Below are 183573 nucleotides of genomic sequence, written 5' to 3'. Positions count from 1 at the left end.
TTTCCAAACGGACACATTTGGTGACGCGGGGTGGAGCAGCCCGGTAGCTCGTCAGGCTCATAACCTGAAGGTCACAGGTTCAAATCCTGTCCCCGCAACCAACACCAACGCCATCCCCCCCCCACACACGGCGTCGGCGGCACCGCAAACAACCGCGAATATGAGTCAGCGCGACACCGCTGACCACACGCACACCGTCCCGGCTAAGGTCTGACCGGGCGCCTCCAACCCCCGCCGCACCTGCTGTTCACGGGAGGAGCGCCGACTGCAGTCCCCGACGCGCTCTCCCCAATGCGCGCGTTCGTACCGCCGACGTCACCAGCAAAATCAAGCCGGGCATTTGTCCATGAGCCGCCTGCGGCAACTACCCAACACCGCAAAGAGCACCTGGCGCGGTAGGGCGATGAGCATCGGTGCGCCCAATGATGGCACCCGATACCTGCCTCTAACCAGCCCGCGGAACCACGGTTAGCTCTGAAGGCCGACCAACCTCTCACGCCCAATTCTCCGCTCGCACCTGATCTTGGTGGCGACTTCACAGCCCAGAAATCGCAGTCCGCACCGTTGTTCTACGAACAGGCGGCTGGCTTCCCAGCAGCCTGGAAGCGATAGCTGGGGCTTTAAAGATGCCGAGCGCTTGGCGGAAGGCAGCTGTTCGTACGCCACTGCGCCGTTCTCAGGGACGTTTCCGGGAGAGCGCGCGGTTGGTAGGCCTACCCGTTCGAAGGTGCTTTGCGGGCCCACGGTTCCGCAACTCTTCGCATCGTCGCCAACGTGTGCCGCAGAGAACGTGGCTCAGCGCAATGCCCCGGATCGCCTTATCACGGCCTAGCGCCGGGGTGTGCTGTCCCACCGTTTCGGAAAGCTGCCACAGATAGGAAAGGCTGTTGGTGAAGTATCGAGGCACGCCGTTGATGGCAGTGCCCCGATAATTGAACGAAACAGGATCCCCTCGAGCTTAGCCCCGGGCGCCGGCAAGGCTGCCGCGGCGGCCAAAAGCGAAATAGATACCGAGCCCTACGATCTGCGCGACCGCGAAGTAGATCTGCGTGGTGCGTGGCAAGCTATAGAACAGATAGGCGCAGCCAAAAATGGCGATGGAGCCGACCAACGCAGCGGCAGGCACGCGGAACTTGCGTTCGGCGTCTGGTGCCCGCCGGCGCATGACGAGCATGCAGAAAGCCACTGCGCCGAACGCCACCAGGGTGCCTGCGTTGGCGAGGGCGGCGAGCTCATTCAGCGGGATGAGGCCTGCCAGGACGGCGACGATGGCTGCCGTGAACAGCGTCACGCGCGTGGGAGAGCCGCGGTCCGACACCTGGGCAAGGCTGCGCGGCAGGAGACCGTCCCGGGCCATCACGAAGAAGATCCGGCTCTGCCCGTAGAAGAAGGCCAGGATCACGGTGGGAAGGGCGATCACTGCCGAGATGGCGAGGTAGCGCGCAGCAAAGGGATGCTGCAGGTCACGAAGGATCAAGGCCAGCGGCTCAGGGCTGTTGGCGAAGGACGTATAGGCGAGAGCACCGATGGCGGCGGCCGCAACCGCCATGTAGATCAGCACGCAGATCACCATGGAGCCGACGATGCCGATGGACAGGTCCCGGCTCGGATTCTTGGTTTCTTCGGCCGCGGTGGCGATGGCGTCGAAGCCATAGAAGGCAAAGAAGATGATGGCGGCAGCGGCCATCACCCCGCGCTCCACGCCATCGGCAGAGACGGTCTTGCCGAAGCCAAACGGCATGAACGGATCGAAGTTCGTGCTGTTGAAGGCAGGAAGCGTCACAGCGACGAACACCACCAGAGCGGCGAGCTTCACGAGAACCAGCACGGCGTTCAGCGTCGCGCTTTCGCGTGTGCCGAGGATCAACAGGCCCGCGACGACAAAGATGATCACGATCGCGGGGATGTTCACGATCCCGCCAATTTCAGGCCCCTGCATCAACGCCATCGGTACGCCGAAGGCATCGTGAAGCAGCGGGGCGGCATAACCGGACCAGCCGACGGCAACGGCGCTCACGACCAGGGAATATTCGAGAATGAGGCTCCACCCGACCACCCAGGCGAAGAGTTCGCCGATGACCACATAGGAATAGGTGTAGGCACTGCCCGAAGCGGGGATCATCGTTGCCATTTCGGCATAAGCGAGGGCGGCGCAGGCGCAGATCAGCCCCGCAATCACGAATGACAGGATGACGCTGGGGCCAGCCTTATCAGCGCCAACGCCGATGAGGGTAAGGATGCCGGTGCCAACAATCGCACCGACGCCCAGCGCGATCAGATGCGGCCATGAGAGGCTTTGCGTCAGGCGATGTTCCGGCTTCACATCCTCATGTGAGACAGCCGATTTGCGGGAATTCCAGCTCACTTCATTCTCCCCGTTCGGTCGCGCTGAGCCGTTCGGCGCAACCTCCTTCCATATCAAAGACGTTTAAGCGGGCGTGGTCCGCTGTAACCCGCTGCGATGTATCGATCGACGACGAAGCAACACACAGCCCCTCTTGCGCGGTCCAGGTGGTGGGACCGGATCCGCCACGTCGGTAAGTCGGGGAATGGCGCGGCTGTCAAATCCTTTGACGTGCGCATGCGGGCGCCGCGTGCGCTCAGATCTCGCTATGCTGGCGCATGGGCCCATGGGCGCATGCTGTGGCCCTCAAGGAGTGCACGACCAATCGAGATTATGCTTGGGAGCCGTCCAACAACGGCTAAAGTCGGGCGTGAGTGGAGTCTTTGAGGCGTACCGTACAATGTCCCTGTTCAAGGCTATCGGCCGACTGTTGAGGTTCGGGCTTGCAAAGAGGCCGGACGAGGACATGATCTTCCGGTCGATCGTCGAGCAGAGCGGCGATGTGATCTGCCACGTTTCGGACGGACGGTTCACCTATGTCTCGCCGTCGGCAAAGGCGGTTTTCGGATGGTCTCCGGACGCCATGATCGGGTCCACCGGTTTCGAATTGATCTATGAGCCCGATCTTCCGATCCTGGAGGAGGTGCTTGCCCGCCGGGTGTCTGGTGAGGAGGTCGGTCCCGTCAGGCATCAGCTTCGCGTCGTGTGTGGCGACGGCTCGCTCAAATGGTCGGAGACAAGTGCGCGATCCGAACGCGCGGCGAACGGCAAAATCCTGCACACAATATTAGTGATCCGGGACGTTTCAGACCGGAAACGGCTGGAAGAGGAGCTTGAGGCACTCGCTCACAAGGATGGCCTCACCGGACTCGCCAATCGGCGCTCGTTTGACCGGATGCTCGAACGGTCGTGGCAACAAACGCTACGCGTTGGCAGCGAGATGGCGCTGATCCTGATCGATATCGATCATTTCAAACGCTTCAATGACTCCTATGGCCATCAGGCCGGCGACGATTGCTTGCGGGCCGTTGCGGCGGCCGTTGGCAGGTTTGCGCGTCGTCCCGGCGATCTGGCGTGCCGCTATGGCGGTGAGGAGTTCGCCCTCGTCTTGAGTGAGACTGGCCCATTTGCAGCTCTTGAGCTGGCAGAGGAGGTTCGCTCTGCTGTCGCAACGCTTAATGTGCCGCATGAGGGGAACTCCACCCGCGGACGCGTGACGGTGAGCGTCGGTGTGGCAACGGCGATCGCGCGGGCGGGAGGGTCCTTCCGCATGCCTGAAAGCCTGGTGCAGGCGGCTGACCACGCGCTTTACAAGGCGAAGGCAGGGGGGCGAAACAGGGTTGAGCAATCCGTCCTCATCGCGCCCTTCAACCAGAAGTAACCGCGCCTGTTTGTGGCTGCCGTCCGGCCGCACTGAAACGCGTGAAAAGCGGCATCGCCCCGCCGTTATCCGGTCTGCTGAACCGGTGTGGAAGGAGCGTCAGGGCATCACGACCGCCCGGCCCTGGATGCGCCCTTCCCGCAAGCGCTGGTACACTTCGTTCACTTCTTCCAGCGGGAATGTCTGCACGGCAGCGGCGATATGCCCAGCCTGAGCAAGCGCGATCACCTCCATCAGTTCGGTTCTTGACCCCCAATAAGGGATGGTAACCTGCGTCCCATAGGGCGGGTTATTGGCGGCATAGTGCAGGGTTCCGCCGCCAAGTCCGACAATGGAAATATGGCTGTTCCGTCCGACGACCTGTGCGGCAATATCAATCGTGCTTTGCGCGCCCACGAAATCGAGCGCAACGGTGATGCCCCTTTGTCCGACAAGTTCCCTGATCTCCTCGGCAGCCCGCCCGTCGCGCGTGTTGATGGTGACGTTCGCCCCAAGCTGTCGGGCATGCGCCAACTTCGTGTCGTCGATGTCTGCCGCGATCAGTCGGGCGGGAGTGAGCGCGCGCAGGATCTGAACTGCCATATGGCCCAGCCCGCCAACGCCCACCACCAACACGGTCGCGTCGGGGGAAAGCAGCGGCAGAGCAGCCTTGATCGCGTGATAGGGGGTGAGCGCAGCATCGCTCAATGGTGCCGCCTTGATCGGATCAAGGCCGCCCAGCGGCACGAGAAGGCGCGGCGATGGCACAATCATATATTCGGCCATGCCTCCGTCCGAGCCCAGGCCGCCGCCATAGGTGGGAATGCTTGCATGTCGCTCGCAGTAATTTTCCGCGGAGGTCTGGCAGGTGCGGCAAGAACCGCAGCCCCAAGGCCCGTAGACGGCAACCGCATCGCCCTCCTGCCATCCGGTCACGCCCTCGCCAAGCGCGGCGATCCAGCCCGTATTTTCATGGCCGAGGGTGAAAGGCCCCGGGATGCCGAGGCCATGATCCAGCACGTGAAGATCGGAATGGCACGCCCCCGCGCCGGCCACGCGGATCAGCACTTCGCCGGCGCGCGGGGAAGGGGTCGGAACGTCGACGATTTCGGCACCGCGCCCGGCCTCGATGAAACGTGCAGCCCTCATACCGACATCCTCCATTCTGCTGTTCTTGCGCTATGTTAACAGAAGCGATCGTCGTCGTTGACTGTGTTAATCGGGGCTGCGTTGACACCCCAATGTGCCTCGCTATCGCCGTAGGATGGCCAGCCTTCGTCAACTGCGTTCGCCGATCATCGTGATGATCATCGGCCTGCTCGCCACGTTGATTGCGGGGTTGCTTGTGTGGCGCGCGGAGGAAGAGCGGCAGCAAGCGCGGTTTGCGTCCCTGGCCGATGCAGCCGTGAATGCGATCGAGACTCGGCTGAGCGAGCAGCGGTTGCTGCTTCGTGGGGCGGCAGCGCTGTTTCAGGGATCGGGCGAGGTAAGCCGCGCTGAATTTTCCGCTTATGTGTCTCGACTGAAGCTGCCCCAGAACCACCCGGGCGTGCTGGGCGTCGGATATGCGATGCGCGTGCGCAGCAAGGCTGACCTTGATCGCGCAACACGCGCAGCTCGCGCGGATGGTCTGGCGGAGTTCGCCCCTTGGCCAACGAGCAAGGGTTTGCCTCGCTCGGTCATCCTTTATCTGGATCCGGCAACGCCGGTGAACCAGCACGCGCTTGGCTATGACATGCAGAGCACACCCGGCCGGCGCGCTGCAATGGAACGAGCGGCAGAGACTGGCGAGGCGACGCTGTCCGGCAAGGTGACGCTGGTTCAGGACAGCAGCCGGAGCGACGCCGCCGGCCTCTTGCTCTATGTGCCGGTCGGGCGAGTGACCGGGGCACCAGTTGGTTCCGCGGGGTATAAGTGGGAAGGCTGGTCGTACAGCCCGCTGCGCGCGCGAGAGCTGTTTGCAGCAGCATTGGCGAAGCCAAACTTAGCGGGCGCTGCCGTCGAGATCTTCGACGGCAAGCCAGTGCCCGGCAATCTGCTTTACCGCGCCGCGAATTTTCCGGCCGACCCGCGGATCGCCGTGACTCGCACCCTGGAGTTTGCCGGCCGCACTTGGACCGTGGGCATAGCGGCGGCACCGAAATTCTACGAAAGCGCGCCGGTCACTTCCATATGGCTGGTTCTGGCAGGCGGGGCCCTGACCAGTTTGCTGCTGGCGGTTCTGGCCATGCAGCAGGCGCGCTCGGTTGCGCGAACGGAGGCAGAAGTACGCCGGGCCACGCACGAGCTTCGGCAGGCCAATGAGGCATTGATCGAAGCGTCGCGTGCGAATGCCGAGGCCGAGGCGCAGATCCGGCAAATGCAGAAGATCGAGGCGCTCGGCCAGCTGACTGGCGGCATCGCGCACGATTTCAACAACATGCTAGCGGTCATCCTTGGCAACCTCGACCTTGCCGCTCGCCGCTTCGACCAGCCCGACAAGGTCGAGCGCGCCATCGGCGCGGCCAAGGATGCGGCGAACCGCGCCGCCGAGCTCACCCGCCGTCTGCTTGCGTTCGGCCGGCAGCAGCCGCTCCAGCCGCGGGTACTCGATCCTAACCGGCTGGTCAGCGACATGTCCGAGCTGCTCCGTCGCACCCTGGGCGAAATGGTCAGCCTGGAGACGGTGCTTGCTCCTGGAGTCTGGCGGGTCGAAGCCGACCCGGGCCAGCTCGAAAACGCGGTGCTGAACCTCGCCATCAACGGCCGGGATGCCATGCCGGACGGCGGCCGGCTTATCATCGAAACGCACAATTGCGATCTCGATGAGTCATACGTCTCCCACCATGAAGGGGTTCAGGCCGGTCAATTCGTGCTGATCGCGGTCACGGACACCGGCCTGGGAATGGCGCCCGAGGTGCTCGACCGTGCACTGGATCCTTTCTTCACCACCAAGGAGATGGGAAAGGGAACGGGGCTCGGCCTCAGTCAGGTCTTCGGCTTCGTCAAGCAATCGGCCGGGCACCTGAAGATCACGTCAGATGTGGGGAAGGGCACCACGGTGAAGATCTACCTTCAGCGTGCGCATGGCGCCCTCGACGATCCGACTTCCCGCCCGCTGCAAGCGGAGTTGCCGCAAGGGCGCGGCGACGAACTGGTCCTTGTCGTGGAGGACGAGGAGGGAGTGCGCTTGACCACCGTCGCGGCGCTACGGGATCTGGGCTACACCGTGATCCACGCATCCAGTGGCCTTGAAGCCCTTGAGATGCTGGAGCGACATAGCGGGGTGACCCTGCTGTTCACCGACGTGGTGATGCCCGGCATGAATGGCCGCGAACTGGCAGAGCGCGCGCGACGTCAGTTTCCGCACCTTCGGGTGCTGTTCACCACCGGCTACACGCCAAACGCGATCGTTCACGACGGGCGACTGAACCGCGGCGTGCACCTGGTAGCCAAGCCGTTCACGATGGCTCAACTGGCGGTGAAGGTGCGCGAGGTGCTGGACCAACCTGCCGAGGGTCAAGGATGAAGGCACGGCTGCCGCCGACGTCGGTCGGCGGTGCTCGGTGCCTCATCGTTCTTTTGTGGATGTGATCAGGCGGCGCACTCTGCCTGCTGATTGACCTTCACAATCGTCAGCCGACGCTCATGGCCATCCCGATCGGGCCATATGATTGATTGCCCCTCTCGAAGCCCGATCAGGCCGGCCCCGACCGGGGTCAGGATCGATATGCGACCGGCGGAAATGTCGGCTTCCGGTGGATACACCAGTTGCACGCTGCGCCGCGATCCGGTGCCTTCGTCGATGAACTCGACGTGCGAGCCCATGGTAACGACGTCCTTCGGAATGCGGGACGCAGCATGAAGCTTCGCCCGGGTGGTTTCGCGCAGCAGCAGTTCGCTCACCTGCGGCGATCGATCCTGTATGCTCAACGCCAGGTCCGAAAGCTTGTCCGCTTCCGCTTCAATCATGTGGATCTGCGGCCGGGTTGCGGCCGAATGAGTAATGCTCACGCTGTTATCTCCATGGCGGCCGCACTCGTGCGCAGCGCCTGCTATGATGCGATGATGGAAGTCGCCCCCGAACTCTTCGGGGCGCACCCGTTCAGAGCCCGGGGCTAGTTGCCCGCGAGAAGCTGTCCCGCATGGACGCGGCGTCGGAGATGGCGCACGCAAAGTTGCATGGGATGATGATGTGCGGACGGCGAGCGCCTGTCAAACACTAGTCGGTGCAACGCTGAGGCGGGCGCCGAAGCGGCACACCAATGCGTACCGACAGTTCAGCCAGCTAGACATGAGCTGCCTAAACTGTGAACGCAGCGTCATGACCCAGCCGTTCCTTGATGTTCAGCCAACGCCAGATCCCGCCGTCTTCCGTCTCGAGGTGACGGATCAAGTGTGCGTCGGCCCTCCGGGAAACGTCTTCATGTTTGGCGGCGTGGGTCTGGGTGCCGCAACGATAGCGGCAGAGCGGGCGACCGGGCGCAGCGTCATCTGGTCGAGTGCGCAGTTCGTCTCTTATGCCCGCGTTGGAGACACGCTTGATCTTAGCGTCGAGGTGCTTTCCGGCGGGCGGAACATCAGCCAGGTTCGAGTTCTCGGAACTGACGCGGGCAAGTTGGTGCTGACCGTAAATGCCGCGCTTGGCGATCGGGAAGGCCTTCCGTCTGGCCAGTGGGTGACGCCGCCCGAGATGCCGCCAGCGGCGGAATGCAAGCCGCGGCAACTTTGGCCGGTGCAGGACGCAGCGTTGATGGACCGCCTCGACGTTCGCCTGGCGCCGGGGCGCTATGGCGCGGTGCCGCTGGATGGCACGCCTTCACCCGATGGCCGCATGGTGGTCTGGATCCGTGCCAAGGACGGCGCCCCGATCGACGCCAGCCTGCTCGCGATTTTTGCGGATTTTGTGCCGTCGGGGCTCGCATCGGCGTTCGGCCGGCGCGGGGGCGGGAACAGTCTCGACAATACCCTGCGTATCGCTCGGATCGTCCCGACCGACTGGGTCCTGTGCGACGTCAAGATCAGCGCTGCCGACCGGGGCTTCGGCCACGGCGCGATCCACATGTTTGCCGAAGACGGGACGATGATGGCGAGCGGAAGCCAATCCGCCATCCTCCGATTCATGGACCCGGCCTGATCGCAGTCACCGGCGAGGTCGCCGACTATGCCCCATGACGCGCGGAACTGATGAAGCGATCTGCGCGGTCACCCCAACCGCGACAAGCTGTCGCGCAAGGACCGGAAGGCTGCGCCACCTGGGCGCAGCCTGATATCTGATCGCTAGCTTGGGTGCGCTTCGCTCTCGCCTTCGCTTCCTTCGGACTGATCAGTCTGGCCTTTCGCCGCGTTCTGATAAGCGGCGCTTTCGTCGGCGATCCCGGCCTCCTGACTGCGCTGTGCAGCTTCCTTGAAGTCGCTGGGCTTGGGCTCTTCGGGCTTGTGATCTGCCATGATGGTCTCCGTTGCGTGTATCACGTCAACGCACAGGTCGACGGCAGGCTTCATGACAGGAGCGGTGAAGCGATCGGCAGATCGAACAGGTGAGCCGTGCCGAGAGAAGGCGATCTTCAGTTCGTTGCCCAGCTGAAACAGCCGTTCGGAAGTCCGGCGCCACTGACGAGGAGAGCCCCGCGCCGGTAGAAGCTCCAACGGCTCTCGGGCGGTACCTCGACGACCATCACTGCTGCACGACGATCAGTCCACAACAATCGCCCGCCACTTGCCAGCACGGCATCAAGGCCGGCGGCCGGCGTGGTCCAGGGTGCGAAGACGATGGTCGTGAACCGCTGATCGGCTGGCGGCTTGAGCGACCAGGCGGCGGCGCTGCCGGTAAGTAGGCTGACCATCAGTAGGGCCACGGATGGGCCGCGTGGGCTGTCGATACGTGGACGCCGGCGGGCGATGACCAGGCCGAGCAAAAGCGGCAACACGCCGAACCCTCCCAGCCACGCCAAGTCCCACAGCAACGGATTGGGGCTGTCGAGCCGGATACGGTGAATGCCGAGCAGCCAGTGGGAGAGTAGTGCGTCGGCGACGTGCCAGAGGCCAAAGCCAATGAGCAGGGCGCCAGCGAGCAGCCTGCCCGAGCGCTGTTCAGCAGCGCGATTGGCCCGCCAGAGGCCCCAAAGGCTCGCCCCGGCGATCACGTACATCAACGCGTGGAAATAGCCGTCCCAGAGCACCTGAGCCCGGATGCTGCTGACGCCCGGAACAAGGCTTAGGAGATGGTGCCATTGCAATATCTGGTGGAGGAGGATGCCGTCGAAGAACCCGCCGATCGCGAAGCCTAGTACGATGCCCCAGCGGAACCAAGACCGGCCTGCCATGCGAACCTCCGCTCCGGGAAACTCGCCAGGACGCTCTGGGCTCCGCCAGCCGCATCAGGACTTCACGCCCACTCTACGAAGTGTGCTCCGTAAGGCCGGCGTAGATCAGGGGTTGTTTGACTTTCGCTGCTGGGCGCGGCGCGCAAGGATGTTGAGCGCTTCCACCAGCACGGAGAACCCCATGGCCGCGTAGATATAGCCCTTGGGTACGTGCACGCCGAAGCCGTCTGCAATCAGAACGGCACCGATCATGAGCAGGAACCCGAGCGCCAGCATCACCACCGTCGGATTGCGCGAGATGAAGTTGGCGAGCGGATCCGCGGCGAGGACCATGGCGCCGACCGCAGTCAGCACGGCAATCACCATCACCGCGAGGTTGTCGGTCATGCCAACCGCAGTCAGGATCGAATCGATCGAGAAGACCATGTCGAGCAGAACGATCTGGACGAGCGCGGAGCCGAACGTGATGGCCGCCACCTGCTTCTTGTCGAGAAGGTCGTCGCTGGGCGTCGAATCCACGTTGTGGTGGATTTCCTTGGTTGCCTTCCAGATCAGGAACAGACCGCCAGCGATCAGGATCAGGTCACGCCACGAGAAGGCGGTTTCGAACGATGGCTGACCATAGTCGTTCAGCGGGCCGCGCAGCCCCAGGTCGAAAACCACCGCGGTCAGGCCAACCAGCCACGCGATCATCGACAAGAGAATGAGACGCATGCCCAATGCCAGGCCGATGCCCAGGCGCCTTGCTCGCGCACGCTGCTCCTCGGGCAGTTTGTTCGACAGGATCGAGATGAAAATGAGATTGTCGATGCCGAGCACGACCTCCATCACCACGAGCGCGACGAGCGCGGCCCAGGCGGTGGGGTCGGAAAAAAGCGCAAGCAGACTTTCCATCGCGTAATCCTATTCGTTCCTGCGGCCGGCGCGTCGGGTGCGCGCCTTCGAATGAAGTGGCTGCGTAACAACACTCGTATCAGCGCTTTTGGTTTCCTGCGGCCAAATTCGTATCCGTGGAGGCCAAAGGCGGCGCATCGGCGGCCGTTCAGCTCCGGCGGAAGGCCGGAGTGTGCTGGCGGCTATCCTCCCGGCGGCCGCTCGCCGGACATGCCGGGCCCGCATGCCGCGGTGGCGGTGTGCCTTTCTTGGGAGTCCTGCACTTTGGTCCTAGGAGCGGGCACTCTGGTGTAACGTTCAGAGTTTCCTGATGCTTCGTGCCCTCATCGCCGTCTTCGAACCGTTCGTTCTCGCGCTGGTCGGAACGATGTTGCTCGCGTCATTTCTGCCCGCCCGCGGCATGGCTGCTCCCGTTTTCGAATCGCTGACAACGGCCGGTATCGTGCTGCTGTTCTTCCTGCACGGTGCGAAGCTTTCGCGAGAGGCGATACTCGGCGGCGCCCGAAACTGGCGCCTTCACCTCGCGGTGCTGGCGACGACATTCGTTCTGTTCCCCTTGCTGGGCCTTGCATTCGTGTCGCTACCGATCCTCGAGGGGCCGATAGCGGCGGGTCTGCTGTTCCTGACCTTGCTGCCCTCAACGGTCCAATCGTCAATCGCATTCACCGCGATTGCGCGGGGCAACGTCGCAGCTGCGGTTTGCAGCGCGTCCTTTTCCAATCTGCTCGGCATCATCGTGACTCCCGCGCTGGTAGCGATCGTCATGTCGAGGCCCGGGGCATCTGCCAGCATTTCGATTGATTCGGTGCAGGCGATCGCGCTGGAATTGCTGCTTCCGTTCCTGCTTGGTCACGCCCTTCGGCCATGGCTGGGCAGCTTTGTCTCGCGCCACAAGAAACTGGTTTCGATAGTGGACCGTGGCTCGATCCTGCTGGTGGTCTATACCGCCTTCAGTGCAGCCGTCGTGGGCGGGCTCTGGCAGCGACTCTCCGGTGAGAGCCTGATCCTGTTGCTCGCCGTGTGCTGCGCGCTTCTCGCGGCGATCCTGCTGCTGACCCGCGCAGCGGGACGCCTTTTGGGCTTCAATCGTGAGGATTCGATCGTGCTGCTATTCTGCGGCTCGAAGAAGAGCCTCGCGACTGGCGTGCCCATCGCCGGCCTGTTGTTTCCGCCAGCGCAAGTCGGCGCGGTCATTCTGCCGCTGATGATCTTTCACCAAATCCAGCTGATCGCCTGCGCGGTGATCGCCCGACGGTATGCTGAGAAAGCGGAGAACGGAGAATCCCTGGTTTCGCGGCCGGATGGAACGATGGTGCGGCCGGTCAGGCGATAGCTCCGCCGCATCGTCGCCGGAGTTTACCGCATCGTGACCGACCAACGGTCAATCGACAAGCTACCGAGGCCGCGCACCGGCTCGACCCCGATGGCAATGCCGGACATCCACTCGTTGCCGGTGATTTTTCCCTTCTGCCGGAGCCATTCGAGCGCCGGCAGCATGTCGAGCGTTCCGTCGCGCAGATCACCTGGCTTCTCCGGTGCGAACATGCAGAACTTGTCCGCCATTCGCACCATCCACCGCCGCTTCTGATCGTCGACAAACACACCGACGGGCGCAGAGCCATCGAAGAATGCGCGCGTACTGTCCGGCATGTGAAAGAACCAGCCGATCTCGATCACTTTGGCGTGGACGTCCGTTGTGCTCGATCGGAGGTAGAATTCCGTCAGGACATTGCCGTCGCCGAAGCGATTGTCGATCGTCCAGCCAAAGCTTTGGTGGAGTTCGCGCAGGTCACGCATCCGGATGGGTGCGATCGGACGTTCCGGCTCACCCCCGTCGTAATTGCCATACATGACAGCGTTATAGCCCCAGACGCCGGGGCCGAAGCCGGCGCTCACCGGCGGCCAACGCCAGTGCACCTTTGTTTTCGCAGGAAAGCGATCGAGGTCGATGACGATCGAATCCGCATGCGGGGACCAAGGCTTCAATACCCTTACCATTTCGCCGCCCCAAGGCATGGCGAAGGCGAAATATGATCCTTTGGTGAACGGAGTTTTCGCCGGCAGCACAATTTGACCGGCACCCGGCGTTGGACGGGTTCCCCACACGAACAGACCGAGGCCCACGAGCGCCAATGCCAGGATTGCGAGCAGGAGACGAAACCACTTCACCTAGACATCCTGCTTGTTGCGGTTTGGAACTAACCTGGCGCTACAGTCATGGATCGTGAGGATCAATCAACCGTCGGCGTCATTCCCTTTGCGCCTCGGACCGCTGGACGCGCCCGTGCCCCGCCCAGCAGCAGACGCGCCGCGCGAGTGGCGGGAACTTCTACCCAGTAATAGGCCGCAAAGCCGATGGCGATTGAGCCCGCCACGATCAAGAAAGCCAACGGTAGTGCAAGATGGGGCGCGATGCTGATCGGCGTTAGGCACGCGAGCAGAAGCGGGTGAGTGAGATAGAGGCTGTAGCTGGAGTCCCCTAGGTAGCCCAGCACACCGAGCTGCGGCCGGCTGACATGCCGCTCCAGAACCACGCCGCCGAACACGATCAGGACGGCTGGCGGCGCGAAGAAGGCGACGCGAGGGAGCGGTGGATCGAGAAGGGCAAGTGCGGCAAAGCCAAGGCCGATTGCTGCGAGACCGGCGATTGCTGGTGCGCGCATGATCCGCGCGCGATAGTATCCGATCACCATGCCCGCGACGAACTCAAGCGGGATCGGACTCGTCATTCGCGTGAGGAAGGCGTTATCGGCCGGCGCCAGCGGGCGGAGGGCAGCGACGACGACGAACAGCACCGCCATCACGGCGATCCGTCTGGGCACCGGCAAACGGATTAGCGCCGCAAACACGAGATAGAAGTAGATTTCGTAGTTCAGGGTCCAACCCGGACCAAGGATCGGACTGGTGTCCTGCGCTCGCTCATTGAAGTAGAAAATGAAGAGGAAGGACAGGACCACCTCCTGAATGGAGGGGAGTGCCTGGCCGCGGAGCGCGATGATGCCGATCATCACGATCGTCGCCAGCCAGTAGATCGGCACGACGCGCGCGATCCGTGAGGCCAAGAAGGCTTGCGCGGTGACCGGGCGCGTGGCTGTGGACGCCACCATCACGAACCCACTGATAACGAAAAAGATGTCTACCCCGGACGCGAGCCAATGTGGCCGGCTACCCTCCGTGATGAGGTTCAGATCGTAGCCCGCATGGTAGAGCAGCACCATCAGCGAAGCGATGCCGCGCAGATACTGGACAGATAGAAACACACCGTCGTGGTGACCGATGACGAACGGAGCGCGATCCGTGCCGCCACGTTCGGTGGGAGATGTCATCAGGGGCCTCCGGGTGCTTGGTGCCGGCTTGTAGCCGATCAGCGCCCGCTGCCAAGGATTGCGGTTCATCCCCGGCCATGGCTTGGCTGATCCCGATCGAACCACATATTGTCCGCCATACAATAGCGACCAACGAACTCGAGGAGACGAATGTGGCTGTGAATGAGTTGTTTGAACCACTCACGCTGAAGCGCGGTCCGGCGATGAAGAACCGTTTCATGCTGGCGCCGTTGACGAACCAGCAGAGCCACGATGATGGTCGGCTTTCGCAGGAAGAGCACCATTGGCTCACCATGCGGGCAAAGGGTGGATTCGGCATCACCATGACCGCAGCAGCGCATGTTCAGGCGGCAGGGCAAGGGTTTGCCGGCCAGCTTGGGGTTTTTGACGATCGGCATCTCGAGGGATTGACCCGTCTTGCGTCTGCGATCCGTGCTGAAGGCTCGATCTCTTCAGTGCAGCTGCATCACGCGGGAAATCGTTCGCCCAAGGAACTGGTTGGAACGCCGGTCTGCCCATCGGACGACCAAGCTACGGGAGCCCGCGGTTTGACCTTGGCTGAGGTCGAACGCCTGCGGGAAGATTTCATTTCCGCGGCACAGCGTTCCGAGAAGGCCGGATTCGACGGCGTGGAGATCCACGGCGCTCATGGGTATATTCTCGCGCAATTCCTGTCGGCGGAGATCAACCAACGCGACGATCGTTATGGCGGTAGTCTCGAGAACCGGTCCCGGCTCCTTTTCGAGATTATCGATGGGATCAGATCGGCCTGCGGAAGTGACTTCCAGGTTGGCCTGCGGCTTTCTCCGGAGCGTTTCGGCCTGAAGCTGGCCGAAATTCGCGACCTCGCGGCCGAGCTGCTGCGCAAGGAGGACATCGATTACCTCGACATGTCGCTTTGGGACGTCGCCAAGGAGCCGGTTGAAGAAGAGTTCCAAGGCCGTTCCCTGATGAGCTACTTCACCGAACTGCCACGGGGCGAGGTTCGGCTCGGGGCGGCCGGCAAGGTGATGACCGGGCGTGAGGCGGCAGGTGTGCTCGAGAGCGGCTGCGACTTTGTGGTGATCGGACGGGGTGCCATCCTGCGGCACGATTTCCCCGAACGCGTCCGCCGCGACGCCGGCTATGTGTCGCCAGCGCTGCCCGTCACGGCCCAGCATCTGCTGGACGAGGGGCTTAGCCCGCAATTCGTGACCTACATGCGCAACTGGAAAGGCTTCGTGGAAGAAGAAGTCGCAGCCTGACCCGGACTGCCGACGCCGTCCAGGCGGCGTCGGCCTATTTCTGCTGGAACCGCTCGTTGATGCTTTGCGCCGCGGCGCGAAGCTCCGGCACGAGCTTTTCGCGCATGTCCTCGACCGGGAAGCGCATGGAAGGGCAACAGGCGTTCAGCGCCGCGATCACGTGGCCTGTGGCGTCGTAGATCGGCACGGAGAGCGACCGCACGCCGACCTCCAGTTCCTCGTCCACCAGCGAATAGCCGAGCTCTCGCGTCTCGGCGATGATGTCGCGTAATTGCTTCACCGAGCCGACGGTGTTGGACGTGTGCTTCTCCAGCTTGATGCGGTCGAAGTACCGCTCCAGCGCCTCGTCGCTTTCACCCGCCAGCAGCACGCGGCCCGTGGACACCGCATAAGCGGGCAAACGGTTGCCGATGTTGATGCTCACGGAAATCACGCGATCAGGCGTTGAGCGCGCGAGATACGTCACGTCATCACCGGTCAGGACGGCGGTGTAAATCGATTCCTGCGTCCGCTGCGACAATGCGTTCATCACCGGCTGAACGATGTCGAGAATGCCGACCGACGACAGCGCGGAATAGCCAAGCTGCAGTACCTTGGGCCGCAATGAGAAGTGGCGGTCACGTTTCTCCGCATAACCCTCCCGCACCAGGGTGAGCAGAAGGCGACGCGTGGTCGCGCGCGACATGCCTGTCACCTTGGCCACGTCGCTCAGGGTCATCGAGGGGGTATCGCGAGTGAAGGCGCAGATTACCTCCAGCCCACGCGCCAGCGAGGCGACATAGTCGCGATCGCCGTCATCTGACTCGCCGGAAAGCGAGGCGACATCGTCCTCCGCGATCTGGTCGGCGGCACTGGCTGACATGATGTACATCCTCCGGAATTTCTGCCGCGTGGCTAACAAGCCATCGCGGAAACGGGAAACACATTGAAGTATCAAGCAATAAACTGAGGGTCGGGCTTCGAAGCCCAGGGCCGAAACGGCACTATTTGTGTTCGCTATGGCAACGCACGTTCGCTATGCGATCAAAAATGCGTTGACAATGGATCTTTGTGCGGCAAATCCGAGGTGCGGCGGAGCGGGGAGCTTGCCGGCTTAAGGGGATGGGACATGCGAAAGACGTTCGCGGTCGGCGCTGCACTGGCGGCGCTGACGCTGGGGACGCATGCGTTGCATGCAGAGGATTTTCGGGTCGAGCTGTCGGCGCCCGCCGCGAAGGATCCCGCCTATGAAGGGCGCGTGATCCTGGTTCTGGCCGCGGACGACAAGAGCGAGCCGCGGTTCCAGGTCGATGCAAGCCATGACGCCGCGCAGGTGTTCGGCCTTCAGGTCGAGAATTTCCGCAATGGCCAGGCGCGCGTGATCGGCAAGGACGTGCTGGGCTATCCGGGGCGCAGCCTCGCCGACATTCCGGCCGGCACGTACACGGTGCAGGCCGTTCTACATAAGTACGACACGTTCAAGCTGGGCAACGGCAAAGTGGTGAAGCTGCCTGCCGCACGCGGTGCGGGGCAGAACTGGCGCAAGGAGCCGGGCAACATCATCAGCAAGCCGATGAAGGTGAACTTCGATCCGAAGCGGCCCGGCGAGATCAAGGTCGCGCTGACCGACGTGATCGGGCCGGTTGAGGAGCCGAAGGACACTGAGTTCGTCCGGCATTTCAAGTTTAAGTCCGAGCGGCTGTCAAAGTTCTGGGGCCGTGACGTCTACATGCGCGGTCACGTGCTGGTGCCCAAGGATTTCGACAAGCATCCCGAGGCGCGCTACCCGATCGCAATCTTCCACGGGCATTTTCCCGAGGACTTCGGCGGTTTCCGGACCACGCCGCCCGATGCAGACATCAAGTGCGAGCCGAACAAGCGCTTCAAGAACGAGACCTGCTACGCCCGGACCGAGCAGCAGGAAGCGTATGACTTCTACCAGAAGTGGATCTCGCCCGATTTCCCGCGGATGCTGATCGTCGAGATCGACCATTCGAACCCGTATTACGACGACAGCTATGCGGTGAATTCCGCCAACATCGGCCCGTATGGCGACGCGATCACCTACGACTTCATCCCCGCGCTGGAGAAGAAGTTCCGCGGGATCGGCCAGGGCTGGGCGCGGTTCCTGTACGGCGGATCGACCGGCGGCTGGGAAGCGCTGGCGGCGCAGGTTTTCTATCCGGACGAATATAACGGCGCCTTCGCGGCCTGCCCGGATCCAATCGATTTCCGTCAGACGATGGTGACGGACATCTACAAGGACAAGAACGCCTATTTCTGGACCGGCCCGTTCGGAAAGGTCGCGAAGCCGGGCAAGCGCGATTACCTCGGCCATCTGTCGCACACGATCGAGGACGAGAACCGGCTCGAGCTGGTGCTGGGCGACAAGACCCGTTCGGGCGGCCAGTGGGACGTGTGGGAAGCGGTGTATTCGCCGATGGGCGAGGACGGATATCCCAAGCGCATCTGGAACAAGGCGACCGGCGAGATCGATCCCAGCGTCGCGGCCTATTGGCGCGAAAACTATGACATGCGCTACATTCTGGAGCGGGACTGGCAGAAGCTGGCGCCCAAGTTGCAGGGCAAGATCCACATCTATGTCGGCGACATGGATAACTTCTATCTGAACAACGCCGTTTATCTGATGGAAGATTTCCTGAAGAAAGCGCAGCCGGCCTATGGCGGCGAGATCCTTTATGGTGATCGCGACGAACATTGCTGGAACGGCGACAAGACGCAGCCCAATTCGGTCGGCCGCCTGCGCTACAACTGGATGTACGTGCCCAAGATCCTGAAGCGGATCGAGGCGGCGGCACCCAAGGGCGCTGACCTTACCAGCTGGCGTTACAAATAAGGTCGAAAACCAATGTCGCCCCGCCGGCTGGGGACGCCGGCGACGGGCGCCATCCACAAGAAAGTTCAGGGAGTTTGATGATGGCTCACAGGTCACACTTGCGTCGATTACTGCTCTGCTCCGCCGTCCTGCTGAGCGGCGCCGCCATGCCTGCGTTGGCTCAGGAAAGCCCGGCCGAAGCAACCGCGACCGAAAGCGATGGCGACATCGTCGTCACCGGTTCGCGCATCCGCTCGCCCAACCTCGAAAGCGTCAGCCCGGTGACGACGGTTGCGGCCGAGGAATTCGCCGTGCGCGGTACCGTGCGGACCGAAGACCTCGTCAACCAGTTGCCGCAGGTGTTCGCGGCACAGGGCGCAGCGAATTCCAACGAAGCGACAGGAACGGCGCAGGTCGACCTTCGCGGCCTCAGCCCGTCGCGCACGCTGGTGCTGATCAACGGGCGCCGCCTGCCTTATGGCTCGCCCAAGAACATTCCGTCCGACATCAACCAAGTGCCGACGCCGCTGATCCAGTCGGTCGAAGTACTGACCGGCGGTGCGTCGGCGGTGTACGGTTCGGACGCGATCGCGGGCGTTGTGAACTTCAAGCTGATGGACAATTTCAGCGGGGTTCGCTTCACCGGTAGCATCGGCGGCTATCAGCATACCAATGATCGCGATGAGCTCCGCGACCTGCTCGACCGTAACAACGCGGCGGTGCCGGGCGCCTATCTGAAGCCCGACAAGAACGTGTGGAACGGCTTCACTACCGAAGTGTCGGCAGTGTTCGGCGGCAACATCGACGAGGGGCGCGGCAACGTCACCGGCTACGCCACCTATCGCAAGGTCAACGCGATCCTGCAGAAGGACTATGACTATAGCGCCTGCGCGCTCGGTGCGACGGGTCCGGGCGGCAGCCAGTTCTCGTGCAGCGGCTCCGCCACCAATGATCCGGCCAACTTCACCAACGCTGGACGTATTCCCGGGCTGCCTACCTCGTTCCGCGCGACCCGTGATGGCCAGTTCGTGCCGGGTTCGCTCACCTACAATTTCGCGCCGTATAACTATTATCAGCGGCCGGACGAGCGCTACACGCTAGGCGCCAACGCGCATTACGAGGTGAACGAGAATTTCACTCCGTATCTCGAAGTCGGCTTCATGGAGGACCGCTCGATCGCTCAGATCGCGCCGGGCACTAACAGCGCGGGTATCACCGTGGGTGCCGGCAGCATCAGCGGGATCAACTGCGACAATCCCTTCCTTAGCGCGCAGCAGGCCAGCTTCCTGTGCACCAGCCGTGGCCTTTCCACCGGCAGCATCTATGACGCGCAGGGTAATTATGTTGGGCCGCAGTCGGTCGCGACCGGCGTGCTGGTGGCGCGCCGCAACGTCGAGGGCGGAAACCGTCAGGACGACATCCAGCATCAGAGCTATCGCATCGTGCTGGGCGCGCGGGGCGATATCGGTGGCCCGTTCAAGTACGATGTGTACGGCATCTATTCGAAGGTGAACTATCGCAGCCGCTTCTCCGGCGACGCGAACCGCCAGCGGACGGCCAATGCGTTCAACGCGGTGCGCAATTCGGCCGGGCAGATCGTCTGCGCGATCAATGCCGATGCCAACCCGAACAACAATGATCCGCGCTGCTCGCCGCTTAACTATTTCAGCGGTGCCGCCAGCCAGGACGCGGTGGATTATGTCGCCGAGGTGAAGTCGATCACCGGCGACACCAACCTCGTCAACATCGTTGCCGCGGTGGATGGCAACCTGGGCGATTGGGGCATCACCTCACCGTTCGCCAACAACGGTGTCGCGGTCGCCTTTGGTTATGAATATCGCAAGAATTCGGTCGATTATCAGCCGGACGAAATCTATCAGGCGGCGGCCAGCCCCGAGCTGCCGATCAGCGGGTCGGTCGCGGTGAAGGAATTGTTCGGCGAGTTGATCGTGCCGATCGTCGAGGACAAGCCGTTCTTCCAGAGCCTGTCGTTCGAGGGCGCTTACCGCTATTCGGATTATGACAGCGGGTTCAAGACCGACACCTACAAGCTGGGTCTGAACTGGTCGCCGGTGCGCGATTTCCGCTTCCGCGGATCGTACCAGCGCGCGGTGCGTGCGCCCAACGTCATTGAGCTGTTCTCCAGCCAGCAGCTGTTCGAAGTCGAGCTGACCGAGAATGCCAATGGCTCGTACGACCCGTGCTCCGGCGCGAACCCGATCGCGACGTTTGCGCAATGCGCGCGTACCGGCGTGACGGCGGGGCAATATGGCAACATCGTCGACAATCCGGCGGGACAGTTCAACTCGCTGATCGGTGGCAATCCGGATCTGGATCCGGAAACCGCCAAGACGCTGTCGCTCGGCGCCGTGTTCGAGCCGCGCTTCGTGCCGGGTCTCTCGATCTCGGTCGATTATTTCGACATCAAGGTCGAGAACCTCGTCGGCAGCGTGAACCCGAACCTGTCGATCGCCAACTGCCTGGCGAACGGCGACCCGTATTTCTGCAGCCTGATCCAGCGCAGCCCGGAGAGCGGTTCGCTGTGGCAGGGCGAGAACGGCTATTTCCGCCGCTTCAACGTCAACACCGGCTCGCTCCAGACCAAGGGCGTCGACCTGGTCGTCGATTACCGGATGAACCTCAACGATCTCGGCATCAACGCCGGGCGGCTGAACTTCAACCTGGTCGGCACCTATCTGGACTCCTACAAGACGGTTCCGCTGCCCAATTCGCCCCAGGCGGACGTTTACGAGTGCAAGGGGCTATATGCCGGCCTCTGCGGTCGTCCGCGGCCCGAATGGCGCCACAAGTTCATGACCACTTGGTCGCCGGCTGATCGCTTCAGCCTGACCGGTACGTGGCGCTATGTGTCCTCGGTGAAGATTGCGCAGACCAGCAGCCAGCCAGCGCTGACCGGCAGCTTCTCCGAAGTGAACCGCGAACTTGGGTCGCGCAGCTACTTCGACCTCGCTGCCGCGTTCGAAGTGCGCAAGGACCTGACCTTCCGTGCGGGCGTCAACAACCTGTTCGACAAGGATCCGCCGCTCACCACCACCGCGGCGATCGAGGATGGCGGCAACGGCAACACCTATCCGCAGTTCTACGATGCGGCTGGCCGTTACTTCTTCCTGAGCGCCTCGGTCGGTTTCTAATAGATCGTGATGCTTGAACCGGGGGCGTGCGATGGTACGCCTCCGGTTATCGTTTTTGGGTGGGGATAAGGTGATGAAGGTGCGTTGGTATGCCGGTGCTGCGCTGGCGGCTGTTCTTTCCACGGCGGCAATAAGCGCCGCTGCCGCGCCCGTGACGGACGCCGATCGGGCGATGGCGCGCCAGATGCTGGAGGAGGCGATCGCGACGCCGACGGCCAAGGGCCGCGGGCAGGTGCCGACGCTGATCGAGAATTATTCCAAGCGGTTGCGCGAGGCCGGCTTCACGGCCGACGAGATCATGACCGTGCCGGTCGAGATCGATGGCGAAAAGACCGCGGGGCTCGTCGTCCGCTACGCCGGGCGCAACGCCAAGGCGAAGCCGATCGCGTTCCTCGGTCACATGGACGTGGTCGACGCGCTGAAGGAAAATTGGTCGACCGACCCGTATGTGCCGACAGAGAAGGACGGCTACATCTATGGTCGCGGATCGACCGACAACAAGGCCGGCGTGACGGCGCTGGTCGCCAGCTTCATTCGCCTCAAGAAATCTGGCTTCGTGCCGGAGCGTGACCTGCTGCTCGCCTTCTCGGGCGACGAGGAAAGCGGGATGATGACGACGCGTGCGCTGACCAAGCACCCGCTCGTCTCGCGCGCCGAGTTCGCGCTCAATTCCGATGCCGGTTCGGGATCGATGGGCGAGGACGGCAAGTATCGCTTCAACATTCAGGCGGCGGAGAAGACCTACGCCAATTTCGCGATCGCCGCGAAGAACCCGGGCGGGCACAGCTCCGCGCCGCGCGCCGACAATGCGATCTATGATCTCGCCCGCGCGCTGACCAAGCTGGAGGCGCTTCGCTTCCCGGTCGAGTTCAACGAGATCACCCGCATCATGGTCGCCGACATGGCGAAGGAGAAGGGCGGCGAGCTCGGCACCGCGCTGACCACGCTGCTGGCGAACCCGAACGATGCCGCGGCGCGCGCCGTGGCGGAGAAATATCCGCACCAGGCGAACATCCTGTGGACGACCTGTGTCGCGACGATGCTGCAGGCGGGCAATGCGCCGAACGCGCTGCCGCAGAATGCGACCGCCAACGTCAATTGCCGCATCTTCCCGGGCACGTCGGTGGCGGATGTGCAGAAGACGATCGCGCAGGCGATCGGCAACGACAAGCTGACCGTCTCTCTGGTCGGCGAAGGTGTGGCGAGCCCGGTGTCGCCGGTGAACCCGGCGCTGTTCGCGCGGCTGCAGAAGGCGATGGATGCGACCTATCCGGGCGTGACGCTGAAGCCGAGCATGTCGTCGGGCGGCACCGACGGCCGCGAGTTCCGCAGCGCCGGCATCCCGACCTACGGCGCGGGTGCGCTGGCGCTGGGCGCGGACGACAGCCGCGCGCATGGCACCGATGAGCGCGTGCCGATCGCAGGCTATCTGAAGCAGCTCGATTATTGGGACTTCCTGCTGCGCGACCTCGGGGGGCGCAAGTGATCGGCGCTCTCGCGCGGCGCGATGTGCTGCGCGGGGCGGCCGTGGGCGGGGCGCTCGCCGCGCTGCCCGCGGCAGTGTTCGGGGGGCAGGCGGCGTCAGCGCTTTCCTTCCCGCCGATCGCGCCGATTTCCCGCGCCGAGCGCGAGGCGCGGCTGGCCCGGATGCAGGCGGAGCTTCGCCGCCAGAACATCGGGGCCCTGCTGGTCGAGGCAGGATCGAGCCTCGTCTATTTCACCGGTGTCGACTGGTGGCGCAGCGAGCGTACCACGGCGGCGGTGATCCCCGCTGACGGCCCGGTGCTGATCGTCACGCCCTTCTTCGAGGAGCCGTCGATCCGCGAGATGCTCGACGTGCCCGGCGAAGTGCGCGTGTGGCAGGAGGACGAAAGCCCCTTCGCGCTGATTGCCGGCTGGCTGAAGGAGAAGAAGCTGGGCGCCGGCACGCTGGCGGTGGAGGAGACGGTGCGCTTCTTCATCGTCGATGGTGTTCGCCGGCTGCTGCCGGGCCTGAAGACCGTCTCGGGCGCCAGCGCCGTCAATGCACTGCGCATGATCAAGAGCCCGGCCGAGATCGCGCTGTTGCAGCGCGCCAACGACATCATGATCGCGGCTTATCGCGCCACCCACGGCCAGGTGCAGGCCGGGATGACCGGCAACGACATCAACGCGATCATGGAAGGCGAGCTGAAGCGCTTCGGCGGGCAGCGCGCGTCGAGCAGCGCGCAGGTGGGACCGGGCAGCGCACTGCCGCACGGCTCCAAGGAACGGCTGAAGCTGACCGAAGGCACCGTGGTGCTGATGGACTGCACCTGCAGCATGCACGGCTATGTCTCTGACGTCTCGCGCACCTTCGTGTTCGGGGAGCCGACCGCGGAGCAGCGCCGCGTGTTCGGCCATATGCGCCAGGGCATGAATGTGGCGATGGACGCGGCCAAGGTCGGCGCCCCGGCGGGCAGCGTCGATGACGCGGTGCGCAGCTATTACGAGAAGCTTGGCTACGGGCCGCGCTACGCGCTGCCGGGGCTGTCGCATCGCACCGGCCACGGCATCGGCCTCGACGTGCACGAGCCGGTGAACCTGGTGCATGGCGAAACCACGCCGCTCGCGCCGGGCATGTGCTTCTCGAACGAGCCGGGCATCTACCTGCCGGGCAAGTTCGGCATCCGCATCGAGGATTGCTTCACCATGACCGAGCAGGGGCCGCGCTTCTTCACGCAGCCGCCCTCATCGCTCGACAAGCCGTTCGGATAAAAGAGGAGGGGGCTGAAATGCCACGATTGAAGAGCTTGTTGGGCGGCGCTGCGGCGTTCGCCATGGTGGCGCTCGCGCCCGCGGCAATGGCGCAGGAAGAAAAGTCCATGTCGCCGGCGCTGCCGAAGATCATGAGCCTGCGCGATCAGGCGCAGCTTCGCGATGCGTGGCTGGAGCGCCGTTTCGAGACCGTGCTGCCGCAGCTGATGCGCGAGAACGGCATCGACATGTGGGTGCTGATCGCGCGCGAATATCTGGAAGACCCGGTCGTCTCGACGATGCTGAACGCGACGAATTTGCGCGCGCGGCGGCGGACGATCCTCATTTATTTCGATCCGGGCGAGGGCAAGCCGATCGAGCGGCTGGTCGTCAGCAAGCACGGTATGGGCAATCTCTACCAGCCGGTATGGGACATGGAGAAGCAGCCCGATCAGTTCGCGCGCGTGCGCGAGCTGATCGCCGAGCGGAACCCGAAGAAGATCGCGCTCAACATTTCGTCGCTGACGGCGTTCGGCGATGGCCTGACGCACAGCCAGTACACCGATCTGATGAAGGCGCTGACGCCGGAGCAGCAGAGCCGCATCGTCTCCGGCTATCCGCTGGCGATCGGCTGGCTGGAGACCCGCACGCCGGAGGAAATGAAGGTCTATCCAGAGATCGTGCGCGTCGCGCATGCGATCATCGGCGAAGGCTTTTCGCCCGCGGTGGTGAAGCCCGGCGTGACGACCAACGAGGATCTCGTCTGGTGGTATCGCCAGCGTGTCGCCGACCTCGGCCTCGCCTCCTGGTTCCACCCCTCGGTGGATGTCACGCGCAAGGGCGTACCGGGCGTGCTGCGCGAAAAGGCGAGCGTGATCCAGAAGGGCGACATGCTGCGTGTCGACTTCGGCATCCATTACCTGAACTTCAGCACCGATACGCAGCACGTCGCTTATGTGCTGCGTGACGGTGAGACCGATGCGCCCGCCGGGCTCAAGGCGGGCCTGCGCGACAACAACCTCGTGCAGGACGCGGTGACCAGCGAGTTCCGCGTCGGCGCGACGGGCAACGAAGTGCTGAACCGTGCGCGCGCCAAGGCGATAGCGGCGGGGCTGAAGCCGACGATCTATTCGCACCCGATCGGCTATCACGGCCACGGTGCGGGCAGCTCGATCGGCCTGTCGGAAGAGCAGAAGTTCGTGCCGACCGGCGAATACAAGCTGCGGCCGAACATCGCCTGGTCAATCGAGCTGATGGCGACCAAGGCGGTGCCCGAATGGGGCGGCCAGATGGTCGATTTCAAGAGCGAGGAAGACGCCTTCTTCGACGGCAAGACCGTTCGCTACATCGACGGGCGCCAGACCAAGTTTCACCTGATCGGGGCACGCTGAGGCGCCGCTGATCCTTAATCCCGTGCCCAAAACTGGGCCTCACCCGACGTAGGGTGGGGCCCTTCTTTTTTGGTGGGAGCAGGCGCCGCTCCTCTCGCCCCATGGAGTTTGCGAAAGCCTGGACCCCGGCACAGGGCCGGGGTGACGACGCGTTGTGGCTATGGCCGCGGCAGCAGGATGAATTCGTCCTGCGCACCGTCCAGGAAGCGGAAGGTGCCGTCCGCCGCGAGGAACCCGTCCTCCTCGTGCATGAAGCGGACCTTCTGGTTGCCCCATTCGGGCACGTTATGCTGGGCATTCAGCTCGATCGACCAGGCCGTGTTCGGATCGATGCGATAATCGCCGCGACCCGGCGCCGGCTTCTGGCTTTCCCAGGCGCCGATCCAGGTGCCCGCGCCATGGCCGTGATAGCCGATCGGATGCGAATAGATCGTGCCGTCGATTTTCTCCGCCTCGACCTGCCGGCGGGCCGCTGCCAGCACCTCGTTGCCGGTGCGGCCCGGCTTCAGCGCGGCGACGGTGGCGGCACGCACGCGGTTCATAGCGGCGAGCCCGTCCTTCAGGCCCTTGGGCGCATCGGTCTCGCCCGGCTTCAGCACATAGGCGAGGCGCTGGATGTCGGTGTTGAGCCCGAGATAGGTGATGCCGAAATCGACGTGCAGCATGTCACCCGGCATGATGATCGTATCGCCGCGATGGCCCATCTCCTGCACGCTGAACTTGCCGCCGTCGGCACGCTGGATCGCGACGCTGGGCTGGAACCAGGTGTCGAGCCCGAGCGAATTGATGCGGTTGCGGAACCACCAGACGACATCGTCCGAGGTGGTGACGCCGGGGGTGATGACGCGTTCGGAGAATCCTTCCTCGATGATCGAGTGCGAGATGCGCGAGACGATCGGATAGGTCGCCATTTCCTCCGGGATGCGCGTTTCTAGCCAGCCGAGCGCCAGCCGTTCGTGCGCGACGAGGCGCTTCGACATGTCCGGCCCGAGCGCGCGCACGATCGCCTCATAATGGGTGGAGCTGAGGCCATCGGCGAGCGGGAAGCCTTCCGAGCGGTTCAGCGCGATCGTCGCGGGATTGCGCTGGGCGATGATCTTGGCGAGCTCCGCCCATTGATCGGGCTGCTCGTCCGGGTTCCAGGCGGGCTGGAAATCGCCGACCGGATAACGGGCGAGGGCGAGCTTCTCGATCGGCTTGCCTTCGCCCGGATCGAAGAAGACGAGGATGGTGCGGCGGCGCGCGTGGAGCCAGGTGGCCGGCAGCATCGTCGCCATGACGGGATCTTCGTTATACTCGCCTGCGACGAGCACCCACATCTGCACCTTGTCACGGCGCATCAGCGTGGGGAGAACCTGTTCGAAGCGCAGCTTGAGCCAGCGGTCTTCGGTTTCGGCGCGCCGCTCGAGCGGCAGGATAGCCGGCATCTGAAGTTCTGCTGCCCGGGTGGTGGGCGCAGTTGGCGCGGCTGCCAGCGCCAGAGCCAGGAAAAATGCCGACATCGAACTCCCTCTTCAAGAATGTTCACATTACGAACTTGTGTTCGCTAATGTTACATTGCAGCTAAGCTGAAAAGGGGAATTCGCCGCCGGAGCACAGTCCGATCGGGCGGGCCATGCAGCAACTGCATCGCCGAAGAAGAGCATCGCGCTGGCGCAATGCCGGCGCGTCAGCGAAGCTATGACAAAGGGACGCATTTTTAGTAGCGGCTCGCTTGGGGGAAGCAGGGGGAGACGATGCGCTTGAGGCTTTTGATGGCGGCATTGGCGGTTGCCGTGCCGACAACGGTTCAGGCCGCGCCGGCAACCGAAGCGGCAGCGGCGGCGATCCTTTACCGGCACGCGACCCTTATCGACGGTACTGGCGGCCCGGCGCTGCCCGGCATGACGGTGGTAACGCGCGGGGAGCGCGTGGAGGCGGTGCTGGCCGACGCCAAGGTCACGGCGGATATGCTGAAGGGCGCCGAAATCGTCGATCTCACCGGGCGCTTTCTGCTGCCGGGCCTGATCGACAGCCACCAGCATATCGCCACGCCGCCCAACCGGCGCCGCGCCGAAGCGCTGATGCGCCGCGACCTGTACAGCGGCATCACCGCGACCCGCATCATGGCGGACGATCTTCGATCAGTGGCGGAGATCGCGCGGGCTGCGGTGGTGGGGGAAATCGCCTCGCCGGATCTACACTATGCCGCGCTGTTCGCTGGCCCCAGCTTCTTCGATGACCCGCGTACACTTGCCGTGAGCGCCGGGGTGAAGCCGGGCACCGGCGCCTGGATGCAGGCCGTGGATGACCGGTCGGACCTGCCGCTCGCCGTGGCGCGCGCGAAGGGCACGGGAGCGACGGCGATCAAGATCTACGCCAACCTGCCGGCCGATCTCATCGCCCGGATCACCAAGGAGGCGCATCGGCAGGACATGCAGGTCTGGGCGCATGGCATGGTGTTCCCGACCCCGCCTGCCGATGTGATCGCAGCCGGTCCGGACGTCGTGTCACACACCTGTTATCTCGCCTACCAAGCGGTCGACAAGCGGCCAGCCACTTACCAGCAGCGCGTCGCGATCGATCCTGCGCCCTTTATCGCGCGGAACAATCCCGTGATGGCCGGACTGTTCGCGACGATGAGGGAGCGCGGCATGCTGCTGGATGTGACCTTGCGCGTCTATCAGGAGGGCGAGAAGCGGGCGCGTACCGGAGGGGGACCGGCCTATTGCTCGCTCGACCTGGCCGCTGCGCTCACGGCCCAGGCGCATCAGGCGGGAGTTGAGATCTCCGCAGGCACCGATGGCGATACCGAAGCGGGAGCCCCTTATCCCGGCTTGTTCGACGAACTGGAACTGCTGGTCGGCAAGGCTGGCTTCAAGGCCGCAGAGGCAATCCGGGCCGCCACTCTCATTGGGGCGAAAGCGATGGGTCAGGAGGCGGATATCGGCACCGTCGCGCCCGGCAAGCTCGCCAACATGGTGGTGCTTACCCGTAACCCCCTGACCGAAATCGCCAACATGCGCAGTGTCTTGATGACGGTGAAGCGTGGCCGCGCGTATCACAGGGACGACTTCAAGCCGGTAACCGCGGAGGAACTGGGCCGTGACTGATCGTCGTTCGTTCCTGCAACTTGCCGGTGCGGCCATCGGGGCCAGTGCCATGCCGGCCATCGCGCAGCCGCAGACGAAGACAGACCCGCTGATCGTGAATGCGCTGGGCGGGTTCACCGATCCCAACGCCAGACGGGGTGAAGGCGCGGTGCCAGTGGAGCCACGAAGCCTCCTCAGCGACCGGGTGATAGCGGATGCGCGCGGATCGGGGATGGACGCAGTCAACATCACCCTTGGCCATGTGTCTGGACCCGAGGATCCGTTTGCGCTGACCGTTCGCGAGATCGGCGTGTGGGAGCGGCGGATTCGGGCGCGGCCTGATTCGCTCAGCAAGGTGGCGTCGGCCGCCGATATCCTACGCGCGCGGGAGACCGGCAGGATTGGCGTGATTTACGGTTTCCAGAACACAACCATGCTTGGTGACGACGCAAGCCGCGCCGACGTTTTTGCTGACCTTGGCGTGCGGGTTATCCAGTTGACCTATAATCCGGCGAACGCCGTCGGCAGCGGGTCCATGGCGCCGGAGAATGGCGGGGTCACGGCGTTCGGCCGAACCGTCATCGAGCGGTTGAATCATAATCGGGTGATGGTGGATCTGTCACATAGCGGTGAGCGCACCTGTCTTGAGGCGGCTCGGCACTCCGCGCAGCCGATCTCGATCAATCATACCGGCTGCCGTGCACTGACGGATCTGCCCCGCAACAAGACGGATGCGGAACTGCGATTGGTGGCTGAGCGGGGCGGATTTGTGGGCATCTACTTCATGCCGTTCCTCAATCCGAAGAGCGTCGCCAGCGCCGCCGATGTGGTTGCCCACATCGAACACGCCATCAACATCTGTGGCGAAGACCATGTCGGGATCGGCACCGATGGCGGCACCACCGCCGTAGACGACATGATCGCTTATCGTGCCGCGATCCGGCAGGAGATTGCGGAGCGCCGCGCGGCCGGCATCGGCGCGAAAGGTGAAAACCCCGACACGCTTCCCTTTGTCGAGGATCTGAGCGGGCCCGGGCAGTTCCGCAAGCTGATCGGGCTGCTCGAACAGCGCGGCCATAAAGCGGCGCGGATCGAGAAAGTCATGGGCATGAACTTCATCCGCTACGCACGCGACGTGTGGGGCGCATGAGCCCGGAAGCGATTGCCTTCGTCAATCAGACGATAGTGCCGTGCGGCCTCGCACTGATCATGTTCAGCATGGGGCTGACGCTGGCATTGCGGGATTTCGCGGCTATCCTATCCGGCGTCCGTGCGGCGGCAGCAGGATTTGCCACGCACCTTCTAGTGCTGCCGCTGCTTGGCCTCGCCGTGGGGGCATTGTTCGGCCTGTCGCCCGAACTGGCGCTCGGGCTGTTCATCATCTCCATCTGTCCTGCCGGTACGACCTCGAACGCGCTGACCTTTGTCGGACGCGGCAATCTGGCGCTGGCGGTGGTGCTGACGCTGATGACGAGCGTGGTAACGGTGTTCACCATTCCGATCCTGCTGCGCTGGGCGGTTCCCTGGTTTCTTGACGGTTCCAATGCGGCGGTGCCGCAACTCGACATCGTCAGCACCATGGGACAGCTTGCCAGGATCACGCTGGCACCGATCGCGTTTGGCATGGTTGTTCGACGGTTCGCGCCGGATGCGGCGGCGCGCATTGCCCAGCGGCTGCGGCCGACAGCTTTCGTCGTGTTGGTGGCGGTGATCGGCTTTTCCGTCATGGTCAGCTTCGACATGGTGGTGCAGAATCTGATCGCTGCCACGCCCGCGATCTATGCGCTCAACATTGCTGCCATGGCGTTCGGCCTGATCGTGGGGCGGCTCCTTGGACTCAACGCGCGTGATCGCATGACGCTCGCCATCGAGACGGGCGTTCAGAATGCGACGCTGGCACTGTTCCTGACGCTAACGGTATTGGGGAGCCTGCCGCTGGCCGTGACGCAGAATATCTACGGCGTCGTGATGCTGCTGAACGCAACACTGCTGATCCGCTGGTTCCGTCGGCGGATCGCGAGCGAGGCCGACGCCGCATGAACATCAGGTTCATCGACGCAGGCGAGGTCGCCCGGCGGCTGACCTATGAGGCGGCCGTCCCGCTGGTCCGGCAGGCGATGATTGCGCTGGCACAGGGGCGAACACGACAATTGCTGCGCGGGATCATCGATCTGGATGGTGGAAACGCATTCGGGGTGATGCCGGGCGCGATGGACCAGGGATCGTTCGGTGCGAAGCTCGTCAGCGTCTTCCCCGGAAATGTCACGCGCGGAGGCATGTCGCACCAGGGATTGATCGTCATGTTCGATCCTGAGACCGGCGCCCCGGTGGCGGTTGTTGACGCTGGGGAAGTGACGGCAATCCGTACGGCGGCGGCATCGGCTGCCGCAACGCAGGCGCTGGCGCTTGGCGACGCAAACCATCTGGCGGTGCTGGGCACGGGGGAGCAGGCGCGGCGCCATATTCTGGCGATCCGGGCGATTCGTCCACTGCAACGCGTCACCATATGGGGAAGGGATGCCGCTCGCGCGGCTGCGCTGGCGGAGGAGCTCGGGTGCGAGACTGCGCCCTCACCGTGCGAGGCGGTGGCCGATGCGGCCATCATCTGCACCGTGACGGCAGCTGCTGAACCGATCTTGTTCGCGCCCGATGTTCGCGCTGGAAGCCACATCAATGCTGTGGGTTCGAGCCGTGCCGGCCCTGCCGAAATCGCCACCGACCTTGTGGTGCGCAGCCGCTTTTTCGCCGACCACCGTGCCGGCGTGCTGAACCAGGGAGCCGAGTTCCTCCGTGCCAAGGCGGAAGGAGCGATCGATGACGATCACGTGCTGGGGGAGATTGGCGAGGTGTTCGCCGGCTCGCTGGCGGGTCGCATCGCGGCGCAGGACGTCACGCTCTACAAGTCGCTCGGCAGCATCGTTCAGGATCTTGCCTGCGCCGCCTGGCTGTGCCGCGAGGATGGCGGCTAAACACTGGTCAGCGCTTCGAGAGGACGATTCCAGCTAGGTTCTGCGTCCGCCTGATATGGCGCAGGCGAAACCGCGGCGGCCGGGGCAATGCTAGAAAGGCCTGGAAATGCTGCAAATGCACGCGCGGTACTTTAACCCGGCGGTTGGCCTGATCGATCACTGCGGCTGCATCGCCCAGCAGAACGGCGTCTGGAAGCTCCAGTTGCCCGGCCAGCCGCATGGCGGCGATCAGCGCCAGCCATTCCGCTTCCATGCTCGTGCCCGGCCCAAGCTCGCGCTCGACATGGCTGCGCCCGCCGGCAACCACCGCCAGCTCCATGCCGGCGGGTGCCGGCCGCAGTCCGCCGTCGAAGAAGATCTTCACGCCAGCGCGAACTCGCCGGGGCCCAGATCGGCGAGCGTCCAGTCACCAATACGCCAGCGTACCAGGCGAAGTGTGGGATGGCCGACGGCAGCAGTCATCCGGCGGACCTGGCGATTGCGCCCTTCCCGAATCGTCAGGGATAGCCAGCAATCGGGGACGCTGGCGCGATACCGGATCGGCGGATCGCGTGGCCAGAGCGCGGGATCGGCGATGCGCTCCACTTCGGCGGGACGTGTAGGGCCGTCCTTCAGGGTCACACCCTGACGCAAGCGGGCGAGTGCGCCTTCGTTAGGCTCGCCCTCTACCTGGACGAGATAGGTCTTGGGCAGTTTGAACTTCGGGTCAGCGATGCGCGCCTGCAGTCGCCCGTCATCAGTCAGCAGCAGCAGGCCCTCACTGTCGCGGTCCAGCCGACCGGCGGGATAAACGCCAGGCTGGTCGATATAGTCGGAGAGCGTGGCCCGCGCCTCGGGCACGCTGCGGTCAGTGAACTGACTGAGCACGCCATAAGGCTTGTTGAACAACAGCAGCGTCATCCAGCGACGATGCTCCTCGCGACGGCCTCTGCGGTCTTGATGCCGTCCACCGCCGCCGAAAGGATACCGCCGGCGTAACCCGCTCCTTCGCCGGCCGGGAAGAGACCAGCCGTGTTGATGCTTTGGCCATCCTCTCCGCGGGTAAAGCGAACCGGCGAGGAGGTGCGTGTTTCGACGCCGGTCATCACCACGTCGGGATGATCATAATCCTTGATCTGGCGACCGAACACCGGCAGCGCTTCGCGCATCGCGGCAACCACGAAGTCCGGCAAGCACTCCGACAAATCGGTCGGCTGAACGCCAGGGCGGTAGGACGGGGTTACTGACCCCAGCGACGTGGACGGACGTCCGGCGAGGAAATCACCCACACGCTGGGCTGGGGCCTTATAGTTGCTGCCGCCAGCAGCGAAGGCGCGCTCCTCCCAGTGACGTTGGAGCTTGATGCCGGCGAGGGGATCACCGGGATAGTCGCGTGCGGGATCGATGGCGACGACGAAGCCGGAATTCGCATTTCGTTCGTTGCGGGAATATTGGCTCATGCCGTTGGTCGCGACGCGGCCTTCTTCCGAGGTTGCCGCCACCACCGTGCCGCCCGGGCACATGCAGAAGCTGTACACGGTGCGACCGTTCGAGCAATGGTGCGAGATGTGGTACTCGGCGGCGCCCAGGATCGGGTTGCCGGCTTCATGGCCAAAGCGCGAGCGGTCGATCCATGACTGCGGATGTTCGATGCGAACACCGATGGAAAACGGCTTCGCCTCGACAAAGACTCCGGCGTCCTGCAGCAGGGCGAATGTGTCGCGCGCGCTGTGGCCGATCGCCAGCACGACGTGGCTGGCGGCCAGATACTCGCCGTTGTGGAGATGAAGCCCACGGAGCCGGCGGTTGCCGGCGCCGTCCGCCTCGATGTCGAAGCCGTCGACCCGCGTCGAAAAGCGATATTCGCCCCCGAGCTCCTCGATCGTGGCACGCATGCTTTCCACCATCGTCACCAAGCGGAAGGTGCCGATATGGGGATGCGCCTCCGTCAGAATTTCCGAGGGAGCGCCCGCCTTCACGAACTCGGTCAACACCTTGCGGTTGAGGTGCCGTGGGTCCTTGATGCGGCTGTAGAGCTTGCCATCTGAAAACGTGCCGGCACCGCCCTCGCCGAATTGCACGTTCGATTCCGGGTTCAGCTCGCTGCGCCGCCAAAGACCCCAAGTGTCCTTTGTCCGCTCGCGAACCACCTTGCCGCGCTCCAGCACGATCGGTCGGAAACCGGCCTGTGCCAGGATCAGCGCCGCGAACAGGCCGCAAGGGCCAGCACCGATAACGACTGGGCGGGGGGCATCGGCGGGCGCGGTGATCGGCGAATGGTAACGCGTGTCCGGGGTTGTCTGAACATCCCGGTCCTTTCGGAAACGCGCGAGAACCGCACCTTCGTTCTTGACTGAAACGTCGACGGAATAGACCAGCGTGATGTTGCTCTTGTCGCGCGCGTCGTGACCACGCCGAACGATTGTGAAGCGAATCAACTCGCGGGGCGTGATCCGCAAGCGGCGGCAAATGGCAGCCGGAAGCGCTTCGTCGGCATGATGCAGTGGCAGTTTCAAGTCACTAAGACGGATCATCGCCGCGCTCTACAACGATGAGCGGCGTCGCGCTAATCCGTCGTGCAAGACCGGCGAACTGCCAAATTGTTCGGATCGCGCCCCAAAGCCTCGAAACATGGTGGCGCCACGGGTGTTTGGCACGGGTGGCAAAGCTACTTCCCCAGCCCGAAGTGACCGAAGCCGAACGCGAGCGGGGGCTTCGCTTGCTGGTGATAGAGGCCGCATTCTCCGGCGGCACTGCGGCATTGACGACAGGCGTGATCCTGACCGCCTTCGCGCTTCACCTAGGCGCGTCGAACGCGATGGTCGGGGTGCTGGCGAGCGCACCCTTCCTGGCGCAGCTGCTTCAGCTTCCGGCGATCGGGATGGTAGAGCGCCGACGGCGGCGCAAGCAGATCGCGGTGGTCACGAGCCTGATAGGGCGCGCCATGCTGGCGGTGATGGCGGTGCTCGCCTTCTTTCACGGCACGGGCCCGCTGATGGTGTTCCTGGCGGCGCAACTGTTGCTCTGCGGGCTGGGTGCAATCGGCGCGTGCGCCTGGAACGCCTGGATGCGCGATCTCGCGCCCGAGGAGCAGCTGGGCAAGGTCTTCGCACAACGAACCGTGTGGCTGACGGCGATTAGCCTGGTGCTGGGCCTTGTCGCGGCGTTGGCGCTGGACTGGACGGCGCCCGGGTCCATGGCACGCAATGTCGTATTTGCCAGCATGTTCCTGGCCGGCTGCATCACCGGGCTGATCAGCGCGCGTGTCGTCGCGGCCATGCCCGAGCCGCTGATGCCGCCTGCACCGGGCGAGCTTCGCCTGCTGGAACTGCTCAGCCAGCCGCTCCGCGACCATAATTTCAAACGCTTGCTGGTTTTCGTGGCGAGCTGGCAGTTCGCCATCAACTTTGCGACGCCGTTCTTCACCGTGTTCATCGTGCGTCAACTGCACTTCAATGTCAGCTTCGTCATGGTGCTGAGCGTCGTCAGCCAAATCGCCAACATTGCGGCGCTGCGGATGTGGGGCACGTTGAGTGATCGGTTTGCGAACAAGTCGGTGCTGGCCGTCTGTGCGCCGACCTATATCCTGGCCATCGTGGGCATGATCGGCGCGTCACAACTGGGCGATCGCGATCTCGTGAAGATCTGGCTGATGCTGCTCCATGCTATCATGGGCGCGTCGATTGCCGGCGTTACGCTGACCAGCACCAACATCGCGCTTAAGCTGTCTCCGAAGGGATCGGCGACCGCCTATGTCGCGACCAATGCCATGGTGACCGCAGTCGCCGCGGGGACGGCGCCGATCCTTGGCGGGCTGCTTGCCGACTTCTTCGCGGCACGCGAGTTCGAACTCGTCGCGCGGTGGAGCAGTCCGAACGGGGTGTTCTCGCTGCCGCTGCTGGTCACTCAGTGGGATTTTTACTTTCTGATTGCCGGCATCATCGGCCTTTATGCGATCCACCGGCTTACTCTGGTGGAGGAGCATGGGGAGATCGAGCGCCGCGAGATGGTGGGACATGTGCTGGATGAGACCCGGCGCACGATCCGCAACATATCCAGCGTTGCCGGTCTCAGGGCAGCGACTGATCTGCCGGGTGCATTGCTGCGTGATGCGCGTCTGCGCTTGCGGCTGAAGCGGGCGCAGCAAGCGAAAACGAGACGTCACATGCAGGCGTGATCGCGGCGCACGGAGGTCTCATGAGTGACCGAGCGGCGCCGGGGATGTCAGGCCGTTTCGATCAGGCGATCCGCTTGTGCCCGCGCCTCTTCGGTAATGGTGGCGCCCGACAGCATGCGGGCGATTTCCTCCCGGCGCTCGGCCGCAGTTAGCTGGCGAACGCCGGTACGAGTGACAACCCCGTCATTGCGCTTGGCGATTAGGAGATGCTCCGCACCGCGGGCGGCCACCTGTGGCGAGTGGGTGACGACCAGAAGCTGGGTCTGGCGAGCCAGCCGGTGGAGTCGTTCGCCGATCGCGGATGCCACGGCGCCGCCGACACCGCGGTCGATTTCGTCGAAGATCATCGTCGCAGCCCCGCCTTCTTCCGCCAGCGCCACCTTCAGCGCCAGGATGAAGCGTGACAGTTCGCCCCCCGACGCGATCTTGATGAGCGGCCCGAAAGGCGCCCCAGGGTTGGTCGCGATCTCGAACTCGACCCGGTCCTGACCTGCCGGTCCCCATTGTTCCTCCGGCAGCGGCGTCACGGCCGTTCGGAAACGGGCTGCATCCAGCTTGAGCGGGGGCAATTCGGCAGCGACGGCGGCATCCAGGCGCTGAGCGGCGGCAGCGCGACCCTTCGACAGCTTCTGCGCTGCGACTGCATAAGCCTGGCGAGCAACGCTGGCCTTCGCCTCAAGCGCGGCGATGCCTTCCTCGCCCGCCTCCAACCGTTCGCGTCGGGCGCGAAGCTCGTCGGCAAGAGCGGCGAGATCATCGGGCTGGACGCGATGTTTACGCGCCATGCCGCGCAACTCGAAAAGTCGCGCCTCATCCTCCTCCAGGGCGCGTGGGTCGAACGCCAGCGCCCGGGTCGCCTCGCCGACCTGATCGCCGGCGCTGGAGGCCTCAACCATGGCGCGGTCGAGCGCGGCCAGTGCTTCCGCAAGCGAGGGGTGGTCCGAGGAAATCCGATCCAGGATCCGCGCTGCCTGCCGCAGGCGAGACAGCGCACCCTCCGAGCCGTCCAGCGCATCAATCAGGGCGTTGAGATCCTCCGAGATCTTTTCCGATCGCTGCATGGTGCGACGGCGCTCGGCCAGCGTTTCCTCTTCGCCGGGTTCGGGGGCGAGCGCATCCAGCTCGGCAACGGCATGGTCCAGCCATTCGCGGTCGCGCGCGGCGGTTTCGATTTCCTCTCGCGCTGCTTCGAGCGCCGTTTCGGCGCTGCGCCAACTTTGCCACGCGGCGTTTACCGCCACGGTATCGAGCCGGGCGAACATATCGAGCAGCGCCCTATGGCCGCGCGGGTTAAGCAGCCCGCGATCGTCGTGCTGCCCGTGAATCTCCACGAGCCGAGCGCCGAGCTCTCGCAACAGCGCGGCCGAGGCGGGCTGGTTGTTGACGAACCCACGGCTTCCGCCATCGGCCTTCACGACGCGCCTGATGATCAGCGGTTCACCCGGTTCCGCTTCGATGCCGTTCTCATCCAACAGGGCGGCTAGGTCGGCCGGCGCCTCGAACGTGGCGGTGACGCTGGCCTGGCTTGCTCCGTGACGAACGAGCCCGCTGCCGCCCCTCGCGCCCAGCGCAAGGCCAAGTGCGTCAAGCAGAATGGACTTGCCGGCACCGGTTTCGCCGGTGAGCACACCAAGGCCGGAGCCGAATTCGAGGTCGAGCGCCTCGATCAGCACCACGTCGCGGATCGAGAGCGCGGTCAGCATGGTTGCGCCAACGCCCGGCAAGCCGGGCGGTGCCTCACTGGTCCCGCGGCGCGTCGCTCGACGGCGCTGGCGGCGCGCCGGGCTGAACGCCGGTGGGCGTGGCGGTTGAAGGATTGTTGCCCGCCGGAGTCGAGCCCACGCCGCCCGACGGCGTCGCCGGGGTGGGGGCGCCCGGTGCCTCCGCGCGCGGCGTCGGCGAGTTGTCGACCGGCAGCACTTCGACTTCCTTGCGGATCGGCGTTTCCGGCCGTGCGACGGTCGCCTGCGGGATCACCTGTTCCCCCGGGGCGAGCGGGCGAACCGGCTGCGCGGGGTTTTCGCCAAGCAGATCGAAGGCGCGCTGATACCACCAGGTCTCCGGATAATTGGCGCCCAGCACTGCCGCCGCGCGCTTGGCTTCCTCCCGGACGCCGAGCGCCAGATACGTTTCGGTCAGGCGCATCAAGGCTTCGGGCGTGTGGGTCGTGGTCTGATATTCATCCACCACACGGCGGAACCGCAGGGTTGCAGCAAGCCATTGGCCCCGACGCTCATAGAAGCGCCCGATCTCCATCTCCTTGCCGGCGAGGTGATCACGGACCAGATCGATCTTCAGCCGCGCATCGGCGGCATAGCGCGAGTTGGGATAGCGGCGGGTGAGCTCACCCAGCGCGTCCTGCGCCTGCGCCGTGATCTTCTGGTCGCGGGTGACGTCGTTGATCTGCTCGTAATAGCTCATCGCGATGAGGTAATAGGCATAAGGCGCATCGCGGTTGCCGGGGTGGACCGACAGGAAGCGCTGTGCGCCCTGAATCGCCTCGGTGTAGTTCTTCGCCAGATAATTGCTGAACGCACCCATCAGCTGCGCGCGGCGTGCCCAGATGGAATAGGGGTGCTGACGCTCCACCTCGTCGAACAGAGCGGCAGCCAGCTTGTACTGGCGCTGATCGAGCTTTTGGCGGGCGGCGCTGTACAGAGTGCCCACGTCACGCGCGACATAGGGCAGGTCGCCCGAGGCGCGATTGCGGGCGCAACCGGCGATCGGCAAGGCCATGGCCGCGAGCAGCAGGGCGACGAGCGGGCGAGACGGAATATTACGCATCGGGGAGGCCTTTAGCGCAGGGCCGCGCATGCGAACAATGCTGAAACGCGCGAAGCAGGATCTGGCGGGAAACGCATTGGTTCGGACGGCGTTCACGAGTTAGAGACAAAGCTCATCTTTGCGGGGGTTCACATGACTGCAACCTTGCTGGCCACCAAGCGCGTGGAGAAACCATGGGGTCGCCACAAGCTGTATCCAGGATTTCCGGACCCATCGCCCGATGGCGAGCCGATCGGCGAAGTGTGGTTCCAATCGCCGCATCCCGAAGAGCCGGAGATGCTGATCAAGTATCTGTTTACCAGCGAAAAACTGTCCGTTCAGAATCATCCTTCCGATGAAGAGGCCCACAAGCGCGGGTTGCCGCGTGGCAAGGATGAGTGCTGGCTGATCCTGGATGCGGAGCCGGATTCGACCATCGCCATCGGCCCCAAGCAGAAGATGACGGCAGAGGAACTGCGCGCAAGCGCGCTGGACGGCTCGATCGAAGACAAGCTCGACTGGAAGCCGGTGAAGGCGGGCGATTTCTATTACTCACACTCAGGCGTTATTCACGCGATCGGCGCGGGGCTGACGCTGATCGAAGTGCAGCAGAATTCCGATACTACCTATCGCCTCTATGACTATGGGCGGCCGCGCGAGCTGCACCTCGAGGATGGTGTCGCCGTGGCGGACCTGGAGCCTTATGTCGCACCACTGCGCCCGGGGCTGGTTGAGCCCGGGCGTACCATTCTCGTGGAAGGGCCCAAGTTCGTGCTCGAGCGCTGGACCGGTGGCAAGCGGCAGATCGATCTGCCGGAGGGCGCAACGGGCTGGCTGGTGCCGATCCGGGGCAAGGGCGTTGTCGGCGGCGTGGCCTGGCGCGCGGGCGAGTGCGTGATGGTGACCGGCGCCGAGCTTCTCCACGCCTCTGAGGACGCAGACCTGCTGTTTGCCTATCCTGGCACCCGGCGGCTCTGAGCCGAAGCATCCCGCGGGCCTGCGCCGCGGTGCGGAGGGACGGCACTCGACAAGCGGCGCATGCGGCGCAAAGAGCCGCGGGTGCTTGATCTTGCTGCTATCGCGCTGGTTACCGGCGCCGGATTTCTCGGCGGCGCGATGAACGCGCTGGCCGGCGGAGGATCGTTCGCGACCATGCCGGCCCTGCTCGCCATCGGGCTGCCGGCGAATATCGCCAATTCGACCTCCAACTTCGCGGTGCTACCGGGCGCGGCCATGAGCAGCTGGTCGTTCCGGAAGGAGCGCGCGCCACTTGGCGGCGTCAACCTCAGCGTGCTGGGGTGGGTGACGTTCGTTGCAGGGCTGATCGGCAGCATGCTGCTGGTGCTGACTCCGGCGCAGACGTTCGACGTGATCGTGCCGTGGCTGGTGCTCTACGCCTTTGTCGTTCTGGCGGTGGGCAAGCGAGCGTCGGTGTGGCTGGCGCAGCGGGTGACGATCGGGGCGCGTACGCTGATCGCGGCACAAGCGCTGCTGGGCATCTATGGCGGCTATTTCGGCGGCGGAGTCGGATTGATGATGACCGCGACCTACGGTCTGCTCGCCGGTCTGCATCCCCGGGCGATGTTCGCGCCGCGGACGTTGATGCTGGCGATCGCCAATGCCGCGGCGGCGATCGTTTTCGTCGCCACGGGCATGATCCATTGGGCGTCGGCCGTGCCGATGCTGGTCGGTGCGCTGGTTGGTGGCTGGGCCGGGGCGGTGGTGGGCAAGCTGCTGCCGCATGCGGTGGTACGCTGGTGGACGTTGTTGTTGTCGGGAGCCACGACCCTTGTCTTTTTCTGGCGCGCCTACGGATAAGGACGGCCGCCTTTCGGAGCGTTTCGGCCGCTATCCGGAGCGGTTTGGCCGCGTGGGGAAGAGCGCCGGCCAGTAGGCCGCACATGTCCCCGGGGGCAGGTGTGGACCGGCCAAATTCATGGTAGCGTTCAGCCGATGCGCGTCGTTTTTCGCCACCGCCTTGCGACCCGATTGTGGCATTGGATCAACGCCGCCGCGATCTTCATCCTGATCGGATCGGGGCTGGGCATATCCAACGCGCATCCGCGATTATACTGGGGACGCTACGGCGCGAACTTCGATGCGGCGTGGCTGGAGCTGCCGCGCTTCCCCGCGTGGCTGACGATCCCCGCCAATTACAATCTGGCGCTGTCGCGGCGCTGGCATCTGTTCTTTGCAATGGTGCTCGGTTTTGGGCTGCTTGCCTATATGATGGTGAGCCTGCTGAACCGGCATTTCGCACGGCGCCTGCGGGTGCGGCGTGAGGACCTGTCGCGGCGGACCCTGGCGGCAGATGTGCGCGAGCATCTCGCGCTGCGCTTTCATGATCCCGCCAATCCGTCCGCCTACAACATCTTCCAGAAGCTGTCCTATATCGCGGTCATCTTCGTCCTGCTGCCGCTGGTGATCTTTAGCGGGATCGCGCTGTCGCCGATGATGAACGCCGGTTTCCCCTGGTTGCTGGACCTGTTCGGCGGGCGGCAATCGGCGCGGTCGATTCATTTCCTGTGTATGGTCGGACTGACGCTGTTCACCATCGTGCACCTGACCCTGGTGATCCTGGCAGGAGCGATCAACGAGATCCGGTCGATGATCACGGGATGGTGGCGTGTACCCGAGGAGCCGCGGCCATGATCCTTGCACGACGCAGCCTGATCGCCGGCACCGCCGCGCTGCTGGCGGGCTGCGACAAGGTGATCGAGCATCCCGCCGCACGCCGCATCCTGTTCATGGGCGAGGACATGCAGCGCGGGCTGCAACGTGCCTTGGTCGATCGCAACGCGCTGGCGCCGGAATTTTCCCCGGAGCAGCGATCGCCCTTTTTCCGCCCCAACGGCACCCGCGACCCAGGTACGCCGGAATATGCAGCGATGCGGGCGGGGAGCTTCGCGGAGTGGCGGCTGCAGATCGGAGGGCTCGTAGCGCGTCCCTTGTCGCTGGCGCTCACGGACCTGGCGGCGTTTCCGCAGCGCGCCCAGATCACGCGGCACGATTGCGTGGAAGGGTGGAGTGCTATCGCCAAGTGGCAGGGGCCGCAGCTCGGCGAAGTGTTGAAGGCGGCCGGTCTGCGCGATGCGGCGCGCTACATCGTGTTCACCTGCGCCGACCTGTACGGCGGCGCGCCTTATTATGAATCGATTGACCTCATCGATGCCTTCCACCCGCAGACGATCCTGGCCTGGGCGCTTAACGACCAATTCCTGCCGGTGATGAACGGCGCGCCGTGCCGCCTGCGCGTGGAGCGGCAGCTGGGATACAAGCACGCCAAATATCTGATGCGGATCGACGCCGTGGCGAGCCTTGCAGGCGTAGGCAAGGGCAAGGGCGGCTATTGGGAGGATAATGTCGATTACGATTGGTATGCCGGGATCTGATCGTTACGATTTCGATCCATGGCTTTGATCGATATCTTCCTTTCCCGCGCGGTGAAGCGTGGCACGCTCACGCTTCACCGCCCCAAGGCGGCGACCCGCACCTATGGTACGCCCGAGCCCGGTTTCCCCGACGTAACGATCCGCTTCGCCGACAGCGGCGTCGCGCTGACGATCGCGCGCAATCCGGCGCTTGGCGCTGGCGAATGCTTCATGAACGGGCGGCTGATTGTCGAGAAGGGCGACATTCGCGACCTCGTCGAGCTGCTGAAGCGCAATGATGCCTGGGAGAAGGGGACGAAGAACCTGAAGCCGGGGCTGGCCGCGCGCACCTTCAACGCGGTGAAATATCGCGCCGACCGGATCAACATGGAGCGCCGATCGAAGCGCAACGTGGCGCATCATTATGACCTGTCGGGGCGTTTGTACGACCTCTTCCTCGATCGCGACAAGCAGTACAGCTGTGCGTATTTCACCGATCCCGGCAACAGCCTGGAACAGGCGCAGGACGACAAGAAGGCGCATATCGCGGCCAAGCTGGCGCTGAAGCCGGGGATGCGCGTGCTGGACATCGGCTGCGGCTGGGGCGGCATGGCGCTGTACCTCAACAAGCATTTCGACGTCGACGTGCTGGGCGTGACGCTGTCCGAAGAACAGCTGAAGGTGGCGCGCGATCGCGCCGCCGCGGCGGGCGTGGCAGACCGGGTGAAGTTCGAGCTGATCGATTACCGCCGCGTCACCGGCAGCTTCGACCGGATCGTGTCGGTCGGCATGTTCGAGCATGTCGGGCCACCGCAATATCGCACCTTCTTCCGCAAGTGCCGCGAGCTGCTGACCGATGATGGCGTAATGCTGCTGCACACGATCGGGCGCATGGGCGGGCCGGGGATCACCGACGACTGGACCGCGAAATACATCTTCCCGGGCGGCTATAACCCGGCGCTGAGCGAGATCGTGACGGCCTATGAGGGGCTGAAGCTGTTCCCGACCGACATCGAGGTGCTGCGCGTCCATTACGCCTATACGCTCGACCATTGGTACGACCGGACGGTGGCGGCGAAGGATCAGATCGTTGCGCTGTATGATGAGCGCTTCTTCCGCATGTGGACCTTCTACCTCGCCGGGGCGGCGGCGGCGTTCCGCAACGGGGGGCTGTGCAATTACCAGGTGCAGCTGACCAAGGGGCGCTATTCGGTGCCGCTGACGCGCGATTACATGTTCGAGGGCGAGCGCAAGCTGCGCGCGGGGTGAGGGGGCTCCCCTCCCGCGAGCGGGAGGGGAGATGCGGCATCAGCCGCCGCCGTGAAGGTTGATCTTCTGCCCGTTGGCATATTCGCCGTCGGCCGAGACGAAATAGGCGACCGCGGCGGCGACGTCCGCCGGGGTGGAGACGCGGCCGAAGGGTGATTGCGCGGCGAGATCGTGGATGTCCGCGACGCCGCGCGTGGCCTTGGCCAGCCGCTCGCCCATGTCGGTGACGGTGAGGCCCGGCGCGACGATGTTGGTGCGGATATTGTTGCTGCGTTCCTCCTTCGACAGCACCAGCGCGAGCGCCTCGGCGGCGGCCTTGCCCATCGAATAGGGCGCGCCGTTCGGGGCGTGGTAGAGCGTCGCGACGCTGGAGATCATGATGATGTCGCCGCGGCCTTTTTCCTTTGCCCGCTCGCGCATCGAGGGGAGGACGAGCTTCGACATGTAGTGCGGCGCGAAGCAGTGCGTGCGCATGACGCGCTCGAACTCGGCCGGGTCGGTATCGGCGACGCTCTGGCCGCGGCTGGCGATGCCGGCGTTGTTGACGAGGATGTCGATCCCGCCGAAGTCGGCGACGACCGCGTCGACCAGCTTCTCGCAATCCTCGAACCGGTCGACCGAGGCGGCATAGGCCTTGGCACGGCGGCCGAGGCCCTCGATCTCGCGCACCACGTCATCGGCGGCCTCGACGTCGCGGCGGTAGTTCACCGCCACGTCGGCACCGTCACGCGCCAGGCGGAGTGCGATCTCACGCCCGATGCCGCGGCCCCCGCCGGTTACCAGTGCGACGCGCCCTTCCAATCCCCCACTCATGCAGCCTGCTCCTTCTTCTTGGTGTAATCGGGCCGGCGCTTCTCGAAGAACGCCTTGATGCCCTCGCCGAAATCGGGAGAGGTTGCGCACAGGATCTGGTTGCGGTCCTCCATCGCCACCGCCGCCTCGAGGCTGGGCGCGTCGATCGACATGCGCAGGCACTCCTTGGTGAGGCGCAAGCCCATCGGGGAGGTGGTGAGCATCTGTTCGATCAGCGGCGCGGCGGCTTCCTCCATCTGATCATCGGGCACGACGCGGCTGACGAGGCCGGTGGCAAGCGCCCGATCGGCGGTAATGAAATTGCCGGTGAGCATGAATTCCGCGGCCACGCTCGCGCCGACGAGGCGCGGCAGGAAATAGCTGACGCCGATATCGCAGGCGCTGAGGCCGATGCGAATGAAGGCGGCGTTCATGCGGGCCGATTCGCCGGCGATACGGATGTCCGACGCGAGCGCCATCGCGAAGCCGCCGCCGCAGGCCGGGCCGTGGACGAGGCTGATGATGGGCTGCGGGCAATAGCGCATCTTCATCACGATCTCGGCGATCGAGCGCTGGTGCGCGAGGCGATCGATCGTGTCGAATTCGGAGCGGCCGCCCTCCTGCAGATCGAGCCCCGCGCAGTACGCGCGGCCAGCGCCCTTCAGCACGACGACCCGGCAGTCGCGATCCTTGTGCAGCGCGCCGAAATAGTGGCTCAATTCCTCGACGTGGCGATCGTTGAGCGCGTTCAGGACGTGCGGGCGGTTCATCGTCACCCAATCGACTTCGCCCCGGCGCTCGACCGAGATCATCTCATATTCCACGCTGCCTCTCCCACTCATGCTTGTTGCGATGTTTGTTGACGGCGCACTCTACATAACTAAAGTTATCCTGCAATCGCGGACGGCCGACGGGGCCGCCGCTCATGAATTAGGGGAGAGGGGCGTGAAGCTCGGACCGGATATTGCTGCCGTTATCACAGGGGGTGCCTCGGGGCTGGGGCTGGCCACCGCCAAGGCGCTGCGCGCGCATGGCGTGAAGGTCGCGCTGTTCGACAAGAATGCCGAAATCGGCCCGGGCGTCGCCGAAGAGATCGGTGCAGTGTTCTGCGAAGTCGACGTGATGGACCAGGCGTCGGTCGACGCCGGCTTCGCCAAGGCGCGTGCGGCGAACGGGCAGGAGCGCGCGCTGGTGAATTGCGCCGGCGGCGGCTTCGGCGGGCCGAATAAGACGGTGGCGCGGTCGAAGGAGGACGGATCGATCGTCCCTTATCCGATCGAGAATTTCCAGAAGACGCTGGAGCTGAACCTCGTCGGCTCATTCCGCTGCATCGTCGGGTCAGTTGCCGGGATGATGACGCTGGACCCGACCGAGGATGGGGATCGTGGCGCGATCGTCAACACCGCCAGCGTGGCGGGCGAGGAAGGGCAGATGGGGCAGGTCGCCTATGCCTCGGCCAAGGCGGGCGTGATCGGCATGACGCTGAACGTCGCGCGCGATCTCGCGAGCGAGGGCGTGCGCTGCAATACGATCCTGCCGGGGATTTTCGACACGCCGCTGCTGGCGCGGGCGAAGCCGCAGGTGAAGGCAGCGCTGTCGGCGATGGTGCCGTTCCCCAAGCGGCTGGGCATGGCGGAAGAATATGCCGCGCTGGCGGTCGAGATGCTGCGCAACGGCTATTTCAATGGCGAGGACGTGCGGCTCGACGGCGCGATCCGGATGCAGCCGCGGTAAGCAAATCAACAGCTTCCCGTTCGTGCTGCGGCTTGCCGAAGCACGAACGGCGCGGGCGGGGAGAATGACATGAACTTCGATTATTCCGACGACCAGAAGATGCTGAAGGACGAGGCGCGCAAGTTCCTCGCCGCGAAGTGCGACGCCAAGGTGGTGCGTGGCGTCCTCGACAATGACGACCGTGCCTATGACGAGGCGCTTTGGAAGAGCGTGGCCGAGCAGGGCTGGCTGGGCGCCGCGATCCCCGAGGAGTTCGGCGGGCTGGGGCTTGGCCATGTCGAGCTGTGCGCGCTGGCAGAGGAACTGGGCCGTGCGTGCGCGCCGATCCCGTTCGCCTCGACCGTCTATTTCGTCGCCGAGGCGCTGATGAAGTTCGGCTCGCAGGAGCAGAAGGCGAAGTGGCTGCCCAGAATCGCGGCGGGCGAGGTGATCGGTGCTTTCGCGACGAGTGAGGGCAAGGGGCCGGTGACGGCGCGGTCGATCAAGACCAGCGTCACGGGCGGCAAGCTGAGCGGCGAGAAGATCCCGGTCACTGACGGCGATGTCGCCGACCTGATCGTCGTGCTGGCCAAGGACGGGCTGTACCTCGTCGAGAAGGGCGAAGGCGTGTCGGCCGAGGTGCTGACGACGCTGGACCCGACGCGGTCGGCGGCCAAGCTCACCTTCTCGGGTGCACCGGCGGAGCGACTGGGTGACGAGGATGGCATCGCGGCGATGCAGGCGGTGTTCGACCGGGCGGCGATCCTGCTCGCGTTCGAGCAGGTCGGTGGGGCGGACAAGTGCCTGGAGATGGCCAAGGCCTATGCGCTCGACCGGCAGGCGTTCGGCCGCGTGATCGGCGGCTATCAGGCGATCAAGCACAAGCTCGCGGACATCTACGTGAAGAACGAGATCGCGCGATCGAACGCTTATTACGGCGCTTGGGCACTCAACACCGATGCGGGCGAGCTGCCGCTGGCGGCGGCGACGGCGCGCGTCGCGGCGAGCGAGGCGTTCTGGTTCGCGTCCAAGGAGAATATCCAGACGCACGGCGGCATCGGCTTCACCTGGGAAGCGGACCCGCAGCTTTATTATCGCCGGTCGCGGCAGCTTTCGCTGGTGGCGGGTGCCCCGGCGACGTGGCGCGAGCGTCTGGTCAGCCAGCTTGAAATGAAGAACGCCGCCTGAGCGCGTGAGAGGATAGCGACATGGACTTCAACGATACCCCGGAAGAAGCCGACTATCGCGCCAAGGCGCGCGCCTGGCTGGAACAGAACGTCGCCGAGCACAAGGCGATGAACCATGCCGACGACATGGCGGCGGGCAAGGCATGGCAGCGGCGCAAGGCCGAGGCCGGCTATGCCCAGATCACCTGGCCCAAGGAATGGGGCGGGGCCGGCGGCACGCCGATCCAGTCGGTGATCTTCGGCCAGGAAGAGGCCAAGTTCCCCGTCCAATACGGCTATTTCACCATCGGCCTTGGCATGTGCGTGCCGACCGTGATGGCGTTCGCCGATGCGGAGACCAAGAAGCGTTTCGTCGGCCCGGCGCTGCGCGGTGAGGAAATCTGGTCGCAGCTGTTCTCCGAGCCCGCTGGCGGTTCCGACGTGGCGGCGATCCGTACCCGCGCGGTGCGTGATGGCGACGATTGGGTGGTGAACGGCCAGAAGGTTTGGACCTCCGGCGCGCATTATTCGGACTATGGCATCGTGTTGGTGCGCACCAACCCGGACGTGCCCAAGCACAAGGGCCTGACGATGTTCTGGCTCGACCTGAAATCGCCCGGTGTCGAGATCCGGCCGATTCACCAGATGTCGGGCGGGTCGAACTTCAACGAGGTGTATTTCACCGACGTTCGCATCCCCGATTCGCAGCGGCTGGGCGCGGTGGACGACGGCTGGAAGGTCGCGCTGGTCACGCTGATGAACGAGCGGCTTGCGGTCGGCGGGGCGAGCGGAGCGAGCCCGAAGGAGATCCTGGCCCTGGCCAAGGATCTGGACGCAGCGGACGGCCCGCTGATCAAGGACTCGGCGTTTCGCCAGCGGCTGGCCGACTGGTACGTCCAGTCCGAAGGCCTGCGGAACACCCGCATGCGCACGATGACTGCGCTGAGCCGCGGGCAGACGCCGGGGCCGGAAAGCTCGATCGGCAAGATCATCGCCGCCAACGTGCTGCAGGATCTGGGCAATGCCGCGGTCGAGGCGGAGGATCAGTATGGGATCATCAACGATCCGGCGCTGCTGCCGTTGAAGGGGCTGTTCCAGGGCGCGGTGATGAACGCGCCGGGCCTACGCATCGCCGGCGGCACCGACGAGATCCTGAAGAACATCATCGCCGAGCGCGTGCTTGGCCTGCCGGGCGAGATCCGGACGGACAAGGATGCGGCGTTCAAGGATCTGGCGGGCTGAGCCCGGTTCATCGATCGCTTGACGATTGACGCCGGGGTTGGGCGGCGGCGGTCAGACCTGCATAAGCGGGGATGATCGCCGCTTCACCTTGCGCTTTCGCATCGATCCCTGGCGCCTCGTTTCCAGCGGGGTGTCGCCCGGGCGCGGCGCGATGGACTAGTGGTTGCGGATCGGCTTTTTGCGAATGTCGGCGACTGACGGAGGGGAGCGACCGCGCAGCCTCCGCAGGGGGAAACTGCTCTGCTTCGCCTGAACCACGCATGCCCCAAGCAGCAGCCGGGACGCAGTTCAGGCACTCCGCGCTGAGGCGTGCGCGTCGGCGAGCGCCGGCTGCTGAGGAGGTGCCATTCACGGCAAGCGCATGCTGGTGATCGAGGGGGTCGGGGCGGACGGCGGCTCGTCAGTGGCCGCTTGGATACCGGAAGCGCCTCAGCATGGAGGCGCAGGAAACTGCCTGCTCGCGATGCTGGCGAGAGGGCGGCTCTTGCCCGCCCGCGATCTGCAGGAGGTGGCCGCTGGCTGGGCCAGCGGCGGGTGCGCGTCAGTCCTTCTTGCGGGTGAAGAGTACTGCCGCGGCGATTGCGGCGGAACCGATGCCGACGCCCAGACCGATCTTGCCCAGATCCCAGCCGCGCTTCTGACGCGCGGCGGTGGCGTCCTTGGCGGCGGTTTCATGCTGCTTGGCGGCAGCGGCGGCGGCGAGGATCTCATTGGGTTCGTCGGACACGCTTACTCTCCTTTGCCGCGCTGGTACCGCGACCGGAACGCATCGGCAAAGGCTTTGAGCCGCTGTTCGGCGATCGCCGAGTGCAGGTCAGCCATCAGCGTTTCGTAGAAGAAGATGTTGTGTTCGGTCATCAGCATGGCGCCCAGGATCTCACCCGCACGCACGAGATGATGGAGGTAGGCCCGGCTCCAGGTGGCGCAGGTCGGACAGCCGCATTCGGGATCGAGCGGGCCCTGATCCTCGTTGAAGCGGGCGTTGCGGATGTTGATCGGGCCGGTGCGGGTGAACGCCTGACCGGTGCGGCCCGAGCGGGTCGGCAGCACGCAATCGAACATGTCGACCCCGCGCTCCACCGCGCCGACGATGTCGTCGGGCTTGCCGACGCCCATCAGGTAGCGCGGGCGATCGGCGGGCAGCTGGCCGGGGGCAAAATCGAGGCAGGCGAACATCGCCTCCTGTCCCTCGCCGACCGCCAGGCCGCCGATCGCATAGCCATCAAAGCCGATGTCGATCAGCGCGTCGGCCGAGGTGCGGCGTAACCCCTCGTCAAGCGCGCCCTGCTGGATCCCGAAGATGGCGTTGTTCGCGGCATGCTCTCCGCCGCTGTCGAAGGCATCCCGCGATCGCTTTGCCCAGCGCATCGAGCGCTCCATGGCCGCCGCCTGCACCTCTCGCGTGGAGGTGGTCGGCACCAGTTCGTCAAACGCCATGATGATGTTGGAGCCGAGCAGCCGCTGGATCTCGATCGAGCGTTCCGGGCTGAGCAGGTGCCGCGTGCCGTCGAGGTGGGATTTGAAGGTGATGCCTTCCTCCGACCGCTTGGTCAGATCGGACAGGCTCATCACCTGATAGCCGCCCGAATCGGTCAGGATCGGCTTGTCCCAGCCCATGAAGCGGTGGAGCCCGCCGAGCCGCGCCACACGCTCCGCGCCGGGGCGAAGCATGAGGTGATAGGTGTTACCAAGGATGATGTCCGCGCCAGCGGCCTCGACGTCGGCCGGCTTCATCGCCTTGACCGTGGCGGCCGTGCCAACCGGCATGAAGGCAGGCGTGCGGATCGTGCCGCGGTGCATGGCGATGCTGCCGGTACGAGCGGCGCCGTCCGTGGCGGCGATGGTGAAGGTGAAACGGTCGGTCATTTACGGGGTGGCTTCCGCTTCTTTCCATCGTTGGGCCGGCTGTCGTCGCCGAACACGCGGGCGCGGATCGTCAGGAGCTCGGCGCGCGTCAGAACACCGTCCTTGTCCCGATCGTAACGGGTGAAATATTCGGAGAAGCGCGCCTGAAGTTCACGCAAGGCGACCCGATCATCGCCGTCGCGATCGACTTCAAACGGACTGGGCAGCGCATTGCGATCGCCCAGGAAGCGCTCGGCCCAGTCGGCGAACTCGATATAGCGGAGCGATCCCGCCTTTGCCGCGTCGATGAGGGCGAAGGAGGCGGCGAGGCCGTCTTCCATTTCTTCACGAGTCACGCGCGCGTCGCCATCCGCGTCGAACGTCGCGATCAGCATTGCGGCCGGTTCATAGGCCATGGTCGCGGGCGGCTGCGGCGCGCCGGGCTGCGGGCCGGTCACCACAATCGGGCTGGCCTGGAGGAGAAGGGAGAGGATCAGCATGTCACGCAGGTATCACGAAAGGCCCGCCATCGCGGCTAGAGGCCCAGTGCGTCAATGGTGTGGCGGCCTTTTGCGGGTCTGACGACAGGAATGGTTACGCGGCAATCGCCGATGAAAGCTGTGTCATCCGGCGTTCGCAACAGGACGGAACCCCGCGAACTGGCAGCCGAAGGAGGGCGGATGCGTCGACATCGGTCGGCTGTCGGATAGCCAAAGGTCCGCAGATGTTCGGGGGAGGTTGTGCTGGATGCCCGACAAGGATTCGAACCTTGATTGACGGAGTCAGAGTCCGCTCTCTTACCATTAGAGGATCGGGCAACAGCCGCGCCGCTGCGATGAAGCAGCAACAGGTGGGCGCCTCTAATCCGGCGGATCGGCAAGGTCAAGCACCTGATTGCGGGGGCGGGTTGCAGTGGGCCACGGCGCACGCTAGCTTCCCTGCCAAGCACCGAGCGGGGTTACCCGCGACGGAAGAACAAAAGAAAGAACGACGGCACGTGGCGCATCATCACGCCGACCTGCCGTACCGGCGCGATCGCCGCGCCCGTCCGGCAAGCGAGGGCTCGCAAAAGGCCCCCTTTCGCCAGCATTTCGCGCGTCATTATGCCGCGCTGGATCTCGGCACCAACAATTGCAGATTGCTGATCGCCCGCCCCCAAGGCGAGGGATTCGCGGTCGTCGACGCCTTTTCCCGCATCGTACGGCTGGGCGAGGGGCTGGCGACCAGCGGCCGATTATCGGATGCGGCGGTGGAGCGAACCATCGCTGCCCTGCGCATTTGCGCCGACAAGCTGAAGCGCCGCAACGTGACTTTGGCGCGATCCGTCGCTACCGAAGCCTGCCGCCGCGCCAGCAACGGCACGGCTTTCATCGAACGCGCCTATCGGGAGACGGGCATCCACCTCGACGTGATCTCGGCCGAAGAGGAGGCGCGGCTTGCCGTGCTGGGTTGCCATGTGCTGCTGGAGCCGGGCAACGCGCCGGCACTCGTCTTCGATATCGGCGGCGGTTCGACCGAACTGGTGCTGATCGACACTTCCACCACTGTGCCAACCGTGATCGACTGGCACTCGGCCCCCTGGGGGGTCGTGTCGCTGACGGAAAGCGCGGGCGGCGGCGAGGGGCCGGCCGGATTGGCCGCAGCCTATGATCGGATGCGGAACCTGGTGCGGGAAAGCTTTGCCCCCTTTGCGGATCGCTTGCCGAAGGTCGACGGCCCGCGGCGTCTGCTCGGCACGTCCGGCACGGTCACCACGCTGGCGAGCGTCCACCTGGGGCTCGACCGCTATGACCGCGCGCAGGTGGACGGCCTGATCGCACCGGCCGATTCGATGCGGGCGATCAGCCAGCGGCTGGCGCACCTGTCCATTACAGAGCGCGCGAAGCTGCCGTGCATCGGCCGCGAACGTGCGGACTTGGTGGTGGCGGGCTGCGCGATCCTCGAAACCATCCTGGATCTATGGCCCGCGGAGCGGCTTGGCATTGCCGATCGCGGCATCCGCGAGGGTATCCTGCGCCGCCTGATGACGAGCGCGGCATGAGGGGTGGGGGCGGACTTCGCACGCGCGTCAAAACCGCGCGGGGCCGGACGGCGCAATCGACGCGCTGGCTGGAGCGGCAGCTGAACGATCCCTATGTGAAGCGGGCCAAGGCCGAAGGGTATCGCAGCCGGGCGGCGTACAAGCTGCTGGAGCTGGACGAGCGGTTCAATTTCCTGCGCGGGGCCAAGCGCATCGTCGACCTGGGCATGGCGCCGGGCGGGTGGAGCCAGGTGGTCCGCCGCAAACTGCCGGGCAGTGCGGTGGTGGGTATCGACCTGTTGCCGGTAGACCCGCTGGACGGCGTGACGATCCTGCAAATGGATTTCATGGCGGACGATGCGCCCGAGCGGCTGATCGAGGAACTGGGCGGCGCACCCGATGTCGTGCTTTCCGACATGGCCGCGAATACCGTGGGTCATCCGCAAACCGATGCGCTGCGCACCATGGGACTGGTGGAAGCGGCGAGCGACTTCGCGATTTCGGTGCTGCGGCCCGGGGGCACGTTCGTCGCCAAGGTGTTCGCCGGCGGCGCGGATTCGGCGCTGGTGACCTTGCTGAAGCGCAACTTTACCACCGTGAAACATGCCAAGCCGCCGTCGAGCCGCAAGGGATCGGTGGAATGGTTCGTGGTGGCGCAGGGCTTCAAGGGGCGGCGCCAGGAATAGCCGCCGGGTGCAGGCGTGGGCTGTCGGCCCACGCCGATGCGCCAGTCCCGGTTTTTGCCTGCGATGGCGGGGTCTGGCTGAACGAGCGCAAACGAAAAGGCCGCAGCGTCGCCGCTGCGGCCTTTTCGTTGTTGCGGCTTCGACAGCCGCCATGCCCGGCATAAGCCGGGCGCGGCCGATCAGCCGTCGTAATCGGCGCCGAGGTTCTGATTGCGCGGCGGGGCAGCGGCAGTGAGGCGCAGCGCCTCTGCCGAAGCAGCCAGCGAGCCGACGGCATCGGCCTCTTCCTCGTCGTCGATCTGAACGCGCTGCAGGCTCTGCACCACGCCTTCGCGGAGATCCTCCGGCTTGACCGTCTGCTCGGCGATCTCGCGCAGCGCGACCACCGGATTCTTATCCCGATCGCGGTCGATCGTCAGTTCGGCGCCACCTGACACCTGCCGCGCGCGCTGAGCCGCGAGCAGAACCAGATCGAACCGGTTGGGGATCTTGTCGACGCAATCCTCGACCGTGACGCGCGCCATAGACGCTTCCTTCGCTAAACTACTGCTGGATGAAGGCAGGCGATCTAGGCCCAAGGGCCCGCCAAGTCAAGGAATCCGCATCCTTGCCGCGGTGGCCCGCGCAGTCCAAGTCAGCCCGCAATGAACGATGCGCGTCCCTTCACCGTCGCCGGCAACCGGCTGACCCTGCTGATCGAAGGGCCGGAGCGACTGAATGCCCTGATCGACCTGATCGAGGGCGCCCGCCGCTCGCTGCGGATGCTCTACTATATATATGCGGACGATCACGCGGGGGAGCGGGTCAACGAGGCTTTGATCGACGCCGCCAACCGGGGTGTCGAGGTGTCGCTGATCGTCGACGGCTTCGGCAGCGACGAGGCGGCAGACCGGCGCTTTTTCGATCCGCTGGAGGCGGCCGGGGTTTCGGTCTGCCGGTTCGTGCCCCGGCTGGGCCGGCGTTATCTCCTGCGCAATCACCAGAAGCTGGCGTTGGCCGATGCGGAGGAAGCGGCGCCGCGGATCATCGTTGGCGGCTTCAATATCGAGGATGATTATTTCGGCACCGCCGGCGACCAGGCGTGGCGTGATCTGGGGCTGCTGATGGAAGGGCCGGCCGCCGCGCGCATCGCCGGCTATTTCGATGCGCTGAACGCCTGGGTGCGGGAGCCGAAAGGCAAGCTTCGCCACCTCAATCGGGCGCTGTCGCAATGGAGCGAGCAGGAGGGCGAGGTGCGGTGGCTGATCGGCGGGCCGACTCGGCGCCTGTCGCCCTGGGCACGAGCGGTGCGCGGAGACATGCGCCGTGCCGAGCGGATCGACATCATCGCGGCCTATTTCACCCCCAGCCCGACCATGCTGCGGCAGATCGACCGCGCCGGGCGAAAGGGCAGGGTGGTGCGCGTGGTGACGGCGCGCAAGTCGGACAACAATGCCACCATCGCAGCAGCGCGCTTCACCTATCGCGGCCTGTTGAAGCGCGGGATCAGGGTGTTCGAGTATCTGCCCACCAAGCTGCACACCAAATTGTACGCGGTGGACCGGGCAGTGCACATCGGCAGCGCCAATTTCGACATGCGCAGCCTGTTCATCAACCTGGAGCTGATGCTGCGGATCGAGGACGTGGCCTTCGCCGACCATGTCCGCGCCTATATCGATGGCGAGATCGCCCAGTCGGAAGAAATCACCATGGATCGCTATCTGGCGGTCACCGGCCTGTGGCAGCGGGTGAAGCAATTTGCCGCCTATCTGCTGGTCGGGGTGGCGGACCCGATGGTTTCCCGCACGCTGAACTTCGGCATCGACGAGTGATCTGATCCGACGCTCGATCGGGCTGCGCCGCGATTGTCACGGCTTCGCAACATCACCGTCACTCCCGAGTCTCTGAACCTCCACTTGGCTGTCACGTCACGCGCCTAGCGGCACTCCTCAAGGGGGGACGGGCATGTGGCCCGGCTCGCCCGCGGTCCAGGGGAGGACCGATCAGCTCAACGGGAGTGAGACATGCTCAGCTTCAGCCGCCACCACTTTCTTGCCGGCACCGCCTGCCTTCTGCTCGCCGGGTGCGGCGCGGACGATGTCGCATCGCCGGGGGCGGGCAACATCGACGTGATCGTCACCCCGGCGCCCACGCCCACGCCGCCGACGACGGGTACGCCGACGCCCTCGCCGATCACGGCAGCGCAATTCGCCGTCGCGACGACGCAGAGCGGCGTCACCATCACCGCCGACGAGCAGTTCGCGCTGGTCAATGCGGGCACCAACAACAATGTGAACGGCGCCGCCGGGCTGAACGGCATCTACCCCGTCAACAACACGCCGCTGACCACGCCGAGCAACCCAACGACGCTGGGCAATTTCTTCGTGCCGGCGAGCTTCGTTGGGGCAGTAAGCGGGCCTGACGATACGTCGTTCCAGGGCTGGACCTGCAATTCCTCCTCCGCAAACTTCGGCGGCACCACGACCGCCTGCACCGCGGTGCCGAATATCGGCACGCTGGCGGCGGGCGCGGCATGCCCGACGGGAACGACCGACGACGGCCTGGTCGCCGGTTTCCGCGCCTGCCGCCTTCCGGAAAAGATCACGAGCAGCCTGACGCTGCCGAAGATCGCAGGCGTCTTCTACCGTTTCCGCGGCCAGACCGAAGTGGGCGTCGATGTCGGCTCGCAGGGGGCGGACTCGGGCGTCACGCTGACGATCGCGCCGGGCGTTGTTCTCGCCGCCGATTCGAGCGAGGCCTCGAACGACCTGATCCTGGTGAACCGGGGCAGCCGCATCAATGCGGTGGGCACCGCCGCGGCGCCGATCATCTTCACCTCGCAGCAGAACCTGACCGCCAATGGCGTGTCCGATTCGACGCAGGGCCAGTGGGGCGGCCTCATCCTGCTCGGCCGCGCACCGACCGCGGTCTGCGCGGCAGGCACCGGTGGCAACAATCAAGGTGGCACCACCGGCAACGACGCCGGCGGCACCAGCACGACCTGCCAGGCGCCGATCGAGGGCGTTCCGGGCCGCTTCTACGGCGGTACCAACCAGGCCGATAACTCGGGCACGCTGCAATATGTGCAGATCCGCTACACCGGCATCGCCATCAGCGAGGGCAACGAGCTTCAGGGCCTGACCCTGGGTGGCACCGGCAGCGGCACGACCATCGACCATGTTCAGAGCCACAATTCGGCGGACGATGGCATCGAGATCTTCGGCGGCACCACCAACCTGAAGTATTTCGTGGTGACCGGTGCTGACGACGATGGCTTCGACGTCGACAACGGCTGGCGCGGTTTCATGCAGTTCATCATTGCGGCGCAGAAGGCCGGCGGTGCGACCGCCGACTCGTTCGCGACCGAGATCGACTCGAACGGCGCCGAGGACCTGCTGCCGCGCACCTTTGGCCGCTACGCCAACTTCACCTTCATCCAGACGGCGCCTTCGGCCCCGGCCGCGATCCGCTTGCGCGGCGGCGCGGACTTCGCCTTCGTCAACGGCGTGGTGAAGACCGGCTCCGGCCAGGGCTGCATCAACCTGGTGGCAGGCGCCGGCTCGGGCGACACCCGCACGACCATCCGGCCGGCCGATGCCGCGCTGCAGGACGTGGGTCCGCCGACCTTCAACTCGGTCTACTTCCAGTGCCAGGGCCGCTGAGCCCCGGCCGCCACTGCTGACCGTAGCGGGCCCGTGCGTGTGACAAGCGCCGCGGCGGGCCCGCTCCTTGCCAATTCACCGGAAGACCTGATCATGCGCCAGCGCGCCCTCTACGCCTCCCTGCTCCTCGTGACGACGACGCTCGTGGCCCCAGCCGCGCTGGCGCAGGTCGCGCCTTCCGATGGCGCTCCGGCGGCAGGGCCGAGCACCGGCACCATCGCCCCGCCGGCCGATCCGGCAGGCACGGACACGAGCGCCGCCAGTCCGCAATCTGCCCCAACGGCCGCCGATGAGCAGAGCGCGGAAGTGTCCGCTCCCGGCGTGGATGCGGCGGCCGGCGGGGACATCGTGGTGGTCGGGCGGAACATCCCGAACACCGTGCGATCCACCGCCCAGGTGATCAGCGTCCTTTCCACGGCCGATATCGCACGAACAGGTGAAGGCGATATCGCGGGCGCCCTGACGCGCGTCACCGGCCTGTCGGTGGTCGGCAATGGCTATGTCTTCGTGCGGGGGCTTGGCGACCGCTATTCCTCCGCGCTGCTGAACGGATCGCCACTGCCGAGCCCGGAGCCGCTGCGCCGGACGGTGCCGCTCGACATTTTTCCCACCACCATCGTCGGTTCGGCGCTGGTCCAGAAGACCTATTCCGCCAATTATCCCGGTGAGTTCGGCGGCGGCGTCATCAACCTGACCACCAAGGCCATTCCGGACGAGAATTACGTCACCGTGGGCGGGTCGCTGGGCATCGACACCGAAACCACGGGCAAGCTCGGCAACACCTATTACGGATCGAAGACGGACTGGCTCGGCTATGATTCGGGCGAGCGCAAACTGCCCGACTTCCTGCGCAATGCGCCAAACGGATCGGGCGTGATCCCGACTGCGCAGGTCGCGCAGCTGTCCAATGCGCGGACCACCTTGCTTCAGCGCAATTTCGACATTCCGCCAAACTGGTCAGCCGATCTCAACCTGGGTCTTGTCGGCGAACTCGGACCGGGGCGCATCGGCATGATCGCGACCGGCAGCGTGTCCAACACCTGGCGCACCCGCGCCACCACGCAGCAGGATACGATCAGCAATGACGGCACCCTGCGGAACGACTTCGACACGCTGATCACCGACAATCGCGCGGTCGTGAACGGCCTACTCGGCTTCGGCTATGAATTTGACGAGAACCGCATCCGCTGGACCAACGTCTATATCCACGACACGTTGAAGCAGGGGCGCGCCTCCGCCGCGACGGTTTACAACAATTCGTCGGGCAACCCGATTTTCCAGCAGAACACCAACTGGTTCGAACGGCAGCTGATCGAGACGCAGCTGGTCGGTGAGTTCAAGCCGGTCGATGATCTGTCGGTGGATGTGCGCGGCGCCTATGCGAATTCGAAGCGCAACTCGCCCTATGAGCGCCAATTCATCTACACCTGCAACACCGGCCTCAACATTCAGGTGACCAACCCTGTTGGTGGCAGCGCGCTGAGTTGCCCGGGAGTGTGGCAGGCCACCAATGCGTTCGATCGCTTTGCCACCGTCGTCTTCAGCGAGCTGAACGAGGACCTGTATTCCGGGCAGGCCGACGTTGCCTACAAGCTGCCCGGCGACCGTCCCTTCACCCTGTCGGCCGGCTATTATTATTCGCAGAACGAACGATCGTCGCTTCGCCTGCCATTCACTTTCCAGACGGCCACCGGCGGAGCGATCCCGTTCCCCTGCAATCTCTTCCGCCCCGATTACCTCCTGTCCCCGGACGTGCTGAACGGCTGCCCGGTGGCGACGTCCGGCACGCCGGCGGAGAACGCCGTCCAGCTGCGGTTCGACTCGGGTCTGAACGGCTCCTACGCCTATGACGCGAGCCTCAGAATCCATGCCGGTTACGTTCAGGCAGAGGCCGAAGCGATCGATGGCATCCGTGCGATCATTGGCGTTCGGTACGAGACGGCGAAGCAGGAAGTGACGCCGATCGGTGCCGCACCGACGCGGCTGAGCAATGATTACTTCCTGCCAGCGGCGACGCTGACCTGGAACTTCGCACCGGACATGCAGCTGCGACTGGCCGCGGCGAAGACCATCGCGCGTCCGCAGTTCCGCGAACTCGCCCCCCAGGCGTTCCGCGATTTCGAGTCGGACCGCCTGTTCTTCGGCAACCCCAACCTGCGCGACTCCAAGCTCTACAATCTGGAAGCGCGCTACGAATGGTTCTTTGATCGTGACCAGCGGATCACGGCAGCAGGCTTCTACAAGCGGATCGACAATCCGATCGAGCAGGTTGGCTTCTATCCGACGCCAGACGCGCGGCTTCAGACCGGCTTTACCTACCTGCCCAAGGCGACTCTGTGGGGCGGCGAGATCGAGGTGCAGAAGTACCTGCCGCTCGACTTCATCTCCGAGGGCATGGCCGGCAAGCGGGCGGTGATCATCGCCAATTACACCTATACGCAGTCGCAGATCACCGCGGACGAGCAGTGCGTGCCCAGCGTGCTCGGCGTTTCGCTGGGCGGGTGCGGGGCCGGGTTTGCCCCGGCTAACCTCCAGTTCCGCGACGGAGCGCCGCTGACCGGCCAGTCCGACCATCTCGTGAACCTTCAGCTCGGCTATGAGGATCGCGACAACGACATGCAGGCGACGCTGCTGTTCAATTACGCCAGTGATCGCGTGACCAATCGTGGCCCGTCGCTATTGTCCGGCGTCGGCTTTCAGCCCGACATCATCGAGCGCCCCGGCATCCGGCTGGACTTCGTGGTTCGGCAGACCGTCGATTTCCTTGGTACGCGGCTGGAGCTGAAGGGGGAGGCCCGCAATCTGACGGGCACCCGTTACCAGGAGCGGCAAACCTTCGAGGACGGGCGGCGCGTGTTTATCAATCGCTACGAGCAGGGGCGGATGTTCACGCTGGGCGCCAGCGTCACCTTCTGATCCCACCTTTGCTGGCGAGGCCAGCGTTACGCCAGCACACCGCCCCCGGCCGGGTCGATCCGGCCGGGGCGAACGCTGAGCCTTCGTCACCAGCCGCAGGGCGCCGCCGATAGGAATGGCCGGCGAACGCCCTAGATATTACACTGGCTTGCAATGCCGCTGTAACATCGCGGACATAGCGGCGGCTGCGCGGGGATTGGCAAATACATGCGATTGAACTTCGACGCCCGCGCGAAGGCGATCCTGCGGCGGATGCCCGTCGTGAACGTCTATTCGCTGGCGGAACTGCTGTTGCTCGGGGCGCTGGCGATCCAGTGCGCGCGGCTGGTCTGGACGGTGGTGACGCCGGTCTCGCCCCTGGGCGAATGGCGACCGGCGGGCGTTGTTCTGCCCAACGCGCCGGGCGACGTGCTGCGCAGTTTCGACCCTTTTTTCCGCATCAGTGGCGGCGCAGCCCAGAACGGTGCCGGAGTCGTGACCTCGCTTCAACTGACCCTTTTCGGTACCCGGATCGACGAGGCGACGGGTCGCGGCTCCGCGATCCTGGCGGGACCGGACAATGTGCAAAAAAGCGTTGCGGTGGGCGAGGAAATCATGCCGGGCGTGGTGCTGAGAGCGGTTGCGTTCGATCATGTGACGATCGAGCGCGGCGGCGCGCGCGAAGACCTGTTTCTCGATCAATCCGCGGGTGCCGCCACGCCGACGCCCGTGCCGGGCGACGCCGAGCAGGCCACCGCCACGCCTTCTACCTCAGGGATCACAGTGCAGCAGTTTCAGCGTGAAATCGGTTTTGTGCCGCGTGTCGAAGGTGGGCGGATCAACGGCCTGGTCGTGCGGCCGGCAGGCTCCGGCGCGGCGTTCCGTGCTGCTGGCCTTCGCGAGGGTGACATCGTGACGGAGATCGGCGGCCGCGCGGTGCAGGGGCCTGGCGATATCGAGCGACTGGCCACTCAATATGCCGGTGGCGGCGCCATCGCGATCACGGTGGATCGCGGCGGGCAGACGCTGCCCCTCAGCATCCAGGTGGCGGGACAATGAAGCGCTGGCTGCTCGCGCCCGCGCTGGCGCTCGTCCTGGGCGTTCAGGCGCAAGCGCAAACGACGCTGAACGTGCGCGATGCCGACATCCGCGCGTTTATCGCCGATGCGGCGAAGGTGACCGGGCGCACCTTCATCATCGACAGCCGCGTTCAGGGCAAGGTGACGGTGGTTACGGATCGACCGCTCAGCCGGTCCGAATATTTCGAGGTGTTCCTCTCCACGCTGCGCGCCAACGGCCTCGTCACGGTGCCCACCGCCAATGGCGCGCTGCGTGTTCAGCCGATCGAGAATGCCGCAAGCCAGCCGGGGCGGATCGGCACCAGTGGCGCGGCACGAAACCAGTTCGTGACGGAGATCGTGCGGCTGAGTGCCATTGACGCGCAATCGGCCGTTGATACGGTCCGCCCGCTTGTTTCCGCGCAAGGATCGGTCAGCGCCAATCGGGCCGGCAGCTCGATCGTTATCGCCGACTTCGCCGATAATGTCCGCCGGGTGCGCGAAGTGCTGCGGCGGATCGATACCGATAACAATTCGACCCGCGTCATCGCGCTGAAGAACGCCGGTGCCCGTGATATCGCGACGGCGCTTCAGGGGCTGCTGGGGACGCCGGCGCAGGGGCAGACGGTGAGTGCCAGCGTCGTGCCCGTGGAGGGCGCGAACTCCGTGGCGCTGCGCGGCGATCCTTCAACGGTCGCGCGGCTGGCGCAAGTGGCGCTCGATCTGGACCAGAAGGCGAAGAGCGGCACGGAAATCCGCGTCGTCTTCCTGGAGCATGCCGATGCGGCGCAGCTGCTGCCGGTGCTTCAGCAACTCGTCGGGCAGACCCCCGACGCCGTGCCGCAAAACCAGCTCAGCCAATCGAACTTCGGGGCCTCCACCGGGGACAACGGGAGTGGCGGGCAGCCGAGCGCCAACGCCGCCAGCCAGGCGCAGAGCCAAAGCGCGCCGGGCGGCGGATCGAGCGGGCAGGCCGCCGTGCAGGCGCAAGGTGGCCGGGCGCCGGCCGTCGTGACACGGTTCGTGGGCGCTAACGCCATTGTGATCGCGGCGCCTGCCGACATCCAGCGGCAGCTGGCGGAGGTGGTGCGACAGCTCGATACCCGGCGCGAGCAGGTGCTGGTGGAAGCGATCGTCGCCGAAGTATCGGACGTGACGGCAAGCCGCCTTGGCTTCCAGTTCCTGCTGGGCAGCCTGTCCGGTGGGGCGTTCGGCGCGACCAGCTTTTCCAATTCCGCCCCCAATCTGCTGACCATCGCAGGCGCGATCGGCGCGCGTGAGGTGGGTGGGACGACGACCACGGTGGTGGCGCCCGACGGGACGCGGACGACCACCAGCACCGGGAATACCGCCAGTGACGCCCTGGCCCAGCAGGCGATCAACTCCATTCTGGGCGCCGGCGGCGGGTTCGCCGGGTTTGGCGGGAACATCGGTGGGGATACGATCTTCGGCACGATCATCAATGCCGTGAAGAGCGACACCACGTCGAACCTGCTGCAGGCACCCAGCCTGATCACGCTCGACAATCAGGAAGCGCGTATCCTGGTCGGGCAGGAGATCCCGATCACCACGGGCCAGGCGCTGAGCCAGAATTTCGACAATGCCTTTCGCACCGTTCAGCGCGAGAATGTCGGCATCCAGCTGGAGGTTCGGCCGCAGGTCAATTCCTCGGGCTCGATCAAGCTGTTCCTCCACCAGCAGGTGAGCTCCATCGCAGGGCCGGTCAGCGACGATAATTCAGACCTGATCCTGAACAAGCGCGAGGTGGAGACCACGCTTACCGTCGACGATGGGCAGATCGCCATCATCGGCGGCCTGCTGAGCGATGACGAGCGGCGCACCCTGGAGAAGCTGCCGCTGCTCGGGGACATTCCCGTGATCGGCAACCTGTTCCGGTCGAAGGCGCGGCAGCGGTCGAAGACCAACCTCATGGTCTTTATCCGTCCGACGATCCTTCGATCATCCGAGGATAATCGCCGGGTGACGGAGCAGCGCTACGGTTATCTGCGGCTCCAGCAGGGGCAGCACAACCCGGCGCGTGAGCCGTCGATCGACGAACTGGTGCGCGATTACATGGGGGCGGCAGCGCCAATCCCCTCCGCGCCGGTGCCGGGCAACATCGAGGATCCGCGCGTGAACGTGCCCGTGCAGCGCAACTCCACCGTCACCATCAAACGGCGGGACAAGTGATCAGGACCGGCCGCGATCTGTCTTCGCCCGCATTTCCGGCGGCGGCGGGTGGCGCGGGTGGAGCCATCGCGCCGATGGACGCGGGACAGGGATCGGGGGCATCGCTAGCCGGCCACGATCATGCGCCCGCGCTGGTGTCGCTTCCCTATGCTTTCGCACGCAAGTTCGGGGTCACGCTGTCCGGAGACGCCGTTGCCCTGAGAGAGGGGGCGGATCCACGGGCGCTGATCGAGGTGCGCCGCGTTCTTGGTCGCCCGTTTGACGTGACGGTGCTGGAGCCGGCGGCGTTCGACCGCCTGCTCGGCGACAATTACGCCATGGACGGCCAGGCGACGGCGCTTGCCGCGGTCGGCATGGGCGATGAGCTCGACCTGCTGGCCGACGGCATCCCCACTGCCGAGGATCTGCTGGACACGGCCGACGACGCGCCGGCAATTCGACTGATCAACGGCGTGATCGCGGATGCGGCCCGCAACGGCGTGTCCGACATTCACATCGAGCCTTATGAAACCGGGCTCGTCGTCCGCATGCGCGTGGATGGCGTGCTGCGCGAAACGCTGCGCATGCCGCCCCATGTCGCGCCGGTGGTGGTTAGCCGGATCAAGGTGATGGCGCGGCTCGACATTGCGGAGCGGCGCGTGCCCCAGGATGGGCGCATGGGCCTGACACTGGGCGGCAAGCTGCTGGACGTGCGTGTGTCGACGCTGCCGAGCCGGGCAGGCGAGCGGGTCGTGCTGCGTATCCTCGACAAGGATAATGCCGGCATCGACCTCGACGCGCTCGGCATGTCCAAGCCGATGCACGCCATGCTGGAAGCGGCAGTCAACGAGCCGAACGGCATCGTGCTGGTCACCGGGCCAACCGGCAGCGGCAAGACCACCACGCTGTATGCAGCGCTGCGCCTGCTCAACGACGGCAGCCGCAACATCCTGACCGTCGAGGATCCCGTCGAATATGCGGTCGAGGGGGTGGGGCAGACTCAGGTGAATGCGAAGGTCGGCCTGACCTTTGCCGCCGGGCTGCGTGCGATCCTGCGCCAGGACCCTGACGTGGTGATGGTGGGCGAGATCCGCGATCGCGAAACCGCGGAAATCGCGGTTCAGGCCTCGCTTACCGGGCATCTCGTGCTGTCGACGGTGCACACCAACGACGCCGTCGGCGCGATCACGCGTATGCGTGACATGAAGGTAGAGCCGTTCCTGCTTGCCTCCACGCTGCGCGCGGTCATTGCGCAGCGGCTGGTGCGCCGGCTGTGCCCGACCTGTCGCCGTGCCTTGTCGGCCGGCGACACCGTGGCACCGCTGCTGGGGATCGGGCGTGAGGCGGTGGTGTACGAACCGGCGGGCTGTGCGGAGTGCAACCACAGCGGCTTCAAGGGCCGGGTCGGCGTGTTCGAAGCCGTGAGGATCGACGAAACCATTCGCCGCATGATCAACGATGGCGCCGATGAAGCGTCCATTGCTGCCCATGCCTTTGCGCGCAGCGAAACGCTGAGCGCGGCTGCACGCCGGATGGTGGAAGAAGGCGTGACGACCCCAGAAGAGGCGGTGCGCGTGTCGCGGCGTGAAGACAATGACTGAAGAATATCAGTCTCTTGTCCGTGCCTGCTGGCATGCCATGAAAGCAACGAACGTGGCGAGCCCCGCTCGCACCATTGCCCGCGCTTGGCGCGCCGGTCGGGGGTAAGGCCGCGTGCCCGACTTCGATTATCTGGCCATTGATACGCGCGGGCAGGAAACGCGCGGCCATGTTTCCGCGGTGGACGTGGAAACGGCGCGGGCGGTGCTTGACCGTCGGCGGCTGTATGTGGTGCGTCTCGAGCCGGGCAGCGCCCCCGCCGCGCGTGGGCGACCATTGTTCGGTTTGCAGATCGGCAGGCCGAAAATGTCGGCCAAGCAACTGACCCTGTTCACGCGCCAGCTGGCGACGCTTTCTCGCGTGTCGCCGCTGGAGGAGTCGCTGCGCACCATTACGCGGCAGACGGAGCAGGAGAAGGTGCGCAACGTCGTTCAGACCGTGCATGCAGGGGTGGTGGAAGGGCGCCGCCTGGCTGATGCGATGGGACGCGAGCCGAGAAGTTTCCCGGCGTTATACCGGGCCATGGTCGCCGCCGGCGAGAGCTCCGGTACGCTGCCCGCCATTCTCGAGCGTCTGTCGGGGCTCCTCGAGCGGCAGGCAGAAATCCGCGGCAAGCTGCTGACGGCATTGGCTTATCCCACGATCCTCGCGTGTGTCGCCATGGGCGTCGTTGCCGCGCTGATGATCTTCGTGGTGCCGCAGGTGGTGGAACAATTCGACACGGTTGGACAGCAGCTGCCACTGCTGACCCGGATCGTGATCGGCATCTCCGACGTGCTGGTCGGCTGGTGGTGGCTGATGCTGCTGGTCGCTGCCGTGCTGGTGGCCGGCTTCGCGGTCGCGCTCCGGCAGCCGCCGGTTCGCCTGGCCTTTGACACCTGGCTGCTGCGTATTCCGCTGCTTGGGCGGCTGCTGAGGGATCTTCATGCTGCCCGAATGGCGCGGACACTGGCCACCATGGTGGCAAGCCGCCTGCCGCTTCTCGAAGGTCTCGCGCTGACTGCCGGCACGATCCACAATCGTCGGCTGAAGCTGGCCTCCGACCAGATCACCGAGTCGATCCGGGGTGGCGGCAGTTTATCCTCGGCCATGCGGCGGGCCGGAGTGTTCCCGCCGCTGCTCACCTATCTGGCGGCGTCAGGCGAAGCGGCGGGTCGGCTGGACGAAATGCTGGAGCGTGCTGCGGATTACTTGGAGCGGGAATTCGATCGCTTCACCGCCACCGCCATGTCCTTGCTGGAGCCGGCGATCATCGTGGTGATGGGCGGCATCGTGGCGACAATCGTGCTATCCATCCTGCTTCCCATCCTGCAGCTCAACACGCTTGCGGGGCAATGAGAGATATCATGCGCAAAGAACTGAGAAAGCGTCGGAAGCGGAACGGCTTCACGCTGGTCGAGCTGATGGTGGTGATTGTCATCATCGGCTTGCTGGCCACCATCGTGGCGCTCAACGTCATTCCTTCCGGGGATACCGCGAAGGTGCAGAAGGCGAAGGCCGACATCGCCACTATCGAGCAGGCGCTCGAACTCTATCGGCTTCAGCAGAACAGCTATCCGACGACGGCCCAGGGCCTCGATGCACTGGTGACGGCGCCTGCGGGGCTTTCCAATCCTGCCGCTTACCAGGCCGGTGGCTACATCAAGAAGCTGCCCGAGGATCCGTGGGGCCGGGCGTATCTCTATGCCTCGCCGGGCAAACATGGCGCGGCCGATGTCTGGAGCAACGGCGCCGATGGCCAGGAAGGTGGCGACGGGATCAACGCCGACATCGGTTCCTGGCAATAGGCGCACCTTGGCTGCTCGTGCCGCCTTGCGCCTTTGGGGTCGATCGCGGGCGGTAAGGCCCGGGGCGGCGCGTGGCTTCACTCTTGTCGAATTGATGATCGTGATCGCGGTGATTGGCCTTGCCTCCGCGGCGGCTGTTCTCGCCATGCCGGATCCGCGCGGGCGCCTCGCGGATGAAGGCGCGCGCTTTGCCACGCGCGTGCGGGCGGCCCGCGACGCTGCAGTGATTGGCGGGCGTCCGGTCAGCGTGTGGGTTACGCCGGGCGGCTATGGCTTCGACGAGCGGCGCGGCGGCCAGTGGATCGCGATCGCCGAAAAGCCGCTGCGCGTGTCGCAATGGAGCGAGGGTACGCAGGCGGTGCTTCCGGAGCGGGCGCGAGTCACGTTCGACACCACCGGCATGGCCGATCGGGTGCTGGTGGTGCCGCTGCGCCGCGAGCGCACCCGGCTGACGGTAACGGTTGGCGATGACAAGGGCGCGTGGGTTGATGGCTGAGCCGCGTTCCTGCCGGCGATCCGCCCTCGCGCGCCGCTCGCGTCGCGGCGGGGCAGCCGGCTTCACCCTGATCGAGGTGATGGTGGCCCTCGCCGTGTTCAGCCTTGCTGCCCTGGCGCTGATCCGGCTGGAAGGCGCGACGATCCGCTCCACAGCTGTGCTGGGCGACACGATCATGGCGCAGATGGTGGCCCGCAACGTCGCCGTGGATGCGATCACCGCGCCGGCATCGCCCGCCCTCGGACGGACCAGCGGCGTCGAGCAGAATGGCGGCCGTGCCTGGCGCTGGGCGCGCGAGGTGCGGCGCACTGGCGATGCCCAGATCTTGCGCATCGACGTGGCGGTGATGGACGCTGGCGGGCGAGCAGTCGGGCGGTTGACGATGATCCGGCCGCCGCAAACGACCGTGACCACGTCATGATACTGCCCGGGCCAACCACGCGCGGGCGATCGTCCGCAAGTGGCTCCCCCCGGCGGAGCGGTGGCACCCGTCGGCAGCGCGGGTCGCGACCACGAGCGCCGCGCGCTGAGGCAGGCTTCACGCTGGTCGAAGTGATGGTCGCGCTGATGATCTTCGGCCTGATCGCGTCGGCAGGGGTGGCGCTTCTGGCGTTCAGCATTCGCGCCCAGGCTGCCACGACGGCGCGGCTCGATGACGTGGGCGGGCTTGCCCGGCAATCGTCCCTGCTTGCCGCCGATCTCGCGCAGGCGATGAACCGACCGGCACGCGATGAGCGGGGCACGAGGTTCCCGGCCTTTGTCGGCGATGCAACCAGCGTCACATTCGTGCGGGCGGGGTGGAGCAACATCGATGCGGAGCCACGATCGACGTTGCAAAAGGTGAGCTACCGTTTGGCCGACGGCGTATTCCAGCGCGTTGCCTGGCCCATGGTCGATGGAGCCGCGCCCTTGCCAGCCTCCGCCGCCTTGACCGACGTCGCCGGTGCGAAGCTGAGGTACCGGATCGCGGGCGCGTGGAGCGAGAGTTGGAACGGCACGCAGGCTGCCGCTTTGCCGCAAGCGCTGGAACTGACGTTGCAGCGCCGCGACGGCGTGACTTTCCGCCAGCTGTTCCTGGTCGGCAGTGGTGCCGCGCCGGCCGTGGCGATGGCGCCTCCAGTGGGAGCGCCTGATGGCGAGCAATAAGCGGCCCGGGGAGCGCGGAGCGGCGTTGCTGACGGTATTGCTACTGGTCGCGATCGTTGCCGTCATGGCAGCCACGGCGATGGAACGGTTGCGCTTGTCCACCCGGCTGACCGCCAATGCCGTGGCGCTGGACCAGGCACGCAGCCTTGCTTTTGCTGCGGAGACGCTGGCAACCGGCAGGATTACCCAATTGCTGCGGCAGAGCCCGGACCGGGTCACGCTGGCGGGCGGCTGGAGCAATCAGCCTTTCTCCCTTCCGCTACCCGGCGGGGCAGCGACCGTTCGGGTAAGTGACGGCGGGAATTGCTTCAACCTCAATGGCCTGGTCACCGAACTTGATGGCAGATATGTCGCCGATCCCACCGCGGTGGCGCAGTTTGCGCGGCTGGCGAGGCTGCTCAACATACCCGGCGGGGAGGGGATCGCCGCGGCGGCCGCGGACTGGATCGACAGCGACGATGAGCCGCTCGGCGGGGGCGCTGAAGACGGCGCCTATACCGGACTTCCGACGCCCTACCGCACCTCGGGCACGCTGATGGTTGATCCCAGCGAGTTGCGCGCGGTGGCCGGTGTGACCGGCGAGGCCTATGCCCGGCTGCGGCCCTGGCTTTGTACCCTGCCGCAGGCGAAGCGATCGACGATCAACGTCAACACGCTGACCCCCGAACAGGCGCCGCTTGTCGCGATGCTGTTGCCGGACACCTTGAGCGTCCAGGCCGCGGCGGCAGGTCTGTTGCGGCGGCCCGCTGGCGGGTTTGGGGATACGCAGGATTTCTGGAAGATCTTCGCGGCCTCCGGCATCACGGATCCGCTTGCGGAACAACAGACCGGCGTGATCACCACCTGGTTCGACGTGCGGATAGATGTCTCCGTGGGGGACAGCGAGCTGCAGGAGCGGGGGGTGATCGATGCGACGACGCTTCCGGCACGGCTCGTCTCGCGGCAATGGGGCGAGATCCTATGAGTGCGACGATCATCTTCCTGCCGGCCCATGCCGATCAGCCCTGGCGATGGCTGCGGCTGGAGAACAATGCGGTGGCCGCGCGCGGCGAGGGTGCGCCGGAGCAGACGGGGGGCGAAACCATTGCCGTTGCGCCCGCCGACGCAGTGACGCTCCACTGGTCGAGCCTTCCCGCGCGGTCGCAAGCGCAGGCCGTGGCTGCGGCGCGGATCGTGGTTTCTGACGCGAGTGCCGCGCCAATCGACGGCCTCCACGTGGCGGTGGGTGAGGCGTCGGAAGACGAGCGGCCGATCGGCGTGGTCGCGATTGAACGTATGCGTGAGTGGCTGGCGTCGCTTTCCGGCCTCGGCATCGATCCAGGGGCGATCGTTCCAGCCCCGCTGCTGATCGCGCCGCCTGTGGAGGGATATGTTCGAGCCGAACTGGGCGGCCAACCAGTTATTCGCGGCGCGACGAGCGGCTTTGCCGATGAAGCCCGCCTGACCGAGCTCGTCACAGGCGGGCGACCGCCGGAGACCTTGGGCCGCGATGAGGTGGAGTTGAACATCATCTCCAGCGCGACGAGCCCGCAGCTGAACCTGCGTCAGGGGCCGTTTGCGCGGCGCAAGCGTCGCGCGGTCGATTGGCCGCTGATACGTCGGCTGGCAGTGCTGGCCGGTCTGGTCCTGCTGCTGACGCTGATGATCGATCTGGTGCGAATCACACGGTATGCGATCGCTGCCGATGCGGCGGAAGCGCAGGCCGAGGCGCTGGCGCGTGAGGGTCTGCCGCGCGGCGCGGATCAGGGAGATGCGGGGCGGCTGCTCAGTGAACGACTGTCGCGCCTGCGAGGCCCAGGCGCTGGGTTCAGCGCAACGGTTGCCGTGCTGGCGAACGCCACGCGCGAGGTTGAAGGGACCGAGGTGATCGCGATCGCTTTCGAACCCAGTGGAGAGCTGCGCGCCACCGTGGCCGCGAATGGCGAGGCTCAGGCCAACCAATTGCTGGACCGGCTAAGGGGGGCAGGCTTCGCTGTCACTGCGAGCACCTTCCAATCGGACGGGCAGCGTGTGCGCGGAGACGTGACGGCGGCCCTGCCATGAACGCTTTGCTGATCTGGTTCCGGGGCCGCACCCTTCGCGAACAGCGGCTGCTGATGGTGATGGTGGCGCTGTTCGTGATCACCCTGGTGTTCGCTGGCATCATCCGGCCGGTGCGCGACGGGCTGGAATCGACTCGCCAGCGCCATGCCAGCGCCGAGATCCGTCTGGGCGAAGTGAAGGCGCAGGTCGCGCAGGTGAAGGCGATCCAGCGCGCGCGGCCGCGAACGCCCGAAGGGTCGCTGACCGATGTGGTGCGGGCGCGAGCCGATGAGGCAGGGTTCGTCCTTGCGAACCTGGAGCCGGAGGGCGACCGGATCCGGATCGCCATTGCCACGGCCCGGCCCGGCCCTCTGCTGGGCTGGATCGCCGGGCTGGAGGCGGACGGCCTGCTCGTGGATGCCTCCACCATCAATGGGAATGGTGACGGCACCGTGTCCGCAACGCTGACGTTGAGGGGGAGGGCGCCATGAGGCGGATACGAATGGCGACCGGGCCCGGCGCGTTGTTTCTGGCTTTTTTCGTCGTGGCCTTGATCGCCTTCCTGCCGCTTCGCCTTGCCCTGGCGTGGTTCGGGCTGGCCGAGCAGGGAATGACGGCTCGGGAAGTCACGGGCAGTGTCTGGGCCGGCGAGTTGCGCGAAGCGGCATTCGGCCGGATCGCGCTGGGCGACCTTTCGGCAGGCGTCTCGCCGGTGCAGCTTGTCGTGGGGCGCGCGCGCGTCGATCTGGACGGTGTGGAGGGCGCGGCGGGCTCTGCCCCGCGCTTGTCGGGCGCGGTCGGGATCAGCAGGCACAGCTTCGGCCTGGACGATGTTACCGCGTCGTTGCCGGTCGGCGGGACCTTCCGCCCGGTTCCGGTGACGCTGCTGGATCTTCAGGACGTCAGCGTCCGCTTCCGCGGCGACTCGTGCGAACAGGCCGAGGGGCGGGTGCGAGCAACCATGAGCGGAGAAATCGGGGGAATGACGGTGCCGGCGTCGCTTAACGGCAACGCTCGCTGCGATTCAGGTGCCTTGCTGCTGCCGCTGGTCAGCGCCGCTGGGAATGAAGGAAGCACGATCCGGCTGTGGCCTGATGGACGATACCGTGCCGAGTTGACGTTGCAGCCGTCCGATCCGGCAGCCAGCGCCAGGCTGCAGGCCAGCGGTTTCATCCAGACGGACCGCGGGATGGAACTGGCGATCGAAGGACGTTTCTGAGCGCAGCGTGGGTAAAATTGGCCGGCGACGGGCGGAGCGTGGCCACCGGGCCAATCAATTCCGTTCAAAGCTCGAAGGAAATTGCGTGTCGAACCTTGACGCCTCAACCCCCGAGCCGTAGGGGCGCGCTTTCTCACGGCGATCGTAGCTCAGTTGGTTAGAGCATCGGTTTGTGGTACCGAGGGTCGCGGGTTCAAGTCCCGTCGATCGCCCCATTTTTTCCCCGGGAACGACATGACCGCGTGGGGCTTCCCCGACTTTGACGACCATGAGGGCGTCCACCTTTTCACCGATCCGGCATCCGGCCTGCGCGCCGTAATTGCGGTTCATTCCACGGCTCTCGGCCCGGCGGCCGGTGGTGTGCGGTTCTGGCACTATGCCGATCATACCGCAGCGATCACCGACGCGCTTCGGCTGTCGCGTGGCATGAGCTTCAAGAATGCCATGGCGGGCCTCGAGCTGGGCGGCGGCAAGGGCGTCGTGCTCGCCGATGCGCCTGGCGCCACCATCAGCGAAGCGCAACTGCGGGCGTTCGGCCGGGCGGTTGAGTCGCTGGGCGGCCGCTACGTCACGGCAGAGGACGTCGGCATGTCCGAAGCCCGGATGAAGGTGATCTCGGAAGAGACCCGCTACGTGTCCGGCTTGCCGGTGGCGAGCGGCGCCGCTGGCGGCGACCCGGGTCCCTATACGGCCATGGGCGTCTATTTGGGCGTGAAGGCGGCGGCTCAGCGTGGTCTGGGCGCGACCGACATGAAGGGCGTTCGCGTCGCCATTCAGGGTGTCGGCTCGGTCGGCGGCGGTCTGGCGCGCCTGCTGGCGGCGGACGGCGCGGTGCTGACGCTCGCCGACGTCAACCAGCAGCGGGCCGAGGCACTGGCTGCCGAGATCGGCGCCACGACGGCCCCGACGGAAGAGATCCTTTCGGCCGATGTCGATCTGGTGAGCCCGAACGCGCTTGGCGCGGTGCTGACCGAACAGTCGATCGGCGCCGTCAAGGCGAAGGTGATCGCCGGTGGCGCCAACAACCAGCTTGCGACCCGCGATGATGGCCGCCGCGTTCATGAGCGCGGTATCCTGTTTGCGCCGGATTACGTGATCAATGCCGGCGGCATCATCAACGTGGGCCTGGAATATCTGGGTCATGGGGATGAGGCGGAAGTGAAGGGGCGGATCGCACGCATCCCCGACCGCCTGATCGAGGTGTGGGACGAAAGCGACGCCAGCGGCGACCCGGCAGCGGATGTCGCGGATCGGATCGCGAAGCGGCTCATCGGCCGGGGCTGAAGCCGCCACAGGGGGCGAGCGGGGGGCATCGACCCTCCGCCGTGCCGTCAATCGTGAGAGGAGCGGGGTACGCGTCAGTCAAGCGATGACGACACGCGAATTTGCCCATATGGGATGACACCATCGTGCCCGCGCTCCATGCCCTCGCCAATCCTGCGCGCTTCCTGAAGATCGCGCGACCGCTCACCTCCCTGTTCGGGTGGATGGGCGTTGCGCTGATCGCGATCGGTTGCTGGGCCGGGCTGACGCAAACGCCGCCCGATTACCTTCAGGGCGAATCGGTGCGCATCATGTACGTCCACGTTCCCGCCGCCTGGCTTGGCATGGGTGGGTGGAGCGGCATTGCGATCTCCAGCATTGCCTATCTCGTCTGGCGCCATCCGCTGGCGGATGTCGCGGCGCGTGCCATTGCGGTGCCGGGGGCGACCTTCGCCGCCGTGTGCCTTGTCACGGGCGCCATCTGGGGACGCCCTACCTGGGGCACTTATTGGCAGTGGGATGGACGGCTGACCTCCATGCTGCTGCTGTTCTTCGTTTACCTCGCCTACATCGCTCTGGCGCGTGCCGATCGCGAGCGCGGCGGGGACGGGCGGATCGCCGCCTTGTTCGGCATCGCCGGTACGGTGCTGCTGCCGATCATCCGCTATTCCGTTGTGTGGTGGAATACGCTGCATCAGGGGCCGAGCATCGGGCTGACACGATCGTCGATCGACGCGTCCATCCTGTGGCCGTTGCCGATCATGCTGGCGGGCTTCAGCTTCCTGTTCGGCGCAATCGTGCTGATGCGCATGCGGACCCTGCTGGCGATTGCCAAGGCGGAGGCGCGGCTGCGCCGGAGGGCAACGACGTGAACGCCTGGCCGTTCGTCTTCTCCGCTTACGCAGTGGCATTGGGCACGTGCGCGATCATTGCGCTGGCCAGCCTTCGGGCAATGCGCCGCGCCGAAAAGGACCGGCGATGAAGGCGAAGCATCAACGATTGTGGCTGGCAGGTGCCGCGTTGGTCGCGGTTGCCGTGGCGGCGCTGCTTGCCCTGTCCGGCCTGAAGGATCAGGCAGCGTTCTTCTACGCGCCGTCCGATGTTACGCCAGAGGTGCTGCTTGCCGACCGGGCGGTGCGACTGGGCGGCATGGTGGCGGGCGGCTCCGTGGCGCGCGCGGCCGATGGCGTAACCGTGCATTTCCGCGTCACGGACGGGCGCGCGACGACGCCGGTGAGCTTTGCGGGGATCGTGCCCGACCTGTTCCGCGAAGGTTCGGGCGTGGTGGCCGAGGGCCGCTTCCAGCGCGACGGATCGTTTGTCGCCTCCAACCTGCTGGCGAAGCACGACGAGAAGTACATGCCGCCGGAGCTTGCCGGCAAGATGCACGAAACCAAGAGCCTGGATCAGTGACGGGCTACATCGCCCTTGCCGTGATCGGTGCGCTTGCCTTTGGTGCCATGGTGTTGCTTCGGCTGCCGCGCCTGGTGTGGTCCTTTGCCGGCGCCGCGCTGTTCCTGGGTGCGGCTGGCTACGCATGGCAGGGGCGACCGGCGCTTGCCGCGGCGCCAGCGAAGCCCACTGCAAACCCGGTCGCCGTGGAGCCCGAAAGCATCGCCCTGCGCGAGCGGCTGATGGGCCGGTTCACCGCCGACACCGCCTATCTGGTGGCATCCGACGCCATGTTGCGGGCCGGCGATCGGCGCGCCGCAGCGCAGGTGGTGCTGGGCGGGGTTCGCGCCATTCCGCAAAGCTTCATTCTGTGGACCCAGCTGGGGACCAATCTGGCCATTCACGACGGCGACCAGATGTCGCCGGCGGCCAAGCTGGCGTTCGGACGGGCCATGCACCTCGCACCCGAACATCCGGGCCCGCCTTATTATGCCGCACTGGCCTATATTCGCGCGGGTGACCTGCCGGCCGCGCGGCGGCTGCTCGCCCGGGCCGTATCCTTGTCGCGGGAGGGTACGGAATATCGTCGGCAGCTTGCGGGCCAGCTGATCGTGCTCGATCGCTACATGGCGGCCGTAGAGCAGGCGGGGCGGTAGCGCCGCGATCGCGGCGGATCCGGCAGCTTGCCTGCTCGTTGGCCAACCAAATGGCGCTATTTCCCTCGCCCGGTCTTGTCCTGGAGTGCGTCGATGCGTTTCGACGCCTCGGCCTTGGTCAGCGCCTCGTCGAACTCCTCACCTGCCTCTTCGCTCAAGGTCTTGAGATAACTGGCCTGAGCGCCGGTCATCGGCTCGTCACCCGTGGTCCAGTCATCCGGGTCCTTCTCGGCGTTCGAAAACGGTTCGCTCTTGGGATTGCTCTCAACCATGATGGTCTCCTTCGAGGAGTGGAACTCCCGCGTTCCTGCAATGTTCCCCTTGCGGCGCGGTTGCGAAGTGCTAGGCGCGCCCAGGCTTTTACAGGATGACGGTGGTTTTGTTGCCCTTGAACCTGGCGCTGGTTGATCGTCGGTGAGCAGTACCGCTCCCACCGCCGCGCCGGCCACCATCCCGCACGATCACCATAGCGACGGGCTCAGCAAGCTGGCGCTGGGGGCGATCGGCGTCGTCTATGGCGACATCGGCACCAGCCCGCTTTACGCGATGAAGGAGGTGTTCGTCGGGCACCACCCACTCGCCGTTGATCGCTTGCATATCTTCGGCGTGCTGAGCCTGGTGTTCTGGTCGCTCGTACTGATCGTGACGTTCAAGTACGTGATGGTCATCCTTCGCGCCGACAACAACGGAGAAGGCGGGAGCCTGGCCCTGCTGGCGCTGATCCAGCGCCGGAGCGGACCGGGCAAGCGATGGGGACCGAGCCTCGTTATGCTCGGTGTCCTGGCGACGGCGCTGTTCTTCGGTGACTGCATGATCACTCCGGCCATTTCGGTGCTGTCCGCGGTGGAGGGGCTCGCGACCGTGGAGCAGCGGTTCGACAGCTTCGTCATCCCCATCGCGGCGGCGATCATGATCGGGCTGTTCTACCTTCAGAAGGTCGGCACGGCGAAGGTGGGCAAGCTCTTCGGCCCGATCATGGCGGTCTACTTCGTGACCCTGTCGGTGCTCGGCCTGATTCACGTCGCCGCCCAGCCGGAGGTCCTGCTGGCGCTTGATCCGCGATGGGCGATCCGGTTTGCCGCTGCCGATGGCACGCTGGCCTTCCTGGCGCTAGGTTCGGTGGTGCTGGCGGTAACGGGCGCCGAGGCGCTGTACGCCGACATGGGGCATTTCGGCCGCCGGCCAATCGCGCTCGCCTGGCTGTGGTTCGTCTTTCCAGCGTTGATGCTGAATTACCTTGGCCAGGGCGCGCTGCTGCTGGGCGACCCCTCGGCCGCCCAGAACCCGTTCTTCCTGATGGCGCCGGAGCAATGGCGCCTGCCGCTGGTGATCCTCGCCACGCTGGCGACGGTGATCGCCAGCCAGGCGGTGATCACCGGCGCCTATTCGGTGGTTCAGCAAGCCGTGCAGCTCGGCCTGATGCCGCGCCTGCGCATCGATCATACCAGCGCTTCGGCCGCGGGGCAGATCTACATCCCGTCCGTCAACTGGGCGCTGATGGTGATGGTGCTATTGCTGATCTTCGGCTTTCGCGAGTCTTCGAACCTGGCGGCGGCCTATGGCATCGCCGTGACCGGCACGATGTTCATTTCGACCTGCATGGTCGCCGTGCTCATCCAGCGCGTCTGGCATTGGCCGATCGCGGCGGTCGTGCCGTTCGTGGCCAGCTTCCTGCTGATCGACGGCCTGTATTTCTCGTCGAACCTGACGAAAGTGCCGGACGGTGGCTGGTTCCCGTTGCTGGTCGCGATCATCGTCTTTGTTCTGCTCACGACCTGGGCGACGGGGCGCAAGCTGATGCTGGAGCGAATGCGTGAGGGCGCCATGCCGATCAAGGTGTTCATCGGCTCGGCGGCGAACAGCGCGACTCGCGTGACCGGAACGGCGGTGTTCATGACCTCAACCCCCGAAGGGGTGCCGCCCGCCCTGCTGCACAACCTGAAGCATAATCGCGTGCTTCACGAGCGCGTCATCCTGCTGACCGTGAAGGTCACGGACATGCCATTCTATCCGGAGCAAGACCGTTTCAACCACGAGGTGCTGGGCGAAGGCTTCCACCGCGTGATCCTCCGGTATGGGTTCATGGAATCGCCGGACATCCCAGCGGCGTTGAAGTCGTTCGACCAATGCGGCGGGGAGTTCCGGATGATGGAGACCAGCTTCTTCCTCTCCCGCCAGACGCTGCTCGCGTCGGCGCACCCGGGCATGGCGATCTGGCGTGAGAAGCTGTTCTCCTGGATGCTGCGGAATGCGGAAAGCGCGATGGAGTTCTTCCGGCTGCCCACGAACCGTGTCGTCGAACTCGGCAGCCAGATAGAGATTTGAGCGAGTCGCCGCCGGCACCGATCATCGTGACCGCCTTGCTTGGGCGGTCCGATCAGATCTGGTTGGACGGGCTGCGGCAGCGCCACTTCCCGCCAGAGCGCAACTTCCTAGCCGCGCACCTGACCATGTTCCATCATCTGCCGCCGAGCGCGGCTGAGGAACTGAAGTGGCGGCTGGCGGAGGAAACGCGCGCGGTGCCCCGTCCCAAAGCCGCGCTGGCGGCGCCATTCTCCCTCGGCCGGGGCGTCGCTTACCGCGTCGACAGCGCCGAGCTTGCCGCGATCCGCGCCAGCTTGGCGGAGGCGTTCGCAGGATTGCTGACGCCGCAGGACCAAGCGGGCTGGCGCCCACATGTGACGATACAGAACAAGGTGGAGCCAGCGACGGCAAAGGCGTTGCTTGCCGATCTGGGTAGGGAGTTTCGGCCCAGGCCGCTCATCATCGATGGGCTTGCGACATGGTGGTATCGCGGCGGCCCCTGGGAGCCGCTGTCGCAGCATCGCTTCCACGCTGGCTAGTCGCCGGTGCCTCCGGGCGTCAGCGCAGGCGGGCTGTCCGCCGCCGCAATGCTACGATCTTGAAGAAATGGTAGCGGAGGAGGGACTTGAACCCCCGACACGCGGATTATGATTCCGCTGCTCTAACCAGCTGAGCTACTCCGCCCCAAGGGCATTCACCGCGGCTTTTCCGCCGGGCGAGGCGCGCCTGATAGCAGCGCTTTCGCCGGGGTCAAGCGGGAACGCCAAAGAGATCGTGTTCGTCGGCATCCTCGATGGTCACGCGCACGATATCGCCCTCGGAAAGATGGCCGGCATCGCGCAGGTGAACTTCGCCGTCGATCTCCGGCGCATCGGCATAGGAACGGCCCGAAGCGCCGTCTTCGCCGACTGAATCGATGATGACCTCCATCGTGCGGCCGATCTTCGCCTGCAGCTTGGCAGCGCTGATGGCGGCCGTTCGCTCCATGATGCGGGCGTAGCGCTCCTCCTTGACCTCTTCGGGTACCTGATCGGGAAGGGCATTCGCGCTGGCGCCCTCAACCGGTTCGAACCGGAACGCACCGACCCGATCAAGCTGTGCCTCGTCCAGCCATTCGAGCAGATAATTGAAGTCCGCTTCGGTTTCGCCGGGAAAGCCGACCACAAAGGTGGAGCGTATGGCGATGTCCGGACACACTTCGCGCCAGGCACGCAGACGAGCCAGAACCTTTGCGTCGTTCGCCGGCCGCTTCATGGCGCGCAGCACATTGGGTGCCGCGTGCTGGAACGGGATATCGAGATACGGGAGCACCAGCCCTTCCGCCATTAGTGGGATCACCTGATCCACGTGTGGATATGGGTAGACGTAGTGGAGGCGGACCCACGGCGCGATCTTCCCCAGCTCACGCGCGAGATCGGTCATGTGCGCGCGCACCTCGCCGCCGCCCTTCAGCGGATAAGCGGCGTGGCGCAGGTCCAGCCCGTAGGCCGACGTGTCCTGGCTGATGACCAGCAGCTCCCTGGTGCCAGCGGCGACAAGCTTTTCCGCCTCGCGCAGGATCGCATCGGGACGTCGGCTGGCGAGATCGCCGCGCAGCGACGGGATGATGCAGAAGGAGCAGCGATGATTGCAGCCCTCCGAAATCTTCAGATAGCTGTAGTGCCGCGGCGTCAGCTTCAGTCCGGCGTCAGGCACGAGGTCGATATAGGGCGACAGGTTGGCCGGGGCGGCATCGTGCACCGCTTCAACCACCTGCTCATATTGATGAGCCCCAGTGATCGCGAGAACGCCCGGAAAGCGCGCCCGGATCGTCTCGGCCTCATTGCCCATGCAGCCGGTGACGATAACGCGACCGTTTTCCGCGATCGCTTCGCCGATCGCCTCGAGGCTTTCCTCCTTGGCGGAGTCCAGGAAGCCGCACGTGTTGACGAGCACGACATCTGCGCCCGCGTAATCGGGCGACATCTGATAGCCGTCAGCACGCAGCTGAGTGAGGATGCGTTCGCTGTCGACCAAGTTCTTGGGACAGCCGAGCGACACCATGCCCACGCGGGGCGGTGTAGGAAGACGTGTTGCCATGAGTGCGCGCGCACATAGTGCGGGACGGGCCGATTTGCCATATGCTCGCCGAATCAATCATCTTGCGCTAATCGTTGGCGCCTCGCAGGGGCGCGGGGAGTAGCGTGGGGGTTGTGCGATGCTGGCGATCGGGCTGATGTCCGGGACGTCACTCGATGGAGTGGACGCGGCGCTGATCGAAACGGACGGGGAGCGATTCGCCCGCCCGATCGCTTTTCGCGGCGAGGCCTATTCAGACGCCGCCCGAGCGCAGCTTGCCGCTGCAACGGCGCTGGCGCTAACCTTTGAACGACCACGCGCCAATCCCGAGGTGATGGCCGCGGCTGATCTTATCGCCCGCACGCATGTGCTTGCCGTGCAGAAACTGCTGCGGGACGCGGGACTGCGCGCAGGAGAGGTCGACGTGATCGGCTTTCACGGGCAGACCGTCGCTCATCGCCCGGATCGTCGCTGGACCTGGCAGATCGGCAATGGCCAGGCGCTTGCCGACGCGACGGGCATTACCACTGTGGCGGATTTTCGCAGCGCAGACGTGGCAGCCGGCGGGCAGGGGGCACCATTGCTGCCGGTGTACCATGCGGCGCTCACGGCGGGTCTGGAGCGGCCGCTCGCGGTGCTGAACCTGGGCGGCGTCGCGAACATCACGTGGATTGGAGGCGACGGCACTCTGGTCGCCTTCGATACCGGACCGGCCAACGGTTTGATCGACAGCTGGGTGGAAGCAGAAACGGGCGCACGGTTCGATGCGGATGGGGCGCTTGCGGCCGCCGGGCGGGTGGACGAGGCGGTGCTGACGGCGATGCTGGATCACCCGTTTTTCGCTCAGCCAGCCCCCAAGTCGCTGGACCGCAACGACTTCACGATCCAGCCGGCCCGCGGCCTCAGCCCAGCCGACGGTGCGGCAACGCTGACCGCCTTCACTGCCGCCACGGTGGCGGAGGCGTTCCTGTTGCTGCCGGCACGGCCCGAGCGACTGCTGGTCGCGGGCGGCGGGCGGCACAATCCCGTCATGCTCCGGATGATTGCGGAGAAAGTTGGCCTGGCCCCTGAGCCGGTCGACAGCCTGGGATGGAACGGCGACGCGATCGAGGCCGAAGGCTTCGCCTATATGGCCGTGCGAACGCTGAAGGAGCTGCCGATTTCATTCCCCGGCACGACGGGCGCGCCGCAGCCGATGACGGGCGGGGTGGTGCACCAGCCGCAAGCGCGCGCCGAGGCCTGAGCGCCGCCTGCGCGGCAGCGAGGAAAGCGTCAGCGATCGACGGTGACGGTGGCCGGATGGTGCCGGTCGAGATGACGCTTGATCGTCTTCAGGTTGCGGCTGTTCGAGCGGAAGAAGAAATCCGCGGCGTCGCCGACGATTGGCACGAGGCCCAGCATCGCGTCGAAGCCCACGCGCGCGCCCATTCGGGTGAGCTGGAGCTTGCTCATGCCCAGGTTCCGCGCCTCCCACACGATATAAGCGCCCATGGCGGCGGCAACGGCATCACCGATCACCGGGACAAAGCCGAGCAGCACGTCGAGCCCGACCTTGCGGTTCAACCCTGGCACAGTGACCATGCCCTCCAGCAACTGCTCCATCGCTTCCACGCGGCGACGGATGGAGGCCGGATCACGACCGAGCGGCAGGTTTGCCATATGGTCGGGAGCTGGACGGAAATGGGCGTTGGGCATGACGAATCAATTGGGGTCTCGGCGAACCCCGTTCAACGGGTGCCAAGCCCGCTCATTTGCCTGCCAAGTGCGGAGACGCGGCGCGACCAGGGACCAGCGCAGCGGCCGGGCGAGCGGCACAAAGGCGATATCTTCAGCAAGGAGCCGGTCCGCCGCGGCAATGGCCCGCGCACGTTCGGCGAGCGACGGCGCCATGCGTGCAGCCTCGATCGCCTGCGAGGCGCCCTCGCTGCAGGGCTGGCAGGCGTGGCCAAGGTACCACCGGCCGCTGTCGAAAGGCGCCACCGCATCGATCAGGCGCAGATCCGCTTCAGCGTCCCATGCCACTCGAATAGGCCGGATTCCGACTGCGTAGAGATCCGCGGCGATGCGCGCCCAGAGCAAGGTGCCGCCCGCGCTGGCCGGCAGCGCGATCCGGACCGTGGGGCTCTCATTCCCCGCACCAACCCATGCATCGACACGCGCACGTGCCGTCGCGCGCCGATCCGCGGCCGGCACGGCTTGCCACGGGGCTTTGGCGGGCGGGCTGGCGGAATCAAGCGCCGCGGGCAGCAAGTCCTCGGCGGACAGCCAATCAGCGGTGAAACCTTGAACCAGCGCCGCGCGATCGATCGCCAGCGCGAGCGCGCCTCGGTTCTCCGGCGTGGCGAGAAAGCCTTCTGGGCGCACGATGGCGAGGCCGAACAGGCCAGCGGCGGGATCAAGCCGGACCTCTGCCGCGTCGATGCCCGCGGCGGTGAGCAGTGGCCATTCTCCCACCGTGCCGCCGGTGAACAGATCGGACCGGCGCGCAGCGAAGCGCGCAACCCCGGCGGCGGGCCGCTCCGCGATCAACAGCACGTCGTCCTCGGGCTGTGGATCTTCCTGTTCATCCGCCGCACGGTTGGGATCCGGGATGGGGCGCAGCCGCGTGACCTGTCCGATCTTGCCGACCACCTGCATCGGGCCACTGCCAATGCCACGAACTGGATGGATGATGGCCATGTCGGGCTGCGCAAAGAGTTTCAACAGGTCAGGCCGCGGCCGGGCCAGTTCGACCTGGATCACCTCGGGTGTCATTTCGACGATTGAATCTAGCGCCGTCAGATAGGGAGCGAGGGGATTGCGCGCCCGCTGTTGCAGCCGGCGGCGCAGGATTGCGACAACCTCCGCAGCGCGCATCGGCCGACCATCCGCCCAGGATGTATCGCGCAGGCGGAAAATATAGGTGCGCCCCTCGTCCGTGACGATCCAGCGTTCGGCCACACCGGGGACGATCTGGCCGGCAGCGTCGAAGCGAACAAGTCCCTGTGCGGCGCTGTCGGTGAGCAACCGGCGCGCCATGTCGTCGTCGGCGATCGGGGCTAGGGACAGGCGCGGCTGGGAGCCGTTCGCGCTGACGATCACCGGCCCCACATCGGGCCGCCGCTCACATCCGGAAGCCGCAAGGGCCAAGGCGAGAGTGATGGTGCGGACGGCGGGACTCGAACCCGCACGCCTATACAGGCAGAAGATTTTAAGTCTCCGGCGTCTACCGATTCCGCCACGTCCGCGCATCACAAGCGCCGAAAAGCGGCACGGAGGCGCCGCCGTCAAGCGCTCAGACGTTCAAACGCTGGCGCATTTCCTTGCCGGGCTTGAAATAGGGCACGCGCTTTGCCGTCACTTCAACGACTTCGCCAGTGCGAGGATTGCGGCCCGTGCGGGCATCGCGAGCGCGCGTGGAAAAGGCGCCGAAGCCGCGCAGCTCAACGCGGCCGTTTTCGGCCAGGCGGCGCACGATCTCATCGAAGAAGGTGGAAACGATTGCCTCGACCTCGCGCACCGACAGACCTGGATTGGTCTCTGCCAGATGCTGCACCAGTTCCGATCGGATCATTTGCCCCGCCCTTGATGTGCCACGGAACCGTCGTGGCGCGTGATCGCCTTAATACAGGTAAAGTTCGCGCGGAATAGGACCGAAACGCGATTATCGACCGAAAGAATGGTTTATACCGCAAAAAAGAAGGGCCGGGCGGCTGATGCCACCCGGCCCCTTTGGCCCGGTACCGGGCCGTCGCATTACTGCTTGTTCTGACGGGCCTTCAGCGCCTCGCCAAGAATGTCGCCCAGCGACGCGCCCGAGTCGGACGAGCCATACTGCGCCACAGCCTGCTTCTCTTCGGCGATCTGCATCGCCTTGACCGAGAAGGTCGGCTTCTTGGAACGGTCGAAGCCAGTAACCATCGCATCGAACTTCTGGCCGACCTGGAAACGCTCCGGACGCTGCTCGTCACGGTCACGGCCAAGATCGGTGCGCTTGATGAAGCCAGTGGCACCATCGTCGCCAGCCTGCACTTCGAGCCCAGCGTCGCGGACTTCGAGAACGGTGACGGTGATGACCTGGTTCTTGCCCAGACGGTCGCCGGCCGCAGCCGAACCGCCAGCCACCGGTGCGCCGCGCTCCAGCTGCTTCATGCCGAGGCTGATGCGCTCCTTCTCGGGGTCGACATCGAGCACGATGGCCTGAACCATCTCACCCTTGCGGTGCAGGTTGAGCGCGTCCTCACCCGACACGCCCCAGGCGATGTCGGACATGTGGACCATGCCGTCGACATCGTTGTCGAGACCGATGAACAGGCCGAACTCGGTGGCGTTCTTGACTTCGCCCTCGACAGTCGTGCCGACGGGATGCTCGGCAGCGAAACGCTCCCACGGGTTCTGCTGCGCCTGCTTCAGGCCGAGCGAGATGCGACGCTTGTCGGCATCGACCTCGAGCACCACCACGTCGACTTCCTGCGAGGTCGACACGATCTTGCCGGGATGGACGTTCTTCTTGGTCCACGACATTTCGCTGACGTGCACCAGGCCTTCGATGCCCGGCTCCAGCTCAACGAACGCACCATATTCGGTGATGTTCGTGACGCGGCCCGACAGCTTCGCACCGACCGGATACTTGACCGATGCGCCATCCCACGGATCGCTCTCGAGCTGCTTCATGCCCAGCGAGATGCGCTGCGTGTCCTTGTTGATGCGGATGATCTGCACCTTCACGGTGTCGCCGATGTTGATCATCTCCGACGGGTGCTGGACGCGCTTGTAGGAGAGGTCGGTGACGTGCAGCAGGCCGTCGATGCCGCCCAGGTCCACGAACGCGCCGTAGTCGGTGATGTTCTTCACCACGCCTTCGATGATCTGGCCCTCGGCCAGGCTCTGGATCAGGCCCGAACGCTGCTCGGCGCGAGTCTCTTCCAGGACGGCGCGACGCGACACGACGATGTTGCCGCGCTTGCGGTCCATCTTCAGGATCTGGAACGGCTGCGGGATGTCCATCAGCGGCGTGACGTCACGCACCGGACGGATATCGACCTGCGAACCCGGCAGGAAGGCCACGGCGCCGTTCAGGTCGACGGTGAAGCCGCCCTTCACGCGGCCGAAGATCACGCCTTCAACGCGCGCGGTCTTGGCGAACTCGGTCTCCAGCTTGTCCCATGCAGCTTCGCGGCGTGCGCGGTCGCGCGACAGCATCGCTTCGCCATGCATGTTCTCGACGCGGTCGACATAGACTTCGACTTCGTCACCGATCTTCAGCTCGGCCTTCTGACCCGGCGCCGGCGCGAATTCGCGCAGCGGCACGCGGCCTTCGCTCTTCAGGCCGACGTCGATGACGGCGAGGTCATTCTCGATGCCGGTGACGGTGCCGAGCACCACGCGGCCCTCGAAGCTGTCGGCGCCGCCGAACATGTCATCGAGCATTGCCGCGAAATCGTCACGCGTGGGATTTGGCTGAGTTGCCATAAAAGTGGTTTGTCCTAGTCAGTTCGTTTCCGGCCAAGCGGTTGGTTCCGCTGGTCTTGGCCATCACCGCCACACCGGCCGCACGCCGGGGCAGCATCAGGCGAATTGGGGAGCGAGGGCCTCGACGCGCTTACGCGAAAAGGGCGCGAGAGGGCTGTCCCCCTGCGCCATGCCTCCGCGAGCCCCAGCCCGCCGGACGGCGCGCCATACTGCAAAGTGCCCTCTGGAGCAAGGCAGGCCGGGGCCCCGCAGGGGGCAAACTCCCTGAGAGACCCGGAAAAACGGACGTCGACGTTGTTTTTAATCGCGGCGGCGGCGCGACTCGACCAGGCCAATTGCCTTTTCGATCGACGCTTCGATCGACAGGAAGCTGGTATCCAGCAGTGCGGCATCCGGCGCGAGGACAAGCGGCGCGGTGGAGCGTGAGCTGTCGCGCTGATCCCGGGCGCGAATGTCGGCCAGCACCTGATCGAACGTGACCGTGGACCCACGGCTTTGCAGTTCGGCATGGCGGCGTCGTGCCCGGATCGTCGGGGTGGCCCGGACGAACAGCTTGGCGTCCGCGTCGGGCGCGATCACGGTGCCGATGTCGCGGCCGTCGAGAATGGCGCCGCCCTCCTGATGGGCAAACCGCTTCTGCCGTTGCAGCAGGGCGGCACGAACAAGGGGGTGGGCCGAGACGACGGACGCGAGCTTCCCGATCTCGTCCTCGCGAAGCACCGGATCGGCCAACGTGAGCTCGTCAAAGTCGCAAGCGGCGACGGCATCCGCTTCCCGGGTGGGATCGAAGTCGAGCCGCTTCACCGTGGCCGCGACTGCCCGGTACAGGAGGCCGGTGTCCAGGTGCGGCAGGTTATAGTGTTTCGCCAGCGCCCGGGCGATCGTGCCCTTGCCGGAGGCGGCGGGTCCATCAACGGCGATGATCATGCGATGGCATCCTGGCGCGCCAGCCAGCCGCGAAGCAGGGCAATGATTTCCGCCGGGCGATCATTGAACAGCCCGTGCGCAGCGCCGGGAACGACAGCGAATTCCGCGTCGGGTACCCGGGCGGCAAAGGCGCCCGTGGTAATGGGGCGGGCCTCGTCGTACTGGCCACAAAGGAACAAGGTACGCTTTCCTTCCAACTGGGCGAGCAACGGCTCGCCGTCATAATCCTTTAGCGTGCCGGTGGAGACGAATTCGCTCGCACCCCACATCGCCCGATACATGCGCCGGTTGCCGCGCACGTCCCGACCATAGGCTGCGACATCCGCTGCTGCCGGCATTCGCCGATTGAAGGCGGCGTAGAAGGCCCGCGTGGGCGCATCGCAAGCTGCCGGCGGCTCGGCAAGGGTGAGTGCGCCGCAGCGCTGCAGTTCATCACGAATAGTCGGCGGCAGGTTTGCGATCAGCGCCTTGGCATCCGCCAGCCAGCTGCGCGTCGAGATCAGCGGGCTTGCGAGGGCAAGGCCGAGGAGCGCGGCGGGGCGGCGGGCGCCATATTCCAGCGCGACCGTTCCACCCCAACTGGCGCCCAATACGTGCCAGCGTGCGACGCCCAGAGCTGAGCGGATCGCCTCCAGTTCATCGACGAAGCGGGACACGCGCCAGTTCGCGGGATCATCGGGACGGTCGGAACGGCCGGTATCCAGTTGGTCATAGAGGATCACGGCCCGCTCATCCGCAAGCGGCAGCGCCTCCAGGAAGCTGGCGTGGGTGCCGCCGGGCCCGCCATGGATCATCACGATCGGCGCCCGGCGCGCGGACAGACCGCCGTTGACGCGAACATAGACGCGGCCGCCGGGCACCGGCACCATCAATTCGCGGGTGGGGCGTTCGAGCGCACGGGCAAGCGCCGGTGCGGCGATCAGGCTCGCCCCGGCGCCGGCAATCAACGATCGGCGGTCGATCAGCCCCAAGTAGCCTGTCCCCCCAGCGCATCCAACAGGTCGAAAAAGCTGGGAAAGCTTGTCGCGACCGGGCTCGCATCATCGATGGTGATCGCGGTGCGCGCGTGAAGTCCAGCGATCGCCATGCTCATTGCGATACGATGATCAAGTTTCGAGGCGACCTGCGCGCCGCCGGCAATCGGCTCCCCACCGCTGCCGTCGATCGTCAGCCCGTCCTCATGCTCCTCACACGGCACGCCGTTCGCCACGAGCGCTGCCTTCATGACGGCAATTCGGTCCGACTCCTTGACGCGCAGTTCATCCGCGCCGCGTGCGATCGTTCGCCCTTGCGCAAAGGCGGCAGCCACGAACAGCGCCGGATATTCGTCGATCATCGAAGGGGCGAGGTCGTGCGGCACGTCGATGCCGGTCAAGGGTGCGTGACGCACCCGCAAGTCGGCGACCGGCTCTCCGCCAACGACGCGCGGATCGAGCTCCACGATGTCCGCTCCCATGAGGCGCAGCGCTGTTACCAGACCGGCGCGGGTGGCGTTCAGCCCGACATTCTCGATTACGACGTCGCTACCGCGCACGATGGTGGCCGCGACCATCCAGAAGGCCGCCGAGGAGGGGTCGCCCGGCACGACGATGGACTGCGGTTTCAGATCGGCCTCGCCGACGATGGAGATCGTCCGGCCGCCTTTATTCACCTCTACCGAGATGTTCGCGCCAAACCCCTCCAGCATCCGTTCGCTGTGATCGCGCGTGGCGATTGGCTCGATCACGCGAGTGATGCCGGGGGTGTTGAGCCCGGCGAGCAGCACCGCGGATTTCACCTGCGCCGAAGCGACCGGCAAGGTGTAAGTGATCGGCACGGCCGGGCAGAGGCCCCGCACCATGAGCGGCAGGCGGCCGCCGGGCGAGGCCGTGATCTCGGCACCCATGGTAGAAAGCGGATCGATGACGCGCTTCATCGGACGCGACGACAAGGAGGCGTCACCGACGAAGGTAGCAGTGATCGGATGGCTGGCAACCAACCCCATCAGCAGCCGTGTCGAGGTGCCTGAATTGCCCATGTCGAGCGCGGTTTCGGGCTGCAGCAGTCCGCCTACGCCGACGCCATGCACGCGCCAGATACCGTCGTCGCTGCGTATGATTGTCGCGCCCATTGCGCGCATGGCAGCCGCCGTGGCCAGCACGTCCTCCCCCTCGAGGAGGCCTTCGATGCGGCTTTCCCCCACGGCTAGTGCCGACAGCATTAGGGCGCGATGGCTGATCGACTTATCACCGGGGACGCGGATCCGCCCCTGCAAGCGGGATGCGGGATGGACCGTGACGGAGCGGGGGAGGGGATGCGCCATTGCGCGCCGCGCCTTGCCAGCGGGGTTGCGCTATGGCAAGGCGCCCACCACTTCGCAGGCTCAGGCTTTCTGAACCTGTTGATCCATCCATCCGAAAGGCACGAGACGGCATGATCAAGCCGGAATGGGGCACGAAGCGGACGTGCCCGAAATGCGCGACGCGTTTCTACGACCTGCAGAAGGACGAGCCCGTCACCTGCATCGAATGCGGCTTCGCCTGGGAGCCCGAACCGATCCTGAAGTCGAAGCAGCCGCTTCCCTTCGAGGCGAGCAAGTCCGAGAAGCAGGCCGCGGACAGCGACCTTGCTGGTGACGACGATACCGATCTGGTCGCGGACGAGGACGAGGAGCCCAGCGCTGACGACGAGGTTGATCTCGGCGGCGACGACGATCTGGGTGTGGAAACGTCCAACGACGACGACGAGAATAACTGATCGTCGAAAAAATTTCGGGTTTCGGCAGGCGGCCGTGAAAACGCCGCTTGCCAAGCCTGAAGCGCCCCGTTAGTGGGCGCCTTCCCAACGGAATGGGGCCGTAGCTCAGCTGGGAGAGCGTCGCAATGGCATTGCGAAGGTCAGGGGTTCGATCCCCCTCGGCTCCACCATTTCCAACTTGTCACAGATAGTGCACGAAGCTTCCCCGGCAGCTTCGAGCCTCCGCTGACCACCGCCACGGCGGTAGCCACGCGTTGATTGCCGCAGATGGCGGTTAACTCCCCCAGTGATGACCCGCGGTACTCAGGCCGTACTCGCGCGCGAGCTGGTGCGCCGTCGCGCACTGCCGTTATTGTAAAGGTCCACGTCAGGGCCCGTTCCTCGAACAGCCTCTGAACTGACACGCTAAGCCCGAGCGCGATTGTGGCCTCGGCTCCAAATAGCTTCGCCCAGAACAACGAAGTCGCTCCCATGAGTTGAGAGCGGCATGGCCAAGACATCTGCGCCCGCCTTGCCTCGGCTTTCGCTTCTGGAAACGGCAGCCGTTCTGGTGATTGCCGGCGGACCGCTGCTGGCAAAGGGAATCATGGTCCGGCGGCCTTGGGTCGTCAGGCTGCTCCAGGCGACCGGTCTCGAAGGCCGTGCCGTGAGATTGCTGCAGGAGATCCGCAGACGCCATGGTGCGGGCCTCGTGATGCTGCGCCTGCCCGGGCGTGAGCAGGCGGTGCTCCTGTCCGCCGACGAGGTACGGCGCGTGCTGGCGCAAACGCCGGTACCATTCGAAAGCGACAGCAGCGAGAAACACGCGACGCTCGCCCATTTCGAACCGGAAGGTTCGTTGATTTCGCGAGGATCCGACCGCGCAGAGCGGCGGACGCTCAACGATCTCGCGCTGGAAAGCGGATGCCCGAAGGCACTGGTGTGCTGATCCACGTGCCTTTCCTCCATCGGGACAACGAGCGTTTGCCATTCGCAGACCGATTTGCACCGGACGTGTGGTTGGAGGGGAAAGCGGCAGACTGGCCACTCATCCCGTTCAGCGGCGGACCAGGCGAATGCCCCGCGAAGAATCTGGTCCTGCTACTCGCCAGCGATACGCTGATGGCGCTGCTGTCGCGCAGGCGTTTTGCCTTGCCGCCGGGAACGAAGATCGACCCGATGTCTTTGCCGATGACTTTTGATCAATTCTCGCTGGCTTTGCGCCTGAGCTAGTTTGGGGGCCACTGGCCCTGGCTCGGCGCTCCCGGTTTCAACCTCGCCTCGTCATCAGCGTGCCGGATACGGGTGCTTGCATGGGTGTTGAGAACGGTATGCCACGACATTGGGTGACAGGCTGGATACTTGGCGCGGATGAGCGGGAGCGATTGCTGGAGCGGTTTACGCCACGCTTTCCCGACGTCATCGCTCATCATGTGACCCTTCGCTTCGGCGTCGAGGATGGGACGCCGCTGCCCACGGAAACTCGAGGGGAGATCGTCGGTGAGATCGACGATGGCGCCGGTGTGCAGGCGCTGATCGTCGCGATCGCTGGCACCACGGAGCGTGGGGACGGGGGCACGTATCATGTGACATGGTCGCTGGACCGGAAACGAGGGCGCCGGCCGGTGGAAAGCAATGATGTGATCGCCCGGTTCGGCTGGCAGCCCCTGGCTGAACTCGTCCCGATCCGCCTTCAACCCGCGAGGTTTTGACCGATGCAGCTTTATCTCGATTGCGACGGCGTGCTGGCCGATTTCGACCGGGCTGCCACCGAATTGCTCGGCTTGCCGCCTCGCCAGTTCGAAAAGCGGTTCGGCCTGGGGGAGTTTTGGAAGCGACTGGCGCGTCATTCCGATTTCTATGGATCGCTGCCGCTGATGCCGGATGCTGTCGCGCTATTCGACGCGGTACGCCACCTTGATCCGATCATCCTGACCGGCTTGCCGCGTGGCAACTGGGCGGCGCCGCAAAAGGTGCGCTGGGCAGCCGAGCACTTCCCCGGCACCCGGATCATCACCTGCCTGGCGGCGGACAAGCGACGCCATGCGCGCGAGGGCGACATCCTTGTCGACGACACGCTGAAATATCGCGACTTGTGGACGGGAGCGGGCGGTATCTTCGTGCATCATCGCAGCGCCGCGGAGTCTATCTCGGAACTACAGCGCCTGATCCCGGAGGCGATGGCTTCCGCCGAGGCCTGAACACGCCTGAGCAAGGCGTTGGGCTCGTTTCAGCCGGCGGGCTCCTCTGGTCATCCGCGCTAGCGAACGTGCGCGCGTGGCGCACCATCACCCCTGGGCGTGTAGACGATCATCCGCCCGCCGCCGACCTGCCGACCAACTGTTTTCTATAATGCCTTCAAAGCGCTGCGCGTGCGGCGTCAAACAGAATGGTGCTGAACATGACCGGCGGAATCGGCAAACTGCCCCTCGCAACCAAAACCACCTTTATCACGATCCTTTCGCTGATCGTCCTGGCGATCGCGACTTTCCTTGTAAGTGACAGGACGTTGACGTCCGATGCTCAGCGGGTTGCTGCCGAGCGACAGGAAACAAACATGCGCGTCGCCTGGAGCGTGTTGCGCCAACAGGGGAGCAGCTTTCGACGGGAGGGCGACAAGCTTTACGTTGGCAATCGCCTGCTCAATGGCTGGTCTGCGCCGGTGGACGAGGTGAAGCGGCTGGTTGGCGGAACGGCGACCATCTTCAGCGGCGATCAGCGGGTTTCGACGAACGTGATCAAGGCCGATGGCACGCGTGCTGTCGGCACGCCGCTTGCGGCGGGGCAGGCGCGGGACATGGTCCTGGGCGAAGGCAAGCCGTTCCGCGGTGAGGCCGACATTCTCGGACAGCCTTATTTTACCGCCTATGATCCGATCCGCGACGATTCCGGCAACGTCATTGGCATCCTGTACGTCGGCATCCCGAAGGAAGAGGTGCTGAGCGCCATCAAGAGCGTGCGGACGTCCATGGCAGTGGCGGCCTTCATCATCGCTCTGATCGCCACCATCGTCTCGCTGTTCTTGACCCGTGCGATGTTCCGACCATTGACCCAGATGAACCGGGCCATGCAGACGCTGGCCGCTGGCGGAACCGACACCGCCATCCCGGGCATTGGCCGCGGTGACGAGATCGGCCGCATGGCGCAGGCGCTGGAAAACTTCCGCGACGCGTTGCTGGCGCGCAAAGCGGCAGAAGCGAGCAATGCCGCGGCCGAGGCAGGTCGCGAGCGGATGATGTCGCTGCTGTCGCATTCACTATCGGGCCTGTCGACCGGAGACCTCACGGTCGATGTTCCCGCGGATGTTCCTGCAGAATACCGGTCGCTGGCCCAGAACTTCAATGCCGCGCTCGCCAAGCTGCGCGAACTGGTCGCCGCGGTGCGTATGAGCACCGATGCCATCCGCACCGGCTCCAACGAGATCGCCAGCGCTTCGGAAGATCTTGCCCGGCGCACGGAGAGCAATGCGGCCAGCCTGGAAGAGACGTCGGCGGCCATCACGCAAATGACCGAACGTGCCGCCAGCACTGCCTCCGCGGCATCGGCGACCGTCGTGCGGGCGGGCGGAGCGACGGAAGCCGTGGCGACCGGGCGCGAAACCGTGGACGAAGCCGTTCAGGCGATGACGCGGGTGGCCGAGAGCGCCAAGGGCATCGACACGGTGATCGAGGGCCTCGACAAGATCGCGTTCCAGACCCGCGTGCTCGCCATGAATGCGGCCGTGGAAGCGGGGAGGGCCGGTGAGGCTGGCCGCGGATTTGCGGTGGTTGCCGATCTCGTCTCTGCGCTCGCGATGCGGGCCGAGGAGGAGGCGCGACGCGCCCGCGAGCAACTAACCGTGACTCAGGACGAAGTTGTGGTTGCAGTTGGCGCCGTTCAGAGGGTCGATGGGTCGCTTGACCAGATTTCGCGATCGGTGGCCGTTCAGTGGCCGATCAGGCGGTTCAGGCGATGGGCCGGGTGTCGGAAAGCGCCAAAGGCATCGACAGCGTGATCGAAGGATTGGACAAGATCGCGTTCCAGACGCGCGTTCTGGCGATGAACGCCGCGGTGGAGGCCGGGCGTGCCGGCGACGCAGGCCGCGGCTTTGCGGTGGTGGCCGATCTCGTCTCGGCGCTGGCCATGCGTGCCGAGGAAGAGGCCAAACGCGCCCGCGATCAGCTCACCGTGACCCAGAGCGACATCGTGTGCGCGGTGGAGATGGTGCAAAAGGTGGATGGCGCGCTGGCCGACATCTCCGGCGACGTCGGCCAGGTCCACGAGCTGCTCGCGACCATGGCAGCTGACAATCAGGCGCAATCCTCTGCCATCACCCAGATCTCGGCCGCGGTCGGCACCATGGATCAGTCCACCCAGCAGAACGCCGCCATGGTTGAGGAAACCTCCGCTGCCGCCCGCAACCTCACCAGCGAGGTTCAGGCGCTCAGCGAACAGGCCGCCCGCTTCAAGGTCGACGATCGCGCCCGCCGCTCGATCCACGCCCAGGTCGAGGCGATGAAGCCAAAGCCGCGCAGCAGCGCCTATGTCTCGCCCGTCAAACCCCTCGCACCCGCCGCCATCTCCGCCCTCACCAGGCCACAGGATGACGACTGGAACGAGTTTTAGGACAAGCCGGGCGGGGAGGGCGCGGCCACCCGCGCGCTCGCCGCTCCCGTAGTAATCGCCCGCGCCCTGACCGGTGCGGGCGGTGTGCGTTGAGCGGCCGCTCTGCCGCCTGCGAAGGCGGCGCAGCAGCTCAGCTTCGACGACCTTCCGCTTGCGTCGCGGCGCTCAGAACGCAATAACCATCCGGGGTGCTCGCTTCAGCGTCGGGGTGAGCAGGTCGTGCGTTGGTCGGGCCGCCAGCGCCGGAGAGCCGTGCCCCGATGATCCGCATTCGCTTTTTACCGACAGTCGCTGGCCGCCTCCTGCGCGTCGGCCCACCAGCGGCGGCGCTGCTTGTCGGGGGCCCGGTTTGCACCTGATCCTGCTTGCCTTGCTCCCGTTCCTGGGGTGCGCCTGGCTGGCCTCACTGCCGCGGGCGAGCCGAAACTTTCAGGCCGGCATCGCCGTCGTCCATGTCGTGGCCGCTCTCGGTTTGTTATTGTTCATGGCCCCCGGCGTGGTCGCGGGCGTTCCCGAGCAGATCCGCCATTCGTGGGTGCCCGCGCTCGACCTGAGCTTCACCTTGCGTCTCGATGCTCTCGGGTTGCTGTTTGCGGGCCTGATCCTGGGCATCGGCTTGCTCATCGTCTGCTATGCCCGTTTCTACTTGCCGGCAGACGAGCCGATGGGTCGGTTCCTATCTCTGCTTCTGTTCTTCCAGGGCGCGATGCTGGGGATTGCGCTTTCCGGCAACGTCCTGCTGCTTCTCGTTTTTTGGGAACTGACCAGCCTTTCCTCGTTCCTGCTGATCGGCTTTCGCCGCGATGCCGTAGAGGGACGGCAGGGCGCCCGAATGGCGCTGGCGGTAACCGGCGGGGGGGGGCTCGCGCTGATCGGCGGGCTCCTGCTGCTCGGTCATATCGCCGGATCTCAAGAACTGACCGACATCCTTGCCCGGGGCGAAATCGTCCGCGCTTCTCCGCTTTACCCGGTGGCACTGATACTGATCCTGCTGGGTTGCTTTACCAAATCGGCGCAATTTCCGTTCCATTTCTGGCTGCCGCACGCGATGGCTGCGCCAACGCCGGTAAGCGCCTATCTTCATTCGGCCACGATGGTGAAAGCGGGGGTGTTCCTGCTGGCGCGTTTGTGGCCTGTGCTCTCTGGCACGGAATGGTGGTTCTATCTTGTCGCCACGACCGGCCTTGTCACCATGGTGGCGGGGGCCGCGATCGCGCTGTTCAAGCAGGATCTGAAGGCAATCCTTGCTTACTCCACGGTTAGCCAGCTTGGCCTGATGACGATGCTGTTTGGCTTCGGCACGCCGGCCGCCGCGCTCGCCGGCATTTTTCATCTGTTGAACCATTCGCTCTTCAAGGCCGCGCTCTTCATGAACGCCGGCATTGTCGATCATGAAGCGGGAACGCGGGACATTCGCCGTCTCGGCGGGCTGGCGCGGTTGATGCCGGTCACGTCCGCGCTCGGCATCGTTGCCGCCGCCGGCATGGCTGGCCTTCCGCCACTGGGCGGCTTCCTTTCGAAGGAAATGATGCTCGAGGAGGCGGCGCATACCAGCTGGGGCGGGCTGCACTGGCTGATACCGGCGCTGGCCCTTTTGGGGGCGACATTCTCGGTTGCTTACTCGCTGCGGTTCATCGTGCGGCTTTATCTCGGGCCGCCTCGCGACGATTATCCTGCACAACCTCATGATCCGCCGTTCGGACTATGGAGCCCTTCCGCGTTGCTCGTTGCGTTGAGCGTGCTCGTCGGTCTGTTTCCGGCGATGCTGACGGGTTGGCTGATCATTCCGGCTGCGGCCGATATCACGGGCGGAACCGCGCCAGAATTCCATCCTGCCTTATGGCATGGGCCGACTCCGGCCCTGGCGATGAGCGTGGTGGCGATCGTTGTGGGCGGGTTCATGCTGTGGCGGCACGCACCGCTCGAAGCGGTGTGGAACCGGCTCGCCCTGCCAGACGCGAAGCGTCTGTTCGAAGCGGCCATCGAACAAACCGTCCGTATTGCGCGCCGGATCAGTGACACCGTCCACAATGGCTCCCTGCAGCGACAACTCGCGCTCATGTTCATGCTGGCGGTCGCTATCGCGGTCGAGGCGATGTGGTATGGTGGATATGCGCCTGGCACGCGCCCGCTGCTTCCCGCCCCGCCAGTGGCGATCGTCGCCTGGGTGCTTTTGCTCGCCGCCACGGCGGCGGTCGCGTTGATGCCCCGGCAGCGCTTCCTCACGCTCATCTACATCAGCGTCGTTGGCCTCGTGGTCTCGCTCGCCTTCATCTACCTGTCGGCACCGGACCTCGCCCTTACGCAGATTTCGGTCGAGGTGGTCACCATCCTGCTGCTGTTGCTCGCGCTCAATCTGCTTCCGAAGCAGCCTGTACAGATTTCGAGCAGGGCCGAACGCGGGCGCAACCTCTTGCTTGCGCTTGCCGGTGGATCTGCGACTGGTCTCGCCGCCTGGGCGGTGATGACGCGCCAGCCCAACGATCCGATCTCCTCTTATCATTGGGCGCATAGCTATTCCGGTGGCGGCGGCACCAATGTCGTCAATGTCACGCTGGTGGACTTTCGCGCCTTTGACACCTTTGGTGAGATCACCGTTCTTGGTATCGCGGCGCTCACCATTTTTGCGCTGCTTCAGCCAGCCGCCCGCGGCGTGGCGGGCCAGCGGCTGCGAATGTGGGTGGCGGATCTGCCACGCTCGCCAGAGCGTCACCCGATGATGTTCGCTGTAGCCGCCCGGCTCCTGTTGCCGCTGGCGATGATGGTCGGCCTCTACATCTTCCTGCGGGGCCACAATGCGCCCGGTGGCGGCTTCATTGCGGGATTGATCGTGTCAATCGCGCTGCTGATGCAATATATGGCGTCCGGCTTCGAGTGGGCCGACCAGCGCCGGCAAATCGACGAGCATGCGCTGATTGGCTTTGGCGTGATCATCGCGGCGCTTACCGGATTGGGGTCACTGCTGTTCGGTGCGCCCCTGTTCACCAGTGCGTTCGGCTATGTGACGCTGCCGGTCATCGGCACCTTTGAACTGGCGACCGCGATGCTGTTCGACATCGGGGTCGCCTTGGCCGTGATTGGCGCCGTGATGCTTGCGCTGGCCGAGCTCAGCCACATTGCGCAGCGCGCGCAGAAGGAGCCGTCCGAGGACGATGGCCCGATGGACATCGATCCTGCAAAGCTACGGGGTGCGAAGGGGTGAGCATCGAATTTCTCGTCGCCACCGCCATCGCGGCGCTGACGGCGGCCGGCATCTACCTTTGCCTGCGGGGACGGACCTTCCCGGTGGTGATCGGCCTCGCCATGATGTCCTATGCGATCAACCTTTTCCTGTTCGCCATGGGGCGTCTGGTGGTCGGCCGCCCGCCGATCTTCGACAAAAACGCCGCCGCTTATACCGATCCACTGCCGCAGGCGCTCGTGCTGACGGCGATCGTGATCTCGTTCGGCATGACCGCCCTTGCCCTTGTGCTGGCACTGCGGACCTTTCTGGAAACCGGAACCGATCAGGTCGATGGCGAGCCTGATCCCGAACTGCTCGACCGGGAACATCGCGCATGAGCGCGCTGATTGCCGCGCCGGTGCTGCTCCCTGCCTTCGCCGGCGTCGCCACCTTGCTGTTCCGGCGGCGGCGGCGCTGGATCGGGGCTGGCATGTCGATTGGCGCGACGGCTGTGCTGCTGGTCATTGGCGTGGCGCTGCTGGTTCGCGCCACGACGGGGGAGGTGTCGGTCTACGCCCTCGGCGACTGGCCGGCCCCGTTCGGTATCGTTCTGGTACTCGACCGGCTCGCGGCGATGATGCTGGTTCTCACCGCGGCACTGGCTCTGGCCGTGGGCGTGCATGCCACGCTTACTGGCCTCGACCGCCGCGGGTGGCACTTCCATCCGCTGTTCCAGTTTCAGCTGCTTGGGATCAACGGCGCGTTTCTGACAGGTGACCTCTTCAACCTGTTCGTGTTTTTCGAGGTGCTGCTGATCGCTTCCTATGGACTGCTTCTGCATGGACAGGGCGCGCGGCGGCTGACCGCGGGCGTTCAATATGTGATCGTGAACCTGGTCGGCTCGACGCTGTTTCTGATCGCGCTTGGGCTGCTGTACGGCATCACCGGTACGCTCAACATGGCCGATATGGCGGTTCGCGGGGCAGCTTTGGGGGCGGGGGACCAAGGCCTGTTCCGCGCCGGCGGGATGCTGCTGATGGCGGTATTCGCGCTGAAGGCCGCGCTGCTGCCGCTCCACCTCTGGCTTCCCCGCGCCTATGCGGGCGCGGCGCCGGCCGTTGCGGCGCTGTTCGCGATCATGACCAAGGTGGGCGCCTACGCCATCATTCGCACCGGCCCGCTGATCTTCGCGGGCGCTGCGGGCAGGTACATGGTTCCCGCGGCACTAGCCACGATGATCCTCGGTTTCGCAGGGTTTGTGGCGGCGCGACATCTGCGCTCGATGGCGGCGTTCGGGCTGATCGGCTCAACCGCGATCCTGCTGACCGCCGTGGCCCTGTTCGAAGAGGGTGCGATGGCAGCGGCACTCTACTATTTGCCACACACGACAATAGCGGCGGCCTTGCTGTTCCTGGTCGCCGATCTGGTCATGCGCTGGCGGGGCGCAGAGGGTGATTCGATCGTCAGCACCGGCGCTTATCAAGGGCGGCAGCTGGTGGCATTCCTGTTCCTCGCCGCCGGCGTGGCGCTGGCCGGGCTTCCGCCGCTTTCCGGCTTCATCGGCAAGCTTTTCATCCTCGATGCGGCGCTCCGCTCGGCATGGTGGCCGGCAATCTGGGCGGTTATCCTTGGCACCAGCCTGGTGGCGGTGATCGCGCTTGCGCGTGGCGGCAGCACCTTGTTCTGGAAGCGCGGCACGGGCCAGCAACCCGCGGTCGAGCGTACACCTCCCGCTCTGTTGGAAGCTGCCCCGGCTGGCTTTCTGCTCGCCTTGCTGGGGATGCTGACAATCGGCGCTGGCCCGGTCACCGCCTATATGGAGGCCACCAGCAGGCAGATCTTCAGCACGGCCGCCTATATCGGCGCTGTCCTTCCTGCGCGCCCGGGAACCGGCGCATGAGGCGCATCCTTCCGCACCCAGGGCTCAGCGCGCTGCTCCTCCTCATCTGGCTGCTGATGCTGAACGCGATCAGCGTCGGCGGATTGATGCTCGGCAGCCTCTTCGCCATCATCGTGCCGCTTTACACCGCGGCCTTCTGGCCCGATCGGCCAATGATGCGGTGGAGGCTGCCGCTTCTCGCCTTTCTGCTTCTGGTTATCCGCGACATCATCGTTGCCAATTTTCATGTTGCACACCTGATCATCTTTCGCCGCAGCCGGGATTTGCGAACCTGCTGGCTAGCAGTCCCGCTGGATCTCGATTCGGCGGAGGCGATCACGCTGCTCGCCGGCACGATCAGCCTGACGCCCGGCACTGTCTCCGCCGATATCTCGACCGATGGCCGTTACTTGCTGGTTCATGCTCTCGACGTTGCCGATCCCGAGGCCGAGATCGCCCATATCAAGTCACGCTATGAGCGGCGCCTGATGGAAATCTTCCGATGATTGCCTTCGCGCTTGCCGGTGCGATGGCGTGTGTCGCCGCAGCGACATTGCTGTGCCTCCTGCGGCTGTTTCGCGGTCCAACCGCCGCGGACCGCATCCTCGCGCTCGACACGATGGTCATCAACGCCATCGCCTTCATCATCCTGTTCGGCATCAAACAGTCCACGACGATCTATTTCGAGGCCGCGCTCCTGCTCGCAATGGTGGGGTTCGTCGGGACGGCTGCCTATTCCAAGTTCCTGTTGCGCGGCGATGTCGTGGAATGAACGGCATGATGGTCTTCGCCGATGCCCTGATCGCAGGGCTTCTCCTGCTCGGCGGCGCGTTCGCTCTGATCGGAAGCTGGGGGCTGGTGAAGCTGCCCTCGTTGATGAGCCGTCTGCACGGCCCCACCAAGGCGACCACTCTTGGGGTGGGTAGCTGCCTTTTCGCGTCGGTGGTGTATTTCCCGCTGCACGGCCAGACGTGGACGGCGCACGAGCTGCTGATCGCCCTGTTCCTGTTCATCACGGCGCCGATTTCCGCCAACCTGATCGCCAAGGCCTATCTGCATGGCCGGCGCACGGAGCCGGAAGAAGGGACGGGCGCTGCGTCGGGCGGTTTCACGGACATGCCCGATCTCCCGCCCGGCAAGGCGGATTGGGCCACCTTCGGCCACGATCTCGAGCAGTAAGGGACCGGTCGGCTCGGAAGCGAATGCGGGGCTATGCTCGCATCATTCCTTTACGCCGCGCTGTCGATCCCCAGTTCGCTGAGCTTGCGATAGAGCGTGGAGCGGCCAATGCCGAGGCGGCGGGCCACTTCCGTCATCCGCCCCCGATAATGCCCGATCGCCAGCCGGATCACGTCTGCCTCGATCTCGTGCAGCGCGCGCAAGTTGCCGTCCGGGTGGAACAGCGTCACCCCGCCGGATGTCGACATATGCTGTGGTTGCGGCGCGCGGACCCTGCGTGCGTTCAGGGTTGCGATCTGCGGGAAATCGGTGCGCGTCAGGGCGTCGCCCTCGCACAGTACCGCGGCACGGAAGAGGGCATTCTGCAACTGGCGAACATTGCCCGGCCAGTCATAATCGACCAGCAGCGCCAGCGCGTCATCGGTAATGCCAAGCTGCCGAAGCCCGGGCTGGAGCGCGATTCGCGCGAGCAGGTGCCGCGCCAGCGCCGGAATGTCCTGCGCGCGATCCCGCAGGGGAGGAATCGTCACGGGAACGATGTTGAGACGGAAGAACAGATCTTCCCGGAACCGCCCTGCCTCGACCTCCTCGGAAAGCCTTTTGTTAGTGGCGGCGATCACCCGCACGTCCACTTCGCGGGCATGCCGGCCGCCCAACGGCTGGATCAGCCCCGTCTGCATGGCGGTGTGCAGCCGATCCTGCGTTTCGAGCGGCAATTCGGCGATCTCGTCGATGAACAGAGTGCCGCCATCCGCCTCAACAAACTTGCCCACCTTGCGGTCGAAGGCGCCGGGGAAGGCGCCCGGCTCGTGGCCGAACAGCTCGCTGTCGATCAGATTTGCCGGCAGCGCGCCGCAATTCACCGTCAGCATTGGCTTTTTGGCGCGCGGGCTGGCGGCATGAACGGCTTCCGCCACCACTTCCTTGCCAACGCCGCTTTCGCCCTCGATCAGCACGGCAACGCGCGCGCGGGCCGCCTTCGCGGCGATGGCCAGGGCCGCGCGAAACTGCGGCTCCGATCCGACGATCTCGTCAAAGCCGAGCATCGCCGGGATCTTTTCCGTCAGCGGCCGCAGTTCGCCGGCCGCGGTGCCCTCGACCGCCGCATCCAGCGCCTGCAACAGGCGTTCGGGGGCGAGCGGCTTTACCAGGAAATCGGTCGCGCCCGCCCGCATGGCATTTACCGCATGGGCGACCGAACCATTGGCTGTCACCACCAGAACCGGAAGAGCCGGCCGCCGGACGCGCAGTTCCGCGATCAAGGTGGAGGCGTCCGCATCCTCGCCCCAGTGATCGAACAGGATCGCGTCGAGGCGCATCCCGTCCTGCGTACCCAACGTGGCGATGGCAGTTTCCGCATCGCCAGCGAAGATCGTGCGCCATCCCCCACGCGCGGCGAGCGCCGCCACCAGCCGCCGCTGCGCAGGCTCGTCGTCGATCAGCATCAGCAAGCGCTGGCCGTTGCGCGTCATCTTTGGTCCTGTCCCATCCCGTGTCCTGCTTTAGCGCGTGCAAGTAAAAGCAGGCTTAAGCAGGCTTGAGGGGTGGCCGTCGAGCGGACTAAGACGCTACACAAAGCTTTTTGGGAAAGAGGATGGCTATGGCTGACCATGGTACGACCGGCGGAGACATGAAGGCGCATGCCGCTACCTACGGCCGCGTGATGGGAATGCTGAAGTGGGGAACGCTGGCCTGCTTGCTGCTGGCTGCCCTTGTCGTCTGGTTGATTGCTTGAGCCATGAAGATCGCTGTCCTTAAGGAGGGGGCGGACGGCGAGCGGCGAGTGGCGGCGACACCGGAAACGGTGAAGAAGTTCATTCAGCTGGGCGCAGATCTGGCCGTCGAATCAGGAGCAGGGGCCGGGGCCTCGATCGCCGATGAGGCGTATCGCGATGCCGGGGCGACAGTCGGCGATCGCGCCGGCACCATTGCCGGGGCGGATATCATCCTGGGCGTACAGGGGCCCGATCCGGCCTCGCTGGCCGGTGCGAAGCCCGGCGCCTGGGTGGCTGCCGGACTGAATCCCTTCGGGGATCGGGCACGGGTGGATGCCTATGCATCCGCCGGGTTGGAGGCCCTGGCCATGGAGTTCATGCCGCGCATCACTCGCGCTCAGTCCATGGACATCCTGTCTTCGCAGTCGAACCTGTCAGGCTACAAGGCGGTGCTGGATGCCGCGGCCGAATATGGCCGAGCCTTCCCGATGATGATGACCGCGGCCGGCACCGTTTCGGCGGCCAAGGTGTTCGTGATGGGCGTCGGCGTTGCCGGGCTGCAGGCGATCGCCACCGCACGCCGCCTGGGTGCTCAGGTTTCCGCTACCGACGTGCGCTCCGCGACCAAGGAGCAGATCATGTCGCTCGGCGCCAAGCCGATCTTCGTTGAGAACGTCGCCGGGATCGAAGGCGAAGGCTCCGGTGGCTATGCCACGGAGATGAGTGAGGAATATCAGAAGGCGCAGGCCGAGCTGGTTTCCGGGCACATCGCCAAGCAGGATATCGTCATCACCACCGCGCTGATCCCGGGTCGCGCTGCGCCGCGCCTGATCAGCGATGCGCAAATCGCAACCATGCGGCCGGGCAGCGTCATCGTTGACCTTGCGGTGGAGCAGGGCGGCAATGTCGAGGGTTCTGTCGCCGGCGAAATCGTCGTGAAGCACGGCGTCAAGATTGTCGGCCATCGCAACGTGCCCTCGCGCCTCGCGGCAGACGCTTCGGCCTTGTTCTCGCGCAATCTGTTCAACTTCCTGTCCGCCTTCTGGGACAAGGAACAGGGCAGGCCGGTGCTGGACGAGGAAATCGGTGACGCGGTTCGGCTGACCCGGGACGGCAAGGTCGTCAATCAACGGCTGTTGACCGCCTGATGCTGTCCTACACGCCGCCATTAGGTCACAGGGATGATCGGCGGGCGGCGAAAGTTGAGGCGCAAGAAGAAAAAGCGCGCGGGTGTCTCAACTTTCTCAACATTCGCGTCGTGTGAGGAGGGGAAGTTGAGCTTCATCGCGATCCTGTCGATCTTCGTGCTGGCGTGTTTCGTCGGCTATTTCGTGGTTTGGTCGGTCACCCCGGCGCTCCACACGCCGCTGATGGCGGTTACCAATGCGATCTCCAGCGTCATCATCGTCGGTGCATTGATCGCTGCGGCCGCAAGCGGCTCGGCGAGTGCCAAGTGGCTCGGCCTGCTGGGCGTCGTGCTCGCCAGCATCAATATCTTTGGCGGTTTCGCCGTCACCCAGCGCATGCTGGCGATGTACAAGAAGAAGGAACGGCCCGCAGCGGCCAAGCACTGATCGCTGGCGTTGCCCGGCACCGGCCGGGGAACGCGAAGTGGCGCCCGCAAAAGGGTGATCCGGCGCTCGCCGGAAGACGGATAGGGGGAAGAGGATAGTGGAACACGTCGCGGACAATCCCTGGGTAGCGCTCGCCTACCTGATATCGGGCGTGTGCTTCATTCTCGCCCTTCGAGGCCTTTCCAGCCCCGAAAGCAGCCGTCGCGGCAATCGCTACGGCATGATCGGCATGGCCATCGCCGTGGTCACGACGCTTGCCACTCACGTTCCGGTAACGCCCGTTCTCGCGGTGGGTGAAGTCGCTGGCTACGACTATGCGGCGCTGTTGCAGCGGGTTGATTCGCTGGCAGTGTTCCAGATCCTGGCCGCCATTGGCATCGGTGCCGTAATCGGTATCGTCACGGCACGGCGCATCGCCATGACGGCCATGCCGCAGCTGGTTGCCGCATTTCACAGCCTTGTCGGCATGGCCGCGGTGCTGGTTGCCATCGCCGCTTTCCTAAACCCGGTGGCGTTCGGCATCGCCGATGTCGTCACGCCGCTGATCGGCGCGCCGTTTGCCGCCATTCACGGTGTGAGCCGGATCGAGATGATCCTGGGCGTCGCCATCGGTGCGATCACCTTCTCCGGCTCCGTCATCGCCTTCCTGAAGCTGAACGGCAACATGGGCGGCGCACCGATCATGTTGCCGGCGCGCCATGCGATCAACCTTGGCGTGGCGCTGATGATCGCCTGGTTCTCCTTCTCTTTCTGGCTGACGCAGTCGCCACTCGATTTCTGGATCGTCGTCGCGCTTTCCTTTGCCATCGGCTTCCTGCTGATCATCCCGATCGGCGGCGCAGACATGCCGGTCGTCGTTTCCATGCTGAACAGCTATTCCGGCTGGGCAGCGGCGGCGATGGGCTTCACGCTGCACAACACCGCGATGATCATCACCGGCGCGCTGGTGGGTTCGTCGGGCGCGATCCTCAGCTACATCATGTGCCGCGCCATGAACCGCAGCTTCATCAGCGTCATCGCTGGCGGTTTCGGCGCCGAAGCGGGGCCAAGCGGCGGCGGTGCGGCGAAGATCGATCGCCCGTGGAAGCGTGGCTCTGCTGAAGACGCCGCGTTTCTGATGAGCCAGGCCGAACAGGTCATCATCGTGCCCGGCTATGGCATGGCGGTAGCTCAGGCGCAGCACGCCCTGCGTGAGATGGGAGACAAGCTGAAGGAGCATGGCGTTCGCGTAAAATATGCCATTCACCCCGTGGCGGGCCGTATGCCGGGTCACATGAACGTGCTGCTGGCAGAGGCGAACGTCCCCTATGACGAAGTGTTCGAGTTGGAAGACATCAACTCCGAATTTTCGCAAACCGACGTGGCCTTCGTCATCGGTGCAAACGACGTGACCAACCCGGCTGCAAAGACGGATAAGTCGTCACCCATCTATGGAATGCCCGTCCTTGATGTCGAAAAGGCCAAGACTGTTCTCTTTGTGAAACGCTCTATGGGCGGGGTTGGGTATGCCGGCGTCGACAATGAGGTCTTCTATCGCGACAACACCATGATGCTCCTCGCGGATGCCAAAAAGATGGTCGAAGAGATCGTCAAATCCTTAGATTAATCCGCGCTGGTCCAATTTGGATGTGAAAATCAATTCGGCATGTATACCGTGCCATTTCGGATGTTAGACAACTGATAGACCGATAATGGTAAACACTTGGGTTCGATCGCGGATCGGAGTGATGCATGCATTTGATTGAACGAGAATATCAGGCTCAATTGAACTCACGGTTTGATGCCGTGCTGATCAATGGGGCGGGGGAGGATGAAACCGGCGGGGCAGGGGCTGCCGCTGCGGTCGCGCTTGCCGGCGGTCGCATCGTTACCTCGGCGCCGCTTGGTGATGCTGTTAAGCGGATCGCGGACATTGCGTCCCGGCCGTTGATCGTAATCGACGCCCGTTCTGCTTCGGATGATGATCTCGCCAGGTCCTTGTCCCGGCTCGACGGTCTGGCCGCCGGCCGCGACTTGCCGATGGTGGTAGCGATCGCTTCGGAACAGATCGATGTGGCCGCTGCCGGGTTGATGCTTTCCCGTCACCAGATTCTCTGTGATCCTGCGCCCTCGGATTGGATCGGGGCGATTGCCACTGCGCAGGGCGTCTCCAACCTGGCTCTGCATGACCGGATCAGCGAGAACGAGGCGGCTCGGCTGGCGAAGCTGAATGCCGAAGTCGCCCGAATCGCTGACGTGCTTGCGCGCCTGTCGAAGCATGAAGAGCAGCCGCTGGCGGGGCTGGTGGCGGACGCTAGAAGCGACTTTGCGCCGGAGCCAGGCGGTGAGCATCCAATCACGGCCGCCGACATCCGTCAGATCGTGCGGGCGCGGCGACTGCGGGATCGCTACGTCGGCTCGGGCCTGTTTGAAGATCCCGCCTGGGACACGATGCTGGATTTGTATGCAGCCCATCTGGAGCGCGCGCACGTCTCGGTATCCAGCCTGTGCATTGCCGCCGCCGTCGCGCCAACAACAGCGCTGCGCTGGATCGCTCGGTTAACCGAGGCTGGCCTTTTCGAACGTCGACCTGACCCCTTTGACCGGCGGCGCGCCTTCATGTCGCTGACGGAGCGTGGGCTTGGTGCCATGCGCAGCTACGTTTCAATGGCGCGCGCACTGGGGCTGCCGGTGGTCTGAGCGGCACCTCCAGCGAAACTGCGTCGCGCTGTACATGGGCAATGCATTGCACGAGCCTTGTGTAGCGCGCGCAGGACGCTTAAGGGGGCGGTCACCCCGAGGGGGCGCTTAGCTCAGCTGGTAGAGCGGCTCGTTTACACCGAGTAGGTCGGCGGTTCGAACCCGTCAGCGCCCACCATATCCTTCATCCAGTCCCGCCCGACGTCGCGACGCCATGAAGCGGGCTCGAAGGCAGGATCCCGACGGGGACACTTTGCGGTCCTCTTTCGCCGACGAATCGCCACGGTTGCGCCATCAGCAGCTGCGATATCGTGCCACATGAAGACCTTACCGCTGATTGCCCTTGCCTCCCTCTTCCTCGCGGCGCCTGCTGCGGCCCAGCCGGGCGCCATCCTGGGGCCCTATGCGGCACGCTGCGCGGCTGGAAACGCACCCGCGATTCTCGTCAACGTGGTCGGACTGAAGAGCCGGTCGGGCAAGTTGCGGGTACGGACGTTCGGCGGCCCGACCTCCAGCTGGTTCGAGAAGAAGAGCTGGCTGACGCGCGTTGAGGTGCCGACACCCGCAAGCGGGCCGGTTCGCTTTTGTATGCCTGTATCCTCGCCCGGCACCTATGCGGTCGATTTTCGCCACGACGTCAGCGGGAACGGAGGCACCGACCGCTCCGACGGGGGCGGCGCATCCGGCGACCCCAAGGTCACCCTTCTCGATTTCGTGCTCGGGCGTAAGCCATCGCCGAAGGTGACTGCCGTTCGGGTGGGCAGCGGTGTCACTGAGATCACGATCACAGCCATGTATCTGCGGAACGGTGCGCTGCGCCCGATCTAGAGTTGTTCTGGTTCAGGCCGGCGCCAGCCGCGCCTGCAACGCGGCGATTCGTTCTGCCTGGCTGGTGACCGCCGCGCGCACTCGATCGGCGGCACTGGTGAGCGGCTGGTAATCAGGGGCAAGGGAGAGCGCTCGCTCGCTGGCAAGATCATCCAGTGTAATGGCTATTTCCGAGGTCGCCGAGCGCAGCGCATCCAGTTCGGCCAGTGCCACGTGAGCGTCCAGCCACGCCTCACTACCCGCTGCTGCTCCTCTTGCGGCGGTTACCAGCCGCTCGGCACGGCTGCTCGCACTGTCAAAGGCATTGGTGCGCTCTTCCAGCGTTCGTAAGGCAGCGGCAACCTTCGCATCTACCGCTGGATCAGGAGCGCTTGGTTCCGCCGTTGCGGCCGCGGGCTCCTCCAAGCTCTGTGATTCGGCCGCACGCGGCAGGAGGGAAGGGTAGCTCGCGGGAGCGGTGCACCCCGCGATCAGCAATCCGGGGATCAGCGGGGCGAGGAAAGCTCGAAAAAACATGCAGGGAGCTTACTTTTTGAAAAAGTAGCTCGCAACGCTCTTGCGCAATCCGAAAGTCGCTTCTATCAGCGCCACTCCAACGCGCCCGTAGCTCAGCTGGATAGAGCATCAGACTACGAATCTGAGGGTCGGACGTTCGAATCGTTCCGGGCGCGCCACTTTCTTAGTGAAAGTTCAGGTACGGGGCGGCGCAAGCCGCCCCGAACTGTTTCTGCTCCTCTTAGCATTGAGCAGGCTTCAACGACATCAGCTTCAATTGCAAAGTTTCCTGTCCGCGGGCCGGCTGGTCCTGCGCGATCACAGGTGTGCGACGTTCGGTTTGCCGTCATGCAGGCTCAGATCCGGATCGACTCCCACAGCGGGCGACTTTGTCCATAGCCGCCTTGGTCCTTTGGACCGTCGTCCACTAGCCCCGGCGTGACTAATTGGCCCCACTCGGGGCAGGCGGATAGATCGACGCCCAGTCGGAGTCCGGTACCGAACCTTCCATGTACCGGATGCTTCGCCGCAAAGGCGCCATCACCGTGCAAGATGGGGCAGTCTCGAAGCGTTCGCTGCGGCAGCAAACCGCTGACGTAACGTTTTTCTGCGATACCAGACCATCCCCTCAGGTCCCGAAACGCAAATCCCGTGCGGAGTTGTTGCATCACCGGCATGAAACGAAAGACCAGCAGCACGAACGCTAGGGACAAACACGTCAACAGAACTGACGCCTGAACCGTTCGCTTGGATCATTGCCTTCTCCCGCGAAAGCATTGCGACGCAACGCTTTTGCAAGACTTGGCCGTTATTAATCCGCTAAAGCCCTGGCTGAAGGTGGAAGGTGTAGAGCGGCAATGTTCGGCAGCGGGCGTGCTTTGTGCGGAAGGCTGGTCGCATGAGGATCGGGCAACGTCTCGCGATGCTCGTGCTGCTGGCGATGGTTCCACTCACCATTCTCGAAGTGGTGGGGGTACGCTCCGAACGGCGCGAGGAGCAGGAAGAGGTTGCCGCCATCGCCTACCGGACGGTTCACCGGGCGGCGGCCGAGCAGGCGCGGATCGTCGATGGCGCTCGCCAGTTGCTCACTGCTCTCGCCCAGATACCGGCCGTGCAAGGGGGGGAGACTGCGCGGTGCAGCCTTATTTTGTCGCGGCTGCAGAAGCAGATCGACATTTACATGGCGATCGGCGTCGCCAATCCTGCCGGCCGCATCTGGTGTAGCAGCACGCGACCAGGAACCGACATTTCTGACCGGCCCTATTTCAAGAGAGCACTGGCCGAGCGGCGTTTTTCAACTGGCGGTTACGTGGTCGGCCGAGTGTTCCACCGACCCTCGCTGAATTTCAGCTTCCCGGTTAAGGACAGCAAAGGCAGGGTACTCGGCGTTCTCGTCGCGGGGTTGGACCTGAACAAGCTCGCCAAGGACCTGCGTCGAGCAGCATTACCTCCTGCAACCCGGCTCGCCATCATCGGCCCGGATCGCAAATTGCTGGTGGCGCTGCCGGATAATGCCGGCGTGGGCACAACCCTGCCACGGCAGTTCGACGACGCATTCAAATCTAGGGCGCCGGGTGTCACGGAAATGCCGTGGTTCGACGGAAGCGAGCGCATTGTCGCTTATGTTCCGCCGGGTAGCTATTCCGATCTGCCCTTCATGGTTCTCGCCGGCAGTTCCAAGGACGCGGCACTGGCCGATGTCGAGGAGCGGACGGGCTTGCGCCTGCTCGTGCTGCTCGCGACGATCGGTATCGCGCTGGTGTTGACGTCATGGTTTTCCGCGAAGTTCGTTCGAAAGCCGATGGCCCATCTCATGGCCACGGCTAGGGCATGGCAGCGCGGCGAGAGCAGCGCGCGGGTAGGCCGGATCGGGGACGGGGGCGAATTCGAGGCGCTAGCGAGCGTCTATGACGAACTGGCCGAGGGCTACGACGAGCGGCACCGGCGCCTGCTCGATGCTCTGGAGAGCACCAACGACAGCGTGATGACGGTCGCGCCCGATTGGACCGTTACGTTCATGAACAAGCGCGCCCGTGCCCGCGTCGGCGATCTGACGGGCGGAGCAGTCGGGCGCTCGGTCTGGGAGCTATTCCCCGAGCTCGCCGATCACCCGGTTGGCGACGAGGGGCGAACGGCAATGCTGGAGCGTCGACCGCTCAGCCTGCACTTCAATTATCCCCGACTGGACGGGCATTTCGAGGTCAGTGGCCTGCCGGTGGAAGACGGCAGCATGATGTTCTTTATCCGTGACGTAACGGAGCAGCAGCGCGCTCAGGAGGAATTGCGCAAACTGGCGCTCAGCGACTCTTTGACCGCTCTGCCGAACCGAGCACATGCAATGTCGCTGGCGCGTCAGATGCTCGAGGAGCAGCGTCTCGCGGCGCTGCTGCTGATCGATCTGGATGATTTCAAATACGTCAACGACAGCTTCGGTCACCAGGTCGGCGACGCGCTCTTGCAGCGTGTCGCTGCTCGGCTAGCCGCTTGCCTGCCGCCCGACGCGATCATCGCTCGCCTTGGCGGCGACGAGTTCATGGGCTTGATCGCGCGAGAGGATGATCGGGCAGCGCATCGCGGAAACGAACTTCTGCGCGCCTTGGCGTGCGAACCGTTCCAACTCGGCAAGCGCAGCCTTCGCGCCGCGGCGAGTTGCGGTGTGATGATGGTGCCGGAAGGGACCACTCCGCATGTGGAGGAGCTGTTCGCCAATGCCGATCTTGCGCTGTACCGCGCAAAGGCCGCGGGTGGCAGTGTTGTCCATGTTTATACGCCGGCCGACCGCGAGGATTACGAGGCGCGGCGTGTCCTGGAGGAAGAAGTTGAGCGCGCGGCGCTTGAGGGGGAGTTTGAGCTTCTCTTCCAGCCTCAGATCCGGCTGAATGATGGTGCGGTTGTCGGCGCGGAGGCGCTGCTACGCTGGCGCCATCCGCAACGCGGACTCCTCACGCCGGAGGCGTTCATTGGCGTATTGGCGGAAAGTCGCCAAGCGGCGGCAGTCGGGGACTGGGTCTTGGACGAGGCGTGTCGCCAAGCGGCGCGCTGGTGGAACGCAGGCCACCATATCCGGGTAGCCGTCAATCTTTTTCCCGAGCAGGTACGGTCGAATGGCTTGGCGGCGACCGTGCATCGCACGTTGAAGCGGCACGGCCTGCCACCGCGCGCGCTCGAGATCGAATTAACGGAAGCGGTCGCATTGGCTGGCGACGCTGGCACCAAGGCGAACCTGCTGGCGTTGCGGATGCTGGGCGTTTGGCTGGCGCTTGACGATTTCGGCACGGGATTCGCCTCGCTTACCACGCTGAAGGACATCCGGGTCGATCGCTTGAAGATCGACCGTAGTTTCGTCGCGCACCTCCCGGGTAACGACCTCGACTTGGCCATCGTGGACGCCGTTCTCGCGCTTGCCCGCACCCTGGGACTGGAGGTGATTGCCGAAGGCGTCGAAACGGAGGGGCAGGAGGCCTGTCTGCGATCACGCGGTTGCCACGAGGCTCAGGGATATCGCTATGCTCGGCCGATCTCAGGTGAAGCGGTGGAGCACTTCCTTTCGGGGCGCGCGTGCGGAGCCGTCGCCGCGGCCGGGTGAGTTCCTCCTCACCGCTGTCATCGATCGCTGGGTCAAACCAGTGGACTGGCTCCGCGGTCTTCCGAGCCTGCACGCCCAGGTTCTCTGTCGTTGCTGCTCGGCCGGCGACTAGTCGCGGGAGCTGCTCGCCAGAGGTCAAGCAAGGTGTAGCTTGCGCAAGCTAAATCGATCGCGCTCTCCCCTGCGGCAGATTAGGTGGCATAGTCGACCAACGGAAAAGTCGGAGAGGATGCCCGCATGATTAATCGGCAATGGACTTTGGCGTCGCACCCAACCGGTGAGCTCACTCGGCAGAACTTCTCCTGGAGCGAGCAACCGCTGCCGGCGGAGCCACCAGCGCCGGGCCAGATCTTGCTTCAAACGGAACTTCTGTTGTGTGCACCCACGATCAGGAACTGGATCAGCGGTAATCGCAGCAGCTATTATCCGACAATTGAAGTCGGCAACCCTGTTCTGGCACCGGCGGTTTGCCGGATTGCGGCCAGCGACGACCCTGATTTTCCCGTTGGCGCGCGTGTGCTCGGCACCGCCGGTTGGCAGGACTATCAATGGGCGAACCCGGCACTTGGTTATCGCGTCATTCCCGATGGAGTGTCGTCCGTGGATGCTCTGGGCGTCCTGGGGATGAACGCACTGACGGCATATTTTGGCATGCTTGACGTGGCCAGGCCGCGTGCAGGTGAGGTGGTACTGGTTTCAGGCGCTGCCGGTTCGGTCGGCTCGATCGCGGCGCAGATCGGCCGCATCGTGGGTGCGCGCGTGGTGGCGATCTGCGGAGGCGCGGAGAAGGCTTCCTGGCTTCGCAACAACTGCCGAATAACGGACGTGATCGACTATAAGTCGGAGAATGTCACGGCGCGCCTGGATCAGCTGTGTCCCGGGGGTGTTGACGTGTTCTTCGACAATGTCGGTGGCACCCTGTTGCGCGATGTGGTGGCGCGGCTCAATCGGGGTGGCCGGGTAGCCTTGTGCGGGCAGATCGCGACCTATGATGGCGCCGCCGGTGATCCGCCGCTGGATATGATGCGGATCATTTACGGTGCAATCCGGCTGCAAGGCTTCCTGGTACCGGACTATGCTGACCGCTATGAGGAGGCGACCACGCAGCTGGCGCAGTGGCTCGCTGCCGGCGAGCTGGTCCATCGCGAGGACATCCGCGACGGGCTTGAACAGTTGCCCGAGACATTTGCCTCGCTCTTCCGAGGCGACAACAGCGGCACGTTGATCGCGCGCATCAGCGACGAGGAAGGTCACCCGCTCTGATTGTTCCCCGGCGCTCGATCCGGCCTGCCGCCAGCCCGCGCTGACCCGCGGATTGCCGATGCAACTGGGCGGACCGCGGCGTCGCTGGCGGCTGCTCAGGGGCATGACGCACTCGCGGTCTCGCTGACGTCACACTCGCGATGATCGCCTGCCAAGCTCCTGGCCCGGCGCGCCCGGCTGGCTTGGCAGCTCCTTCCAGAGATCGTGGCCGTTCACTTAGGACGTTCAACCTACCCGCGGGAGCTTAGGGACACATCCGTAATGCGTCCGGTTGGCAACTTTGGCAGCGTGGGCAGCAAGCTCCTGAGCGGGGGTGGCCCGGCGCAGCGGTGACATCCACTCCTCCGCCTGGCCGACGGAGGGTGGATATGGCCAGCAATGCCGCTGCGTCAGCGAGTGGCAGAAATACGCGCCCTGCGGAGCGGCCGGCGCTTGCATGGGCGGTTCTGCTGGGGTCTGGTCTTCTTTATGGCCTGACGGTCTGGGCGACCCCGATAAGGAGTGATGAACACGACGTGCTGGTCGCGGCGATGAGTCTCGCCCGCGACGGTGCGTTGCCGTTTTTGAGCGGTAGTCATGATTTAGGGGCGCTGTTGTCCGTCCTGGCAAGTTCCTTGTTGGAACTTGGCGGGGATCCGCCGATCGCGATGGTTCGCCTGCCATCCATCCTGGCGACTGCGGTGGCAGCGGCATGGCTGTTCGTCTGGTTGCGGGAGCACGCGGGCACCACAGTTGCTGGGATCGCGACCATATTGTTCGTGCCGTCGGGCTGGGCTTTGCAGGGCGCCCATTCCGCTGGCCAGGGCGCTCTTCTGACACTGCTGGTGCTTGTTTCAGCGACGTGGCTGTTCGATGCCAGCCGCTCCTCCGCCGGTGCTACACGCCGTCGCATCGCCGCCGCTGCATTGTTGCTCATCGCGTTCCAGCTTCAACCGTCTGCGGCCATCGCAGCGCTCGGGCTGCTGATCTGGTGTCTGCCGGGCATGCTGCGCGCGTTGGTCGATCAGCATTTTGCCCGCAGGACTCCGATCCTGATCGTCGCCGCGGCGGTTTTCCTGCCGCTCCTCGCGCTGATCGCGCCCGCCGTGATCGGCACGGTCACAGGCAGTCTGCTTAGCGCCACCGCCGAAAGTGAGGTGTCTGGCGACAATCTGTTCTACCTGCACGACCTGTGGGTCCAGGCTCCGTTGCTGACGTTGTTCCTGCCGGTGGCGGCGGTGTTTGCTTGGCGGCGTTCGCCTCCGCTTGCAGCCCACGCGCTCGTGCTGCTGATCGTTCCCCTGCTGGTTCACTCTGTAACGGGTTCAAAGGCAGCCGGTGCGTGCGCTTATGTCATTCCGTATCTGGCTATCATCTATGCTCTCGCCCTAGCGGGTCCCGCGAAGCAGCTTCGCGCGCATCTGTCTGCCACGCTGGCGAGGCAAGGTGCCGATAGGAAAGTTGCGCAGGTGCTGAGCACGGCTCTCCTGCTGCTGCTTGGCGCAGCCGCTATCGTGCTGGCCAACCCCGCCTACAGGCATACCGTTCAGGTTGTTCAGATGTCCGCAGGGAGCATGACGTGGGCCCGCCAACCCGCGGTGACGCGCGTGGGCGCAATCTGGAGCGATCATGCCGCGTCCGGCGTGTTCGGGGCACATCCGCCGCTCTCGTTGCCCGTCGATCTAAAGGAAGTTGCAGTATGACCGCGCTGGATGTCGCATGGCCGGATCTCGAGACCTCTTCCGAGGCGTTCGCGAGCCGGTTTGGCGATGAGGCTGGCGCCTATTTCCTCGACGTACAGCGTCGAGGCGTTGCAGGCTTGCTGCCGACCTCCGGGCTCAGCAGCATTCTGGATCTTGGCGGTGGCCATTGCCAACTGGCCGGACAGCTTGTTGAAACGGGCGCTGCCGTGATGATCTTCGGCAGCGACCGGCGGTGTGCGGAGCGGCTGGCGCGTGATCCGGTTACGGCGAAGGTGCAGTTTCAATCCGGGGACCTCCTGGCGACCCCTTATGATGATGCCAGTTTCGATCTCGTGACGTCGATCAGGCTGCTCGGTCACGTAAACTATTGGCACGTGCTGATCGCGGAACTCTGCCGTCTGGCTCGGCGCACTGTCATCATCGATTATCCCAGCATGTTCAGCCCCAGCGCGCTCCGACTGCTGAGCGGCGGGGCCAACCGGCCAACCGGGGGTGATCCGCGAACCTACCGCCGTTATCGTCCTGGTCAGATCTCGGCATGTTTCGCCCGGCACGGTTTTCGTCTCGCCGGGGAGTATCGCCAGTTGACCCTCCCGTTTGGGATGCACCGTCGCTATGGCCCGCGTGCATCTCTTGTCGAGGAGCGGCTTCGCGCGTGGGGTGTCACTGCCTGGATGGGCAACCCGGTGCTTGCCAGGTTCGATCGCATCGAGGGTTGATCTGCTGGTAATGCGATCCCCACGGCGTGGTTTGTTCAGCCATGGCGCAATGGGCCGATCACCAGCCTGTCGAGCAGCATAGCGACGTCGTCGGCGCTCCTGTCGGGCTCCTCGCACAGCCACCAATCCAACAGTTCAACCGTGCTTGCGACGGCGAGACGTAACGCCAATCGCTGGGGCAGCCATTCCGGCGAAAGGTCCGGCAGTTCGGCGGTCCGCGCGACAATGTGTCGCGCCAGCATGCCGCGGGTCTCGTCGCCCGCGCCACGTAGGAGCGCCAGAAACATGGTTCGGTGCTCCGCCACTTCGCGGGCCAGCATACGTGCCGCCGCGCTTGTATCTGCGGCGATCATGGCCGGCATCATTCGCGCGGCAAGCTCATCGGCCACAACCACGACGGTGTCGATCAGCAAGTCGCGAACGTTCGCATAGTGGCGGAAGTAAGTGGCATAGCCGACGCCCGCACGCGCAGCGACCTGGGCGCCCGTGACGTCCTCCAATCGCGTGTCGCGTAGCAGTTCGATCAACGCATCGCGCATCGCCGCGCGTGATCGTGCAACTCGTGCGTCCCGTCGTTGCTTTTCGTCTCGTTCAGCCACCGCTCACCGGAATATGATAAGTAACTTGTCATATCTTGTGGAGGACGAGCATGGAGATCGCGAAGAGCAACGTCCAGAGCTGCCCGGCCGGTGGCGTGGATCAGCGGCGCTCTGCCGCGCTCGCGCTTAGTGCGCCCCGGAAGGCGCGGTCGGTGACTGGTTACGATCCGGTCCGCCGCATCCTTCGCCATCCGGACGCACGGCAGGCCGGCTTCAAGGCAGATCTGATGGCGCGTTTCGGCGGCAGGATACGTCCGCCAATCATCTTCCAGTCCGGTGAAGAACATCGTCGGCAGCGCGCGGCGACCGCCCGCTTCTTTGCGCCGCGGGTCGTGAACGAACGTCATCGGCCGATCATCGAGGCGGAGGCCGACCGGCTGATCGCTGGCCTTCTCGCAACCGGTCGCGCACAGCTCGACAGCATGGCGCTGGATCTGGCCGTCACTGTGGCTGCGCAGATCGTAGGCCTGACGAACAGCGACAAGCGCGGGATGATCCGGCGGCTGGACGCTTTCTTCTCCCTCGGGATCACCGATGGTGACCGACTGATCCAACAGGTGCTCGCCAATCTGATTGGTCAGGCTAGGATCTGGCACTTCTACCTGCGTGACGTGCGGCCTGCCATCGAGGCCCGGCGCGCGTCGCCAGGGGAGGACGTCATCTCGCATCTGCTCGCGCAGGGCTATGAGGCTCGCGACATCCTGGTCGAATGCGTCACCTACGGCGCGGCCGGGATGGTGACGACCCGGGAATTCATCACCATGGCGGGCTGGCACCTCCTGGAGAATGGCGAGTTGAAGGCTCGTTTCCTCGCCAGCGATCAACCCGCTCGCATTGCACTCCTGGAGGAGATCCTGCGCCTGGAGCCGGTGGTCGGCGCATTGTATCGCCGGACCGAGGAGGGCGGCGAGCGGTTCGAGCTCGACATCCGCTCGGCCAATGGGGATCCTGCCGCGGTGGGTGCCTGTCCCCACGCCATTGACCCCGATCGCCGGCGGGCGGAGCGCGTCGGCGGCGCTGGCCTTGCGTTCGGCGACGGTGAGCACCGCTGTCCGGGCGCCGGGGTTGCCCTGGCGGAAGCCGAAATATTCCTGGACAAGCTGTTGCGGGTGCCGGGCGTGCGGCTGAAGCGTGCGCCCGACCTTGGATGGAACGACCTCGTCACCGGCTATGAGCTGCGCGATTGCCGGCTGGTCATAGATGGCGATAAGCCGTGATCGCCGGCATTCGCGAACTGATGCGCCCGCCCCCGGGCTTGGACTTCGATTTCGAACATCCCGCCGGCGAGCCGGCGCTGGCTCCTGCGGGCGGCGTATCCTGGCGCGTGTTCGCTAACCCCGTGTCGCTGTTCATCGGCGGCGTTGCGGCGGTGCTGCTTGAGCTTGCCGAACCGTCCGTTCGTTCGGGCGTGTGGGATCACAGCAGCTTCCGCCGGGATCCGTCCATGCGCCTGCGACGAACCGGCTACGCCGCGATGGTGACGGTCTATGGACCACGCAGCACGGCAGAGACGATGATCGCCCGCGTCGTCCGCATGCATGAGAAGGTGCATGGGGAGACCCCGTCCGGCAGGCCCTATCACGCCAACGATCCGGAGCTGCTCGACTGGGTACAGGCCACCGCGGTGTTCGGCTTTTGCGAAGCCTATAGTCGCTTCGCCCGGTCGCTGAGTGCCGAGGAGAAGTCCGCCGCCTTTGCGGAAGGCCAAGCGGCGGCGCGGCTCTATGGCGCCGCCCATGCTCCCACATCCTGGCAAGAATGGGAGCACCTGCTGGGCGCGATGGCTCCGCGTCTGGAGGGATCGCCGATCCTCACCGAATTCCTCGACATCATGGCAGGGGCCGCAATCCTGCCCACCGCCGCGCGTCCGCTGCAGCGACTGTTCGTTCGCGCCGCGGTGGAAATCACACCAGAGCCGGTCCGCTCGTTGCCTCAGCTACAACGGCGCGGGCTGCGCCGCGGCGAAGCGGCCTTGGTGAAGGCGTTGGGAGCTTTGGCGGAACGCGTGCCACTGCCCGGCATGCCGCCGTCGCTCGCGGCACGTCGGATGAAGGCGCTAGCGTGAACGAAACCGCCAGAGACCAGCGAATTCCGGGAATGGCGGCCAGGGATACACGCGTCCTCCCTCTTGCCTGATTGCGCAGCAGAGAAGAGCTCGATAGCTGAGCTTTGGCTGCAGCAAGTTGATCTTGTTGCACCGCTCGGCGAAGCAGGGGGGAACAGGTGATGACGGACGATCCGGTAGTGATCGTGGGCGGCGGCTTTTCGGGCACGCTCCTGGCCATCAACCTGCTGCGCCATGCCGGGCCGCGCACGGTGCTGGTTGAGCGCCGGTCGGATCAGCTCGGGCGCGGGGTGGCCTATAGCGCGGCGAACGAAGAGCACCTTCTGAATGTCCGGGCCGCGAACATGAGCGCCCTGCCGGATGAACCCGATCACTTTGTTCAGTGGTTAGAGGCTCACGGCCTCGGCAACCGAACCACCTTTGTGCCGCGCCGGATCTATGGCGCCTATCTGCGCGATATGCTGAAGGAGGCGCAGCGCGAACACGGCGATCGTCTGACGCTTGTCGAGGGTGAAGCGGTTGCCACCCGATCTGCCGGCCGCGGCCACGTCGTGTCGCTCTCCGACGGGCGTCAGGTGAAGGCCGGAACGATCGTGCTGGCACTTGGCAACCTGCCGCCGCACACGCCCCCGGGTATCAACCCGGGGAGCTTGCCGCCAGGCTGCTACGCCGGTGATCCATGGGCAGGGGATATCGTCGACGGCCTCACCAGTGAGGATACGGTCGTGCTGGTTGGCAGCGGATTGACCGCCATCGATGCTGCCTTGCTGCTCGATGCCGCCGGTTTCACCGGACAAGTGCTTGCGATTTCGCGCCGCGGGCTCGTTCCCCGCCCGCATGTCAGCATGCCGCCGGTCCTCGGCCTTCGCGAGCGACCGGGGACCAAGCTTTCGGCCCTGGTCAAGACGGTGCGCGCGCGCGCCGCCGAGGCCGGATGGCGCACCGCCGTGGATGAGCTGCGTCCAGTGACTCAGATGCTGTGGGGAGCCGCCAGCGACGCTGAACGGCTGCGCTTCCTGCGTCATCTGCGGCCCTTCTGGGATGTTCACCGTCACCGCCTCGCCCCCAGTGTCGCTGAACGGATCGATGCGCTGTGCGCGTCGGGCCGGCTGCGGTTCGCGGCGGGCAAGATCGTGTCCACGTCGGCCGATGGGGATGCCGTCGACTTTCGATGGCGGCCTCGCGGCGGGAGCGAGGTCATGCACACCCGTGCCCGCCGCATTGTTAATTGTACCGGCCCGCAAGGCGATCTGTTGCGATCTCCGGAAGCCTTGATCCGCCACTTGCTGGCCGAAGGGGCGATTCGCCCCGACGCGCTCCGCATCGGTCTTGAAGTGGACGCCCAGTCCCGGGTGATCGGGTCGGACGGAGCGACGTCTGACCAGCTTTACTGCATCGGTCCGATGACGCGCGGCGGCTTGTGGGAAGTCGTCGCGGTGCCGGACATTCGCCAGCAGAACTGGGCGTTGGCACGCCGCCTGGCAAATGCACAATGGGTCGGCGGGGAGGGGCTGTAACGGGTCGCCGAAGGCCCACATCGCCGTAACTTCCCTTTCGGGCAGGTCTTACCCCTCCCGGCTCGATCAACAATAGCGATGGGTGAAGGTTCAGGCCGCCGATATTTTCAAGTCCAAGTCCGCCTGGCCGATTTGGTCTGTTCTCCAGGGCGGCTTGGAGGGGCCATGACCACAGCCGCACTGATCGCCGAAACGATCGAAAATCAGGTAAATACTTCTGTTGCCGGATCGCAGACAGACGCCGCCATCGCCGCACTGTCAGATGGCGGCTATGTTCTATGCTGGACCGACGCCAGCAAGAGTGGCGCAGATGCCAGCGGCACGGCGATTCGACTGCGCTTGTTCAATGCGCAGGGTCAGGCGAGTTCGGCAGAAATCCTCGTCAATACCACTACGGCTGGGGCGCAGGATTCTGCCTCTGTCGCCGTGCTCTCCAATGGCAACATCCTGGTCAGCTGGACCGACGGCAGTCTGACGGCGGATAACAGCGCCCAAGGCATCCGCGCGCAACTCTTCAGCGCAACTGGTACGAAGATCGGCGCTGAACTTCTCGTCAACACCACGATTAATGGCGGTCAAACGGCATCCCACGTCACGGCGCTGGCCGGCGGAGGTTTCGTCATCGGCTGGGTGGACAGGAGCGGCACGCAGCCGGACGGCAACGGTTCGGGCATCCGTGGACAGATGTTCAGCGCTGATGCCACCAAGATCGGCAACGAGTTTCTCATCAACAGCACCACTGCTGCTGACCAGGCAGCCCCGGCTCTCTCTGCGCTTCAGACCGGCGGGTTCGTGGCCACCTGGGTCGACAACAGCAAGTTAGGCGGGGACGCCTCCGTTTCATCGATCAAGGCCCAGTTGTTCAGTGCGTCGGGCACAAAAACGGGCGCCGAGTTTCTCGTGAACACCACTGCGCTTGGCGCGCAGGATCAACCGGTCGTTGCCACCCTGGCAAATGGCCGGTTCGTGATTGCGTGGCGCGACGCCAGCGGCATCGGCGACAACAGCGCCGCCGGCCTCAGGGCGCAGGTTTTTGATTCCACCGGTGCGAAAGTTGGCCAGGAGATCCTCGTCAACGATTTCACGCTGAATACTCAGGCATTCGCGTCGATCACGGCGACGGCCGACGGCGGATTCGCGGTCGCATGGCAGGACAACAGCCTGCTTGCCCATGATGCGAGCGGCTATGGGATCCGGGCACAGATGTTCGATGCCGACGGCGTGAAGCTCGGCGCCGATTTCATCATGAACGCGAACGTGACCGGCAATCAGACTGCACCCGCGATTGTTGGTTTGGCCGGCGGCGGCATCGCTGCGGCTTGGGCAGATAGCGCGGCCAATGCGATCGATCCGGACGGCGGGCTCGCAAGCCGCGTGTTCAAACCGTATACCGGCACGTCTTCAGTAGTGGAACTGGTCGGGCCCGGCGTGGTGCAGGGGGCAATCGAGCACACTGGCGTAGGCCGCTTGGTGCCGGAAGGTCCGCTCAACGCCCAATATTCCTTCAACATCGTTGGCGACAGCACTGGCGGCGCGTTCCGGATCGAGGGAGACATTCTCACCGTAACGGATGCTGACCGCTTGGACGCGGCGGCAGGCAGCAATGCGTCGCTGACGCTTGAAGTGAGCGATGGTCTTGGCGGGCTGTTTACCTCCACGCTGACCTTTGCGGTCGCGGCAACCACCGACAGCCATCGCTTCAGTGCAGGCGCAGAAGCTCGCCTCAACGTCGAGACGACCGGCAATCAGCAGCAGCTGGCGATGGCGCGGCTCGCGGACGGCCGGATGATTTCCGTATGGTCCGATGCAAGCCTGGTCGGCGATACGAGCGGCACTGGTCTGAAAGCCCGCCTGCTCGATGCGGAAGGGAAGCCGGTCGGCCAGGAGTTCCTCGTCAACAATCAGACGGCAGGGGCGCAGGACACCCCATCCGTTGCCGGTCTGGCCGGAGGTGGTTTCGTAGTTGCCTGGACCGATGCAAGCGGCGCTCAGGACACCTCGTCGACGGGGATCAAGGCGCGACTGTTTAATGCTGATGGCGTGGCGACTGGCACCGAGTTCCTCGTCAACACCGCCACCGCCGGTATTCAGGCCCAAGCTTCGGTTGCGGCGCTGAAGGATGGGACGTTCATCGTCACCTGGCGGGATGAAAGCCTGACGGGAGGAGACGACAGCGTGTCCTCGATCAAGGCTCGCCATTACAGTGCCAGCGGTCAGGCGCTCGGCGATGAGTTCTTGGTCAATACGGCTACCGCCAGCCGACAGGAGGCGCCGGACATCACCGCGCTGGAATCCGGCGGGTTCGTGATCACCTGGTCGGACAGCAGCCGGGTGGGTGGCGACACCAGCAAGGACGCGATCAAGGTTCAGGTTTTCGACGCAGGGGCCGGCCGTGTCGGATCCGAACGGCTCGTCAACGTCGCAACGGCGAACAATCAGCAGCAGCCCGCGATTGCCGCCACGATCGGGGGCGGCTTCGTGATCGCCTGGATGGACGGCAGCTTTGTCGGGGGTGACAATAGCGGCTTCGCCATCAAGGTTCGCCGCTTCGACGACGACGGGGATGCGCTTGGTGGGGAAATACTGGCCAACACCACCACCGGTGGCAGCCAGATTGCGCCTACCATCACCGCATTGCCGGGTGGCGGCTTCGCAGTCGGCTGGGCGGATTACGGCGGCAGCGGCCTCGAATATGGCACGTCGGGCGTCAAGACTCAGCTCTTCGCGGCCGATGGCTCCCGGCTGGGTAGCGAAAGCGTCATCCCAATTCAGGTGCTCGGCGGGCAGGTCGAGCCAGTTTTGGTCACCCGGGCGGACGGCGGGTTCGTCGTCGGCTGGACCGATCTTTCCGGTCAGGACGGCGACATAAGCGGGTCATCCGTCAAGGCACGCGGTATTGCGGCCACTGCCGCGCCCACAATCACGACGACGCCCGATCAGTTCGCCGGGGTTGAAGATACGGTGATGATCATCTCCGGCGCGTCACTGTTGGCCAATGACGTGGGAAGCAGTGGATCACCGCTCAGCATCACTCGGGTGTCCGCAATCTCGGGATGTTCTGTCACGCTGAATGCCCAGGGCAACGTGGTGTTCACCCCGCTTCCCGACTTTGATGGCTCCGCCACTTTCTCCTATGTGGTGACCGACGCCAGCGGCACTCTTCAGACCGGCACGGTTACGGTGACGCTGGCGGGGGTGGCGGATGCGCCAAGGGGCGTGACGATGACGGGCGGGACCGTTGATGAGAACGCCGCTGCCGGTACTCTCGTGGCCACCTTCGCGGGTGTCGATCCGGATTCGGGCGACGTGCTGTCCTATGCGCTGGCGAATAACGCCGGCGGCCGCTTCGTCATTGACGCCGCGACCGGCGTTCTGAGGGTCGCGGGGGGCGCCGTGCTGGACTATGAAACCACGCCGACCTTGGGCGTGGTGGTGACGGTGACAGACTTGTCTGGCGCTTCGTTCCAGCAAGCGCACACCATCTCGCTAGCCAATCTGCCCGAGCCGAAAAGCTATACGGGCACGAACGGGATCAACAACTTCACGGCACCCACGGATGATCTGTGGACCATCAACGGGTTGGGCGGGAACGACGTTTTGAACGGCGCGGCATTCCGCGATATGATCGACGGCGGCGCTGGCAACGACATCATCGACGGCCGCGGCGGCGCGGACGTGATGACGGGCGGGATCGGCAACGACACTTATTACATCGACGATCCCCAGGATACCGTCATCGAACTTCCAGGTGAGGGAACCGACCTCGTCTACGCCCGCGCCAATTGGTCCATGAGCGCCAACATCGAGAACTTAACCATCCAGGGCACCTCCGCAGTATCGATCGTCGGCAACAATGCCACCAACACCATCACCGGCAACGACGCTGCTAACACCGTCTTTGCCGGTGCCGGCGGCGATCTCGTAATTGGCAACGGCGGCGACGATATTCTCGCCGGAGAGGACGGCAGTGACTTTCTGCAGGGCGGCGACGGAAACGACCGCCTAATCGGCGGGGCAGGCGCTGATGAACTGACCGGCGGTGCCGGTGCCGACATCTTCGTCATGGATGTCCTGACGACTAGCGTGGAGCGGGACAAGATCCGAGATTTTGTCGCCGGCCAGGACAAATTCGAGATCAGCCGGGCGGCGTTCACCGCACTTGCAGATGTGGCGCCCGGAGCGCTCAGCGCGTCCATGTTCATGGCGAATGGTGTGCAAGCAGTCACGGCGGATCAGCATTTCATCTATCAACGTGCTACCGGTAATCTTTGGTATGATCCCGACGGTAACGGAGCGGCGGCGCAGATCCATATCGCCGTGCTGAGCACATTGCCGACGCTGACGGCCGCTGACTTCATCGTTGCGTGAATGGCGCCGCCGCCTGATGAGCAGGAGGGATCGCTGTTGATCAAGAGCGGGTGAACCGACAGCTGACCGATCTAAGGCCGGTCAGCTGTCGATTATCTCGGTCCCGGCGAGTCGGGCAACGACTTGGGTACGGTTCTTCACCTTCAATCGGCGCATCAGCTCTTGAACATGGGCCTTGATGGCTCGTTCACTTATACCCAGCCGAGCTCCAATGGCGCGATTTGTCATTCCCAAACGCAGTCCATCCAGCACGTGTTTTTGCCGCGAAGTAAGGCCTTCAGCGATATCGACGTCGAACGTAGTTGAGCCGAGCCGTGCTTCGTGAACGGAGTGGGTCAGTTTGGGATATACGGTCCATCCAAGACCAACCAGGCGAAGAACGTCCGCAGCGACGTTCAGAGGCGTGTCGCTTGGTAAATAGCCGCAGATCCCGGCTCTCATCCCCTCGATCAGGTGTGCATCATCGTTCATGCTGGTCATGATGGCGATGCGACCGGTGGGCAGAAGCCCGTTCAGATGGTTGCGAAGGCTTGCCAACGCGACTTCATCGAAGGGATCGGCGGCAAGGTTTATGAGGGCAGCATCGCTGGGTGGCTGTCGGCTCAGTCGCAGAAGTGCGTCCTCTGCGGTCTGCGCGCTCGCCACAGTACCGATGAGTGGGTGAGCATCGAACGCTGCGACCAGACAATCACGAGTGAAGGTTTTACGATCGATCACCAGCAAGTTGGTGACAGCCTCTCTCTCCACCGGATCCGCGCCATCGATCACCGTGCGCCGATCTGGAGGCAGCCACTTCCCGGACTCCAGTAGATCGCCCCTTGTGGCTTCTTCAGCCGCCAAGGAGCCTTGCTCTTCGCTCTGCGGCAAGTGGTCAGGCACTCTCGGTCCAACCAAGGCGTTGGCGCCAGCCGTGCGGTTCGCCCTTATGATAGGGTGAATTACGCGGGAAGTGCTGGATCGCGTCGCCGTAAGAGAGACGGGCGTGCTTTGCGAAGTGGACGCGGTTGAAGATGATACCGCTGATCGGGGCATCGAACGCACTTGTCGTCGCTTGCAGCAGCTCCGGCGTGGTGTGGCCCCACCTCAGGATCAGGATCGTGGCGTCGGCAAACGCTGCGAGCAGCTCCGCATCTCCCACCGCCAGGATGGGCGGTGAGTTTATGATCACGAGGTCGAAGTCCTCGCGGAGGCGCGAGAACAGCGTTGCCATACGGGGCGAATTGAGCGTGTGACCCGGATCTTCTGCGGCCGCGCGGACTGGCACCGCCTTTAGCCCGCTCAGTGAGGGGGACTCCACGAGGATTTCGTCTAGCTCGGCTCGGCCCTCCAGATAGCCAACGAGGTCCTTTTCACATAGCGACCCGTCGAACACATCCGGAAGTCCAGGTCGACGAAGGTCGAGGTCGACCATTACGGCGGTTCGGCCGCTTGCTACCGCGGCTGCGGCCAGGCTGATCGCCATGGTGGTTTTGCCGTCGCCGGGGAGCGGCGAAGTGATCTGAATCACCTTGCCGTTCTGCGACGCAAGGTAACGCCGAAGTTTCAGTTCCGACCGCCGGATTGCTTCGGCGAAAAGAGTGAATGGCTCTTTCGCCACCCGCAGGTGCGCCTGCACGTGCTTGTGTCCTTGAATCTCGGGGACCATCCCGAAGGTGGGCAAATTCACGAGGCGCTGGACCTCACCAGCGTTTCTGACCTGATCCTGCAGCGCTTCCGCGACAAGCATCGCGATCATCCCAAGTATGAAGCTTGCCCCGACGGCAACGCCTGCGATCTGGCCAGCTCGCGGGAAACTCGGCTGAGTGGGGAGGAGGGCGGCAGAGGAGACCGTCGCGTCAGGCCGAACCGAGTCGCGCGCCTGCTCTGCTCGCTGCAAGCGCTGGGAAAGCGACAGGTATAACGCGCGTGTTGTCTCTGCGCGGCGTTCGAGATCAGCAAGAGCGACGGAGGCGATTCCGCGTTGCAGGGATTGACCGCGCATTGCTCCCAAGCTTCCCGCTAGCATGCTTGCGCGCGCGCCTTGCGCGCTTGCCTCGTCGCTCATCTGGCGTTCGATGCGTGCAGTTTCCGCTGCTATAGCGGTATCTACCTCAGCAAGCTCTGCTGTGGCCTTCTTAACGTCAGGGTGTTCCCGACCGTAGAGGGTGGATAGTTCTGCGCGGCGACGTGAGATTGTCGATTGTTGCCCGCGAAGGTCAGCCAACAAAGGGGACATGGCGCTCCCGCCGCCGTTTGCACGAACACGCGCTTCGGCGAGCCCGGCTCCTGACGCGGCAAGCTCGGATGCGAGGCGTGCCATCTGGGCAACATCGGCATCCCGGCCGGGGCCGGCATCGATGCGGTGATCGCGCCGGTAAGCCGCGATAGCCATTTCGTCGCCGAGCAATTCAGAGCGCGATCTTTGCGCAAGTTCCTGAAGTTGCTTTACTGCTCTGGTGCGAGCAGCTCTTCGTTCGGTGACTTGCAGGCGAATGTAGTTGCCGGCGATCTTGTTTGCTATCTTTGCTGCCTTGGCTGGGCTGCCCGAAGAGACCGTCACGTTGATGAAATCTGACTGGCCGTCCTGCGCCACCTTTACGGCTGATAGAAGCCTGTCTGTCGTGCGCTCAATCAGCTGAGGCGAAGGGCCATCATCTGCATCTGTCGGGTCGGACAAGCTTGCGTCGCCCGATGCTTTCTGGGCAGCCTCTTTAGCGCTGGCGGTCTTCCGTTTGGTTGGGTCCGCGTTGGGATTGAAGTCCGGATCATTATAGAGTGCCAGGTCACGAACAGTTTGCCGGGCAACCATCCGAGAACCGAGAAGTTGAATCTGAGTTTCGATCTGGTGCGTGCGCAGCTGCTCGGCCTCCCGGATAGACGCCGGGTTGTCGCTGTCGTCAGGCCGGAAGTCGTCGACCGCTACCCGCATGACGGTGGTGGCATCGTACCGGGGCTCTGCAAGTAAGTAGAACGCGAGAGCGCTCCCCATTACGGCAGCGGCGATCAGCAGCAGAAGTCGGGCGTGGCGCCGGAGCATCCGGATGGCATCGCGTGCCGACAGGTAGGACGGCGCGGAAGGCGTGAACGCGCCGGCTCCCATCGCTGCGCTCTGCACATTCATGTTCCACTCTCCCCTGCTCACCGTTTTGGACGCTACGCTGCTGGTGTCCCAACGGTACGTCGCAGGGGAGTGAGCGGTGGAGGCATGCGGGCGAGAAGAGGCGCAGATTGCTTGCACAATGAGCGAATGAGCTATCTCTCATGGCGTAGCCCTCGTGAAACATGGGAATATATCGGGCCGAGCGTCAGGGTCGCATTATGGCTCTGCTCCGCTTGAGAATGAATCGCCCGCACGATCGTCAATCACTGCGGCGCAGGTTGATACGCAACCTTTCGCATCTGGCCGCTGGAAAGGCTGCCTCCACGGCTGTTGGATTGGTAACACTTGCGCTGACCGCTCGCCTGCTTGGCCCTGCGAGCTTTGGAATTGTCGCCGTGATCGAGAGCTATTGCAGGCTTATCGATCAAGTCCTGCGACTGGAAACCTGGCAAGCGGTTATCCGGTATGGAACAGGTGCGCTGCTGGCGGAGGATAAGGTTCAGCTGGCATCATTGATCAAGCTAGGGATAGTCGTCGATGTGGCCGGAGCGCTTCTCGTAACCACCGTCGCAGTAGGGGCAGCGCCACTTGCCAGCGAGATGCTGGGTTGGAGCCATGAAGCGCAACGTCTTGCCCAGTTATATGCTCTGTCCCTGTTGTTCGGTGTCTCCTCGACCCCGGTTGGCATTCTCCGACTGTTCGGGAAGTTCGCACAGGCGGCTTGGATCGATCCATCGCTGGCCATGCTCCGTTTGGCTGGAGTGATAATAATTACCGTCACCGGGGGAGGCCTGAAAGCAGTGGTCGGGCTTCTGATTAGTTTGGTGATCGCTGAACGAGTTATTACGACAGCGCTGGCGTGGAAAACGCTACGCGCCGAAGGAATTACCGCTGTTGGTACAGCGTCCTTAAGTGGGTGGAACCGCAGGTTCCCTCAATTCGCGTCTTTTCTGTGGTCGGCGAACGTGTCGGTACTATTGCGTAAGGCCACTCAGGAGACCGACACATTGGCGGTGGGATTCTTGCTGGGTTCCACAAGCGCTGGCCTGTACCAGTTTGCTCGACGCATCATGCAGACAGTTTCCAAAACTGCCCAGATGCTGCAGCAGGTTGTTACCCCTGATCTTGCCAAGCTATGGGCCGAGTTGGCACAGTCACGGTTTTTGCGCTTGGTGCGGCGTGTCGAATTGGCGACCATCGGCGCGGCAGTTGCAGCCATTCTTATGCTGACGATCGCTGGGCCGAGGATCATCTTGCTGGTTGGCGGCCCGCAATTTACCGGCGCCTACGCTCCGTTGCTGGCGTACGCCGTGGCTATTGCCCTGTTCTTGGCTGGTACAACCATGCGCAGTGCTCTGATGGTTAGCGGCCATCAGCATGCAGTGCTGAAATCTGCCATGGCCGCAACCATTGTTTATCTGGCGATCCTCGTGCCAAGCATCAAAGCCCTTGGTGTTATTGGCGCGAGTATCGCCCAGATCGCATTTAGTGGGGTTGCGCTTGCAATAACGCTTCGCTCGTTTCGTGCACTGGTCGTGCGAACCCAGGCAGTACCTCTGCCTTGTCGAGGGTGACGCCGCGGCTGACCGCCCAAATTGCAGCCTGCGTCCGGTTGCTGACGCGCAGCTTGCGAAGGATCGCCTTGATGTGGACCTTTACTGTTGCGTCCGAGATCTGAAGGCGTCGTGAGATAACCTTGTTTGCATCGCCTTGGATCAGGCAAGCGAGTATTTCCAGTTCACGGGATGAAAGATTGGCGCCGTCAAGTGAGCCGTACGACCCCACCGCTGGTTGAAGAGAGCGCTCCGTGAAAGCGCTGATCGCTTGTGAGGGAAGCAAACGCTCGCCCATCGCGATCAGACGAAGCGCGCCGGCCAGGGGCTCACAAGCGATAGCCTTCACGAGAAAGCCGTCGATTGCACCGGAGGCAAAGGCAGTCGCGACGTAATCGGCACGATATTCGTCCATCATAAGGACAATGCGTGTGGTCGTGCACGCATTGCGGATCATCTGGCAGGTGGCGAGGCCGCTGTCGAATTCCTGTGCATCGACTATCGTCAGGTTCGGCGACCATGTTGATGACCAAGTAACAGCGGACGGCACCGCGTTGACTACGTTGAATCCCTGATCAACCAGAATCCTCCTCAGGCCCTCGCGAATGATTTCGTTCGGGCTGACGATGAATACGTCGTTAACGGTGTCCCCCAATGCCATACGATTTCTCCCCCAGAGCTTGTTAGTGATCGAAACTATTCTTCGGGTGCAGCGATCCAGCCTCTCTTAAAAGACAGTTACATCCGGCCTGATAGGACGGCATACGACCTTCCCCTTCCCTATGAGGTAGGAAAAGATTATCTGAGGTACTGTTTTCGTTGCATTGTTCTGATACTTGAGCAGGGCTATCGCTGCTAGCAGGTAGAAACCCGTATTGACCGAAGTTCTTATCAATTTGGATTAGGCTGCTTCCCCTTCTACTGTTCCACTATTGGACAGTAATGACCACAGCACCGCAAAATTCGGCTGTACTGCAAGAAAAGCGACGGTGCCGCCGCTTAGGCGGTTTCAACCAGGCTGCACCAGCGATCCACGATCCGGTCGGGAGAATAGCAAATCATCTGTCTTGAAGCGGCACTGCCAAGACGCTCCCGTCGTTGTGGGTCCAGTGCAAGGCTATACATGGCACAGGCGAGCGCATCTGTATCCTCTGCAGGTACCAACACGCCGGTGGCATCGTCCTTGACCATCTCGGCCGCGCCGAAATCGCAATCGAACGCAATTGCCGGAAGGCCTGCGGCGAGTGCCTCTGCCAAGGCGTTGGGCCAGCCCTCGTACCGCGACGATAGAACGAAGATGGACGTCTTATCGATCCAGCTTCCGGGCACAGGTGTGGCGCCTGGGAGAAGGACGCGATCCTGCAAGCCCAAGTGAGCGCGCTGGTGCTCGAGTGCATCTCGATCCGGACCTTCGCCAAAGATGATGAGCTGCCAGTCTGGCAGACTGGGCGAAATCGCAGCAAATGCTTCGAGAAGGATGTCGAAACCCTTCTGTTGAGTGAGTCGACCGACAGCGACAAAGGCTTTTGTTCGGGGGACTTTACGGAGACCGCTAGGCCGCACCGGATTAGGAATGATGGCGGCACGCGCACGGCTTGCTCGAGGCAGTGCTTGGCGGCTGCGCTCACTCATGATCACAATTCGTGAAGCGTGAGCGTACAGTAATGACGTCAGTTGATTCCAGGCGGGATGGGCCTTCTGCCGAAGCGGGTTATTCCGCTCGGATACGATGATGCTGCGGCCCAATCCCCAGCCTGCGGCCAGAGCTATGACGTTTATCTTTGTCAGAAACGCAATCACGGTGTCTGTTTTACGCTCACGCAAGATGCGGCGGAGGGCCGCTATTCGGCGTATGGAGCGAATGGCGCCTCGAACTCCGCCCCCCTGGTTCGGCAAAGCGAGTCGAGTGCAAGACACTCGCGGGTCAAGAGGGTGGTAGATAGGGTCGTCTGGATGATCAAAGGTAATGATCTCGACCGACCAACCTTTGGCCACCATCCCTGCCGACACTTCCGCCACGACTCGTTCCGCGCCCCCGGCCTGCAACGCCGCAAGAACGAAGGCGACGCGCATCAGCGGCGAACATCCAACAGATATTGTAGTGTCGCATGCAGATCCGCCAGCGTTGTGATGTGAGCTTCCGCGGCATGATCAGGATCAGGAGGCGTTCGGGGGTGAACTGCTGCGGGCCGATCGATCTGGATCGTTCGCCATCCAAGCGCCTTTGGCGCCAAGAAATCCTTGGCGGGATTGTCCGCCACGTAAACGATCGCTGAGGACTCGATCCGATGGCTTTCCATGACGGCCTCGAAAGCGCGACGGTGCGGCTTGTGGAAGCCGATACCTAAGTCACCTGTGGCAATGATTGGGTCGAAACCAAACCGCGACAGCCCCAATGCTTCGATTTTCTGCCGCTGCGTGGATGCAATTCCATCAGTGATGAGTGCAAATCTGTACTCGCTTCCGCTTGCAAGCAGGTCGAGCGCGTCATTGGCAAGTGCGATGACCGGAGGATGGTTTCGGTACGTTTCAACAAGCTCATGTATCATCGCTTGTGAGTTTGCGATGCCCATGTCTTGCAGAGTTGCATCGAACAACATCTGCCGGCGGCCGGCTCCCCAAAGGCGTTCTGCCGTTTCTGCAAATTCCGTTATTCCGGTGCGCTTGGCAAACCACTCCCCGACCGCCCGGATGCCGCTGCGTACATAATCTTGCTCTAGGTAGAGCGTGTCATCGAGATCAAAAACGATAGATGTTATGCGCATGGCATCCCGAAGACGGCTGCGTCGTACCGGAGCATCGTCATCCCTTCGATCCAATCGTCGGCAGCTTCGACCGGAAGACCAGCCGTTTCAGCAAGCAACCATTTGGCGAATGTGGCGCCGGCTTTGTCTGTAAGCGGGTAGCCACCGCCAAACCGAGCGTTGATCTCGAAGACGCCAATAGTTCCGTCCGGTTCGATGATGGCCTGAAAGCAGAACGGCCCTGCCGGAGACGGCAAATGGCTGACGATCTGTTCCGCGACGTCTCGAAATGCGGGAACCCGCTGCGTGACGCCTTTCTCCACTTCGCCTGCCCGCACTCCGACGCGCCTATGAGGAACAACTGTCCGCAGTACTCCGCGACTGTCGACAAAGGCGTTTACGGTCCACTCCTCGCCAATAAGCTGTTGCTGAACCACCATCGGTTCCGACCAAGCTCCGGGAAGATCATTCAGCGTGTGAGCGACGCTAACTCCTCGGCTTGCGCTGCCATATGCCGGCTTGACGATTGCCGGCCAAGTCATCGGCATCCCACATCTCACGGCTTCAATCGCCTGGGTGAGGGGAACTGGGACTCCAATGGCGGCTAACCAACGGGCAGTATCGAGTTTGTTGCTCGAAAGGGCGATCAAGTCTGGATCTGCCAGGATGCGCGTCCCGGCTCGTTCAAACACATCAAGCGCCGTCGCGTACACTGGTAGTTCGGGGTCAATGGTGGGCACTATAAGCCCTACGCCATATTGCTCGCAAAGCGCCGCCGTCTCCTCAACGAAGCGGGGATCTCCTGCCGCGGGGACTACTGCCGCGTGATCCGCGATCCGGCAGGCAGCACTCCATTGAGGGTTCATGTCAGTCGCGATAACAGTCAGTTCAATACCGAGTTCTCTGGCGCCAGATCGAAATGCTTCCAGAAGTGCAACCCGCCGGCCGGCAGAGCTTAGCAGGATGGTCACATGGGCGCATGTTTCCAACGGCATCATCGTATCTCTCGAACGACGCAGAAAGCCTCAGCGGCAGCACGGTAAACCGTCGCTCCTCTGAGCGTGGCTAAGGCTCTGATCGTCTCGGGCGATCTTTCGTCAGGGAATGGGCGGACCTGAGACCGGAAAGCGAGAAAGGCTTCGATTTTCCGGTTGAGGTAAGTTTCGATGTCGATGAAGCAGTTGGGCGAGAACTGAGGGTCAATTCCAGGCGCGCCCCAGTTTGTTTCAGATAAGGTTTCGTATGCCATGACGCAGATTGGCGCCGCCGAGGACCGCGGCCTTGCTGCGACAAGGGAGGAGCGAAATACAATTTGATGATCGACGTGAAGGTCGCCCAAGAACGGGATGAGCATTGTTGATGGACGAACACGGCGGACGATCAAGTCTATAGCGGCATTTATGTCGCCGTGCGAAACTTGGTCGAGCGCGGCCGCGGGTAGGTCGAGCCAGTGAGTCTCTTCGACGCCAAGCATGTCATGGGCAACGGCCGCCTCAGCGCGAACGGCAGCGGCCTGAGCCGGGTCGAATCGGGGGGGTTTGCCTGACGTGACGACCCCGATGTGGACAGAGGTTCCCGCGTCAGCCAGTCGGGCGATCGTCCCGCCACAACCGAGCACTTCGTCGTCTGGGTGGGGGGCGATGACCAGCACTGGGCCGGGTAGCGGTGCCGTCACGAGGCCGCTCGGAGGTGAGTGTGGAGGGGCGGTATGCCTGCTCCGCTGAACTCTAACACCCGCAACGCTTCGCCATCACCGCAACGCACAACGAAGGTGCTTTCATCCCGGTCGAGCACTTGGCCGGGAAGCGCATGGTAGCGATCCGTGCCCGCGAAGCGCTCCGTGCGCCAGATCGTCATCGGTCCGGTTGAACTGACCGTGGTCGCGCCGGGATACGGGCGCCCAACTGCGCGGACCAACCGGTCCACGTCGGCGGCCGCCCGAGTCCAGTCAATCCATCCGTCGGACGGACGTCGTCGCGCGGCCCATGTCGCAAGCCGATCGTCTTGTGGTGTTTCAACCGCGGCGCCCACCGCCAGTGCGGGCAGAAGCTCTTTCATCATCGATCCCAGCGCGGCCATGTGCTTGCTGTACAAAGATGCGGCCGTCTCATCGGGCGCGACGTGAAAGAAGCGTTGAGAGAGGATCGGGCCGCTGTCGACCCCATCGTCGATACGGAATAGCGTTGATCCGGTGATCTTTTCATCAAGCAAGATCGTCCAAGGAATCGTTGCTCGCCCGCGAAGTCTGGGCAGGGCCGCCGTATGATAACCGACAACTCGGTCATTCACTGCCTGACGGAGGGCTGGCCCGCATAGCTGCGACCAGCCAATCACGAATGTGAAGTCCGGCGCGATCGCTCGAACTTGTTCGATGAAATCCGCTGAGTTTCCATCCGTCACCCGGATAAGCTGCGCCGAGGCCGCGTCGGCTCCCGGCGCCAGATCGACGAAGTCCGAATGGCGGGACGCCCGTTCAATGGGCAGCGATGCCACTGCCGCGAGCGTCCAACCAGGAGCATTCGCGATCGCGTCCAGCGCCACTCGGGTCCCCTCAACCGCGCCGATTAGTAGCGCCCGCATAAGCCCTCTCTATAATATCTTTCCGTACGTGCTCGCCGAGAAAGATGGTGCCGATTGTTCGCAAGACGATGCTTAGATCCAGTCGCAGAGAGCGATTGGCGATGTACCACCCGTCCAGAGCCGCTTTCTCTGCGTCGCTTAGCAAAGTGTTTCCGTTTACCTGGGCCCATCCCGTTAAACCGGGACGAACTCTTCCGCGGATACGCCCCGCTTCGCCCAATGACGCCACTGTTTCAGGAAGTAGGGGGCGCGGCCCCACAAGCGCCATGTCACCCCGTAGTATCGCGAAAAGTTGCGGAAGTTCGTCCAGGCGCGTGCGCCTCAGAAAACGGCCAGTCGACGTCAGTCGAGCGGCATCCGATAGGGGTGCGCCCACCGTATCATATTCCTCGCGCATGGTCCGGAATTTGCGCAGAATAAACGGCTTGCCGTCGCGGCCGGTGCGCTGCTGCTCGAAGAATACAGGTCTGCCAAGCGATGCCAGAACCACAGCACCGACCGCGAACATGACTGGTAGCGCCAGGATCAGTGCCACGCCTGCCACAATCTTATCGAGTACGTGCCGCCGATCGATTCCGCGATCGCTCCCCTCACGATGTTTCGCGACCGCACGAACCAGCATTTCGTTCACGAGGTCCACCGCGTAATGGCGTTCAGCTCGAGCTCGCGCCTCTGCGCCCATTCGGGCAGCCAAACCGGGGTCACTTCGAAAGCGAAGCATTGCTTGAATGAGCGCAGCGGGATGGCGCGGCGGAATGACGAAGCCAGTAACCCCATCAACAACTGCGTCGCGACATCCTGGCATGTCGGTCGTGATGACTGCTCGGCCAGTAGCCATCGCCTCGAGGATAGAGCGGGGCAGGCCCTCCCGATAATAGGACGGCAGGACGAAAACTGACGCTTCGCTCAGGAAAGGCCGTACGTCCCGCGTCTCTCCCAAATACTGGACGACCCCTTCGTTTTCCCACGTCGCGATTTCTGCTCGTACTATACCTGTCGGATTGGTGTCGAGCGGACCTACGATCTGAAACACTGAGCCGGGCCATTGCGTGCGCAGAGCCCGAGCCGCCGCAACGAACTCCTCAAGTCCCTTATCGCGCATCAGGCGGGCGATAATCACGAACTTGAAGTTGCCCTGGGGGAGTGGCTGCAACGTGAAATGCGCGGTGTCTACTCCCGAACCCGGTACCTGCATAACCGGCTGCTGGAACAAGATCTTCTGCCGTCGAAGTTCGCCGGCGTCGTCGCTATTGAAGACGAAGACACAGCGCGCTCTGCGCAGAGCCTCCCGGTAGAGGATCGTAACGAGTTGCCGTAGAGCGCTTCTAGCCATTGTCCCGCCCTCGCTGAAGACATGGCCGAGGCCGCTAACCATGGGGTAAAAGTCGATGCCGCCAACCAGTCTGGCAGCGATACCGGAGTAGATGATCGGCTTTTGCGTATACGCAAGTACGACGTCCGGGCGTTCGCGTTGGAAGATCGCGGTTACAGCCTTCAGGGTCGCGAGATCCGAAAGCGGGTTCTTTCCGGTCCGATCCATCGGTACAGTAAGGAACTGAATGTTCCATCTCAGCAATGTCGCCATGACGGCTTCGTCTCGGTCAGGCGCGCACGCAATAACCTCATAGCCTTCGTCGATCAGTTTGCGCAGAAGAGCTCCACGAAAGTTTACGAGTGAATATGCGAGGCTTGCGACAACGATAATCTTCTTCATGGCAGTGCCGCCTGCGCTTGCGAGGCATTCTGCGCCGACAGTTGAGTAGAAGTGCGCGACCCATGAAGGACTGATTGATACAATCTTCTGTATCGAGCGGCGATAGCTCCAAGTTCGAAGTTCTCTTCGACTCTGCGCCGGGCTGCCATTCCACGCCGTGCCAGCTCTGTCGGACCGCCGTCGTACATGCGTGTAAGGGCTTGACTGAGCGCATCCGGATCGCAGGGAGGTACGATCAGGCCAGTATCCTCGATCACTAGTGAGCTGTCGCCGACATTCGTCGCCACGCAAGGCACCCCACACGCCATGGCTTCACCGAGGATGTTGGGAAAGGCTTCGCCCCAAGCCGAAGAAAGCATCAGCATGTCGACTCCCGGCAGCCAATCGGCAACATCGGTTCTCGCACCTACCACAGTGATGCGGTCACCCAGGGAAGCGATGGCGGATCGGAGGTCGGAAGGCGGGCTATCCATACCCGGACCAACAAGGAGCAAATGGATGTTGCGGCCGCTGTCGATCACACGCCGCGCGGCTTCGACGGCGGAGACATGATCCTTCATGGGATGACATCTCCCGATAACGGCGACGCATGTCCGCCCGTCAGGAACAGCGAAAAGGTTGCTCAGGAGCGCGCGACGTGCCTTGTCGGGGTGATAGGCTGTACAATCGAACCCGTTGGGAATGTAAACTGAACGAGCAGGATCGAACCCTATACGTTCGTGTTGACGCGCAGCGGTCTGCGAATTGTATAAAATCGCCGCTGTTCGACTTGAGAGCCGGGCACTCAGCGCCAGAAGCGCACGCGTGGTACGTGTTTCGACCGAGGCATCGGCAAGGGAGTGCCTCACGTTCCACAGAACCGGACCGGCACCGGGGCTTACGATGGACGCCAGCGAAGCGGCCAGGTTGCCGTGATACATCCAGCCCTGCAGGATCTCGGGACGCAAGCGATTGGTGATGCGCAAGAGTCGCATCAACGACGATATGCTCGGTAATCGTCCTCGCGGCATGTACAGCGAGTACACTGGGCATCTCGTGCCAACAGGTGAGAACGCTCCCGGCGGAAGTAGCGAAACAATGGCGTGAGACAGAGCGTCGGTGCGACCGTCAGAGTGACCCACCAGTTTGCGCAACATCGCTTGGGCGCCGCCGATGTCCAAGCTGGTGGCGAAATGTGCCACTGTTCCACCGGGACTGGCGCAGTGTAATTGATGATTCATCGCCAATATACATCCCAGAAGAGATCCATACTCGGTTTTAAAAGGCCGGTGTCAGCGGAAACCGAATAGGCGCTGTGAACTGGCAAACTAAGACCGAATATGGCGGTAAGTGCATTTACCGGTGAGTTCAGCTTTTCATTTCGATCAAAGTAAGGTCGGCGCCTTGGATCGAGAAAGCGGCATTTGGATCATCAGCCATTTGAGGTAGGATCGCGCTTCGTCTGATCAGTATGGGGCCGGCCGTGTGCGTCCATCCGATCGGGTACGGTTCATGGAACCATTTGAATCGTCCATTCGGACCGACAAAGATCCAAAGGGCTGATCTGAGGAATGCGAATGCGCTGACATCTGGTCCGATGCGCAAGAGTGGGACGAAGGGAGCGGATGTAGGCTGGCACCTTGAATGAGCAATGAGGTGCCTGGATGCTTAAAAACGAGCAACCCGAAGCTCTTCGCCCTCTGGCGCGCTCCTCCGCTGTGTTGGCCAGTGACCTTCTAGCGGCTGCAATAGCGCTTGTCGGGGCGATCGAACTTCGCGTCGGCGAGCCACTCGCATACGATATCTTGAGCAAGGCGCCGTGGTCGGTGCCATGCTTCATGCTTGTCGCCGCAGCGACGTTCCGGATGTTTGGCCTCCAGCGACGTCTATGGTCGTACTCATCCGTGGCAGATCTCGTCGCGATCATCGAGGCCGCGACGGTGGCGATTGTGGCCTTTGTAATCGGCCTGGTCGTTACTGGCCAAACTGGGTGGATGCCGCGATCCATCCCCATTATCATGTGGTTCCTGCTTGTTGTCCTTCTTGGGGCACCGAGGATGCTTTGGCGTCTCACCGGCAGCTTCCTTCGCGGCACCGTCAAGCCGCCAGTGCCCAGCTACAGCGCGACGGGTGCGCCTAGGCCGGCGCTGATCATCGGCGCGGGTGACGATATCGATGCGATGCTGCGGCACCTCGAAGCTCATCCGGAGAGCGGATTTCGGCCGATCGGCGTTCTAGGCGATCTTGGTATCCATCGACGCGCAAGAATCCGCGGCGTTCCGATCCTGGGTGGCTATGGCGAGCTCGCCAAGGTGGTCGATCGGCTTGAGTCCAGTGGCCGCCGCCCCGAGTGTCTTTTGTTCGCTGGTGATCCAGAAAGGCTGCGCGGCGCCGCGATGGTGGGGATCATCGCAGGCGCCCAACAACTTGGTCTTGCCGTGGCCTATCCCGTGGGTTTCGCGACGCTGGACCAGCGTCGGCGCTCGGAGATCGACTTCCGCTACTTCGACATTGCTGACCTTCTTGGTCGTCCTCAGAAGCAACTGGATGGTACGGCTGTGTCCGCCGCAGTCGCCGGCCGGCGGGTCATGGTTACCGGAGCCGGCGGAACGATCGGACGCGAACTTGTACGGCAGATAGCGGCACTCAAGCCTGCTGAGTTACTGCTCTTGGATGCAAGTGAGCTCGCGCTCTACGAAGTCGATATCGAGATGCGCGAAAACTTTCCGGATTTGCCTCGGCAGTCGCTGCTTTGCTCGATCCGCCAGCGGCAGCAAGTGATGCGTATCTTCGAACGCCATCGGCCTGAACTGGTTTACCATGCCGCGGCGTTGAAGCATGTGCCGCTGGTTGAGGCCAACCTCTCTGCGGGAATGCTGACCAATGTCGTTGGCACCCGTAATGTCGCCGATGCCGTCCGACGCTTTGGCGCACGCGCGATGGTGCAGGTGTCTACCGATAAAGCGGTTAACCCAGTCGGGTTCATGGGTGTCACTAAGCGGCTCGGTGAGCTTTATTGTCAGGCGCTTGACCTCGCTGGCGCAGGCCGCGGCGATGCGCCGCGCTTCATGACGGTGCGGTTCGGAAATGTACTTGGTTCCAGCGGATCTTTGATCCCCTTGTTCCAGCGGCAGTTGAGTCGCGGCGGGCCACTTACTGTCACTCATCCTGACATGTGCCGGTTCTTCATGACCGTTCACGAAGCAGTGCAGCTGGTACTGCACAGCTCTGCGCGCGGAATGGGTGGCGAACTGGAGCGTGGCAGGATCTACGTTCTGGACATGGGCAAACCCGTGAAGATCATCGATGTCGCTCACCGGATGATCCGCATGGCGGGACTTGAGCCAGACATCGACGTGGCGATTGAGATTGTAGGGCTACGACCGGGGGAGAAGCTTTACGAAGAACTCTTCGACAAGGACGAGGAGCAACTGCCGTCCACAATGCCTGGCGTGTTCGAAGCCATGCCGGATGCGCTTCCGATCAGTCTCTTGGCATCTACTTTCGACGCGATTGAGACAGCGGCCATCGCAGGTGACGACGCGACCTGCGGCACGTTGGCTCGCGACCTTCTGGCTGACGACGTCATCACCAATGTTCCTGCTGCCGAAAGAGAGCAGATACCCGCCATCCGGCTTGTCAGTGCAGGAGGACAATGATGTCCATCCACATGAGGGCATCGGTAGCTGTGGCGCTCGCTGACAGAGTAGCCGTTGAAGAAGCAGTTCGCATCGATCTTCAGCCGCGTCCCACTACCCCAATCACAAGCCGCTGGCCCGTTCATGAAACGGATGAGATCGGGATCGTTTCAGAGGTTCTACGCTCTGGCCGGGTCAATGCTCTGCATCATGGCGAGCGAACGGCCGCTTTCGAGACGGCGTTCGCCAGGCTCGTCGGTCTGCCGCACGCAATCGCCGTCGCGAATGGCACATTGGCGCTGGAACTTGCTCTCCATGCTTTGGGGCTCGGGCCGGGCGACGAGGTGATTGTTCCGGCCAGAAGCTTTATCGCTTCTGCGAGCTGCGTCGCTGCTGTTGGGGCGACACCTATTTTCGCAGACGTGGATTCGGACACGCAAGGGCTGACGGTGGAGAGCGTTGCGGCGGCGCTGACGCCAAGGACGAAAGCGATCATCGCGGTTCATATTGCGGGTTGGCCTTGTGAGATCGCGGCGATTGCGCGGTTTGCTGGGGAATTGGGGCTGAAACTTATCGAAGATTGCGCACAGGCGCATGGAGCGACGCTGGGGGGCGGGGTTGCGGGGTCGTTTGGTGATGCCGCCGCGTTTTCTTTTTGTACGGACAAGATCATGTCGACCGGAGGGGAGGGGGGGCTGCTTCTCCTGCGGGATGAGGAGGCATGGTCCGCCGCCTGGTCGCGCAAGGATCATGGCAAATCGCCCCAGTATGGATCCGTGAGCGGATCGCCCGGCGTGTTCCGCTGGCTGCACGAGCGACTGGGCACCAACCTTCGGCTTACCGAAATGCAGTCCGCGATCGGATTGCTGCAGTTGGGCAAGCTCAAGGAATGGCTAACGGCGCGGCGAGCCAATGCCGAACGCCTGAACCGAGCATTGGCGCATCTGCCGAGCGTGCGACTGACACTCCCGCCCGCCGACGTCGGACATGCCTATTACAAATATTATGCCTTTCTCCGGCCGGAAGAGCTGAGACCGGGGTATTCCCGTGATCTGGTGCTGTCGCGCCTGATTGCGGCTGGCGTACCGGCGGGAAGCGGGATCTGCCCCGAAATATATCGCGAGCGCGCCTTCGATGGGAGCTCCTCGGTTCCCGAGCGCCGATTGCCGGTCTGCCAAATGCTTGGTGAAACAAGCCTCATGTTCCCCGTCGATCCCACCCTTGATGCGGAGCAGATGGAGGACATGGCTGCGCGCACGGCCTCCGTGATCGCCGAGGCCACGCGCTGAGCTCCTTCAGGATAGTCGATAATGAAGCCTGAGATCCTCTGGACGCGAACGGCCGGCACGATCGGCCGTCAGCTTGATCGCAGCGCGTCCGCTCGGACGTGGCGATCATGCATCCGGCATCGGGGAGGAGCGCAGCCCGCCGGCTGGGTGAGGGACCCCGGCCATGAGGGCGCGAGCCGTACCCGCTCCGCCCCAGCGAACGGATCAAGCCGGCAAAGCTGGTCGCGCGACCTGGGGGATGCCGCATGAGGGGAGGTGCGGCTCCGGGCTGGCAGTATCAGCGCTTCGTCATCACGATGCGCGGTACTGGAGAGGCGCTGTTGCTCGCGGCGATCTTCTTCTCCGCCTATATCACCTGGCGCCCGGTGCCCGACATTCTCTTCACGCTGAGCGACAGTCTGTTCCTGATGGCGCTGCTTCTGAGGCTGGCCGGCGGAGCGCTCAACCCCCAGCCCATGCAGTCGTTGACGGTGCCCTGGCTCTTCGGGCTCTTCCTTCTGCTGGCCGGTCTTCTGGTGGGAAGCGTCGTCAACGACACGCCGATGCGCTGGATGATCGTTTCGCTGCAATATGCGACCGCTTATGCGTTGCTGCCGCTGGTGTGCATCGATGTGGACCGAGAAGTGATGCATCGTCGCTGCGTCGCCATCGTGCTTGGCGTCGTGGCCATGGAAGGCTTTGGAGCGCTGGTCTACTGGTACACGGGCGGATCCCGCGACGCGACGATGAACCTGTCGCATGAATTTATCAGCGGCGCGCATCGTCTGGGGGCGTTCATGGCGGACGCGAACTGGAATGCCGCCCTGATTGCCATGACGGTTCCCTTCGTTCTCTACCTTGGACGGCTGGGGCGAATCTCACCCTTCCTCGTGACGGTCTTCCTTGCGGTGCTGATCATCGGACTGTTGCTGTCCGGATCGTTCACGGGTTTTGTCGCCACAAGCTCTGCGACTGCGACATTTTGGGTCCTTGCGGGCGGGCGGCGTAACTGGCGACCGATCGCAGCATTGGTTCTGCTCGCCGTCGCCATCTTCCTGATCGGGGCACCGGTTCCGGCGGTCTTCCAGGCGCGGGTGGGCCTTGCTCTGGAGAACGGGGACATCGCGCAAGCGGGAACGTTTGTGGGTCGCTGGGAGCTGATGAAAGAGGCTTGGCTGCTCGTCGATTCGCACCCGCTGATTGGAATAGGTGTCGATCGGTATCGCGAGATCTCGGCGAGCAAGGCGCCCGTCCACAACATCTATCTGCTGCTTTGGGCCGAGGGCGGGCTGCCGGCGCTTCTTGGCTGGCTGATGATGATCATGGTTCCCATCGCCGCTGCATTGCACCGCTGGCGCGACGACCGTGCGGCCTGCGCGCTTGTCATGGCGGTGGCGCTACCCTTTATCGCGTTCTCGATGGCCTCTCCGCACATGTATGCGCGCAACTGGGCAGTGCCGCTCATCCTGGCGACGGGCGTTGCGCTCGCCCACCGGCGAACCGAAAGTATTACCCCGAACAGATTACTTCCTGCGAAACGGCAGGTGTCCGGATGGCCAGCTAGGGTCTGAATAGAAATCGCTTAGCATTGATGGAGAAAATCCCGATCCTGGAGGTTCCGTCATGCGCACGATCGCCGCTTCGTTGGCACTTAGCTTGCCTCTGCTGGTTTCGGGTTGTTCGAACGGCGTTTCGCACCTTTCCTCGATAGAGTCCGCGGCTCCGGGTAGTTATCGTCTGGGGCCGGGCGATGACCTGAGACTTGCAGTATTCGGCTTCGACCAAATGGCCAATGTCTACACTGTGGCAGACAATGGAACGATCTCTCTTCCCCTGCTTGGAACAATCAAGGCGGAACAACGCACGCCCGCGGAACTTGAGGCGGCGATCAGCAGCCAATTGCTTAGTCGCGAGCTCGCGACGAAACCAAGCGTTAGCGTACAGGTGGTGAAGTATCGCCCGATCTACATCCTGGGCGAAGTCCAGAAGCCAGGACAATATCCCTACGTGCCGGGCATGACCGTGACCACCGCCGTCGCGATCGCCGGAGGCTATACGTTCCGGGCCAGCACCAAGGCCGCAGCGGTAACGCGCAGCGGGACGGACGTTGAGCGCCGTGCCAGCGTGGTCACGAGGATCATGCCGGGCGATACCATCCGCGTGCCGGAGGCATGGTTCTGATCATGAAATCAGATCGGAAGCGTGGAGTGAGCGGCTCCCGGCTTGTCATGGCCGCGGTCGCGATTGGCCTGCCGATGGCGTCAGGCATCGCACAGACCACCCAGCGTGGCGGCTCACCGGCCAATCTTCCCAGGCCGGGCTTCGAGCCGATCGTCCACCATGTCGGGCCGGCCGAGATGCTGATTTCGGTAGACGGCTCAGCGATCTACGACACGAACGTCTATGCCACGTCCACCAGGGCGCAAGATGACGGCATTTTTGTGCTGCGACCCTCCATTGACGTGACGTTGCAGGATGCTGGTCTGTCCGCCCATGGAATTGCCTATGCCGAAGCGCGCCAGCATGTCAGCGTGACGCGCGAGGATGCCTTTCTGTTCGGCCTTCTGCTGGAAGGAGCAGCCCGCTTCTCCCCGCAACACGGGTTGGACGCGACGTTCAAGTTCGACCGGTCGGTGCAGCCGCGGTCCGATCCCGAAGCGCGCGCCCCGATCACGGTGCCGCCGCGCAAGATCAACGTTCTGTCGGCCGGGGTTGGCTATACTGCGCGCGCCGGCGATTTCTCGTTCAGGCTTTCGCCCGGTGCCGACCGGATCGACTTTCTTGACCCGGCCGAGCGCGATCGGGATTTGCGTGTGTATCGCTCCACCGCCCGCGCAACCTGGCAGCCGGCGGCGCCGGTGGCGTTCTTTCTGGAAGGCTTCATTACGCGCCGGGATGCCGATCTGCGCCGCGATTTTGCCGGTGTGGACCGGGACGTGACCACCTATGGCGCGTTGCTCGGCGCGAGTCGCGAGGTGAACGCGCGCGTGCGGGGGAGCATGGGCGTTGGCGTTTTCCGTTCCGAACCCGACGATCCTTCGCTTCGCCCCTACACTGGCTTCGCTGTAGATGGACAAGTCACCTGGACGCCGCGTGCGCGCACCCAGGTGACTTTTGCCGCCTTCCGCGGGGATGTTGCCACCGTTCGCGTTGGCGCGTCCGGGCGTACGGACACGCGGGTGTCGGCGTCGATTGAGCAGGAAGCTCGCCACAACCTCCTGCTATCCGGAGAAGTCGGCTGGCGCAGATCGGTATTCCGCGGCGCGGGTGACAAGCAGGATATTGTGCAGGGACGGGTGGGCGCCGAGTATCTCGCAACGCGCAGATTTTCGCTTTTCGGGGACGCGACCTTGTCCAGGCGCGATGCCACGATCCCGCTGGATGAGTTTTCGCGAGGCCTCCTGCAAGTTGGCGTTCGTGCCCGTTTCTAGCGGTCTCACGCAGCGGGCTCTGCCTATTCTGCTGCTGACAGCGCCCTTGTCGAGCTGCGATGCGCAATCCTCGCAAACCAGGAACGTGGCCGCGCTTCAGCCGGTGTCACCGGACGCGCCACTCGCCTTCCCGGGCGCAGAGGGGTTCGGGCGAGCGGCGAAAGGCGGGCGTGGCGGGCGGATCCTGGCTGTCACTACATTGGCCGACGCGGGCCCGGGTTCCCTGCGGGCCTGTATCGATGCCGAGGGACCAAGGGTCTGCGTGTTTCGTGTGTCCGGCCTGATCCGCTATACCAGCCTGCGGCCGATCATCCGAAACCCCTACATCACCATCGCTGGCGAGACGGCGCCCGGAGACGGGATCATCCTCGCGCATGCGGGCGGCAAGGGCGCCACCACGCCCTTCGTCGTGAAGAACACCCATGATGTGGTGGTCCGGCATATCCGCGTGAGGAACGACCGGGATGGCGAGCAGCGAGCGTCGGACAGCGCGTTCATCATCGAGGGGAGCAGGGACGTCATTCTCGATCACGTCAGCGCCAGCTGGGCGCGGGACGAAAATATGGGGGGATATGCCCAGAATGATCGGGTGACGATTTCATGGTCGATCTTCGCGCGCGGCACGCCCCGGCATGACAAATGCGCCCTGCTGTCCAGTGATCCCAAAGGGCCGCAGCAAGTCAGCTTTCTGCACAACCTTTGCGCGCATAACGGCGATCGCAACCCCGACGTGAACTTCGCGCCGGGAAGCTGCGTCGAGGTAGTCAACAACGTCCTTTATGATGCCGCGCTGCAATTCACCGAAGTGTGGGAAAGCTACGGCGGGACGCCCGCCAATGTGGTGGGCAATTATTATCGTCGCGGACCGAGCACGTCCGAGGTCGCTTATGTTCTCGATCGGCCGCGGGTCGGCTCCAAGGGAGAGGCGCGGATCTTTTTCGATGGCAATGTCATGGATGGTGCCGGCCTGATCGTGGCACCCGTGGCCGAAGAGGCGCGCGTGTCGGCGCCGGTTTGCCCGCTGACCGTGGTGCCGCAACCGGCACGCGAGAGCTACACCCAGGTGTTGGAGGGGGCCGGCGCCATGCCGCGCGACGGGGTGGACCAGCGGATCATCTATGAAGTGCGCACGCGGACGGGGCGGATCGGGATGCCGGATCGGACGTTGCCGGTGCTTGCGCCAGGCACGCCCTATCGCGACTCCGATCGGGACGGCATGTCGGACGCCTGGGAACGGAGCAACGGGCTGGACCCGACTCGCAACGACGCGTGGCAGGACCGCAACGGCGATGGCTGGGCGAACCTGGAGGCTTTCCTCGATTACGCGCATAAGGCCCGACTCGCGGGCAAGCAGATCGAGTAACCGCCAGCCTGCTCCCGTCGGCTCGCGGTGTGCCGGATCAGGCGGATCGTTCGCTGGCGGTGAACAGATCCTCCACTTCCGAGCCGGCGCCATAACGCTCGACGACCTCTAGCTCGCCATTAGCGGCAACCCGAAAGAGGGTGCCGTGATGATCAGCGGCATTGTGGGTGCGAACGACCAGCAGCCAGGCGCCGGGCCCGCGTAGATAAGTGCGGACGTTTGCGACTGCCTTCGCCATCTCTTCGGCGGAGAAATAGTGGCGGTTCAGCAAGTTCGCGGCCCGGATCAGATCGAAACGGCCGATCAGGCCGGGGTTGAGCCGGGTGACGTCATCCTCGATCAAGGTGACGTTCTTCATCCGCGCGAGGTGGGGGGAGACGAGGGCAACCGGCGTTCCGGCGGGTGCGTGTGTCACGTGCGGGCCGAGCAGCCGGTTGGTTGCATTTCCGAGCGCGGCCATGCCGGTGACATAATCGAGCCGCCGCCGCCAAGGACGGATGGGGGCGCCGAACACGTCATATTGAAGAACATGCCCACCAGGCTCGACCAACGCGCGGCAGCCCCAGGGGAGAGAGACGAGATTGGCGTGGATCAGCCGATCAGTCCCAGTCACCCGCGGGAGCTGCCCCGCCTGGCGCAGTGCATTGATCAACTCGATTGTCGTCGTTCCCGAGGAAACGCCGAGGTCGAGCAGCTCGGTGATACGGCTGCCCGACGCCGCCAGCCGTCGCACGACCTGCGCGTCGACCGCTGCCATCCGGCCCGCCTCGGTTCGCTTGAAGGTGGCATTGGCGGTCTTGAGCGAACCAAAGAAGCGCGCCTCGTAACGCTTTGACACGCGTTCTAGTGGTCGGCCGAAAAACTGGGTTGCGGTAGGCACGGACCCTCCCGTCGCGCGATGAAACATGACTGTCCGAAACTAGGCCAGAGGCGCGCGCCGCGCGCCGGTTCGGACGGGCTAACCCGCCTGAACTCTGCACCACGGGATGTTTGTATCTACACCATGGGGCAAGTTCAGGAGCTCTACACATGCAGGACGCGCCGATCATCGTTGCGGAAAGCCCGCGGCCCAGCGTGAGCGAGCAAAGGGTCCGGTTCATCACGGTGATGATCGCTTGCGGCGCGCTGTTGCTGGTCATCGCGCGCGTTCTGACCTTTCCGCTGAAGCGCGACGAGCAATTCTACATCATGGGCGGGGTGCTTTTCTCTCCGGGCATGTACGAGAACTTCGGCTTCAGCCACCTGCCGAACCTGCCGTTGCTGTTCAGCATCGTCTTCGATGCGCTTGGTACCACCCATTACGTGCTGGTTGCCCGCCTGATCATTGCGGTCGGCTGGATCGCGGCAACGCTTGCTGCGTGGCGTATCGGGCGGGACATTGCCGGCAGCACGTCGGCCGCAGCGATCATCATGGCGGCGCTACTGTTCAACCCCGTGTTTCTTGACCAGACAGGGATGGCGGCCACCAACAATTTCCTCCCGGTTCCGCTGATCCTGTGGGGATTGTGGGCGTTTGTCCGGTTGGTCGACGAGGGCGGCCAGCCCAAGCTGGCGTTCCTGACCGGCCTGCTGCTTGCGACGGCGGCCGGGATGAAGGCCAATTACGCCGTGGTCATCGCCCCGATGGGCGCGGCCGCTCTGTTGATGCCGGCTCAGCTTCCCTGGCGCCAACGGCTGGTGCGGTTCGCGCTGCCGATGGCGGTGGGAGCCATCATTGGATTGCTGCCGACCCTGTATTTTCTGGCGCAGGATCCCGCGAGTTTCTTCGTTCACACCGTCAGCTTCCATCGAGGGCCACAGCTTGGCTTCTGGTCCCAAATCTCACGCGAAGCTGTGCCGGCGATCACGCCACGCGCCAAGTTCATCGTGGCAAGCGGTGTCTGGCTGGGCGGTGCCTCGCTCGTCCTGATCGCGGTCTTGATCTACTCGGCCGTGCAGGCGCGGCTGTTGCGATCACGCGACGGGATCCTCGCGACTCTGCTGGCCATGCTGTTCCTGGCAGCCGCAATCTCCTTTGTGCCGACGCCCGCGTTCAGCCAATATTATACGCTGCCGATCCCGTTCCTGCTGATGGTATTCGCCGTGACGGTACGCCGGATGAGCGCGGCGGAGCGGGCATTGGCCGCGCCGGTGTTCTGGTCTGCCGCAGGTGCAATCACGCTGGCGGGAATTCCGGTGACACTGCCCTCGCTATTGGACGGGGTTCGTCCGCAGCGCTGGACCGGAATTGCGGTCCATCGCGAGGCGGAGAAGATCGCGGCTCTGGTGCAAGGACCAGGCCCAATCGCCACCGCCGGGCCGTTGCATGTGGCGGAGGGCGGTGGCAGCGTCTATCCGCAGCTGGCGCTCGGGCCGTTCGTCCTGCGTGCCATGGAGTTCGTGCCGGCAAACGAGCGCGCCTATTTCCGTCACCCGGAATCACGAGCGGCCATGGACGAGGTGTTCCGGCAGGCGAGACCGGCCGCGGTCCTGACCGGATTCGACGCAACGCTTGATCCTGGACTGGCGGCGTTTGCGATCAAGACCGGTTACCGGGCGGTCGCCCTGCCACCGCGCCGATCTGGCCGCGAGGATCGCGACGGAAGCGTCCTCTATGTCAGGCCGGGCGGCGCTGCTCGGTAGAAGCGGGGCGCAGCGGTACGACTTCCGGATCAAGCGACAGCGGCCCCGCACCATTGAGTTGAACCTCGACGATGGGCGCGGGCCGCCCTTTGATCTCCAGGAACATGCGGCCGAGATATTCGCCGATGATGCCGAGGAAAACGGCGTTCAGCGTGATACCGAGCAGCAACAGAATGGTGGTGGTCGCAAAACCTGCCGGCCATTGCTGCCCGAACAACAGGCGGCCGGCGAGGTAGCCGACCATCAGCAGAATGGTAGCGACGCCGACAGCGATGCCGACGCCCGACGCCATCCGGAGCGGCACCAGCGAATGGTTGAGCAGGCCATCCATGGCGAGCGCGACCATCTTGCGCATCGGGAACTTGCTGTGACCCGCAGTGCGAGCGACGCGATCATAAGCGAAGCCGACCTGGGAGAATCCCATCGAACTGATCATGCCGCGAAGATAGGGGCTGGTGTCCCGAACGGAGCGGAGTTCGGCCAGGATCCGTGCATCGACGAGCCGGAATTCTCCGGCGTCGATGGGGAGATCATCGTCGCTCAACGCGCTCAACCCGCGATAGAACAGGCGGCGCGCGGCGGCGACTGGCGCGGGATCCGCCAAAGAGCGCCGGATGCCGTAAACCACCTGATGCCCCTGGCGCCAAAGCGCCAGCATCTGCGGGATATGCTCGGGCGAATCCTGAAGATCGCAATCGATCTGTACTGAGCAGGCGCCGCGCGCGTTCTGATATGCGACCAGCAGCGATCGCTGGTAACCGTAGTTGCGTGCGAAGCGGATCACCCGCACGCGGGGATCCCGGCTGGCGAGATCACGCAAGATCGGAAACGTGCGATCCGTGGAATGATTGTCCGTGAAAATGATCTCGCACGCGTAATCAGGCAGCTGATCGAACACAGTGGTGATCGCGTTATACGCCTTCTCGGCGTTCTCCTCCTCGTTGAAGGCAGGAACGAGGACGGAAACAAGCGTGGCTTCGGTCATGCCGCTACCTTTTCGTTGCGCAGCGCATCGACCGTGCGCCGCAGCCCGGCTTCCAGAGAATAGCAGGCGCGCCAGCCCAGGGTGGCGAGCGCGCGGGCAGTGTCACCGAGCACCACTTGGGGCGCCATGTCCGCGCCCCATCCACCGCGATCATCGGCGATGCGGATGAGTTGAGGGTCGGATCCGCAGCAGCGGGCGACGATCTCGGCAGCTTCGGCCATGGTGGGGGCAATGCCGGTGGAGAGATTGACCAGGCCGGCAGCGGGATGATCCGAGCGAGCCGTGGCTATGAGCCCGCTTACCACATCCTCAACGAAGATGAGGTCACGGCGTTGTTCGGGAAACCGGATGAACGCAGGCTCGCCCGCGAGACACCGCTCGATCAGCCACGGGATCAGGAACGTGGTGGCCTGATGCGGGCCATAGGTGAGGGCCAGCCGTGCGGTCCGCACGGGAAAAGGCAAATGGCGCCCGATCGCGGTCGCGAGTTGGGATGCCGCCACCATCGTGCCGGCGTAAGCGCTCTTCGGCCGTTCACGCTGGCTTTCCCGCGACGGGATCGGCCCGTCGCCATATTCCGCCAATGTGCCCGCGCGCACGAACGCGCGCGGCGGGGCAGGAAGGGCGGCGGCGGCCGACAACAGGCCGAGCAGTACATCGAGATCCCGAACAACGGTAAGCCGATCATTGGCAAGATCAGGAGTCGGCGTGCGGCCGGTGGAGGTGGCGAGATGGTAGACGATCGTCGGTGATATCTCTGCCAGCTTCTGACGAACGGCGGCATGATCGGACAGGTCGAGCCGGTGGACCGTGGTGCCGGGAACCAGCCGATGAATGGCGGTGCCCGGGCGGACGAGCGCGTGTACGGACGCGCCCTCCGCCACGTGGCGGGCCGCAAGCGCGCTGCCGATGAAGCCCGCCGCGCCGGTGATGGCGATCCGGTCCACCATGGCCGGCGCTACGACACGAGAACGGGCTCGGGCAGCGGCACCAGGAACCGGCCACCACGTGCCGCAAAACCCGATTGCTGCGCTCGGATTTCATCGAAGAAATTCCATGCGAGCACCATCAGTACGTCAGGCTGCTCGGTCTCGATTGCCTCCGGAGAGCGCACCGGGATCTTCATGCCAGGCGAGTAGAGACCCTGTTTCAGCGGATTGCGATCAACCAGGAAGTCGAGATCTTCAGCGCCGATGTTGTAGTAATTAAGAAGCGTATTCCCTTTGGCCGGGGCGCCATAGCCAGCGACCTTCATCCCCTGAGCGCGCAGGTCACCGAGCATGGTCGTCAGACGGCGGCCGATGTCGGCAACGCGATCGGCAAACGCGTCATAGGTGGCTGCGACCAGCATACCGCCGGCTTCCTCCTCCTGCAGCATGTCGGCCACTGCCGGAGTAGGCGTGCTGGTGCCGCTGCGCTGCAGGAACACGCGCATCGATCCGCCGTGAACGGGGAGGCGCGTAACGTCCACCACTTCCAGATCGAAGAAAGCCCCAAGTTTCTGGATCGAGAGCAGGCTGAACTCGGAGACATGCTCCTGATAGATCGTGTCGAACTCGTTGCGCTCCAGCAGTTCCTTCGCCCAAGGCACTTCGATCACGAACGTACCGTCTGCGGCGAGCAGATCGGCGACACCCGACATGAAGCTGTGGAGATCACCGATGTGATTGAAGGTGTTGGTGGTAACGATCACCTTCGCCTGGCCAGTGTTCGACACCATTTCCGTGGCCGTTTCCGGACCGAAATAGGCGACGTGCACCTGCACACCGCGCGAGGCCGCAATCTCCGCAAGGTTGGCGGCGGGATCGACGCCCAGCGTCTTGCAGCCCAAGGCGTTGCACGCCTGTAGCAGCAATCCGTCATTGGCGCCGATGTCCACGATAAGGCCGTCGCCGGCGCGCTCCGACAGAACCTTCGCCAAGCCGCCGAAGTGGGTGTGCATCGTGTCGGCGCCCGAGGGCACGTAGAGATAGTGGCGGAAGAAATCCGCCGGGATCTGGTCCGCCACCTGGATCAGGCCGCAGTGGAGGCAGGCCTGGGTGTTGAGCGCGAAGCTGGGTTGATGGTCACCCAACTCGCTTTCGCGCACGAACATGTTGGCGGGCGGATGGTCGCCCATCGGCAGGAACAGATAGGGCTGCGGCGCAAGGCAGGCACGGCAGGTGTTGAGGCGGTCAGTCATGAAAGGTCCCCCCGTTCTTGTAGATGTCAGGCAATCTTGAGCTCAGGCGCGGCCCGGTTCGGCAGCTGGCTGGCGAATTCCTCGAAGCAGCTGTGGATGTAGTCGATCTCGGCGTCCGTCAGGCCGTGGTGGCAGGCGAGCAGGATGCCGCCGCGCATCACGCCATCCGCCACGGGATAGCCGCCTTCCGCGGTGCGGACCTCGACGTTCATCATCGCCGGCTGGCGCAGGATGTTGCCGGTGAACACTACGCGGGTCTGGATGTTGCGCTCCTCCAGGAAGATCTGAAGCGTGCGGCGGTCGAACGGTGCGTCTTCCCGGATCGTGAGCGCAAGCGCGAGCCAGCCGGTGCGCGCCTCGGGCAATTGCTCGGGAAGAATGAACCAGTCGGCGTAACGCTCGAAGAAGGCGCGGTGCCGGGCGAAGTTGCGTTCGCGAAGGGCGATGTTGTGATCGAGTTTGTCGAGTTGGACGAGGCCGAAAGCGGCGCCCACCTCCGAAGGCTCCAGGTTGTAGCCGAGCTCCTCGAACACGAACTTCGCGTCGTAAGGGATGCCCTGCAGCGACACGTCGAAGCGACGGGCGATGCTTTCCGAATCCACGAATAGCGAGGAGGAGCGGCCCCACGAGCGGAGCAGCCGGGCGCGATCCGCCAGCGCATCATCGTTGACGCAGAGCATGCCGCCGTTGCCGGCCGCGTTGATGACATGGCTGCCGTAGAAGCTGGTGGTGCTGATGTCGGAACGGGTGCCGGTGCTCGTGCCCCGCAGTGTCGCGCCGAGCGTGTCGGCGCTATCCTCGATCACCACCAGATTGTGGCGTTTGGCGATCGCGTGCAGCTTGTCCCAGTCCGGCAGGTTGCCGATGAGCGACGGGACCATCATCGCCCGGGTGCGCTCGGTGATCAGCTCCTCGATCTGATCTTCGTTGATGTTGTACGTGCCTTCACGCACATCGACGAAGACCGGGACCAGGCCTGCGCGGATGATCGGCGCGACCGTGGTGACGAACGTCAGCACCGGAGTGATCACTTCGCTGCCCGGCGGGAGCTTCAGCAGTTCCACGGCCAGGTAATTGGCCGAGGAGCCGGAGTTCACCATGATGCCGTGCTTTTTCTCGAAGAGCGCGGCAACGCGGGATTCCATCTGCCGGACACGCGCGCCCATCTGCGTGGAGCTGCGCAGCACCTCGACGACGGCGGCAATCTCCGCCTCGCCGTGTACTGTCTGACCGTAGTTCACGCGCATGCCGCAATCTCCGTGGATGATTCCAGAAAAGGATGGGGGACGGGGCGCACGAGGCCCGTGTCCCGGGTGTAAAGATCGATCTGTCGCTGGGTGTAGGCGCGCATGTCGGTGCCGCCGCGAAGATAGGCCTTGTACCAATCGACCGTCAGCGAAACCGCGGCTTCGAAAGACAGGCGCGGTTGCCAGCCAAGGACGGTCCGCGCCTTGGTGCTGTCGAGGCGCAACACGCCGGCCTCGTGTGGCGCGGCGACCTCCTGGCCATAGCGAATGTCCGGAGCGCCGGCGCCCCAGCAGTCCACAAAGGTCCGTGCAAACGTGCCGACGTCGACAGCCTCCGCGGGATCAGGGCCGAAGTTCCAGGCACCTCCGGCGGATCGATCGCCTTCCAGCAGCGCGGTCGCGACCTGAAGGTAGCCGGCCAAGGGTTCCAGCACGTGCTGCCAGGGCCTGATCGCCAGCGGATTGCGGATGGTGAGCGGCAAGCCGGTGCTCGCCGCCCGGACAATGTCCGGCACCAGCCGGTCGACGGACCAGTCTCCGCCTCCGAACACATTACCGGCGCGTACGGTGGCGACCAGCGGCGCACCCGGCCCGCTGAAGTAAGAGCGGCGAAATGCGTCCGCGACCAGCTCCGCGCATCCCTTGGACGCACTATAGGGATCGGCCCCGCCCATGGGATCGCATTCGCGATAGCCCCAGGTCCATTCCCGATTGTCGTAGCATTTGTCGCTGGTGACGATGACGATCGCGCGGAGCGACGGCATCCGACGTGCCGCGTCCATGATCGCCGCCGTGCCCATGACGTTCGTCTGGAAGGTGCCGAGCGGGTCTGTGTAGGACGGGCGGACTAGGGATTGTGCCGCAAGGTGGAAAATGACCTCGGCATCAACGCCGGCGAGTGCCGGGACGAGCGCTGCCGGATCGCCGATGTCGGCGATGCGGTGATCCAGCAATTCCCCGACCCGGGCCGCTTCGAACAAGCTGGGTGCGCCGTCGCACGGGGGGAGCGCGACGGCGCAGATGTCGGCGCCCAGTCGCCGGAGCCAGAGCGCCAGCCAACCGCCCTTGAAGCCGGTGTGACCCGTCAGCAAGACCTTGCGGCCGGAAAGCGCCTGACCCGCCCGGTGGTCGGCGGCCGTTGCCTCACGCATTGGCTGCGATCCGCCCCGTCACCGAACCAGCGCTTTGATCGAGGGGGCTCAACCACGGCGCTTGCCCGGACACACATAGTCCCGAGAGATGATCCCGATCGCGCACCGTATCCATCGGGTGCCAGAAACCGTGGTGGCGATAGGCGAACAGCTCGCCATCCTCCGCCAGGCGAGACAAGGGGCCCTGCTCAAGCGGCTCGGCATCGCCGGACAGATAATCCAGCACCTCCGGCTCGAAGACGAAAAACCCGCCGTTGATCCAGGTTTCGTGCTTCACGACCTTTTCGGTGAACTCCGAGACGCGATCGCCGGTGAGTTCGAGGTTGCCGAAGCGGGCCGGCGGCTGAACCGCCGTAACCGTGGCCAGCCCGCCGTGACTGCGGTGAAAGTGCAGGAGCGCGTCAATGTCGATGTCGCCGACGCCGTCCGAATATGTGCAGAAGAAGGGTTCGTCCCCAATCCAGTCCCGCAGTCGAAGCAGGCGCCCGCCAGTCATGGTGGTCTCGCCCGTGTCGACCACGGACACGTTCCAATCCATCGTTTGGCTGGAACGCAGCGCGATGGCGCCATTGTTCACATCAATCGTGAAGTCGTTGGCCATGAAATGAAGATCATGGAAGAACTTCTTCATGATCATCGCCTTGTATCCGCAGGCAACGACAAAATCGTGGAAGCCGGCACGGGCGTAAATGTCCATGACATGAAGGATGATCGGTCGGCCGGCGACCTCGACCATCGGCTTGGGGATCCGGGTCGTTTCTTCCGCAAGGCGCGAGCCGAGCCCGCCCGCAAGCAACACCGTTTTCATGGCCTGGGCCTCCACTGCCAACGGTGTTAGATTAGCCGCGGCGAGGGAGGCTGCGCATGGGGGCACTCGGGTAGCGCACTAACCCGTGCGGATAGGCCCTTCGGAGCGCCCTCCCAACCCCATTTGGAACCAGTGCGGGCGACGATTTGTGGGCGCGCAGACACATGGAACGCGCAAGCCGCGCGAGGTTTCCCTGGCTGGTTTTTTCAAAACCGATTTCGTCCGTGGACAGCCGATCAGGCGAGTGCCGCAACCTCTTGCGGACAGGCCTGCTCGGCCGTCGGCACCAGTTCATCATAGATGGCCATCACCGCGGCTGCATGACGGTGCGCACCGAAATGATCGAGCGCATGAGCGCGGGCGGCAATCGCCAGCCGGCGATATTCTCGATCGTCGGACAGCAGGCGAAGCGCGGCCCGGGCCATTGCGGCGGGATCGTCCAGCGGCACGAGCGGGCCCAGCCTACCGTCGCACAGCGCCTCTATATTGCCGCCCGAGCGGGTCGCGACGACCGGGGTGCCTACCAGCATGGATTCGATCAGAGTTCGTCCGAAGGGTTCGTGCTTGGCTGGCACCATCAACAGGTCGCACCCTGCGATCCAGCCCGCGCCGGGATAGCGGTAGCCCATCAGACGAATAGCATTCGCCACCCCGAGCCGTTCCGCGTGGGCCATCAGCTCCGCTTCGCTGATGTCCAGCGGGGTCCCGAACAGCAGCCCGAAAACTGGGCGATCGGGATCCAGATCGCGCAGTGCGGCAATCATTTCGACGAATTGGAAGGGCCGCTTGCGCGCGATCATGACGCCGAAGAACCCAAGGAATCGGGTGTCAGGAGAGCAGCCCAATTCCGCCACAAGAGCGGCCCGCTGCGCCGATCGATCGACCTGTACCTCCGTGTCAAAGGGGCTGTGGATCACTTGCGTCCGGACCTTTCGGGTATCCAAACCACCCAGCGCGAATGCCGAGACGGAGACAATGGCATCGGCAATGCGTGGCGCAACGAGGCGCAAGCCGCGAGCATCGGGGCCGCTGCGGTGGTGCCAGACGAGGCGGGCTCCGGCGAGTTTTGCCGGAGCGGCCCAGATGGCGTGAGTTCGTCCATCATTGGTGTGGACTATGTCGGCCCCGACCTGACGAATCATGTCGGTGCAGGCACGCGAGGCACGGGCGATCGCAACGGCGTCGCGAAGGCCGGCTCTTTCACCGTGCCGAAGGGAAGGAAGAAAACTCGCGTGTCGCACCGGCACGTCTGCCGTCCACATCAGGCGAGCAATCTCGCCGTCCTCCTGCTGAACGATCACGACGGGTTCGAAGCGTTCGCGATCCAGGTTGCGCAACAGGCCGTGCACGGAGATGTGGCTCCCGCCAATCGCGTCCCCGCAAAAGGGGAAACAGATCCTCGTCCGTCGCCGTGCCACGTTTGCCCCTCAGCCTGTGCCCGATCCTGCTCTACTCCACGGCGGCGCGGTGACTTCGGGCGAATAGGAGTTACGCAATAGTCGGCGTCACGTGCGCGGAGGAAGATCAGCCTGACCGCAGCCCCGATGCCGGTGTCGCGCGCAAGGCAGGCAAGCTGCTCGCCACGCCGATGCCAAGCGTGGTCACGATTGATGCAGCCAATGTGCCGGCAATTGCCAGCCAATCCGGCGCCCAGTGCAGTTCAAGGACAGCGGTGACGACGTACCAGCCAGCTAGGGTCCCAAGCAGAAACGCGACCATCGCGAGGAGGAAGGCGAGAAGGGCATATTCGATCGCTTGTCCTGCGAGAAGCTGTCGGCGGCTACCGCCCAGGAGCTTCAGGACGACCGTGTCGTAGCGCCGCGCCTGGCCGGATGCCGTGACCGCGCCGACGAGCACCACGATTCCGGCGGCCACCGTTACAGCGGCGGCCGCCCGGATCGCCAGCGCGATACGGCCCAGCAATTCGCTGACCTGACCGATCACATCGCCGGTGCGAAGCATGGTGACGGACGGAAGTGCCTCGGCAACGCCTGTGGCGACGGCACCGTCGCGCGTGGCCGGCGCGTAGACGCTGGCCAGCAGGCTGTGCGGCGCTTCCTCGATGTAGCCCGGCGAGAAGATCAGGGCGAAGTTCAGACCAAGCCCCTGCCAGTCAACCTTGCGCAGTGCGGCGATCCGTGCCGGGATCTCGACGCCAAGCACCGCAACGGTGACAGAGTCACCAACCTTCAGCCCGAGGAGTTCGGCGGCGCGATCCTCCAGCGAGATCAACGGCGGACCCCGATAGTCGGCGGGCCACCACTTACCGTCCACCACTTCGTTGCGAGGCGGCACGGTTGCCGACCAGGTGATGGTGCGATCGCCCCGCAGGATCCATGCGCCCTCTGGCAGTGTCTTCATGTCTGACACGCGTTGACCCTTCAGCGCGACGATCGAGCCGCGCAGCGATGGAACCGCCTCGATCGTGGCCGTAGGAGCGGCCCGACGCACGGCGGAACGGAAGGTCGGTTCGTCCTCGGGCTGAACATCGATGGCGAAGAAGCGTGGCGCCTTGGCAGGAGCGGTGCTTGCCAACTCGTTGGACAGGCTCGTGTTGATCGCCGCCAGCGCCACGAACAGCGAGAAGCCGAGCCCGAGTGCGACTACCAGGCGATCGGTCTGAGCACCGGGACGATGAAGGTTCGTGAGCGCCAGGCGCATAAGCGGCCGGCGCGGACGGGGGAGGCGCGCAAGGAGCCAGCGCAGCCCGACCCCCAGCAGCCAGAGCAGCACCACCAGCGCGCCTGTTGCCGCGACGAAGCCGAGAGCGATCGCGCGATCGCTGGCGGTCAGGACGGCCAACGCGACCAGCGCTGCGAGGAGGATCGCCATCGCCAGCAACACGGCCATGGTCGGGCGGCGCGCCACCGAGACCTTGTCGCGCAGCAGGCTCGCAGCAGGAATAGCGCGGGCACGGGCCAGCGCCGGAAGGGAGAAGAGAAGCGCAACCAGCAGGCTGAGGCCGGCCGCGACCAGCAGCGGTGCGGGGTAAAACGAAAGCTGCGGCGGGATCGGCAGGGCGCTGCCCGCCAACGTCCCGACGATCCACGGCACGGCGGCACCGAGGGCGAGGCCTGCGGCTATGCCGATGCCAGCGACCAGGCCGATCTGGAGCAGGAACACGGCGGCGATCGTGCCCGAACGCGCGCCCAGCACCTTGAGGGTCGCGATCATTCGCCCCTTCCGCTCAAGATAGGCGCTGACGCCGCTGCCGATGCCGATACCCGCGATGGCCAATGCGGCAAGACCGACGAGAAGAAGGAATTGTCCTAGCTGGTCGATGCTGCGCTTGACGTTGCCGGCGGCGTCCTGCGGCGTTCGCGCGGCCCAGCCGGCGCTGGGATAGCGCCGGACGAGGGCCTCGCCGGTTCGGTCCGGATCGAGGCCCGGCCGCAGCAGAATGCGGGTGCGGCTTTGATAAAGGCTGCCCGGTTGGATCACTTGAGTGGCGTCCAGTCCTGCCATGTCGACAAGCGCCGTAGGCCCGAAGCTGAAGCCAAGGGTGTCGGGCTCCGTTGCGATCACGCCCATGATCCGCATCCAGGAAGCGCCGATGCGTACCTGATCGCCGACCTTCAGGTTCAACCGTTCGGCAAGCGCCGGAGCGATCGCGATATTTCGTCCGTACGGGCGGGTTGCAAGAGCGCCGGGAAGAAGCTCCAGCCGCCCGATCAACGGCCAGCGTTCGTCGACGGCGCGCAGGTTGATCAGCGTCGATGCGCCGCCAGCCCGTGCCTGCGCCATGGTGTTGACTGCAACGCTTTCGGATGTGCGGCCATAACTGGCGAAGGCCGCGCTTTCCTCAACGGTCGGCCGCCGCTGTGACACGCGCAGTTCCAGATCGCCGCCCAGCAAGCGGCGGCTCTGCGCGTCCAGGGCAGCGGTGATGGATGATGAAAGACTACCGATCCCCGCCAGCGCCGCCGTGCCGAGAAACAGACAGACGAGCAGAAGCCACAGGCCGCGCCCGCCCGCGCGCAAATCACGAACGGCAAGCCGCCACGCGTTCGTCATGCCGGGCGGCTATCCCTGACGATCTGCCCGTCAGCCAGGGAGATCACCCGGCTGCACCGCTCGGCAAGGGCGGGATCGTGGGTGATTACGAACAGCGTGGCGCCGGTTTGCGTGTGACGGTCGAACAGCAAGTCCATGATGGCTGCCCCCGTCGTGCCGTCGAGATTGCCGGTCGGCTCGTCAGCGAACAGGAGCGGCGGGCGCGGCGCGAGCGCGCGTGCGATGGCGACGCGTTGCTGCTCGCCTCCGGAAAGCTGCGCGGGATAATGAGTGAGGCGATGGCTGAGGCCAACCGCGTCAAGTTCTGCCTGCGCGGTGGCAAAGGCGTCGGGCTGGCCGGCGAGTTCCAGCGGCACTGCCACATTTTCCAGCGCGGTCATGGTGGGAAGCAAGTGAAACGCCTGCAGGATGATCCCGATGCGACCGCGACGCGCAACCGCCAGTTGGTCTTCGTTCAGCCGGTCAAAGTCGAGGCCGGCGACGCGCACGCTCCCGCCGCTCGGCCGCTCCATGCCGGACAGCAGAGCCATCAGCGACGACTTGCCGGATCCCGATGGGCCGAGCAGCGCCACGCTGTCACCTGACCGAACCGAAAGATTGATCCCGCGAAGGATTTCAGTGCGGGCGGGCGCACGACCCAACGCCAGCGTCAGATTGCGCGCTTCGATGACGATGCTATCGCCGTTGGCGGGGGAGGGGGCTGGCGAAGGAGAAGCGGATGCTGTCACATACGCGCGGATACAGGGCGATCGGGGTGGCTGTCCAACTGCTGCTTGCCTCTTTCCTGCTGGGGGCTATTCCTGCCGCGGCGCAAACGCCGGCCAGCAAGCAGGCTCCGCTGGTTTGGGCATTCGGCGATAGCCTGACCGCTGGATACGGCCTGCCGCCCGCTCAAGGCTTTCCGGTGCAGCTGCAGGCCACGCTGCGCCGTTCGGGCGTCGCTGCCACCGTGCGGAACGGCGGCATCGCCGGCGACACCTCCGCTCAGGGGCGGGCGCGGCTTGCCTGGGGGCTTCGCGGGCTTGGTCGCAAGCCGGATCTGGTGATCGTGGAACTTGGCGCGAACGACATGCTGCGAGGCATGCCGCCAAGCGCCACGGAGAAGAACCTGGACCTGATCCTACGCGAACTGAAGCGGCGCGATATCCCGGTGCTGTTCGTCGGCATGCGGGCCGCGCCGAACCTGGGCGCCACCTATCGACGGGCATTCGAAACCCTTTATCCGCGGCTGGCGCAACGCCACCGGGTGCCGCTCTATCCCTTCTTCCTGGAGGGAGTGGCAGGCAATCAGGCGTTGTTCCAAGCGGATGGCCGCCACCCTAATGCGCGTGGGGTCGAGATCATCGTGAAGCGGATCCTGCCCGCGGCTCGGAATGCTCTGCGGAAAGGGTGAAGCCGCTCCCGCCTTCTCCGAAGCGCAGCAGCGCCGCGGCATCAGGTGCCGGGCGTAGACTTCAGGGCCTTCATGAAGTGCGCTATCGCTGGCTGAAGCTCAGCGAATAGCGGATGCTTGCGATGCCGCAGCATGGTTTCGGCGAAGAGTTTGAGGCCAATGGCGAAGCTCGCAGCCTCGTCGTCCGGAACGATGTTCTTGCTGCGGATCCGGTCGGTGATGGCGAAGAGCTCATCGTGATTGCTTGTTTCGAAGACAAGCGGTCCGCCGGTGTTTTCTTCGCCGATCGCTTCCACGGTCACGCGATAATGATGTGCCATCGGGATTGTGCCCTCGCGAAATGCGCTGCCGGAGTGACCCGGAAAAAACGGTGATCAGGCGACGTCGGGGAGTCGATCCAGGTATTTGTCCAGGGTGATCGGATAGTCGCGCACCCGAACCCCGGTGGCATTGTAGATCGCGTTGGCAACCGCCGCGCCCACGCCGCAAAGCCCCAGCTCCCCGACCCCCTTTGCCTTCATCGGATTGGCCCGTTCATCTGCTTCATCAAGGAAGATCACCTCCTGATGCGGGATATCGGCATGAACGGGCACTTCGTAGCTGGCGAGATCATGATTGACGAAGAAGCCGAAGCGTTTGTCGACAGCCAGTTCCTCCATCAGGGCGGAACCCACCCCCATGGTCATCGCGCCGATCACCTGGCTGCGTGCCGCCTTGGGATTGAGGATCCGCCCGGCTGCGCAGACTGCCAGCATCCGCCGAATGCGCGTCACGCCGGTATAGGCGTTCACGCCGACTTCCACGAAGTGCGCGCCGAAGGTGGAAAGCTGCCATTCCTGGCCAAGCTTCCCGAATTCGATATGATCCTCGGCGACCAGATCGCCGGCAGCCGCAGCGTCCCGAAGCGATGCAGAGCGATTGCCGCTTGTGACCTGACCTGCTTCGAACACCGCGTCGGCCGAGTTGAAGCCGAGCCGCTGCGCCACCTGGTCACGCAGCTTCACACAGGCGGCATAGACGCCCGCAGTGGAGTTGGCGGCGCCCCACTGGCCGCCTGAGCCGGCCGATGCCGGGAAGGCAGAATCGCCGAGCTTCACCACCACCATTTCAGCCGGCACGCCCAGCATCTCGCCCGCGGTCTGGGCGATGATGGTGTAGCTGCCCGTGCCGATGTCGGTCATGTCGGTTTCGACCGTGACCGTGCCGTCGCGTCCCAGGCGGACCCGCGCCGCGGATTTGGTGTTGAGGTGGTTACGAAAGGCTGCCGCAACACCCATGCCGACCAGCCAGTGCCCGTCGCGGACCTGCGCCGGCGTCGCGTTGCGCTTGCTCCAGCCGAAGCGTTCGGCCCCGTCACGAAGGCAGCGGACCAGCTGACGCTGAGAGAAGCGACGCTTCGGGTTCTCGGGATCGACTTGCGTGTCGTTCTTGATGCGGAACTCGATGGGATCCATGCCAAGCTTATCGGCCATTTCGTCCATCGCGATTTCGAGAGCCATCATGCCCGGTGCCTCACCCGGCGCGCGCATGGCATTTCCCTCCGGCAGATCCAGCACTGCCAGGCGCATCGCCATCATCCGGTTGGGGCCGGCGTAAAGCAGCTTCGTCTGCTGAACTGCAGTTTCCGGACCGCCATCCGGCAGATCGCCCGAGCCGCTTTCATGAGCGATGGCGGTGATGGTGCCATCCTTACCCGCGCCAATGCGGATACGCTGGTGCGTGGCCGGACGATGGGTCGTGTTGTTGGTGATGAAGGGGCGGGGAAGGGCAACCTTGACCGGCCGCTTGGCAGCCTTAGCGCCCAGTGCCGCCATGATCGCATCCGCGCGGACGAACAGCTTCCCGCCGAACCCGCCACCGACATAGGGGGAGATCAGGCGCACCTTCTCCAACGGCATGTTCAGCGTGAGGGCCACGTCACGCCGGCTCCAGGCGATCATCTGGTTGGACGTCCATAGCGTCAGCTCGTCGCCGTTCCAGGAGGCAATGGAAGCGTGCGGCTCCATCATCGCATGGGTGTGATCCGGCGTCCGATATTCCGCATCGAGCTTTACCGGGGCAGCGGCAAAGGCCTCCTCGAACTTGCCGACCCGGTCGATTGGTGGCGCGCTGCTGTTTGGCCCGCCCGATCCACCCACCAGTGGGGCGACCTTCAGTTCCTCCGTCAGATCGTAGCGACCGCTGGCACGAGCATAATCGACGCGCACGAGGGACGCGGCAGCGCGCGCCTGCTCGAATGTCTCCGCGACCACCAATGCGACGGCCTGATGGTAGTGATCTACCTCCGGCCCGGCGAGCAGCTTGGCGGTGTTGTTCTTGCCCTTGCCCAATGCGCCTGCATCGGCGGCGGTGACGATGGCGATCACGCCGGGAGCCGCCTTCGCCGCCGCTGTGTCGATACGGGTGATCCGCCCCTTTGCCACGCTCGACCCGACGATGTAGCCGTAAGCGACGTCCGCGATATCCTTGTGCTCATAGGCATAAGGAGCCAGGCCGCTTGTTTTCAGTGGGCCGTCGATACGGTCATGCGATTGGCCGACCACCTTCATACGGTCGATCGGGTTGATGCCCTCGGCGGTTTCAAACTTCATGAGCTTAGGCCTTGGCTTGGGCGATGACGGACGCCAGCGCGCGGGTGGCGAGCGGGAGCTTGAAGGCGTTGTCGGGGGTAGGGGTCGCGCCTCGAAACGCGCGGGCGGTGACGGCAGCGGCGCCGTTGGGCAGCAATGCCTCAGCCTCGGGCACCCGCCATGGCTTCGGCGCCACGCCGCCAAAAGCGACCCGGCCGGTTCCGTCTGGCTGGATAACGGCCGCTACCGAGACCAGCGCGAATGCGTACGAAGCGCGATCCCGGACCTTCTCGTAGAAATGCTTGCCACCGGGGGGCGGGGGCAGGACGACATGGGTGATGAGCTCCCCCGTTGCCAGAACTGTATCCTGCTCGGGCTTTTCACCCCACAAGCGGTGAAAATCGGCGATCGGGATCGACCGGCGCTTGCCCTTGCCATCGATCGTTTCGATCACGGCATCAAGGACTCGCAACGCGACCGGCATGTCGCCCGGGAACGTGGCAATGCATTTGTCCGAGACGCCGATCACCGCCAACTGGCGCGAATAGCCGCCAATGGCCGCGCAACCGGTGTTGGGCTTGCGCTTGTTGCACGGCATATTGGTGTCGTAGAAATAGGGACAGCGGGTACGCTGAAGCAGGTTTCCGGCCGTTGATGCCTTGTTGCGGAGCTGTCCGCTGGCGCCGGCAACGATGGCGCGGGCCAATACGGCATAGTCGCGCCGCACGCGTTGATCAGATGCCAGCTGCGTGTTGGTGACGAGAGCGCCGATCCGCAGGCCGCCGTCGCTGGTCTGCTCGATCCTGTCGAGGTCCAGATCCTGTACGTCCACCAGGTGAGTAGGCGTCTCCACCTCGATCTTCATCAGATCGAGCAAGTTGGTGCCGCCGGCGATGAACTTTGCGCCGGGTCTGCTCGCAACGATGCGGGCTGCGGCCGCGGCATCCGTCGCACGTTCGTAGGTGAAGGGCCTCATGCCTTGGCCCCCGCCACTTCAGCCATGGCGTCGGCGATGTTCGAATAGGCGCCGCAGCGGCATATGTTGCCGCTCATCCGCTCGCGCAATTCCAGCGAAGTGAAACCCGGCGTGGCCGCGATATCCGCCTGCACGTGGCTGGGTATGCCGGCCTTGATCTCCTCCAGTACGGCGACTGCCGAGCAGATCTGGCCAGGCGTGCAATAGCCGCATTGATAGCCATCATGCTTCACAAAGGCGGCCTGCATCGGGTGCAGCCGCTCCGGCGTGCCCAGGCCCTCGATCGTGGTGATCGAGTCCCCTTCATGCATCACCGCAAGACTGAGGCAGGCGTTGATACGCTGGCCATCGACAAGGACCGTGCAGGCACCGCATTGGCCATGATCGCAGCCCTTCTTCGTGCCCGTGAGTTGCAGGTGCTCACGCAATGCGTCCAGCAAGGTCGTGCGCGTATCCACCGATAGGGAATGCTGTTGACCATTGACGGTGAAGCTGACGGACATCATCGGCGGCTCCGTTGCTGTAATGGCGGGCCGGGTAGCGCCCCGCGCTGGCGTGTTGGCGACCGCCACCGTTGCCATGCTCCCGGCGAGCAGCCCGCGGCGCGACACTCCGGGCTCGAGAAAGTCCGACATGGACTGCACTTCCTTCTAAACTGGCGACTGGCGGCACAGCGGCAGACGAAAATAAGCCGGCCGAGCGGCACAACGCGCAAGATGGCAGTTGGAGCCAAGCCTGCTCGTCCCCGCGCCCCAACGGGCGTGGATGAGCGGTCAGCGAGTGGATTGCCGAGATCAATCTACGGGATCGCTGGTGGGTCCGCCGGGGCTCGAACCCGGGACCTCTCGATTAAAAGTCGCTTGCTCTACCGACTGAGCTACGGACCCGCACCAGCGACGACGCGCCTAGGCACAGACCGGCGGCGGGTCAACCGGGCATGCAACTGAACCATGGTGAGGCCAGTCACGGGATCGCGCCATGCCGGCGCTAGCCGGACGAGTGGTGCAAGCACGAAATCGCGCGTGCGGAAGGCGGGGTGAGGAACCTTGAGATCCGGTTGGTCGACCTTGCCGCCGGACCACAGGATGATGTCCAAGTCGATTACCCGTGCGCCCCACCGCCGGCCGCGACGGCGGCCAAACTGCCGCTCGATAGCCTTCAGCGCGCGCAGGAGGTTGGCTGGTGACAGTGACGTGCTGACAATGGCGGCCGTGTTCGCGAAACGGCGAATGGACGGCCCTACGGGGGCACTGGTGATGATCGGGGCGACCGACACGACGCCGGGGAGGGCGCGAATCGCCGCAGCGACTTCGGCGGCGGGCGCACCATGGCGCCCCCTCCGATTTGATCCCAACGCCACGACATAGGTTGAGCGCATCATGCCTAGCGGCCTATCGGGCGCGGATGAACTTTGCACCTTCTCCGTTGCCGGCGAGCGAACCGCCGCGCGACTGCCCGCTATGTCCGCGCCTCGTGGGGTTTCGTCACGCGCTCCAGGCCGAATATCCCGAATGGTGGAATGCGCCGATCCCGGCATTCGGCGATCCGAACGCCTGGCTCGTGATCGTGGGTCTGGCCCCGGGCAAACATGGTGCGAACCGTACCGGCCGGCCCTTCACGGGTGATTACGCGGGCGAGTTGCTGTACGCGACGCTGGCCAAGTTCGGTCTGAGCGAGGGGCAGTTCGAGGCGCGGCCAGACGACGGGCTGCAATTGCGGGGCGCAATGCTGGTCAACGCCGTCCGCTGCCTTCCGCCGGCCAACAAGCCGACGCCGGAGGAGATACGCACCTGCCGTCCGTTCCTTGAAGCGCCGCTTTCGGCCTTGCCCAATGCGTCCGTGTTCATCGCCCTGGGCCAGATCGCGCACCAATCGGCGGTCAAGGCGCTCGGCGGCAAGTTGCCGAAGGCGAAGTTCGGCCATTTGGCAGAGCATCGAATGCCGGACGGCCGCATATTGATCGATAGCTACCATTGTTCGCGGTACAACCAGAACACGGGCCGGCTTACCGCCGCCATGTTCGAGGCGGTGTTTGAACGCGCCTTGGCGTCCCGGGAGGCCTAGCGCGAGAGAGCGCCGGCAGGAGGCGCCGGAAAGGGGAGGAGCCCTTTGCCAGATATGCCTCAGCCTGGTTGCACAGGGTCCTGCAGCGTCGCAGCGATCCGATCCGCGAGCCGCCTGGCGACATTTGCCTTTGGCATATGTTCCCAGGTCTCGACGCCGCCGGCGGACACCAGATGAACGGTATTGGTGTCGCCGCCCATCACGTCGCCGGACACGTCATTCGCGATGATCCAGTCCGCGCCCTTGCGGGCAAGCTTGTCCCGGGCGTGAGTAACGACATGCTCGGTCTCGGCCGCGAAGCCGACCAGAAGCCGCGGCCGATTGGGGGAGTGACCCAACGTCGCGAGGATGTCGGGATTTTCGACGAGTTGAAGGGAGGGAATGCCGCCAGCTGCCTTTTTCAGCTTCTGCTCGGCGGCACCCTCGGCTCTCCAATCAGCAACTGCGGCCACCATGATCGCCGCGTCAGCCGGCAACGCCCGATCTACCGCAGCGGCCATCTCCCGCGCGGTTTCGACGTCGATCCGCGTTACGCCAGCCGGGGTGGCGAGCGCGACCGGCCCGGCGACCAGCGACACGCGGGCACCGAGAGACGCAAGCGCTTCCGCTACTGCAAATCCCTGCTTTCCCGAGGAGCGATTGGCGATGTACCGGACCGGATCGATCGGCTCATGCGTCGGCCCCGCGGTGACCAGAATATGCTTGTCGACAAGCGGACGATGCCCGGTGCCAAGAGCCTGCGGCGCCGAGCCTCCCGGTCCGTTCGCCAGGAGCAATTCAATGCGTGTTATAATGGCGGTAGGCTCGGGCAAGCGCCCCGGGCCGAACTCGCCGCAGGCCATAGCGCCTTCGTCCGGCTCCATCACGGTGATGCCATCCGCACGCAGCTGACTCACGTTGCGCTGGGTCGCGGGATGCAGCCACATGCGTACGTTCATCGCGGGCGCGGCCAGCACGGGTTTGTCAGTCGCCAGTAGCAATGTGGTCGCAAGATCATTTGCCAAACCTGCTGCCATGCGCGCCAGCAGGTCTGCGGTTGCCGGCGCGACAACGATCAGATCGGCCTGTCGGCTGAGCTGGATGTGGCCCATTTCGGCCTCATCCTTCAGGTCCCAAAGCGTGGTGTGTACTTCCTCTTCGGACAGGGCGGCCAGCGTCATGGCAGTCACGAAGTGGCTGCCGCCCTCCGTCAGGACGCAGCGGACGCCGTGCCCTGCCTTGCGCAAGAGGCGCACGATTTCGCATGCTTTATATGCGGCGATGCCACCGCCGACGATCAGAAGAACCCGGCTCATGCTGCCGTTCTTGTCACGGTGATGCGCCGTCTGTCGAGCGCCGCCCGGGAAAGATCGCGCAGTGCGTCGGGGAGGAACACCATCCCGACCGGCACGATGGGAGCGATCAGGAAAGCCCATTGGACCTTGTCCGAGGCCCCCAGGAACGACATCAGCAGCAATTGAGCGGCGATGGTCGCGAGTGCCCGTGTGGCGAGCGGGTCTCGCCACGCGGACCAGCCTGCGATGGAGAGCGTCACGACAAGGGCGCCGATCGCCGCCGGGATCAACGACCAAGCCGTGGCGGCGACGATGGCATGAATCGCAAAGCCGAAGCCCGCCGCACCGGCCCATGCCGGCGAAGGCTGGTCCAACGGCCCGACGATCCCGGCAACTGCCTGTGCATGGAAGGCGACAACGACCGCGAAGATGACCAGCAAGGCCGCCCAGCCAGTTGCCTCCCGTCGCTGCCCCTCCAGCAGGGCAAGGATCATCATGATGATCGCGTATAGTGCGGCCGTTTCCCGGATCAGCGCCGCTGAAAGCCCAAGCGCAGCGGCGGTGACCCAATGGCCCGGCCTCCGAGAGACCAGAGAAAGGGCGATGATCAGCCCCGCCCAAAGATCATGCGTGGCCACCAGTTGGCCGAGGATCGCGCTTGCCACTCCGGTAGCAGCGAGCAGAACCGCGACGATGCGGACGCGCCGAGCCGGCAGCGCCGCCCGAAGCCTGTTCCACCAGCCAAACAGCGTCAGCACGGCAAGCACGTAAAGGATCAGGGCAGATGTGACCTGGCCCAGGTGTGCCTGAGCCACGGACAGGGTCGGCAGGCGAATGGCGAAGAACGGGTGCATGGGCGCGCCGGCGGAGCGAAGCGCCTGCGCCGCGGCGGAATAATAGTCGGCGCCGTGACGAATGTCTTCGACGATCCCGTCGTACAGGATTTCGGTGGGCTGATCCGCTGAGCCAGCACTCACCGCTGCCGACCCGGGGTTGCCCGGGGAGGCAAGCGACACGAGTAACAGCAGCGCCAGAACGGCAAGCAGCCAGCGGGCATGGAGGCGTGAACGCCCGGCATAACGCGACGGTGTCGCCAGCCAGAGCGGCCGGGCGGCAGCTCTAGTCATGGTCAGGCAATCATCGCCCACGTTGCCCCAACGCCAGCCGCGGCGCTGGCCAACGCGATGGCGAGATATCGCCAGCCGCCACCGATCCGCACCACTTCAATCTCGCGAAGCGGTGGGGCAGGGGGCGCGCCGCCCGGAGGCGGGAATCGCGCCTCGATACGGCGGACGAGTTCGGGAAGGCGATACAGCGTCTTCACGTCAGCCACGATCCGGTCCGCGATGGCCGCCTCCGGGCCCAGCTCCGTCCGAATCCATTCCTCGACGAACGGTCCCGCGGTGTCCCAGAGGTTGATGTCGGGATCAAGCGCCGTCGCCACGCCTTCGACCATCACCATGGTTTTCTGCAGCAGCAGAAGGTGTGGCTGCGTGACCATGTCGAAATCGCGAGTGATCGAGAACAGTCCGTCCAGCATCATGCCGATGGACATTTCCTTCACGGGCAGCCCACGCATGGGTTCGCCAACCGCACGCAAAGCGGTGGCGAACTCGCGCACGTCGTGATGCGCCGGGACGTATTCCGCCTCGAAGTGGATCTCCGCGACGCGGCGGTAATTTCCGGTGATCAGGCCGTAGAGGATCTCTGCCAGCCAGATGCGCGCCCTGCGGTCGATGCGACCCATGATGCCGAAATCGACCGCTGCGATGCGGTTACCGGGCAGGGCGAACAAATTGCCTTGGTGAAGATCGGCATGGAAAAAGCCTTCCGCGATCGCTTGCCGCAGAAAGGCATGGACCAGCGTTTGTGCAAGGCGCGGAAGATCGTAGCCAGCCTCCACCAATGCGGCCCGGTTCGACAGCTTGATGCCGTCGATCCATTCCAGGGTGAGCACCTTCCCCGAGGTGCGCGGCCAATCGATTTCCGGAACGTGGAAGTTCGGCTCTGCCGCCATCCCTTCGGCCAACTCGCTAGCCGAGGCGGCTTCGCGCCGCAGGTCCAGTTCCCGTGCCGTCCATCGCTTGAAGGTGGCGATAACCAGACGGGGCTGAAGACGGGCGATCTCGCCGCCCATCGGCTCAATCTGGGCGGCGGCCCATTCATAGGTGTCGATGGCGCGTTCGAAGTCCGCTTCGACGCCGGGGCGAAGCACCTTCACGGCAACGGGTCGACCGTCGATCGTTATCGCGCGGTGGACCTGCGCGATTGAGGCGGCGCCCACCGGGGTTTCATCGAAGCTGGCAAACATAGCCTCGATGGGCCGGCCAAGGCTTTCCTCGATCTGCGGCCGGATCACGTCAAAAGGCAGCGGCGGCAGCGCATCCTGAAGCCGCAGCAAATCCATGGCTGCTTCATCCCCGACGATGTCGGGACGGGTGGCCAGCGTTTGGCCGAACTTGACCGCCGCGGGGCCGATAGCCTCGAACGCATCGGCATAGCGCGGCTGCTCCGGAACGCGCGCGCCCAGCCGTGCCAGACGCAGAAGGCGCCGCAGCCGGGGCGGGGTTTTCGCGTCGCGCTCCAGCCCCCGCAAAGCGCCATGGCGTGCCAGGGTCCGACCCCATTTGAGGAGTCGCCACGTGTGAACAACGGCGTGCGTCATTCTCCGCTGCCCCGTGAGGGGCGGCTGGCGTCGATCATATCTTCCAGCCCGAGTGGATCGCGACCAGCCCACCGAGTAGCGGCTCGACCTTCGTCTGCACAAACCCGGCATCCCGGATCATGCCTTCGAACATTGGCATGTCAGGGAAGCGACGGATTGATTCGATCAGGTACCGATAGCTGTCCGCGTCATGCGCGAGCAATTGGCCAAGCTTCGGCACCAGGCGATGCGAATAGGCATCGTACACTTCCTTGAAGCCGGGCCAGGTGGTGGTGGAGAACTCCAGGCAGAAGAAGCGACCGCCGCGGCGCAGCACCCGATGCGCTTCGCGAAGCGCGGCGGGAATGTCCGTCACGTTCCGGATGCCGAAGGCGATCGTATATGCGTCAAAGAAACGATCGGGGAAGGTCAGCACCTCAGCGTTGGCCTCTGTCCAAACCAGGCCATCAATGCCGCGCTCCTGCGCGCGCTTCATGCCCACCTCGAGCATGGCCGGATTGATGTCCGCCACAGTGACCGACGCGCCTTCGCGCTGCAGGCGGAACGCGATGTCGCCCGTGCCCCCCGCCATGTCGAGGATCTGTTCTCCGGCGCGCGGCTTTACCCGGCGCACGAAGCGATCCTTCCAAAGCCGGTGCATTCCACCGGACATGGCATCGTTCATCAGATCATAGCGGGACGCGACATTGGTGAAGACGCCGCCGACGCGGGCGGTCTTCTCCGATGCGGGGATATCCTCGTAGCCGAAGGAGACGGTTTCGCTCATGTTCGCGGCTCTAGCGGCGGGGCGCGGGCGGGGCTAGGCCTTCTGATCGCCCCGGGGCCCTTTGCGGCGGCACTTCGACAAGCAGTGGTACCACGCTAAAGGCGGTGTATGCCCGAGCTACCAGAAGTCGAGACCACCGTCCGTGGCTTGCGCCCCGTGCTGGAAGGTGCCCGTCTCACGAATGTCGAGCTTCGACGCGGCGATCTGCGGCGGCCATTCCCGGCCGACCTGCGGCAGACCATGACCGGCGCCCTCGTCACGGCGCTTGGCCGCCGGGCGAAATACGGTCTCATCCATACCGATCGCGATCAAACCATGATCTTTCACCTGGGAATGTCCGGCCGGTGGCGAGTCGATCCGGGGAAGTTGCTGCCGCACGACCATCTCGTGATCGATACCGATACGGGTCGAAGGGTCGCGCTGAACGATCCACGGCGTTTCGGTTCGGTCGATCTTTGGCCAACGGCCGACCTGGAGAGCTTCCCCGCCTTTGCTGCCCTGGGCCCGGAGCCACTTGGCGCGGAGCTGAGCGCGGCGTGGCTCAAGAAGGCGCTGGCCGGACGCAAGGCATCGATCAAGGTGATGCTGCTTGACCAGCGGATCGTGGCGGGACTCGGCAACATCTACGTCTGTGAGGCGCTCTACCTGGCGCGAATCTCTCCAAAACGAGCCGCTGGCAGCATCAGCCTTGTGCGGCTGGAACGCTTGGTCGCGGCGATACGGGAGGTTCTGCTCTCGGCGATCGAGGCGGGCGGTTCGACGCTGCGCGATTACGCCCGTCCCGATGGCGAGCTTGGCTATTTTTCGAAGCAATTTGCGGTATATGGCCGCGAAGGACAGCCATGCGGATGTGGCGGTGTGGTGCAGCGCTATGCCGAAGGCGGACGATCCACGTTCTGGTGCCCGACGTGTCAGCGTAGTTGACCGGAAGCGGGAATCCCTTTAAAGGGCGCGGCTTCCAGGGCGATGGGTGTTCCCGCCGCCCTTTTTTCATCGACCGACTTTTAGAAGCAAGGACCGTCAATGGCGAACACGCCGCAAGCGAAGAAGCGCATCCGCCGCAACCAGCGCCGGGCCGAAATCAATGGTGCGCGCGTCAGCCGCATCCGCACCTTCGTGAAGAAGGTTGAGGCAGCGCTCGCAGCGGGTGACAAGACGGCGGCTTCGGCCGCTCTCGAAGCGGTCCAGCCGGAGCTGGCGCGCGGCGTTGCCCGTGGCGTTCTCCACCGCAACACTGCCAGCCGCAAGTTCTCGCGCCTGACCAAGCGCTTGTCGGCGCTGGCCTAATCAGGCCTAACCGGCCCGAGGGGTCGGTAATGCACGAGACGAAAGACCGGACGGCAACTGCCGCCCGGTTTTTTGTCATGTCCGCGGCAGGCGCGCCAGGGGTTGCGTTCGCCGCGGAAGTGTCCGGCTACAGGAAGGCTCTTCCGCCAGTGACTGGAATGGTTGCGCCAGTGATGTAGCTCGCCTCGTCACTGGCGAGCATGACATATGGGGGCGCCAGCTCCGCCGGCTGCGCCGCGCGGCCGATCGGCGTGTCGCTGCCGAAGGACTTCACCTTTTCTGGCGGCATGGTTGAGGGGATCAGCGGCGTCCACACGGGACCGGGCGCAACCGCATTTACCCTGATCTTCCGCTTGGCCAGCATCTTTCCGAGGCCGGCGGTAAAGTTATAGATCGCACCCTTGGTGGTGGCATAGGCGAGCAACTGCTCGCTCGGATCTTCGGCATTAATGGACGTCGTGTTGATGATCGAGCTGCCTTCCTGCATGTGCGGTAGGGCCGCTTTCACCAAATAGAACATGGCGTGGATGTTGGTGGCAAAGGTGAGCTCCCATTCCTCGTCACTAATGTCCTCCACGTTTGCGAACGTGGCCTGATGGGCGGCGTTGTTGACCAGGATGTCGATCCTGCCAAACGCCGATGCTGTTTCCTCGACGATCTTTCGGGCATGTGCGGGATCGCTGATGTCGCCAGGCAGCAGCAGGGCGCGACGGCCGGCGTCTTCCACCAATCGCTTGGTCTCCTGCGCGTCATCATGCTCATTGAGATAGCTGATCGCGACGTCGGCGCCTTCGCGCGCGTAAGCGATCGCTACCGCACGCCCGATGCCGCTGTCGGCACCGGTGATCAGGGCCCTGCGATCAAGCAGCCGGCCGTGCCCGGTGTAGCTGCGCTCGCCGTGATCCGGCCGGGGATCCATCGCCTCCGTTTTGCCTGGCATCGGCTGCTGCTGTTCTGGCTGCGGGGGTTCTGGACGGTAGGTCATGATGCTCCTCGGGGGTTGCTCGTTCTCACAAGTCCCCGACGCGTCTGACGTTCCGCCCTTCGTGGCGCTTCTGCACTGTTCTCGCGGCAGCCTTAACCAGGATTAGCGCGAAAGCCGCGGCGTGCGTGTGTGGTCAGCCGCGGCCGCGCCGCGTTTGCTTCATGAAGGGGGAGGGCGGCCGCTCACCTCACCAGCATCCAGATTGCCATGCCGACCATGAAGAGGTTTTCCGTCAGCGAAACGAAGCCGAGCGGCACGCTGCTCGATCCGCCGACGCAGGCGCACTTCAGGGTGCGGCGATCGATATAGACGGCCTTGAATACCGACACCGCGCCGATACCGCCGAGAAACAGGGCAAGCGGCACGGAAATCCATTCGGCGACCCCTGCGGTCATCAACACCCCTGCTAGGGCTTCGCCGAACGGGTAGATATAGGCGTAAGGCACCCAACGACGTGCGAGCAGATCGTAGTTCAGGAACATGGTGGAGAATCGTTCCACGTCCTGCAGCTTCAGCAGCGCCAGCACGCACATTGAGAGGCTGATGAACCACATGGCGGCATGCTCCGTCAGCGGCGTGCCGAACGCCGCCGTGCTCGCTGCTAGCGCCATCAGCGCTGTTATGGCGAATACCGCGACCACCGGCCGGTAGCTCGTCTCACCCGGCGTGGCGATGTGCTTGCCCAGGAAGCGTGCGAGATCGTCGTTTCCGCCGATCCTCTTCCCGTCGATGAAGGTCTGAGGAGTGGTGGCAACGCCATGTTCCGCCTTGAAGGCGTCGGTTTCCGCGCGTGTGCGCAAGGGGCGATCATCAACCCGATATCCGTGACGCTGCAGTCGCCATTTCGATTTCAGTCCCGACGGACAGAGATGGTCGGGCAGGACCATGCGGTACAGGATGGCGGTTTTGCCCTTGCCGCTGTTCATTGAAGCACCTCCTGCCGGCGATCGGTTGCCGACGCGTTGATGGCTGCCTTATAGCGTCCGTACCATGGTACGGAGTCAAGTATGACTGCGCTGACGATTGCGGGCCTGGCGCAGGCGGGCGGCGTGGGTGTCGAGACGGTTCGCTATTATCATCGGCGTGGCCTGCTCGCTCAGCCCGATCGCCCCGCACGCGGGGTGCGCCGCTACGACGTCGACGATGTACGTCGCCTCCAGTTCATTCGCGCAGCACAGTCGGCCGGCTTCTCGCTTGAGCAGATCGGCGAGCTTCTTGAGCTCGACTCGTCCCATGATCGCGAGCGGGCCAGGGCATTGGCGCGTGCGAGGATCGAGGAACTCGAACAGCGGATTTCGAGCCTGCAAGCAGCACGGGACTGGCTGAGCGATCTGGAGCGTGATTGTGCAGACAATGCGACTGGACCGTGCCCGATCCTGAAAGCGTTCAACGAACGCGCGGCTTGATCAGCGCATGCGTGGTGCCATTAGCTTTCATGACCTGCCGCCTCGCTTTGAATGATTGCAGCGGTCGGGCAAATAGCACACCGCCAACGCGCATTTACAGCATCGTCAGCGCTACGGACCGGCATGAACAAGATATATTCTTCTGCGGCCGCTCCAGTCGCGATTGCTTGTGCCGCCATGGCCATGCTCGGCGCGGGCGCTGCGTCGGCCCGTGTGAAGCAGGATCGGCAGCTTTGGATCAACTTTTCCGCGCAGGGGAAACTCGGCGGCGGTAAGCTGTGGACCGCCGAACTGCACCCGCGGATCGGCAAAAACCTGTCCGCGCCAACCGCGCTGCTCGGGCGAGTGGCCGTCGGATTTGCCGCCAGCAAGCGCGTGACGCTGCACCAAGGTCTGGTGTATCAGGAGATATTCGATGGACAGCCTCGGCGCGAGAATCGCCCTTATCAGCAGGCTGATCTGGACATCGCGTCTGGCGATTGGGGTGCATTGACCGGGCGCCTTCGACTGGAGCAGCGCTGGTTTTCGACGGGCAGCGACATGGGGCTGCGCTTCCGAGAGCAGATACGGTTTGAAAGACCGTTGAGCGATGCTGAGAGGTCCCCCACAGGCGTCCTAGCGGCGGAAGCGTTCGTCAACGTGCTGAACACAGACTATGGAGCGCGACGCGGTTTCGAAGCTGCGCGCCTGTTCGCGGGAGTGCGTCTCCCGCTGGCCGAACAGGCAGTTGAGGCCGGCTATCAGGCGCAGATCAGCGCACCGCCCGGGAGCGACAGCCGAGTCGATCACATTCTGTTGCTGACGTTCCGGCTGAGGCCCTGAGTTCGCGGGTGCTCTTGAGACGTCATGCGCCGCGAGAGAGGCGTCGCCGACGCGGGTATAAGTGCACCTTGTTTGCCCAGAGCGCGATCAGCGAAGGCGATGCCTGGCTCGCCACGGTGGCGTAGCTAACATCTGAGGGGTACGCGCGGCGTTCTTGACCTCGTCGGCTCGTTCACTCGCCTCGAAGTCGAGCAAGCTTTTCCCCTGCGCCTCAGCGCGGGCAACGGCTACCGACATACCGCCGTCCGACTTCGACTTGATGATCGTTGATCGCTCGAAGTCGCAGCCATTCAGGCAACTAACTGCCCGGGCTGCAACCCTGCAGCAGTGGCGGCGCTGGTGACCCCTACGGGACTCGAACCCGTGTTTTCGCCGTGGACCAGAAAACTGGCGCGATTTCAACGGTCTTTGCCGCCTTGGCTAATGGTTCGTGTCCGTTGCAGATCAATGGGTTACAGCCGCGGGGGTAAAAAACAGGCGCTACCGATCTGGCTTCGCGCAAGCTTTGGAACTCGATCGTTGCGTATGTCAGAGCCACGCCACGACGGCTTCCTTGCTCCCAAAGCGGACGTTCCGCTTACGCCCGCAGCCGGACATTGCGCCAACCGTGTTCGGGGGTATGCTAAAGCTACTGACGCGAGACTCGGATGCATCCCGCTCTAATCATCGCCTTATTCGCTACAGTATGTGCCGTAGTCGCGGCAGCTATTTCAGCGGTAATGTGCAAAATGTATCGTGGCATCGGCGCGAACCTCGTCGTGCTCGCATCATCTGCTCCGATCCCAATTCTTCTACTCGGATTTGCTGCTTTCCAAGCGATTTGGATGGCTGTCTTCCCAGACCAAGCATACGCACTTGAAATCGATAGCATCGCCATCATGCAGCGCGTCTATGAAGGACTGATTGCTGCCGCGTTCGCGCTGATTGTAGGCGGCGCAGTCAGTTCGTTTCTGACGCGACGCCTTCGTGCGAACGGCAGCTAACCTCCAGTCTCGGCCGTTCCGCATCGGCGCTGTCGATCCAGAAAGCCGCCATTCCGCTCACGCTCAATTGCGGAAGTCCAGCGCTCAACCGTCGAGCTCGGAAAGCGGACGCGGACGGCCGTCAGTCTGACCAGCGCGTGCGCGGCTCTTTCGCGGCGAGCGCAATAGCGTTCGCGTCTCGGACTTCGATGTTGATCACGTGCTTGGCGGAGAATGGAAGCTCGCTGCCCAGCCAAAACTCGTCGTTCTCAGCGATGGCGTCGGGCTCGTTGTCGAGAACGCCGAGGTATCCGTCTGCCGTGCGCTCCCGGACAAGAACCCACATGCGCTCGACAGCGACGTTTTCCTCGCCGTTGTCCACGCTGATCCGAAAGATGAGTTTAGCAAGATCGCCGGGTTCCAAGCCCTCGCGCTTATGCCGCTCAGGTATCCAGAACGTAGCGGGCGCTTCGGCGTGGTAAGCCTCCCCGTCCTCAAGGCACCACCCGTCGGTATCGAAGTCTGGATCACGCATGAGGCCAGCTTAGCGTCATGACGAACGTCTGCAATGTGCCACCGATCCCCTCAAAGCGGACCGTCTGCTCACCTCCCAATCTCGGACATTGCAGATAGGGCTGCCGAGCCGGAAAGCGGACATTCATACGTGCCGTCCGCGACCTCTGCAGTGCGATTGCTCCCGATTCTGCACCTCGCGCGAATTTGCCGAGAGAGGCTTCACCAAAAACCTTGTTCAGGGTACGTGATTGTGATCGTTTGCGATACCAGCGCGATACCAAAAGCGGTGCTCGATTACCTCCGCAGCCGAGCTCCAGTTCGTGCTTTCAAGTATGTTGCGCCGAAGGTCTTTGAGTTCGACCGGCCTTCCACGATTACGAGTTGGCATGGCGTAGCGGAGCGGGTCTGCTGGAACCCACTATCTAGCCTGATACGCTTCCTCGAAGTCTCCTGAGAAATAGCGGACTCGCCTGCTCAGGCAATCTTGAGGCCGTCGAACAGGCTTGGCGGTGGAGCAGGCGGTTTACGGATCGTGAGCGTGCCTCCGCCGGGCTTCCTGATCTTACCATCTAGCTTCAACAGAGCGCCGTCGAAGGTGTGGAACTCGGCGACGTCCGCTACGACGGCGGTCGCCAGGTGTACAGCGTCGGGTGGTCTCAATCCCGCGTGGCCATCCTGCATAAGCTGTCGCGCTAAAGTTCCGACGTATCGGTCAACGGGAACGATAAGGATGTATTCGTTGCGGAAAAAGTCGGCAAGAACGTCGCCGTCCTCTTGCTTGACCTGCGGGTCTTTACAAACCTCTGCCAGCGACAGTCCCGATGTGGCTATCTCGACCTGCTTGCTGGAAGCGAGACCGATAACATGATTGCACAACGCAGCGCGGTCTTCGACTCCGCCGCCCTTCGTCTCTGCTTTTTCCTGGATGATTGTGGCGATCCAGGTGCACGCGTCCCATGCAACGCGCCTAGGCTTCGCCATTCCTCACCCTCTCCAGATATTCATGCGAAGAAAGCCCATCGGTGAACCCGAGGTCAATTATATCTTTAAGCTGAGGCAGGCTTTCGTCGGGATCGGCAAAGTCAAGGCGCGTAACCTCGGCTTGGCTCAGCCGTCCGACAGACCGATATTTCAGAACACCCACCGCGGTGACGCGACGGTTGCGCCAGACTACTTGTGCAACGGGCTCATCTTCGAGCGCACGCAGCGCTTCTCCGGACAGGTAGCACTTCACATCGGCTCCCGTCACGCGGCTCTTCACGATGATAAAGGGCCGCTGCCAACCGTCAGTCCCAACGTTCTGGATGTAGCCTTCGAAGCTGCCGAGTTCGCGATAGGGGTGCACAGGTTCGGCCTCCCTGACAATCTCCACATGCCTCAACGCCTCAATGGCCGCCACCGTGCCGACAGTTACCTCGGTAGCTTCCGCGTCAGAGGAGCCCACCGTTGTGGCGCTTAGCTGGCGGGTCATGCGGCGCAAAAATCGATCCGCAGCCTCAATCACGTTGTCGCTAAAATATAAGGGGCGTTCGCCCTTGGCGATTAGCTGGCGCAAGCCGCCAACGGTTATCTCTCGTGCCCGCTCCGCGATTTGGGGACCGTCAGAGTGGCCGGGTAGCGGGATTGCTTCGACCGTAATCCGAGCGGGGCTGTTCTTGCTCAAACCCACAACCTTCCAGTCGAAACGCTCTATGGCGTCACCAGTAAGAGTTTCGGTAACGCCGTTGAGCATGGCGAAGAAGTCTTGGATCTGCTCGATTAGGTCACCAAGAAGCGGTGCATCCGCGTCCTCGCGGCCGGCGATACTGATCTCGACGGTGGTGGCCATGGCGCCCCCTACTTCTGGTTTTCAGGATTGCATAGAGCCCGACAATTTAGGCTGGGTAAAGGCGTTAAGCTGACCGAAACGAAGGTCTCTACATCCCAATATTCGGGCGCATCGTGCTCGCCTGCTCCGGGAGCCGCAAAGGCGGCTGATTGTCGCCGGTCGGCGAAAGCTACAACCGCTATGCTTGGAGCCGCTGGCTATGCGCGTGATCGCCGTTCGCCTCCCATCCGCCAAGTATGGCTCCCTCGAACATGATCCGGCTAATCTCGTCCCGCCAGGTGATCTGGATAACCCCCTTGCGGTCGTCGAGGCTCACGATCGCCCCATCCCAGTGTTTGCGGTACCCGTTGCTCATGCCGGCGACGATGGCCGAGGCATAGCCCCACGCCAGCAGCAAGCGCTCCATTCGCCAATTCTCGTTCTTCGCTACCGGATTGGCCGGCCCGCATGACGGCCGAGATCGCGGCCGCGTACATGGGGATCTCGAAGACGACCTTCCTTACGCGCTACGGCTTTGCCGGCGTGAAGGAGGGATCGAACACCCTGTGGGCGAAGATCCAGCTGGATAGCATGATTGCCAAGCAGTTCTCGATCAAGCAGCCTCGCGCGGGCGCGGAGGATCGAGACACGTCATGGGACGACTTTCGTTGAAGAACGTGACCGAGCGGAAGGGCCTGCTCTATTTCCGTCGCAAGATCGCAGGCAAGGACACTTACATCCGGCTACCTGCTATCGACGATCCCGACTTCCACGCCGAGTACAAGCGGCTGTCCGAGGACGGTGCCAAGCGGCAAGGGCCGGCTCCGGGCAGCATCGCCGCGCTGGTCGCTGCCTACAAGGCCAACCCCGAGTTCCAGGCGCTGGAGCTGAGCACCCGCACGAACCAGATGCGCTACCTAGAGATGATCTCCACAGAAATCGGCGAGCGCGGCGTGAAGGGGATCCGGCCGACGCACATCTACACCATGCGCGATCGCATGGCCGAGACACCTGGCAAGGCAAATGCGTGGCTCAGCGTCCTGCGCGCGCTGCTCGCCTACGCCACCCGCTTGGACATGCGCGCCGACAACCCCGCCTCCGGCATCAAGCGCCTGGAGCTCGGCGAGCACGAGCCATGGCCGGCGGACCTGCTGCACGTCGCGCTGGAGGAGACGACGCCCATGACACGCCTCGCGATCGTCACCGGCCTGTGCTCCGGCCAGCGCGTCAGCGACTGCATCCGCATGCAATATGGATGGATCGAGGGCGGCATCATGGAATTCGCCCAGAAGAAGACGGGCAAGGATGTCGCGATCCCGATGCATCCGTTCTGGCACGAGGAGCTGAAGAAGCTGCCGCGCCGCGCGACCACGCTGCTCTACGAGCGCAGCGGCGCGCCCTTCAAGACGACCGGCGCCATTCAGGCGCGCCTGCGCGACTTAATGGCGACGAAGGCGGTGCGCGAAGTGCACGCTGACCTGGTCGCGCGCGAGGTGATCGACGAGGACGCCACCTTCTCATTCCACGGCCTGCGCAAGAACGCTTGCTGCTACCTGCTCGAGCTCGGCTTGAGCGATACCGAGGTGGGCTCAATTCTCGGCATGTCGAGCGAGATGGTGCGGCACTACGGGAAGCGGGCGAGAGCGCTGATGATCGCACGCGGCGCGGCCGAGCGGGTTACGCAGGGCGTGATAGTGCCGATCGTTGCGGCGAAGATTGCCGGTCAGGCGCCGTAGAACGGCTCCCGATCCGGGACGCTTACAAGTCGACCGAAGCCGAAAGCGATTCTGATGAATGCTAGGAAAGTCCAGACGAAGAGGGCGAACCAGGCGGTGAGCAGATAGAACGCGAACTTGGTGGCCGCCGGATCTGGGCCGATAGCTGTTATCGGTATCGACGCGATCGTGAGCAGGAAGCCTCCAAGGGTTCCCCGACGCACATATGTTATGAAACGTTTCATCGCGATCGTGCCGCGCACTTCTCCTACGAACCCGTCACTCTTCGATAGAATGAAACCGTACACTCCGAAGGCGAAGCCTACCTGGATTGCTGACCAATTGAATATAGCGCCGTAGAGGTTCGACGGTTGGATCTTATGGATTGCGGCTTCGACAAGAAGTGCTTCCCGCCAGTGCACGAAAGCGGCAGCGACCAGCGCCGACACGAGTAGCGGTCCGAACCGTTCGATCAACAATCCGATACCAAAACGCATGTGTTTTCCTAGGCTTGGCGCTCCAGAACTCGTCGCAATAGCCTCTGTCTGGCTTCAAAATTCTCATCCAAGTCTCGGGGGGTGTCCACGAGTTCCTTGTGCGAAAATAACGAGTCCAGCAGATTGACCTCTTTGGCTCGTCCACCTCGTGCATCGCCGGGAACGGCCCGAGCGGCCCGAAGATCCTCTTCCGGCGTCTCCCGTATGATGCCCAACAGCATCCGCTTTGCACTTTCTGCCAAGAAAGAGCGAGAGGTTCCGACGCTCATCTCCAGTGTCACAGTAGGCGCGTTATATGCCTCGCCCAGCTGGCGGAAGGATGACGCGGCGGCGCGCATGCTGTCCTCTGTGCTGGCTACCTCAGTAGGGTTGGCGACTTTGATCGTCACCTTCTTCAGAGGTTGTGATCTGAACCGCTCCATCTCCTCCTCATCGAGGACAGGATGGCTATCGAACAAAGCGCCATCGACCAGAACTTCTATGTAGTCGAGAAAGCGGCCGGCACTCAGGATGCGATCGTCATATTGAAACGCCAGACGGTGATCACGAATCCGGTAGCGAAAAGCGACCCCGTCGCCGATCGGAACCTGCACATTCAGCGGTCTTGCTCCGTCGGGGTGGACTTCGCGAGGGTGATCCTCGTGACGGACGCGGGTCATTTCGCCGATGATTGTACCGCCATCTACCGTTAGCCGCTCGAGACGACAGCGTACGCCAGGGGCCAACTGCCGCTCGCGCGCGTCCGGGTCGCCCAGTGCCCAGATCTGCTCCAGTGCAGCTCTCAAAGACACGCCACGCTCATGACGTTTTCCGATTTGCCAAAGCCTTACGGACATCATCCGCGGCATATTCGTCCCCCGACTGTTATGCCGGGATGATTGCTGATGAGGTGAGTTGAGTCACGCTGCAAAATACCCTGGGCAACGAGCATTGTCCGACAAGGGGGCAACTCATACGCATTCTCGGGGGCAACCGCCTCGCGCCGCGCTTCAAGAAATGGCTGAATTCTGCGGCTGGTGACCCCTACGGGACTCGAACCCGTGTTTTCGCCGTGAGAGGGCGACGTCCTAGACCGCTAGACGAAGGGGCCGTGCGAGCGGGAGCGGCGCCTCTACGGGTAACGCGGCGGGCCGTCAACCCGCCGCGTCGCCTTTTCTTCAAGCCGCCGCGCGGCGACGCTCCGCCATCTCTGCGTTCAGCATTTCTGCCAGCAGGAAGGCGAGTTCAAGGCTCTGGCTAGCGTTGAGGCGCGGGTCGCAATGAGTGTGGTAACGATCGGCCAAGCTCTGCTCGGTGACGTCGACAGCGCCGCCGGTGCATTCCGTGACGTTCTGGCCGGTCATTTCCGCATGAATTCCGCCGGCATGGGTTCCCTCTGCGCGGTGGATCGCGAAAAAGCCGCGAACCTCCGCCAGGATCCGATCGAACGGACGGGTCTTGTAGCCGTTTGCGGCCTTGACGACGTTGCCGTGCATCGGATCGCAGCTCCACACGACGGGATGGCCCTCGCGCGTTACCGCTCGCAGAAGGCGCGGGAACGAGCCCTCGATCTTGTCATATCCGTACCGCGTGATGAGCGTCACCCGCCCCGGAACGCGCCCCGGGTTGAGCGTATCCAGCAAGCGCAAGAGTACGTCCGGTTCCAGGCTGGGCCCGCATTTCACGCCGATCGGGTTGCCGATGCCACGAAGAAATTCGACGTGAGCCGACCCTTCGAAACGGGTCCGGTCACCGATCCACAAGAAGTGGGCCGATGTGTCGTACCAGTCGCCCGTCAGCGAGTCCTGCCGAGTCATCGCCTCTTCATAGGGCAAGAGCAGCGCTTCGTGGCTGGTATAGAAGCTCGTCTGCGCCAGCTGCGGCACCGTTTCCGGATCGATTCCGCACGCGGCCATGAACTCGAGCGCTTCACCGATCCGATCGGCGGTTTCCGCATATTTTTTTGCCCAGGGCGAGCGACCCATGAAGTCGTGCGTCCAGCGATGCACCTGAGCCAGGTTGGCGTAACCGCCTTGTGCGAAGGCGCGGAGCAGGTTCAGCGTAGCGGCCGACTGCGCATAGCCCTGCACCATGCGCTGCGGATCGGGCACGCGGGATTGCGGCGTGAAACCGATGTCGTTGACGTTATCGCCACGGTAGCTGGGCAGTTCCACGCCATCGATAACTTCAGTGGGAGCGGAACGTGGCTTGGCAAACTGGCCCGCCATCCGCCCAAGCTTCACCACAGGAAGTTTCGACGCAAAGGTAAGTACCACTGCCATCTGGAGGATGACGCGGAACGTGTCGCGAATGTTGTTCGGGTGGAACTCGGCAAAGCTTTCCGCGCAGTCGCCGCCCTGAAGCAGAAAAGCCTCACCTGCCGCGACACGTGCCAGCTCTGCCGTCAGGTTCCGGGCTTCGCCGGCGAACACTAGCGGCGGATGCGAGCGGAGCGTGTCTGTCGCTGCCTTCAGTGCGGCGGCGTCGGGATAATCGGGGAGCTGACGCGCTTCATGCGCAGTCCAGCTGTCGGGGGCCCAGTTGGCGGCCATGGCAAAGTTCCTTTCGGCGCGCGGACATGCGGGAATTTGCCCCGCTGCGCAAACAAGCTGTGCTTTATAGCACTCCGGGGAAGGCGCCGCCATCGATCAGCAGGCTTTGTCCCGTGATGAACCCGGCTTGGGCCGAGCAGAGGAAGGCGCAGGCGGCGCCGAACTCCGCGGGATCGCCGAAGCGCCGCGCGGGGATGCGCTCGCGACCGCGTGCCTCCGCAGTCTCAACGTCGATCGACTGTGCCTTTGCGGCAAAGGCCATCACACCGCCAAGGCGTCGAGTCGCAAACAGGCCGGGAAGAAGGAAGTTTATCGTCACGTTGGCGCTGGCCACCTCGCGCGCCACGCCTGCGAGGAAGCCGTGCAGGCCGATCCGGGCGCCGCTGGAAAGATCGAGCCCGGCGGCAGGCGATTTGACCGAGCCCGAAGTGATGCAGACGATCCGGCCGAACCGCCGCTCCACCATGCCATCGATGACCTGCTGAACCAAGCGGATCGGCGTGACCATGTTGGCATCAAGGCCGGCATGCAGCGCATCGCTGTCGAGATCCCTGAACCCTCGCGGAGGCGGACCGCCATTGTTGTTGACGAGGATGTCCGGCGTGCCCGCTGTTTGAATCAGCGCGGCCTGAACTCCGGGATCGCCGATGTTGCCGGCAACCGTTTCAACGATCGCGCCAGTTTCAGCCCGGATCGCGGCGCCCGCTTCGACCAGTGCCTGTTCGTCCCGGCCGTTCAGGACGACGCGGCAGCCGGCACGTGCAAGCTCTTCGGCGCAGGCCCTGCCCAATCCCTGGCTCGAGGCGCAGATGATGGCAGTCTTTCCGGCAAGGCCGAGATCCATGACAATTCCCTCCCGATCGTTTCAGTTGGCCTTATGCTAGTCGCGCGGGAGAACGAACCGCCATCTTTCGCGCGCCCTGCCGCCGTGGGGCCGGTCCGGCTTGCTGCAAGACGCTCGCGGACCTAAATCCAGATCATGCCAAACGGTCACCACCATCACGAACCGCAAGGTGCGGATCTCGCGCAGGCTGCACAAGCGACGCTGGAACGCGCCGGCGAGCAATGGACCGCGATGCGGGCGAGCGTTTTCGGAGCACTAGCCGGCTTCGAGAAGCCGGCCAGCGCGTATGACATCGCCGATGCGGTGTCTAAGGCGGAAGGTCGGCGTGTTGCGGCGAATAGCGTCTACCGGATCCTCGATCTGTTCGTTGGTGCGAACCTCGCGCGAAAGGTGGAGAGCGCCAACGCTTATGTGGCGAATGCGCACCCTGACTGTCTGCACGATTGCATCTTCTTGGTATGCGATTCATGTGGGCAGACCACGCACCTTGACGATGATCGGCTGACCCGTGGCGTTCGCGATGCCGCATCCGCCGCCGGTTTCTCACCGGTGCGTCCTGTGATCGAGGTACGCGGGCGGTGCGGGGCCTGCAGTTCCGACTGACCCTTTTTGTTCGCTGGTGCCGAAGCGGTAGCATTCGACACAATCGACCCGCTGGAGTAAGCCTCGCAGAATGACCGATCTGCCCTCGACGCCGCTGCTCGACACCGTATCGACGCCGGCCGACCTGAGAAAGCTTGCTCCCGAGCAGCTTCGCCAACTCGCGGACGAGTTGCGCACTGAAACCATCAGCGCGGTTGGCACGACCGGCGGGCACCTTGGCTCGGGGCTTGGGGTAGTCGAACTCACAACGGCTATTCATTACGTGTTCGACACCCCCCGTGATCGGCTGATCTGGGATGTTGGCCACCAATGTTACCCGCATAAGATCCTGACCGGGCGCCGTGATCGGATCCGCACCCTTCGCCAGGGCGGTGGGCTCAGCGGCTTCACCAAGCGGTCGGAAAGCGAGTATGATCCGTTCGGTGCGGCCCATAGCTCTACGTCGATCTCGGCGGCGCTGGGCTTCGCGGTCGCGAACAAGCTTGCGGACCAGCCCGGCAAAGCGATCGCCGTGATCGGTGACGGGGCGATGTCGGCGGGCATGGCCTATGAGGCGATGAACAACGCCCAAGCTGCAGGCAATCGCTTGGTCGTGATTCTGAACGACAACGACATGTCGATTGCGCCACCGGTCGGTGGCCTGTCAGCCTATCTGTCGCGCATCGTTTCGAGCCGCGAGTTCCTGTCCGTTCGCGAGCTGATGAAGCGGGTCGCGCGCCGCTTACCCCGCCCGATCCACAACGCCGCGCGAAAGACTGATGAGTTCGCCCGCGGCATGACGATGGGCGGGACGCTCTTCGAAGAGCTTGGCTTCTATTACGTGGGGCCGATCGACGGCCATAATCTGGAACATCTAATCCCAGTGCTCGAGAACGTGCGGGACGCTGAAGAGGGACCGATCCTCGTTCACGTCGTGACGAAGAAGGGCAAGGGCTACGCCCCGGCTGAAGCAGCTTCGGATAAGTATCACGGCGTGCAGAAGTTCGACGTGATTACAGGCGCGCAGGCAAAGGCACCGCCGGGGCCGCCGGCCTATCAGAACGTCTTTGGCGACGCGCTTGCTGACGAAGCCGATCGAGATGCGCGCGTTTGCGCGATTACCGCCGCCATGCCTTCCGGCACCGGCATCGATCGTTTCGCCAAGCGGCATCCGGACCGCGCATTTGACGTAGGTATCGCCGAACAGCATGCGGTTACCTTCGCGGCGGGCCTCGCCGCGCAGGGAATGCGCCCGTTCTGCGCGATCTATTCCACGTTCCTGCAACGCGCCTATGATCAGGTGGTGCACGACGTCGCGATCCAGAACCTGCCGGTACGGTTCGCGATTGACCGAGCCGGTCTGGTAGGCGCGGATGGCGCGACCCACGCGGGGTCGTTCGACATCACCTATCTCGCCAGCCTTCCCAATTTCGTTGTCATGGCTGCGGCTGACGAGGCGGAGCTCGTTCACATGACGCACACTTGCGTCGAGCACGACGCGGGGCCGATTGCCGTGCGTTACCCCCGCGGTAATGGCGTTGGCGTTCCGTTGCCTGGCACGCCGGAGAAGCTGGAGATCGGCAAGGGTCGGATCGTCCGTGAAGGCAAGACGGTGGCGATCCTTTCGCTGGGCACGCGGCTTGCCGAGGCGATGAAGGCAGCCGATCAACTCGACGCGAAGGGGCTGTCGACTACGGTGGCAGACTTGCGGTTTGCGAAGCCACTGGACGAAGCGCTTATCCGCAAGTTGCTGGCCAGCCATCAGGTGGCCGTGACGATCGAGGAGGGAGCCATCGGCGGATTGGGCGCCCACGTGCTGACCATGGCCTCCGACGAAGGTCTCATCGATGGTGGGCTGAAGCTTCGCACGCTTCGCTTGCCGGACGCGTTCCAGGATCAGGATACGCCCCAGGCTCAATATGCCGAAGCGGGTCTGGACGCAGACGGGATTGTCAGGACCGTTCTGAAGGCGCTGCGCTGGAACGAAGCTGAGGCAGTCGGCGCACGCGCGTGAGCGGCTGGACCAAGGTTTTTCTCGCGACCGGACTGATGGTGGTAGCGCTCGCCTGCTTCAACCTGGCCCTGTGGCGCAGGCTGAAGGAGGCCCGCCGCCTTGCAGACGTGCAAAACGATCAGGAGCAGGCGCCGCCACAACCCTGATGGCCGGCAGCACGGCGGCCGATCGAGGATGAACGGATCTTGGTTCGGCGGGGGGCGAGTAGTCGATCCC

At 64.2% G+C, this 183573-nt stretch carries 165 protein-coding genes, 10 tRNA genes and 1 pseudogene; 99 read left to right on the top strand and 77 right to left on the bottom strand.

The window, feature by feature from the left end:
- The first annotated feature begins 24 nt into the window (after positions 1-24).
- Positions 25-101 (top strand) — tRNA-Met (locus tag LK535_RS15010).
- A gap of 857 nt (positions 102-958) precedes the next feature.
- On the opposite strand, the gene LK535_RS15005 is transcribed toward LK535_RS15010, so the two are convergent.
- Complete coding sequence (locus tag LK535_RS15005) at positions 959-2365, bottom strand: amino acid permease (protein ID WP_227772728.1); 1407 nt, start codon at positions 2363-2365, stop codon at positions 959-961.
- 379 nt (positions 2366-2744) lie between these two features.
- Between LK535_RS15005 and LK535_RS15000 the strand changes: the two genes are divergently transcribed.
- On the top strand, positions 2745-3725 hold the full coding sequence (locus LK535_RS15000; protein ID WP_227772727.1) for a diguanylate cyclase: 981 nt from the start codon (positions 2745-2747) through the stop codon (positions 3723-3725).
- A 99-nt stretch (positions 3726-3824) separates the two neighbouring features.
- On the opposite strand, the gene LK535_RS14995 is transcribed toward LK535_RS15000, so the two are convergent.
- A complete protein-coding gene (locus LK535_RS14995; RefSeq protein WP_227772726.1) occupies positions 3825-4853 on the bottom strand; it encodes an NAD(P)-dependent alcohol dehydrogenase in 1029 nt (342 codons plus the stop codon).
- Between the two features lie 115 nt (positions 4854-4968).
- Here LK535_RS14995 and LK535_RS14990 point away from each other — a divergent pair, with 115 nt between their 5' ends.
- Complete coding sequence (locus tag LK535_RS14990; protein ID WP_227772725.1) at positions 4969-7212, top strand: CHASE domain-containing protein; 2244 nt, start codon at positions 4969-4971, stop codon at positions 7210-7212.
- Positions 7213-7277: 65 nt separating this feature from the next.
- On the opposite strand, the gene rnk is transcribed toward LK535_RS14990, so the two are convergent.
- Positions 7278-7697 (bottom strand): nucleoside diphosphate kinase regulator, encoded by a 420-nt coding sequence (rnk, locus tag LK535_RS14985; protein ID WP_227772724.1) that lies wholly within the window; start codon positions 7695-7697, stop codon positions 7278-7280.
- Between the two features lie 310 nt (positions 7698-8007).
- On the opposite strand from rnk, the gene LK535_RS14980 reads away from it, so the two are divergent.
- Positions 8008-8820 (top strand): acyl-CoA thioesterase, encoded by an 813-nt coding sequence (locus LK535_RS14980; protein ID WP_227772723.1) that lies wholly within the window; start codon positions 8008-8010, stop codon positions 8818-8820.
- A 143-nt stretch (positions 8821-8963) separates the two neighbouring features.
- Here LK535_RS14980 and LK535_RS14975 read toward each other — a convergent pair whose 3' ends face one another.
- The 3 genes from LK535_RS14975 to LK535_RS14965 all read right to left on the bottom strand — a co-directional run bounded on the left by LK535_RS14975 (position 8964) and on the right by LK535_RS14965 (position 10903).
- Entirely contained in the window at positions 8964-9134 is a 171-nt protein-coding gene (locus LK535_RS14975; protein WP_227772722.1) for a hypothetical protein, read from the bottom strand.
- A gap of 116 nt (positions 9135-9250) precedes the next feature.
- The gene (locus LK535_RS14970) at positions 9251-10009 is read right to left on the bottom strand and encodes a DUF2243 domain-containing protein (RefSeq protein ID WP_227772721.1); all 759 of its coding nucleotides are present in this window, start codon (positions 10007-10009) and stop codon (positions 9251-9253) included.
- 105 nt (positions 10010-10114) lie between these two features.
- Positions 10115-10903 carry a TerC family protein gene (locus tag LK535_RS14965; RefSeq protein WP_227772720.1) on the bottom strand — a complete coding sequence of 263 codons (789 nt, stop codon included), beginning with the start codon at positions 10901-10903 and terminating at the stop codon, positions 10115-10117.
- 310 nt (positions 10904-11213) lie between these two features.
- On the opposite strand from LK535_RS14965, the gene LK535_RS14960 reads away from it, so the two are divergent.
- On the top strand, positions 11214-12236 hold the full coding sequence (locus tag LK535_RS14960) for a bile acid:sodium symporter family protein (protein WP_227772719.1): 1023 nt from the start codon (positions 11214-11216) through the stop codon (positions 12234-12236).
- Between the two features lie 23 nt (positions 12237-12259).
- Here the strand turns inward: LK535_RS14960 and LK535_RS14955 are convergent, their stop codons facing one another.
- On the bottom strand, positions 12260-13072 hold the full coding sequence (locus tag LK535_RS14955; RefSeq protein ID WP_227772718.1) for a hypothetical protein: 813 nt from the start codon (positions 13070-13072) through the stop codon (positions 12260-12262).
- Between the two features lie 62 nt (positions 13073-13134).
- The gene (locus LK535_RS14950; RefSeq protein WP_227772717.1) at positions 13135-14229 is read right to left on the bottom strand and encodes an acyltransferase family protein; all 1095 of its coding nucleotides are present in this window, start codon (positions 14227-14229) and stop codon (positions 13135-13137) included.
- 152 nt (positions 14230-14381) lie between these two features.
- Here LK535_RS14950 and LK535_RS14945 point away from each other — a divergent pair, with 152 nt between their 5' ends.
- Positions 14382-15473: an NADH:flavin oxidoreductase gene (locus LK535_RS14945; RefSeq protein WP_227772716.1), complete on the top strand. Its 1092-nt coding sequence runs from the start codon at positions 14382-14384 to the stop codon at positions 15471-15473.
- A 34-nt stretch (positions 15474-15507) separates the two neighbouring features.
- On the opposite strand, the gene LK535_RS14940 is transcribed toward LK535_RS14945, so the two are convergent.
- On the bottom strand, positions 15508-16335 hold the full coding sequence (locus LK535_RS14940; RefSeq protein WP_227772715.1) for an IclR family transcriptional regulator domain-containing protein: 828 nt from the start codon (positions 16333-16335) through the stop codon (positions 15508-15510).
- 246 nt (positions 16336-16581) lie between these two features.
- On the opposite strand from LK535_RS14940, the gene LK535_RS14935 reads away from it, so the two are divergent.
- The 5 genes from LK535_RS14935 (at position 16582) to LK535_RS14915 (ending at position 25546) form a co-directional block, all read left to right on the top strand.
- Positions 16582-18309 (top strand): hypothetical protein, encoded by a 1728-nt coding sequence (locus LK535_RS14935; RefSeq protein ID WP_227772714.1) that lies wholly within the window; start codon positions 16582-16584, stop codon positions 18307-18309.
- 146 nt (positions 18310-18455) lie between these two features.
- A complete protein-coding gene (locus LK535_RS14930; RefSeq protein ID WP_227772713.1) occupies positions 18456-21440 on the top strand; it encodes a TonB-dependent receptor domain-containing protein in 2985 nt (994 codons plus the stop codon).
- Positions 21441-21513: 73 nt separating this feature from the next.
- Complete coding sequence (locus LK535_RS14925) at positions 21514-22926, top strand: M20/M25/M40 family metallo-hydrolase (RefSeq protein WP_227772712.1); 1413 nt, start codon at positions 21514-21516, stop codon at positions 22924-22926.
- Entirely contained in the window at positions 22923-24176 is a 1254-nt protein-coding gene (locus tag LK535_RS14920) for a M24 family metallopeptidase (RefSeq protein WP_227772711.1), read from the top strand. Before LK535_RS14925 ends, LK535_RS14920 begins: the two co-directional genes overlap by 4 nt.
- A 17-nt stretch (positions 24177-24193) precedes the next feature.
- Positions 24194-25546, top strand: coding sequence for a M24 family metallopeptidase (locus tag LK535_RS14915; RefSeq protein WP_227772710.1), 1353 nt, complete (start codon positions 24194-24196; stop codon positions 25544-25546).
- Between the two features lie 158 nt (positions 25547-25704).
- Here LK535_RS14915 and LK535_RS14910 read toward each other — a convergent pair whose 3' ends face one another.
- Entirely contained in the window at positions 25705-27048 is a 1344-nt protein-coding gene (locus LK535_RS14910; RefSeq protein ID WP_227772709.1) for a M24 family metallopeptidase, read from the bottom strand.
- A 234-nt stretch (positions 27049-27282) separates the two neighbouring features.
- Here LK535_RS14910 and LK535_RS14905 point away from each other — a divergent pair, with 234 nt between their 5' ends.
- Genes LK535_RS14905 through LK535_RS14890 form a run of 4 tightly spaced genes read left to right on the top strand, consistent with a single transcriptional unit; the run spans position 27283 to position 31586 of the window.
- Positions 27283-28638: an amidohydrolase family protein gene (locus tag LK535_RS14905; RefSeq protein ID WP_227772708.1), complete on the top strand. Its 1356-nt coding sequence runs from the start codon at positions 27283-27285 to the stop codon at positions 28636-28638.
- Positions 28631-29767 carry a dipeptidase gene (locus LK535_RS14900; RefSeq protein ID WP_321576568.1) on the top strand — a complete coding sequence of 379 codons (1137 nt, stop codon included), beginning with the start codon at positions 28631-28633 and terminating at the stop codon, positions 29765-29767. Before LK535_RS14905 ends, LK535_RS14900 begins: the two co-directional genes overlap by 8 nt.
- Positions 29764-30657: a bile acid:sodium symporter family protein gene (locus LK535_RS14895; RefSeq protein WP_227772707.1), complete on the top strand. Its 894-nt coding sequence runs from the start codon at positions 29764-29766 to the stop codon at positions 30655-30657. Before LK535_RS14900 ends, LK535_RS14895 begins: the two co-directional genes overlap by 4 nt.
- On the top strand, positions 30654-31586 hold the full coding sequence (locus LK535_RS14890; RefSeq protein WP_227772706.1) for an ornithine cyclodeaminase family protein: 933 nt from the start codon (positions 30654-30656) through the stop codon (positions 31584-31586). Before LK535_RS14895 ends, LK535_RS14890 begins: the two co-directional genes overlap by 4 nt.
- 7 nt (positions 31587-31593) lie before the next feature.
- On the opposite strand, the gene LK535_RS14885 is transcribed toward LK535_RS14890, so the two are convergent.
- From LK535_RS14885 to LK535_RS14875, 3 genes are read right to left on the bottom strand one after another with little or no spacing between them, the layout of a single operon-like run.
- Positions 31594-31950 (bottom strand): reverse transcriptase-like protein, encoded by a 357-nt coding sequence (locus LK535_RS14885; protein ID WP_227772705.1) that lies wholly within the window; start codon positions 31948-31950, stop codon positions 31594-31596.
- Positions 31947-32486, bottom strand: coding sequence for a pseudouridine synthase (locus LK535_RS14880; protein ID WP_227772704.1), 540 nt, complete (start codon positions 32484-32486; stop codon positions 31947-31949). The genes LK535_RS14885 and LK535_RS14880 overlap by 4 nt, the downstream gene beginning before the upstream one ends.
- Positions 32483-34099: an NAD(P)/FAD-dependent oxidoreductase gene (locus tag LK535_RS14875; RefSeq protein ID WP_227772703.1), complete on the bottom strand. Its 1617-nt coding sequence runs from the start codon at positions 34097-34099 to the stop codon at positions 32483-32485. Before LK535_RS14875 ends, LK535_RS14880 begins: the two co-directional genes overlap by 4 nt.
- Positions 34100-34224: 125 nt before the next feature.
- Between LK535_RS14875 and LK535_RS14870 the strand changes: the two genes are divergently transcribed.
- Complete coding sequence (locus tag LK535_RS14870) at positions 34225-35742, top strand: MFS transporter (RefSeq protein ID WP_227772702.1); 1518 nt, start codon at positions 34225-34227, stop codon at positions 35740-35742.
- A 47-nt stretch (positions 35743-35789) separates the two neighbouring features.
- On the opposite strand, the gene recN is transcribed toward LK535_RS14870, so the two are convergent.
- Both recN and bamD read right to left on the bottom strand, forming a co-directional pair.
- A complete protein-coding gene (gene recN, locus LK535_RS14865; RefSeq protein WP_227772701.1) occupies positions 35790-37445 on the bottom strand; it encodes a DNA repair protein RecN in 1656 nt (551 codons plus the stop codon).
- 34 nt (positions 37446-37479) lie between these two features.
- Positions 37480-38526, bottom strand: a complete 1047-nt coding sequence (bamD, locus tag LK535_RS14860) for an outer membrane protein assembly factor BamD (RefSeq protein ID WP_227772700.1) — start codon at positions 38524-38526, stop codon at positions 37480-37482.
- A gap of 132 nt (positions 38527-38658) precedes the next feature.
- Here bamD and LK535_RS14855 point away from each other — a divergent pair, with 132 nt between their 5' ends.
- The 5 genes from LK535_RS14855 to LK535_RS14835 all read left to right on the top strand — a co-directional run bounded on the left by LK535_RS14855 (position 38659) and on the right by LK535_RS14835 (position 43145).
- Entirely contained in the window at positions 38659-39483 is an 825-nt protein-coding gene (locus LK535_RS14855; RefSeq protein WP_227772699.1) for a class I mannose-6-phosphate isomerase, read from the top strand.
- An 81-nt stretch (positions 39484-39564) separates the two neighbouring features.
- Positions 39565-40323 (top strand): sulfite exporter TauE/SafE family protein, encoded by a 759-nt coding sequence (locus LK535_RS14850; protein ID WP_227772698.1) that lies wholly within the window; start codon positions 39565-39567, stop codon positions 40321-40323.
- A 135-nt stretch (positions 40324-40458) separates the two neighbouring features.
- Positions 40459-41157 (top strand): cytochrome b/b6 domain-containing protein, encoded by a 699-nt coding sequence (locus tag LK535_RS14845; RefSeq protein WP_227772697.1) that lies wholly within the window; start codon positions 40459-40461, stop codon positions 41155-41157.
- The gene (locus tag LK535_RS14840; protein ID WP_227772696.1) at positions 41154-41897 is read left to right on the top strand and encodes a molybdopterin-dependent oxidoreductase; all 744 of its coding nucleotides are present in this window, start codon (positions 41154-41156) and stop codon (positions 41895-41897) included. Before LK535_RS14845 ends, LK535_RS14840 begins: the two co-directional genes overlap by 4 nt.
- Positions 41898-41915: 18 nt before the next feature.
- Positions 41916-43145: an SAM-dependent methyltransferase gene (locus tag LK535_RS14835; protein WP_227772695.1), complete on the top strand. Its 1230-nt coding sequence runs from the start codon at positions 41916-41918 to the stop codon at positions 43143-43145.
- A 39-nt stretch (positions 43146-43184) separates the two neighbouring features.
- Here LK535_RS14835 and LK535_RS14830 read toward each other — a convergent pair whose 3' ends face one another.
- A complete protein-coding gene (locus tag LK535_RS14830) occupies positions 43185-43958 on the bottom strand; it encodes an SDR family NAD(P)-dependent oxidoreductase (RefSeq protein WP_227772694.1) in 774 nt (257 codons plus the stop codon).
- Positions 43955-44779, bottom strand: a complete 825-nt coding sequence (locus tag LK535_RS14825) for an enoyl-CoA hydratase/isomerase family protein (protein WP_415837147.1) — start codon at positions 44777-44779, stop codon at positions 43955-43957. Before LK535_RS14825 ends, LK535_RS14830 begins: the two co-directional genes overlap by 4 nt.
- Positions 44780-44882: 103 nt before the next feature.
- On the opposite strand from LK535_RS14825, the gene LK535_RS14820 reads away from it, so the two are divergent.
- The 3 genes from LK535_RS14820 to LK535_RS14810 all read left to right on the top strand — a co-directional run bounded on the left by LK535_RS14820 (position 44883) and on the right by LK535_RS14810 (position 48058).
- Positions 44883-45671, top strand: a complete 789-nt coding sequence (locus LK535_RS14820; protein ID WP_227772693.1) for an SDR family NAD(P)-dependent oxidoreductase — start codon at positions 44883-44885, stop codon at positions 45669-45671.
- Between the two features lie 69 nt (positions 45672-45740).
- A complete protein-coding gene (locus LK535_RS14815; RefSeq protein WP_227772692.1) occupies positions 45741-46838 on the top strand; it encodes an acyl-CoA dehydrogenase family protein in 1098 nt (365 codons plus the stop codon).
- A 20-nt stretch (positions 46839-46858) separates the two neighbouring features.
- On the top strand, positions 46859-48058 hold the full coding sequence (locus LK535_RS14810) for an acyl-CoA dehydrogenase family protein (RefSeq protein ID WP_227772691.1): 1200 nt from the start codon (positions 46859-46861) through the stop codon (positions 48056-48058).
- Positions 48059-48599: 541 nt separating this feature from the next.
- Here the strand turns inward: LK535_RS14810 and LK535_RS14805 are convergent.
- The 4 genes from LK535_RS14805 to LK535_RS14790 all read right to left on the bottom strand — a co-directional run bounded on the left by LK535_RS14805 (position 48600) and on the right by LK535_RS14790 (position 50721).
- Entirely contained in the window at positions 48600-48785 is a 186-nt protein-coding gene (locus LK535_RS14805; RefSeq protein ID WP_227772690.1) for a hypothetical protein, read from the bottom strand.
- A 2-nt stretch (positions 48786-48787) separates the two neighbouring features.
- Positions 48788-49924, bottom strand: a complete 1137-nt coding sequence (gene tgt / locus LK535_RS14800; protein WP_227772689.1) for a tRNA guanosine(34) transglycosylase Tgt — start codon at positions 49922-49924, stop codon at positions 48788-48790.
- Positions 49921-50403, bottom strand: a complete 483-nt coding sequence (locus tag LK535_RS14795) for an EF-hand domain-containing protein (protein ID WP_227772688.1) — start codon at positions 50401-50403, stop codon at positions 49921-49923. Before LK535_RS14795 ends, tgt begins: the two co-directional genes overlap by 4 nt.
- A gap of 244 nt (positions 50404-50647) precedes the next feature.
- Positions 50648-50721, bottom strand: a tRNA-Gln gene (locus LK535_RS14790).
- A 179-nt stretch (positions 50722-50900) separates the two neighbouring features.
- Between LK535_RS14790 and LK535_RS14785 the strand changes: the two genes are divergently transcribed.
- Both LK535_RS14785 and LK535_RS14780 read left to right on the top strand, forming a co-directional pair.
- A complete protein-coding gene (locus LK535_RS14785; RefSeq protein WP_227772687.1) occupies positions 50901-51944 on the top strand; it encodes a Ppx/GppA phosphatase family protein in 1044 nt (347 codons plus the stop codon).
- Positions 51941-52609: an RlmE family RNA methyltransferase gene (locus tag LK535_RS14780; protein WP_227772686.1), complete on the top strand. Its 669-nt coding sequence runs from the start codon at positions 51941-51943 to the stop codon at positions 52607-52609. Before LK535_RS14785 ends, LK535_RS14780 begins: the two co-directional genes overlap by 4 nt.
- A gap of 179 nt (positions 52610-52788) precedes the next feature.
- Here the strand turns inward: LK535_RS14780 and rpoZ are convergent, their stop codons facing one another.
- The gene (rpoZ, locus tag LK535_RS14775) at positions 52789-53133 is read right to left on the bottom strand and encodes a DNA-directed RNA polymerase subunit omega (RefSeq protein WP_227772685.1); all 345 of its coding nucleotides are present in this window, start codon (positions 53131-53133) and stop codon (positions 52789-52791) included.
- 120 nt (positions 53134-53253) lie between these two features.
- On the opposite strand from rpoZ, the gene LK535_RS14770 reads away from it, so the two are divergent.
- From LK535_RS14770 to LK535_RS14675, 20 genes are all read left to right on the top strand, one after another.
- On the top strand, positions 53254-54420 hold the full coding sequence (locus tag LK535_RS14770) for a phospholipase D-like domain-containing protein (RefSeq protein ID WP_227772684.1): 1167 nt from the start codon (positions 53254-53256) through the stop codon (positions 54418-54420).
- A gap of 192 nt (positions 54421-54612) precedes the next feature.
- On the top strand, positions 54613-56250 hold the full coding sequence (locus LK535_RS14765) for a hypothetical protein (protein ID WP_227772683.1): 1638 nt from the start codon (positions 54613-54615) through the stop codon (positions 56248-56250).
- Positions 56251-56343: 93 nt separating this feature from the next.
- A complete protein-coding gene (locus tag LK535_RS14760) occupies positions 56344-59166 on the top strand; it encodes a TonB-dependent receptor domain-containing protein (RefSeq protein WP_227772682.1) in 2823 nt (940 codons plus the stop codon).
- A 207-nt stretch (positions 59167-59373) separates the two neighbouring features.
- Complete coding sequence (locus LK535_RS14755; RefSeq protein ID WP_227772681.1) at positions 59374-60204, top strand: type II secretion system protein N; 831 nt, start codon at positions 59374-59376, stop codon at positions 60202-60204.
- Positions 60201-62393 carry a type II secretion system secretin GspD gene (gspD, locus tag LK535_RS14750; RefSeq protein WP_227772680.1) on the top strand — a complete coding sequence of 731 codons (2193 nt, stop codon included), beginning with the start codon at positions 60201-60203 and terminating at the stop codon, positions 62391-62393. The genes LK535_RS14755 and gspD overlap by 4 nt, the downstream gene beginning before the upstream one ends.
- Before the next feature lie 74 nt (positions 62394-62467).
- A complete protein-coding gene (locus LK535_RS14745; RefSeq protein WP_227772736.1) occupies positions 62468-63973 on the top strand; it encodes a GspE/PulE family protein in 1506 nt (501 codons plus the stop codon).
- 112 nt (positions 63974-64085) lie between these two features.
- Positions 64086-65309, top strand: coding sequence for a type II secretion system inner membrane protein GspF (gene gspF / locus LK535_RS14740; protein WP_227772679.1), 1224 nt, complete (start codon positions 64086-64088; stop codon positions 65307-65309).
- Between the two features lie 8 nt (positions 65310-65317).
- Positions 65318-65758 (top strand): type II secretion system major pseudopilin GspG, encoded by a 441-nt coding sequence (gspG, locus tag LK535_RS14735; RefSeq protein ID WP_227772678.1) that lies wholly within the window; start codon positions 65318-65320, stop codon positions 65756-65758.
- Positions 65759-65765: 7 nt separating this feature from the next.
- Complete coding sequence (locus tag LK535_RS14730) at positions 65766-66254, top strand: Tfp pilus assembly protein FimT/FimU (protein WP_227772677.1); 489 nt, start codon at positions 65766-65768, stop codon at positions 66252-66254.
- On the top strand, positions 66247-66675 hold the full coding sequence (gspI, locus tag LK535_RS14725) for a type II secretion system minor pseudopilin GspI (protein WP_227772676.1): 429 nt from the start codon (positions 66247-66249) through the stop codon (positions 66673-66675). The genes LK535_RS14730 and gspI overlap by 8 nt, the downstream gene beginning before the upstream one ends.
- The gene (gspJ, locus tag LK535_RS14720; RefSeq protein WP_265334252.1) at positions 66672-67400 is read left to right on the top strand and encodes a type II secretion system minor pseudopilin GspJ; all 729 of its coding nucleotides are present in this window, start codon (positions 66672-66674) and stop codon (positions 67398-67400) included. Before gspI ends, gspJ begins: the two co-directional genes overlap by 4 nt.
- Positions 67387-68364 carry a type II secretion system minor pseudopilin GspK gene (gene gspK / locus LK535_RS14715; RefSeq protein WP_227772675.1) on the top strand — a complete coding sequence of 326 codons (978 nt, stop codon included), beginning with the start codon at positions 67387-67389 and terminating at the stop codon, positions 68362-68364. The genes gspJ and gspK overlap by 14 nt, the downstream gene beginning before the upstream one ends.
- Positions 68361-69443, top strand: coding sequence for a type II secretion system protein GspL (gspL, locus tag LK535_RS14710; protein ID WP_227772674.1), 1083 nt, complete (start codon positions 68361-68363; stop codon positions 69441-69443). The genes gspK and gspL overlap by 4 nt, the downstream gene beginning before the upstream one ends.
- A complete protein-coding gene (gene gspM / locus LK535_RS14705) occupies positions 69440-69913 on the top strand; it encodes a type II secretion system protein GspM (protein ID WP_227772673.1) in 474 nt (157 codons plus the stop codon). Before gspL ends, gspM begins: the two co-directional genes overlap by 4 nt.
- Positions 69910-70641, top strand: a complete 732-nt coding sequence (gene gspN / locus LK535_RS14700; RefSeq protein ID WP_227772672.1) for a type II secretion system protein N — start codon at positions 69910-69912, stop codon at positions 70639-70641. Before gspM ends, gspN begins: the two co-directional genes overlap by 4 nt.
- 138 nt (positions 70642-70779) lie before the next feature.
- Positions 70780-70856 (top strand) — tRNA-His (locus tag LK535_RS14695).
- Between the two features lie 19 nt (positions 70857-70875).
- Positions 70876-71925 (top strand): Glu/Leu/Phe/Val family dehydrogenase, encoded by a 1050-nt coding sequence (locus LK535_RS14690; RefSeq protein WP_227772671.1) that lies wholly within the window; start codon positions 70876-70878, stop codon positions 71923-71925.
- 125 nt (positions 71926-72050) lie between these two features.
- Positions 72051-72776 carry a heme ABC transporter permease CcmC gene (gene ccmC / locus LK535_RS14685; RefSeq protein WP_227772670.1) on the top strand — a complete coding sequence of 242 codons (726 nt, stop codon included), beginning with the start codon at positions 72051-72053 and terminating at the stop codon, positions 72774-72776.
- A 106-nt stretch (positions 72777-72882) separates the two neighbouring features.
- Positions 72883-73317, top strand: a complete 435-nt coding sequence (gene ccmE / locus LK535_RS14680; protein ID WP_227772669.1) for a cytochrome c maturation protein CcmE — start codon at positions 72883-72885, stop codon at positions 73315-73317.
- Entirely contained in the window at positions 73314-73952 is a 639-nt protein-coding gene (locus LK535_RS14675; protein ID WP_227772668.1) for a hypothetical protein, read from the top strand. The genes ccmE and LK535_RS14675 overlap by 4 nt, the downstream gene beginning before the upstream one ends.
- A gap of 56 nt (positions 73953-74008) precedes the next feature.
- On the opposite strand, the gene LK535_RS14670 is transcribed toward LK535_RS14675, so the two are convergent.
- Positions 74009-74224: a DUF3072 domain-containing protein gene (locus LK535_RS14670; RefSeq protein WP_227772667.1), complete on the bottom strand. Its 216-nt coding sequence runs from the start codon at positions 74222-74224 to the stop codon at positions 74009-74011.
- A gap of 142 nt (positions 74225-74366) precedes the next feature.
- Here LK535_RS14670 and LK535_RS14665 point away from each other — a divergent pair, with 142 nt between their 5' ends.
- Together LK535_RS14665 and LK535_RS14660 are read left to right on the top strand one after the other, a co-directional pair.
- Positions 74367-76277: a potassium transporter Kup gene (locus LK535_RS14665; RefSeq protein ID WP_227772666.1), complete on the top strand. Its 1911-nt coding sequence runs from the start codon at positions 74367-74369 to the stop codon at positions 76275-76277.
- Positions 76274-76795: a 2'-5' RNA ligase family protein gene (locus LK535_RS14660; RefSeq protein WP_227772665.1), complete on the top strand. Its 522-nt coding sequence runs from the start codon at positions 76274-76276 to the stop codon at positions 76793-76795. The genes LK535_RS14665 and LK535_RS14660 overlap by 4 nt, the downstream gene beginning before the upstream one ends.
- A 68-nt stretch (positions 76796-76863) precedes the next feature.
- Here the strand turns inward: LK535_RS14660 and LK535_RS14655 are convergent.
- Positions 76864-76940: transfer RNA gene (locus LK535_RS14655), tRNA-Met, on the bottom strand.
- A gap of 66 nt (positions 76941-77006) precedes the next feature.
- Positions 77007-78335, bottom strand: coding sequence for a 30S ribosomal protein S12 methylthiotransferase RimO (rimO, locus tag LK535_RS14650; RefSeq protein ID WP_227772664.1), 1329 nt, complete (start codon positions 78333-78335; stop codon positions 77007-77009).
- 118 nt (positions 78336-78453) lie between these two features.
- Here rimO and LK535_RS14645 point away from each other — a divergent pair, with 118 nt between their 5' ends.
- Positions 78454-79557 (top strand): anhydro-N-acetylmuramic acid kinase, encoded by a 1104-nt coding sequence (locus LK535_RS14645; RefSeq protein ID WP_227772663.1) that lies wholly within the window; start codon positions 78454-78456, stop codon positions 79555-79557.
- 29 nt (positions 79558-79586) lie between these two features.
- Here LK535_RS14645 and LK535_RS14640 read toward each other — a convergent pair whose 3' ends face one another.
- The 8 genes from LK535_RS14640 to aroA form a co-directional block, all read right to left on the bottom strand.
- On the bottom strand, positions 79587-80009 hold the full coding sequence (locus LK535_RS14640; RefSeq protein ID WP_227772662.1) for a DUF4112 domain-containing protein: 423 nt from the start codon (positions 80007-80009) through the stop codon (positions 79587-79589).
- A gap of 6 nt (positions 80010-80015) precedes the next feature.
- The gene (locus LK535_RS14635; protein WP_227772661.1) at positions 80016-81395 is read right to left on the bottom strand and encodes an ABC transporter substrate-binding protein; all 1380 of its coding nucleotides are present in this window, start codon (positions 81393-81395) and stop codon (positions 80016-80018) included.
- A 59-nt stretch (positions 81396-81454) separates the two neighbouring features.
- Positions 81455-81541: transfer RNA gene (locus LK535_RS14630), tRNA-Leu, on the bottom strand.
- A 47-nt stretch (positions 81542-81588) separates the two neighbouring features.
- Positions 81589-81867, bottom strand: a complete 279-nt coding sequence (locus tag LK535_RS14625; RefSeq protein ID WP_227772660.1) for an integration host factor subunit beta — start codon at positions 81865-81867, stop codon at positions 81589-81591.
- 182 nt (positions 81868-82049) lie between these two features.
- The gene (rpsA, locus tag LK535_RS14620; RefSeq protein WP_227772659.1) at positions 82050-83765 is read right to left on the bottom strand and encodes a 30S ribosomal protein S1; all 1716 of its coding nucleotides are present in this window, start codon (positions 83763-83765) and stop codon (positions 82050-82052) included.
- A gap of 300 nt (positions 83766-84065) precedes the next feature.
- Positions 84066-84692 carry a (d)CMP kinase gene (gene cmk / locus LK535_RS14615; RefSeq protein ID WP_227772658.1) on the bottom strand — a complete coding sequence of 209 codons (627 nt, stop codon included), beginning with the start codon at positions 84690-84692 and terminating at the stop codon, positions 84066-84068.
- Positions 84689-85663 carry a proline iminopeptidase-family hydrolase gene (locus LK535_RS14610; protein ID WP_227772657.1) on the bottom strand — a complete coding sequence of 325 codons (975 nt, stop codon included), beginning with the start codon at positions 85661-85663 and terminating at the stop codon, positions 84689-84691. Before LK535_RS14610 ends, cmk begins: the two co-directional genes overlap by 4 nt.
- Positions 85654-86994 (bottom strand): 3-phosphoshikimate 1-carboxyvinyltransferase, encoded by a 1341-nt coding sequence (gene aroA / locus LK535_RS14605; RefSeq protein ID WP_227772656.1) that lies wholly within the window; start codon positions 86992-86994, stop codon positions 85654-85656. The genes LK535_RS14610 and aroA overlap by 10 nt, the downstream gene beginning before the upstream one ends.
- A 110-nt stretch (positions 86995-87104) precedes the next feature.
- Here aroA and LK535_RS14600 point away from each other — a divergent pair, with 110 nt between their 5' ends.
- The 14 genes and pseudogenes from LK535_RS14600 to LK535_RS14535 all read left to right on the top strand — a co-directional run bounded on the left by LK535_RS14600 (position 87105) and on the right by LK535_RS14535 (position 98233).
- Positions 87105-87428 (top strand): TIGR02300 family protein, encoded by a 324-nt coding sequence (locus LK535_RS14600; RefSeq protein ID WP_227772655.1) that lies wholly within the window; start codon positions 87105-87107, stop codon positions 87426-87428.
- A 94-nt stretch (positions 87429-87522) separates the two neighbouring features.
- A tRNA-Ala gene (locus LK535_RS14595) sits at positions 87523-87598 on the top strand.
- Between the two features lie 317 nt (positions 87599-87915).
- On the top strand, positions 87916-88356 hold the full coding sequence (locus LK535_RS14590) for a hypothetical protein (protein ID WP_227772654.1): 441 nt from the start codon (positions 87916-87918) through the stop codon (positions 88354-88356).
- Positions 88281-88640, top strand: coding sequence for a cytochrome P450 (locus LK535_RS14585; protein WP_227772734.1), 360 nt, complete (start codon positions 88281-88283; stop codon positions 88638-88640). Before LK535_RS14590 ends, LK535_RS14585 begins: the two co-directional genes overlap by 76 nt.
- 98 nt (positions 88641-88738) lie before the next feature.
- Complete coding sequence (locus LK535_RS14580) at positions 88739-89119, top strand: hypothetical protein (protein WP_227772653.1); 381 nt, start codon at positions 88739-88741, stop codon at positions 89117-89119.
- A 3-nt stretch (positions 89120-89122) separates the two neighbouring features.
- Positions 89123-89608 (top strand): hypothetical protein, encoded by a 486-nt coding sequence (locus tag LK535_RS14575; protein WP_227772652.1) that lies wholly within the window; start codon positions 89123-89125, stop codon positions 89606-89608.
- 200 nt (positions 89609-89808) lie between these two features.
- Positions 89809-91401 (top strand): methyl-accepting chemotaxis protein, encoded by a 1593-nt coding sequence (locus LK535_RS14570; protein ID WP_227772651.1) that lies wholly within the window; start codon positions 89809-89811, stop codon positions 91399-91401.
- A pseudogene (locus LK535_RS14565) lies at positions 91323-92012 on the top strand (methyl-accepting chemotaxis protein); the annotation flags it as partial. The gene LK535_RS14570 and the pseudogene LK535_RS14565, both read left to right, overlap by 79 nt.
- Before the next feature lie 349 nt (positions 92013-92361).
- Positions 92362-95214 carry a monovalent cation/H+ antiporter subunit A gene (locus tag LK535_RS14560; RefSeq protein WP_227772649.1) on the top strand — a complete coding sequence of 951 codons (2853 nt, stop codon included), beginning with the start codon at positions 92362-92364 and terminating at the stop codon, positions 95212-95214.
- Positions 95215-95216: 2 nt separating this feature from the next.
- On the top strand, positions 95217-95573 hold the full coding sequence (locus tag LK535_RS14555) for a Na+/H+ antiporter subunit C (protein WP_415837150.1): 357 nt from the start codon (positions 95217-95219) through the stop codon (positions 95571-95573).
- Positions 95570-97075, top strand: a complete 1506-nt coding sequence (locus LK535_RS14550; RefSeq protein ID WP_227772647.1) for a monovalent cation/H+ antiporter subunit D — start codon at positions 95570-95572, stop codon at positions 97073-97075. The genes LK535_RS14555 and LK535_RS14550 overlap by 4 nt, the downstream gene beginning before the upstream one ends.
- Positions 97072-97560, top strand: a complete 489-nt coding sequence (locus tag LK535_RS14545) for a Na+/H+ antiporter subunit E (protein WP_227772646.1) — start codon at positions 97072-97074, stop codon at positions 97558-97560. Before LK535_RS14550 ends, LK535_RS14545 begins: the two co-directional genes overlap by 4 nt.
- On the top strand, positions 97557-97826 hold the full coding sequence (locus tag LK535_RS14540; protein ID WP_227772645.1) for a K+/H+ antiporter subunit F: 270 nt from the start codon (positions 97557-97559) through the stop codon (positions 97824-97826). The genes LK535_RS14545 and LK535_RS14540 overlap by 4 nt, the downstream gene beginning before the upstream one ends.
- Before the next feature lie 5 nt (positions 97827-97831).
- A complete protein-coding gene (locus tag LK535_RS14535; protein WP_227772644.1) occupies positions 97832-98233 on the top strand; it encodes a Na+/H+ antiporter subunit G in 402 nt (133 codons plus the stop codon).
- A 50-nt stretch (positions 98234-98283) separates the two neighbouring features.
- On the opposite strand, the gene LK535_RS14530 is transcribed toward LK535_RS14535, so the two are convergent.
- Positions 98284-99705 (bottom strand): sigma-54-dependent transcriptional regulator, encoded by a 1422-nt coding sequence (locus LK535_RS14530; protein WP_227772643.1) that lies wholly within the window; start codon positions 99703-99705, stop codon positions 98284-98286.
- Between the two features lie 128 nt (positions 99706-99833).
- On the opposite strand from LK535_RS14530, the gene LK535_RS14525 reads away from it, so the two are divergent.
- The 7 genes from LK535_RS14525 (at position 99834) to LK535_RS14495 (ending at position 105029) form a co-directional block, all read left to right on the top strand.
- Complete coding sequence (locus LK535_RS14525; protein WP_227772642.1) at positions 99834-99968, top strand: aa3-type cytochrome c oxidase subunit IV; 135 nt, start codon at positions 99834-99836, stop codon at positions 99966-99968.
- A gap of 3 nt (positions 99969-99971) precedes the next feature.
- The gene (locus LK535_RS14520; RefSeq protein WP_227772641.1) at positions 99972-101096 is read left to right on the top strand and encodes an NAD(P) transhydrogenase subunit alpha; all 1125 of its coding nucleotides are present in this window, start codon (positions 99972-99974) and stop codon (positions 101094-101096) included.
- Positions 101097-101222: 126 nt separating this feature from the next.
- Complete coding sequence (locus tag LK535_RS14515; protein ID WP_066778800.1) at positions 101223-101522, top strand: NAD(P) transhydrogenase subunit alpha; 300 nt, start codon at positions 101223-101225, stop codon at positions 101520-101522.
- A gap of 97 nt (positions 101523-101619) precedes the next feature.
- Positions 101620-103128, top strand: coding sequence for an NAD(P)(+) transhydrogenase (Re/Si-specific) subunit beta (locus tag LK535_RS14510; protein WP_227772640.1), 1509 nt, complete (start codon positions 101620-101622; stop codon positions 103126-103128).
- 125 nt (positions 103129-103253) lie between these two features.
- Entirely contained in the window at positions 103254-104201 is a 948-nt protein-coding gene (locus tag LK535_RS14505; RefSeq protein ID WP_227772639.1) for a winged helix DNA-binding protein, read from the top strand.
- Positions 104202-104303: 102 nt separating this feature from the next.
- Positions 104304-104379 (top strand) — tRNA-Val (locus tag LK535_RS14500).
- Between the two features lie 140 nt (positions 104380-104519).
- Positions 104520-105029 (top strand): DUF2141 domain-containing protein, encoded by a 510-nt coding sequence (locus LK535_RS14495; protein ID WP_227772638.1) that lies wholly within the window; start codon positions 104520-104522, stop codon positions 105027-105029.
- Positions 105030-105041: 12 nt separating this feature from the next.
- Here LK535_RS14495 and LK535_RS14490 read toward each other — a convergent pair whose 3' ends face one another.
- Complete coding sequence (locus LK535_RS14490; protein WP_227772637.1) at positions 105042-105545, bottom strand: hypothetical protein; 504 nt, start codon at positions 105543-105545, stop codon at positions 105042-105044.
- Between the two features lie 81 nt (positions 105546-105626).
- Between LK535_RS14490 and LK535_RS14485 the strand changes: the two genes are divergently transcribed.
- The 5 genes from LK535_RS14485 to LK535_RS14465 all read left to right on the top strand — a co-directional run bounded on the left by LK535_RS14485 (position 105627) and on the right by LK535_RS14465 (position 112774).
- A tRNA-Arg gene (locus LK535_RS14485) sits at positions 105627-105703 on the top strand.
- Positions 105704-106422: 719 nt separating this feature from the next.
- A complete protein-coding gene (locus tag LK535_RS14480; RefSeq protein WP_227772636.1) occupies positions 106423-109110 on the top strand; it encodes an EAL domain-containing protein in 2688 nt (895 codons plus the stop codon).
- A gap of 237 nt (positions 109111-109347) precedes the next feature.
- Positions 109348-110373, top strand: coding sequence for an NADP-dependent oxidoreductase (locus LK535_RS14475; protein ID WP_227772635.1), 1026 nt, complete (start codon positions 109348-109350; stop codon positions 110371-110373).
- A gap of 368 nt (positions 110374-110741) precedes the next feature.
- Positions 110742-112055 (top strand): hypothetical protein, encoded by a 1314-nt coding sequence (locus LK535_RS14470; RefSeq protein WP_227772634.1) that lies wholly within the window; start codon positions 110742-110744, stop codon positions 112053-112055.
- Entirely contained in the window at positions 112052-112774 is a 723-nt protein-coding gene (locus LK535_RS14465) for a class I SAM-dependent methyltransferase (protein ID WP_227772633.1), read from the top strand. The genes LK535_RS14470 and LK535_RS14465 overlap by 4 nt, the downstream gene beginning before the upstream one ends.
- A 35-nt stretch (positions 112775-112809) precedes the next feature.
- Here LK535_RS14465 and LK535_RS14460 read toward each other — a convergent pair whose 3' ends face one another.
- Positions 112810-113313 carry a TetR/AcrR family transcriptional regulator gene (locus LK535_RS14460; protein WP_227772632.1) on the bottom strand — a complete coding sequence of 168 codons (504 nt, stop codon included), beginning with the start codon at positions 113311-113313 and terminating at the stop codon, positions 112810-112812.
- Between the two features lie 110 nt (positions 113314-113423).
- Between LK535_RS14460 and LK535_RS14455 the strand changes: the two genes are divergently transcribed.
- The 4 genes from LK535_RS14455 (at position 113424) to LK535_RS14440 (ending at position 121323) form a co-directional block, all read left to right on the top strand.
- A complete protein-coding gene (locus LK535_RS14455; protein WP_227772631.1) occupies positions 113424-114590 on the top strand; it encodes a cytochrome P450 in 1167 nt (388 codons plus the stop codon).
- The gene (locus LK535_RS14450; RefSeq protein WP_227772630.1) at positions 114587-115438 is read left to right on the top strand and encodes an oxygenase MpaB family protein; all 852 of its coding nucleotides are present in this window, start codon (positions 114587-114589) and stop codon (positions 115436-115438) included. Before LK535_RS14455 ends, LK535_RS14450 begins: the two co-directional genes overlap by 4 nt.
- A 161-nt stretch (positions 115439-115599) precedes the next feature.
- Positions 115600-116955 (top strand): FAD/NAD(P)-binding protein, encoded by a 1356-nt coding sequence (locus tag LK535_RS14445; protein ID WP_227772629.1) that lies wholly within the window; start codon positions 115600-115602, stop codon positions 116953-116955.
- Between the two features lie 165 nt (positions 116956-117120).
- A complete protein-coding gene (locus LK535_RS14440; RefSeq protein WP_227772628.1) occupies positions 117121-121323 on the top strand; it encodes a beta strand repeat-containing protein in 4203 nt (1400 codons plus the stop codon).
- Between the two features lie 81 nt (positions 121324-121404).
- Here LK535_RS14440 and LK535_RS16955 read toward each other — a convergent pair whose 3' ends face one another.
- Positions 121405-122202: a response regulator transcription factor gene (locus LK535_RS16955; RefSeq protein ID WP_227772627.1), complete on the bottom strand. Its 798-nt coding sequence runs from the start codon at positions 122200-122202 to the stop codon at positions 121405-121407.
- Positions 122195-124402, bottom strand: a complete 2208-nt coding sequence (locus LK535_RS14430; RefSeq protein WP_227772626.1) for a GumC family protein — start codon at positions 124400-124402, stop codon at positions 122195-122197. Before LK535_RS14430 ends, LK535_RS16955 begins: the two co-directional genes overlap by 8 nt.
- A 218-nt stretch (positions 124403-124620) precedes the next feature.
- Here LK535_RS14430 and LK535_RS14425 point away from each other — a divergent pair, with 218 nt between their 5' ends.
- The gene (locus tag LK535_RS14425) at positions 124621-125976 is read left to right on the top strand and encodes a lipopolysaccharide biosynthesis protein (RefSeq protein WP_227772625.1); all 1356 of its coding nucleotides are present in this window, start codon (positions 124621-124623) and stop codon (positions 125974-125976) included.
- On the opposite strand, the gene LK535_RS14420 is transcribed toward LK535_RS14425, so the two are convergent.
- The 8 genes from LK535_RS14420 to LK535_RS14385 all read right to left on the bottom strand — a co-directional run bounded on the left by LK535_RS14420 (position 125888) and on the right by LK535_RS14385 (position 134129).
- Complete coding sequence (locus LK535_RS14420) at positions 125888-126616, bottom strand: LuxR C-terminal-related transcriptional regulator (protein WP_227772624.1); 729 nt, start codon at positions 126614-126616, stop codon at positions 125888-125890. The two genes, LK535_RS14425 and LK535_RS14420, sit on opposite strands and share 89 nt — an antisense overlap.
- A 338-nt stretch (positions 126617-126954) precedes the next feature.
- The gene (locus LK535_RS14415) at positions 126955-128028 is read right to left on the bottom strand and encodes a glycosyltransferase family 4 protein (protein ID WP_227772623.1); all 1074 of its coding nucleotides are present in this window, start codon (positions 128026-128028) and stop codon (positions 126955-126957) included.
- Complete coding sequence (locus LK535_RS14410) at positions 128028-128720, bottom strand: HAD family hydrolase (RefSeq protein WP_227772622.1); 693 nt, start codon at positions 128718-128720, stop codon at positions 128028-128030. Before LK535_RS14410 ends, LK535_RS14415 begins: the two co-directional genes overlap by 1 nt.
- Entirely contained in the window at positions 128711-129697 is a 987-nt protein-coding gene (locus tag LK535_RS14405; RefSeq protein ID WP_227772621.1) for an ATP-grasp domain-containing protein, read from the bottom strand. The genes LK535_RS14410 and LK535_RS14405 overlap by 10 nt, the downstream gene beginning before the upstream one ends.
- Positions 129694-130350 carry a PIG-L deacetylase family protein gene (locus tag LK535_RS14400; protein ID WP_227772620.1) on the bottom strand — a complete coding sequence of 219 codons (657 nt, stop codon included), beginning with the start codon at positions 130348-130350 and terminating at the stop codon, positions 129694-129696. The genes LK535_RS14405 and LK535_RS14400 overlap by 4 nt, the downstream gene beginning before the upstream one ends.
- A gap of 20 nt (positions 130351-130370) precedes the next feature.
- A complete protein-coding gene (locus tag LK535_RS14395) occupies positions 130371-131279 on the bottom strand; it encodes a formyltransferase family protein (protein WP_227772619.1) in 909 nt (302 codons plus the stop codon).
- Positions 131251-132993 carry a sugar transferase gene (locus LK535_RS14390; protein ID WP_227772618.1) on the bottom strand — a complete coding sequence of 581 codons (1743 nt, stop codon included), beginning with the start codon at positions 132991-132993 and terminating at the stop codon, positions 131251-131253. The genes LK535_RS14395 and LK535_RS14390 overlap by 29 nt, the downstream gene beginning before the upstream one ends.
- The gene (locus tag LK535_RS14385) at positions 132990-134129 is read right to left on the bottom strand and encodes a glycosyltransferase (protein WP_227772733.1); all 1140 of its coding nucleotides are present in this window, start codon (positions 134127-134129) and stop codon (positions 132990-132992) included. The genes LK535_RS14390 and LK535_RS14385 overlap by 4 nt, the downstream gene beginning before the upstream one ends.
- Positions 134130-135368: 1239 nt before the next feature.
- Between LK535_RS14385 and LK535_RS14380 the strand changes: the two genes are divergently transcribed.
- The 6 genes from LK535_RS14380 to LK535_RS14355 all read left to right on the top strand — a co-directional run bounded on the left by LK535_RS14380 (position 135369) and on the right by LK535_RS14355 (position 142672).
- Entirely contained in the window at positions 135369-136631 is a 1263-nt protein-coding gene (locus tag LK535_RS14380) for a UDP-N-acetylglucosamine 4,6-dehydratase family protein (protein ID WP_227772617.1), read from the top strand.
- Positions 136631-137899: a DegT/DnrJ/EryC1/StrS family aminotransferase gene (locus tag LK535_RS14375; RefSeq protein WP_227772616.1), complete on the top strand. Its 1269-nt coding sequence runs from the start codon at positions 136631-136633 to the stop codon at positions 137897-137899. Before LK535_RS14380 ends, LK535_RS14375 begins: the two co-directional genes overlap by 1 nt.
- A gap of 245 nt (positions 137900-138144) precedes the next feature.
- On the top strand, positions 138145-139449 hold the full coding sequence (locus LK535_RS14370) for an O-antigen ligase family protein (protein WP_227772615.1): 1305 nt from the start codon (positions 138145-138147) through the stop codon (positions 139447-139449).
- A gap of 52 nt (positions 139450-139501) precedes the next feature.
- Positions 139502-140059, top strand: a complete 558-nt coding sequence (locus LK535_RS14365) for a polysaccharide biosynthesis/export family protein (protein WP_227772614.1) — start codon at positions 139502-139504, stop codon at positions 140057-140059.
- Between the two features lie 26 nt (positions 140060-140085).
- A complete protein-coding gene (locus tag LK535_RS14360) occupies positions 140086-141309 on the top strand; it encodes an outer membrane beta-barrel protein (protein WP_227772613.1) in 1224 nt (407 codons plus the stop codon).
- A gap of 85 nt (positions 141310-141394) precedes the next feature.
- Positions 141395-142672: a polysaccharide lyase family 1 protein gene (locus tag LK535_RS14355; protein ID WP_227772612.1), complete on the top strand. Its 1278-nt coding sequence runs from the start codon at positions 141395-141397 to the stop codon at positions 142670-142672.
- 37 nt (positions 142673-142709) lie between these two features.
- On the opposite strand, the gene LK535_RS14350 is transcribed toward LK535_RS14355, so the two are convergent.
- The gene (locus LK535_RS14350) at positions 142710-143552 is read right to left on the bottom strand and encodes a hypothetical protein (RefSeq protein ID WP_227772611.1); all 843 of its coding nucleotides are present in this window, start codon (positions 143550-143552) and stop codon (positions 142710-142712) included.
- A 149-nt stretch (positions 143553-143701) separates the two neighbouring features.
- Here LK535_RS14350 and LK535_RS14345 point away from each other — a divergent pair, with 149 nt between their 5' ends.
- The gene (locus LK535_RS14345; protein ID WP_227772610.1) at positions 143702-145294 is read left to right on the top strand and encodes a hypothetical protein; all 1593 of its coding nucleotides are present in this window, start codon (positions 143702-143704) and stop codon (positions 145292-145294) included.
- Here LK535_RS14345 and LK535_RS14340 read toward each other — a convergent pair.
- The 9 genes from LK535_RS14340 to LK535_RS14300 form a co-directional block, all read right to left on the bottom strand.
- On the bottom strand, positions 145269-146279 hold the full coding sequence (locus LK535_RS14340; protein WP_227772609.1) for a glycosyltransferase family 2 protein: 1011 nt from the start codon (positions 146277-146279) through the stop codon (positions 145269-145271). The two genes, LK535_RS14345 and LK535_RS14340, sit on opposite strands and share 26 nt — an antisense overlap.
- Positions 146276-147229 carry an NAD-dependent epimerase/dehydratase family protein gene (locus LK535_RS14335; protein WP_227772608.1) on the bottom strand — a complete coding sequence of 318 codons (954 nt, stop codon included), beginning with the start codon at positions 147227-147229 and terminating at the stop codon, positions 146276-146278. The genes LK535_RS14340 and LK535_RS14335 overlap by 4 nt, the downstream gene beginning before the upstream one ends.
- An 8-nt stretch (positions 147230-147237) precedes the next feature.
- Complete coding sequence (locus tag LK535_RS14330) at positions 147238-148461, bottom strand: class I SAM-dependent methyltransferase (protein WP_227772607.1); 1224 nt, start codon at positions 148459-148461, stop codon at positions 147238-147240.
- A 26-nt stretch (positions 148462-148487) separates the two neighbouring features.
- Complete coding sequence (locus tag LK535_RS14325; RefSeq protein WP_227772606.1) at positions 148488-149708, bottom strand: DegT/DnrJ/EryC1/StrS family aminotransferase; 1221 nt, start codon at positions 149706-149708, stop codon at positions 148488-148490.
- Entirely contained in the window at positions 149699-150859 is a 1161-nt protein-coding gene (gene rfbG, locus LK535_RS14320; protein ID WP_227772605.1) for a CDP-glucose 4,6-dehydratase, read from the bottom strand. Before rfbG ends, LK535_RS14325 begins: the two co-directional genes overlap by 10 nt.
- A complete protein-coding gene (gene rfbF, locus LK535_RS14315; RefSeq protein WP_227772604.1) occupies positions 150852-151667 on the bottom strand; it encodes a glucose-1-phosphate cytidylyltransferase in 816 nt (271 codons plus the stop codon). Before rfbF ends, rfbG begins: the two co-directional genes overlap by 8 nt.
- Positions 151668-151903: 236 nt before the next feature.
- Positions 151904-153085 (bottom strand): glycosyltransferase, encoded by a 1182-nt coding sequence (locus LK535_RS16950; protein WP_227772603.1) that lies wholly within the window; start codon positions 153083-153085, stop codon positions 151904-151906.
- A gap of 106 nt (positions 153086-153191) precedes the next feature.
- The gene (locus LK535_RS14305) at positions 153192-155681 is read right to left on the bottom strand and encodes an ABC transporter permease (RefSeq protein WP_227772602.1); all 2490 of its coding nucleotides are present in this window, start codon (positions 155679-155681) and stop codon (positions 153192-153194) included.
- Positions 155678-156409 (bottom strand): ABC transporter ATP-binding protein, encoded by a 732-nt coding sequence (locus LK535_RS14300; protein WP_227772601.1) that lies wholly within the window; start codon positions 156407-156409, stop codon positions 155678-155680. Before LK535_RS14300 ends, LK535_RS14305 begins: the two co-directional genes overlap by 4 nt.
- A gap of 56 nt (positions 156410-156465) precedes the next feature.
- Here LK535_RS14300 and LK535_RS14295 point away from each other — a divergent pair, with 56 nt between their 5' ends.
- Positions 156466-157074, top strand: a complete 609-nt coding sequence (locus tag LK535_RS14295; RefSeq protein ID WP_415837149.1) for an arylesterase — start codon at positions 156466-156468, stop codon at positions 157072-157074.
- 41 nt (positions 157075-157115) lie between these two features.
- Here LK535_RS14295 and LK535_RS14290 read toward each other — a convergent pair whose 3' ends face one another.
- The 6 genes from LK535_RS14290 to folK all read right to left on the bottom strand — a co-directional run bounded on the left by LK535_RS14290 (position 157116) and on the right by folK (position 162001).
- Positions 157116-157394: a DUF3861 domain-containing protein gene (locus LK535_RS14290; protein WP_227772600.1), complete on the bottom strand. Its 279-nt coding sequence runs from the start codon at positions 157392-157394 to the stop codon at positions 157116-157118.
- 54 nt (positions 157395-157448) lie between these two features.
- Complete coding sequence (gene paoC, locus LK535_RS14285) at positions 157449-159665, bottom strand: aldehyde oxidoreductase molybdenum-binding subunit PaoC (RefSeq protein WP_227772599.1); 2217 nt, start codon at positions 159663-159665, stop codon at positions 157449-157451.
- A 4-nt stretch (positions 159666-159669) separates the two neighbouring features.
- The gene (locus LK535_RS14280; protein WP_227772598.1) at positions 159670-160620 is read right to left on the bottom strand and encodes an FAD binding domain-containing protein; all 951 of its coding nucleotides are present in this window, start codon (positions 160618-160620) and stop codon (positions 159670-159672) included.
- On the bottom strand, positions 160617-161255 hold the full coding sequence (gene paoA, locus LK535_RS14275; RefSeq protein ID WP_227772597.1) for an aldehyde dehydrogenase iron-sulfur subunit PaoA: 639 nt from the start codon (positions 161253-161255) through the stop codon (positions 160617-160619). The genes LK535_RS14280 and paoA overlap by 4 nt, the downstream gene beginning before the upstream one ends.
- Positions 161256-161431: 176 nt before the next feature.
- Positions 161432-161507 (bottom strand) — tRNA-Lys (locus LK535_RS14270).
- Positions 161498-162001 (bottom strand): 2-amino-4-hydroxy-6-hydroxymethyldihydropteridine diphosphokinase, encoded by a 504-nt coding sequence (folK, locus tag LK535_RS14265; protein WP_227772596.1) that lies wholly within the window; start codon positions 161999-162001, stop codon positions 161498-161500. The genes LK535_RS14270 and folK overlap by 10 nt, the downstream gene beginning before the upstream one ends.
- 23 nt (positions 162002-162024) lie before the next feature.
- On the opposite strand from folK, the gene LK535_RS14260 reads away from it, so the two are divergent.
- Positions 162025-162684: a uracil-DNA glycosylase gene (locus tag LK535_RS14260; protein WP_227772595.1), complete on the top strand. Its 660-nt coding sequence runs from the start codon at positions 162025-162027 to the stop codon at positions 162682-162684.
- 59 nt (positions 162685-162743) lie between these two features.
- Here the strand turns inward: LK535_RS14260 and coaBC are convergent, their stop codons facing one another.
- Genes coaBC through LK535_RS14240 form a run of 4 tightly spaced genes read right to left on the bottom strand, consistent with a single transcriptional unit; the run spans position 162744 to position 167389 of the window.
- Positions 162744-163979 (bottom strand): bifunctional phosphopantothenoylcysteine decarboxylase/phosphopantothenate--cysteine ligase CoaBC, encoded by a 1236-nt coding sequence (gene coaBC, locus LK535_RS14255; protein ID WP_227772594.1) that lies wholly within the window; start codon positions 163977-163979, stop codon positions 162744-162746.
- A complete protein-coding gene (locus LK535_RS14250; protein WP_227772593.1) occupies positions 163976-165085 on the bottom strand; it encodes a hypothetical protein in 1110 nt (369 codons plus the stop codon). The genes coaBC and LK535_RS14250 overlap by 4 nt, the downstream gene beginning before the upstream one ends.
- A 2-nt stretch (positions 165086-165087) precedes the next feature.
- Complete coding sequence (gene ubiB / locus LK535_RS14245) at positions 165088-166623, bottom strand: 2-polyprenylphenol 6-hydroxylase (protein WP_227772592.1); 1536 nt, start codon at positions 166621-166623, stop codon at positions 165088-165090.
- Between the two features lie 34 nt (positions 166624-166657).
- Positions 166658-167389 carry a class I SAM-dependent methyltransferase gene (locus tag LK535_RS14240; protein WP_227772591.1) on the bottom strand — a complete coding sequence of 244 codons (732 nt, stop codon included), beginning with the start codon at positions 167387-167389 and terminating at the stop codon, positions 166658-166660.
- Positions 167390-167497: 108 nt separating this feature from the next.
- On the opposite strand from LK535_RS14240, the gene mutM reads away from it, so the two are divergent.
- Both mutM and rpsT read left to right on the top strand, forming a co-directional pair.
- Positions 167498-168313 carry a bifunctional DNA-formamidopyrimidine glycosylase/DNA-(apurinic or apyrimidinic site) lyase gene (mutM, locus tag LK535_RS14235; protein ID WP_227772590.1) on the top strand — a complete coding sequence of 272 codons (816 nt, stop codon included), beginning with the start codon at positions 167498-167500 and terminating at the stop codon, positions 168311-168313.
- A gap of 99 nt (positions 168314-168412) precedes the next feature.
- Complete coding sequence (rpsT, locus tag LK535_RS14230; RefSeq protein WP_227772589.1) at positions 168413-168676, top strand: 30S ribosomal protein S20; 264 nt, start codon at positions 168413-168415, stop codon at positions 168674-168676.
- Positions 168677-168803: 127 nt separating this feature from the next.
- Here rpsT and LK535_RS14225 read toward each other — a convergent pair whose 3' ends face one another.
- On the bottom strand, positions 168804-169661 hold the full coding sequence (locus LK535_RS14225; RefSeq protein WP_227772588.1) for an SDR family oxidoreductase: 858 nt from the start codon (positions 169659-169661) through the stop codon (positions 168804-168806).
- Positions 169662-169843: 182 nt separating this feature from the next.
- Positions 169844-170587, bottom strand: a complete 744-nt coding sequence (locus LK535_RS14220; RefSeq protein ID WP_227772587.1) for a MauE/DoxX family redox-associated membrane protein — start codon at positions 170585-170587, stop codon at positions 169844-169846.
- An 81-nt stretch (positions 170588-170668) separates the two neighbouring features.
- Between LK535_RS14220 and LK535_RS14215 the strand changes: the two genes are divergently transcribed.
- From LK535_RS14215 to LK535_RS14205, 3 genes are all read left to right on the top strand, one after another.
- Entirely contained in the window at positions 170669-171067 is a 399-nt protein-coding gene (locus tag LK535_RS14215) for a MerR family transcriptional regulator (protein WP_227772586.1), read from the top strand.
- Between the two features lie 123 nt (positions 171068-171190).
- Positions 171191-171889, top strand: coding sequence for a DUF2490 domain-containing protein (locus LK535_RS14210; RefSeq protein WP_227772585.1), 699 nt, complete (start codon positions 171191-171193; stop codon positions 171887-171889).
- A 728-nt stretch (positions 171890-172617) separates the two neighbouring features.
- Entirely contained in the window at positions 172618-172872 is a 255-nt protein-coding gene (locus tag LK535_RS14205) for a hypothetical protein (protein ID WP_227772584.1), read from the top strand.
- Between the two features lie 121 nt (positions 172873-172993).
- On the opposite strand, the gene LK535_RS14200 is transcribed toward LK535_RS14205, so the two are convergent.
- The 4 genes from LK535_RS14200 to LK535_RS14185 form a co-directional block, all read right to left on the bottom strand.
- A complete protein-coding gene (locus tag LK535_RS14200) occupies positions 172994-173386 on the bottom strand; it encodes a hypothetical protein (protein WP_227772583.1) in 393 nt (130 codons plus the stop codon).
- Positions 173387-173841: 455 nt separating this feature from the next.
- Positions 173842-174348 (bottom strand): type II toxin-antitoxin system VapC family toxin, encoded by a 507-nt coding sequence (locus LK535_RS14195; RefSeq protein ID WP_227772582.1) that lies wholly within the window; start codon positions 174346-174348, stop codon positions 173842-173844.
- Complete coding sequence (locus LK535_RS14190) at positions 174335-175195, bottom strand: hypothetical protein (protein WP_227772581.1); 861 nt, start codon at positions 175193-175195, stop codon at positions 174335-174337. Before LK535_RS14190 ends, LK535_RS14195 begins: the two co-directional genes overlap by 14 nt.
- A gap of 178 nt (positions 175196-175373) precedes the next feature.
- A complete protein-coding gene (locus LK535_RS14185; protein WP_227772580.1) occupies positions 175374-175601 on the bottom strand; it encodes a hypothetical protein in 228 nt (75 codons plus the stop codon).
- A 41-nt stretch (positions 175602-175642) separates the two neighbouring features.
- On the opposite strand from LK535_RS14185, the gene LK535_RS14180 reads away from it, so the two are divergent.
- On the top strand, positions 175643-175846 hold the full coding sequence (locus tag LK535_RS14180; protein WP_227772579.1) for a hypothetical protein: 204 nt from the start codon (positions 175643-175645) through the stop codon (positions 175844-175846).
- Complete coding sequence (locus LK535_RS14175; RefSeq protein WP_227772578.1) at positions 175828-176910, top strand: tyrosine-type recombinase/integrase; 1083 nt, start codon at positions 175828-175830, stop codon at positions 176908-176910. Before LK535_RS14180 ends, LK535_RS14175 begins: the two co-directional genes overlap by 19 nt.
- On the opposite strand, the gene LK535_RS14170 is transcribed toward LK535_RS14175, so the two are convergent.
- The 5 genes from LK535_RS14170 to LK535_RS14150 all read right to left on the bottom strand — a co-directional run bounded on the left by LK535_RS14170 (position 176898) and on the right by LK535_RS14150 (position 180761).
- On the bottom strand, positions 176898-177386 hold the full coding sequence (locus tag LK535_RS14170) for a hypothetical protein (protein WP_227772577.1): 489 nt from the start codon (positions 177384-177386) through the stop codon (positions 176898-176900). The two genes, LK535_RS14175 and LK535_RS14170, sit on opposite strands and share 13 nt — an antisense overlap.
- An 8-nt stretch (positions 177387-177394) precedes the next feature.
- Positions 177395-178234 carry a hypothetical protein gene (locus LK535_RS14165; protein ID WP_227772576.1) on the bottom strand — a complete coding sequence of 280 codons (840 nt, stop codon included), beginning with the start codon at positions 178232-178234 and terminating at the stop codon, positions 177395-177397.
- Positions 178235-178400: 166 nt separating this feature from the next.
- A tRNA-Glu gene (locus tag LK535_RS14160) sits at positions 178401-178476 on the bottom strand.
- Positions 178477-178543: 67 nt separating this feature from the next.
- Entirely contained in the window at positions 178544-179917 is a 1374-nt protein-coding gene (locus tag LK535_RS14155) for a class II 3-deoxy-7-phosphoheptulonate synthase (protein WP_227772575.1), read from the bottom strand.
- Between the two features lie 64 nt (positions 179918-179981).
- Complete coding sequence (locus LK535_RS14150; RefSeq protein ID WP_227772574.1) at positions 179982-180761, bottom strand: SDR family oxidoreductase; 780 nt, start codon at positions 180759-180761, stop codon at positions 179982-179984.
- 135 nt (positions 180762-180896) lie between these two features.
- On the opposite strand from LK535_RS14150, the gene LK535_RS14145 reads away from it, so the two are divergent.
- The 3 genes from LK535_RS14145 (at position 180897) to LK535_RS14135 (ending at position 183503) form a co-directional block, all read left to right on the top strand.
- Entirely contained in the window at positions 180897-181364 is a 468-nt protein-coding gene (locus LK535_RS14145; protein WP_227772573.1) for a Fur family transcriptional regulator, read from the top strand.
- A 70-nt stretch (positions 181365-181434) separates the two neighbouring features.
- On the top strand, positions 181435-183357 hold the full coding sequence (gene dxs, locus LK535_RS14140) for a 1-deoxy-D-xylulose-5-phosphate synthase (RefSeq protein ID WP_227772572.1): 1923 nt from the start codon (positions 181435-181437) through the stop codon (positions 183355-183357).
- A complete protein-coding gene (locus tag LK535_RS14135; protein ID WP_227772571.1) occupies positions 183354-183503 on the top strand; it encodes a hypothetical protein in 150 nt (49 codons plus the stop codon). Before dxs ends, LK535_RS14135 begins: the two co-directional genes overlap by 4 nt.
- Positions 183504-183573 lie beyond the last annotated feature (70 nt).

This window comes from Sphingomonas sp. IC4-52 (assembly GCF_020707225.1).
In the GTDB taxonomy this organism is placed as follows: Bacteria; Pseudomonadota; Alphaproteobacteria; order Sphingomonadales; family Sphingomonadaceae; genus Sphingomonas.
This window is presented reverse-complemented; position numbering and strand designations above follow the sequence as displayed.

Bases quoted from the DNA above. Each gene is read 5' to 3' on its own strand.
- LK535_RS14880 (WP_227772704.1), bottom strand. From the start codon at position 32,486: ATGACGCTGCTGTTGTTCAACAAGCCTTATGGCGTGCTCAGTCAGTTC.
- LK535_RS14575 (WP_227772652.1), top strand. From the start codon at position 89,123: ATGCAGCTTTATCTCGATTGCGACGGCGTGCTGGCCGATTTCGACCGG.
- LK535_RS14530 (WP_227772643.1), bottom strand. From the start codon at position 99,705: ATGACGCGCAACGGCCAGCGCTTGCTGATGCTGATCGACGACGAGCCT.
- LK535_RS14910 (WP_227772709.1), bottom strand. From the start codon at position 27,048: ATGTCGGCATTTTTCCTGGCTCTGGCGCTGGCAGCCGCGCCAACTGCG.
- LK535_RS14185 (WP_227772580.1), bottom strand. From the start codon at position 175,601: ATGGAGCGCTTGCTGCTGGCGTGGGGCTATGCCTCGGCCATCGTCGCC.
- LK535_RS14840 (WP_227772696.1), top strand. From the start codon at position 41,154: ATGATCCTTGCACGACGCAGCCTGATCGCCGGCACCGCCGCGCTGCTG.
- LK535_RS14890 (WP_227772706.1), top strand. From the start codon at position 30,654: ATGAACATCAGGTTCATCGACGCAGGCGAGGTCGCCCGGCGGCTGACC.
- LK535_RS14780 (WP_227772686.1), top strand. From the start codon at position 51,941: ATGAGGGGTGGGGGCGGACTTCGCACGCGCGTCAAAACCGCGCGGGGC.
- LK535_RS14150 (WP_227772574.1), bottom strand. From the start codon at position 180,761: ATGGATCTCGGCCTTGCCGGAAAGACTGCCATCATCTGCGCCTCGAGC.
- tgt (WP_227772689.1), bottom strand. From the start codon at position 49,924: ATGACCGACCGTTTCACCTTCACCATCGCCGCCACGGACGGCGCCGCT.
- LK535_RS14645 (WP_227772663.1), top strand. From the start codon at position 78,454: ATGCTGGCGATCGGGCTGATGTCCGGGACGTCACTCGATGGAGTGGAC.
- LK535_RS14475 (WP_227772635.1), top strand. From the start codon at position 109,348: ATGATTAATCGGCAATGGACTTTGGCGTCGCACCCAACCGGTGAGCTC.
- LK535_RS14825 (WP_415837147.1), bottom strand. From the start codon at position 44,779: ATGAGTGGGAGAGGCAGCGTGGAATATGAGATGATCTCGGTCGAGCGC.
- rfbG (WP_227772605.1), bottom strand. From the start codon at position 150,859: ATGCGTGAGGCAACGGCCGCCGACCACCGGGCGGGTCAGGCGCTTTCC.
- LK535_RS14835 (WP_227772695.1), top strand. From the start codon at position 41,916: ATGGCTTTGATCGATATCTTCCTTTCCCGCGCGGTGAAGCGTGGCACG.
- LK535_RS14925 (WP_227772712.1), top strand. From the start codon at position 21,514: ATGAAGGTGCGTTGGTATGCCGGTGCTGCGCTGGCGGCTGTTCTTTCC.
- LK535_RS14765 (WP_227772683.1), top strand. From the start codon at position 54,613: ATGCTCAGCTTCAGCCGCCACCACTTTCTTGCCGGCACCGCCTGCCTT.
- LK535_RS14250 (WP_227772593.1), bottom strand. From the start codon at position 165,085: ATGACTAGAGCTGCCGCCCGGCCGCTCTGGCTGGCGACACCGTCGCGT.
- LK535_RS14225 (WP_227772588.1), bottom strand. From the start codon at position 169,661: ATGACCTACCGTCCAGAACCCCCGCAGCCAGAACAGCAGCAGCCGATG.
- LK535_RS14745 (WP_227772736.1), top strand. From the start codon at position 62,468: ATGGACGCGGGACAGGGATCGGGGGCATCGCTAGCCGGCCACGATCAT.
- LK535_RS14930 (WP_227772713.1), top strand. From the start codon at position 18,456: ATGCCTGCGTTGGCTCAGGAAAGCCCGGCCGAAGCAACCGCGACCGAA.
- LK535_RS14430 (WP_227772626.1), bottom strand. From the start codon at position 124,402: ATGGGAGCCGGCGCGTTCACGCCTTCCGCGCCGTCCTACCTGTCGGCA.
- cmk (WP_227772658.1), bottom strand. From the start codon at position 84,692: ATGATCATCGCCGTTGATGGACCCGCCGCCTCCGGCAAGGGCACGATC.
- LK535_RS14960 (WP_227772719.1), top strand. From the start codon at position 11,214: ATGCTTCGTGCCCTCATCGCCGTCTTCGAACCGTTCGTTCTCGCGCTG.
- LK535_RS14845 (WP_227772697.1), top strand. From the start codon at position 40,459: ATGCGCGTCGTTTTTCGCCACCGCCTTGCGACCCGATTGTGGCATTGG.
- LK535_RS14570 (WP_227772651.1), top strand. From the start codon at position 89,809: ATGACCGGCGGAATCGGCAAACTGCCCCTCGCAACCAAAACCACCTTT.
- LK535_RS14990 (WP_227772725.1), top strand. From the start codon at position 4,969: ATGGCCAGCCTTCGTCAACTGCGTTCGCCGATCATCGTGATGATCATC.
- LK535_RS14335 (WP_227772608.1), bottom strand. From the start codon at position 147,229: ATGGTGGACCGGATCGCCATCACCGGCGCGGCGGGCTTCATCGGCAGC.
- LK535_RS14995 (WP_227772726.1), bottom strand. From the start codon at position 4,853: ATGAGGGCTGCACGTTTCATCGAGGCCGGGCGCGGTGCCGAAATCGTC.
- LK535_RS14970 (WP_227772721.1), bottom strand. From the start codon at position 10,009: ATGGCAGGCCGGTCTTGGTTCCGCTGGGGCATCGTACTAGGCTTCGCG.
- LK535_RS14165 (WP_227772576.1), bottom strand. From the start codon at position 178,234: ATGCCGCGGATGATGTCCGTAAGGCTTTGGCAAATCGGAAAACGTCAT.
- LK535_RS14545 (WP_227772646.1), top strand. From the start codon at position 97,072: ATGAGGCGCATCCTTCCGCACCCAGGGCTCAGCGCGCTGCTCCTCCTC.
- LK535_RS14465 (WP_227772633.1), top strand. From the start codon at position 112,052: ATGACCGCGCTGGATGTCGCATGGCCGGATCTCGAGACCTCTTCCGAG.
- LK535_RS14405 (WP_227772621.1), bottom strand. From the start codon at position 129,697: ATGATGCCGTTGGAAACATGCGCCCATGTGACCATCCTGCTAAGCTCT.
- LK535_RS14520 (WP_227772641.1), top strand. From the start codon at position 99,972: ATGAAGATCGCTGTCCTTAAGGAGGGGGCGGACGGCGAGCGGCGAGTG.
- LK535_RS14755 (WP_227772681.1), top strand. From the start codon at position 59,374: ATGCGATTGAACTTCGACGCCCGCGCGAAGGCGATCCTGCGGCGGATG.
- aroA (WP_227772656.1), bottom strand. From the start codon at position 86,994: ATGGCGCATCCCCTCCCCCGCTCCGTCACGGTCCATCCCGCATCCCGC.
- gspL (WP_227772674.1), top strand. From the start codon at position 68,361: ATGAGTGCGACGATCATCTTCCTGCCGGCCCATGCCGATCAGCCCTGG.
- LK535_RS14365 (WP_227772614.1), top strand. From the start codon at position 139,502: ATGCGCACGATCGCCGCTTCGTTGGCACTTAGCTTGCCTCTGCTGGTT.
- LK535_RS14305 (WP_227772602.1), bottom strand. From the start codon at position 155,681: ATGACGAACGCGTGGCGGCTTGCCGTTCGTGATTTGCGCGCGGGCGGG.
- LK535_RS14200 (WP_227772583.1), bottom strand. From the start codon at position 173,386: ATGCGTGATCCAGACTTCGATACCGACGGGTGGTGCCTTGAGGACGGG.
- LK535_RS14370 (WP_227772615.1), top strand. From the start codon at position 138,145: ATGAGGGGAGGTGCGGCTCCGGGCTGGCAGTATCAGCGCTTCGTCATC.
- paoC (WP_227772599.1), bottom strand. From the start codon at position 159,665: ATGAAGTTTGAAACCGCCGAGGGCATCAACCCGATCGACCGTATGAAG.
- LK535_RS14155 (WP_227772575.1), bottom strand. From the start codon at position 179,917: ATGGCCGCCAACTGGGCCCCCGACAGCTGGACTGCGCATGAAGCGCGT.
- LK535_RS14505 (WP_227772639.1), top strand. From the start codon at position 103,254: ATGCATTTGATTGAACGAGAATATCAGGCTCAATTGAACTCACGGTTT.
- LK535_RS14190 (WP_227772581.1), bottom strand. From the start codon at position 175,195: ATGGCCACCACCGTCGAGATCAGTATCGCCGGCCGCGAGGACGCGGAT.
- LK535_RS14145 (WP_227772573.1), top strand. From the start codon at position 180,897: ATGCCAAACGGTCACCACCATCACGAACCGCAAGGTGCGGATCTCGCG.
- gspI (WP_227772676.1), top strand. From the start codon at position 66,247: ATGGCTGAGCCGCGTTCCTGCCGGCGATCCGCCCTCGCGCGCCGCTCG.
- LK535_RS14590 (WP_227772654.1), top strand. From the start codon at position 87,916: ATGGCCAAGACATCTGCGCCCGCCTTGCCTCGGCTTTCGCTTCTGGAA.
- LK535_RS14940 (WP_227772715.1), bottom strand. From the start codon at position 16,335: ATGTCAGCCAGTGCCGCCGACCAGATCGCGGAGGACGATGTCGCCTCG.
- LK535_RS14535 (WP_227772644.1), top strand. From the start codon at position 97,832: ATGATGGTCTTCGCCGATGCCCTGATCGCAGGGCTTCTCCTGCTCGGC.
- LK535_RS14550 (WP_227772647.1), top strand. From the start codon at position 95,570: ATGAGCGCGCTGATTGCCGCGCCGGTGCTGCTCCCTGCCTTCGCCGGC.
- LK535_RS14525 (WP_227772642.1), top strand. From the start codon at position 99,834: ATGGCTGACCATGGTACGACCGGCGGAGACATGAAGGCGCATGCCGCT.
- LK535_RS14385 (WP_227772733.1), bottom strand. From the start codon at position 134,129: ATGTTGCGCAAACTGGTGGGTCACTCTGACGGTCGCACCGACGCTCTG.
- LK535_RS14815 (WP_227772692.1), top strand. From the start codon at position 45,741: ATGAACTTCGATTATTCCGACGACCAGAAGATGCTGAAGGACGAGGCG.
- LK535_RS14470 (WP_227772634.1), top strand. From the start codon at position 110,742: ATGGCCAGCAATGCCGCTGCGTCAGCGAGTGGCAGAAATACGCGCCCT.
- LK535_RS14380 (WP_227772617.1), top strand. From the start codon at position 135,369: ATGGTGGGGATCATCGCAGGCGCCCAACAACTTGGTCTTGCCGTGGCC.
- LK535_RS14640 (WP_227772662.1), bottom strand. From the start codon at position 80,009: ATGCCCAACGCCCATTTCCGTCCAGCTCCCGACCATATGGCAAACCTG.
- LK535_RS14980 (WP_227772723.1), top strand. From the start codon at position 8,008: ATGACCCAGCCGTTCCTTGATGTTCAGCCAACGCCAGATCCCGCCGTC.
- LK535_RS14460 (WP_227772632.1), bottom strand. From the start codon at position 113,313: ATGCGCGATGCGTTGATCGAACTGCTACGCGACACGCGATTGGAGGAC.
- folK (WP_227772596.1), bottom strand. From the start codon at position 162,001: ATGATGCGCTCAACCTATGTCGTGGCGTTGGGATCAAATCGGAGGGGG.
- gspJ (WP_265334252.1), top strand. From the start codon at position 66,672: ATGATACTGCCCGGGCCAACCACGCGCGGGCGATCGTCCGCAAGTGGC.
- LK535_RS14415 (WP_227772623.1), bottom strand. From the start codon at position 128,028: ATGCGCGTCGCCTTCGTTCTTGCGGCGTTGCAGGCCGGGGGCGCGGAA.
- LK535_RS14625 (WP_227772660.1), bottom strand. From the start codon at position 81,867: ATGATCCGATCGGAACTGGTGCAGCATCTGGCAGAGACCAATCCAGGT.
- LK535_RS14810 (WP_227772691.1), top strand. From the start codon at position 46,859: ATGGACTTCAACGATACCCCGGAAGAAGCCGACTATCGCGCCAAGGCG.
- LK535_RS14330 (WP_227772607.1), bottom strand. From the start codon at position 148,461: ATGACTGACCGCCTCAACACCTGCCGTGCCTGCCTTGCGCCGCAGCCC.
- LK535_RS14670 (WP_227772667.1), bottom strand. From the start codon at position 74,224: ATGGTTGAGAGCAATCCCAAGAGCGAACCGTTTTCGAACGCCGAGAAG.
- LK535_RS15000 (WP_227772727.1), top strand. From the start codon at position 2,745: ATGTCCCTGTTCAAGGCTATCGGCCGACTGTTGAGGTTCGGGCTTGCA.
- LK535_RS14455 (WP_227772631.1), top strand. From the start codon at position 113,424: ATGGAGATCGCGAAGAGCAACGTCCAGAGCTGCCCGGCCGGTGGCGTG.
- LK535_RS14480 (WP_227772636.1), top strand. From the start codon at position 106,423: ATGAGGATCGGGCAACGTCTCGCGATGCTCGTGCTGCTGGCGATGGTT.
- LK535_RS14855 (WP_227772699.1), top strand. From the start codon at position 38,659: ATGACTGCAACCTTGCTGGCCACCAAGCGCGTGGAGAAACCATGGGGT.
- rpsA (WP_227772659.1), bottom strand. From the start codon at position 83,765: ATGGCAACTCAGCCAAATCCCACGCGTGACGATTTCGCGGCAATGCTC.
- gspG (WP_227772678.1), top strand. From the start codon at position 65,318: ATGCGCAAAGAACTGAGAAAGCGTCGGAAGCGGAACGGCTTCACGCTG.
- LK535_RS14490 (WP_227772637.1), bottom strand. From the start codon at position 105,545: ATGTTTTTTCGAGCTTTCCTCGCCCCGCTGATCCCCGGATTGCTGATC.
- LK535_RS14215 (WP_227772586.1), top strand. From the start codon at position 170,669: ATGACTGCGCTGACGATTGCGGGCCTGGCGCAGGCGGGCGGCGTGGGT.
- LK535_RS14905 (WP_227772708.1), top strand. From the start codon at position 27,283: ATGCGCTTGAGGCTTTTGATGGCGGCATTGGCGGTTGCCGTGCCGACA.
- LK535_RS14340 (WP_227772609.1), bottom strand. From the start codon at position 146,279: ATGACCGAAGCCACGCTTGTTTCCGTCCTCGTTCCTGCCTTCAACGAG.
- LK535_RS14260 (WP_227772595.1), top strand. From the start codon at position 162,025: ATGAACTTTGCACCTTCTCCGTTGCCGGCGAGCGAACCGCCGCGCGAC.
- mutM (WP_227772590.1), top strand. From the start codon at position 167,498: ATGCCCGAGCTACCAGAAGTCGAGACCACCGTCCGTGGCTTGCGCCCC.
- LK535_RS14280 (WP_227772598.1), bottom strand. From the start codon at position 160,620: ATGAGGCCCTTCACCTACGAACGTGCGACGGATGCCGCGGCCGCAGCC.
- rpoZ (WP_227772685.1), bottom strand. From the start codon at position 53,133: ATGGCGCGCGTCACGGTCGAGGATTGCGTCGACAAGATCCCCAACCGG.
- paoA (WP_227772597.1), bottom strand. From the start codon at position 161,255: ATGTCGGACTTTCTCGAGCCCGGAGTGTCGCGCCGCGGGCTGCTCGCC.
- LK535_RS14240 (WP_227772591.1), bottom strand. From the start codon at position 167,389: ATGAGCGAAACCGTCTCCTTCGGCTACGAGGATATCCCCGCATCGGAG.
- rpsT (WP_227772589.1), top strand. From the start codon at position 168,413: ATGGCGAACACGCCGCAAGCGAAGAAGCGCATCCGCCGCAACCAGCGC.
- LK535_RS14795 (WP_227772688.1), bottom strand. From the start codon at position 50,403: ATGCTGATCCTCTCCCTTCTCCTCCAGGCCAGCCCGATTGTGGTGACC.
- LK535_RS14325 (WP_227772606.1), bottom strand. From the start codon at position 149,708: ATGCGCGTGAACTACGGTCAGACAGTACACGGCGAGGCGGAGATTGCC.
- dxs (WP_227772572.1), top strand. From the start codon at position 181,435: ATGACCGATCTGCCCTCGACGCCGCTGCTCGACACCGTATCGACGCCG.
- LK535_RS14445 (WP_227772629.1), top strand. From the start codon at position 115,600: ATGACGGACGATCCGGTAGTGATCGTGGGCGGCGGCTTTTCGGGCACG.
- LK535_RS14425 (WP_227772625.1), top strand. From the start codon at position 124,621: ATGGCTCTGCTCCGCTTGAGAATGAATCGCCCGCACGATCGTCAATCA.
- rfbF (WP_227772604.1), bottom strand. From the start codon at position 151,667: ATGAAAACGGTGTTGCTTGCGGGCGGGCTCGGCTCGCGCCTTGCGGAA.
- LK535_RS14175 (WP_227772578.1), top strand. From the start codon at position 175,828: ATGGGACGACTTTCGTTGAAGAACGTGACCGAGCGGAAGGGCCTGCTC.
- LK535_RS14540 (WP_227772645.1), top strand. From the start codon at position 97,557: ATGATTGCCTTCGCGCTTGCCGGTGCGATGGCGTGTGTCGCCGCAGCG.
- LK535_RS14195 (WP_227772582.1), bottom strand. From the start codon at position 174,348: ATGGCGAAGCCTAGGCGCGTTGCATGGGACGCGTGCACCTGGATCGCC.
- coaBC (WP_227772594.1), bottom strand. From the start codon at position 163,979: ATGAGCCGGGTTCTTCTGATCGTCGGCGGTGGCATCGCCGCATATAAA.
- LK535_RS14895 (WP_227772707.1), top strand. From the start codon at position 29,764: ATGAGCCCGGAAGCGATTGCCTTCGTCAATCAGACGATAGTGCCGTGC.
- LK535_RS14770 (WP_227772684.1), top strand. From the start codon at position 53,254: ATGAACGATGCGCGTCCCTTCACCGTCGCCGGCAACCGGCTGACCCTG.
- LK535_RS14170 (WP_227772577.1), bottom strand. From the start codon at position 177,386: ATGCGTTTTGGTATCGGATTGTTGATCGAACGGTTCGGACCGCTACTC.
- LK535_RS14875 (WP_227772703.1), bottom strand. From the start codon at position 34,099: ATGATCCGTCTTAGTGACTTGAAACTGCCACTGCATCATGCCGACGAA.
- LK535_RS14210 (WP_227772585.1), top strand. From the start codon at position 171,191: ATGAACAAGATATATTCTTCTGCGGCCGCTCCAGTCGCGATTGCTTGT.
- LK535_RS14580 (WP_227772653.1), top strand. From the start codon at position 88,739: ATGCCACGACATTGGGTGACAGGCTGGATACTTGGCGCGGATGAGCGG.
- LK535_RS14690 (WP_227772671.1), top strand. From the start codon at position 70,876: ATGACCGCGTGGGGCTTCCCCGACTTTGACGACCATGAGGGCGTCCAC.
- LK535_RS14375 (WP_227772616.1), top strand. From the start codon at position 136,631: ATGTCCATCCACATGAGGGCATCGGTAGCTGTGGCGCTCGCTGACAGA.
- LK535_RS14830 (WP_227772694.1), bottom strand. From the start codon at position 43,958: ATGAGTGGGGGATTGGAAGGGCGCGTCGCACTGGTAACCGGCGGGGGC.
- LK535_RS14345 (WP_227772610.1), top strand. From the start codon at position 143,702: ATGCAGGACGCGCCGATCATCGTTGCGGAAAGCCCGCGGCCCAGCGTG.
- LK535_RS14975 (WP_227772722.1), bottom strand. From the start codon at position 9,134: ATGGCAGATCACAAGCCCGAAGAGCCCAAGCCCAGCGACTTCAAGGAA.
- LK535_RS14410 (WP_227772622.1), bottom strand. From the start codon at position 128,720: ATGCGCATAACATCTATCGTTTTTGATCTCGATGACACGCTCTACCTA.
- LK535_RS14395 (WP_227772619.1), bottom strand. From the start codon at position 131,279: ATGCGGGCGCTACTAATCGGCGCGGTTGAGGGGACCCGAGTGGCGCTG.
- gspK (WP_227772675.1), top strand. From the start codon at position 67,387: ATGGCGAGCAATAAGCGGCCCGGGGAGCGCGGAGCGGCGTTGCTGACG.
- LK535_RS14950 (WP_227772717.1), bottom strand. From the start codon at position 14,229: ATGACATCTCCCACCGAACGTGGCGGCACGGATCGCGCTCCGTTCGTC.
- LK535_RS14220 (WP_227772587.1), bottom strand. From the start codon at position 170,587: ATGAACAGCGGCAAGGGCAAAACCGCCATCCTGTACCGCATGGTCCTG.
- LK535_RS14495 (WP_227772638.1), top strand. From the start codon at position 104,520: ATGAAGACCTTACCGCTGATTGCCCTTGCCTCCCTCTTCCTCGCGGCG.
- LK535_RS14390 (WP_227772618.1), bottom strand. From the start codon at position 132,993: ATGAAGAAGATTATCGTTGTCGCAAGCCTCGCATATTCACTCGTAAAC.
- LK535_RS14290 (WP_227772600.1), bottom strand. From the start codon at position 157,394: ATGGCACATCATTATCGCGTGACCGTGGAAGCGATCGGCGAAGAAAAC.
- rimO (WP_227772664.1), bottom strand. From the start codon at position 78,335: ATGGCAACACGTCTTCCTACACCGCCCCGCGTGGGCATGGTGTCGCTC.
- LK535_RS14205 (WP_227772584.1), top strand. From the start codon at position 172,618: ATGTATCGTGGCATCGGCGCGAACCTCGTCGTGCTCGCATCATCTGCT.
- LK535_RS14600 (WP_227772655.1), top strand. From the start codon at position 87,105: ATGATCAAGCCGGAATGGGGCACGAAGCGGACGTGCCCGAAATGCGCG.
- gspD (WP_227772680.1), top strand. From the start codon at position 60,201: ATGAAGCGCTGGCTGCTCGCGCCCGCGCTGGCGCTCGTCCTGGGCGTT.
- LK535_RS14965 (WP_227772720.1), bottom strand. From the start codon at position 10,903: ATGGAAAGTCTGCTTGCGCTTTTTTCCGACCCCACCGCCTGGGCCGCG.
- LK535_RS14760 (WP_227772682.1), top strand. From the start codon at position 56,344: ATGCGCCAGCGCGCCCTCTACGCCTCCCTGCTCCTCGTGACGACGACG.
- ubiB (WP_227772592.1), bottom strand. From the start codon at position 166,623: ATGACGCACGCCGTTGTTCACACGTGGCGACTCCTCAAATGGGGTCGG.
- bamD (WP_227772700.1), bottom strand. From the start codon at position 38,526: ATGCGTAATATTCCGTCTCGCCCGCTCGTCGCCCTGCTGCTCGCGGCC.
- LK535_RS14935 (WP_227772714.1), top strand. From the start codon at position 16,582: ATGCGAAAGACGTTCGCGGTCGGCGCTGCACTGGCGGCGCTGACGCTG.
- gspN (WP_227772672.1), top strand. From the start codon at position 69,910: ATGAGGCGGATACGAATGGCGACCGGGCCCGGCGCGTTGTTTCTGGCT.
- recN (WP_227772701.1), bottom strand. From the start codon at position 37,445: ATGCTGACCGCGCTCTCGATCCGCGACGTGGTGCTGATCGAGGCGCTC.
- LK535_RS14420 (WP_227772624.1), bottom strand. From the start codon at position 126,616: ATGGCATTGGGGGACACCGTTAACGACGTATTCATCGTCAGCCCGAAC.
- gspM (WP_227772673.1), top strand. From the start codon at position 69,440: ATGAACGCTTTGCTGATCTGGTTCCGGGGCCGCACCCTTCGCGAACAG.
- ccmE (WP_227772669.1), top strand. From the start codon at position 72,883: ATGAAGGCGAAGCATCAACGATTGTGGCTGGCAGGTGCCGCGTTGGTC.
- LK535_RS14180 (WP_227772579.1), top strand. From the start codon at position 175,643: ATGACGGCCGAGATCGCGGCCGCGTACATGGGGATCTCGAAGACGACC.
- LK535_RS14440 (WP_227772628.1), top strand. From the start codon at position 117,121: ATGACCACAGCCGCACTGATCGCCGAAACGATCGAAAATCAGGTAAAT.
- LK535_RS14915 (WP_227772710.1), top strand. From the start codon at position 24,194: ATGCCACGATTGAAGAGCTTGTTGGGCGGCGCTGCGGCGTTCGCCATG.